Here is a 229,163-nt window from a genome sequence, read left to right on the forward strand (position 1 = left end):
TGAAAAAGCCCTGATTGATTTATACGATGGTCAGCAGTTAACGCACGAGCAAGCATTGCTTGCCCGTGAGTCTCTTGTCAGCAGGGATATTCAATCGTCACAATTAATGACCTGGATTGGTCAGTTTTTAAAGCAGTAGAGTGAAGACGACTCCCGTTTCAAGGAGTTTGTCCAGCGTCGAATAATACAGCATGCCAGCGACCAGTCCTGGCCAACGCAATAGAGTGCCGCCAGGAAATTTTTCATCGGCAGGCGCTCAAACGCGTCTATGCCTTCTAATGAACCCTGTACGGCTTTAGCAAACAGCGCGCCTGCATAGGTGGCAAGCGCCACTCCATGTCCAGAATAGCCTTGAGCGACAAACACATTGGCTTCTTGTCTAGCGATGTGTGGCATACGATTGAGTGTGATGGCTAAAGTGCCTCCCCAAGCATAATCAATAGTATGATTCACCAATTCAGGATACACATTAAGCATGTGCTTTTTGACGAAGCCAGCAATGTCGTTTGGAAAGCGTTGACGATAATTCTCACCGCCACCCCACAGTAAACGGTTGTCGGCTGATAGTCTAAAATAATCCACCACAAATTGAGAATTCGCGACAGCCAAACGTTCTGGATTGATGCGATTGGCAATGTCATCGCTCAACGGCTCGGTCGCTATGATGAAATTGTTAATCGGCATGATTTTTTTCGCGGCTGAGTGATTGAGTTTGCCTAAATAGCCGTTGCAGGCGAAGAGTAAGTAGCGGCAGCGTATTTTACCTTGTTCGGTCACCACTTCGGGTCTTTCTCCTGTTTGATAGGACAGGACTGCGGTGTTTTCATAAAGCGTGGCGCCATGTTGTGTGGCCGCCTTGGCCATCCCTAAGACAAAATTAAGTGGGTGGAGGTGCGCGCCGTCTCGATAGAGTTCACCGCCATAAAAGTGTTCAGTGCCAAGCAATGCCGATACTTCTGGCGCGTTGAGATAGTCCACGTCTTGGTAAGCTAATTGTGTATGTTTGTATTCAACTTCGCTTTTAAAGTCTTCAGCGTGGCGGCGTTTGCTGGCGACGTGTAAAACGCCATCGCTTAAATCACATTCTATGTTATGACGTTTGATCAGGTCTTTGACTAGGGCGACGGAATCGACAGAGCTTTGCCAAAGCTGATCGGCTATCTGTTTGCCAACGTGCTTGACCATGGTCTCGTGGCTCATGTTATGGCCTTGACACAGTTGCCCACCATTGCGACCTGACGCGCCCCAGCCGATTTTGTTGGCTTCGACTAGGCTGACATTAAAGCCAGCTTCGGCAAGGTGTAACGCCGCAGATACCCCCGTGAAACCACCACCGATAATGCAAATATCCGCCTCTTGCTCGCCGTGTAAAGTGGGGTAATCTGTCTGTTGATTGGCGCTCGCCGCGTAGTAGGTTGCTTCGTGTGTGTTCAAACGTTGAGACCCTATGAAAACAAACAGCAATAAAGGCTTGTTAAGTTAATGCGTTGTTTTGGTATGACTATTTTGTGTGAGTGTTTTAGTCTGTTAACAAAATAGTGCCAGTTTAGTGTGAATGATAGAGCAATAGAGTAAGATCGCAATACGTAATATTTTGGCTCCGTATCCTAAAAAGGCAGGTAGCATAAGGTGAGTTATGACAGAGTTTGAAGCTTTTTTGAAAGAACATTCTATTACTGAAATCGAATCGACGTTGGCGGACATGACCGGTAACGCCCGTGGTAAGTTTTATCCAACGTATAAGTTTTTAGCAGAATTATTTGGACGTATCCCAGAAACCATACTCGTGCAAAGTGTGACGGGGGATTGGGCGGATAACCATTATGAGCTGGTGGACGCCAGTGACCGAGATATGGAGCTACATCCGGACCCAAATACTTTCCGTTTAGTGCCTTGGGCAGATGAACCGACAGCGCAGATTATTAATGACTGTTATGATAAAAGCGGTCAGTTGCACCCTTTGTCGAGTCGTACCATTTTGCGCAACATTCTGGCTTTGTACGCAAAAGAGGGGATCACACCGGTTATTGCCCCTGAGGTGGAGTTTTATTTGATCGATCCCAATACCGATCCAGATTACGAATTAAAGCCTGCTGTAGGACGTTCAGGCAAACGAGAAACCTCACGTCGCTCTTATAGTATCGACGCCGTGAACGAGTTTAATCCTGTTATTGATACGCTTTACAGTTATTGTGAAGCTCAGGGTTTGGATGTGGATACGCTGATTCATGAGTCAGGTGCCGCGCAGATGGAGATCAACTTTATTCATGGTGACCCATTGGATTTGGCTGACCAGGTGTTTGTCTTTAAGCGTACGTTACGAGAAGCTGCGATGAAGCACGGCATGTACGCAACTTTTATGGCCAAACCTATGCAACACGAGCCGGGCAGTGCCATGCATATTCATCAAAGTCTGGTCGACAGCAAGACGGGCAAAAATTTGTTTGATAACAACGGCAGCCCAAGCGAATTGTTTTATAACTATTTAGGGGGGCTGCAAAAATACACCCCGAATGCGATTAGTTTTTTTGCTCCTAATGTGAATTCTTATCGTCGTTTTTCCCCTGAAATGGCGGCGCCGATTAACATGCAATGGGGGGTTGATAATCGTACTGCTGGGCTGCGAATTCCGTTTTCTGCACCGGAAGGTACGCGCATTGAAAACCGTTTTCCTGGCGCCGATTGCAATCCTTACTTGGCGATTGCGGCAACCTTGGCTTGTGGTTATCTTGGTATTAAACAGCAATTACAGCCAACTGAACCGGTAGAAGGTAAAACACCGCCTTCGGAAGAAGTTGAGATTGCACGAACATTGGAGGAAGGTTTGCGCTTACTTGAGGAATGCCAACCACTTTGTGACATTATGGGCGAGCATTTTGTCAAAGCCTTCATGGGAGTCAAACGCAGTGAGTTTGAAACCTTCAACCGAGTGATCAGCTCTTGGGAACGGGAACATCTTCTGCTGAACGTCTGATGATTTGAATGGTGATTGAAATAAAAAGGCCAGATGTTGAACATCTGGCCTTTTTATTTCGCGTGTTATTTGTATTCCATCAACAGCGAATCATTACGCTGCCACTTCTTCACGTCCAAAGTGTTTACCCAATAGAGCGTGGTAAAAATTATGGTCGTTGAGGATACCGATGCATTGGTCTTTGTCTTCCAATACCATGAACATGTTTGAGTGGTAACGCAGTTCTACCGCATCTCGCATGGCGATGTTGGCTGGTACGATGAAAACGGTGTTTTCAGGCACATTGGCGAGGATGGTTTCGGGTGTCCAGCGGGCGGTTGGTATATCGCCTTTTGGTCCTTGTACCGACGCTAATTTGCCATTTTCCAGAGTCAGCCAAATGTCGTCACTGACAGAAATACGATCCTCTTTGACGGCTAATTGAGCCAGTGGTGTCATTAAAGAATTGCCACACAGTACATTGAGCGGGTTGGTGTGGGCAACAAACCTTTCCACATAGTCAGTAGCTGGATTTAGTACGATCTGCTCTGGTGTGTCTTCCTGAATGATTTTAGCGGACTCCATGATGGCGATTTTACTGCCAATTTTGAGGGCTTCGTCTAAATCGTGGCTAACAAAGATGATGGTTTTATTGAGACATTTTTGTAGCTCAATCAACTCGTCTTGCAGCTGGGAGCGAATTAAGGGATCCAGCGCTGAAAACGGCTCGTCCATTAACAATACATCGGTATCCATGGCAAAGGCGCGTGCTAGGCCTACGCGCTGGCGCATACCACCTGATAATTCGTCTGGTTTTTTGTCCGCCCATTTGTCCAGGCTGACCATTTTCAGCTGTTCGCGAGCTTTTTTTAGCCGCTCTGCTTTAGGCATGCCTTGCATTTCTAAGCCGAAGGCCACGTTTTCTAACACGGTAAGCCATGGCATTAGGGCAAAGCTTTGAAATACCATGGACACTCGACGAGTACGCATGTGTCGTAGTGTGGCATCGTCGCATTTTGCCATATCGACCATGGTGTCGCCGTCTCTTACAAGGCAACGACCACGGGCAATTTTATTTAACCCGTTAACAGCACGTAACAGGGTGGATTTGCCCGATCCAGACAGACCCATCAGGACACAGATCTCTCCTTCATTGACTTCGATGTTAGCGTTTTGTACTCCAACAACGTCACCTGTCATGCCAAGAATTTGATCTCTGGTATGACCTTTATCCATAAGCGGAAGTGTTTTTGCTTTATTGTCACCAAAGACGATGTCGACGTTTTCAATTTTTACAACAGACATAAATTATCCCTCGTTTTTCGTTGCTGGTGATTTACAAATGCGGTCTAGCATGATGGCGACCAATACAATGGCAACACCCGCTTCGAAACCTTGGGAAATGTTCACCGTGTTTAATGCTCTAATGACGGGTTTTCCGAGGCCGTCTGCACCTACAAGAGCCGCTACTACCACCATTGAAAGTGACAGCATGATACATTGAGTGATACCGGCCATGATGTTGGGCATAGCAGCGGGTAGTTCGACTTTGTAAAGTAGCTTTGACTTTGTGCAACCAAACGCTAATCCCGCTTCAATTAATTCACTAGGGACTTTACTAACGCCTAAGTAGGTCAAACGGATCGGCGCAGCGATGGCGAAGATAATGGTGGAGATTAAGCCTGGTACGTAGCCTAGACCAAACAGAATCAGTGTCGGAATAAGGTAGACAAACGTAGGGATTGTCTGCATCAAGTCGAGAACCGGACGTAGCATGGTGTATAACCAAGGACGGTGCGCGGCAGCAATACCAATAGGTACACCAATTAAGACACTGATGGTGGTGGCCGTCACAACTAGAACAAGGGTTTGAATTGTTTCTACCCAGTAACCCATGTTAATGATCAATAAAAAAGAGGCGGCAATAAACACCAGCAAACCAATATTGCGATGTAGGAACCATACGCCGATAAGGATGACCGCGATCACCGCCAGTGGATGAGCCCATAGAATCGAGTCTACTAGCGTGTAGATGATGGTCTCAAGTGTAATAGAAATGAAGTCAAAGAATACGGAAGCTGCTGAAACTAGCCAATCGACAAAGCTTTCCATCCAAGCGCCAAGAGGGATTTTATTATCCGTCAGCCAATTCATATATGTGTTCTCCCGATAGTTCGATGAAGCACCCTACGCAGAGTGTGTGTTGCGTAGGGTGTGAGTAAGTGCTGGTACAAAAAAAGATTACAGACCTAGGTGTGATTTTACTGCGCTTAAGCCGTTATCACCGGAGGTTGTTGTGACGCCTTCAAGCCAGGTGTTAAGCACATCTGGGTTGGCTTTAAGCCATTCTTTGGCCGCGATATCAGGTTTCTTGCCATCGTCTAAAATGGCGCCCATGATTTCGTTTTCCATTGGCAAAGAAAAGGTTAGGTTAGTGAGAAGTTTACCGACATTTGGGCACTCTTGAAGGTAGCCCTTGCGAACGTTGGTGTGCACATTGGCACCGCCAAAATTAGGGCCAAAGAAATCGTCTCCACCTGATAAGTATTCCATTTCAAAGTTGGCGTTCATGGGGTGTGGTGCCCAACCTAAAAAGGCAATCCATTTATCGCGGCGTGCATTACGGCTGACCTGAGAAAGCATGCCGGCTTCACTGGATTCAACCAGTTGGAAATCGCCTAGGTTGAAAGCATTCGAATCAATCATGTCTTGGATAATACGGTTGCCGTCGTTGCCAGGTTCGATGCCGTAGATCCGGCCTGAAAATTCTTTGCGGTGTTTTGCAATATCAGAAAAGTCGGTAACACCAGCGTCGTAGGCAGATTTGCTGACGGCTAGGGTGTATTTTGCACCAACCAAATTTGGGCCTAAATCTTCCACCGTGCCTGCTTGTAGGTAGGGTTCGATGTCCGCTTGCATGGTTGGCATCCAGTTGCCTAGAAATATATCAATATCGCCATTGGCTAGTGATGTATAAGTAACTGGAACAGACAGTAATTGCGTTTTTGTCTCGTAGCCTAGGCCTTTGCTGATTTCACTAACAACGGCCGTTGTTGCCGTAATGTCTGTCCAGCCAACATCGGAAAAACGAACTGTGGAGCATTCCGCTGCCATGGTTAATCCAGAAAAACTGGCGATACTAATGGCAATTGTGGTCTTTTTTAGCTTATTCATACCCATACCCTCTTTCTATTGAACTCAAAATCAATGAGCAAATACAGTGCCTAGTGTTGGCACTGAGCGTGAACTCCTAAAAGCGTTTAGCAGCGTGTTGGTTTGTAGGCTGCCTAAAAATATGATGATAATGTTGTATACGCTGTGTTTTATTTGGCTTGAAGTGCCTAACAAAGCGATTTTTATCTGGTGTTGTCAGGCGTTATCTTGAAACACCAAATCTAAGTAATCTTGTATTTGTTCAGCCGATTCTTGTTTGTTGATACCACCGGCTAATGAACCTCGTAGCCACATGCCATCAATGAGTGCGGCGACGGTGAGAGCGATGCCACGGGCTTTTTTCACATCAAACTCTTCTCTTAACACGCACACGAGCGAAGACTGTAGTCGTCTAGAATAAACATTCTGCAATCGGTACAAAGACGGTGTGTGCATGGCTGATGCCCAAAACCCCATCCACGCTTTGACAACTTGAGGATGTGTTTGAGACTGACTAAAACTGGCTCTAACAATCGCCATTACTTTACTTTTAGCTGATTTGTTTTTCGTTTTTGTGACTTCTTTGGATAAAATTTCAAAAAACTCACGAATCAGACTTCGCATGGTTGCTTCATAGAGACCATCTTTACCACCAAAGTAGTGGTTGATGATGGCTGGAGAAACTCCCGCTTTTTTACCAATAACACTGACGGTTGCACCTGCAAAACCGTACTTGTCTATGGCTTTTATGGCTGCCTCGATGAGCTGAGGTTTACGTATTTCAGGCATTCCAACTTTTGGCATTATGGATCCTTTTTTATTAAACAGCCGTTTAATGAAAACTATACTAGGCTGATTGTGTAATTTAGGTCAACCCTTGACAAATCAAAAACTTAGTTCTCTAAGTAATTTAAAATATTGATTTATAAGGATATTAAGGCTTTTAAAAATTTTTTAGTCTTTTTTGTCTGGTATTATGTCGGTTTAAGATAAGAAATGAGGATTTTTTACCTTATTTCGTTTTTAAAGAGTCAGCTTGATTTTGTATTTTTTCATTTCCTTTGAGGTTATTTATGGCTGGAATTAACGGCTAAGATTGTGTTAATTATAAAGCTAAATGAATGATGGGAGTGTAATTTAATGGATGTCTCTTTGTCGGTATTTGATACCCTAATTGACCGATCAGATATGAGCAGTGATAAGTGGGCTAAATACCCTAAAAATGTGATTCCTATGTGGGTTGCAGACATGGATTTTGACGCTCCAGATTGTGTTAAAGAATCATTAAATCAAAGGGTTAACGAAGGTGTATATGGCTATACGCATACGCCAAAAGCGTTAGTCACTGCCATCCAGTCACATTTAAAATACCGCTATGATTGGTCCGTTTCTGGTGCGCATCTAGTGCATTTACCTGGCTTAGTTTGTGCATTGCATCTGAGTGTTCGTGTCTTCTCCGAAGAAGGTGATGGCATCGTTGTTCCAGGGCCTGTTTATTATCATTTAACTAAGGCACCATTGACGGCAAAACGTGAATTGCTCAGTGTCGACATGCAGGCTGAAAATGGTCGTTGGGTGCCGAACATGACGCAATTTGAGGATGCCTGCGCCCATCCCAAAAGTAAAATGATCCTTTTGTGTAACCCCCATAATCCAGGCGGAAGTGTCTATACCAAGGCTGAATTATTACGTATTCATGCTCTGGCAGAAAAATATGATCTTATCGTCGTAAGCGATGAAATTCATTGCGATTTGATTTTAGATGATGTCCCTCATGTACCTTTTGCTAGTTTGAATCAAGATGCCGCGAATCGAACCATAACCTTAATGGCGCCAAGCAAGACGTTTAATCTTGCTGGTTTAGGCTATGCTTTTGCGGTGATTGAAAACCCCTCGTTAAGACACGCTTTTAATCAGGAAAAGGCCGGTTTGATCCCATCGCCTAACATGTTGGGCTTGACCGCGGCTATTGCCGCTTATGAAGATGGGCGCGCTTGGCACCAGTCATTGTTGAAGTATTTGAAAACTAATCGTGACTTTTTGGCCAAAAGAATTGCCGCGACGCCTATGAAAATGCTGCATTTAGAGGCGACTTATCTTGCATGGATCGATGTTTCCGCTTTGTCATTGGATAACCCGCATCAGTTTTTTTGGACGCTGGAGTCGGGGTATCCGATGGTAAAGATTTTGGTAATCCTAATTATGTTCGCCTAAATTTTGGTTGTCCCCAATCTGTTCTTGATAAAGCCATGACTCGTATTGAAGAAGCATTAATCGCGCAAGGTTTTATGTGATCGATTTTAGTTTGCGTTTTGGTGTCTTTCTTGCGGTGTTTAGTGCCTTATTAATATGGCAATGGCGTTGCCCAAGAGGAATGTTGCTGCAATGGCGTCAACGCTGGCGCCATAATCTCTTTTTGTTAGGGATTGGTGCGTTGTGTGTCAGAGTGGTACAGCCTGTGCTGTTGTCAATCGTCGCAGTCATGAATCAATACGTTGGCGTATTGTCTGTCTTTGAGCTGCCGTTTTGGTTGATCGTTTTACTGAGTATTTTGGTACTGGATTGTCTGATTTATTGGCAGCATAGACTCTTTCATCAGGTGTCTTTTTTGTGGCGCATCCATAGGGTGCACCATTCTGACCCTGAATTAGACATTAGCTCTGCGGTGCGTTTTCATCCCATTGAGATTCTTTTGTCTTTGTGTATTAAAGCCGTCGCAATTTGGCTGTTTGGTATACCATTAGAAGCCGTATTGATATTCGATATTTTATTGAATGCATCGGCGATGTTTAACCATACGAATGCGAGGTTGCCAGTCAGTATTGAAAGCGCGGTGCAGCGATTATTCGTGACGCCAGACATGCATCGTATTCATCATTCAAGGGTAGATCTTGAAGCAAACAGTAATTTTGGTTTTTTCTTGAGCATTTGGGATGTGCTTTTTTTAAGCAAAAGAGCACAAGCGTTAGATGGAGACGAACACTTAAAAATAGGATTGCCTAGTACGAAAACATATCAACCTACATCGTTTAAAGAAGTATTGCTGATGCCTTTTAAGACGTTCAAAAGGCACCGTTAATGACCCGATAGAGTCAAGCTGAATAGACCAAAGCTGTTAGGGAGTCTTATGCGTTATCATGAAGTGAATTTTATCGAAATGCGTGTGATTGGTTGTCTTTTGGAAAAAGAGATTACCACGCCAGATCAATACCCTCTTAGTTTGAATGCCTTAGTCAATGCCTGTAATCAAAAGTCGAATCGTGAGCCGGTGACTCAATTATCCGAGTCCGTGGTGCAAGATGCCGTAAACGCCTTAGTGGATCGTGGTTTGGTAACGGAAATGACAGGTTCACACAGTCGTGTGAGCAAATATCAACACAGGTTTTGTAATACGGAATTTTCTGATTTGCAGTTATCGTCAGCCGAAACCGCTATTATTTGTTTGCTTTTTTTACGAGGAGCCCCAGACACCGGGTGAGTTACGCTCGCGAAGTGGACGTTTACATAGCTTTCAGTCTCTTGATGAAGTGACATCGGCATTGCAGTCTTTGCAAACCAAAACGGGCGGTCCTTATGTATGCCAGTTGCCGAGAGAGCCAGGCAAGCGTGAGCAACGTTATCAAGAGTGCTTTTGTAATGAATCTGAACGCCCTCAAGCTGATGTGTCGGTTTCTAATGAGGAATATACTCAGCAATTGAAAGAGCGGATACTTGAGTTAGAGGCGCAGGTAGAGAAATTAAACGAACGCATTCAAGAGCTTGAAAATGCCAGTGGACTCTAGTGCTTTTTGAGGTCAAACTTATAGGACTTTAGCACTATGGTTGTACTTGCCAATATTGTGTTCAAAATAAACGCGTTTTGGCGTCGTTCTTGACGTCAAGAGAATGTCTCTTAGTGAGAGTTGGAATGCTAATGCTGTTGATTATGGCGGTGGGGAGAATCCTATGAAGAAAGTACGCTGGGGTATTATTGGTACAGGTCAAATCGCGCATGTGTTTGCGGGTGATTTTTGTCATGTCAAAGCGGGCGAACTTCGTGCTGTGGCTTCTCGTGATAAGGCATCTGCTGACGCGTTTTCAGATGAATTTGATATTGAGTTGGCTTTTGTTGATTATTTTTCATTGATCAATAGCAATGAGGTGGATGTCATATACATAGCAACGCCTCATGTGTATCACTATGATTTGACAAAAGCCTGTATTCTAGCTGGTAAGGCTGTGTTGTGTGAAAAGCCTTTTACACTGAATGAGGCGCAGTCTAGAGAGCTTTATGATTTGGCTTTAGAGCATGATGTTTTTGTCATGGAAGCCATGTGGACACGCTTTAATCCCGTCATTGAACAGGTTGTAGAGTGGGTTGAAGAGGGGGAAATAGGTAATTTAAATAGCATCCAAGCCAGCTTTAATTTTATCGGTCCTACCGATCCAAATCATCGTTTGCTGAATTTAGAACTGGGCGGCGGTGCTCTACTGGACATTGGCATCTATCCTGTTTTCTTAGCACAGTTGTTTTTTGGTAAGCCCGATTTTGTGCAAAATCAGGCGGTGATTGGCGATACAAATGTCGACTTGTTTGAACAGATCTTACTGGGTTGGGAAGGGGGGCAGCTTGCCTCACTGGACGTCTCTCTGATCTCTCATAATCCAAACCGAGCCATCTTGTCAGGTTCAAAAGGGTACATTGAAATTGATTCTGAGTGGTTTAGAGCAAAGTCTTGCCGTATTGTGACTGCGGATAATAAAGAGCGTGCTGTGGAATTTGACTTCCCTGGTAATGGCTATCAGTTTGAGGTAGATGAGGTAAATCGTTGCCTAGCGGAAGGAGTAATTCAAAGCCCTAATCACAGTTGGCAGGACAGTTTAGAATTGATTGCGACGTTGGATGAGATTCGTCAGGACATTGGTTTGTATTATCCTGGAGAAACGAATCCATGTGACGATCATCATCATGATGATGAGGATTTGCATGACCATCATCACGAGCACTGTCATCACAAGCATTAAAAGTGTGTGTTAAATAAAAAGGGGCTCTTTCCTGCGTCAGAAAGAGCCCCTTTTAGTGTCTGTGTATTAGTATTAGTTAAGGTGTTTGTTTAATGTAGGCAACAAGACTTTAAACAAACGAGGCGCTGCACATAGTACATCACCTTTGTCGATACTGGGTGAACCATCAAAACCGGCGAACAAACAACCCGCTTCTTTTGCAATGAATAGCGGTGCTTGCATTTCCCATTCTTGAAGTTTAATACCCCAAGCCGCATCCAGACGGCCAGCGGCAACGTTAGCAAGCATCAATGCTGGGCAATCTTGCATAACAGCACGAGCGCCTTGTTCTGCTATTTCAGTTAGTACCGCAAATTGACCAGACAGATAAGGCATAAGGCGATCTGTGGCAGGAAATTGAGCCGCTACCGTTACTTTTTCTAAAGTGCGTGCAGAGCTGCTACGAATGCGTGAATTGTTTAGGTAAGCACCACGACCTTTACTGGCGTAAAATTCGTCTTTGGTGTGAGGATTGAGCACGAGAGCGTGCTCCACTTTACCGGCAACTAAGTAGCTCATTGTAATCACGTTACCTGTTAGGCCGCGTGAGAATAAGTGCTGTCCTTGGATGGCATCAATGATCCATTCGCCTTCGTTACCATTTTGTACAGTGCCTTGCAGGCGAGTGGTAATGGTATCCGCTGGGTAAGCTTTTTCTAGGTGGTAAACAATGCTGCGTTCTGCGCCTGAGCAAACGGTTTGATAAACTTGTTCAGCGGATTGGCCTTGTTCTTTATCAAACAGTAGTTTCTCTTGCGAGTGAACTATGTATTCGGCAGCGGCACGAGCTGCTTTGAGTGCGACATTGATTCTAGGTTGCATAATTTACCGTCAGTTATTTCGTCATTAAAATGCACATACCGCCAATAAAGACGATAAGTTGCCAAATAAAGTGTTAAAGAGCGGGCGTCTAGGGGCTATCTGTTCACTTCAAGCCAATCAATGGCTTAAACGACGTGAGCGATATCATCGAGCGCCTGTAAATAAGAGCGCGAATTCTAGCGTAACAGTATGCTTTTTGCCAGTGATATTTTGGTTAAAAACTGAACGGTTTGCGGCTTTGTGACAAATATCTGTTAAGATACGCCGCATTGTTTGATGGCTATCACTGGTAACTTATAAAATGCAAAATACAGTAAGAATTGTCCTTGTTAATACTTCGCACCCTGGCAACATCGGTGCCGCTGCTCGTGCCATGAAAAATATGGGGTTAGCGGATCTTTATCTTGTTGCCCCAAAGGTGTATCCGAGTGAAGAGGCCATTAGCCGCGCAGCGGGTGCGACGGACATTTTAGACAATGCCGTTGTGGTGGAAACACTAGAAGAAGCTTTGGCCGACTGCCAATTGGTCATTGGCACCAGTGCTCGTGAACGAAATATTCCTTGGCCTTTGGTTGACCCAAGACAGGCGGCAGATTTGGTGTTTGATGAAGGTTTGCTCACCGCGTTTGTTTTTGGTCGTGAGGATCGTGGATTAACCAATGAAGAATTGCAGCGTTGCAATTATCACGTGCATATTCCTTCGGTTGAGACCTTTAGCTCATTAAATTTAGGTGCCGCGGTACAGGTCATTGCTTACGAGTTACGCATGAAGAGCTTATTGATGAAAGATGCGCCTGTGGTTGCGAGTAAATGGGATGTGCCAGCGGCCAATGTGGAGCAAATTGATTACTTGCTTGAGCATCTAGAAAAAGTATTGCTGCAGACCGAGTTTCTTGACCCAGAGATGCCGATGCAAGTCATGACGCGCTTTCGCCGTTTATTTCAGCGCTCGCGTTTGGACCAACAGGAACTGGGTATGCTTAGAGGGATGTTGACGTCAATGGAAAAGAAAATGAAGTAATGGCTACTGTGCTGACAAGACGTTGTTGAGAGCTGGTGCCAACTTTTTAAGTTACATAAAAAAAACGCTGACTTATTGCTAAGTCAGCGTTTTTTAATCGGAAAATAGCCTTACGCTTTGCGTTCCGGACGACCTTTTTCTTGCCAGTACGTGTGGAATTTTTGACCTGGTTCTGCGTCTACTCGCTCATAAGTATGGGCGCCAAAGTAATCGCGCTGTGCTTGCAATAAATTAGCCGGTAGCACCTCTGAGCGGTAGCCATCAAAATAAGCCAATGCCGAGAAGAAAGAGGGGGTTGGAACACCAGATTGCGCCGCAAGGACAACCGCTTTACGCAGACCAGACTGTTTCTTAGCCATAGCGTCGGCGAAGTAATCGCTTAGTAGCAGGTTTTCAAGCTCATGATTGTGATCAAATGCGTCGGCAATTTTCTGTAGGAAAGAGGCTCGAATAATGCAGCCACCGCGCCAGATTTTGGCGATATCACTGAAATTGAGCGTCCAGTCGTATTCTTTTTGAGCCGCGCGCATGATTTGGAAACCTTGTGCGTAAGCGCAAATTTTTGCGCAATATAGGGCTTCTTCAATCGCTTTTTCCACCTCTTCCGCGACAATGTCGCCGCTTTCTACATCGGCGGTTAATATGCCGGCTGCATGTTCGCGTTCACTGGTTAAGGTACTCAGTGCTCGGGCATAAACGGATTCACTGATAATGCCAGCTGGAACGCCCATTTGAGTTGCGCTGATCGATGTCCAACGGCCAGTGCCTTTTTGCCCAGCACTGTCGAGAATCATGTCAACAAGGGGGGCGCCTGTTTTATGGTCATATTGCTGTAGAATATCGGCGCTTATTTCAACAAGGTAGCTGTTCAATACACCCTTATTCCATTTTTCAAATAACTTGCCAATTTCTTCTGGCTCGTAACCAAGTAAAGAACGTAGCAAGTGATAAGCTTCACAAATAAGCTGCATGTCAGCATATTCAATGCCATTGTGAACCATTTTAACGTAGTGGCCAGCGCCATTTGGTCCTAAGTAAGCGGTACATGGTTCGCCTTCGGTCACAGGCTTGCCTGGTGTGTTGCTTTCAATTGGCTTGCCATTTTCATCGACTTTGGCTGCAACGGCTTCCCACATAGGTTGTAGGTATTTCCAAGAGTCAGCGTCACCGCCTGGCATTAATGATGGGCCAAAGCGAGCACCCACTTCACCGCCTGATACGGCCGTGCCAAAGAATTTAAATTTTTCTTTGTACTCTGATTCACGACGAATGGTGTCTGTCCATTGACTGTTTCCGCAGTCTACAACGATATCATCCGCTTCTAGTCCTGCATCAATTAGGCTTTGGCAAACAATATCAACTGGTTTTCCTGCCGGAACTAAAACCACAATCACACGAGGTTTGACTAGGTTTGACAGCATGTCTTCCATGCTGGTACAGCCAATGATTCGGGCTTCTTTGGAAGATTCAGGGCGTTCAGCCGCTTCGGTGTCTAAAACGTCTTGTATTTTATGCGTGTCAAGATCAAAGCCTGCAACTCGGTAGCCATGGTCAGCTAAATTTAAGGCCAAGTTTTTACCCATGACACCCAGGCCGACAAACCCAATATTGCAGTTCTGATTTGTTTTTAACATAAATATTGATCAACCTTTTGGACAATTGGAGGGGAATTGAAGAAATAATCTTACCACGAAGCAGTCGTATTCAGGACATATTAGAGGTAAGAAAAATTCAAATAATTGTGTTTTTTTGATGTTTTTTAATAGAAACCTTACATTTTGGGTGGCCTTTTATTCCTAATCCGCTTCTTATTTAAGGACTTTTTTACAACGTTGATGATTGGTAAGAACTTTCCTGTTAAGTAGGAAGGCAACAAAAAAGAAAGAAAACTACAAAAATATTAGGCTGTATGAGGGGCTTAAGGATAGGTTGATGCTATTTTAATACGAAATTTTTATAAAAATCCTTATTTATCATTTGGTTATGAGTTTTTTGAAAATTTCAAAATGGTAATAAAATAACATATTGTTATAACAATATTTTTTTAGATTGTTTTGTTACTATCCTTATCACAGTAAAAAACTTTCGCATAATAATAAATATGACCAGACAATCTTTATAGTTCAGAGGATCTAGCAACATGAACTCCGCATCAGACGTAATAACTATTCACACAAATCTAACGACGCCGCAGTTGGTTGAAAAAGCCTTGCAGAATGGCGAAGGTGTGCTTGCCGATAATGGCGCGCTTGTTGTTGAAACAGGCGCTCGTACTGGTCGTTCTCCTATGGATCGTTTTATCGTAGAAGAGGCGTCCAGCAAAGATAGTATTCATTGGGGGCCTGTTAACCGACCCTTCCCAGAGGTGAAGTTCGCTCCTTTGTGGGACAGGGTGGCTGCTTACTTGGATGGAAAAGAGTCATTTGTGTCGAATATTCATGTCGGTGCGGGGGATGAATATTATCTACCAGTTATTATGCGTACTGAGACCGCTTGGCATCAGCTGTTTGGGCGTAATCTATTTATTCGCCCCGATATTTATAACCCATCAGGCAAGGGTGAATGGCAAATTTTGAATGCGCCAAACTTTGTTTGTGAGCCGGAACGTGATGGCACGAATTCTGATGGTTGTGTGATTTTGAACTTTGCTGAGCGCAAAGTGCTGATTGCCGGTATGCGTTATGCTGGTGAAATGAAAAAAGCCATGTTCTCTGTGCAAAACTACCTGTTGCCAGCTTATGATGTATTGCCAATGCATTGTGCGGCTAACGTCGGTACTGAAGATGATGTTACTTTGTTCTTTGGTTTATCTGGAACGGGGAAAACGACCTTGTCTGCTGATCCAGAGCGCTTTCTAATCGGCGATGATGAACACGGTTGGGGCAAAGATACGGTGTTCAATATTGAAGGCGGTTGCTACGCCAAAACCATCGATCTTTCACAAAAAAATGAGCCAATTATTTGGGATGCGATTAAATTTGGTACTATCGTTGAAAACGTGGTGCTAGATCCTAAAACTCGTGTGGCGGATTATGCAGATACTTCTTTGACTCAAAATGGTCGTGCTGGCTACCCACGTGAGCACATTGAGAAACGTGCTGCCGACAATCGTGCTGGTGAACCTAATGCCATTATCTTTTTAACGTGTGACTTAACTGGTGTTTTACCTCCTGTTTCTATTTTGACGAAAGAGGCGGCTGCCTACCACTTTTTGAGTGGTTACACCGCACTGGTTGGTTCCACTGAAATGGGGGCTGGTACAGGCATTAAGTCAACTTTCTCCACTTGTTTTGGAGCGCCTTTCTTCCCACGTTCTGCCGACGTATATGCGGATCTTTTGATTAAGCGTATTGAGGAGTTTGGTAGTAAGGTTTACCTAGTCAATACTGGTTGGACCGGTGGCGCACATGGTAAAGGTGGCAAACGCTTTAGCATTCCAACGACCCGTGCAGTGATTGCTGCGATTCAGTCCGGTGTTTTGGTTGATGCAGAAACAGAGCATCTGGCGGATGTCAATCTTGATGTGCCAACTCAAGTGCCAGGTGTGGATAGTATTTTGTTAAATCCACGTAAAACATGGTCGGATCAGGCGGCTTATGAGGCGCAAGCTAAGCATCTAATTTCTCAATTTGTTGAAAACTTCAAAAAGTTTGATTCAGTCTCTGAGTCTATTGTGAAGGCGGGTCCCTCTCTTTAAAGTGCTTTCCCGTTATATTTTAAAAAGCCGCGCTAAATGCGCGGCTTTTTTATGTCTGATTGCTTTATAATTTAGCACTTGCCTTCTGAATTCATGTAATCTTTTGTGTATGTTGATTGATAGCCATTGTCACTTTGATTTTGATGTATTTGATGCGTCTCGCGATGTATTAATGTTGCGCTGTCTTGAACAAGGCGTGGCGGGTTTTTTGGTTCCAGCAACAACCTATGCAAGCTGGTCAAAATTAGAGTCTCTGATTGAGTCTTATCCATCATGGCGTGCAGCTTACGGGTTGCACCCTTATTTTTTGAAAGAGGCTTTGTTAAGTCAGATAGATTTACTTGGTGAGCAGTGTGAAAAAAGTAAGGTGGTAGCTGTGGGTGAGATAGGCTTAGATTGTTGGCCTAATGCGGTTGATATGAGCACTCAGATGGATTTTTTCTCTCGCCAGTTACATGTTGCTAAATTATTGAAATTACCAGTTATTTTGCACGCTAGGAAAAGTTATGATCTAGTGTTTAAATGCTTGCGTGATGCTGAATTTAAAGAAGGCGGAGTAGTTCACGCTTTTAATGGTAGCCTTGAACAGGCTAAGCGTTTTTTAGGATTGGGTTTTGTGTTGGGAATTGGCGGTACTATTACCTATCCAAGAGCTAAAAAGGCGCATAGGGTATTGGCCTCATTGGATGGTCGAGATTTTATTCTTGAAACTGATTCGCCTGATATGCCGATTCAGGGGTTTCAGGGACAAGCAAATACACCTCTTTCGATTCCTTTGATTGCACAGAGTGCTGCAATAATAAGAGATGAGAGCATCGAACAGATTACAGCTCAGACATATGATAATCTACTTAGGGTTTTTCCTAAGTGGCGTGAGGACTTACTTTGAATAACATACAAGATATTAATGCCCCTATTCGTATTCTACTATTAGGCAGTAATACTGAGGTGGGATTATCTTTATTATCGCTTTCTGCAGGCAAAAATGAGTTTGAATGGTTATGTCCAGAAGAGTCATTGTTGCTGGATGTAACAAGGAGGGCGGAATTAGATGCTATGACGTTTGATGTTGTCATCGATGCGTTAAGTCTTCGTCATGCGCTGCAAAGTGATTATACAAAATTTCAATCTACATTACGCTATTTAAGTGAGCAGGGTAGAGCGTCATTGATAATGATTAGTAGCGCGCGAGTGTTTTCGGGCAACAAGGATGTTCCTTACTCTGAAGTCGATGTGCCAGACAGCTCAGACCCTTACGCCTTAGCGCTAATTGAAGCCGAGAAAATTGTTTTGAGTCATCCTGAGAACATTGTACTACGCACTGGGTGGTTGTTTAGCGGAAAAGGGGATGACTTCGTTTGCAGAACCCTTGGACTTATTCAAGATGGCGTTAATCTTGCTTATAAAGATGATTTGATCGGCAGTCCAACGCCCGTGTCCGACTTGGTTCGAGTCATTTTATCTGTGGTGAAGCAAGGTCACTATGGTGCGAAAAATAAAGGTGTATACCACTATTGCTGTGCTGAGGAGATCAGTTGGGTGGGCTTAGTCGAGGCTATTGTTGCGACATCGAGCCAGTTTGATCCAAAAGCGCAAGTGGAAGTGGAAGCGATCAGTGATGCATTCCCAGAAGTACAGGACATGGTGGTGATGAAACGACAATCATTGTCTTGTCGAAAAATATTTAATCATTTTGGTATAAAGCAGCGCCCATGGCGATCAAAGTTACGCAATTTAGTCAAAGAATTATACCAGGCTGGCAGTCAAAGTTAGTTGTTTATCCATTTAAGCAAACGGAATCATAGGGGATGACGTGTACAAAATAAATTATAAAGCAGTTGTGTTGGCTTTTATTCTGCAAGTGCTTGCCGGCGTGGTTTGGTATGCTTCAACGCCTGTTAAATTCTTAGGTCGACCTGTATGGGAGGATGTATCCACACAGCCTTCTATTGGGATGATCTTGCTGTTTGTGTCTTCATGTTTTACTTGCCTATTTTTTACCGCTTGGGTACTTGCAAGGGTCAAGGGGGTTTCAGGGAGTGGTCGGTTTTTTTTAGTAATAGGTATGTGGTTATTTATCGTGCTGCCGAATCATTTTTTTATAAGTATGCAGCTTCACTTAGATGAATCTGAGGTGTTGTATTTATTGTCTTATGGTGCTGTTAATAGCGTCATAGCGGCAATCATATTGCCACTATGGCGCTCTTCTCGATCAATATTTAAAAACTAGAGATCGATAAACTAATATAGACTGCTTTCCGGCCAAATCAGCCATAAGCTAAATGCGCTGATTATGCCGCTAATGACAACTTGACTGGCCATAATGTGACTGATTTTGTTTGTAAATAACAGAACCAGTGGTGTGACGAATAGGCTGGCACTTAGCATTAGCATAACCTCTAAAGGAATATCGGCAAGGACATGACTTTGCGTAATCAACCCGCCTAATATTAAAAGCGCTGGAACAAAGGCGTTGTTTTGAGCGTGTTTTGTTAAATAACCGACAATAACATAAGCCAACATTGCTGCAGCGAACGCTCCTAGTAATTGCCCAATCAGCAAACTACCTCCAATGGACACCACTGGAGCAGCACATCCAGCCACAATCATTAAGCCGATAGGTAGAAGATGGTTATGTAAACTGCGTGTTTCATTTTGATATGGTTTTTGTGTTTTGTGGGAAATAAGGTAATAACACATGACGATCAGCGAGGAGATTACTGCCCAACTTAAGCTCATCATAAAGCCTGTATGCTTTAGCACAGGATTTAGTAAAAAGAAAAACGATAGTCCAGACAGAAGAAAAAGAGCGCTGTTCGTAATGGCTGGGGTTTTTATTAGACTGAGGCAAAGTAATAATATTATGCCAATGAGTATGGTTACTGCGTAATAATCAAGCGCTTGATTCGGAGGAAAACTCAGGCCTGAATGAATCAGGCTGAGTCCTACTACGAATCCACCGAGATAACCAAGGTAAGATGATGCACGTAACAATTTACCAGCGACAAGACTGATTATGAGTGCGGCGATAAAAGGGTAAACCGCCGTATGTAATAACATCAGGAGGTTTGTATTGCTGGCTTCTTGGTACATGTTTGTCTGCTTCCTTAGCTAATTACTGGCGGATGCCTTCTACATAAACATCGATTTCTGTTTTATCAGAAACACCAGGAATAAAGTAAGTGATGCCAAAATCGCTGCGGTTGATTTCAGCACTCGCTTCAAAACCTGCACGATAACCACCCCATGGATCGCTGCCTTCACCAATCTTATCTACATCAAAGCTAACGGTTTTGGTTACGCCATGAAGGGTTAGTTCGCCAGTTAACGTTTCGCCATCAAAGGATGTACTTTTGAATGTGAGTGTTGGGAATTGTTTGACGTTAAGGAAGTCTGGGCTGCGAAGATGTTTGTCGCGAGCTTCATGGTTGGTGTCAATGCTATCTGTGTTGATAGTAAAGTTAGCGCTGCCAGATTTACCATCGTCAGAATAAGAGAAATCGCCCTCAAAGCTGTTAAAGCGTCCTACAGTAGTGCTTACACCCAAGTGGCCAACTTCGAAAGTAACGGCAGAGTGAGCTGGGTCGATTTTATAATCGGCTGCCATCGTCATGCTTGATGCAAGAGCAAGTGCACTGATAGTGAGTAATTTCATTCTGATTTTCCTTGTGTCTAGTTTGAAAGATGGTATTAGTCTAAAGTGTTTTTATTAATAAATAATCCAACCAAAAAACAATTCAATATTAACTAAAAAGAAATGATAATGATGGAACTTTCAGTTTAATTGGTGAATGAATGGATAAATTGCAAGCAATGAAGGTTTTTTGTCGAGTCTGTGAGGCAGAGAGCTTTAAGTTGGCCAGTGATTCGTTGGGTATTTCTCGCCCGATGGTGACACGTTATATTAATTTCATTGAGGAAGAGTTAGGCACTAAGCTGCTACAGCGAAATACACGCAATATAAGTATTACTCATGCTGGTCATAAGTACTATCAGCATTGCATCACCATACTAGATGCTATTGAAGAAGCGGAAAACGAAATAGGTGAGTTGACACAAAAGCCAAAAGGTCTATTAAAGCTAAGTGTGCCAATGGACTTTGGTTTATCTCATGTCGTGCCTTTATTGGATCGATTTAGCCGTTTGTATCCTCAAATTGAGTTGGATATTGACTTTACCGATAAGCGTGTCGATATGACGGAGTCTGGTGTCGATATCGCTATTCGAGGAGGGGATCTTGGTGGCGATCAATTTGTTGCCCGGCCGTTGTGTCTTTTAACGGGGTATGTTTGCGCCTCACCCAGTTACATCTTGGAAAAAGGCGAGCTGAAAGATTTAGAGGATTTAAAGCACCATTCATGCCTTCTTTATAATAATGCGCAGATGCCTGATCGTTGGTCGTTGACAGATGGTGAGGGTGTGTCTCGAACGGTAAGTGTTTCTGGTGCGTTAAGGGCAAATAATGGCAGTGCATTGACACGCTTTGCGTTGGCAGGATTAGGCGTTATTTATCAGCCCGATTTTTTAGTGGCAAAATATATTGAGTCAGGTGAGTTGGTTAATTTGTTGCCAGATTACAAAGGCTATGAGTTTAACTTTTACGCTATTTATCCGCAAAGAAAGTTAATGTCTAGAAAAACACGACTATTGTTGGCTTTTTTACAACAAGAGTTAACCAACACAAAATTCTAGTTGTGTTGGTTAACTCGACTGTTAATAAGCGCTTAGCTTAGATCACCAAATTCATTTTCTATGTTTAGATCGACCGGTATGTCGTATCCTGGTAAACGAATTTCTTTGTCTGTAATTTCTAACTCTTCACCGCCTAGTACGTTGAAGCCAAACTTATAGATAGGTAAGGTTTCCCCTCGAATTGTCGCTTGGTTGTACTCTTCTGCCGCATTAACAACATCTGCTTTTTTAGTTTGGTAAGCATCAAGTTGTTCTGCAGTGTAGCGTTTACTTAGCATCTTCATTGCTTGATTGGGTGATAACAAAACAGCTGTTGCGTTGTTACCTCCGAATCCTTTTGAGTTTAATAAAGCGGCATCAAAATAGTCTTTTCCGTAAGCTTCGTGTTTTAGCTGAAACTTTAAGCCATCCTGATATACATCATCAGCAATTTCATGTGACGTTGTAATACCTGGCAAAATGCCATCTTTCCATACACCTAATGAGAGGTGAAGTTGATCACCACCAGCTGTTCCTTGGGAGTGACCGAGAAAAGCTTTCATGGCAACAACGGGTATGCCTGTTGCGCCAAAGCTGGTTGCCGCTTTACTAAGTACATGAGATTCTGTGATGCGGTTTTGTGGTGTACTTGTGCCGTGCGCTTGAATAAAGGTGCGTTGCGTTAAACCATCATTACCAATGATATTTTGCAAGTATGCCATGGCTTTGCTCATGGTTAAATAATTGCCAATACCTAGAGTGCTGAGATGGACTTTTTATGTCCGTCAGCATAAGAAAAAACAGCTGGGATAGCGCCAAATATTTGTGCTCCAAGTTCAATGGCGAGTTCATCGTCCATTAACAGGGTCCATTGGCTGGATTCTCCGATCGTAAAACCACAGTTTTGAGCAAATGGTCGACAACTACGAGTGTGGTCCGGTTCTTCTTGGTTGGTAATTTGATCCAGAGCCAAGAGTGCGGTGTCTTCCGCCAGCGCTCCCATGGTTCTAAAGCCTTCGATAATCTCAGGGGTGATAGGTGCATCACTGCCACCAACCATAGCAACGCGGAACTTGCCCGATTTAATACCATCAATGGCTTTTTCTAAGTTGAAGAAATAGGTGGCACAAGCACCAATAGCTGTCCCTACATTACCTACACTACCTAGTATGTAGGCGTTAACAAAGTCAGCTGGCATTTGAGCGTAACCAAGAGGTAAATGTTTGGAAGTGGTACGTTTGCCCATTAAGGCTGATTTTAACATGCCGCCAAATCCAAGGTCGTCCATTTGACCAATGGAGTTCGCCGCATAGACGGCCATCTGATCGGGAGCCACTTTACTGCGGATGATTTCCCAGTCAATCCCACTGCTTTTGATGGCGTCAGAAGCGCCATATACCGTCATTTGTAAACCGCGTGGATGGTTTCGGCTTTGGTATAATCTGGATGGATCAAAGCCTGTTGGCAGCTGACCTGCTGCTTTTACGGACAATGGTCTGGTGTCCTTTATAAAGGTTTCCAAATTACCATCGACGACGACTTCACTCAAACTGTCAGATATTTCAGTCACCTGCCAATTGGTCGGTCGATCACTAGGAAGAGATCTTGTTTTAATGGTAAAACTTAGTTTCTCTTCTGATTGATTGGCTTGTAATACCGTCGATTTGTGTAACACCACATGATCTACGTCGAATAGGCTTGGGTGAATGCGACGAATCAGAGTACGTGCTAGTAGTGACTCACCAATACTATCAATCAGTGCAGCAGCGTCTAACGCTTCACCACTTTTTGTGTGCCAAAGTCCATTTTTATGCTCCGCCATCTCCGTGATGGTCGCAAGATCTAATAACACATCCTGCTGGATTGAATTTGGCAGAAGATCAAAGACAATTCGACGATATGCTTGATGAGATGAGGTACGACCAGCCGAATTGATTCCGCCAAAGCCAACAATAACAGGTAAACGGGCCAATTGAATTTCCTCGTTTGATGAGTGGGTGAAATATTACGATATTGTAATGAAGGGGGGATGCTTAGCCACCCCGCGTATGATAATTTCGTAACAATAAATTGCATTTTATTACATATAGGCCTGTTTAGGCTGAGAGCTTTGTAGGATTTATTGTGGCTCTGCTGTCTGTTGGGAGCGATTGAAACGCCACAACTTGTTATAATTAATTAAACCTTCTATTTCTTCAACATACGCTTGGCCACGTTCTGAATAACGTTGTAAACCATGCACTAGAGCTAAGCCTGTAATTTCTTCGTTGTTGTCACGCAATTCGGCGCGCGCTGCGCGCAACTCTTTATAGGCTGCGTTTGTATTTAGGTTGTCTATGTATGCAAAGACAGACTCACGGGCGTCGTTAAACTTGCGAACTTCATGATCCGCATCGCTGTCCCTTGATTCTGGCACTAGGCCACACCCCTTGCGAAAACACCATTGTCCAAAATAGTTATTTCCTTCTGTTGCAAAGCGGGAAGTACCCCAAGCGGATTCATTTGCGGCCTGGGCTAATACTAAGGAAACAGGAATAATATCGAGTCGATTCAGCAGAACTTTGAGATCTTCTTTTGAATAACTATCAAGCTTTTTGAGTTTAAGATCTTGTCGAAGAGAGGAGATCCACTTTCTGTTTTTATTTGACAACTTCTTGCTGCTGTTGAGCAAATCGGTTAAACGTTCACGGTCCTTTAAAATAAGGTTGTTTTTTTCATTTACAAACGGAGATAAGTAGTCAAAAAATGCGCTCTTACGTTCACTGATGTCTGTGATGGTTGCAAAGTCTGGGCGGCTGGTTTCTATGGGGTGTGATTTAAAGTAGCTTTTTTCGTTAGAGGTTGCTTCTTCCGCGTCTTGATGTGGCTCGCTTGATTCTGGTTTTTCTTCTTTATAGTAGCGTTCTGTATCACTTTTAAAAGGACCTGCTTTTATCCACAGAATAAATATCAGTGCAAAGGAGATAGTCCACAGTATTCTTTTTTCCATAAGCCACAACTCTCAAGTATTTATATTTTCTAGCAAGCGCTACTTATGTCTGTAATGGCTGGCTAAAGCGAATAAAAAGTGAGCGTATTATCCTTAAAAAGCACTCACTTTAATAGACTTTAACTTAGGCTTCTTGAATTTGCCTTAATTCCCTTTTTAGTCCTCTAACTCTCAATTAAAGAGTGTAGCAGGTCCGGCAGGAACAAGCTGGGTAGGATTGATGGTTGTATGGCTGAAGTAATAATGGCGTTTGATATGCTGTAAATTGACCGTGCTCGCAATATTGGGCACCTCGTAAAGACGTTTCAAATACGCATTAAGATGTGGGTAGTCTAAAATGCGCTTTATATTGCATTTAAAGTGGCCAAAATAGACCGCATCAAAACGAATGAGTGTGGTAAAGAGTCGCCAATCCGCTTCAGTTTGTTCATCCCCAAGCAAATAAAGGCGATCTGAAAGACGTATTTCCAAAAAGTCCAGCGTGTCAAACAGAGGTGTTAATGCCTCCTCGTAAGCGTCTTGAGTTGTAGCAAAGCCGCATTTATACACCCCATTGTTCACTGTGTTGTAAATACGTTCGTTGATCTCATCTATCTCTGCTGCTTTTTCAGTGGGATAAAAATCGAGAGTATTCCCAGTGATATCATTAAATGCATGGTTAAAGATACGGATAATGTCTGCCGATTCGTTAGACACTATGGTTTGGCGCTCTTTGTCCCATAAAATTGGAACAGTTACTCTACCGCTGTAATTAGGATCTGCTTTGGTATAGAGCTGATGAGCAAAATCAAAGTGATACAGTGGATCGCCCATTGTTACATTTGGGTCGTCAAAATGATGATCGTGCTTAAACTCCCAGCCATTTTCGAGCATGTCTGGGTGCACGCAGCTGATACTAATAATCTCTTCTAGTTGCTTAAGTTTGATGAATGCTAAAGTACGGTGCGCCCAAGGACAAGCGAGGGAAATGTACAGGTGGTAGCGTCCCTTTTGAACAGGAAAATGACAAGTATCATTTGAGTTGTACGCATTTTCTGGGTGAATCCAATTTCTGAAAGCCGATTCGCTGCGAACAAATTTACCTTGGTTTGCTTTTGTGTCGTACCACTGATCAACCCATTTTCCGTCGACAAGTAATCCCATTGTTTTTTCCTTTAATTTAGAATTCACATTATTATTGATGAAAACGAATCGTTTTCGGGGCAATATATTGGTCGTATTTAATCGAATGATTCGATGGGTTTGATTTCTCTATGTCCGAACGTTTAAGTTCATTGTTAGTGCCTTGCTTCATTCTTCTAGTAAGTATTTATGCTAGTTTGTATGTCGGGTTGCTGCCACCTTTGTGGTTTAGTTTGCTGCCTTTATTGCCGTTTATCTTATCCGGTGTTGCGATTCTTCTTGCTTGGCATTTTAACAAAGGCCGAGTGTTGATCCTTATCCTGTTACTGCTGATTCCTAAGTTATACGGGGATTTTGATCAACAGGCCTCATTGACAGCGTATTTGGTGGTGTCGTGTTTTTGCATTGCCTTGCTAAGTTTTGTGCCAGAAAGGGGCTTTTTTAATCGTTTTGCGATAAATCGCATTCTGTTTGTGTTTATGTTGGTTTGCTGGTGCTATGCGATAGAACGTAGTTGGGTATCTTTTGCTTTTTTAGATAGTTCTTTTTTTGGCACCAATGTGAGTTGGTCGACAATTTTGCTCTGGTGTGTATTGGTCGTTAGTTTGTCAGCGATAGGTCTGGCTTGGTGGTTGAGTGGTGAGGTATTTCGGGCCAGTGGGTTAGTAAGTATCGTCAGTCTGCTGATTATTAGCCACTTTGTTTCATCAAGTGTTCAGTTTGATGCTTTATTGTCTGCGCAGTTTCTGTTGTGGATTTGGTTTTTGCTGATGGAAAGCCACCGAATGGCGTATTTAGACGATATGACTAAGTTACCAGGTCGGCGTGCATTAAATGAGCAACTTGTTGGTTTGCCTAAGCAATACGCCATTGCGATGGTTGATGTGGATCATTTTAAGTCATTTAATGACACTTATGGCCATGATATGGGTGATAAAGTGCTGAAAAGTGTGGCGTCTGTATTAAAGCAACATGCTAGCCCTGGTCGCGCATTTCGTTATGGTGGGGAAGAGTTTACGATTGTATTCCGAGGTCGACATCTTGGGAATGTTGAACATGTTTTAGAATTGGTGCGTAAGAATATTGAATCTACTCTTGTTAAAGTGTTTGACCCTAAAAAGAAAAAAGATGTGGAGGTTAATGTAACCGCCAGTCTTGGAGTTGCTTTTGCGGGCCAAGGTGAGTCGCCGGATTCGGTGCTAAAACGAGCCGATGACGCCTTGTATCAATCAAAAAAGAAAGGAAGAAACCGTGTTTCCAAGTCCTCTTTGCCGAGGAAAATACCGTAACCTAAAATAATTGATCAATCGGTCAATTATTTTCATTCCACCTATTGCGCCCTAATGTCACTTGTTTAATAATGAATCTACTTATTCATAAGTGACTGTATGTGGCTTTAATCTTCATACTGTCACTTAAGGTTGCTTTCATGAGTAATCTTAAAGAACATTGAGATGCGCATTTTTATTGTGCCTCGATTACAGTGCCAACGTGGTGTAGCAGTTAGCCCAGTGACGAATGCCTATAGTCATGACGGTCTCTGCTACGAGGGGAAATGGGGAGCTTCGGCTCCCTTTTTTTATGCTGATTTTTCTTATCGCTTCGTGTCAATTCTAAAGGATGTTATTCTTTCGCTGGTATCGCTCAGGATGATAAGTCGATATCTATTACTTTTCCCCTTTAGTAAAAAATACATTGTGAGGCCACACGTTGAGTGAAGAAAAACGACCAAAAGATCAGTTAAAAGCGCATATTCGCGCTCAAAACCAAGCACTTATTTTGGAAACGTCTGAGCGTGTTTTTGCGCGACAGGGGCTTGCGAAAACAACGACGCAAATGATCGCTGATGAAGCGGGACTCCCTAAAGCTAATGTTCATTATTACTATCGTTCTAAAAAAGATTTATTAGAAGCTGTGTTGGAGCGCATTTTGCGCTTATGGTTGGATTCTGTCAGTGAATTTAATCTTGAAGAAGGTCCCAAACGCAATTTAACGCGTTATATTAGCGAAAAAATAGATCAATCTCGTATCAACAAAAACGCCTCGAAAATTTTTGCTATGGCGCTGATTGGTGAAGAGCATTTTGTTTTAGATTATTTACGAAATTTATTTGTTACTGAGTTGAAGCGAGAGAAAGCTACCATTCAAGCATGGGTGGATAAGGGGTTAATGGCGCCAGTATCGACGGAGCATCTTTTTATCAGTATTTGGGCGATGACGCAGACTTATGCCGATTTTGATGCGCAAGTGAAAATAATGCTGCAGAAAGACGAGCTAGAAGAAAGCGACTTTGATGAAGCGAAACAGTTTATTACTCGGATGGTATTGGCTGGTTGTGGTGTGGTTGAGCATTAATTGAGGGCAGGTTATGACATTAGAAAGTGGGATTACGTTCTTTTTGGCCATCTTTATTTTTAGCATTACCCCAGGCCCTGGTGTGTTTGCTATTTTGGCTAGAAGCATGTCTAAAGGGGCGCGTGCCAGTATTTCCTTGAGCGCTGGAATGGTGTTGAGTGATATTGTCTATTTGGTGATGGCTTGCTTTGGTTTGGCAGCCATAGCGTCTGCTTGGGAAGATCTTTTTTTAGTGATTCGTTATGCCGGTGCGGCGTACCTGATGTATTTAGGTTGGAAAATGTGGGTATCGCCAGTGGCAACAGCCTCTTCAGAAAATGATGTGCATGCAGAAACAAATCAAGTCGCAAGTTTTATTCAGGGCTTTATGATTTCGGCATCTAATCCCAAAGTGATTTTATTTTATGTGGCTTTTTTACCGACCTTTATGGACCTGACTGTATTGAGCGGCTTTGATATTGTATTGGCTTCGGTGCTGGCTTCGGCTGGACTTATGCTGGGGTTGACCATTATTTCTGTGAGCGCTTCACAGGCGCGGCGCTTTATGAAATCGGAGCGCTCAATGAAGGTATTAAACAGAACGGCGGGGGGGATCATGGCCAGTGCTGGTGCGTTTCTTGCGCTAAAAAACTAGCCCTTTTTCTATAGTCAAACAACGGCTGTTGTTCAAAGCAATAGCCGTCGTTTAAAACAGTATAGGCCGCCTATTTTAGGTCAATAAGGCGGCCTATTGTTTTATACGGGTTGCTAACGGTTAGCGAGTGCCGTAAATACGGTCGCCAGCATCGCCAACACCTGGACGAATATAAGCATGTTCGTCAAGGCCACGATCGATCGAGCCTATGTACATAGCAACATCAGGGTGTGCCGCTTTAAATGCTTGAATGCCTTCTGGTGCCGCAAACAAACAGATAAAACGAATGTCAGTGGCACCCATTTCCTTCATTTTTTCGATCGCCATGATTGCAGAGTTGCCGGTTGCGAGCATAGGGTCGACCACAATAATGGTACGTTCGTTAACGGAATGTGGCATTTTTAGATAGTATTCAACCGGTTGTTTTGTTTCTGGGTCACGATATAAGCCAACGTGCCCAACTCGAGCGGAAGGCGACAGTTTCAATACTCCCTCTGCTAATCCGTTTCCTGCTCTCATTATCGTCACGATACACAGCTTTTTGCCTTTTAAAACTGGGCACATGGCTTTTTCAAGAGGGGTTTCTATTTCGACATCAGTCGTTTCTAAATCGCGTGTTGCTTCGTAGCCTATGAGTGTGCCGAGTTCTTCTACCAGCATTCGGAATTCACGTGTGCTGGTGTTTTTGTCGCGAAGACTAGTGAGTTTGTGCTTCACAAAAGGATGTTTGATCACAAATATATCGTTGTAAGCCTTAAGGAGTTCATCGCGGGTCATTAGCCTTTCCTTTTTTGATCACTTTGGAAGTGTGAGATTGATCGAGTTGTGTATAAGTCATGGGGGCTATAATAACACTAAGTTGGTATTGACCAAATAACTAATCCTGTCTACACGGTTAGTTATTCATGAAGTAAGTAAGGATTGGGAAAAGTAAGGGATGGTGTTGTTTTCAGAAATATTGTCATTACATATGAGATAACCCAGTAAGAAGTAGCGAATGTCTATTTTTGAAGTTTGAACCTTTAGATTCATTGAGAAATATATTATGAACGATGACGAACAATATTCAGATGCGCAAGAAGGAAATGAGGTTATATCAGAAGAGGAGAGTGTGGTGATCAGTGATCCACGAGGTCTTGCACTTCCTGATGATGTGTTGCCTGAGACGCTTTTTATTTTACCTATTTCAAGTCGTCCTTTTTTTCCGGCGCAGGTTCAGCCTGTTATGGTTGACGCAGAGCAGTGGGAAAACACACTAGAGCGTATTGCGGAGCATCCTCAGGCTGCTGTGGGTTTGGTCTATGCGGACAAAAAAGCCAAAAAAGCGCCTTCTGTTGACGAGTTTCGTGCAATTGGTTGCGTCGCTAGAGTGCACCGAGCAGAAAAGCAAAATGATAAGTTAACGTTTTTGGCACAAGGCGTGAAGCGTTTTGAGGTGATTGAATGGCTGAGTGAAGAAGCGCCTTATCTTGCACGTGTGCGTTATATCAATGATGTGAAGTCAAACGATGACGAGTCGAAGGCTTATTCTATTGCCATACTGGATGCGATAAAGCAGCTGATTCGTTTGAATCCATTATTTAGTGAAGATCTACGACAATATTTGGGGCGATTCTCGTTTAATGAATCGGGATTGCTAGCGGATTTTGCCGCATCGATTACCTCTGCAGAAGCGGAAGATTTGTATGACGTATTAGCGACCATTTCCATTCCTGCTCGTATGCATTTGTCCCTTACATTGCTAAGGAAAGAGTTAGAAATTGCTCGCCTTCAGAACGAAATAAGCGCTGAAGTGAACGATAAGATTAGTAAACATCAGCGAGACTTTTTTCTAAAAGAGCAGCTGAAAGTCATTCAGAAAGAGTTAGGCATTTCGAAAGATGATCGCACCTCAGATGTGGAAACATTTCAGGCTCGGTTGGAAGGAAAAACCTTATCGAAAGCCGTGAATGATAAGATTCAAGAAGAACTACATAAGCTCAGCATTCTTGAGACCGGTTCGCCTGAATACGGTGTAACGCGCAATTATTTAGATTGGGCGACGTCATTACCTTGGGGAGTGCATTCAAAAGATAACCTAGATATTGCCTTAGCCCGTGATGTACTAGAGTCTCATCATGCGGGTCTGGGAGATATAAAGGATCGCATTGTAGAGTTCTTAGCTCTTGGTGCGCATCGCGGTGAAATGGGCGGCTCTATTTTGTTGTTAGTGGATCCTCCAGGGGTTGGTAAAACGTCAATTGGTAAATCGATCGCTGAGTCGTTGAATCGTAAGTTTTATCGTTTTAGTCTTGGTGGCATGAGAGACGAAGCGGAGATAAAAGGCCATCGACGCACCTATATTGGCGCATTGCCAGGCAAGTTTGTACAAGCCTTGAAGGATGTGGAGGTTGAAAACCCTGTCATCATGTTGGATGAGATCGACAAGATTGGCTCTTCTTTTCAAGGCGATCCGGCTTCATCTTTATTAGAAGCGTTGGACCCTGAGCAAAATAGTGAGTTCTTAGATCATTATTTAGATATGCGTATCGATTTGTCGAAAGCCTTGTTTATATGTACCGCTAACCAGCTTGACACCATTCCACCTCCTTTATTGGATCGAATGGATGTTATTCGCCTGTCTGGTTATATAGGCGATGAAAAACTGGCGATTGCCAAGCAGCATTTATGGCCAAAATTGCTAAAGAAAAACAAGCTGCTTAAAAAACAGTTAAACATTACCGATGCGGCCTTGCGTCATATTATCGAGCATTATGCCCGTGAAGCAGGGGTTCGAGGCTTAGATAAATTGCTGCAAAAGGTATTGCGTAAATGCGTGGTCGAGCTGATGACGGGCGAAAAAGAGCGCATTAATATCGGCGTGAAAGATGTCGAAACGCTGTTGGGAATGCCATATTTTAGACCTGAGAAAACCTTGCAAGGGGTAGGTGTGGTGACAGGTTTAGCCTGGACTTCCATGGGGGGAGCGACCTTACCGATTGAAGCCAACAAGGTACATGAATTAACGCGAGGCTTGAAACTCACAGGCAAGCTGGGTGATGTGATGAAGGAATCAGCCGAAATTGCTTATTCGTACGTATTTTCTCATACGAAGAGTTATCAAAAAGCCCCTGAGTTTTTTGATAAGAGCCTTGTGCATTTGCATGTGCCTGAAGGGGCAACGCCAAAAGACGGCCCAAGTGCGGGTATTTCGATGGCGACAGCTTTGCTATCTTTGGCCAAAGGCGAACCCGTGCGTCGAGGATTGGCGATGACGGGCGAGTTGACGTTAACAGGTCAAGTGCTCGCTGTTGGCGGTATCCGTGAAAAAATCATTGCCGCTAAGCGCAGCAAAATTAGTGAAGTGATTTTGCCTGAGCCTCAATCGTCGTGATTTTGAGGAGCTACCTGAATCCGTTAAAGATGGCATGACGGTGCATTTTGCTGAGCGTTTTGCTGATGTTGAAAAGATCGTTTTTAATCGCTCAAATAATCATCTTCATTAAGTTATTCACAAAGTAAGCATTTTCTCAAAACCTCATACATGAGAAAATATGGAACCGGACGAGCGGGTGCTTGTCCGGTTTTTTATTATTTGTCGTATCGTTTGGCGTTGCTTTGGTGATGCTGCATAGTAGATACGCCATTTTTAGGGGAAACGAATGCCTGGTTCGGCAAAGCTTACGCAAGGTTCAACATTTAAGCATGTAGTTAGCATGTCTGTTACTGGTGCGTTAGGCTTGATGTGTATGTTTTTGGTAGACCTTGTCGATATGCTGTTCCTTTCTATGTTGGGGGAGAAAGAAGCGGTAGCGGCGGTGGGTTTTGCCAGTACTATCATGTTTTTTACCATTTCCTTGAGTATTGCTGTGTCGATTTCGGCGACTGCATTAGTATCTAAAGCCATTGGTGAAGGAAATATCGAATTAGCTAAGCGTCGAGCCGTTAATGTATTGGCGTTTGGTATTCTATTTTCGTCAGGTGTTGTCTGGTTTTTATGGCCAAATATTCCTCATATTTTGTTGTACATTGGTGCAACGGGCCGAACTCTTGATTTAGCGACAGACTATTTGCAAATTCTAGTGATCGGTATGCCTGCTGTTATGATTGGCATGATAGGTTCTGGAATCATGCGTGCCTTAGGGGATGCACGTCGTGCGATGTACGCTACTCTTGTGGGTGGATTGGTTAATGCCGTGTTAGACCCTATCTTTATTTTTGCTTTTGGACTAGGGGTGCAAGGTGCCGCTATTGCCTCGTTGATTGCGCGCTTTTCTATGGTGGCGGTGTCTTATTATGGCGTGGTATATATCCATAAAATGTTGGGTGAGTTCGATCTAATAGATTTTTTCAAGGACGTTAAGTCCATTTCTGTGATTGCCGTTCCTGCGATGTTAACCAATATGTCGTCTCCGTTAGCAAACGCGATTGTCATGGAGCATACTTCGTCATTTGGCGATGATGCGGTAGCTGCTGTGGCAGTGATAGGGCGTATTATTCCCGTTGTTTTTGGTGGGGTGTTTGCTTTATCCGGGGCGGTAGGGCCGATATTAGGACAAAATTACGGTGCTGGCCGTTTTGATCGAATGCACAGTACGATTAGTAGCGCTGTTGTTTATGCTTTTGGTTATTGTTTGTTGCTGTGTGTTGTGTTGTATCAGATGCAGGATTGGCTGGTAGCTACTTTCAATGCCACACAAGGCAGTGCTGATATTATTCGTTTTTTTGCGACTTTTGTTTCTTTTAGTTTTTTCTTTCAAAGTTTGTTATTTATTGCGATTGCTGTTTTTAATAATCTGGGTAAGCCCTTAAATAGCACGTTGCTGAACTTCGGTCGCGCGACGCTTGGAACTTGGCCGCTCATTACGGTGTTTTCTCTTTTTATGGGAGCAGAAGGGATATTGTTTGGGCAAGCTATTGGTTCGGTGATTTTTGGCTGTTTGGGTTTCTATATGGCAAGAAATTACATCACTGAGCTGGAAGAGAAGGAAGCTAAAGAAATCCTACCAAGTAATCATCTTAGCTTCGATGAGATTATTTGACCCGTTATACTTTTATCGCCCAGAGTAAAAATTCTTGGTTGCCATCCCCGCCTTTTATTGGGCTTTCAATATAGCATTTTACTTCAAAACCGAGCGATTTAATAAAGGCTTTCATGTCGTGTTCAAGCTGATCGACACGGGGTTTGTTTTTGACGATTCCACCTTTGCCAATAAATTCTTTTCCTACCTCAAATTGTGGCTTTACTAGAGTAATAATATGGCCATTTTTAGTCAGTAAATCTGGCAGTCTAGGCAAAATCTTAGTTTGTGAGATAAAAGAGACGTCCATGACAACAAGATTAAAACCATGTTGAGGAAAGTGTCCCTGTAAATCTGCTACTGATAAGTCACGTGCGTTGATGCCTTCTAAGCAGACAATCTGTTGATGGTTGCGTAGTCTAGGGTCTAATTGGTCGTGACCCACTTCAACTCCGACCACTTTTGCCGCGCCGTGTTGAATAGCACAGTCACTAAAGCCTCCGGTAGATTGGCCGATATCTAGGACATGAAAGCCTTCGATGTTTAATTGAGTGTGCAGTAAAGCGCCTTCAAGCTTTAATGCCCCGCGAGAAACATACTTATCGGCTTCATCCTCAGTAAGGCTAAGTTCGATATCCGAGGAGAGTTTTAAGCTAGGTTTGGTGACTTTTATCCACTGTGTGTTTTGTTTGTATGATACTCGTCCTTCACTGATAAAGGTTTGTGCCTGTGAGCGCGATTTGGCTAGGCCTTGCTCCGTGAGAATTAGGTCGATACGTAACATAGAAACACTCAATAGTAAGATAACGGTCGTAAATATTAGCAAAAATTACAGAATCAAAGTAGATTTAAACCAATAGAAAAGGTCTGTTTTATGACCGTGGATGACTGTCTGAGGAAAAGCCTGTGTTATTAAAAACGTTAATAAATACAAATGAACTGGCCATACTGCTTGGGCTGCCGGATGTGGTTGTTTTAGATTGTCGGTTTTATTTGACCGATCACACGAAAGGTAGGTCTGAGTATAATAAAGGGCACATTCCTGGTGCTATTTTTGTGGATGTTCATCATGAATTGGCTTCGCCAGAAACCACGTTGACTGGCCGACACCCTTTGCCAGAGGAAATGGTTTTTTCTAAGCAGTTGCAAGATTGGGGCATTGATATGAACTCTCAAGTCATCGTTTATGATGATATGGGAGGCGCCATTGCCGCTCGTGCTTGGTGGATGCTCAGTCAGCAAAATGTGGATGTTAGAGTCTTGAATGGTGGCTTTCCTGCATGGTGTAAACAAGGTAAAGACGTCTCTGTGACACCCAGTATTGCTACACCAACATCCAATCAAATAAAGGTGTCATTTCCTTGGGCTATTAGTGAGCAAGCCATTGTGGAAAATTTTGAAACCAATCAATTTCAGTTAGTGGACGCGAGGGCAGCAGATCGTTTTAATGGCGAAAATGAAACGATAGACCCTGTTGCTGGCCATATCCCAGGTGCGATAAACCGTCCTTTCTCCGATAATTTAGACCCTGAGGGGTACTTTAAACCCGCTGAGCAGTTGCATGTCGAGTGGCAAGATTGGTTGTCTGATAATGGTGATGCTTATGTGTATTATTGTGGATCTGGGGTAACTGCCTGCCATAATGTTTTGGCTTTGAATCATGCAGGGATAGAAGCAAGACAAGTGTACGTGGGATCATGGAGTCAATGGTCTAAGAGAATGCTGAGAGCGTTAGCGACTTGATTGGAGTTAAACTTAGCCTCTGTTAAATAGAGGCTAAGCTGTTTGCAAGACTATTGCGCTTAGTTTGGTGTTGCGCCAGCCATAAAAATTTGCACTTGTTGGTGTGTTTCACCCCAGATGTGTGACTTAATGGCGTGCAAAAAACGTTCTGCTTCTTTTAATGTGACAATACCGTCCATTAATTTGATGCCAATGCCTTCTTGGGTAAAGAAAAAATACCAAGTGTGCTTGTCTACAATTGCTTCACCTTCTCCGTTATTGTAACAGACTTGCTCAAATGGATAATCGCTGGGAATAAAGCAGGAAAGCTCTTTTCCTGCCGCGCCATAGTTGAGATCCGGGATGTAGCCTTGACGATCGACCAGTTCAAATTTCATGTGGAACTCCTTGTTTTTTTATTGATATTAGCCTTGGTGTTCTCTATTCGCTGACTTTATTGATGTAATTCACAAAAAAAGCATGATTTGGCATTTTTAATTATGGTGCAAGCTGTAAAATAGCGTCTTTTGAATACAAATTCTATCTTTATAGTGAAGGGTAAACGCAATGAAAATAGCAGTGGCAGGAACAGGGTACGTTGGCATTTCTAATGCTCTGTTATTAGCGAAGCACAATCAGGTTGTTGCTTTAGACATTGTTGCCGCTAAAGTGGATATGCTCAACAATAAACAATCCCCGATTGAAGATCGTGATATTGAACGTTATTTAATTGAAGAGACGCTTGATTTTGCTGCGACCCTTGATAAGGAGGAAGCATATCTTGGTGCAGACTATGTGATCATCGCGACCCCCACTGATTATGACCCTGAGACCAATTATTTTAATACACGCCATGTTGAGTCTGTTATTCAAGACGTTATTCGCATTAACCCCAAAGCAATTATGGTGGTGAAATCAACCGTTCCGGTTGGCTTTACGAAATCTGCAAGCGAGCGTTTTGCAACGAGTAACCTGTTGTTTTCGCCTGAGTTTCTGCGAGAAGGTAAAGCCTTACACGATAACTTATACCCTTCTCGCATTATTGTCGGTGAAGTGTCTGATCGAGCCTCAGGTGTTTGCTAATCTTTTGGTTCAGGGCGCAGACAAAGAAAATATTGATGTGTTGCTAACGGGGTCGACAGAAGCGGAAGCGATTAAGCTATTTGCCAACACTTATCTAGCTATGAGAGTGGCATTTTTTAACGAGTTAGACAGTTATGCAGAATCTCACCATTTAGACAGTCGTCAAATAATCGAGGGCGTTGGGTTAGATCCCCGTATAGGAAGCCATTACAACAATCCCTCCTTTGGCTATGGCGGCTATTGTTTGCCAAAAGACACTAAGCAACTGCTTGCTAATTACGATAAAGTGCCTAATAACTTAGTGCGTGCCATTGTTGACGCGAATGCGACTCGAAAAGATTTTGTTGCTGAGTCCATTTTGAAAGGTAATCCTAAAGTGGTTGGTATTTACCGATTGGTCATGAAAGTTGGTTCAGATAATTTCAGAGCATCAGCGATTCAGGGCGTTATGAAGCGTATTAAAGCCAAGGGGGTTGAGGTCGTTGTGTATGAACCCGCCCTTGCCGAAGATCGATTTTTCAATTCAAAAGTGATAAAAAATCTAGAAGAGTTTAAAGCGCTCTCCGATATTATTGTTGCGAACAGAATGACTGATGATGTGCTTGATGTGAAAGAAAAAGTCTATACACGTGATTTATTTGGTGTGGATTCTTGATTAGATTTCTGATTTACATTATCAATTTTCATTTTTAGGTATGATCATGGCGACCAGTAGTAAGCGTTCTGTTTTTAGCTGTTTTATAATCATAAATATATTTTTTTCTGTTCTTATATCTATACGATATTTTTCATTTTTGCCTGAGTTTCCAACGGATGTATTAGGGGCTTCATTTATTTTTACTAGCTTAATAGGGCAGATGGCGCTATTAGGTGGTATATTAGGTTTTTTTCTTTCTTCTTCGTTTTTTTACCTAGAAAGATTTTTTATTTTATAGTGAGTCTTTTGGCTTCTGTTGCATTATTTGTATTGCTAATAGATACCTTTGTTTTTGCTCAATATCGTTTCCATATTAATGAGGTGGTTCTTAAACTCGTCTTTTCTGGCGATGTAGTCGATTTTTCTCTTCTTACTTGGTTCGTCGTTATAGTAAGTTTTCTTGTTATATTTCTTATCGAGTATTTTTTACTGCATTTCCTCACTAAAGATATAGGTAAAAGCGTTAAAAAAAGATATTTCGTTTCTGTATTTATTGTGTGTTTTTTAGCAAGTAACTTCATTCATATATGGGCAGCGGCAAATGCTTATCAGCCAGTCACTATAAGTAAAAGCTATCTGCCTTTATTTCAGCCAGCTACTGCAAATGGGTTTATGCGTAAGCATGGTTGGATTGATGAAGAAGCATTGGCTCAGCAAAAAGAGTTATCTTTAAAAGTCAGCAGTAATCTTAATTATCCAAGAGAAGTGCTCAGTACTATTTCTGTAGATAAGCCAGTGAATATTTTATTCTTGGTAGTCGATTCGTGGCGTTTTGATACCTTTAACGCAGATAATACGCCGAACTTATGGTCATATGCTCAAAATGGCGTTTCTTTTTCGAACCATATGTCTACAGGGAATGCCACTCGAACGGGGATTTTTGGTTTGTTTTATGGTTTGCCTGGTACATATTGGCAGGCAGTATTATCAAATCAAAAGTCGCCTGTTTTAATGGACAGGCTTCAAGAATTGGATTATCAAATGGGAATATTTGCTTCTGCGTCTCTTACAGACCCAGAGTTTAATAGGACTGTTTTTTCTAAAATAAATAATTTGCGGCTCAGATCTGAAGGTGAATCTCCAGCTGAAAGAGATCAGGGGTTGACCGAAGATTGGTTGCGCTGGTATCAAGCGAGAGATAAATCCAAACCGACTTTTTCGTTTCTTTTTTACGACGCTCCGCATGGCTACGATTTTCCGAATGATTATGATAAACAATACACGCCAATGCTAAATACGGTGAATTATCTGGCTCTTAATAACGATACAGATCCAACCCTTTTTATGAATCGTTATAAAACCAGTGTGCGTTATGTAGATGAGTTGGCTAAAAAAGTATTGGATGAGCTGAAAGAGAGTGGTGATGCAGAGAATACTCTTGTCGTTATTACTGGTGATCATGCTCAAGAACTCAATGATAATAAATTGAATTATTGGGGGCATAATAGCAATTTTACAGCGGCACAGATTCATGTTCCATTTATCATTGTTGGGCCTGATTTTTCCTCTGCCGACTCTAGTGATGTTCAGGTTTTAACTAGTCACGAAGATCTAGTGCCAACCTTAATGAAAAACTATCTTGGCGTGAATAGTCCTATAGATAGTTATTCAGAAGGATTAGACCTTTTGCATGATAAGACCAGAAGAGAGTGGGTGTTATCATCAAGCTATTCTGGCTATGCAATGATTACTAAAGACAGTATTTTAGAAGTTGGAGCAGGCGGTCAATATAAAGTTTATGATCTATCTAACCGCGTAAAAAAAGAGGCTGAACCAAACTATATTTATTTGAAAGATGCATTAGAAAGTATCAGCCGATTTAAGAAGTAATAGAGCGTTAATAACAGCTAAAGAGAATTCTCTTTAGCTGTTATTTTATGATAAAGAGATGAATAACTTTCTGCCATTCTTTGTGGTGTATAGTTTTCGAGTTGTTTTTTTGCGCCTTCAACTAATTTCGCTTGAAGAATCTTATCGCTAGAAAGTCTAATGATGGCCTCCTTTAATGCCAAACTATCATTTGGAGGAACTAGGATGCCTGTCTCATTATTAATAACAATATCTGGGATACCACCAACATTAGAGGCAATGATAGGCACATTGGCATCCATCACATCTAACAAAGTTGATCCTAGGCCTTCATTGCGAGAGGGGAAAGCGAAGAGGTCGAAGTAAGGTAAATAATCACCAATCTTGGCTTTAAATCCCATCCACGTAATGTTTGTCATTCCTTTGGACAAAGACTCAAGCTCTTCTTTGTCGGCACCATCACCAAAAAAACAATCTGCAGGTTAGGATGGCTTTTTTCTAATAAAGCTGCGGCTTCAATGAGTACCTTTTGTCCTTTGTGTTTATCAACTAAAGCACCTACATGACCCACAATGGTTTTTCCAGGAAAGGCGCTACGAAACAACTCGCCTTCTTTATGATTGGTTTCTAAGTGGGCAAGCGTGCTTGGAATCTGATAAACCTCTCCCCATTGTTTATCGCGAATGTGGTTGGCAATAAGTGTTGATATGCCAACTAGTGCAGATGCATTTTGGTAAGTCTTTTGGTTTAGCCATTTATCTTTTACAGCCGTATCTACTCGCCGAGTAATGATATAAGGCGTACTTTTTAATAGCTTATGCACATAAGCCCAATGAACCGCTTTCGCCTCATGAGCGTGAACAATGTCGACCTTAGGGGTAGTGTAGTGCCCTGAGAGCTGATGATTTGCGGTAACGAAAGATAAATTGTCTATATCAGCCAGTCTATCGCGCAGAGGGGAGTCTTTACGACAAGCCAGTAGTTGTTGGGTATTAAAGTGCTTAGATAACGCTCTAATAAGCAGTTCAGTTTGCCTTTCTCCACCGCGGAAACCCTTGGCGAGATTGACATGGAGTACAGTTAGCGTTTTGCTCAAGGTGTATCGCCTGTTTTATTACCAAATATTTTTGAAGTCGTCTTGTTGAGTGACGCTTGGATCGCGTTGATATTCCAGTAGTTTTGCGTATTTTAAATAGCTATTCACCGCTGCACTTAAGGCAACGGTCATTCCATCAACACCACCCATAAAGCCTCGTTGAAAAATATATTTACGAATAAAGGCATTTAAGCCATGAGTGAAAGGAGATAAAGCATTTGCTCTCTTACCCTTGGCGTACATTATTTTTGCTGCTCTACCGCTGAAATTACGGCCTGGCTTGGCAAATAATTCGCCGATGTTCTTAAAGGAGTAATGGACAATATCCGCATCAATATTTTTGACATTTTTTGTTTGCACACTGGCGTGCTGTTTTACATCTGCGAAGCGGGTTTTGCTTGTATTGTATAAACGTATGCAGCGGTCTGGATACCATCCACAATGTTTGATCCAGCGATCACCTATCATGTTTTGTCTACGAAACGAATACGCCTCAAAAGTGGCTGACTCTAAGTCGAGTTGTTGGATGGCTTCTGTCATCTCAGGGGTAAGGCGTTCATCAGCATCTAAGCTTAATACCCAAACATTTTTAGTATGATTTAGCGCAACATTTTTTTGGATGCCGTCGCCTAGGTAGGGTTGATGCACAATGGTCGCTCCTAACTCTTGAGCGATGGTAACGGTATTATCTGTGCTGCCAGAGTCAACCACGATAATCTCATCGCATACAGTTTGCATGGATTTGATGCACGCTGCGATATTTTTTTCTTCATTTAAGGTGATGATATTACCTGAAATTTTCATACTTAGCTCTTTAGCAGTGTCACCGCATGATCTATTACGGCTTGTGGTTGGATAGTTTTTATACCTTGCCCTTCTTGTGGAAGTATTTTTATCGATTTTGGATGATATAGAAACCACTCTGTATTTGGTTCTCTGAAGAGTCCAATATAGGGTTTTTGCATACATTGCGCTATATGAGAAGGGCCGCAATCATTTGCGATTGTCAAATCGCATTCATCCACTAATTTTGCGATGTCTTTGATGGGGATGTTTATATACAAAGAAAAGCGGTTATCAGAGCGTATGAGTTTTTCCACAAACACAATTTCATCTTTCTCGTCAGGCCCTAGTAATACATTGATATGGCAGCTTTTATTGACTGACTGTGCAATTGATTTGCTCGCTGATACGAAGTTTTCGATCCCCCACTTTTTTATTTCTCCGGCACCACCACCGGGCATAATAAGGATGTTTAGTTCTGCTTTTTTTGTCTCTAATTTGGAGTCCTTTATTAAAGAAAAAATGGTGCGGAAAGATGTTCTAATAGTGCTTGTTCATCTTTAATAAAGATCTTCAGATAGGCGCTTGCCCTGTATTCACTAGTACATAATACATTGTGAGTGTTTGATGTCAGACGTGCGAGAGAGTCATTTTTGACCAGATCAAATAGATTCCCTTTTCCCAGAATCTTATGCAGCATGACGGGGAGGCGATTGCTTGGTCTTAAATTAAGTAAATTATCACAGCTGCAAAGCTTTTTTATTTCTTCTATTTTGCTGTTTGAATGAATGCACTCTTCTATCCATGGTAGTTGTTGATAAACCCATGAAACATTGCTTTTTGATAAAAGCGTCAGAGGCACTTGTTTTCCATGATGAAGGAAAAAAAGTACAAAACAGGTAGGCTGGTTATTTGAGCGCCAAAGTGTGGTCTGTTTCTAAGTAGTACAAGATTCATGGGGAAATGACTGCCCTTATCACTCTATCTGGAGTGAGTTGAGTCTGACAGTTCGTGTGCCCTAATGGGCAAGTCCGTTTAAAACAAGGTGAGCATTCTAGGTGAAGGTTATGAATGGTCTTGTTTTCCGTCAGAGGTGGGGTGAACGCTTCGCTAGTCGAGCCATAGATGCCGTGAACTTCTGTTCCTACCGCAGCCGCGATGTGCATCAAACCAGAATCATTGCTCACCGCTTTTTCTGCGGCGGCAAGTAGGTCTATCGCATCGACTAATTGTGTTTTACCGCATAAATTATGGGCAAATTCGCCTAATCCTCTTGTTATAATTTCGCCATCCGAGGCGTCTTTCGGGCCACCTAAAACCCAAATTTGGTAACCCGAGTCAATGGCGCTTTTCGCTAATTCGTGAAAGTAGGCAATGGGCCATTGTTTTGAAGGGCCAAACTCCGCCCCAGCCATCAGCGCAATGGCTGGTCTATCTGATAAATGGTGCTGTTGATAAAGACTTTTCTGGTTTTCTGAATTAACACTTAAAGCAGGAGACGGAATATCCACAGGTGGATACGCCTGCTCTTTTGGTAGACCGAGAGAGGTAAAGCGCTTTACGGTTTGATTTAAAATATTTTTATCGAGCTTGCGACGCTCGTTGAGTAACACATAACGCTGTTCACCAGTAAAGCCAACACGATGTGGCACTTTGGCAAAAAAAGGCACTAAAGCTGACTTCCATGAACGAGGCATAATAATGGCATGGTCATAATGTTCTGCACGCAGGGTATAACCAAGGTTACGGCGTGTGCTGATGCCCCATTCACCATGACTTGTTGGCAGGGTGATGGCATGTCTTACTTCTGGCATACGCGCTAAGATAGGAGAAGACCAACTGGGGCCTATGACATCAATAATCGCTTCTTCATCACGTTGTTTTAGCGTGATGAAGAGACTTTGTGCCATCACCATGTCACCCACCCAAGATGGGCCAACTATTAAATATTTAGCCATGTGTATCGAGCCAACCCAAATAGTCTTGCACACCTTGTGCTAAGCCACGAAAATTACCTTTGTAGCCTGCGTCACGAAGTTTACTGATATCTGCTTGAGTAAAGCTTTGATAAGCGCCTTTCAAGTGTTCCGGGAAAGGGATGTATTCAATTTCGCCTTTTTTATAATGGGCGATAACCGTTTCCGCTATGGTGCGGAATGGTTCTGCTTTGCCTGTGCCTAGATTGAAAATTCCAGATTTTTCCGGATTTTCTAGAAACCAAAGTTTGGTATTTACGAGATCTTCAACATAAATAAAATCTCGGCTTTGACCGCCCGCCTCGTAGCCATCGTAGGCGCCAAATAATTTCGGATTTTCGCCTGCCAGTACCTGATTGCGAAGATGAAAAGCCACACTGGCCATACTGCCTTTGTGTTGTTCACGAGGACCATAGACATTGAAGTAACGGAAACCCACTATTTGGCTTTTCGCTTTCGGTAACACTGCGCGAATGTATTGGTCAAATTGAAATTTAGAGTAGGCGTACATATTAAGCGGTTTTTCGTTTTCGCGAGATTCTTGGAAAACGGGGCCAGAGCCGTAAACTGAAGCAGAGGATGCATAAGAGAATGCGGCTTCATGCTTTAGGCAAAAATCTAATACTGCTTTTGAATACTGGTAATTGACGTCCATCACATATTTGCCGTTCCATTCGGTGGTTGCTGAGCAAGCACCTTCATGAAAAACGGCAATCGGGTTAATGCCTAAGGTGTCATTTTTAATGGCATCTAAAAAATCGTACATATCCATGTAATCGGCAATATCAAGGTCAGATAGATTCAGACACTTTTTCCCATCTGTCAGGTCGTCGACGAGAAGGATGTTTTTGATGCCTTTGTTATTTAGGGCTTTAATGATATTACTGCCAATGAATCCAGCACCACCAGTGACTATATACATAACTTATGTCCTATTTTGTCTTTATTAAGTATGTCTTTAAAACCAGACTTTTACTTAAAAAGAATCTTCTAAATCATTATTTGCTTTTGCCCATGCTATCACTTCTGTAAGGCCTAGAAAAATATGATAGCTGCTCGTGCCTGGGAGTGGAAAGTCTTTTGGCGTATTATCGGCATTAAGGTATTCGTTCCAGCGCCCATTTGGCTGTAAATAGTGTTGTTGCATAAAGTCGAGCGCTTTTTCTAAACGATTTATTTTTTCTTCTTTTCCGATGGGCATAACCGTGACGGCTTTCAGGTATTCAGTGATCGGCCAAATACGTTTTTCTTTGTCGATAGGGTGGTAGTCGTTGCCGTCGATCTGGTTGTAAATCCCCCCATTGTTTGCAAGTCCATGGCGGCTAGCTGTTAGCCAGAGTTGCTGTGCAAGGTCTGTATAGTCTGAATTAGGTAAAATTTTATTGGCTTGATAAAGCAACCATACCCACTCAAAGTGATGGCCAGGTTCTACCAGATGTCCCGTCGTTGGGTGTAACTGCCAGTCTGTGTTGAAAAACTCACGCAGTGTTTTGGACTTTTTATCATAAAAATGCGCTAAGGCTAAGGCAAGAAGGGATTGTATTGTTGCCTTATAGTCAGCATCTTGAGTGACTTCAAAGGCAGCAATATAGCCTTCTAAAAGGTGCATGTGTGGGTTTTGGCGACGAGTCTGTTCAACATCGACAGGAAAAGATTCATAAAAGCCGCCGGATTCAGCCTGCATATTGTTTAAGAGAAACTGATGTGTTTCTTTCATGTAAGAAAGCGCTCTGTCATCGTTTGTCACTTTGTAGTAGTGGCTAAAGGACAGTAGAACAAAGGCGAGGGCATAGGCATCAGAGTGTTGATCTTTAATGGATAAATCGTCATTTAAAGCGAAAATCCAACGACCATCAATGAAGTATCGAGAAGTAATAAAATTAAACAGTGGCCCTAACAATGCTTGCCAATCTTTGGTGTGATGATTTTGGCAGGCATGGCTAAAAGTATAAAGTTGGCGGCATTGAGTGAGTAAGCGAATACGGTTAATGGAGTTTATTGTCCAGTCATGATTCATGCTTTCATAGCTAAAACCCTGTTCTTTATCGATGCCATGACGCGACCAATTCTTCAATAGCCCATCAAACAAAAAAGATTGGCTAGATAGTAGAGCGGAATTCAGCATTGTGTAAAAGCCTTATTTCGTGTGTTTTAGGTATGTCCAACTTATTGAGGGAGTATGATAAGATGAGTGTCTCTAAAAATCGATTATTATGTGGCTATGAACTCTTCGTATCTAAATTTTAAAGATAAACACATCCTAGTTGTTGGGGATGTCATGTTGGATCGTTATTGGCATGGTGGTACCTCACGTATATCGCCGGAAGCGCCGGTACAAGTCGTAAAGGTTTCCAACATTGAAGATCGTCCAGGTGGTGCGGCTAACGTTGCGCTGGGTCTGGCTAAGTTAGGGGTGTCAGTAACCTTGGTGGGGGTGGTCGGTAACGATGAAAATGCCGATGTTTTAACCCGATGCTTGGAAAAAGTGGGCGTGACATGTCGATTTATTCGCTCGGAAACCTTGCCTACCATTACGAAACTACGAGTAATGAGCCGCCATCAACAACTTATTCGTTTGGATTTCGAAGAGCGTGAGGACAATCTTTCGCAGAATGAGGCTTTGGCAAAAGTGGTTGAAGAATGTTTGCCAGAATCTGACGCTGTCATTTTTTCTGATTATGCAAAAGGCTGTTTAGCAGACGTTCAGAACCTGATAAAACTGTCCAATGCAGCAAAGGTCCCCAGTTTTGTGGATCCCAAAGGAGATGATTTTTCCATTTATCAAGGTGCTACTCTGGTTAAGCCAAACCTTCTTGAATTTGAAACCATCGTGGGTAAATGCCATTCAACAAAAGAGTTAGAAGAAAAAGCTAAGGCACTGCGTGAAAAATTTGGCTGGAAGGCGCTACTAGTTACTCGAGGTGAAGAAGGGCTAATCTTATTGAGCGAAGGTAAGCCGCCTTTTTCGTTGGCCACGGCCGCCAAAGAGGTGTTTGATGTTACCGGAGCGGGTGATACCGTGGTGGCGGTATTGACCGCCGTGTATGTGACCAGTAAGCGTTTTATTGACGCGGTTGAGTACGCTAATCAAGCCGCGGGTTATGTGGTTGGTAAGCTTGGTACGGCTTCGATTAGCGCAGACCAACTTGAAGCGATCATGTTTCAACGCTCACACAGCACAAACTTTGGTGTACTTTCGCCAGAAGAGCTACTTGAGCAAATCAAGTTGGCGCAAATGAATGGTGAGAAGATTGTTTTTACCAATGGCTGTTTTGATATTCTTCACCCAGGGCACATTGCCTATATGAAACAAGCTAAGGCGCTAGGCGACAGGTTGGTCGTCGCGGTCAACACGGATGCGTCTGTTAAACGACTAAAAGGTGAGAAACGCCCAATTAACCATTTAGAACATCGTATGGCGGTACTGGAAGGCGTCGGCGCGATTGATTGGGTTACTTGGTTTGATGAAGATACTCCAAAAGAAATTATTGAAAAACTGACTCCTGATGTATTGGTGAAGGGCGGCGATTATACCATCGAGACCATTGTTGGTGCAGACCACGTTCTTGCTAATGGGGGCGAAGTAAAAGTCTTGACCTTTGTCGACGGCTATTCAACCACTGCAATTATCAAAAAAGCGAACCTGTAAATGCAAGAAAAAGAAAATGTTGAAGCGGACATGTCTACGCAAAAGGCTCCTGTTTCAGGTGTGAAAATCTACTTTCGCTTGCTCGGTTACGTGCGTCCGTCTTGGATGTATTTACTGTTGAGTGTGATTGGTTATGTCATTTACGCCGCTATGGAGCCCGCGTTGGCGGCATTGTTAAAACATATTGTCGATATCGTCTCTGTGGGTAGTATTTCTGAAAGTCGTTTGTTAATTCCGCTGGCTATTTTAGGGGTTTTTATTGCGCGAGGAGTGGGGACTTTCTTAGGTAACTATTTTATGGCGAAGGTCGCTAATAATGTTGTTTTTGATTTGCGTACCGACATGTTTAACAAACTTGTGCTCTTGCCTTCGAGTTACTACCACTCTATTCCCACGGGACGTTTGTTAGCCAAGTTGACTTATGATACAGAGCAAGTCATCGGTTCTATCACGCAAGCCATACGGGTTTTATTGCGTGAAGGGTTAACGGTAGTTGGTTTGTTATGCTACATGATCTACATGAACTGGCGTTTGTCTTTGTTGTTTCTGTTGGTCGTGCCGTTAATTGGTTTAGTGGTTTCTTATGCATCAAAACGCTTTCGTAAGTTAAGTACCCGTATCCAAAATGCCATGGGTGGTGTGACAGATGTCGCCTCAGAGGCGATTAAAGGGCATGAAGTCGTCAAGATATTCGGTGGTAGTCAGTATGAAATTGAGCGTTTTCATAAAGCAGCCAATGAAAACCGTCGTTCTCAGCTAAAAATGGAAATGACCAAGTCTTTGAATATACCTATTGTGCAGTTTATTTTGGCTGTCATGATGGCAATTTTGATTTGGTTTGCATTGAGTCCCGTCTATCAGTTCGCACATGTCTCCTGGCGACTTTATTGCTTTTTTGACCGCCGCTGGGATGTTGGGAAAACCGATTCGTCAGCTGACGGACGTGAATAGCATTTTGCAAAAAGGCATTGCGGCCTCTTACAGTATTTTTGATTTTCTGGATTTGCAAGAAGAAGTTGATAAAGGCAAAACATCGGTGGAAAGTATCAAAGGGAATATTGAATGGCATTCAATGTCCTTTAAATATCCCAATGCCGAGAAGCAAACCTTGAATAAGATTACCTTGTCTTTGCCTGCAGGAAAAACGCTAGCGTTGGTGGGACGGTCTGGTAGTGGTAAGTCTACTATCGCAAATTTAATTCCACGTTTTTATGATATTGATGATGGGCTGTTAAGCATTGATGGCATCTCTATCAATGATTATAAGCTGACTGAGCTGCGATCAAATATTGCCTTGGTGAATCAGCAAGTGGTGCTTTTTAATGGCACGATTCGTGACAATATTGCTTATGGTTATTTGCAAAACACCAGTGATAAAGAAGTAATAGAAGCCGCTAAAGCTGCTAATGCTTGGGATTTTATTCAGGAGCTTGATCATGGTTTAGATACTATGGTCGGAGAAAATGGCGTTCTGTTATCTGGGGGGCAACGCCAGCGCATTGCCATCGCGCGGGCTATTTTGAAAAATGCGCCGATTCTTATTTTGGATGAAGCTACGTCGGCATTGGATACAGAGTCTGAGCGAGCGATTCAGACAGCGTTGGATGGCCTGATGGCGAACCGCACGACCATTGCCATTGCGCATCGCCTATCGACCATCGAGAATGCTGATATTATCGCGGTTGTGGATCATGGAGAAATTATTGAACAAGGTTCTCATAGTGAGTTATTGGCGATGAATGGCGCTTACGCTCAGCTTCATAACCAGCAATTTAGTGAGACGCCTGTTTAATTATGTGGTTTTATCGAATCGCTTTGCTGTTATTAACGCCGGTTGTATTGTTGAAAATTCGGCGTTTTAAAAAAAGCTATGCGGATTATCGGGCGAAAGAAGCATTTGGTATCTGGCCTTCTGTCGAGGCTGATTTATGGATCCATTGTGCGTCTGTGGGAGAAGTGCTGGCGGTTCGGCCACTGGTACTTCAATGGCGTGAAAAATTTCCCACTCATCGTCTTTTAATGACAACAATGACGCCAACAGGGGCGGAACAAGTGGCGAAGGCTTTTCCTTTCGCGGAGCATCGTTACTTGCCGATGGATTGGCGTTGCAGTGTTAAAAGTGCATTGAATAAAATTGCCTGCAAGCATTTATTGATTGTCGAAACCGAGCTTTGGCCAAATTTATTGCAGCTAGCCAAGCGGCAAGGTTTGCGAGTTGAGGTGGTCAATGCACGCTTGAGTGATCGCTCTTTTCAGCGTTATCAGAAGTTTCCTTTTGTTTCGCGTCCTTTGTTTGCGCTGCCTGATTGTTTCTTGGCTCACGCTCAAGCTGATGCTTTGCGTTTTGAAGCGTTAGGGGCAAAAAAAGTCTTGGTAACTGGCAGCATTAAATTTGATCTGGTTGTTCCTCCTGAAGTGATGCAGGCGAATTGGCGTCGTCGACTTGGTTCGCGGTTTGTTTGGGTAGGCGGGAGCACTCATCAAGGGGAAGATGAAGCGCTATTGCGTATCCATAAAACCCTTATGCAGAAATTTTCTAATGCGTTGTTGTTGCTCGTCCCTCGTCATCCTGAACGGTTTGAGGCGGTGTATGCCTTGGCCAAACAGTCTTTTGAGCGGGTCGCTCTTCGTAGTCAAATACCACCAGATCAATGGTCTGACTTCGATGTTGTGATTGGCGATTCGATGGGGGAGCTGATGTATTATTATCAGGCTGCCGACTTAGCCTTTGTTGGCGGAAGTCTGATTAAACGAGGAGGGCACAATCCGATTGAGCCTGCTCTGCTGGGTAAGGCTGTTTTGGTGGGGCCTTATACGTTTAATTTTTTGGACATCACAGAACAGCTTTTACAAGTGAATGGTGCTGTTCGTTGTCACGATGAAGCGCAATTAGAAAGTGTGGTGGTGGATCTTGCTGGGCAGTCGTCACAACGTTATCGACTTGGGCAGACTGCGTTGCGTTTTGCCGAAAAAAATCAAGGGGCTGTGACGCGAGTGCTTACGGAAATAGACTTCCGCTGAACGACTCTTTACAATAATGACTCTTTATCTCATGGGGTGCTTTGGTTGTTAAAGGCTAGAGCTGAGAAGCGGATTGACCGCTAACCCACTGAACCTGATCCAGATCATGCTGGCGTAGGAATTGAGGTAGCAAGCTAAGCAATCGTATCTTGCCGTTTCTCCTGTACGCCGCTCACTTATTTTTAGGAGCGACACCTTGAATACATTTTCATTTAAAACTCTTTTTTCGGCTGCCATCGTCAGTTGTGGCGTTATTTTCTCGCCCCTGATGTTGGCTAAAGATACCCTTAATGTATATACCTACGATTCGTTTGCTTCGGATTGGGGCCGGCACCAAAGATTAAAGCCAATTTTGAGAAGACATGTGATTGTGAGGTGAATTTTGTCGCCTTAGATTCTTCAGTTGGGATTTTGTCTCGAGTGCAGCTAGAAGGGCGGTCTTCGCAAGCAGATGTTCTGCTGGGGCTGGATTTGAATTTGATGGAAGCAGCCAAGAAAAGCGGATTATTACTAGAACATTCTGTCGATACGTCTAACGTTACTGTCCCAGGAGGCTGGTCAGATAAAATTTTTGTGCCCTTTGATCAAGGCCACTTTGCTTTTATCTATAACTCTGACACGCTACAGAACCCGCCGACTAGTCTGAAGGATGTGGTGGATAATAAGAATTTGCGAGTGATTTACCAGGATCCGAGAACCAGTACACCAGGTCTTGGATTATTGTTATGGATGAAGTCAGTTTACGGTGAAGACGCTGCTGATGCGTGGGCGCGTTTAGCGGGTCATACGGTAACGGTGACGAAAAGCTGGTCTGATGCCTATAGTTTGTTTTTAAAGGGCGAAGCCGATTTGGTACTGAGTTATACCACATCCCCTGCTTATCATATTGTTGCGGAAGGCGAAACTAAGTACCGGGCTGCAATGGCCAGTGAAGGGCTGTATCCTCAGATTGAAGTAGCCGCTATGATGAAAAATGCCCCTAATTCTGCTCTGGCGCAAGAGTTTATGCACTTTATCCTTCAGCCAGGTTTTCAATCTACGGTAGCGACTGGAAATTGGATGTTACCAGTGATTGAGTTGGATGAAACCTTGCCTGCTGCTTTTGACAGCGCGTTAAAGCCTAGTAAAAACTTAGTGTTGTCCGCAAAAGATGTGGCTGAACACCGTGGCGCTTGGGTGGATGAGTGGCTAAACGCCACGACGCGATAACAGGCGTTATATCGTTGTCTTTTCGATCTATGAAAGGATTATTACCGGCGCTATTAGGCGTCGGTTTTTTCCTATTGATGGGAGTTGTCTGCTTGGCGGCTCTTTTGCGTTATAGCGAATTACACTCTTGGTTTGGCTATTTGCAGCAGCCTTATCTTTGGCGAGTTGTGCGTTTTTCTTTATGGCAAGCCCTGCTAAGCAGTGGTATTAGTTTGCTCATTGCCATTCCTGTTGCTTCTTGTCTTATGCACCGACGATTTTATGGGCGAGCTGCACTCTTGCAGTTGTTTTCTGTGTCGATGGTGGTGCCAACCATAGTGGCCATCTTGGGATTGGTCGTAGTGTATGGCCGTTCAGGTTGGTTAAGTCAGTTTTTGGGTATTCAAGTTTCCTTGTATGGTTTAACTGGTATTTTATTGGCGCATGTGTTTTTCAATATTCCTTTGGCTGTGCGTCTTTTGTTGCAAGGGTATGATTTGATTCCTGCAGGTCAGTGGCGTCAGGCTACGCAGTTGGGCTTTTCTCGTTGGACAGCCTTTCGTTGGATTGAATGGCATTACATGAAAAAAGTCTTACCAGGAGCGTTTGTGCTTATTTTTATGTTGTGCTTTTCAAGCTTTGCTGTGGTGTTGAGCCTAGGCGGTGGGCCTAAGTTTAGCACCTTGGAGGTGGCTATTTATCAAGCTCTCAGGTTTGATTTTGACCTCAATAAAGCCAGTTTTTTAGCTTTGCTGCAGGTGATGATATGTTCGCTCTTCGCGTTGTTTGTATACCGTATAGCACCTGTTAATCGCCAAGATGTGAGCTTATTGGCGCTGACTCGTTATCCACTCAAAGATTCTTATTGGGCAAGGTTTGCCGATAGTATGGCCTTGCTGTGTGTGTTTGTGCTGGTAATTCCACCTTTTTTGGCTATTTTGGGTCCTATTTTTTCGCCTTTATTTTTTGAAACTTTGCAGTCTCCTGCGCTTTGGCGGGCGGTGTTGGTGTCATTACAGATTGCGCTTCCTGCCGCCTTGGTGAGTTTAGTGCTCGGTCTCTGCTTTGCTGTGCTTGCGCGGTTTTGCATGGGGCGTCCATATTTGGCTTTTTTACCAAATAAAATTGAACACTTGGGTAATATGATCTTAATGGTACCAGGGCTGGTAATAGCCACAGGCCTGTTTCTGGCGTTACGAGATATTGGTTGGGGGCTGCAGTCGAGCTACTGGATTGTCGTGTGGGTGAATGCGGTAATGGCGTTGCCATTTGTGCTGCGCGCTTTAATGCCAGTGATGTATCAACAAGAGCGGCGCTTTAGGAATGTCTATCTGAGCTTAGGTATTCAGTCTTGGTCGCGGTGGCGACTTGAGTGGCCCTTAGTTCGCGTGAATGTGGCTCAAGCTTTAGGTTATGCGCTGTTACTGTCTTTGGGAGACATGGGAGTGATTGCTTTGTTCGGCAGTCAGGGATTGGTGTCTTTGCCCTTGTATCTTTTTCAACTCATTGGTTCCTATCGTTTGGAAGAAGGTTCCTGTGTGGCGGTGGTGTTGATTTTACTTTGCTTGATGCTGTTTTATTGCTCATCTCGCTTTGTAGGCGGAAAAATGGGTGGTGTACATGTTAAAAATTAACCTTCAATATGATTGGGAGCGTTTTCATGCAAATTATTGTGTGAATATTGAGCTGGGTATGACCACCTTACTAGGAGGCAGTGGTGAAGGGAAAAGTACGCTTTTGCATCTGCTGGGAGGGTATTTAGAGGGACGTGGTGAGCTGTATTTTCATGAGGAGTCTCTATTGTCTTTACCGGCTTATGAACGTCCTATTTCTACTTTGTTTCAGAGTGATAATCTCTTTCCGCAGTTGACCGTTTGGCAGAATGTCGCCATTGGTGTGTCGCCTTCGCTGAATTTAACGCCAGAGCAAAAGGAAAAAGTGAGTTGGGCGTTGGAAAAAACACAGCTTGTTGATAAGATGAAACGTTTTCCTCAGGCATTGTCAGGTGGCCAAGCCCAGCGAGTCGCGATTGCTCGGGCCTCTCGTTAGAAAGAAACCTATTTTATTGTTGGATGAGCCTTTTAGTGCCTTGGACTCCCGCTTTGCGGGAAGAAATGCTTTATTTGGTTAATGAGGTTACTGAGGAGTTAGGGTTAACGACCTTGCTGATTTCCCATTTGCCTCAAGAGGCTTGCTTGGTGGGAGGGCGTGTTATTTTGATCGAGCAGGGTGAAGTGATTGCTCATGAACCTGTGTCCGTATTGTCTCAAATTGAACCTCATGTGCTTTTTTCTAATTATCTTGGTGTCGGCGTATCTAGTCGCTCGACAATCTAGTTTGGTTCAGTTAAATAGTCATCCCGCTTCACGTTTATAGAAAGAGCGATTTAGTGTTAGATGATAATGAGTTGTTGAAGAAAGGTATCATAATGACAATCGCTTATGCGTTTGTTATGTCGCTTACCGCATTGGCTGCCAAGCAGGCTCAAACCATGATTCCGGTATCAACTTTAGTATTTTGGCAAAGTCTCTTTTGCGCCCTCATATTATTACCGCAGATGCACGGACGTTGGCAAAAGCGTTCTTTTGTGGTGTGGAAAATTCATTTTCTACGTAGTTTTGGTGGCTTTGTGGGCTTTCTTTTTTACTACTGGGCATTGAATCACATCCCCCTTGTTGAAGCGTCTTTATTACGTACATGCGCGCCTTTGTGTGTGCCGTTTGTGGTATGGATGCTGCATCGGATTCGCATTCCGAAGGCGCGCTGGTTGCCCTTGATTATTGGGTTTATTGGGGTGGCTTTTGTTATTCAGCCAACACCGGATCATTTGAACCCGTGGCATCTTGTCGGTTTTATATCGGCTCTTGGGTTGGCGCTGTCCATGGTGACGACGCGTATGTTGTCTCAGCAGGTTTCTGGACAAGAAACGTTATTTGTGTATTTTTTTGTGTCGACGGTGTTGTCACTGCCTTTGGTATGGTTACAAGGTGAGTCATTGGTTTTGCCTTTAGAGGTTTGGCCTTTAGTGGCAGCTGTTACTGTCACCTTGTATGTTGGCATGTATCTTTATAATTTGGCTTACACCTATGCGCCAGCCAGTATCGTCTCACCAGTAAGTTATGTTGGTGTGGTATTCAGCGGCTTTTGGGGCTGGGTTATTTGGGACCATGTGCCTGATATTTACGCCATTTTGGGGATGCTGTTCATTTTTTCGAGCATCATGATTAGCACCCGAATGGCGAAGAATAGAGGTTAAGATATTTTTGTCTTATTGGGGTGTTTGTGATTTGGTTATTTTTTTATTTAGCATGGTTGCGACAAAAATCCCTGAAAAAATGAGTAGAATGCCGACATAGTGGAAGCTTAGTAGGTTTTCACCCAAAAAGATAACGGATAGAACAATACTAAAAACAGGCAGTAAATGAATGAAGTGCCCTGCTGTGGCAGCGCCCAGTTTTTGTACGCCAGTATTCCAGCATAGAAATGCGCCGATAGAGGCAAACAGTCCCATGTAAAAAATGGCTCCCCAGTTACTTACACTAAGATCAGTAAGTGAGCCGTGACCGAAGAGAAAAAATAGCGGCGCTTGAATAAACGTGCCAATTAGTGCGGTGCACGCGAAAAAGCCAATCAGAGACATGTCTTTTGGTCGCTTTACAATCAGTACGGAATAAATTGCCCAGCTGATGGCGGCTGTGATAATCCACAGGTCGCCTGGTGAAAAACTGAGATGTAAAAAGGTCTCCAAACTGCCACGACTGACGATGGTGATGGCGCCTAGTGTAGAGATTAAAATGCCAGTGTTTTGGCGCCAAGAGGTTTTGCTGCCCAATAGTATGCGCGCGGTGATTAAAATCATCACTGGCATAATGGAGTTGAGTAGTACAGCATTGGTTACTGTGGTTGAGGTGAGTCCGATATACAAAAATAAATTGTAATTGCAGATACCAAGCCAACCAAATAGTGCCAGTAATTGCCAGTTATTCATGATGATGTGACGTTCTAACCGGAGTTTTTTGTAAGCAAAAGGCAAAATGATTAAGCAAGCGAGGGACCAGCGTAAAAATGAAATGGAAAAGGGATCTATGCCGCTTGAGACAGTAATACGCCCTAAAATGTAATTGCCTGACCAGAAAAAAATGGGCAAAAGTAAATAAGCAAACGCTGGCATGGAGAGTCCTATGTAGATTGTTTGGTTTTTTTCGCTACGTTTTGTACAAACAGCCCAACAAGAATGCACGCTAGACCAATGATAGTGGAATTTAGGATGGGTTCTCCTGCAAATTGTGACAACCAAATAATGGACAGCAAAGGGGATAAAAAGATGAGGTTAGCGACTTGGCTGGCGTTTGTTGTTAATTTCATTGCTTTGTTCCATAAAACAAAACTTAATCCCATTTCAAACAAACCAATATAAATGGCGCCCCACAAGCCATTGTTATCCCACTGCGTTAGCTCTCCAGTGATACCCGCAAAAATAAGTATTAATGGCAATGCAAAGGCGAAGTTTAGCGTAATACCTATTAGGCTAGGACGGTTATCTTTTGTGTTTAGTAGCCAATAAAGTGCCCAAATAATAGTGCTAAATAGAGCGAATGCGACACCAGAAGCATTGGAAAATTCTAATGAGCCAATCTGCCCACGGGTTGAAATATATAAGACACCAAAATAGCAGGCTCCAGCGGCGAGATAGTCTGCAGGTTTAAGTCGCTGCTTGAGAATGGGCACGGCCATAAAGCTTAACATGATTGCCCAAGTATAGTTGATGGCCTGTGCCTCCTGAGCGGGAAGGGTGTTGTAGGCTTGCAGTAATATTAAGTAATAAAGAAATGGGTTAATAGCACCAAAAAACAAAGATGACTTCCACGTTTGTTTTGCTATGGTCATTAACGACTTTATTTCGCCTTTATACATAATTAGGCTAACTAAAAAGAGCAGCGATATTAGATTGGCGACGAGCAGAAGCTGTGTTGGGGAAAAATGTCTAAGAGACAGTGAAAAGGCTGTTGCAACCGTTGACCAGAGTAAAACAGCGCCAAGCCCAAAGAGCATGGCTTGGCTATTGTTGGAAAGTTTGCTCATCAGGTTTATTCCGAAGCCTTTGTTTGTGGTAAAGCGTTTTAGTTCGCGGTTTCAAGTTGCGGCTGTTTTAGAAGGACAGGCTAACACCCGCTAACACAGAAGTAATGGTGTTATCTTCTACGATAGGACTTTTTAGAATGTCTTTATCGAATCGTGTATGACTGATACCAAGCATGAGGTTAAGGCTTTTAAACACGGGGTAGATCCCTCTTACTCCATAGCGAATGGAAGAAATAGCATCTGTATCATAGGCATCAATTGCACCGCCTGTTCTCGCTGATTCTGCTTGAGATACACCAAATAGGTGGTTGCTCATTTTACTGTCCATATACCGATAAGCGATGGATGGGATCACTGTCCAAGCGCCAGCAGCAATAGGGTATCCCGCCGATATTTGTGCGTAGTAGCCATCATGTTCGCCGCTTATATCCTGCGCTATCTTTGTGGTAACTGGACCTAGCTGATAGGATGCAAATGCCATAATACTGGCGTCCCTATCATCGAGCTGCCTAATATTGGCATTATTTGAGTCATCGGGATCGAATCCTGTGCTTTCGTAAGATAAGCCCACTGACATGTTTTGGGCCGACTGTTTGGGTAGAAAACGATAGCCGATTTCAGGTAGGCGAAGGAAGAAGTGTTCGCCTTCATAACTAAAGTTAGGTAAAAAAGTAGACTCAGAATCCGTGTCTTTATAGAGGGAATCTGACTTGACTGCAATGATGCCCAAATTGGTGTCGGCCTGAGCAAAGACTGGAATAGCCAATAGCAGTGTTAAGCATACTTTTTTCATGAAAACTATGTCCGTCAAAAAGAGTTAAGTAAAAGGGCGCAAACAAAAATCCATTTGATTTTATGGTCTTTGATTAGAGCTGTAAAACATTTTCGTAGAGTGCGTATTTATTGCTTTTTTGGGTTTACATGGCGCCACCGAAAGCGACTTTTTTATGGTTTTCAGAGTTGGTGTGTTGATTTCGTTTACTTATTGTCCACTCGTGCTATATAATGCGCGTCCCTGTAAATCAATACTCCTTGTCTCACAGCTTTATCACAGGGGAAGCAAGCGTGGAGACTAAGAACCCATAAGGAGCTTAAATGCGTCATTATGAAATCGTCTTTCTGGTTCACCCAGATCAAAGCGAGCAAGTACCAGCAATGGTAGAGCGTTACACTAACCTAATCACTGAAGATGGTGGTCAAGTTCACCGTTTTGAAGATTGGGGCCGTCGTCAACTTGCTTACCCAATTAACAAAATTCACAAAGCACACTATGTTCTAATGAACATTGAGTGTTCTGACAGTGTTTTGTCTGAACTAAACGACACTTTCCGCTACAACGATGCCATCATCCGTAACTTGGTGATTCGTCGTAAAGATGCGGTAACTGACGTATCTCCTATTAAAGCTTCTGAAGGTCGTGAAGATCGTCGTTCTGCTCCTCAACGTGAAGAGCGTCACCACGACAATTCTGACGAAGTATCTGAAGAATCTGAAGATTAATCTATTTTTATTAGGAGACACTCATGGCTCGTTTTTTCCGTCGTCGTAAGTTCTGCCGTTTTACAGCAGAAGGCGTTAAAGAGATCGATTACAAAGATCTAGACACACTGAAAGGTTACATCACTGAAACTGGTAAAATCGTTCCTAGCCGTATTACTGGCACTAAGGCTCGTTACCAGCGTCAGCTAGCGACTGCAATTAAACGCGCTCGCTACATTGCTTTGCTTCCTTACACTGATAGCCATTTTAATTAATAGGCTAAAGAAGCGCTTTATATGAGTGGTTTAGCAAATTGGGTAATGAAAAAACGTCTTAATGCCATAATAGGTGTTATGGTGTTTGGTCTAATTCCTATGATGTTTTGGCTGGCCGCTGCAATCCTTGGATTGGTGGTGCTTCGCAAAGGTGTAAAAGAAGGAATACCTGTATTAGCTTGGGGATGTTTACCAGCGTTTGTGCTGTGGATATACCAAGGCGATGCAACGGCACTTATGGTATTAGTCGATGTGATGTTGTTGGCCTATTTGCTTAGATCAACCATGTCATGGAGTTGGGTGTTATTAGCTGGCAGCTTTTTAGCGGTCGTTAGCACTCTGCTTCAGCCTCTTTTGATGGCTGATGTTTTGAATTTGGCTGTTGCCTTGGTTCAAAAAGTATTGGTTTCGGAAGGTGTTGAAGTTCCCGATAAAGATATGATCTTTAACCAAGCGGTGATGGCTGTGTCCATCTTCCAAGTGGTGATTGCCGTGATTTCGCTGTTTTTGGCGAGAAAGTGGCAAGCAGGATCTATAATCCTGGCGGTTTACGCGCAGAATTTCATCAATTGAGGCTGCCGATCGCGTTTAGTTTGGTGTTGGGTGGAATGATTCTTGTAGGGGAATCCTTAGGTGGGTCCTTTGCTATTCTGTCTCAAGCTGCTATTCCTGCATTAGTGTTGCTTGGGCTTGCTTTAGTACATGGTGTTTTAGCAAAAAAAGAAATTGGGGTTGTTGGACTGATCGCATTTTACCTTGTGGGATTTTTTGTTTTGAATGTGTATTTCGCGAACGTGTTAGTCGCACTTTGTGTGATTGATAGTTTTGTGAATATTCGTTCTAGAATCCAAGGTAAGGCGTCCAACTCAAGTGATAGCTAATGATTAATTAGAGGTGATCGAGATGGAAGTTATTCTACTCGACAAAGTAAACAAGCTAGGCGGTATTGGTGACGTTGCAGTTGTTAAACCAGGCTATGCTCGTAACTTTTTGATTCCAAACAAAAAAGCTGTAATGGCTACTAAAGCTAACTTGGCTAGCTTTGAAGAGCGCCGTGTTGAACTTGAAGCTCAAGCAGCAGAGCGTAAAGCGGCTGCTGAAGCTCGTGCTCAATTGCTAGAAGGTAAAACTTTCACTATCGCTGCGAATGCTGGTGACGAAGGTAAGCTTTTTGGTTCTATCGGTACTCGTGACATCGCTGATGCTATTTCTGCGCAAGTAGCAGTAGAGAAAGCGGAAATCCGTCTGCCAGAAGGCGCGATTCGTCACACAGGTTCTTTCGAAGTAGACGTTCAACTTCACGCTGAAGTGATTGTAACGGTTACTTTGTCTGTAATCGCTGAGTAATTTGTTTCGATAAATTACTTAAGAGAGATGCGAATCTTTCTTGAATAAGAGAAGGGTGTCTTGCTATTGCAAGATGCCCTTTTTTTATTAGCGTGATAAGCTAATCTTCCTGTTTTTTCTGTCTCTGTATGGGTGTTTTGCGTGCAACTAAATGATTCTGAAGTCGCTTCTATTAAATTACCGCCATATTCCATTGAAGCTGAGCGTTCTGTTGTTGGTGGCTTGATGCTTGATCCCCAAGCTTGGGAAAGAGTCTCTGAGTTGGTTATTGCGGATGATTTTTATCGTCCAGAGCATAAGTTAATTTTTACTGTTATTGCACGCTTAGCCGATGAATCTGAACCGATTGATGTGGTGACCATTGGTGAGCGCCTTGATAAGCGCGGTGACTTAGAGTCTATTGGTGGCATGGCTTATCTTATCGAGGTGGCTGAAGCGACTCCTAGTGCTTCGAATATAGCAGCCTATGCCGATATTGTGCGAGAACGCTCCATCTTACGTCGCCTTATCTCTACGACCAATGATATTTCAGCGCGTGCGTTTCATCCAGAAGGTATGACGGCAGCTGAGGTATTGGATGAGGCTGAGCGGAAGATATTTCAGATCGCGGAAGGCGGTGAGAAAAAAGGTGGGCCACGAATTGCCGCGGATATCTTGAGTGCTACGGTGGATAAAATTGATGAGCTTTATCATCAAGATGGCGCAATTACAGGCTTGAGCACAGGTTTTACGGATTTAGATGCGATGACAGCGGGTTTGCAGCCCGCAGATTTGATTATCGTTGCAGGTCGCCCATCCATGGGTAAGACGACTTTTGCTATGAATTTGGTGGAAAATGCTGCCATGATCAGTGATAAGCCTGTTATCGTGTTCAGTTTGGAGATGCCTGCGGAATCATTGATGATGCGTATGCTTTCTTCTCTTGGGCGAATTGATCAGACACGTATGCGTTCTGGTCAGTTGGTTCAAGAGGACTGGGATAAGTTGATGTCAGCGGTAAAAATGCTCAAAGACCGCAAGCTATTTATCGATGATACGGGTGGTATCAGTCCAACGGAAATGCGTTCTCGTGTGCGCCGTATTGCTCGAGAGCATGGTGGCGTCGCCATGATCATGGTCGATTATCTTCAGTTGATGCAAATTCCAGGTTTTACTGAAGGTCGTACGAATGAGATCTCAGAGATTTCTCGATCTCTTAAAGCTATAGCCAAGGAAATGGATTGTCCAATGGTTGCGCTTTCTCAACTTAACCGTAGCTTGGAGAACCGTCCTAATAAACGCCCAGTAAACTCAGATTTGCGTGAATCTGGGGCGATCGAGCAGGATGCGGATGTGATTTCTTTTGTTTATCGTGATGAGGTATATCACGAAGACACGCCTCATAAAGGTATTGCGGAAATTATTATAGGTAAGCAGCGTAATGGTCCAATAGGTACTTGTCGATTGGCGTTTGTGGGTAAATATACTCGATTTGAGGATTTAGCACCGGATGCGTATCGAGATTTTGATGACGAGTAAGTCATTATTGGTGTACTTTTAAGCTATCTACAAAGAATCATAAATCACACAATATGTGATAAAAATAATTACTATAAAATCGAGAGTTGTTTATGCGAAAAATGCCAGTAACAAATAAAGAAAATGATTTTCCTGAAAGCTATGTTCTAGTTTCCAGCACCGATGTGAAAGGACGTATTACCTTTGTTAATGATGTTTTCTGCGAGGTGGCTGGTTATGAGCGCGAAGCGCTGATTGGTAAGGCTCATAATATCATTCGTCACCCTGATGTTCCTGCGGCTGTTTTTGCTGATATGTGGTCAAACTTGAAGCAAGGCAAAAGCTGGATGGGGTTGGTGAAAAATCGTTGCGAGAACGGTGATCACTATTGGGTGAGTGCGCATGTGAGTCCGCTGTTGGATGGCAGTAAGGTAGTGGGTTATGAGTCCGTGCGTCGCAAGGCGACTCGGGATGAGATTCGGCATGCTCAATCAGTTTACGATCGTCTTAATGTCGGTAAGGGCTTGGTGCCAATGTCGACTAAGATGATGGCATATCTCGCCAATTCTGCTTGGCCTCTAATGTCTTGTTTTGTGCTGTTGGCTTTACTTGGATGGTTGTCAAATGGTCTTGAACTAAAATTAGCCGGATCCGTTTTGGCTATATTGGGCATTTGGCTGATTTATCATCAAAGCCAATCGTTGAATGCGGTGGTGTCAGGGCTATCTTCTGAGGCGCACAACCCGATAGGGCAATATCTGTACTGCAAAACGGTTGGCGCAAAAGCGGCCATCAAGTTTGCTAAAATTCACCAAGAGGCTGCCGGAAATACCTTCCGATACCGTCTTAAAGAAGGTGCTCAGCAGCTTCGTAAGCGAGCGTCTGAAGCGAAAGCCAGTGTGACAGCGAATTTAGGTAATTTTAATAAGCAACGTAATACTTTCCAAGATGTAGTCGCGGCAAGTTCTCAATTGTTGTCTAGTGTGACACATGTTGCAGAGCATGTTCATGTGGCGGTTGAGGCAACGGAGTCTGTTGGTGAGTTGTCCCGAGGTAGCCGCTTGCTTGCCCAGCAAACTGGCGCAACCATGCGTCAGGTTTACCAAGACATATCTGATGCGAAAAAAGTGGTGGCGGTGCTGGCAGAGCGCAGTGATAGCATTAATGAAGTGGTGAATTCTATTAGTGGTATTGCGGAACAAACCAACTTGTTGGCTCTTAATGCGGCCATTGAGTCAGCTCGTGCTGGTGAGGCTGGGCGTGGTTTCGCCGTCGTAGCGGATGAAGTTCGTGCTTTGGCGATAAGAACTCAGAATGCAACACAAAGTATCCATAGCATGACAGAAGAGCTGAAGAAAAATACTGCGGACGTGACCAGTACCATTGATAAAGGGACGACGGTTGCCCAGCAAGGGGTTGATAGTGTTAACGATGTTGCGCAAAAAATGAGTGATATCGAAGCGGCTATTAAGCGTGTTGTTGAAATGACAGCACAAATTAATGTTTCTTCAGAAGAGCAGGCAAGTGTAGCACGTGACCTTAACGATAAAATGCAAGAAGTAGATGCGCTGAGTATTAACAGTATTGAAAGGGCAGAAAATATCGTGATCAACATTAGCCATATTGAAGAAGAGGCGTATGAGCAGGGAAATCTTGCAGAACGCATGAAGCAGTAAGTCGCAAAAAAGAATATTTTGTAGATCGTGCCTTTAGGCCGGCAATGCTTGATTCCTTGAATTAGCTTTTGTCGGCATAAATGCCGACCTACAACTCATTATTTAACCTTCTGGTCCGGTGGTTTAGCAAGGTTCTTCATTTACTACTTGGTAGATGGCTTTAGCCAATGTTTGCACTTGTTGCTGGCTAATAACATAAGGCGGCATTAGGTAGATGAGTTTGCCAAAAGGCCGTATCCATACACCAAGTTCGACGAATTTTGGTTGTATTTTGTGTAAGTTAACTGAGTTTTTCAATTCAACAACGCCAATGCCGCCAAAGCACCGCACCTCTTCAACTTGTTCAAGCTTTGCGCAAGGGGCAAGAGCGGTCTTCATCCAGTTTTCGAGTTGAGTGATCTTTTCTGGAATATTGTATCTCATCAGCAGGGAGAGGCTGGCATTCGCAGCGGAGCAGGCGAGAGGATTACCCATGAAGGTCGGGCCGTGCATAAAGACGCCGTCATTTTCGCTGATACCCAGGGCAACTTTGTCGTTTGTTAGGGTGGCTGCTAACGTCATATACCCCCCGTTAGCGCTTTACCGACGCACATGATATCTGGGCAAATGCTGGTGTGATTTGTGGCGAAAAGTTTTCCTGTTCTGCCAAATCCTGTTGCGATTTCATCAAATATTAGAAGGATGTCGAATTCGTCACACAGAGCGCGTATGTGGTTTAGATATTCTGGATTATAGAAGCGCATTCCCCGGCATTTTGCACGACGGAGCTCGATGATGAAGCCTGCTAGCTGATTGTGGTTTGCTTCAAACATGGCTCTTATTTCGTGTAAATATTCTGGTTTGACAGGGGTTTCTAGTCCGGTGGGGGGCAGAGATAAAGAACTGTTGTGTCAGTGCACCACTGAATAAATGGTGCATACCATTATCAGGGTCGCAGACGGACATGGCGGCAAACGTGTCTCCATGGTAGCCACTTTTTGGCGTGACAAAAAATTGTTTGCTTGGTTTTCCTTGAGCATTCCAGTATTGGATGGCCATTTTTAGTGCCACTTCAACGGAAACTGAACCTGAATCAGAGAAGAAAACCCGTTGTAGATCGCTAGGACTGATGGCAATGAGTGTTTCGGCAAGGTCAATAGCGGGCTTGTGAGTGAGTCCACCGAACATGACGTGGGAGAGTTGTGTCAGTTGTTGCTGAATAGCTGTGTTGATTCTAGGATGATTGTAGCCGTGAATAACACTCCACCAAGATGACATGCCATCAATTAATGTACGTCCATCACTCAGTGTAATTTCACAGCCGACCGCCTTTTTGACCAAAAAGTGTGGGCTGGGGTTGCTCATGGATGTGTACGGATGCCAGAGAAGTTGTTTGTCTAAATCCAAGTATTCTTGATCTGTTTTCATAAGGTCCACCTTGCTTTGTTCTGCGCATACTAAAGCAAAGCTAGGTCGGATGGCTAGATTGTCATAGTGGTGGCGGCTTAATGTGTTTTGTCGGGTGTTCGAGCGATAACCCAGACATCAACGCGCTCTGCCCCTGCTTTTAATAATAATGTGGTGCAGTTTTCTATTGTACTTCCCGTCGTCATGACATCATCGAATAGTGCGACATGCCCACTGATAGGGGCGTCAATCTCATAGCTGCTTTGAGGGCTTGTTAAGCGCTCTTTGCGACTAAGCGAATGTTGAGCTTGGGTGTTTTTTACTTTTTTTAGTGGATTGTTTTTTGGGATGATGGGGCATTTTTTTCCTAGGTGCTGTTTGAGATTTTTTGCTAACTGGTTGGCCATCGTGTTTGTTTGGCAAAATCCACGCTCTTTAATTCGACTTGGATGGCTGGGTACATAGAGGATTTGATCTGGCCAGCTTTCGGCTGCATATGACTTAATAAGATGCTTACTTAGCAAATAGGTGAGAGGTCGAACGTAGTGGGTTCCTTGATGAAACTTAATGCTATGAATCAATGCTTTTATAATCCCCTCGAAGCGATAAGGTGCGATGCACTGTTGGTATGTTGGAGAAGCAGTTTGGCAGCTTCCACATAGAATGTTGGTGTGGTGAGTGGGTCGTTTGCAGCGGTGGCAGTGAATTGCGTTGAGTGGGAAGCCTTCTTGGCAGGCTTGGCATACGGTATTTTTACATTTTGTGTTACAAAGATAGCACTGATTTAAAAATATACTGCAGTAAACCTCTGTTATTTTTTCGGTTGACAGTTTTTTCCAGTCCATTAGTATTGCTCCATTACTTTTTATGGATCGAGGATACTATGTCTTTAAGTACGTCTACAAATGTGTCTGTAGCGAATATGTCTGCCAGTAATATCAGTGCACTGCGTTTTGACTGGACTCATGCTGAAATAAAAGCCTTATTTGATTTGCCTTTTATGGATTTGATGTTTCGTGCTCAGACGATCCATAGAGAAAACTTTGCGCCTAACGAAGTGCAAGTCAGTACGCTGTTGTCTATTAAAACTGGCGCTTGTCCGGAAGATTGTAAATATTGCCCACAAAGCGGTCATTACAATACAGAGCTTGAAAAAGAAAAGTTAATGGAAGTGCAAAAGGTGCTTGAAGAAGCCGCGTTGGCAAAAGAAAAAGGCGCAAGCCGTTTTTGCATGGGAGCGGCGTGGAAGCATCCATCAGAAAAAGACTTTCCATATGTGCTTGAAATGATCAAAGGTGTTAAATCGTTAGGGTTAGAGTCCTGCGTTACTTTAGGGTCGTTAAACGATGATCAGGCCAAGCGTTTGTCGGAAGTAGGGCTTGACTACTACAACCACAACTTAGACACGTCGGCTGAGTTTTACGATAGCATAATCACCACACGAACTTATCAAGACCGTCTTGATACTTTATCTCGTGTCCGTGACTCCGGCATTAAGCTTTGCTGTGGTGGTATTATGGGCATGGGGGAAGAGCAAAAAGATCGTGTCGGTTTGTTGCGTCAACTTTCTCAAATGTCTCCGCATCCTGAAAGTGTGCCAATTAATATGCTGGTCAAGGTAGAGGGAACACCGTTAGAAAACGTTGAGGATTTGGACACTTTCGAGTTTATTCGCACCATCGCGGTGGCGCGTATTTTGATGCCAAAGTCCCATGTGCGCTTGTCAGCAGGCCGTCAAGGAATGAATGAACAGACCCAAGCCTTGTGCTTCATGGCAGGGGCAAATTCCATTTTTTATGGCGAGAAATTGCTAACGACAGGTAACCCAGAAGCCGATAAAGATATGGCTTTGTTTGCCACTTTAGGGATCAACCCTGAGAAACGTGAGGCTCATTCTGATGAGGCGGTTGTAGAAGCCATTGCAGCACAAGTTGTGAAGCAAGAAGAGTCCAAGCTGTTTTATGAAGCCAGTGTTTAATACACCGGATTGGGTGTTGGCAGCGCTTGCGGAGCGTCGCCAACACAATCTGATGCGTCGTACTATGACGCTGGACAGTGCACAAACGCCCCATACTTGTATTAATAACCAAGCTTATACTGCTTTTTGTTCTAACGACTATCTTGGATTGGCAGATCATCCTGATGTTATTCAGGCTTTGCATCTTGGTGCGCTAAAGTATGGTGTTGGTGGTGGGTCATCGCATTTGGTGTGTGGGCATTTAGCGCCTCATCAAGCGCTTGAAGACGCCTTAGCGGATTGGCTGGGTTACGATCGAGTGATGCTGTTTAGTACGGGGTATATGGCGAACCTAGGCGTGATATCGGCGCTGGCGGATAAAAACCGTCCAGTATTACAAGATAAGCTCAATCATGCTTCTTTGATTGACGGTGCGATGTTGGCGCAGGCCTCGCTGCGTCGTTATTTGCATGGCGATGTGGTGAGCGCGGAAAGGCTATTGGCAAAATCTGCCATGCCAGGTCTATTGGTCACAGACGGTGTATTTAGTATGGATGGCGATATAGCGCCGTTGCTTGAACTGTCTAGATTAGCGCGTAAGCATGAATGGATGTTTATGGTGGATGATGCTCATGGCTTGGGCTGCCTGGGGGAACAGGGTAAAGGTTGTTTATCTCTGTCGGGTTTGAATGCCAATAGTCTACCTATCTTGGTGGGTACCTTTGGTAAAGCGTTTGGCACCGCTGGCGCGTTCGTGGCGACGTCTCATGATTATGCGGAGTATTTGACGCAGTTTGCTCGGCCTTATGTGTATACCACATCGATGTCGCCAGCCATTGCGAGTGCGACGTTGGCGTCGTTGCAGATTATTCAGTCAGCAGAAGGTCAGGATAGGCGCGAGAGGTTAGCTCGACATATTGAGTATTTTCATCAAAGGATTCAGTCGCTTCCAGTTGAATTAATGCCTTCCAATACGGCCATTCAGCCAATTATTGTGGGCGACAGTAAAACCGCGCTTGATATTAGCGAGCAGTTAAAAGCACTTGGGGTTTGGTGTACGGCGATTCGCCCGCCGACTGTGCCAGCTGGTCGTGCGCGTTTACGAATTACCTTAAGCGCCGCCCACTCTGATAGTGATTTAGTGTTATTATGTGACTCACTCGAAAAAGTGTTAACCGCGACACTTTGAAATGCAAGACGTTTAAATCCAAAGTAACAGAGGGGCAGCATGCGAGCACGTATTGAAACAGAGGCGTTTGGAGACGCGTCTAATCAAGCTATTTTTATGGTATCTGGTTGGGCTATGCCGAAAGAAGTAATGCGTTCGTTTGCTTTACGTCTAAGTCAGCGTTTTTATGTTGTTGTTGCTAATTTACCTGGTATTTCGCTGGACGAGCAGTGGATTTCTCGCTCCCGCATTGGCCCTAATTACGATATTGATGCGTTATCTGAGCAATTAATTGATGTCGCACCAAAAGAGTCGTGGTGGATTGGTTGGTCTTTAGGTGGCATGGTATCTGCCTATGTCGCTGCTCGTCGCTCTAGTTGTGTGGTGGGTTTGATTACCTTGTCGTCTTCGCCGAGTTTTATTAAGCGAGAGGGCTGGGAAAATGCGATGTCTGTCGAGGACTTCGATACCTTTGCAAGCTTGGTTGAACAATCACCGGAAGAGGGTCTAAAGCGTTTTGTGATGTTGCAAGCCAAGGGCGCCGATAATGAACGGGCTTTGGTGAAACAACTACAGGCATTTTTACCCGTGAAAACCTTGAGCCGACCGGCTTTAATTGGTGGTCTTCGGTTGCTAAAAGGGCTTGATGTGCGCCGTGAGTGGTCGCTTTTAGATCGTCCTAATTTACACATACTTGGTGGTAAGGATGTGTTGGTTTCGAGCAAGTCATTTGAACAACAAGCTGATGTAAACCCTTTGCAGCACTGTGTTGTACTGTCCAATTGTGCGCATCAGTCTTTTCTTGAAGATGAAGAGGCGTGTGTACGTCATATAGAAAACTTTATCGATGCTAATAACCCCTGATATATCGACGCTTAGCTATAAGCGGCAATTGGCTAAGCGTTTTGATCGTGCTTCGCAATCTTATGATTCTTATGCGGATTTTCAAAAAATTGTTCTCAATCGACTTTTGGCCATGTTGCCTCTCAGTCAGGCGGATGTCGTATTGGATCTTGGTACGGGAACCGGTCAGGCGTTGGCGGCTTTATCAGAGCAATTAACGCCTAAATGCACGATAGCGCTTGATCTGGCACCACAGATGTTGGCTGTTGCGAGAGAGGGCGCGACCTCTTTGTCAAATATCCATTACGTTTGTGCGGACGCTGAGCGATTGCCACTTCAGGATCAGTCTTGTGACTTGGTTTTTTCGAGTCTGGCTATTCAGTGGTGCCTTAGCCCCGTGGATCTGTTTGCAGAGCTTTATCGTGTCGTAAAGCCTGGTGGCTATGTGGTTTTCTCAACACTTTCGCAAGGTTCTATGCCAGAGATTACTAAAGCTTGGTGTGGCCTAGATGATAAAAAGCATATTCATGACTATATGTCATCAGATGCGCTTGTAGCGTGTGTTAAAGCGTCAGGGTTGAACCTTTTGTCTTCTCCGTTATCTGATATTTTAATGTGGTTTGATTCACCAGAGGCGGCGGTTTATTCGTTAAAAAAAGTGGGGGCAAGTCTGATTGCAGAGGCTGCTAATGCCTCTGTCTCACCCAGTAAGTGGAAAGCATTTTTGCGCGAATATGAAAAGCAGCGTCGTGAGTTTGGTATCCCACTGAGTTATCAAGTCTCGTTTGTTGTGGCGCATCGGCCTATTAGAATTCAGGAGTAGTGAGTGAAAAAGCGTTTTTTTGTAACGGGTATTGATACCGATGCAGGTAAGACTTATGTCACGGTGGGGTTGCTGGAGGCGGCAAAACGGGCTGGCCTTAAGTCAATAGGATTAAAGCCGATTGCAGCCGGGGCTGAGTTTGTCGAAGATCGCTTGCGAAATAGTGATGCATTGCTGATGCAGCAGGCGAGTAGTGTTAATTTGTCTTATGAGCAAATAAATCCTGTGGTGTTAGAGGCTGCGATTGCACCTCATATTGCAGCGATGAAAGAGGGGCGGCTGGTAACGGCTTCTCGATTAGAGGGGTTTATAAAAGGTACATTGCTGACTCCCCATGATTTTGCTTTGATTGAGGGAGCGGGTGGTTGGAGAGTGCCTTTAAATGATAGGGAGTTTTTGTCCGATCTGGCTAAGTCGTTGCGTTTTCCTGTCATTCTGGTTGTTAATATGAAGCTTGGTTGTTTGAATCATGCTATTTTGACTGCGGAAGCAATTGTCCGTGATGGGTTGTCTTTGGCTGGTTGGGTTGCAAACTCTGGTAAAGAAAAAATGCCTGGTTTTGAAGAGAATCTTGCTAGCCTTACCAGTATGTTATCGGCGCCTTTATTAGGGGTGTTATCTTGGTACGAGAATCCACTTGATTCGCAGCAAGCGTTTGATGAAATGCTGTCAAAATTATAAAATTTTCATGGTAAGAATTTGCGATGCAACTTGTAAATGGGTGATGAAAACACATTATCATAAGTGCATTCTTTGGGGTTGAGGTGATGGTGTGAAGGCTTGGTTATGTGGTTTAGATGACGAAGAAATTTCGAGTGTTTCCAGTATCTTAACCTTTATTGGTATTGAACACAGTACGTCGTTGACAGCGTTTCACTTACCTGATTTTGTCGTATTAGGAAAGGCAATATCGTCTTTTGAATTGGATGAAATGGTACCCGTGATTTCTTTGAATGAATCTATGGAGGTTGAGGGGGATTATAATGTCTGGTTTTGCCCTTTACCTTGGCGGTCAAAAACGTTGTCGTCTGTTTTAAAAGAAATTAAACAGTTGCATACGTTTCCTCAGGCCTCAGGGGTGAATTTGAATTTACATGTTCGTCATCTAGAGGCATTGCTGATTCGTCAAGCTTTGGTGTCCACTCAAGGAGTGGTGTCTAAAGCGGCTCAAAATCTTCAAATACAACGCACCACTCTTATTGAAAAAATGCGTCGCTATAATATTGATAAATCGGAGTTTTAGTGACAAAGGATGAAGAAATTGCGGAATTAAAAGCCGCGTTTAAAGCGTTTTCCGAGTCTTCAGATGTGTTGGCTAAGTCTTATCTAGATCTTCAACAGGAAGTGGTCCGGTTGTACGAACAACTGGAAAGGTCAGAGCAGGATAAGCGCCAAGAGCAGGATAAGAACCGTATTCTTGTATTGCAGTTTCAGCAGCTGTTTGAATCGATGCCGGTTGGCGTTTTATTACTAAACGAAGATGGCATGGTGGTCATGGCGAACCCTGTCGCAGACCGATTGTTCAATCTCCCTTTGGTTGGTAAAGCTTGGGGAACCATTGTTCCAATGAGCTTTCGTCCGCAAAAAGACGATGGTCATGATGTGAGTATGGTGACAGGGCGTCGTGTTCGTGTGGAGACCGCTTCATTGGGGAATGTACCAGGGCAGTTGGTGATTCTGGTTGATTTGACGGAAGCGTATTTGTTGCAGAAGAAGCTGAGCCACCATGAAAGATTGTCTAATATGGGCAAAATGGTTGCTGCGTTAGCTCATCAAATTAGAACACCACTCTCTTCAGCAACCTTGTACGCTGGCCATTTACAAAAGCCGGATCTTCCTCCTGTTATGCGCCAAACTTTTGCGAATAAACTGGCGGATAGATTGGCGAATATTGAAAAACAAATTCGGGACATGTTGATCTTTTCACGCAGTGAAATAAAGTTAGATGAAACGGTAGCTGTTGATGACTTTATTAAGGAGCTGATCCAGCATTGCGAAGAAATTTGTGATCTCAAAAACATGCGTCTCGAAGCGGAAGGTTGTGACTTTTTGGTGACAGATTGTATTCAATGCAATAAAGAAACATTATTAGGGGCGCTGCTTAATTTATTGAACAATGCGATTGATGCTCAGTCAGAAGGGGATTTGGTGCGATTGCATTGGCATCATCATGAAGGCTATGTGACACTGACCTTTAAAGATCGTGGTATCGGTATGTCAAAAGCGCATTTAGAGCATGTGCAAGAAGGCTTTGTCACCACGAAACAGCATGGGACAGGGTTGGGGTTGATGGTTGTGAAAGCCATCGCAAGAAGCCTCATCATGGGAAATTTGAAATAGACAGTATAGAGGGTGCTGGCACGACAGCCAGTTTGACGCTTCCTCTTGTAAGGGTATGAAATGTCTGATGTTAAGTTATTGATAGTAGAAGATGACAAAGGGCTTGCTGAGGCGCTGGAAGACACGCTCATGCTGGCAAGCTATCAGTGTAAAATGGTGTACAGTGCGGAAGAGGCGATTATAGCCCTCAAGCATAATACATTTGATATGGTCGTCTCAGATATTAATTTACCTGGAATGGATGGTTACGGATTATTACGCCACGTTATTGACGCTTACCCAGAATTGCCCATTATGTTGATGACGGCATATGGTGATATTGCTCATGCCGTGGAGGCGATGCGCGATGGTGCAGTAGACTATCTGTTAAAGCCATTTCAAGAGGAAGAGCTACTTAATGCTATTGCGAAGTACACAGTAAAAGTGGCGACATCATCAACGCCTAGGCCCATTGCGAAAGATCCGGCAAGTATTGCCTTGTTAGAATTGGCTAAACGTGTCGCTGTTACCGATTCAACTGTTTTAATTTGCGGTGAAAGTGGGACAGGTAAAGAAGTGCTCGCGCATTATATTCATCAGCATTCTAACCGTCCTAATGCACCTTTCGTTGCTATTAACTGCGCTGCTATCCCCGAGAATATGCTGGAGGCGATTCTTTTTGGTTACGAAAAAGGGGCTTATACGGGGGCGGTTTCCTCTCAGGCGGGTAAGTTCGAACAAGCCAATGGCGGTACTTTATTGCTAGATGAAATCACTGAAATGGATGTGGGATTACAAGCGAAACTGTTGCGGGTTTTACAAGAGCAGGAGGTTGAGCGTCTTGGTGGGAAAAAATCGATTCCTTTAGATGTAAGAATCATTGCCACGACAAACCGTGATTTGGCGGAGTATGTTCGCGAAGGGGGATTTAGGGAAGATTTGTACTATCGTTTGAATGTGTTTCCACTGCGTTGGTTACCGATTCGCGAGCGTAAAGGTGATATTTTACCGATAGCACAGCATTTGCTGGCCAAGCATGCGGCTAAAATGCGAATTAACGGTGCGATCTTAAAGCCGTCAGCCCAAAGTAAATTAGAAGCGCATCCTTGGCCTGGTAATGTTCGAGAATTGGATAATGTTATTCAACGAGCCTTGATCTTAAGCCCAAATGCACAAATTAATGAAGATCACATTGCTTTTGATATGATGAGTTTGGCACCAGCGATGAGTGTGTCGGAGGTAGAAGAAGACAGTGCGGCCTCTATTCTTGGAAAAGGTGTGCAACAACATGAGTTTCGTATCATTGCCCAAGCCTTGCTTGATGCGCATGGAAAACGTAAAGTTGTGGCAGATAAATTAGGAATCAGCCCTAGAACTTTACGCTATAAAATCGCCAAAATGCGTGAAAGCGGTATAGATGTCGATTGATTTTTGTGTCTTGTTTTCATTCGCTTTATGCTAAGCTGTGTATTAGCGTTATGTTAAGTTATATAAATGTGATTTTTTAGGTGAATAACATGATTTCTGGTCGACCAGACATTAATCAGGTGTTGTCCCAAATGAGGGATATGCGGTCGCAGGTTCAGGCGCCTAGTTCTCCTGTGTCTAACATTGCCAAGGTGGGCGGTGAAGAGGGAAGCGGACAAACAGTTGAGCGAGCCGATTTCGCAGAAATGCTGAAAAATGCCGTTAACAATGTAAACGCTTTGCAAAAAGAATCTACACAATTAGCCCAATCTTATGAGCGCGGTGACGAAGGGGTTGATTTACCTCAAGTTATGATTGGTCTACAAAAATCGAGTGTGTCATTTGAAGCAATGACTCAGGTGCGTAATAAACTTGTAGACGCGTATGAAAAAATCATGAATATGCCTATTTAGGCGTAATAAACCGCTTGGCGCTTTTTAATGGATAATGTCCCTGCAGAACAATCGGAGCAAAAGCTCTACTTAGAGTTAGTTACCGGCTTTAACAAGCTGACCGTTATACGTCAGCTGGCATTAATGGTCGGTTTAGCTGCATCTATCGCAATTGGCTTGGCGGCGGTTTTATGGAGTAACGGACCAGACTATAAGCCTGTTTTAAGCAGCATTACTGATTATAATGCCGATCAGATCGTCGAAATTCTCAGTGTTAACAACATTCCTTTCAAACTAGATCAGAATACAGGTGCTTTGCTTGTTGAGGCCGATTACTACCATCAGGCGCGACTAAAACTCGCCGGTTCAGGTATTGTTTCCGATAACATTGTCGGTATGGAAATAATGGATCAAGAGCAAGGACTTGGTACCTCACAATTTGTCGAAACGACCCGTTACAGACGAGGTTTAGAAGGTGAATTGAGTCGTACTATCTCTAGCCTGCAGAGTATCAAAAGTGCTCGTGTACATTTGGCGATTCCAAAAGAGTCGGTATTTGTGCGCGATACGCGTAAGCCTTCCGCATCGGTTTTTCTAGAGCTTTACCCTGGACGACGTTTAGATCGCAGCCAAGTGGAAGCGATAGTGAATTTGGTGGCGTCGAGTATTTCCCAGTTAAGCGATAAGGATGTCACCGTTGTTGATCAACGTGGCACGTTATTGACGGAAAAAGATACGGATTCTGAGTTGTCTGTGGCGGGTAAGCAGTTTGATTACGCTCGAAAAGTAGAAGATGTCCTATTGCAACGGGTGAACAACATTCTTGGTCCAGTGATTGGTCAAGGACGTTTTAAAGCAGAAGTGTCGGCTGATGTTGATTTTACGGCAGTAGAAAAGACAGATGAGCAGTACAACCCAGACCTTTTGGCCCTGCGTAGTGAACAAACATTAAGAGAAAATCGCGGTGCAGGTGCAAATACGGGAGGTATTCCAGGCGCATTGACTAATCAGCCTCCTGGTGCTGTCTCTGTTCCTGAAGCCGTTGATGAAAACGGCGCACCGATAGGTGGAAATTCCACTGGGACAAACAGGCAATCTCGCGAAGAAACCACACGTAATTTTGAGCTTGATAGAAGTATTAGTTATACAAAACGTCAGCAAGGTATGGTGAGACGGCTGTCAGTGGCGGTTGTCGTGGATGATTTGGTCAGCCTGAACCCTGATACGTCTGCGGTTGTGAGAACGCCGTGGAGCGATGATGAACTTGGGCGTTTAACGTTATTAGTGCGTGATGCCGTTGGTTACGATCCCTCTCGGGGCGACAGTGTGAGTGTTATTAATTCTCCCTTTGCTCTGCCTGACCCAGAGGAACCAGAGATTGAGTTGCCGTTTTATCAGCAGGCGTGGTTCTTGAGTTTAATTCAGCCTACTTTGGTTGGTATATTTGTGCTTGTATTGCTGTTGGTCGTGGTTCGTCCAATCTTGAAAGCCCTTAGCGACCAAAATAAGATTGCGGTTACCGAAGACACTGAAGCGGCTATTTTTTCTGATGAGACGGATGAGATTTCAGATGATCAAGTCTCTCTTGTTAGTGCAGAAGATATATTGGTGCCCGGCTCTCCTGAGAAAATTGATCGCCAGTTAAATGCGATTCGTGGTTTGATAGCAGAAGAGCCAGAGCGTGTGGCTCAAGTGGTTAAACAATGGGTAATGGAAAGTAAATGAGTGAAAACCAAGGCGCAGAGTTAAGTTCCGTTCAAAAGGCAGCCGTACTTCTGATGTCGCTGGGGGAGTCGGACGCTGCGCAAATTTTGAAGCATATGGGGCCAAAAGAAGTCCAGAAGATTGGTCAAACGATGGCGCAGCTCTCCAATATCCAGCGCCATCAGGTTGAAAAAGTCTTGGATGATTTTCTGGTGTTAGTGGGAGACCAAACGGGGTTAGGTTTGGGAGCGGATGGGTACATTCGAAATATGCTTCGCGAGGCGTTGGGTGAAGAGAAAGCGGGCAGTTTGATTGATCGAATTTTGCTTGGTGGTAATACGACGGGTTTGGATACCCTCAAATGGATGGAATCGCGAGCTGTTGCGGATGTTATTCGTTATGAGCATCCGCAAATTCAGGCAATTGTTATTTCTTATTTAGACCCTGATCAAGCGGCTGATATCCTTGCCAATTTTGATGAGCGAGTTCGTTTAGACATAGTGTTACGTGTGGCGGCTTTGGAAACAGTGCAGCCCGCTGCTTTGCAAGAGTTAAACAATATACTGGAACGCCAGTTCTCCGGAAATAATTCTACACAGTCAACCACTATTGGTGGTGTCCGCACCGCTGCCAATATTATGAACTTTATCGATAGCTCGGTAGAATCTGAACTCATGGAGTCTATTCGTGATGTGGATGAAGATTTGGCGAATACTATTCAGGATTTGATGTTCGTCTTTGATAACTTATTAGACGTGGATGACCGCGGTATTCAAGTAATTCTGCGAGAGGTAGAGTCTGAAACCCTGATTTTAGCGCTTAAAGGGGCTGATCCAGACATGCAAGATAAAATCTTTAAGAACATGTCATCTCGTGCGGCCGATATGTTGAGGGATGATTTAGAAGCAAAAGGTCCTGTACGGGTCAGTGAAGTGGAAGTGGCTCAAAAAGAAATATTGGCCGTGGCCAGACGCCTTGCTGAGAACGGGGAGATAGTCCTCGGTGGCGGCGGTGAGCAGATGGTTTAGTTAGGTTATGTCTGATAAACAGGAAAAAAGTGAGCGTAAGCTGACAGCTTATGAGCGCTGGGAGCTTCCCCATTTAGAGAATAACGCGCCGCGTGAGCATTCTGGTCCTGCTATTCTTATTCAAAAAGACACCATGGTGACCACGGAGGAAGTGGATCAGGATTCTTTGGTGTATGAGCCTCTTACGGCTTCGCAGTTAGAAGAAATTCGCAGTGCGGCTTATGATGAAGGTTTTATCCAAGGGGAAGAAGAAGGTCATAAAAAAGGCCATTCTGATGGATTTGCGAAAGGGGAAGTCGATGGCTTTGAAAAAGGTCATGAGGAAGGCCGGCTTTTAGGTATTGAAGAGGGAAAGGCTCAGGCTCGAGAAGTAGCCGAAGCGCAATTAGAGTCTATTGAAGCGTTATTAGCGAATATTGTAAAAGAAATTACATCGCCTTTAGAGGAAAGTCGTACCGCTGTTGAAGATGTCTTATATCATTCTATGGCGAGAATAGTTGAAAACGTTTGCCTTGCAAAAATGCAGCAAGAAGGGCATAAGGTTTTAAAAGAGCAGTTGACCCGAGTGTTTGATGAAATTGGTGAATATGAAGGCCGTGTACGGCTGAGATTGCACTCAAATGATATTGTGGTTCTAGAAGAACTAGGCGTGAAAAGTAGACTCACCTTGCAAGTCGAAGCCGATGACTCTCTTGTTAGTGGCAGCTTTGTCATTGACTCTAAATCTTTTCATATTGATGGACGGCTTGAACAAAGGCTAGAAGCCGTTTGGGAAGAACTTCGTCACCTTTCATTACTTGATAGCTAGTTGTCATGCCAACCCTTACCGAACGTCTTAGTAAACTCAGTAGTGTGTCTGTGTCCGCGTTACCTCCGCAGCTTGAAGGGAAGGTTACCCGTATGGTTGGCTTGACCATGGAGGCGGTAGGCTGTGTGGTTGCTTTAGGCGATCGTTGTTCTGTTCAAGTTCGAAAAGATCGCTGGGTCGAATCAGAAGTGGTTGGCTTTACCGGTGACCTGACTTACCTAATGCCGACAGAAGCCATTGAAGGGATATCGCCCGGGGCACGAGTTCGTCCTTTGCTTGGGGACAGTAGAATGCCAGTGGGGGATGAGTTATTAGGTCGCGTTGTGAATGGATTAGGCAAGCCACTAGATGGTAAAGGGCCTATTAAAACCAAAGATTCTGTGACACTGCATGGCACTGTTATTAATCCATTGCAACGTAAGCCAATCAGTGAACCTTTAGATGTTGGTATTAAAGCTATTAATAGCTTGCTCACTGTAGGTAAAGGACAAAGGTTAGGTCTGTTTGCAGGCAGTGGCGTCGGTAAGAGTATGTTGCTTGGTATGATGACAAAATTTACCGAAGCAGACATTACCGTTGTTGGTCTCATAGGGGAGCGGGGACGAGAAGTTAAAGAGTTTATTGATCAGATTCTTGGTGAAGAGGGGTTGGCTCGTTCTGTAGTCGTGGCTTCTCCAGCGGATGATTCAGCTCTTATGCGATTGCGTGCTGCTATGTTAGCTACCCGTATTGCGGAATATTATCGAGATCAAGGTAAGAATGTGTTGTTATTGATGGATTCTTTGACGCGATATGCCCAAGCGCAGCGAGAAATAGCCTTATCCGTTGGGGAGCCACCTGCGACAAAAGGTTATCCACCTTCCGTATTTTCTAAATTGCCTCAGCTGGTAGAACGTGCTGGTAATGGCTGCGAAGGTGGTGGTTCAGTGACGGCATTTTATACCGTTCTAACGGAGGGAGATGATCAACAAGACCCTATTGCAGATGCTTCTAGGGCTATTTTGGATGGTCACATAGTGTTGTCTAGGCGTCTGGCAGAAGAAGGTCATTATCCTGCTATCGATATTGAGGCGTCGATCTCTCGAGCCATGCCTCATATCGTTAGCCAAGATCATTTGTACGGTGCTATGAGGGTGAAGCAGCTTTATTCTAAGTTCCAGCAAAATCAGGATCTTATTTCCGTAGGAGCGTATGCCAGAGGCAGTGATCCAGACTTGGATCAAGCGATTATACAAATGCCTGAAATTCGTCTTTTTTTACAGCAGTCTCTAACAGAAAGTTTTACCATTGATCAGAGTCTGGGTGCGTTAGTCGCTGCGATGACAAAAGGGCAGTAGACGAACACTTATAAAAACGTCTACCATTCTTTTTATTAACAAGTATTCTTTTGTAATCACTGAAATCATCCTTGTCTACTTGCTTTGGTTACGTTTATCACTTGCTCAACGATCTCTATACAGGGGGAGGGAATGAAGAAATCCCGTAGGATGCAAATTTTGGTTGATCTTGCTAAACGCAAAGAGGATGTCGCTGCCCAGCAGCTTGCTCGTGATAAAGCAAAAGTGCAGCATGATCTTAAAAAATTGAATGAGTTAAAAGATTACGCTGGGCAATATGAGTCAGAACGTAACCTCCTTGGGTTGAGTCCATACCTGACGACAAATTATCAGCATTTCGTTGACCGTGTTCAGCAGGCCATAGTTCAACAAGAAGCTGCCGTAGGTCGAGCGGAGCAGCAAGCGGATATGAGTATGCGTCGTTGGTTGCAAACTCGTACTAAAACAAAAAGTATGGATTGGTTAAAAGAAAAAAGCCACAAAGTAGAGTTGGCTGTTGAGGCAAAACAAGAACAACGTCAAAGTGACGAATTTGCCATGCGGCGTTTTTTGGACTCTATGTAACGAATGTTCAAACCTTATTTACATAACCGCTTAGTCTATTGCTAGAGTAAAATATGGCGCGACAGGATAATGGAATCATCGATTTGTCTTTGCCGATTTCGGAAATAGAAAAGGCGTTGTACAACTATGCCCATTCTCCTGAGCAAGGTTTAGAAGCGCTTCATTTAGCGCTTTTGTCTTTTCAAAAAAATACTCAGGTTAGTATTTCTTATGCAGACTATCACCACCGACTTTCTTCTTTTATTTCTGCAATTGAGCATCTTTTAGTTTCAGGTTCGCCGTATGTATCGCGTTACCATAAGGCTTTCTTCTCTTCGGCTGACGCGCTTGTTCAGGTGGCGATTGCATGTCAGTTAGGTGGGGGGCGTTCAGAGCAACTGTATTATTTATTGTCCATTGAGCGTTCCTGCTGGCAGGAAGTCGTGTCCGTTCTCAATAAAGAAACAGTTTTGCCTAGTTACGTGAATTATCTGGCTCGACTAGGTGCTAGTCAATCTGAATCTATTAGCGTGGATGCCTATTTAATGGATCTTGCTCGTGTAGGGCAGGTTTCTTTTGATTTGGATACGGTCAACGATGGAAACGTAAATGGCCTATTTAGGTTAGTCAGTGCGCAGTCGCTGGAATGGCTTCAGATGAAATACCCTCAATTACAATGGCAAGTAGCGTCAGTTAATGAGGATATGTCTTTAAGAACTTTATGCGAATTAAGTTTTTTGCCGATTTTTCAACATTCATCAATGCGGCGGGATGCCCGTTATCGGTTATTGGGTGAGTATGAAAAGACATTTGAGCGTCTATTTTATCAGCCTTTTAACAGACTATTCGCATCTGACGATTGTATTTTTGAGTCACCGGATCGTTTGGTGCCTATTCCGCATGACTGCTCCCAGTTTAAACTTGATGATAATGCCAAATACTTTCCGTTACGCCATGGTGGAATCTTTTATATCGGGTCCTGTTTACCAGAGCAGAGGTATTCAGAAATGGCCTATCTAAGTCGATTAGGGCGTGATTTTTTATCATGTTTTTTGTACGAACTCGATACCAGCTTCGGGTGTTTTGTATTTGATCGTGAAGAATGCCTTGGCACTTATGCGGTTACTGAGCACCAGTTACGTCGTCATGAGGCATTGTTATTGTTTCGTGTGACCGCTGGTATTGAGGCTGAGGTGGTGTTGACGGCATGTTTATTGACTTCTGTTGATGTCGCATTTTGTTTATTGCCTCAGTGCATTGATCAAGTCTTGGTGGTTAGGCAAGGAGGACAATACTTTGCCGTACCTTATACTGCGATACGTGATGTAGAAGGTGTGTGTTCTATTATGTCAACACCACGAGCTTGGGTAAAAAATGTTTGGCTTAGTCGAGTGAATCGTCCGCTGATAGAGCCTTGGTTGTTCCGTTCGGATCGTCTGCCTACCACATCGATTGGGTCTGGAAAAGATAAATCACTGGGCTTTTCTAAGAATGGTTATTATTTTGGTAAGGTCTGTGGCAGGATGTTTTGGGTAGACGCGGAGTTGGTATTGGCGATATTGCCGTATCAGCCGCCTTTTTCTGCTGTTTATATTGATAATGATAAATTCAGTTGGAAATCTTTTATTATTCATGAAGGTCATTGTTTTGATAAAGTGCTCTCGAGAGATTTTGTAAGTGATGGGGGCGGGTCGGCAGGTGGGAAAGGAGGTTTCTCCATGATCCTTGGCGGTATGGGGGAGTCCATTGTGTTGCCTTTTGAGTTTTGTGACTGGGGGGCTTCATTGCCCAATGCTCATTATGTTCGAGAGTTTGCTTCGTTTTTGGAACTGTTTTGTTGTAGCGATGAGAAACGTCATTTGATGTCCTTACAAGAGGATGCGGTGATGATTGATAAAAAGAATTTTTTGTCTTTTGTTGCTGGCTTATCAGCTTCTTTATCATTAGTTTAAAAGTGATTATAGATTATGAATACACGACATTTACCGTTTGGTGCGCCACGAAAAGAACTGATTAGTGGTTTGCAGAAAGGCGTTGTTATTGTGTTGTTTGTGTTGCTATCGACTTTTGCTGGCATGTATTTTCTGGTGAATGGCAATGTAGAACGACAGAATGTCCAGCAAGGAAGGCTAGGTGAATTATTAGGGTTGGTGCATAGCGCAGAGGAGCATTGGCTGCAATGGCTATTAGTTGAAGACCGCCAAACTCATGACTCTAATAATGATTCTTTGTACTCTCCTAGCTATTTGCATCAGATGTTGGTCAGCGAATATAAGTTGATTGAGCTTAATCTTAAGCGTTTTGAGTCTACGCTTGGAGCGGATATTGCGTCATCTCTTGCGTTATTAGATACGTTATCGCAAAGAGAGTTAAACACGTCTTCTTTGACGAATGAAGAGCGGAGTGAGATTTATCGTGCTTTTGAAACCTTAGAGGAAATCAGTGATGGCTTGCTACAAGTTCGTGTTGATGTTGAGTATGAGCGTCGGGTGTTTGCTGATCAGTTAATTTGGATGCATGTTGTGCTCTTCTCTGTGCTTGCCATGTCTATTTTAGCATTGTCTATTCGATTTGGCCGTCAGTTGCGTTCTGGTTTTTCTGCTTTGCATTACGTGGTTGATCATCGAAAGCGCGGGCATGCTTCCGTGTTTCCTTCCCGTAATGTGGTTGATGAATTTACCGATTTAAGCCATTTGGTGGATAACGAATTGGCATCACGAGATTTCGATATCAAGCAAAAAAGTGACAATCTCAACTTAATCGAAAAAGCATTGGCCGAAGTTGATGAACCGTTTTTGGTCACCAACCAACAGGGAGATATTGCTTGGTTAAGCGCAGGAGCTGAGCGACTGTGGTTCCGCAATACAGCGGTGTTTGAGTCTTTGTTTGGTATCGATGCTGGTTTAGATGATCCGACAGGAGAACGTATTACGGATTCGATTTTATTGTCTGATGTGGCATTAAAGTTAAACTTACAAGGTGGCGTGTACTGGTTAAGCGTTGTTTCTTTTGTATCTGATAGCGCGGTTGAGGTGGAAGACTTGCAACGTTTTATTGCTATTCGCTCAAAATCAGACACCGCAGAACTGGATATCTTGCACCACAGTTTGAAATTACTTGAGCAAGATGTATGGGATGCGCCTATTCGCGTATTGCGCCAAGAGTCTCCTTATGCAGGTTTTGCGATCTCTTTGGAGACGATGCGTCAAAAAGTGACGTCACTGTTCGATCTCCTTAATGCCGCCACAGTGCGAACACATTCCGTTGAAAAAATTACTAAATTACAACAAATAGCATCCCTAATTGACGAAGAAACAGATCACAATGAAGTATCAGTGAAAGAGCTAGTTTCGGTGGATTCCTCCTCTCTTGAAGGTGTGAAGGTTGAGCTGAATACTATTGCTTGGCTTTCGGGGCAAGTTAGAGACTCTTTTATATTGGGTTATGAATTGGTCTTGCAGCGTCTAGCGTTAGTTGAGAAAGACCTATCATCCGATGTGTTTCTGTTAGGCGAGGTTGATCGTTATCTAAATGAAGTGCGTGCAGGAGTATTAAATAGTCTTGCTGCAACGGAAGGTGAAAGCGAAGCAGTTCGTCGTCGCTTTGCTGTAGATATAGAGCACGATATTAGTCAGGTTCAAGAGCAAATTGAAGGTATGAAGTCTATGGCTGCCTCAACTTTGTCTCTGCTGGAGTCAGATCGAAGCGTAGGCATAGCTCGTTTAGAGAGAGCCAGAGAATCTGTTTCTGAGATGATTGAGCGCATTCATGTTGTAATGGCGAAAATGCCGCCTGATGTATCCATTGATGATGAAGATACATCAACAAAAAAATCTAATGATGAGTGGAATGGCTTGTAATATCTTCCACTCTTACTTAAGGAGTAGGCTGTGGTTGAAAGTTTTTTTGATAAAAAAACAGGGTGCTTGACCATTAAGATTGATGGTCGATTTGATTACAGCTGCCATAAAATGTTCAAGGAAGCCTTTGCGAGCGTCACTACAGCCACATCTTATGATGTAAATTTAGCAGATGTGGTCTACTTAGACAGTTCTGCCCTTGGTATGTTGTTGTTACTAAGAGATCATGCTGGTGGGGATAAGGCTCAAGTTCGTTTGCTTTATGCCAATGGCGCGGTGATTGATATTCTTAAAATTGCAAACTTTCATCGCCTTTTTAATATTACCGAGTAGTGTTGTATGGAGCAAATTTTAACCATATTGATTGCTGATGATAATCCGTCTGATCGTATTCTGTTAAAAGCGATTTTGAGTCAATTTGGGCATAAAGTAGTGTCTGCTGTCGATGGGCAAGATGCAATTGATAAATTTGATCCTCATACTATTCAGTTAGTATGTTTAGACATTAAGATGCCTCATAAAGATGGTTGGGAAGCTGCCTTTGAGATTCAGCGTATTGCTGGTGATGTTTTTGTTCCTATTATTTTTCTTTCTGGTGTGTCTGATCCTATTGCCTTGTCTAATTGTTTGAGAATTGGGGGAACAGACTTTATTTCCAAACCTTATAGTCCTGCTCTTATAACCGCAAAGTTAAATGCCATTGTGCGTTTATTGGTTATGCAAAAAAAGCTTGAAGAACAACGCGATGCGATGCGTACATACAATGAACAATTGCTTAATGACCAAGACATCGCAAAGGTCGTTTATGAAAATATAACGCATTCGAATTGTTTGAAAGACCCTGCTTTATCTACTTTCCATTATGGAACTCATACTTTTAATGGCGATGTTATTTTAGCGGCTTATAAACCTAATGGTGGAATGCACCTATTACTGGGGGATTTTACCGGTCACGGACTGTCTGCCGCCATTGGTGCATTACCCCTCGCTGATATTTTCTTTGATTGGACAAAGAAAGGGTTTCTGATGCGTCAGATTATTCCGGAAATAAATGCGCGTCTTAAACGTATTTTGCCTGCTAATATGTTCTGCAGTGCTGTATTTATTGATATCAAGGTCAACGATAAAAGTATTGAAATTTGGAATGGTGGTTTGCCTGACGTGTTGTTTTTTTCTGAAAAAGCGAGTCAGCCAATCCGTTTTCCCTCAAAAAATTTGCCTCTGGGGGTATTGTCTCCAGATGCCTTTGAATGCCAAATCGATCCCATCTCTTTTCGCCCAGGAGATAGATTGATGGCATTTTCTGATGGTGTTTATGAAGCCCAAGATGCATCTGGACAGATGTTTTGTCATTCTATTCTCAATCCACTTTATCAAGGACATATTGACGCTGATCATTCAGTAAATTGGCTGATTGAGCAGTTAGAGCAAGAAGGGGTATTGAAAAACCCTCATGATGATATGTCCTGTCTTAGTGTCCGTCTTGATGCCAATATTGGGATTGACTCTTCAGAACGAGAGTATTCATTAGCGCATCATGAAGCGCCCGCAGATTTTTCCTTTGAGTATGTTTTAAACGCCCATTCTCTGAGGAACACAGACCCGTTGCCTTATGTGTTGCAAATACTGACAACAGTGCCAGGATTAAGCAGCTTTTCAAGTCAGATATTTATGATTTTATCTGAATTATACTCAAATGCACTTGAGCATGGTGTTTTGCAGCTTAACTCGGAAAAGAAGAGTTCAAGCGATGGTTTTTCAGAATATTATGAGGAACGTGAAAGTCGTTTGGCTAAATTGACTAATGGCTACGTTAAGATTTCAGTGAAAGTAACGTCGGATAATCATCGCCGAGCACTTGTTTTGTATGTAGAAGACAGTGGCTCAGGGTTTGATTTTAAGCGCGTGAATTTCGATATATCCAATACGGAGTTATTGTATAATCGTGGCTTGGCCTTATTGGATCAGCTTTGTTCTAAGTTGGAGTTTTCCAAGGGAGGGCGAGCTGTGACCGCTTATTATGATTGGCAAGTGGGTTTGGATAGTTAAACAAGATTGGTCATTAAATTGGCCTTGCAATTGCATACCATTCTCCATTGTCGGAGAAAAATATGCGCACAGATTCAAATACAGTATTATCTTTATCGTCAAGTATACCACCTAAAAAAGCAGCCTTAGCTAAAGCTTCCTCAGAAAGCGGTGTGGCTTTTTCGAAGGATTTGCATAATGCCAAAGAAGCTCATAATGCAAAAAAAGAGGTGGTAGCGAATGGTTCGTCTGTATCCAATGGGGGCACCAGCGGCACCCGCTACTGAATCTTCTTCAGTTAAGACTTCTGCTGTTGCTGCTGAGGCGTCTCCTACCGAGGCCTCTTCCTCAGTTGCTGCTGAGGCGTCTGCTGCTGAGGCTTCTTCCCCAATTGCTGCAGAGGCTTCTTCTACTGAAGTTTCCTTAGTTAAGCCCACTTCAAGTTCTAGCATCGAAACTTCACCAGTCGTGAATGGTGAAAGCAAAGTGGCGAACTCAGCTCTCACATCTTCTTCAGATGAAACTGTTGTAGTGACAAACTCATCGATCAAAGGTGGCAAAGATTTGCAGCTCGATGGTGAGAATTTACCGACTAAAAGTTCCATGGTATCTGCGCAAAGTCAAGTTGAGCCTCCAGTTGAATTAAAAACGAACCTAAAAGAAGGTGCCAACGTAACAGCCTCATTGCAACTTGGTGATGGCTCCACAGAAGCTGTTGGTTCTATGGCAAAGGAAAATAAAGTTGCTGATCAGGCGGGGGTATTGAGTACACTGGGTGGCACGGCTGGAATGTTAATGAATAGTACAAATAAACAAGTAGCGTCGGTTCCATTAGATAAAGCGAACATGCCACTTGTTGATGCTGATAATAGTGTTCCTGATACGTCTTTAGAGCAGGATAATGGTGAGTTATCTTGGGTGCTGTCTCAAATGGATGCGTCGGCTCTTAAGGCTGTACCAAAAGAGGCAGCCGAGAGTGCGGTATTAGATGTGGGGAAAACAGCCTCAGCGGCCCTAGCGGCAGGCGTGTTGGTCAATGCGGCTAATAAAGAAAGTCGAGTTGACGTCGTTCCATCTGCTTTATTAGGCTCTGCTACTGATGCCCCTTTATCTTCCGAGGTCGTGACAGATTCAGCAGAGACTTTGCTTGGAGAGGATGGTGTGTTAATCAATGAGCCAATTGAATTGCGTAAGAAAGAACAGGAAGCGATGATAGGTCGCATGTCTGCGCAGCTAGATGGTAAGGCTATAGATGATGCTACAGGTGGTCTAAATAGTTCTTTGCAAAATAATGTTAATCGAGCTGCTGTGGGAGTAGCCGCTGCCACGGTTGTCGCACAAAATCCGCAGCAAAATTTAGCTATGAGTGTGCCGCCAGGACATCCTGGATGGGCTGGGGAAATGACGCAAAAAGTGGCTTGGATTGCCCGTGATGGTGGTCATACTGCACACATTCGATTGGATCCTCCTGAGCTTGGTAGTCTTACCGTTAAGATATCAGTAGACAGTGATTCTAATACTCAAGTGAGTTTCATTGCTGCGACGCCACAGGCTAGGGATCTACTGGAGGGGCAAATGGCGCGTCTCCGTGAAATGCTAGCACAACAGGGCATGGATTTAAGCAGGGCGGATGTTGATGTATCACAGCAAGATACGTCGGGTGCGCAAGAGCGTGGAGGCTACCGAAATAGTGGCGTGAATCAGGGGGGGCTGGTTGCCAATGAGGACCTTGATAACGAATTAGTGGCGAATCATGTTTCTTATGTCTCAGCATCGGGTATTGACTACTATGCATAAACTTACGAGAAATTGATGGTGCTGCGTATGATTCTTTGTAGAATAGAGTGCTGTTCGAGAATAAGGATGCTATAAGCGTTCGTTTTATAGAAAGAATTTGATATAGCTAAGGTTTGTTGATATGGCTGAAGATGGTTTAGATATTGGTGCAGAAGAAGGGAAGTCGGGCGGTAAGAAAAAACTGATTATTATTGTTGCTCTTCTTCTCGTCTTAATTGGTGGTGGCGCTGCGGCTTACTTTTTTATTGAGTGGGCCTAGCGCTAGTGGTGACTCCGCTGAGTCAGAAACCGCCGCCCTAGCGAATGAGCCATCCATTTATTTGGATTTGGCACCTGCTTTTACCATAGATTTCATGGTTGAAGGTCGTCAGCGATATGTTCAACTCAACATGAGTGTTAAGTCAAAAAATGCGGCCCAAATCGACGCGGTAACCTTACATATGCCGCTGATCCGCAACAGTCTTGTTTTGCTGTTTTCCAGTCAGTCATTTGACGAATTGCAAACCGCTGAGGGTAAGGTTGCTCTAAAAGCGGCGGCTCTTGATGCCATCAACGGTATTCTAGAGCAAGAAACAGGACAGGGTGGTATTGATGCCGTATTATTTACTAACTTTGTGATGCAATAAGATTATGTCAGCTCAAGACTTATTATCCCAAGATGAAATCGATGCGCTTTTACATGGTGCCGATGAAAAGCCTGCGGAAGAGGATAATCGAGATGCCAATGGTGTGGCATCTTACGATATTACCAGTCAAGAGCGCATTGTGCGTGGGCGCATGCCCACCCTGGAGATGATCAACGAACGCTTTGCACGTTATACTCGTATTAGTTTGTTTAATATGTTGCGACGTACGGCGGATGTATCCTCTGGCGGTCTTCAGGTTATGAAGTTTGGTGAATATGTTCATACGCTCTATGTACCAACCAGTTTGAATTTGGTGAAATTTCGTCCTTTAAGAAGTACGGCACTTTTTATACTGGATGCTAAGCTAGTGTTTAAATTGGTTGATAATTTTTTTGGCGGTGATGGTCGACACGCTAAAATCGAAGGACGAGAATTCACACCCACTGAAATTCGCATTGTACAGTTGATGCTTGAGCAGGTTTTTAAGGATCTAACCGAGGCTTGGGCGCCTGTGCTAAAGTTAGAGCTGGAATACATTAGTTCAGAAGTGAATCCGGCGATGGCAAATATCGTAAGCCCAAGTGAAGTCGTCGTGGTATCTACTTTTCACATAGAATTAGATGGCGGTGGTGGTGAGTTACACATTACGTTACCTTATTCGATGATTGAACCGGTGCGAGAGTTACTTGATGCGGGGGTGCAGAGTGATGTCGATGAAAAAGATGATCGGTGGGGGAAATCGCTCGAGCAAGATGTAAAAGAGATTGATGTTAATTTATCGGTCAATGTCGCCAATCGGAAAATTTCACTTGGTGAGGTACTAAAATTTAAAGCAGGTGATATCATTCCGATAGAAATGCCAGAGTTTGTCACCGTTAGGGCCAATGGTGTGCCAACGTTCAAAGGCAAATTGGGCATAAGCAATGAGCGTTATTCAGTGCAAATGATAGAAAGTTTTAAAACGAAGGTAGCGAAATAACATGGCAGAAGAACAGAACCCAGATGCAGCAGGGATGGATGACGATTTAGCGGATGAATGGGCGGCAGCTATGTCGGAGTCTGGTGACGCTAATGGTGGTGAAGAACTTGAGGATGAATGGGCCGCTGCTATGTCTGAGCAAAAAGTTGAGCCAGTTAAGTTAGAAACATTATCAAATCCTTCCGTACCAACTGGTGGTGTTGGCTCAGACCTTGATTTGATTATGGATATTCCTGTTGTTCTCTCTATGGAGTTGGGGAATACAGAAATTGCTATTCGTAACTTAATGCAATTGACGCAGGGTTCTGTTGTTGAGCTGGATCGATTTGCTGGTGAACCGTTGGATGTGCTGGTGAACGGTACTTTGATTGCGCACGGAGAGGTAGTGGTGGTGAATGATAAGTATGGCATTCGTTTGACGGATGTTGTGGTACCTAGTGAGCGAATTCGACGACTTAAGTAGTAGCAATTGATTTTTCTTTTCTTATTCGATGTGTTTTTGTTGCCATGTTTTCTATGGCTTTCTCCCTCTTTATGCAGCAGGCATGCAAGAAGTGTCTGTTGCCTCCTCTATCTGGAAAGTGGTTATATCTTTGATCTTTGTGATCGCCTTTATCCCAGCATGTCTTTGGTTGATGAAGCGTTTTCAGTTTGCCCAGATGAAGTTGGGACAATCTGAAATAAAGATCATTAATGTACAATCGCTGGGTACAAAAGAAAAATTGATGCTGGTCGAGGTTGAAGGTGAGCGTTTATTGATTGGTGTGACGTCTCAATCAATAACACACTTGAAAAGCTTTGCGCCTAAAGCAAAATCCTTTGCCTCTGTGATGGACGAAGTCGATAAAGAAAACACAGCTGACAATAAAAGTACTGGAGACAGTCAATGATTCGTTATGTACTACTCTTATTGTTAACGTTTCCGGTATTGTCTTGGGCGGAAGTGGGATTGCCTGCGGTAAAAGTGGTGACCAATCCAGACGGTAGTCAAGATTACACTGTGTCATTGCAAATTCTATTTATCATGACGGCATTAACGCTTTTGCCTGCCGCCTTGATGATGATGACTTCTTTTACCCGTATCGTGGTTGTGTTGGCTATTTTGCGTCAAGCGATTGGTTTACAGCAGACACCGTCTAACCAAATTATGATAGGTATGGCGCTGTTTTTAACGCTTTTCATCATGACGCCGACATTAGATAAAGTGAATGAAGTTGCTTTACAGCCTTATTTAAAAGAAGAAATGACTTCTATTCAAGCTGTCGAGGCCGCATCCATTCCTGTCCGTGATTTTATGCTTGCACAAACAAGAGAGGATGATATTTCACTTTTTGTGAAGCTGGCTGGCCGAGAAGGCACAATTCAATCCATGGAGGAGCTTCCTTTCACTATATTGATGCCTGCTTTTGTGACCAGTGAGTTGAAAACGGCCTTTCAGATTGGTTTTATGATTTTTATTCCTTTTTTAATTGTCGATATGGTCGTAGCAAGTGTGTTGATGGCAATGGGTATGATGATGTTATCGCCGATTATTATTTCTTTGCCTTTTAAAATCATGCTCTTTGTGATGGTTGACGGTTGGTCTATGATTATGGGGACTTTAGCGGCGAGTTTTGGGATTTAATTATGGATCCTCAAGTAGTACTAGATTTATATGGGCAAGGTTTTTATTTAATTGTTCTTATTGTCGGTGTGGTGATGATGCCAAGCTTACTTGTGGGCTTAATTGTCAGTGTGTTTCAGGCCGCAACACAGATTAACGAGCAAACTTTGTCTTTTTTACCCCGATTAATTGTGACCATTTTGGTTATTATGCAATTAGGTCCATGGATCTTAATGAAGCTGATGGACTTCACGACCAGTTTATTCATTAATATTCCTATGATAATAGGCTGATGTTAGAGATTTATCCTGATCAGCTGCTCAATTTAACGATTAGTTTTCTTTTGCCATTTTTTCGTATTGGCGCCTTTTTTATGGCACTTCCTTTGTTTGGCAGTCGCCTAGTCAGTCCTAGAGTGCGTATTGCGTTTTCATTCGTTGTTGCCATCATTATTACTCCTGTCATCGAAGTACCTAACTACGATCCTATTTCGCCTGCTTATATTGTTTTGATTGCTGAGCAGTTGGTGATTGGTTTTGTACTGGGTTTTGTTGTGACTATCTTGTTTCAATTGTTTTCCCTTGCGGGTCAGTTGGCAGCAATGAAGGCGGGATTAGGCTTTGCTATGTCTAATGATCCTGCGAACGGTATTTCTGTTGCCACACTTGGACAGTATTATTTGTCGATGGTTGCGCTGGCCTTTTTGGGTACGAACGGGCATTTAGTGATGATAGAGTATCTAGCAGAGAGTTTTACTTACTGGCCGATTGGTGGTGGCTTTGATAGCCAGCGCTATTGGCAGCTGGTGTTGTTAGGTGGGTGGATGTTTGAAAAAGCCTTGCTTATTGTGATGCCTTTGGCTATTGCTGTATTGGTGATTAACTTGTCGTTTGGGGTCGTGGCTAAGGCTTCTCCTCAATTGAATATTTTTGCACTGGGTTTTCCTATTATCATGTTATTTTCGTTGTTCTTTTTCTGGATTATGTTGGATGATTTTTTGAATATCTATTTGTTGTTTTTTGCAGAGATGATTGACTGGATGAAAACGACATGGGGGATCCAGATAAATGGCTGAGAACGAAGATGGCAGCGAAAAACCGAAGGTGCCAGTAGTAAGAAGCTTCAGGATGCACGTGATAAGGGGAACATTGCTCGGTCGAAAGATTTAAGTTCGGCTCTGCTATTAATTGTCGCAGCAGTAACCTTATATGGAACTGGCACTTTACTGGTTCGGGATTTGGCGGTTATTTTTGACTTTAATTTTTTGGTTGAGCGAGATGATGTATTCGATCTGAGTCGGATGATTTTTCATCTCTATGAGTCTGTTGTGGCTATGATGGACTCAATGATTCTGCTTATGTCTGTTTTAGCGGTTGCTGGTATTATAGGGAGTATTGCCTTGGGTGGGTCTCAATTTTTCTTGGGAGCCTTTATTGCCCAAACTCAGTAAGATGAGTTCTCAATAGCTGGCTTAAAAAGAATGTTTTCTGTGCAATCATTGGTGGAGCTTTTAAAGGCGATTGCTAAGGTGACGTTAGTCGGTATTGTGTCTTATTTAGTGCTTGTCTATTTTTTACCAGAGACACTAGGGCTTACTTTTCAGTCAGTTGAATTATCGATTGCTCACGGCATTGATATCGTTATTTGGTCTTTTATTTTCGTGAGTCTCGCCTTGGCATTAATTGCGGCGATTGATGTGCCTTTTCAAGTTTGGTCTCATAAAGAAAAGCTTAAAATGACCAAGCAGGAAGTGAAGGACGAGTTTAAGCAACAGGAAGGTGACCCTTTGGTCAGAGGGCGTATCCGTCAGATGCAGCGGCAAGCCGCCATGAACCGGATGATGTCGGATGTGCCAAATGCGGATGTTATTATCACCAACCCGACACACTTTTCGGTGGCGTTAAAATACGATCAGGCGGGGGGCGTGCGCCGATACTATTGGCCAAAGGTGGTGATTTTATTGCGTTGAAAATTCGTGAAGTGGGCAATCACTATGATATCCCTGTGATACAATCTCCAGCATTGACGCGGGCAATTTATCATCACACCGAAATCGGGGATGAAATACCGCAAGGTTTGTTTAAAGTGGTGGCTCAGTTATTGGCGTATGTATATCAATTGCGTAATGCTCGCACTGGTGCTCCAAGGCCTGAATCAATGCCAAATTTAGATGTGCCTGATGAGTTTCAGTGGGATGGTCGTTAATTATGTTTTGTTGTTTTTTTGTAGGGATGTTGTGTGAACTTTGATCGTGGTCGGCTTACAGGCCAAGTTCAAGGGATTTTTAGTGGGAATCTAGGGATTCCTATATTGTTGTTATCGCTTTTGGCGATGATGATTTTACCCATCCCCGCTTTTCTGCTAGATGTGCTGTTTACCTTCAATATTGCCTTGGCCATCGTCGTGTTGTTGGTGGCTGTGTATTCCCTTCGTCCTTTGGATTTTGCTGTTTTTCCAACAGTTTTGCTGGTTTCAACGCTTATGCGGTTGGCATTAAACGTAGCCTCTACGCGTGTGGTGCTGCTGGATGGTCATGAAGGTGGTGATGCGGCTGGTAAGGTTATTCAGGCATTTGGTGAAGTGGTAATTGGCGGTAATTACGTCGTTGGTTTTGTGGTCTTTGCTATTTTGATGATCATCAACTTCGCTGTAGTAACAAAAGGTGCGGGTCGTATCTCTGAGGTGAGTGCGCGTTTCACTTTGGACGCCATGCCTGGTAAGCAAATGGCCATTGACGCGGATTTGAACGCAGGCATGATTGATGCTGAGCAGGCAAAACAGCGACGGATGGAGATCGCTTCTGAGGCTGAGTTCTATGGCTCTATGGACGGTGCCTCAAAATTCGTAAAAGGGGATGCCGTTGCCGGTTTGTTGATACTAGGGATTAATATTGTCGGCGGTTTGTCTATCGGTATGGCGCAGCATGGCCTTTCGTTCAGAGAAGCTGTTGAGCTGTATTCACTGTTGACCATTGGTGATGGTTTGGTTGCGCAACTGCCTTCATTGATGCTATCTACTGCTGCCGCTATTATGGTGACTCGTGTTAATGAGTCTGGTGATATGGACTCGCAAGTTGTCCGTCAGATGTTTGGTTCATCCAAAGCTTTGTATGTCGCGGCAGGTGTTATGACGATTATGGGGGTTGTGCCGGGTATGCCGCACTTTTCCTTCTTATCTTTAGCGGCATGTTTAGGGGGCTTGGCTTACTTTCTTGAATACAATAAGAAGAAAAAGTCCAAGCAAGGACCAAAAAACTCTGGTAAGACATCGGCAGATAATCCTATGCCTGCTGAAGCGAAAGATTTGAGTTGGGATGATGTTGCACCAGTGGATATGTTGGGGCTGGAGGTTGGTTATCGACTGATTCCTTTGGTTGATAAAACCCAGGGTGGTGAGTTGTTGGCGCGTATTAAAGGTGTGCGCAGAAAGCTTTCTCAGGATTTAGGTTTTTTAGTACCAAGCGTACACATTCGTGATAATTTGGATTTAATGCCAAATGCGTATCGAGTGACACTCATGGGGGTGAGTTTGGCTGAAGCGGAGGTGCATCCTGATAAAGATTTGGCTATTGATCCTGGTCAGGTGTTTGGCAAGATTGATGGGATTGCTGGCAAAGATCCATCGTTTGGACTGGATGCTGTCTGGATTGATCCCAAGAAGAGAGATCAAGCTCAAACATACGGTTATACGGTTGTAGATGTGAGTACGGTTGTGGCGACGCATATTAACCAAATTATGCATAAACATGCCTACGAATTGATTGGTCATGATGAAGTCCAGCAGTTGCTTAGCTTGCTAAAACAATATAATCCTAAGTTAGCAGAAGAGCTTGTGCCTAATACAGTGCCCTTGAGTGTGCTGTTAAAAGTCTTGCAGAATTTGTTGATTGAAGGGGTGCCGCTAAGGGATATGCGTACCATTGCAGAAGCTATTATGGGGGTTCAGCCTAAAACACAAGATCCGATGATTTTGACGGCTGCTGTACGAGTATCCCTATCGCGTTTGATTATCCAGACATTGGCTGATGGGGTTGAGGAAATCCCTGTTCTAACCTTAGAGCCGCAATTGGAAAAAATGCTGATGCAGACGGTTCAACAAAGCCAGCAGTCTGGTATAAAAAACGAAGAAGCGCTTATTTTAGAACCCAAAATGGCTGAGCAGTTACAAGCGTCGTTGCGACAATCTGCTGAGCAGCAGGAGGCGATGGGGAATACGCCTATTTTGATCGTATCTGCGCCCATACGACCAATGTTGGCGCGTTTTATGCGTTATGGTATGGTCAATATGTCTGTTCTTTCCTATCAAGAAGTGCCTGACCATAAACGTATAACCGTGGTAGGGGTCATTGGTCAATAAAAACTAGCTATTGACGTGATGTATTGTGTCTATATTTATTTGGATCTTTCGGGTAAGCTATGGATTTGTAAGAAAAATACACTGTAAGGATTAAGTTATTCATGCAAATTAGGCGGTTTCGAGCACCTGACATGCGGCAAGCGATACGGAAGGTTCGCGATGCTGTTGGCCCTGATGCGGTCATTTTGTCAAATCAGCGTCTGCCTACTGGCGAGATAGAAATTGTCGCCGCTTTGGATTATGACGGCTCTTTGCCTTCGAGTATGACCTCGAAGCGCTCAACATCGCCTCGCCCTAATAAATATGTTGATCCTAGTGCGGATTATTTAGAGCGTATAGAAAAAGCCAAGCTGCAGACTCCGCCTGCAGAGAATACTCCTCCTCAAGAGATAAAACGTCCAGTAACACAGTTTGAAATGCCACCTTTATCGAGTGATAAAGAAGACCCAGTGTTAGAAGAGACCTTGTCCATACACAATAACGATAGCGCGAAACAATTGCGTGATATGGAATTGGAGTTAAAAAATGTACGAGCTATGCTGGAACAACGTCAGCAAAGTGAAGCCCGAGCTGAATCAAAAGAAAACGCCATAGAGTCACGAGCGCGAGAAAAGCTAAAAGGTTTAGGCTTGTCAGAGTTTGTTGTGTCTAGATTAATTGACGATATTGATTTAAAGGGGCGAGAAGACGATTGGAATCGTTTGCTTGCGCATTTAGCTGATTATATTCCTGTTCGTTCAAGTTCTTCAGAGCTTAAAGGGTGTATTGCCTTTATGGGGCCGACTGGGGTTGGTAAAACAACGTCCATAGGTAAAATTGCTGCTCAACATGTTTTGAAGTATGGAACAGAGGGGGTGGTTTTGATTACCACCGATTCCTACAGGATTGCTGCCCATGAGCAGCTAAGAACTTTTGGTCGTATTTTAAATGTCCCCGTAGAAGTGGTTAATGAATATTCAGATTTAAATGAAGTGTTAGCGAAGTACGCTCATTACTCTTTGGTGCTTGTTGATACGGCAGGTATGAATCCAAGAGACTCCAATCTAGAGCGACAGCTACTGATGATGAAGCGTGCTAGAGCAAGTCTAAAAAAATTGTTGGTATTGCCTTGTACAAGTCAGAGACAAGTCTTGAAGACAGTGGTTGATGTTTATTCACAAATTCAGTTAGATGGCTGTGTTTTGAGTAAGTTAGACGAATCTGCTTCACTTGGTGAAGCAATTAGTGTAGTTATTGAGGAAGGTCTGCCTGTTGTCTATATAGCGGATGGTCAAAGAATTCCGGATGATATTGAGCCTGCTAGGGCGCATAATTTGATTAGTAGAGCGGTTTATACTGCAGAACATTACAATCAGCTTTATGGGTCACTAAAGTATGGTAGTTAGTAAAATTTTGTTATTACTGAAAGCGTTGCGCCAAACTATGTAGTACAGTTAGTTAGCGCAACTAACTTAAATGGTAAAGGTTGCTTAGACTATTTTATGCAGACCAAAAATGGATATGACACATACTCTAAAAAAGCGACGCTTTCGATTGATGCGATTGTTGAGCAGTATGGGTATTTGGTAAAAAAATTGCTTACCACTTATTGGCGCGTCTACCTGATAGTGTAGATATTGACGATTTAATTCAAGCTGGCATGATGGGGCTAATTGAAGCATATAAGCGTTTTGAGTCAACCAAGGGTGCAAGCTTTGAAACCTATGCTGGTATCCGAATTCGTGGTTCTATAATGGACGAAGTGCGAAAAAGCGATTGGAGCTCCTCGTTCAGTTCGACGAAATGGTAGGGCAGTGGCTCATGCGATTAAAGAGTTAGAAGCCAAACTCGGTCGTGAAGTGTCTGATATGGAAGTGTCAGCTCACATGGATATAAGCATTGAGGAATATCATGAAATGATTCAATCCTCTATGTCGACGCAGTTGTTTAGCTATGAAGAAATGCTAGACTCTGATACAAATAATTTGGAAAGTGTAGAGCCGGAAGTTGAAAATGCGCCTTATTCGTTAGTTGAAGAGGGTGGTTTTCAAAATCAATTAGCGCAAGAAATTGATAATCTACCGGAGAGAGAAAAGTTGGTTTTGTCTCTTTATTATAATGAAGAACTTAACTTGAAAGAAATTGGTGCTGTGTTAGGTGTCAGTGAATCAAGAGTGAGTCAAATTCATAGTCAAGCGGCTATGAGGTTGAGAGACTCGGTTAAGTGATTGGCGAGATTAATTATGAGTTGTGAAATATTACCTTTGGGGTGTGGAGGTTGCATTGGATAAAAACATGAAGATCCTGATTGTTGATGACTTCTCGACAATGAGACGAATCATTAAAAACTTACTGCGGGATTTAGGGTTTACCAATACAGTCGAAGCAGATGATGGAACGACAGCCTTGCCTATACTTCAAGGTGGGACAATTGACTTTCTTGTGACTGATTGGAATATGCCAGGCATGACAGGAATTGAATTGCTTCGTGCGGTTCGGGCTGATGAAAAACTGAAAAGCATTCCTGTTCTTATGGTAACGGCAGAAGCGAAGCGTGATCAGATTATTGCTGCGGCTCAGGCTGGAGTGAATGGTTACGTGGTTAAACCGTTTACCGCAGTGGCTCTCAAAGAAAAAATTGAGAAGATATTCGAACGCATAGACGCTGCTAAATAGGGAATTTAGATGTCAAATGTATTGGGATCTGGGCTAGTGGAATTTGAAAACCTAGTAAAAGACGGTGCGGTAGAGCTCTTGAACCACATTGAAGTCGGTGACTTTAGTGGGGCGATTAAAATAATTCAAGAGTTGAGCGAGGCTCGTCATAATAGCTTTTATAACGAAGTGGGTTGTTTAACTCGAAGTCTGCATGATGCTATTCGTGATTTTCAAATTGATTCAATGGATCTGGTCGTTGGTGAAGGTGGGCACGATGCAGCCACTAAAATTACTGATGCATCAGATCGATTAAATTATGTTATTGAAACGACTAGTGCAGCTGCTAATAAAACCATGGATATGGTTGACAGTAGTGTTCCTGTGGCCAGTGAGCTACAAAATCAGGCTAGAGAGCTGAGAAAAGACTGGAGTCGGTTGATTCAACGCGATTTAACGCCACAAGAGTTTAGAGACTTATACAAGCGTATTGATGTGTTTTTATCGTATGCTGATGAAAGTGCCACCACCTTGCATTCAAACCTCAACACAATTCTTCTAGAGCAAGGTTATCAAGACCTAACTGGTCAAGTTATCGCTAGAGTGAATGATTTAATTCGCGATGTAGAAGACAAACTTGTGCATCTCGTTGCTGTTGCTGGACGCGTTGATAGTATCTCCGGAATTGAACACAAAGAGAAAAAGTCTGAACACGATGACACTCGTGGACATGGCCCAGCTATTAATAAACAAAACAACCCTGAAGTACTGAATAGTCAAGACGAAGTAGACGACTTGCTATCAAGTCTTGGTTTCTAGAAGGAGCTGAGGATGAGTTTCGAGGTCGATGAAGAGATTCTACAAGATTTTTTGGTAGAAGCTGGTGAAATTCTAGAACAGCTTTCCGAACAGTTAGTAGATTTAGAGCAAAACCCTAATGATAAACAGCTACTAAATGCGATTTTTCGTGGCTTTCATACCGTTAAAGGCGGTGCTGGGTTTTTACAATTAACGGCATTGGTTGATTGTTGTCATTATGCTGAAAACGTTTTTGATATTTTAAGAAACGGTCAGCGTAAAATTGACTCAGATTTAATGGATATTGTTCTACAAGCACTTGATGCTGTGAACGAAATGTTTGACGCGGTACGTGCTGGCGCGGAGCCAGAGCGTGCGTCTCCAGAACTTATTGCTGCGTTGAGCGTATATGCAAAACCTCCAACAGCGGAAGAGCTTGCCGGGAAAGAAGAGACGGATGAGCTTGATGAAGTTGAAGATATTGCTGAAGAGCAAGATGAAATAGAAGAAGAGGACGACGAAAACACGTCGTCAAGTTCTGATGAATCTGTGGATATTTCTGATGATGAGTTTGAGTCATTGTTAGATGCGCTTGGTGACACTTCTGCAGATGAGGCTACTGATAAAGGTCAGTCTGACTCAAAAACTGACGATGAAATTACAGAAGACGAATTTGATGCTTTGTTAAATCAGCTTCATGGAAGTGGTGCGCCTGGAATAAACGACAGTCAAGATAAAACAGAGCAATCAAATGCACCTTCAGACGAAATCACAGAGGATGAGTTTGAAGAATTGCTTGATAAACTTCATGGTGAAAGTGGTTCTCCAAGCAAAAAATCTGAAAGTGCTGATAAAACAAAAGCAGGGGCGGATAAGTCTGCTAAAGACGAGTCAGCTGGTGCTGAATCAGACTTGATTACTGAAGACGAGTTCGAATCACTTTTGGATAGTCTTCAAGGTAAAGATAAAGCAACGAAACCTAGTTCATCTGCGCCTAAAGCTGAGCCGAAAGAGGTTCCAGCCGCTAAGCCTAAAGCGAAAGCTGCGCCAAAATCTATACCTAAACCAGAACCCAAAGTGTCTGATCCACATGATTCAGAAATGGATGGTGTGAAAGAGAAAACAGCGAACTCGCCTGTTACTCAAGAAGCCACTGTTCGTGTTGATACTAAGCGTTTAGACGATATCATGAACATGGTGGGTGAGCTGGTATTGGTTCGTAACCGACTTGTCAGATTGGGTCTTCAAAGTGAAGACGAGTCGATGGGTAAAGCCGTTGCCAATTTAGATGTGGTGACGGGCGACTTGCAAAATGCAGTAATGAAAACGCGCATGCAACCGATCAAAAAGGTGTTTGGTCGATTCCCTCGAGTGGTTCGAGACCTTGCTCGTAATATGAAGAAAGAAGTTAACCTTGTTCTTCGTGGTGAGGAAACTGATTTAGACAAAAATTTGGTTGAAGCGTTAGCGGATCCTTTGGTTCACTTGGTGCGAAACTCAGTGGATCATGGGGTTGAGGCACCAGATGTCCGAGAGGCAAGTGGCAAACCTCGAATGGGGACAGTTATTCTATCTGCTGAGCAAGAAGGTGATCACATTCTGTTGTCTATCGAAGATGATGGCGCAGGTATGGATCCGAGTTTATTGCGTAGAAAAGCGGTTGAAAAAGGATTAATGGAAGCCGACGCAGCAGAAAGATTGTCTGATGAAGAAGCTTTTAATTTGATCTTTGCGCCAGGTTTCTCTACAAAAGTAGAAATAACCGATGTGTCCGGACGTGGTGTTGGGATGGATGTGGTGAAAACCAAAATATCTCAGCTTAATGGTACCTTAGACATTAAGTCGGTACTTGGTCAAGGCTCTCGTTTTATCATCAAAGTACCTTTAACCTTGGCAATTATGCCTACCTTAATGGTGACCTTGTCTGATCAGGCCTTTGCGTTCCCGTTGGTAAGTGTGAATGAAATATTCCACCTTAATTTGAAAAAAACTAACGTCGTAGATGGTCAGCAAGTTGTTGTTATTAGAGGTAAAACTCTTCCTATATTCCATCTGAAGAGCTGGTTGATTAAGGGGAGTAGTAAGGATAATTTACCCTCTGAAGCTCATGTTGTTGTTGTACAAGTGGGTATGAGTGAGGTTGGGTTTGTTGTTGATCAATTAGTTGGCCAAGAAGAAGTTGTTATAAAGCCATTAGGAAAAATGTTGCAAGGTACTGCTGGTATGGCAGGCGCAACAATTACTGGTGATGGTCGTATTGCATTGATTCTGGATGTGCCTAGTATGCTCAAGTGTTACGCATCTAGGTAGTAGGTTTTTCATTTAGGGGATGTGATATGCCTGTTAAGGTGCTGGTTGTTGATGATTCTGGTTTCTTTCGACGTCGTTTAGTAGAGATATTTGAAGCTGATCCCAGATTAACTGTTGTCGGTACTGCAAATAATGGAAGAGAGGCGATAGACAAAGTTCAATCCTTATCGCCTGATGTAGTTACGATGGATTACGAGATGCCTGTCTTAGACGGTATCGCAGCAGTCGCCAATATAATGAAACTCAAACCGACGCCGGTGCTGATGTTTTCCTCTTTAACCCATGAGGGTGCCAAAGTCACTTTGGATGCTCTAGAGGCTGGCGCTGTTGATTTTATGCCAAAGAATTTCGAGGATATTTCTCGTGATTCTGCCGTGGTTAAACGTGCTCTGGTTGAGCGAGTGTTATTGGTAGCTAGAACCCGTTTTTCTGGCAACAGAGAGCCGGTTGCTGCTTTAGCGCCTAGGGAGGCACCTAAGCCAATCGTTACTGATCGTGGGGTTATTATACCTCGTGTCAGGAAACGGGTGAGTTTAGTGGCCATCGGTACGTCTACCGGAGGTCCGATGGCGCTTCAGGCCGTATTGACAAAATTGCCTAAAGATTTTGCTGCTCCTTTGGTTTTGGTTCAGCATATGCCTGCGGCTTTTACTGGCGCTTTTGCAGAGCGACTGAATAACATCTGCCAAATTACCGTGAAAGAAGCTCAGGATGGAGATCGTTTACAGGCTGGTGTTGCTTTGCTAGCGCCGGGTGGTAAACAAATGATGATCGACCCTCGTAATGGTGGTTGTGTTCGAATCTTAGATGGTGATGAGCGGCTTAATTATAAGCCTTCTGTTGATGTTACTTTCGGTTCAGCGTCCAAATGTTATCCAGGAAAAGTTCTATCTGTGGTGATGACAGGAATGGGGGTTGATGGTCGTGAAGGGGACTCGTATGCTAAAAAATTCGGGTTCAAGAGTTTGGATTCAAAGCGAAGAGTCTTGTGTCATTTACGGCATGCCAATGGCAGTAGAGAAGGCAAATTTAGCGGATGAAATCATAGATTTAAATCATATTGGTGAACGTATTGCACGTGAGGTCAGTTAGTGGATTTCGTCACCTTAGCTGGTCTTCTCATTGCGTTCAGTTCTGTATTTCTAGCTAACTGGTTAGGAGGAGGAGAGGTTATTCTCCTTCTCAATCTTCCCTCAGCAATTATAGTGATTGTTGGTAGTATTGGGGCATCATTAATTCAAAGCAGTATTCAAGAGGCTACTCGCGCGCTTGTTTTGCTTAAATGGAGTCTCTTCCCACCCGTTTACGATTTTAATTCCGCTAGAGCGACTTTAAACAATCTCGCCCATAAAGCCAGAAGGTTGTCATTATTGGCGTTAGAGTCTGATATTGATGCCATGGGAAATCGTTTCTCATCCCGCGCTTTGCAAATGGCAATCGATGGAACAGATCCTGAACTGCTAGCGGATCGGTTAAATGATGACGCCGTGCGTATTTACGATAAACGCATGAAAAGTGTTTCTTTCATAGAATCAATTGGAGGTTATGCTCCTACATTAGGGATCATGGGGTCTGTGTTAGGTTTGATCCAAGCTATGGCAAACTTAGACAGTCCTGAAGCTCTAGGGCACGGTATTGCAGTGGCTTTTGTGTCGACACTTTACGGACAAGGGTTTGCAAACTTGGTTATTTTTCCTATTGCCAAAAAGCTGACCGGCTATATTGAAAAAGAGTTGTTATATCATCAGTTACTGATCGATGGTATCTGTGGCATTGCGATAGGCAAACACCCCTATCGACTAGAGCTTGAGCTGAATACGTATGAGTGACACTCCTGTTCGACCATCAAGGCGTCGTCGAATGGCGGTTAAATCGTCAAGCTCTGGTGCGCAAGGTCGAGATCGTTGGATACTGTCGTATGCCGATTTTATTACTTTGTTGTTTGCCTTTTTTGTTGCCTTGTATTCTATTTCATTGAAAAACTCAGGGGATGAACAGCGCCTAAAAGAGACACTTCAGGGTGTGTTTGATGCTGTACAAAAGTCAGTAAAGCCCATCAATATTGGCGAGCCTATTGTTGGCGAGCCTAAAGATATTGAAGTGATAGAGGCCAAACCGATTCCAGCTGCGCCACCCACGATTGAAGAAAATACGTCCTCAGCGGTTTATGCGCTTCTGAGTCAAGTGGTGGAAAACCAGTTTTCGGGATTGCATGCTTCCGGTCAAATTTCTGTTAGCGAATCTGCCGATTGGGTAAGCTTAGAGCTAAAATCTGGTTTGCTGTTTGGACAAGGAGAATACGATTTAACGAATGAAGCGGTTGCTTTGCTGATCTTAGTGGCGAATGTTCTAAAAGCTTACCCATCAGTAATACTAGTAGAGGGTAACACTGATGACTTGCCGGTTAATTCAAGGCGTTTAGTTTCGAATTGGCATTTGTCGAGTTTACGCTCTTCCTCCGTTGTGGATGAATTAGTTTACAGGGGCGTGGATCCAAAAATGATCGCGCCAATTGGTTTTTCAAGTGAACATCCTAAGGTAAGAAATACTAATGATTTTGCTCGTCAACAAAATCGTCGAGTCATTTTACGAATTAGTAAACGTGGGGCGGATAATCTACATGATTACTTGTTTCAATAGCGTATTACTGTATATGATTGCAAGGAATTCGTAAGCAAAATAATCGCATAGGGTAGCAGGGGAGTCAGAGTGCACATTTGGGCAGTGGCGAATCAAAAAGGTGGCGTTGGAAAAACGACCACAGTAGTGTCTTTGGCTGGATTGTTAGCAGACGCAGGCCATCGAGTGTTAATGATTGATCTAGATCCTCATGGATCCTTGACCAGTTATTTTCGCTTTGATCCAGACTCTATAGAAAAGAGTGCCTATAATCTCTTTCAAACACCTAACAAGATTCCAGCAGATCTGCCCGCTTCCTTGATTCTAGAAACTGGCCATCCAAATTTATCTTTATTACCAGCGTCTACGGCTTTAGCCACGCTAGAACGTCACGCACAAGCGCAGGGTGGGATGGGGCTGGTTGTCTCGAAAACTCTCGCGATTTTATGGGACCATTATGATTATGTGCTAATTGATAGCCCTCCAGTCCTTGGTGTGTTAATGATTAATGCGTTAGCGGCCTGTCAACAACTAGTAATACCCGTACAAACTGAGTTTTTGGCGATTAAAGGGTTAGAGAGAATGGTTAGAACTCTGACGATGATAAACCGTGCACGAAAAAGGCCGGTGCCATTTTTGATTGTTCCCACTTTATTTGACCGACGCACTCAGGCATCTAACAAAAGCCTGCGTAGCCTAAAAGACACTTATGAAGAGCTAGTGTGGCACTCTGTTATTCCTGTAGATACCAAATTAAGGGATGCGAGTACTGCTGGTATAGCGCCTTCTGCATTGGATCCTAATGCACGAGGAATAAAGGCTTACGCTAGCCTAATGGATTCTTTGCTGACCCCAGCGAGATAGTAATCGTTATGAAAGAAACAAAAAGTAAAGAACAAGCTCTTATTGGGCCGCAATTAGCAGTACAGCGTTATCTTGACGATTTGCTGCAGGAGGCGACGACTGAGCAAGCGGATGATCAAGAGGTTATTGAAGATCAATATACTGCTGAAGAGTTGGATGGATCTGAAGAGACAAAAGAAGATTTTGAAGAGCCAGAAGAACTAGAAGCTTTTGATGAGTCAGAAGAGGCACAAGGGGCAAAAGCTTCGGATTATGGATTAAGTGAAGGTGAGCTTTCGTCTTTAGATGCTTCATTCAAAGATTTTGAAGAAGCTATATCATCGCAAGTGAGTGGGTTGTCAGGCGCTGCTGAAGAAGCACATCTGCCTCAGTCAGAGCCAGAATTAGAACTAGAGACAGAATTAGAGCCAGAGCCAGAACCTGTTAAGAAGGTTTCTAGGACAGATCCTTTACCTTGGGCAACAGGTCGGTTTGAATGCCTACTTTTTTATGTTGGTGGATTAAAAATGGCGGTGCCCTTGGTTGAATTAGGTGGCATTTTCCAAAGTAGTAAGGATAAATTAACTTCTATATTTGGGCAGCCCAACTGGTTTATGGGAGTGGCAAATGTGGGGGAGTTTAATCTTAGAACCGTAGACACCGCGCTTTGGGTCATGCCTAATCATTATCAGGGTGAGATGAAAGAGAATTTTAAGTTTGTAATACAGCTTGATCGTTCTAATTGGGGTGTGGCGTGTGAACGTGTTGCTGAGGCGATCACGTTAGAGCCATCACAAGTTAAGTGGCGAAGTGATAGAAGTAAACGACCTTGGTTGGCAGGTACCGTGATTGACCATATGTGTGCCATACTTGATGTACAAGGTTTTATAGAATTGTTAGATGACCCAAATAATGGGTTTAGAAGAGCAGTAAAATAATTTTATTGATCATTTTTTGATCTTTGGAGACAGATAATGGCGACTAGCATAGCGTTAAAAAGCGGAAATCACACAGACGACCCTATGTTGCAATGGGTAACATTTCGCCTAGAGCATGAAATTTATGGTGTAAATGTCATGCAGGTGAAAGAGGTATTGCGCTATTCTGAGATTGCGCCTGTGCCTGGTGCGCCAAGTTTTGTCTTGGGTATTATTCACCTACGTGGCACCGTAGTGACGGTGATAGATACATGCCAGCGATTTGGTTTACCTTCTGGTGAGATTACAGATGCAACACGCATTATGATCCTTGAGGTAGAGGGTCATGTGATTGGTATTTTGGTGGATGCGGTGTCAGAAGTGGTGTATCTACGTCAGTCTGAAATTGAGCCTTCTCCTAGTGTTGGTAATGATGAATCCTCTAAGTTTATTCAAGGGGTTTGTCATAAGAACAATATCTTATTAATTCTAGTAGATCTTGATAAGCTTCTATCGGAAGATGAATGGTCTGAAGTTGGCACAATGTGAGTATTAAGGTAGTTGTACTAGATGGAATCTCAGTGGTTATTTAACCTTCTCCTGACGCTTCAGTTTGTGATCTTAATTGCTGTTGTCGTGTGGGCTTTTCGGTTGTCAAAGCAAGTAAAGCGAATGAAGCAGCAGCATACTGAAGCGGAGCTGAATCAAAAAAAACAGGTTCAGGTGCTCGCATCGGGATCGATTGGTATGGGACGGCGCTTGGTAGCTATTGAGAAAAAACTAAATCTAGCGGTGGAAAAGCAGTCTGAAATTTTGTCAAAAGAAGGCGGTGTTTCTTACAATCGCGCCATGGAACTTTTGGAAATGGGGGCAACGATTGATGACTTGGTGTCTAAGTGTGGTCTGATTCGAGCAGAGGCTGAGTTGATTAGCCTTTTGAAGCAAGAGTCACGAAGAAATTCAGATTACCACTGATGATCTCTGATTTTGTGCGCAAAGGCGATGACTTCTGCCACGGCTAAATATAACGACTCTGGTATTTCTTCGCCTAATTCCAAAGTGCTGAGCAATTCAACAAGCTCAGGACTTTGGTGCAGCAGAACGTTGTTTTCTTTGGCGACGGCCATTATTTTCTCTGCAAGCAAACCATTCCCTTTTGCCACCACGGTTGGTGCTGTGCTGAAGTCATATTTTAGAGCGACGGCTTTTTGCATTATGTCCTCACATCGATTAATGATTGAGTGTTGTTAATATGACTCTTTTCTTTTTCAAGTTTTGCTTGGAACGCTTCCAGTCTTTCGACTTCAATATCTTTGTCTTTTAATTGCTGTTTCAAACTAGGGATGTTCTGGCGTAATTTTTGTACGGTATCTGATTCTTCTGCCGCAAACAGTATTCCAACCTTGTTTGCTTGAACACTGGCTCTTGCATCAAAACGTCCTGTTTCTTCAAAATCAAATTTCAGTTTCACGAGCCAGCGTCTATCTTGTTTTGCTTGTTCTTCTGTTGCGGCGTCTTTGTCTATTTCCATTTGCACAAAGCTGGGTGTTTGACCGTTTTTGATCGGCAACTCTATGTGCAATGGATAGCTTGGACCATTAATCTGATTTTGATCTGAAACGTGCCGTAATTGATTGGTGGTTATTCGCTCAATGGCACTGGCAATGTGTTCGGTTGGAACGCCAGTAAGACGCAATGCTGCTGAGTTTTCTTGGGCGTCTTTTAGCTGCATTAGATTGAGTTTTAAATCGGCAGGTATTTGTGTCTTGCTATCATTCGCTAGCAAGGACTCTGAAAAAAGGCCGCTGGTCTGAATGGCCTGTTTCATGGCTTCTGGTGACGTGGTTAACGTTCCTAACGTGGGCATATTTTGCATCAATTGCTTGAGTGCTTGTTGTGTCTGTGGCGGTAAGTTAGCAGAGGATGTTTCGTTTAGCGCATGTAATTGTCTGACAAGTTGTGACATATCCCCAAAAGATAACTGCTTCGGTAGGCTGTGTTTAAGTGCTTCAACTTGAATGGAGTTAGGAGCCGGATGATTTTTTGCTGGCAGCACTTGCATATTGTTATTGGCATCGACCATGACGCGAACGACATCGCCTTTTTTAACGGTGTTTGGCTCACAATGGGAAACTCGGTGTTACCATCTGAGACAGTGGCTAATATAGGTGAGGTGTGACTGGTAATCGTCGTGTTTGATGGCGACGTTACACTCGCCTGAATGTGTGGTGTAGCATTAGCCTGATAGGGAGTTGCTTGTAAGGGTGGTATTGGACCTTGGGCTTGAGTAGTCGTTGCACTGGGTGCCACGGCTGTCACGGTTAAGTTGACAACGCGTGAGGCCAGCATAAGGTTATCAGCTTGTCGGATTTGTGGAATGTTTGGGTTATTGGTGGCTATCTTACTTGTTTGAGTATCGAGGGGCATCGTTAGCGAGGCTTGCAGACCGTTGCTTTTATGTAATTTGGCATTCTGAATGTTGTTAACATCAATGGGAGTGCCTGTATTTACCAGGGTGAAGGGGTGTTGTGCGCTGGTTGCATGTAATAATTGTGCGGGTTTTCCTTGAAAATTAAGCGACTCACTGCCTTGAAACTTGATCAAACTGAGATTTTCTATGAGTTTGATTTCACTGCTTAATTTCGCAATGGTCCCCGTACTGCCTAATACATTGTTACCGCTGCTCGCCCCGTTGCTCTGCTTGCCTGAAGATGCATTAAGCATAGATTGGATGTCAGAGATCATGTAGCCTGCCTGTTGATTTACATAGCTGATTGATTTGTGCTTTTAGAAACGATTCTCATATAATGTTTAAACACTTTAGTATAGCTAAGCTGTATAGTAAAAACCGTGTCACACAAATAATGTTAACCTTTACCTACATATCGGCCGAATTGGAAATATCTTTTGCAATCTTTTGCTTCATTAACCATATCAGACCTTTGGATTGAACGTGCTGAAAGGGACTTGTGTAAAGGGCTTTCTTTTAGTGTCCAGTCTGGTGACGTCGTACGAATCCTAGGGGAAAATGGGGCGGGTAAGAGTTCTTTGTTAAAAGTCATCGTTGGCGCTCTTTCTCCTGAAGAAGGGCGGATAGCGTATTCGGGCGAAGATGTCACCTTAGACAGAAGTACATTGCAGCAAGATGCCCTCTATATTGGTCATTCGGTTGGTGTTAAACAACGGCTCAGTGTGGCTGAAAATATTCGTTGGTATTGCCCTGACGTTTGCACAAATGTTTTACACGAGGCATTAAAATCGCTGGAGCTTATCGATTACATGGATACACCGGTTAAAAAGCTGTCTGCCGGACAAACTCGTCGTGTTGCATTGGCGCGTTTATGGTTGAGCCAAAAAACACTTTGGCTGCTAGACGAACCCTTTGCTTCTTTGGACGTGAGAGGGGCTGAGCTGTTAGAAGAGCGTATTCGACAGCATGCTTTGGCAGGTGGGATGGTGCTATTAACAAGCCATCAGAATTTGCTGTCCCTCGCTTCCCGTGACGTGATGTTGTTGCCATGACGTATTCTTCTTTCTTAAAAGCTGAGTTTTTGGTGTTGTGGCGTCGCAAACAAGATGTCTTCAATGCTCTGTTGTTTTTTATTATTGTGGTTGTTCTATTTCCGATCGGTGTTAATTCGTCACCTGAATTTTTAGCCCCAGCAGCGGCTGGTATTATCTGGTGTGCCACGGTATTGGCTGTCTTAATGGCGTTAGAAAGCACATTCAAAGAAGATCATCGAGATGGCTCTTTGGAGCAGCTAGTCGTTAGCGGACTTTCTTTACCGTTATTGATCGTATTAAAAATCATCGCACAATGGTTGGTGGTTATGCTGCCCTTGCTTATCACGATGCCTTTGTTAGCGGAAATGCTGTACTTGCCAAGCTCCGGTTTTTGGGCGTTGATCGTCACCTTGTTGGTTGGCTCGCCGAGCTTATTTTTCATTGGCGTGATTGGTGGAGCATTAACGGTGTCGATAAAACAAGGTGCTATGTTGGTGATGTTGCTAATATTGCCGTTTTATTTGCCAGTGATTATTTTCTCGACGTTAGCGGTCAAAGCGGCGCAGGCAGGTTTGCCGTACTCTGGTTTCTTGGCGATGTTGTTGGCGATGTCTTTGTTGTCTTTAGTTATATCGCCTTTTATGACGGCGATTGCCGTCAAAGCGAGTGTGAACGCATGAACTGGGCATGGTTTCACAAATTGGGTTCGCCAAAGTGGTTTTATTCTTGGTCTAAAGCGTGGGCTTTACCTGTTTTCTGTTTTGGCTGTTTGTGTCTTGTAATTGGCTTAGTGTGGGGGCTGGCTTTTGCGCCCGCCGATTATCAGCAAGGCAACAGTTTTCGCATTATTTACATTCATGTGCCAGTGGCGATGTTGGCGCAATCTTGTTACTTGGCGATGGGGATTGCAGGTGTTGTTTTTCTTGTCTGGCAGATGAAAATGTCGCCCATTTTTATCAAGGCAATGGCGCCAGTTGGTGCCATTATGGCATTGATTGCTTTGGTGTCTGGGGCCATTTGGGGTAAGCCTACTTGGGGTACTTGGTGGGTTTGGGATGCTAGACTGACTTCTGTGTTGGTGCTGTTTTTGCTTTATATGGGCATTATTGCTTTGCAAAATACCATAGATGATGTGCTATTAGCCAACAAAGCCGCAGCGGTTATTAGTGTTGTTGGGCTAATTAACTTACCCATTATTAAATATTCCGTGGTGTTGTTAGAGACCTTACATCAAGGGCCGACGTTTACCTTGACGAAAAAGCCTGAAATGCCTGCAGAAATGTGGTTGCCGTTACTCTTTTCTGTCATTGGGTTGTACTGTTTTGTAGCTGAACTCGTTCTGTGGCGAATGCAGTCAGAAATATTGCTACGTGAACATAGGTCCAGTTGGGTCAAGCAAGAGGTAACAGAGAATGACCTTTGATAGTCTGTCAGCGTTTTTGATGATGGGAACCCACGGCGTGTATGTTTGGTCGGCTTATGGCTTCAGTACGTTGGCGTTAGCATGGTTGGTTTGGAGCACGTTGTCGACACGTCGAAAAACACACGACACCTTACGCAAACGTTTTAAAAGGAGCGTGTCTCGCTAATGCATCCGATCAGAAAAAAACGCTTACTCGTCATAACCATTCTTGTCTTGATACTGAGCGCTGTGGTGGGTTTGGTGATGTACGCCTTGCAACAAAATATCAATTTATTCTTCTCTCCGTCCCAGATCGTGATGGGAGAAGCCCCGCGAAATACCAATATTCGCGCAGGTGGCATGGTGGTAAAAGGCAGTGTAAAACGCCATTCTGATACCTTGGCGGTTGCGTTTGACGTGACCGATTTTCAGCACAAAGTGACCATTGAGTATCGTGGTATTCTGCCAGACTTATTTCGAGAGGGTCAGGGCATTGTGGCTTTGGGGAGATTGAACGAAGAGGGAGTATTTGAAGCAATCGAAGTGTTGGCAAAGCATGATGAGAAATACATGCCTCCTGAAGTATCAGAGGCATTGAAAAATGCCCAAAGTTCGATGGATGAGAATCATGCGCCCACGCAATCTACTTATTAATTTAGGCTGAATATGTTTCCTGAGATTGGTCAGTTTTCACTGATATTGTCGTTGTTTTTTGCCCTGTCGCTGGCTTTTTTGCCCTTAATTGGCTATCGGAAAGGCAATCGTTTCTTATTGCAAAGTGCGCAACCGCTTACTTTTATTATGTCGGCTTTGGTGTTGGTAAGCTTTGTTATCTTGAGCGCGTCTTTTTTGATGGACGATTTTTCGGTGCTGTATGTGAGTCAGAACTCGAATAGCCAGTTACCCGTTTGGTATAAGTTCAGTGCTTTGTGGGGCGGCCATGAAGGGTCATTATTGCTTTGGGTGCTGGTTTTGTCTGGCTGGTGCTCCGCGGTAGCGATAAAGGTACGAACCTTACCGGAAGATGTCGGTCCGGTTGTTTTGTCTGTGTTAGGCATGATCTGTGTTGGCTTTTTATCCTTTTTACTCTTTACCTCTTCGCCTTTTGCGCGTTTATTGCCAGATGTGCCTGCCGATGGCGGGGATCTGAATCCACTGCTGCAAGATTTTGGTCTGATTGTGCATCCGCCTGTTTTGTATATGGGGTATGTCGGTTTCTCTGTGGCCTTTGCCTTTGCTGTCGCGGCTTTGATTACGGGGAATTTAAATGCATCTTGGGCGCGTTGGGCAAGACCTTGGACGGCCGCAGCGTGGGCGTTTCTGACACTGGGCATTACTTTAGGCAGCTGGTGGGCTTATTACGAATTAGGCTGGGGTGGTTGGTGGTTTTGGGATCCTGTGGAAAACGCCTCTTTTATGCCTTGGTTGGCGGGAACGGCTTTGTTGCATTCTCTTGCGGTGACGGAAAAACGTGGTGTGTTTAAAAGCTGGACTGTCTTGCTGGCGATTTTTACGTTTAGCCTCTCCTTGCTTGGGGCATTTTTGGTTCGCTCCGGCGTCCTCACCTCGGTGCATTCTTTTGCTGCAGATCCTACGCGCGGCATGTTTATTCTTGCTTTGCTTGTGGTGTTTGTTGGCGGTAGTTTGTTGTTGTATGCCATCCGAGCGGCAGAGGTGCGTTCCAGTGTGTCTTTTGGTGCGACAGGACGAGAAGCCTGGTTGCTGCTCAATAACATCCTATTAACCGTTTTAACCTTAACGGTTTTATTGGGGACTTTATATCCCTTGATCTTTGATGCGTTAGGCTTGGGAAAAATTTCTGTTGGCGCGCCGTACTTCAACAGTGTCTTCACGCCGATTGCGTTGTTGCTGATAGTGTTTATGGCGGTTGGACCTCTTTCTAAATGGCATCATACGCCGTTTAATGTGTTTTTTAAGGTGTGTTCTGTTGCTGCCGTTGTCGCTGTTTTGTCGGCTAGTTTGGTGGTTTATTGTTATGAGTTTGGTTTTACCGTTTGGCTCAGTTTGGCGGTGGCATTTTGGGTGGTATGTTTATCCTTCTCTGATTGGTTTGGTAAGGTCTCTGCCGGAACGAAAGGCATTATTCCCCGTGCTCGACAATTGCCAAGAAATTACTACGGTATGTTATTGGCGCATCTTGGTATGGTCGTGACCTTGGTGGGCATTGTTTTGGTCAGTGTTAACAGTCAGGAATCTATGTTGCGATTATCCCCTGGGGACCGAGCAAGGGTAGCAGGTTATGAATTTCACTTTGACCAAATGGAGCAAGTAAAAGGGCCAAATTATGTGGCAAGCAAAGGGCAATTTACCGCTTATTATGCGAATAAAGTGGTTGCCGTGCTGCACCCGGAAAAGCGCTTTTTTACCACCCGCAAGCAGGTCATGACGGAAGCGGCTCTGGACGCGGGTTTTACGCGTGACTTATATGTTTCTTTAGGGGAAAGGTTGGATGACTCTGCCTGGGGCGTACGAATTTACGTGAAGTCTTTTGTACGCTGGATCTGGCTTGGTGGTTTGATGATGATGGCGGGTGGATTGTTGGCCGCATTGGATAAACGCTATCGAAAACGGACGCGAGGCTAACCATGCGTAAACTGTTATTTTTTATACCTCTGGCGGTTTTTTTGATACTTGGCGTGGTGCTTTATTTGCAGCTTGGTAAAGACACTCAATATATGCCTTCTGCTTTGGTTGGTAAAAAAGTGCCTGCCTTTACGTTGGTATCATTGCAAGACGATCAGGTGTATACCCATCAGGATTTGCCGACGGCGCCTTATTTGATTAATTTCTGGGGCACTTGGTGTCCTGCATGCCATGTTGAACACCCTTTTTTAATGGCATTGGCCGATTCTGGTGTGACAATTATTGGTATCGATTACAAAGATAAGAAAGACCTTGCGGAGCAATGGTTAGGACAAAAAGGGAACCCTTATCAAATCGTATTAATGGATGAAATGGGGCGCTTTGGTATGGATATGGGGGTGACAGGTGCGCCAGAGACTTTTGTGGTGGATGGCTCTGGGGTGGTGGTTTATCGACATCAAGGTGTGGTCAACGCCGAAAATTGGCCTGACATTAAAGGCTATATGAAATGAGGTGTATTAAGGGGATTTTTTTGCTCTGTGGAATGTGGCTGTCTTTGTCTGCGGTTGCTCAAGAAGAAATGACGTTTCGTACAGAGTTGAACAAAACACGTTATCAAAGTTTGGTCGAAGAGTTACGTTGTCCAAAATGTCAGAATCAAAATTTGGCTGATTCAGGCTCTGGCATTGCGGTGGATCTTCGTGAACAAGTCTACCAGATGATAGAGCAAGGCAAGACAGATCAAGAAATAGTGGATTACATGGTGGCCCGTTATGGTGAGTTTGTGTTGTATCGTCCGCAGCATTCAACGGCCACTTTTTGCTTTGGTATGGACTCTTTATTCTGCTAGGGATAGGGCTATTGGCTTTTATTTCTGTGGTGATGACGAATCGTAAACGACAAGGTCGAGCCTCTATGATAGCCGCGTATTTGGTGATGATCATACTGATTGTCTTAAGTCTGTTTTATCTGTTTAGTTCGATTGCGCATGGTTTGGCTAAGTACTCTGCAGAAGAAGATAAAAGCCGGCTGTCATTTTTTGAGGTGCGTCGAAAAGAAATCGCAGAAGAGGAAGAGGCTGGGCGATTGACCCCTGACGAGTCAGCGCAACTGTTAGTTGATGTTGATAGTGAAACAAACTCGATAGACAGTCAAAAAAACCTTTGCTTCAGGCCAATGTCACCTTTGCCCGTTGGGTCATGCTTGGCGCGACCGCAATGACGGTACTCGGTAGTGTGAGTCTCTATCAATGGATTGGTTATGCGAAAGAAGTGGCTTTTACACAAGATTTGCACATGCAGCGGCTGAGTCCTCAAAAATCACAGATTTCTTGCAATATCGCACTGAACGTTACGACAGAGCAGAAGATTGGTACTACTTAGCTACGGAGTATATGCGGGCTGAACAATATGCTATGGCGGTGGACGCGTTTGAAACAGCATTGGAAAAGTTGCCCAAAAATGCCGAAGGGCGTGTGGCTTTATTGGTGGAATACGCGCAGGCGATTTTTTATGCGAATGGGAATCAAAGTTCGCCTAAAATGCAGGCCGTGGTTAGTGCTATTTTGCAACAAGATCCAACCCAAGCTATTGCCCTGGATTTAAAGGGCGTGGCGGACTTTGCTCAACAAAACTATCTAGGTGCCATACTGTCATGGCAAGAAGCGATCCGCTACAGCGCCCATTCTAGAGAGCGTCTTGCCTTGTTGTCAGCCATTAACAAGGCAAGAGAATTGGGGCGTATTGACTATCAGCAAGTGGCGCCCATTATTACGGATCAGTTGGCCGTAAAAGTTGAATGGGATACCGCTCAGTACGAGTGGCACCAGGACGATGTATTATTAGTTTATGCGGTTTTAAATGGTCAGAAAATGCCGTTGGCGATCCAAAGAGTATTTCCTGAGGATTTGGAGCAACCAATTTTGTTAACGAACCTAGATGCAATGACGCCAACAGCCTCGTTGGCTCAAGTACAAACAGTGGATTTGGTGGTGAAATTATCAAATATTAATGACAATGATCTGACAAAAGGACGAATTATCGGTATAAAGCATAATCTACTGGTAAATAGTAGAGAGATTTTCGTAATCAAGGTGGCCTTGTAATTGAATCCTAAGGCGCTTCGTTTGATAATACAGTCAACTTTAATTGATGCTATTCGGAATGTGTAATGGAATTTAGCTTGCGTGAATGGCTAATCTTGATTGGGGTCGTCATCATTGTTGTGATCCTCATAGATGGATTTCGTCGATATAAAAAAGGTCAAGAGCATGCTCAAACAGGTGGTTATGCTGATGCCGATGAATCAAATGATGCATTGGTTAGACAACGAGCCACCATGGGATACGGGAAAATGTCGTCTAGAGTGAGTCGACCCGCCGCCGATCCTATTACCAATGCGTTTGAAAATGCTCGTAAAACGGCTAAGTCACCTTTAACCGAGGTTCCTCATAAGGTCGATTCGGGTCCAGAATTGGATAGGGGTGAGGACTTACATCTTGATGAGTTAGCGTCGTTAGTACCTGAACGAGATTTTGGGGACTCAGCTGTGTCTGAGCAAAATTACTCAGATGATGGCTTTTATGAGCACGATGATCTCAATCTTGATTACACGTCAGAGACACATCATCGCAGCGAATATGATAGCGATGAGGACTATGAGCGTAGTTATTCAGAAATAGATATTGATCAAATAACACCCAGTCATTTGGTGGATGACGTTGTCGATAAACAAGACAAAAGTATTGTTGAGATTGAAGAAGTCATCGTCATTAACGTGTTTGCTCCAGAAGGGCAAAGTTTTTCCGGAATAGAGCTGCTTCAACTTATTTTAAATTGCGGCATGCGCTATGGTGAAATGGATATCTTCCATCGTCATGAAGACGGATTTGATCGTGGTCGAATACAGTTTAGTATGGCGAATGCCATTGAGCCAGGCACCTTTAATTTAGAAACCATGGGGGAAAGTGATTGTCCTGGTGTGAGTTTCTTTATGGGTTTACCTGGGCCTAAAAATAGTATGAAGGCGTTCGATTTTATGCTGGAAACCGCTCAAGCCTTGGTGCGTAACCTAGGTGGTGAATTGCGCGATGAACGACGCTCACCAATGAGTGATCAAACCATCGCACATTGTCGACAACGAATACGTGATTTTGAGCGCCGTCGGTTAATGCGCAATAAGCAGTAAGACAAACCAAGGCCCCGAGGGGCCTTGTTTTTTTGCCGTTAATATTTAATACAAGTCAAAAGAAATCGAGTTAATTGATATATGAGCCAAGAGACAAACATGACGCATCAGCAGATGCTGGAGTTGATTCAGCAACTTAATGATTACAGCTATGCCTATCATGTAAAAGACGAACCCATCGTCCCTGATGCAGTATATGACCGTGATTATCGCCAGCTTCAGGATATAGAGGCCAAACACCCAGATTGGATTCAAGCAGATTCTCCCACTCAGCGTGTCGGTGAAAAGCCCGACAGTGGTTTTGCCAATGTCGCTCATACTGTGCCCATGTTGTCTTTGGACAATGCTTTCGACAATGAGTCCTTGTCAGATTTCGATCAGCGTATTCGTAAACTGCTCAAAGTGTCGTCTATTACCTATTGCTGTGAGCCTAAATTAGATGGCTTAGCGATTAGTTTGCGTTATGAAAACGGCCGTTTAGTAAGGGGGTGACCCGTGGTGATGGTTTGTCTGGTGAAGACATTACCTCAAATATTAAAACGATTTATTCCGTGCCACTGAAGTTACGCACGCAAACACCGCCTACTGTTCTAGAGGTGCGCGGTGAAATCTATATGCCGAAACAGGGCTTTGAAAAGCTCAATGCTTTAGCGATAGAGCAGGGGGAGAAAACCTTTGTTAACCCACGTAACGCGGCGGCAGGCAGTTTACGCCAACTTGATCCTAAGATTACTGCCACTCGTCCTTTAGTGATGTGTGCTTATTCGATTGGCTATGTGGAAGGTTGGGATCAGCCTAAAAGCCATTACGAGGGGTTGCTACAGTTGAACGAGTGGGGCTTTCGTACCAATGACCTGATGGCAAAAGCAGAAGGGGCACAAGGTTGTATTGATTATTACGAGATGCTGAATGAAAAGCGTGCTGATTTGTCATACGACATTGATGGTATTGTTTATAAAGTCGATCAAATCGCTCAGCAGAATCAATTGGGCTTTATTGCCCGTGCACCACGCTGGGCGATTGCTAGGAAGTTTCCTGCGCAAGAGGAAATGACCCGAGTACTCGGAGTGGACTTTCAAGTGGGTCGCACGGGAGCAATTACCCCGGTGGCACGATTAGAGCCAGTGTTTGTTGGCGGTGTAACGGTTTCTAATGCCACCTTGCACAATAAAGATGAGATAGCGCGATTGGGAGTCAAAGTGAACGATTATGTGATTGTTCATCGCGCTGGCGACGTGGGTGTCACCTTAAAAGCTAATGTTTCAAATAGGAAATCTGTCACTGATAGGTTGGTTGAACAACATTGCTCTAATTCCAAATATTTCGTAAATGCTTGTTCTGCTTTTGCTAGTTGAGGTGGTTTTAAATGGTAAATGTTTCTTTTACTAATGAGCAATTGTTAGTTCTCAATGATTGGAATGATAAAATTGATCCTCAGAAATTGGTTTGTTTATTTAATGAGCCAGAGTTAGAAGAGCAAGATTTAGTTTCAGTATTAGGTGCTGCCAATGCACTTTATAGGTCTGGTGCACCAGTTATCAGTGATAATCAATATGACCTTTACATTTCCATGTTAAGAAATATTAATCATCTTCATCCGTATTTAAATAAAGTAGAGCCAGAAGTACTAGCTGAAGCAAAGACTGTCGAATTACCGCAAAGGATGCTATCGACAGAAAAAGCTTATTCCATTAAAGATATTGAAAAGTGGCTCAAAAGAATTTCAAAAGCGGCTCAAGAAATTGAAGTGTCTGAACAAGATATACAAATACGTATTACGCCTAAGTTAGATGGGTACGCAGCATATGATGATGGAGAGACGCTTTACACCAGGGGGGATGGTTTTAGAGGGCAAGACATCACGAGAGCTTTTAAGCGCGGCTTAAAAGTCGCTGCATCTGGTGGCCGTGGTTTAGGCCCAGGTGAAATAGTCATTAAGAAGAGTTACTTTGACGACGTGCTTAGTGAAATATTTGAGAATTCAAGAAATCTGCAAGCTGCGATTATTGCAGAAAAAAAAGTAGATGAGGACGTACAGAAAGCGATCAATGAAGGTGCTTGTGTCTTTTATCCATTTGCATTACTCCCGAATAAAGTCATTGGTTTTTCAGAAGTTATTGAAAACTTTGAAGTCATAATTGAAGAAATTTGGAATGCCGTTGATTTTGATATTGATGGCGTTATTTTAGAAACCACTCATGACGCTATTAAACAACGCATGGGTGCAACAAGACGTAATCATAGATGGCAGATTGCATTTAAAGTAAATGAAGAGTCTGTGGACGTTGAAGTAATTAATGTCATTCCTCAAACCTCAAGAACAGGCCGAATTTCACCTGTGGCGGAGTTGGTGCCAACAAGAATAAGTGGCGCAACGATCAGTCGAGTGACTGTGCATCATTACAATATGGTGAAAACTAATGGCGTTGGTCCTGGGGCCATTGTGCAAATCGTTAGAAGTGGTTTGGTGATACCAAAAATTGAAAAAGTCTTAAAGCCAGTAGAGGTAACATTACCAGAAACGTGCCCGAGCTGTCAGACGCCGCTTTTATGGGAATCAGACCATTTAATCTGTCCAAATAAAACGGATTGCCCAGCACAAACTGAAAATACCTTAATTCATTTTTTTAAAACCTTAGGGAATAATGACGGGTTCGGTCCAAAGGTGATTGAAAAACTCAGTAACTGTGGTATAAAACGCATACATGAGATATATGGCATTAAAGTCCATCAGTTTGTTATTTATGGATTTGGCGACAAAACGGCTCAGAACTTATCTGACCAATTGCAGGCTAGTCGAGAGATTGAAGTGGAAGATTGGCGTTTTCTTTCCGCTTTTGGTGTTAGTAGATTAGGAGGCGGAAATTGTGAGAAATTACTTAAGCATCACTCCATTACTGAGCTGTTTGACCTATCTGCCGAAGAGATGATCAAGATTGATGGTTTTGCTCAGGTTAGTGCAGACGCCATCGTAGAAGGGTTAGCGAACATTAAAAAAGAGTTTTTTAAAGTGTATGAACTCGGTTTTAATTTGTCTATCACTCCAAAAGAATCAGAGAATGAAAATTTAGACTCGCCAATTGCAGGAACTGTGATTGTTTTTACTGGTTCTATGCAACAAGGTTCCCGAGGAGACATGGAGAAACAAGCTAAATCTTTAGGTGCGAAAGTTGCTAAATCTGTAACAGGAAAAACTACTTATTTAGTGACCGGTGAAAAGGTTGGAGAGACAAAAATCAATGCGGCTATAGATAAAGGTGTTAAAGTGCTTTCAGAACAAGAGTACTTAGATCTGATAGGTTAAATGTCGCTAATAAAGAAATTAATATATATTTACCATGTGAAAATTGGTGTTACATGCATAATAGAATAATTGATTCTGCAGATCTATTCTAATGTATGTAGATGAATTACGTTTGTTGATGAGCTTCCGAATTTCACTAGCACACAATAGTGTCTAAACCATTTATAAAGATAGGAGATCGAGATATGGTAAATCATTTTCATAGCCTGCTTGCAAGCAAAACTAAACCCTCTTTGTTAAGTAACTTGAATTTGACCAAAAACGAAGAGGATGTTTTGGTTCTTGCTGCGAAAGATATTAGAAAAGCGATCATTTCTGGATTTAAAGATATTCGCGAAAAGTTCAAAAGAGAAAAAATTGAGATAGAAGTTCCAAGACCAAAATTTGCTATTCAGGGTTCATTTGCATATGGAACTTTAAACGATCCAGCGAATCCACCGGAGCAACAAGTTGATATTGATCTAGGTATGTATTTGCCATTTTCAGCGCTAGGTAATGGGCAAGAACCAAAAACGGCAACTACATTTTACTTCAACTCTGTTACATCGATTCTCAATGCTTTTATACAATCTAATAATAATGGTTGGCAAATACTTTCAGGTGAGAAAGAAAAAGATACTTGTGTCAGGGTGATAGTGAATAACAAATCACATATTGATATTCCTTTGTTTGCAGTACCAGAGAGTGAATTTAACAATGTGATTGAAGATAGGCAATTGACGGAGGCAAAATTAGAAGTTGCATTACTTACTATTGATGAAGAACTTGATATGGAATCTTATCAAGTTAAAGCAGTTGACCCAAATGTAATCCATATGGCTCACAGAAAAGATGGATGGTTGCCATCAGATGCCTTAGTGGTAAGTAGGTGGATTACACATCAGTTCAATTTAAAAGGTCCAATGATCCGCCCAGTTAATAGGTTTCTTAAAGCGTGGCGTGATATCGAATGGCCTGATGGCGATGGTCCAAGTTCTATATTTTTGCTTCTACACAGTATAAAAAGCTATCCTGATAATTCCAACGGAATGAATCATTGTCAGGTATTCAAAGAGGTTGTCGATAGACTTCCGCAAGTCTTTGATAGTCCGTTGTTAATACCTTGTCCAACCTCTTCTGATAAAAATAATAAAAATGACCTGCGAACTTCTATATCTGATGAAAATAAGCACATTTACAAACAAAAGTTCGAAAGTTTTACTAGGCAATATAATCTAGCTAAAAATACAAATCCTCCTGAAGCCAACAATATACTTATAGATTTGTTTGGAGAGAGATTTCCTCGAGATCCATCTCGGATTGTTGTTAATGATGAGCCAGATAATAAGGTTCGAGAAATTACAGGCACTGAACCAGAAATTCATCCACTTCGTACAACAGAGAGAAGCACCTCAGGTTAAACATGGAAGGAATAGAGCGATATCTTAATTCTCAAAAATTTTATGCTTTTCAAGCTGTTGGAACACCTGAAAAGCCTTGTTTTGAGGGGTGTATCAATGTTGGGGGTTGGAGGCTTCAACTGGAACTTCGATTTCACGAAGGAAAATACGATTTCCCAAAAGCCTACTTAAGTGAATGGATGTTTAGCCCAGAGCTTCGCCAAGTATTCGGTTTTCGACATATAAATACAAATGGGCATGTTTGTTATGTTGATGAAAGTCGAGTTTGGTGGGATTCAAGTATGGCTGTTGAATTGGTAGCCGGTCTATTAGAAGACATTAAAACTCTGTTACATGAAAACCTGTTAGCCGCCTCTGAGGATGATGTAATTGCACGTGATTTTTTGGGCTATTGGGATGGGGAAGAGAGTCTATATGTCGGTACTAGCCCACAAAATTTTATGGAATTTAGGCTTTTTTCACAACGACATAGTAGAAATCAATGGCTTTTCGAAAAAGATCAAACGCCATGGATTGATTTCGAAGAAAATGACATCAATGTTAAATGGTTTGCTTTTCGTTTACCTTCACCACCCTCAAATCTAAGTGAAACTGATTGGCCTCCAACTACTATTGGTCAAGCATTAACCTGGATTGAGAATAATACAGCAGGAGCGGTTCATAATTTCCTAAATAAAATAGGTATGAAATTATTTTCCAAAGGAAAAAAAAGATGCTAAGTTTGGTACTGAAATTGGCATAATACTTACTTGGCCACGAGAGAATGGAGTCACTGAAATTGGTGCTGGCCTTAGTTTTAAGATTTCATCGACAATAACTAATGCGCTAATTCAACATCGATTTAATAACGCAACGTTCATGTTAAGAAACAGTAAGGCTGAGATTAAAAGGTTTTCTCTAAACCAAGCTGATCCAAAATATATTCAAGAAAGAAATATCATCAACTCTACGCCAACCCTTAAGGATAAAACGATTATACTGGTTGGGGCTGGAACAATAGGAGGATATCTATCGAAGCTTTTGTGTGCTCATGGAGCTGGTTGGGGGCGTTCAGGTAAGCTACTAGTAATCGATCCTGATATTTTAAGTATAGAGAATATAGGGCGACATTTGTTGGGAGCAGATAGCCTTGGTCTTTATAAAGCTGAAGCCTTAAGTTATCGGTTGAAAATGGATTTCCCTCATCTTCAAATAAATTCATATGCACAGTCAATTACTGAGTCTTGGAAGTTATTTTCAAATGATTGTATTGTTGTCGACGCCACTGGTTCACAAACAGTAAGTATTGCTATTCCCGATTACCTTAAACGACAAAATCTAACTCCGGTCTTACTACACAGTTGGGTGCATGGACACGGAGCAGCTACTGTAGCTTTTTTGAACAATCGAAAAGAGCGTTCTTCAGCTTGCTTTCGCTGTTTATGGCAGATAAAGCAAAACAAGTACTCCCCCCGATTTCCAATAAGCAAAGGGTTTATAGAGGACACTCCAAATTTTGTCGGCTGCCATCAAAGCTATCATGCATACGCCTCGACAGTGTCAATGATCGCAGCAACTCAGGCAATGGAGTTACTGCACGATTACCTTTCCAACACAGTTGATAATACTTTGCGATTTAATATTATTCGTCACGATCAATGTGAAAAACGCCCAAATACTACTCCAGATAAAAGTATAAGTTGCCCAATATGCAATCGTTAAATCGTTTTGTTCTTCATGGTGGCCGACTATGGAGTATGAATAATGGTGGATACGTATATATTGATCAAAAGGTGCTTGAAACAATCGATCAATATCGACAGATTGAAACCAAAGTGCCTGAATCTGGGGGATTTTTATGTGGTTATTATAAAGGGGTTAACTTGCATGTTATAGATTTAACTGTTCCGCAACCGAAAGATATTCAAAGACGCTGTGCTTTTCAACGGCTAGATCCAAAACATGTTGATCAAGCAAGAGACTTGTACATAAACTCAGGAGGGAAAATAAACTGTCTTGGTGAGTGGCACACACATCCAGAAAAAAATCCAACACCTTCTTATATTGATAGACAAGGCTGGAATATTTTTAATAGGAATCGACCCACTCAACCTGCAATCTTCCTTATTGCTGGCACGCAAGAAGTTTGGATTGGGGCAGTTAAATACTAATACTTATGTAAATGGTTAAATACTTCATAGCTTTATTCGATTGATTTCTTCATTTTTACATTTTGAGATAGTTTGATATTAAGAAAGAGATAGCTTATTTATTATGTTTTAAAAAGTGTTTTTCAATTTTTTTGGAGGTAGGTATGTGGAAGGTTTTTCCAAAATTTGGAATTGCAAAGGGCTTGATGTTTATTATCTGTAGTCTAGTCACTATAGGTGTAGTATGGATTACAAGAGGCTGGTCTGGCGTTGCTGATTTTTTCAACGGAGATGGTCTTGATATAGTTACACGCTTAACACTACCTATACTAATTGTATTTATAGCCTTTACCTGGTTTATGGGAACATATGTATGGAGAGCTATATGGAAAATACCGTATCTTGGCTCTACATTGCTTAATCAAAAGGTATGTCCAGATTTAAATGGCACTTGGGTTGGAGAAACAGTTTCAACTTTTAAAGATGATGAGGGCAACCCCTACAAAAAAATGGTTACATTAGTCGCTAAGGCGTCATTTTTTAACTTTGATATTAAGTTGGTTTCTCTTGATAAATATCAGCGCAGTACTGTTGTTCAGAGCGAGATTTATAAAGATCAAAGAAATGGTTCTTTTTATCTTAGCTATATCTTTGAATCAGTTGTAGATCAGCCAGTTGAAACTGATGACTCAAAGTTCGATGGTGCCGCAAAATTGCATGTGCGATTTGATGACAACCAAATTACTTTAGTTGGTGTCTACTGGACAAATAGGTGTTGGCAGAAAGGTATGCAGACAGCTGGTACGATAATTTTGGTTAAAAAATGATCTTTTTTTATGGCGTTTTAGCTTATAAATTGCTTCGTTTAGAAGCATGTTCCTAAAATTTTAAATTTGCAAACAGGGCTTTAAGCGCTCGCTTACCTATTAAGGATAACATATAACACAGCCTATTTTTTCGAAATTAATAATGTGAAATTTACCAAAAGCTATCGTTAACTGTGTGCCAGTATTTCTAATAATTCGTATGGAGACGTATCAATGTCAGAATCAAAAGTACCTAGAGGAATAAAGCTTCGATTTGTCGAGATTAGTAATTTCCGTAGACTTGGCAAAGTCCAGTTGAACATTGATCAAAAAACCACAATATTGGTCGGTGCGAATAATAGCGGAAAGACTTCAATTCTTGCGGCGCTTCGTCATTTTCTTGCAGGTGGGTCTCCCTTCAGTGCTTTTGACATAAGCATATCACAGTGGTCAAAGATACGGACTCTTGGCAAAATTTGGGAAGCGCTGTCAGAAGATCCTTCAACAGTTGCCGAGTCAGAAGAATGGAAAGAGCACCTCCGTATACTGCTTGATACAATGCCAGTGTTAGACCTTTGGTTCGATGCAGATGTTGGAATGTATCATTACGTAGCTCCATTTCTTTCTAAATTCAGCTGGAAAGGAGGCGCTGTAGGTGTTCGCCTGCGACTAGAGCCAGTAACAAGTATAGAAGAGCTACAGCAGTTGGCATGGGCTTACTGTAATGCACGTTCACCGATAAAGGATATGGGGGAAGACTCATTAGCATGGCCCATCGACCTTCTTGATTTCTGGCTGCGTGAGCCTTTAAAACTTGGTCAAGTACGCGCATACAAGCTAGACTCCGACAATAATCCTATTACTGAATTGCCTCTCTATGAGACACAGACATTAGATGCCGATACTATTCCAATTGAGCGTAAGCACTTATCAAGGTTGATCCGTGTTGATTTTATTGCTGCTCAGCGAGGACTTGGAAGTGAAGAAGCCGACTCACGGTCTGCCTCAGGGCCGCACCAAGTAGGTATGTTTTCAAACCAACTAATTAAGTTTGCCCGACAACACTTAAACGTTGCTAGCTCAGGACATGGTCAGCGTGTAGACCTTATCAAGGCTGTGGCATTGGCTCAGAAAGAATTAGATAATAAGATTCATGCAGCCATCGCTGACTCTGTTGAGGAAGTGAAAGATCTCGGCTATCCAGGTTTGCATGATCCCCAAGAGATTCGCTTCCGTACTCGTATACAGACAGCTGATTTGCTTGATCATGGGACAGCAGTCCAGTACAGCATGCTAAAAGAGTCAAGTGACGAGCTCTTACCTGAACATTCTATCGGGCTAGGTTACCAGAATCTTCAATCACTTAGCTATCAGCTAGTTTCTTTTAGAGCTGCTCGGCTCAATCCTGAAAAAGGGTCTCCTGTCGCTGTTCACATAGTTATGATTGAGGAGCCTGAGGCGCACCTCCATGTTCAGGTGCAGCGTATATTTCCGAGCAACGCGCATAAATTAATCAGCCCTACAGAAAAAGAAGCCTTGAGCCTAAAAAGTCAATTAATCATAAGTACTCATTCAAGCCATTTAGCTCATGCAGAAAATTTTGATAGGCTCCGATATATTCGCCGTACAGCCAAGAGCGCTGATATACCTATGCCGTCGACAGAGGTTATTAACCTCGCCGATGTGTTTGGTGATGACAAGAAGACACGCCAGTTTGCTGAACGCTATTTCCGTGTACAACACACGGACTTGTTGTTTGCCAACGCAGCTATTTTTGTTGAGGGTGTTGCAGAACGAATGCTGGTACCACTCTTCATTGAACGTGACTTCAAAGAGCTGAACGGTCGTTATGTGTCCTTTCTGGATATTGGCGGGAGCCATGCCCACCGACTCAAACCACTTATCGAAAAGCTTCGTATCCCTACAGTTATCATTACAGACATTGACCCGTCCAAAGAAAAAGAAGGCAAGCCCAAGAAAAATGATGAACCAACTATAAAACTCGTCGCAGTTGCAAACACTGGGCAAACTGGGCTTCAGTGCGGTAACCAAACCTTGCGTGGCTGGCACCCTAAACTAAAACAACTCGACGATTTCAAGTCTCCGACAAACGCTCAGTTGGTGTGGAGTGAAATTGAAGATTGCCCAGTGCGTTTCGCTTGGCAGTTACCTATCACAGAAGCTGATAACAGCTGGCCTAGCACATTTGAAGATTCGCTGATCCTGACGAATTTATCTTGGTTCAAAAGTCTAATGGATGAAAAGCTAGATGAGAATGGAATGGAGATTGATACGCCTAAAGGGGCTCTTGGCTCTGTTGCAAAAAGAGCTGCTAAAGCTGCAAGCTCTAAAGATCTTCTAATTGAGCTTCACAGCCTTATGCACAGCTCTTTTAACAAAGGTGACTTCTCTGCCAGCATCTTTGAGTTAGTGTCCTCAGGTGAGGATATCGAGTGTCCTAGGTACATTACTGATGCCTTAGCTTGGTTGCAAGCAGAACTTGAACCAAGAAAAGGAGCTATGTAATGAGCATACATACAACTGTTGATGACAATGATCGTGATGCTGGAGTTGTTGATGAAATTTGCGGCTATCTAACTGGGGAGCCTCCCCGAAGCTACTTTCTTTTTGCGGGGGCAGGTTCTGGGAAGACTCGAACTCTAATAGAGGTACTTCGTCGTGTGACAGGAGTTGTGAAACACGAAAAAGGGGAGCTGCTGGCTAGACGTTTGCGTATGTACTGGCGCTCAATACGAGTGATCACTTATACGAAAAACGCTGTAGCTGTTATTAATGGGCGACTAGGAGATAATGACTTAGTAAGAGTATCCACCATTCATGCATTTTGTTGGGAGCTTATCAGTGGGTTCAATGATGATATTCGAACCGCTCTAATTTCAATAAAAGAAGCTCAGCTTGAAAAGGAGACGACGGAAGCGCTTGCAAAGCCGCGTGGTATTACTCAAGCAAAACAGCGTGATCTGGATGAAATAAAAGAGGCAATACAGGCATTTAGAGAAACTGATGTATTTATTTATCATCCAGACCGCGAGACGTATGGTCATGGTGCACTTGCCCATAATCACGTTATTGACGTAGCTGCTTGGCTTTTAAAAAATAGACCTACCCTCTACATGATCCTCAAAGACCGATATCCTATCGTACTTATTGATGAGTCTCAGGATACAATGAAGGGCATATTGGATACCTTGATAGGTCTCTCAGAGTCTAGTGAAAGTAACTTAATTATTGGTCTACTCGGTGACCACAGACAGCGAATCTATTCAGGTGGGCATTCCGATCTTCCGAGCTTAGTTCCTGATAGCTGGGCGACGCCGGAGCTGCAAATGAATCATCGTAGCCAACGTCGAATTGTGGACTTAATCAATACAATATGGGGAGCAAAGCTCGAGGGTCGAACTCAACCTGCGAATGGTATAAAACAGCATTCAAGAACTGATAAGTCAGACGGTCTTGTTCGAATTTACGTAGGTGATACAAAACTCTCACCAGAAGATAAAGCTCTCGGTGAACTTTGGTGCGCAGATCAAATGTGGAAGGAAAGCCGATCTGAAGCCTGGTCTCTAAGAGAATTTCAGGTGCTCGCACTTGAACATAAGCTTCTCGCAATGCGTGGTTCTTTTCTTAATGTTTTTAGTGCCATGACTTTACTAGATTTCAACGCTGCTGCACCTAGTGGGAGCGGCGAGAATAAAGGGCCTGCTGTAATACAAATATTATTAAATGAGCTTGCTGATTTAGAAGCATGTTTTGATTCCAATGGCTTCCTTGATGAGTTTAAAGTCACCGAGGTCTTTAGGCGTTACGGTTGCCTTGATGATATGCCCGAAGACTCTTTAGCGCGATCAATCCGTGTCGAAGAAATGCTTCAAGCTATTGAAACTTTCGCGGCCATTTGTGCCAACCCCATTGCGACAGTTGGAGAGGTACTTGAACCGATTTTGAAGGCAAGGTTGTTTAGCATTGATAATCGCTTAATAGTGGGGCACGCGGATAAGTCACCCTCACCTCCTGTGCCCGGTAGAGGTGAAGAAGAGTCTAAGCAAAATAGGTTACGCCGTGGCTTATGTGTACTATTCTCCTCACCTTGGAATCAGTTACAAAAGTACCGCTCATATCTCGCTGGACGCTCAATGCTTGCAACTCATCAGGTAGTCAAGGGCTCTGAATTTTCCCATGTAATGGTTGTGATGGATGATAAGTTGGCGGGAAGTCACATGTTTTCGTATGACAAAATTTTTGGTGGCGTGGAACTCAGTAAGAGCGATACCAAAAACATAGAAGAAGGTAAAGAAACGACCATAGATCGAACTCTTCGCCTGCTTTACGTTACCTGTAGTAGAGCTGAGGAGTCACTTGCTCTTGTGCTTTGGTCCTCAAACCCAAAGACATCCATTGAACGAATCAAGAGCAGTGGTTGGTTCGAAGATAGAGAAATTGAGGCAATAAAGCTGCACGAGTCTTAGTTTAAACAAAGCTTTTCTTTAGAATTGTTTATTCAATATATTTCTTTTCTCTCAGCCAATACAAAGTTTCATCTTGTAGAGAATTACTATAATCTTCGAATGAGCAAATATGTGTAAGTGAGTTAATAAGGGTTTTATTCTTACTATCAAGTTTAATTGCGATGTCTAGCATGCTAACGCTATAAGAGCTGTTGCATGCAGATGCTAAAGCTTGAGCAATTAAACTACTTGAATCACTATGTGGCTGCTCAACTAAAACTAACTTAATTTTTTCAAAAAGTTCCTGCATTGTATTCATTAGTCTTCCTCTTAGAGAATTAATTTTGTTTATTAATTAAACAATAGTAAAAGAATTAAAAATCACAAGGAAATATTGAAATGGACTTCCATTTATTTATAAAGATAGAATTTTTGTCCTGTAAGAGTCTTTACAGAAAGCCATTTTAACAGAATATGAAGCTTCTGATGCTATGTCGTGAAGCCTATCAAACGAATGTGTATGGCTTGATGACGTTGTTTTCATCGTAATAAAGTTGTTTTTTTCTGAGCCTCGAGCGAGTGTATTTGCGTCCGCGTTCTTTACTAAAGCCTGCTCTTCGAGAACTTTTATTCTCATCGAATCTTCAGGTAGGTCCTGGTTAATTCGTTCTGAATATTCAATTAGCTTTGGTTCAGCAAACGCAATCATGGAGCAGGGTTCATCTATTTTTTTGTTTATTCGTAGAATCCGTCCAAGCACTTGGCGAAAGTAAAGCTCTGTTCTCACATTGCTCAGATAAGCGCAGACCTGTAAACGTGGGATGTCTGTGCCTTCACTTACCATGCCAATAGATACAATCCAGTCAATCTCTGAACTTTGAAAGTCTCTGATGTTTTCGTGAGCATCAATTTGATCATAACTAACTACGATAGAGCCTCTCGTTAAAGTTAGTGATAATAAACTGAGATATCCGCCGCGCTTGATCAATAGATGATGCAACAACTAAACCTGCGGCACGAGTGTGTTTTTCTCTAATTCTAATCAGTTCCTCATGGGCATAGGTCATTAGCTGAGTTAGTGAGTCTTGATGAGTCAGTAGTTCGCTATATTTTAGTTTTTCAGCCTCAATTGCCTGGCGAATACTACTAAATTTATGTGTTTTAGAATCCTCCTTAACATCAATCGAGCTATTATCGAGCAATATTAAATTAGGTCTCCTACAAACCTTATCTCTAACTGCATCGCCTAACCCATATACAAAGTCTGTATCAAGCTCTTGAGGCTCTCCAGAATAGCTCTGAAGCGCTATTTTTGTACTGTCTGACCGCCAAGGAGTACCACTCAAAGTTAGAGTCAGGGGATTGCCTTCTGATATTAAAGAAACTAACAGCTGTCCCCATTGATTAGACGTGCTACTTATACCAGAAGCACAGTGATGAATTTCATCAGAGATTATTAGAACACGGTAGTTCTTAATGACATGTGCAAGTTCTTGGTAGGCGTATTGGATTCCTTGATAGGTAATAACCAAGCCCTTTGCGCCTATTCGGCCGTCAAAGCGATCATTCAATATATTGCTGAAGGTTTCTTGAATGCTGTTTTGTATGCTTACAGAGGGGGCGAAGCAAAGAACGAAATCAATGTGGTCAGCATCTAATAAGCTTTTTGCTAACGATGCAGAAAATCTTGTTTTTCCGGCACCTGGTGCAGCAACACACATAAAGTTTTGCTGGCCTTTTAGATAGACTTCTAACGCTTTAGATAAACAGTTTTTTTGCCAAGTTCTTAGTGAGAGATCTTGCATTTTATTCATGAGAGCGCATGCAATATGTTTTGAGTGCTGGTTAGTAAGCCATTCAATGTTATTGCTCGCTTTTTTGCTTCATTTTTCTTAGATGTCAATAAATCAAGTTGAGTGGGCAATATAGATTTCATCTCTTCATAGCCTTGGGCTTCTGCAATGCATAGTTCAAGTTCATACTCAAGTTCAGCCTTCCGCTTAAAGAGCATTTCTTTCTCACTCGCTACAACGGTAATGGGTATAGTTTTTTGATTCTTGGTTTCCTGCAAAATTTTCGCTTTGGCATAATGAGTACTCTTAGCACTCTTTGAGGCAACGACTAATACACCTGATTTAACTAAACGATGAATTTTCAGATAAATAGCATGTCGTGCTTTTTTCATTTCAATAGGGTTGTTCTCGCCGTATTTTTCAACATAGTGTTTGAGTACGTCATTTATAGTGGCTTTTTTTTGTACAGTTGTCTGGAAGAACTCCTCGACAACGTGAGCGATGGGCTTAGATCTCAAAATAACTATCTCGATTTGTAAAAATACGGATTATAGTCCGTGGAGATATAGTCCGCAATTAGCGATTGTATTTCATTTTTGAGATATAAAAATGAGAAACATAGCAAAAGAGGTTGGAGAGCTAATTCGGAGTCAGCGCAAAGCGCGAGGTATCTCTCAAGAAGCTTTAGCGGCAAAATCTAAGATAGACCGCAGTTATATGGGACGAATAGAGCGAGGCGAAGTGAATGTTACGTTAAAAGCTCTGTGGGACATTGCTGCATCGATGGATATTTCGACGAAACTACTGATCCCCGATTGAGAATTCAGCTGTTGCCTTTGATGTTCTGTATTAGTCTCGACTTGATCTGATCTTTCAGTTTCGATGAATAGGTTTGGACTTCATCGGACAGACAGCTATGAGCGAAGAACTGACGGTTGGAATAACTCGTTTTTGGACATAAATGAGTTAAAGCTTTCGCTTAATTAATAGTTAACGAAATAGCAAAGGTATTATAAAACCTCAAATGGGGTGACTAAATTTACTATGCCACTCCACTTGGTGGGATCGCATACTCCTGAACACCAGCGGCCGTCAACAACTCATAAAAATCTGCGACTTTGGTTCGTTGCCCTCTTTGCTGACAATAGGAAAAAATAGCCCTTTGTTTAGCGCGAGACAGTGCTACAAAAAATGTCGATAGTCCTTCCGTATCACCTTGCTTATAGGACCACCAAGCGTTGTCGTCTATCCCCATGAAAATGGTTGTATCGAATTCAAGCCCCTTGCTTTTATGAATAGTCATAAGAGGAATATGGTTCGTGCCTTCAAACTCATCTAGCAAACCTGCCCAAGAGTTCTGAGTATCAACACAGTTTGTAAAAAATTCTTCGAGTGCTGCCAGGTTTATTTCAAGTAAATTTCCTGTAGCGTAACGAGAAAAGGAGCTGCGAAGATCGTCTGAGTTAATAAATTTTATGGTTCGCTCAAACACATCGCGACCATTTTCCCATGTCAGAGGCTGTTGTATTAACATCCGTAGTGTAGAAATGAACTTTGTTAGCTCGCGTTCAACCTGTCGTAGTGCTTTTTCATCTTCCTGGTTCGTATTACGAAGAATTCGAATATCTGATGATAGTTGATTCCACGCTTGTGCATTTCGACGGACAAGTCCCAGCCTTAGCAGAGTAGAGAACAAAATGGTCAGTTCTTCAGCAAGCAAATCTTGTAATGTAGTTTGACCTATTTTCACACTCTCATTTCGTAAGCTCAGTCCATGTTGAGCGAGATAATAAGATAGTTGTTGTTCATAATCTTCTGGTTTTTGACGTACCAGAATAGCGTAGTTTCTTGGATTCAGTGACCTACCTAGCAAGTCATTTGCTATCCACTCAGCCAAATGAGCAGCCTCCTGATTTATATTGTAACTACAACAAATCCAAGCGGCATCACCAGAAATTAAATTGATATTACTTGTCTGAACCTCTCTCACTTCATGGTCAATAGCTTGTGCAATAACATGTTGTATCCTTACCAATTCAGGTGAAGAGCGGTGATTAAGGAGCAAAGAATGTCGATGTGCCGAAAAGTCAGACTCAAATTGATGAAACACATTACCTTTAGCTCCGGCCCAACCCATTATTCTTTGTTTGTAATCTCCTACTGCTGTTACCTCAGCCTCACTTGATTTAAAAACAGAAGATAGAAAATCATATTGAGCAAACGTGGTATCTTGAAACTCATCCACAAACACAATAGGGTATGATGCTCTAATAGATCTTCGAACATGATCGTTAGTGCGAACGATATATTCAGCAAGTCTATTTAGCGCCGGAAATGACACTCTGGAAGCACCGTCGGGGTAGTTTATTTGCTGACTCAACCAAAAATTTAAAAATTCCTCCTCCAACCATGACAATTTGGGATTACCTATACGCACACTTCCGATAAACTGATTCATGTTTTGGAGTCTTTGCGTAAAGCTATAGATACCTACTACGTTCCAAAAATTATTTCTGAAACTACTAATAAGCTGCTTCTCTTGCTGAAAAGATGGAAAAGAGATTTCATATCGCTTTGATGGGCGATGATGTTCAGGCAAGGCCATGCGAAATCGATCTACTAAATTCTTAGTGAATGCGTCAAAAGTCATCGAAATAAAACGATTGCTGAGTTCTTCTGAACAACGCTCTTTCACTCTATCTGAGAGATTTTTTGCGGCATCAGTCTTGAATGAAATGGCCAGAATTTTTTTGTTTGATGGACATAGGCCAGTCTCAAGCAGATATGCAGCCTTTTGCGCTAAAAACTCTGTCTTTCCGGCTCCAGGGCCAGCGATAATGCTTGTGGACTCTCGTTGCCTTAGTGCTTGCCAAGCATTTGGCTCAAGATCGTCGATCCCCTTCGGCTGCCAGTGGTCAGGTCGAATAAACTTCACCTTGCCTCCTAGTTTTGAAGGGTTGTGTGAATAAATTGAACTAAAGCTCGTAGCTCTTCTGGCGCGTTTTGAGCCAACTGATCTGGCGGAATAGAGCCAAGCACTCGAATATGCGTACTTGGTTTTCCTCTTCCTAAGAACAGATATCTGTACCAGCGCAAGTTAAGTACATCATCCGAGTATAAGTCAGGGTGCCCTTCATCTCCCATAACAGCATTGCCTGGATCACCACGCATAGATGGTCCATTAGAACTTTCATCTGGGGCAACTCGATATTGGTCAGGAAAAGCCTTCAACATTGAATAGTCAATGTCTAACGGGCTTGAAAAATAAACTTTGTGCCACCTGAGCCATTGAACCCATTGATCAATGTTATTCCAATCTGAAACCGGATCATTATCAAATGCAGCAAGGTTATGTTGGTACCCTAACGGATTGAGGTTTTGCCCAAATATCTCACTTGGGTCGATTCCATACTCTATCAATTTGGCAACTGCATTCTTAATTCTTCCCCAGCCACCGCCGTGCCGGCCCCAATCCAGATCGAGTAATGTGATAAAAGGATCTGTAAGTCTGTTAGCAAACGCCACATGTGGTTTACATGGCGGCCCCCTAATGGAACCATGGCGACAAAAGATTTATCAATTGGTATGCCCATAGCTTCTGATATAGCAGGAAGAATTACCTCCTCGGAAGCCCCCTCCCCGAGAACCACGACCCTAGCGAAATACAACTCTGGATAGGCTCTCACCGCTTGCTGGATGTACTTTGCAGCTTCATTCTCTTCTTCGGGTAAAGTCAGTTGACGAACAACAGTGGTTTTTGATTCTGTTGCTAACCTGAAGTGCCTTACTTGCGTTGGTTGGATTCTGGCGAGAATGCTCGGCGAATGGCTAGATAGTACTGCTTGTGCTCTCAAGCCATGCACTAGGCTGCTGATCTGGCTTATGATTCGAGATAGATAGTATGGGGCTAGGTTATTCTCCGGCTCCTCAAGCGCCAAAATAGTCAACGAGGGCAAGTGCAAGTCTGCACCAAGAAAATCTTCACTCTCTGGTTGGGCTAAGATCTCGGTTTCAACATCGAGAGTGGCTGAAGTCATGGCGATGTGAAACAGCGAACTTTGGCCATCACTTAGCTCACCGATGCTCCGATCCCGACCACTTTCATCTGGGTGCAGCAGTACCTCTACCTTACGAATAAATTCTTCAAAGCGGAGGTCGACCGGACGAAATTTCGGTGTACTATCAGTTCCAGCAGAGTGCAGCTCCTGCCAACGCTCTGTGAGCTTTCCGGTAACTGTACTGATCGCATTTTCACCTTCAAAAGATTCGTTCAGCTCTGTGGCCTTTTGAGTAAAAGATGACCGAACTTGTTCCGACCAGTTAATAGCCTTCCAAAGTCGACTTTTCAGAAAGACCGATACCTGAGAAACTGCTGACCGTGTAGCAGGTACGTAAATCAACTGGATTCGAGAGCGATCCGCCGGACGTACATTATGAAAATCAGCGTTGCCTGGCTCACCCCATGTAGTAACCGCGCGGAACTGGGTAGTAATATAGCCATCTATTGAGCCATCATCTTCCCATTCTGCATCCAAGCGCAAACGGCATTTCAATTTGCCACCTTCATCTGTCACGCTCATATGGTGAAAGAAGTCTGGTATCACAGAGTGATCTTCGCCATCATCATCCAATTCAGGGAATGCGATGATGGCCTCCAGCGTGAGAGTTCGACGACGTGGAATTTCCTCTTCTGAAGATGGAATATGGAAGTCCTGACGACGAATTGCCCGCTGTTCGTTGGATATGCCGAACATTCGCTGCAAGGCCTGCATCAAGACCGTTTTCCCAGCACCATTTGCTCCGACCAAGGTGGTTAGATCGGGATCGACAGCTATGCTCTGACTCTCTGGTCCGAAGCTTCTAAAGTTATGTAGATTTATTCTCTCGATATGCACAGCAGGTCTCCTCTCCTAAATACCCTCAGATTAGATGGGGCTTCTATTGCAAACTTTCAACTGACAAAGCACGGCCATGTGATCGCGTCTCGGTTACTGGATCAAAAACGGCCACCTTGGGGGGGCCGTAATAAAAGCAACGTTGAAGTCGCTTCTAAGCAGTGTTATCAGGTGAGTTATGCCCCTGACAGCTGTTTCCAGACTTTACGATAGTCATCTCCAGACATCGAAGCACTGACGTCGTATGCCAAGGTGGGAGCAGGCAAAGTCATCACACTAGCTCTCCCTTAATGGCTTTATCTAGAATTGACGGCATCAACTCCTCTAGCTCAAATGAAGCGAACAGGGGCACCACTTTCTTCTCGCTAAATATTAGAAAAAGTAGGGCAAACTGCCTAACGTGGTTTGAGAGGTTATGCGTTGCTGGCACAGTTGCCAACTGTCAGATTAGATTGAGTATTGTTAATCGAACCTGACAGATAAAGTTAAGACTTATTCAGTTTATGGGAAGATGATTACGTAGCTAACATCAGTTTCACCTTTAGAAATGTAAGCTTTCTATCATCATTTTTACAGAACTTAAATTTGCCCTTAGTAACGGTATTGAATCTTTCAAAGTAGTAATCGAAAAGCGGATCATATCTACCCGAATGAATCCAAGTATAGAACTTTGGCAGTTCATAGCCTAATTCTCTACCAAAGTTTGAACTACTTTTCACATCAGAACCAGCTTCTAAATCAACGATGTTCATTGATTGTAGATTGGTCTTAATTTCTTCTATCGTAGGTAGGAGTGATTCTTTATACGAATCAGCCAGATGCAAAAGTTCAGCATCAGTCACTTTTGCTTCAAATATCATAATCAGGTCATCAATCTCACTATTATAATACTCATTATCCAACCGCATTTCTGATTCAGTTCTTAGAACATAGAGCTGTTCTAACGGATCGGATTTAGCCTCAATGATCTGTTTTGAAAGGGCTGTCTGATACTCTTCAAACAAGCTCTGAACCTTTTCAGCAATCACTTCAAGATAGTCATAGCGAGTTGTGAGAAATTTCAATAACTCACTTATGTAGATATTCAGAGTTAAATCTTCTTCACCAATTTCTCTACTGTATAAGTGAACTGTTAAATCAGCATTGTTTAAGTGGCTCTTGAACGGCCAACTAGCAAAGCGTCTCGAGTTAGATTGATTCAACGAGACGGGGTGAGCACCGAAGCTGGCTCTTAGCGTCTTAAAGTAGGTGTTGTCATCTTCATGTTCAAATAGACGCTTAACAAAACTCTTCTTCTCACCCTTGAAGGGTTCTGTTTGTTCATTCACAAAAACTCTATGAAGTTGGGTTACTGACGCTGAGACTAGGTCAATAGATGATATGAGGGAATAGACCTGCATACACTTTACGTCTATGTTGGAATCAAACTCCGGCGCATTCTCTAAGTGTCGCACTGAAACACTGATCCAATCCATACAAGAGCAAACGAGGTTAAAGAGGTTCTTGCCGCCTTTGTCTTTGTAAATCTGATAAACGAACTTTGAGTTAGAATTAACTAAATCTCTAAAATTTGAGATTTTGTCGTCGCTTACGATACCTTTCATTTTAACCACACATATTAATTCTAGAATTGATGTAAGTTACCATCAATAAAAGGACAATTCATTAGTTATGTCTGGACTTCCCAGGCTTTATTTACTAGACACCTCTTAATGTTAAACATCTAGGAACAACCAATGAAATTAGATTTTTTTATAAAATTGGTCTACATTATTGTAGGTTAAGACTATTTTTTAATAGTATTTGTAGTGTCCGCCGTATAGGAAACTGAGATAAGGACTGGAAGTAGGGTTCTACAAAAACTAACATAAACCTACCGAAACGGTAGATACCGCTTATGGATGGAAAATTGCCATTGTTTATAATTTATTCAAGGATTGAAAAGATGACTACTCATAATTACTTTTGTCTAAAGCTTCTTCTTGCTGTTAAATCAATCACTTTTGAGGATATTTCTAAAATTCCTTTAGAGAAGCAGCATCTGATGGCTGAAAGAATTGAAGAGCTGCAAGACTATTTGGAGTCTCAATTTTATTAAAGTCAGTGGTCTAGTGTGTTCAATATGATTAAAAGAATAGCTGATGGATGGCCCATGAAATCGCCTGTAATTATGAAAAATTTTTCACTTGATACTATCAACAATGTATTTCCCAATGTAGATATTATGTCGCCAATTGGGTATTTTTCGATTGTTCGATCGAGGGTTAGTGGTGATCAATTGAAGGCGATTACAGATTTTATAGGGGAAAAAGAGTTGATTGCTCGATCAATCGGTACCACTTCAAATTTAAGTAAGCGTTATCAAACCAAACGCTTATCTTCTGCTGCGACGGACAATCTGATTGACCTGCTACGAGTTTATATCCAAGCTGCAAAAATTTATGAATCAATAGATTTGGCAAAAGAATGGATGCGTTCGTCTATTCCTGCCCTTGGAGGGGAGATTCCAGTGAACATGATCGATTCTCACTCTGGTCGTGAAGTTGTGCGCCAAGTGCTTCGACGAATGGAATTTGGAGAGTATATGTGACGAAGAGGTTGACTCGTCAATAATGCTTACTTCTCCCACGTTAAATCTGCAATTGATAAGTTCCTTTGCCCAAGGTCCCCAAGAAACCTATCCAAGACGACGAAAAGCTCAAACTCATTAACGATGTCGCCAAATCCTTAGGCATAACCGAAAGCATCGCCGTCGTATCCGCCACCGACATCATGGCCATGATCCAAACCATCCGAAACTACCAACAACAACTCGCCAGAATCCAAACCAACCCCGCATGGGTCGACCAAACCATCGAACGCGTCAAAAACGCCACAGGCCGACACTTCGGAGAGGGTTAGAACAGGGAAGAAAAAGGGGCGAAAGCCCCTTGGTGGGTTATTATGTACGTGTTGTGAAGAGTTCTCTTAGAAACTCTTCCTCAATTTTAATAATTTCAAGCCTTTTTTCTATGACATCTTTGAATTCTAAGCGTTTTTTATCAAATAATGTCATGTCTTGCGCTAACTTTAGTGTTAGCAAGCCGTGTGTTTTTTGAGTTGTATAAAGGGTTGTTAGTTTTAAAAAATCATACTGGAAGCTATCAAAGCAATACTGTAGTTTTTGGTGGTTATCATCGAATTCGTTTGTATTCTGAATTTTGGTCGTATCGTTATTGAAAACAGCGATTTTTATTATGATTGACATCAGCTCACGATGCGTATTTCGATATTGCTTAATGCTATCGCTTTTATCTTGCGCTTTTATTTGATCCATCCACACAGTTCTTGCTCTGAAGGCAAGTGCTAATAAACCTATTGTCCCAGCACCTGCCAGCATTCCACCTATATCGGCAAAGGTCACTTTGCTTGTGTCCCAGTATTTGATGTATGCCAAGGTGAAAATCGACCCTACAAACACGCCTGTCAAAATGGCTCCAACAAACTCGACTTGGTCTTTAGCTGCTTTCTTTATTGTGTTCTTGGCTGTCTTGAACATGGCGTCTTCCGTGTGTAAATAGTTGATCTCGCTACTTTACCCTAACGTTCGTCATTCCTGAAATCCCACCTCATTTTTGGTCGCAAAACCGGAAATCCTACCTGTTACAAAAATTCACTTGGTCATTCCCGCTGTCTAAAACTATACTGTATATCTATACAGTATTTTGGTGTTAATCATGCGTGTGACTTATCTTGGTGTGTCTGAGTCGGCGGCGTTTATCGCGGCCAATAGTGTGCGAATCCCTTTGTATGTGGATTCGGTGTCGGCGGGGTTTCCTTCGCCTGCTCAGGACTTTGTTGAAAAATCTTTAGACTTAAATGAGTTTTGTGTGGCGCATCCGAACGCGACGTTTTATGTGCGTGCTCAGGGTGATTCGATGATTGAGGCGGGCATTCATTCGGGTGATGTGTTGGTGGTGGATCGTTCGTTAACCGCGCGTCATGGGGATATTGTAATTGCTTGTATTCATGGGGAAATGACGGTGAAGACGTTGGAGCTGAAGCCCAATGTGTTGCTTCGCCCGAAGAATAAAGCCTACAAAGCGATTCATATTACCGAAGAGTCCGAATTGGAAATCTTCGGTGTGGTGACGGGCGTGGTTCGTAAGTACGAGCGCGGTTGATGAAGACGGTTTTTGCCTTGGTTGATTGCAATAATTTCTACGCCAGTTGCGAGAAGTTGTTTCGTCCCGATTTAAAACACACGCCTGTCGTAGTTCTGTCAAATAACGATGGCTGTATTGTTGCGCGTTCCAAAGAGGTGAAGGCGCTGGGCATTAAGATGGGCGTGCCGATGTTTCAGGTTCAGGACGAGATAAGAAAGCACGGCATTGTGTGCTTTTCGTCGAATTATGCTTTGTATGCGGATATGTCGAATCGGGTAATGACCATCTTAGAAGAGGAAGCGCCACGGCTGGAAGTGTATTCCATCGATGAAGCTTTTATGGATTTAACCGGTGTGGATCATGTGACGGATTTGCTGGCATTCGGCCAACAAGTAAAGGCCAAGGTCGATCAGTGGACGGGCATTACTGTTGGTGTCGGCATTGCGCCAACCAAAACATTAGCGAAGTTGGCTAACCATGCGGCTAAGAAATATCCAGCCACGGGATCCGTGGTGGATTTGATGTACCCAGACAGGCAAAAGCGTTTATTAGCGTTGGTTGACGTGAGTGACGTTTGGGGTGTTGGCCGTCGCACCACGGCAAAGCTAAAGAAGAGAGGAATCAACACTGCATTGGATCTGGCGAATGCTGACCCTAAATCGATTCGAAGCGAGTTTTCTGTGGTATTGGAGCGAACCATTCGAGAGTTGAATGGGGTGTCGTGTTTGGATTTGGAATTGGTCAGGCCAACAAAGCAGCAAATCATTTGCAGTCGCTCATTTGGCCATAAAGTGACAGACAAGCGCGAACTACGGGAAGCAATTGCCAAGTACACAACCAGAGCCGCCGAGAAATTACGCGGTGAAAAACGCTTTTGTCGCGTGGTGAGTGTGTTTGTTCGTACCAGTCCATTCATTCCAAACGAACCGCAGTATTCGAAAACTCTGTCTGCAGAACTGCCTAACCCAACCGACGACACGCGAGACTTATTAGAAGTGGCCGACGTGCTGTTTCGTCGCATCTATCGCTCAGGTTATCGCTACGCCAAAGGCGGTGTAATGTTGGCGGATTTTTATGAACATGGCGCTTTTCAGCAAGATTTATTCCAAGCAGATAATACAAAAATCAACTCAAAAGCATTAATGAGTGTCGTGGACAAAATCAACCACAGCGGCCTCGGCAAGGTTTTTTTGCCTCTCAAGGCGTGTCACCACAATGGTCAATGAAAAGAGAACACTTATCACCAGCGTATACGACCAGGTGGGATGAGTTACCGAAAGTGTATTGACTCGAAATGTAGAAAATGGAAATCAGCGACGAATTAAAAATTTAAATGATAGTGATGGCGGGGTGTTCCATGAATGATGAAGGTACCAATAAAAATGCCAGTAAAGAGTCAGCAGGCAAGATAATAGCAACGGTTGTATTATGGCTAGAGGAACAATGTACACAAGAGCGTTGGGACTTATCAGATGAACAGATGTGTGTTCTTCTAGGTGGTATTACGGTTTCAACTTGGAATCAATGGAAAGAGACCGCACAGATTAATGACAGCCTTCAAGTAGACCAAGACACTATTGATATACTGGCGATGCTGGTAAGTATATACAAGATGATTCACCTAAGTTCACCACCTGGCTTTAAGTATGATTTTTTCAAAAGGCCAATACATCATCCGACATTTAATGGCAAATCAGCCAGGGAGTTTATGCTAGAGAACCCTTCACTTGACGATTTCCTCAAGGTAAGAAATTATTTTCAAAGCAGAGTGTTGTTATAAAAATCTTGATCTAGTCTTGAGTGAGTCTAAAGTTGCGCCTGTTGCTGAAGTGTCGTCTTACTTCTAGCGAAAAGTGCCCAATTATAAGAAAACATATAATTTATAAGAAAAAATATAATTGCATATAATTGGAATACTAGAACAATGATGAGTCATTTTTTGTGGTTTTTTTAGGTGTTCATACTTTGGAGGTCTAGTAAAGTATGGGAAGTTCAGACTGTACTTTTAATAGCACTATTCGTAAGAAAAAAGAGGTGAGCTTATGTGGGTTGTTACTGCTAGTGACTTAAAAGCTAAGGGTGTGGCTGCTGTTGAGGCCGGTTTGTTAGAAGATGAAGAAGTGATTATATCCGTCCGAGGTAGAAATACATATGTAGTGATGGATTTGCATAAATACGCTAAGTTCAGAGAGTATGAGCTTGAGATTGCCTTACTAGAAGCTAGGACTGATATTGAGGCTGGACACTATTTTGATAGCTCTGTGAATGACCATATGCAGCAGATAAGTGAAGAACTATAGGTTCATTTATCCTGATAGCTGGTATGGACCTAGTTTTCTAGACAGTTGATCATCATTGTACTTATCAGTCATGTTAGGGGAGATATATGAGCACTATACGAAAAAATTATGCCGAAAAATGCATTGAGATTCATGATGTTGAGAGCAGTCTTGATCTTGCTATGAATGATTCAAAAGGCAGCCCAGTTGCTGTAATGAAGGACGGTAACCCCGTATTTTACTGTGTTCCTGCTGACACTTATGCCGCTATTTTAGAAGCAGTTGAAGCATCTGAAATGAGAGCGCTGAATGAAAGGGTTCATCAATTGGGTCTAAAGCTGTTTGGTGACGAAGACAGATTGACATCATGGATGAAAAACCCTGCCTTAGCCTTAAATGGTCAGTCACCCGAATCAGTGATGGGGACTAAAGAAGGAATGCAGCGGGTAAGTGACCTTTTGGGAAAAATTGTCCACGGGGTTATAGTTTAAGTAAACAGTGTAGCTATTTGATATCAAAGGTTAAGATGATGGCAAATAGCACGTCATATTTCTTGCTCGTAACGGACTCAGACCTGATTGATACTAGCTGGGCCTTGATCTATCAATGCTTTTAGTTTTCAGCTGCTGAATTAAGAGCTATTTGTCGTTTATTGAAAGCATCAAAATCGGCTGACTCATCTTCATATCGAGCAATAACATTGCTCAAAGCTTCAATGATGATCAGGTTGTCATCATAGTGTTCTATCAAGTCTTCTAAAAGTATGAGGGCTTGTTGGTGCTCATCAGAGTTAGATATACCATTCAGAATAGGCAACTGGGATACTATGGCTTTGGCCATTTGTGTTATTTCATTTGTCACTGACATTTCATTTACCTATGGTTGCTAGGATTAATTGAGGCTTGGTTGATATTTGGTTTTAGCTATCGACTAGACAACCGCTCAATCAATCTGGATCAAATCGCCCAACATCTTCAACGATATCTTTTCGGTCTGTCATAAAGTCGGGGTCCGCTTTTGTCTGGAACGGTTTACTCCCCTTTCTGTGTGTCTCTTAAGCGTCTTTACGAGATCGAACAATAAAAGACAGCTCTAACTCATTGAGTTGATCTATTAGGGCTTCAGCGAGTTCGTGATCCACATTAAGAAACAGCTCATCTGCGTGAGCTGTATGGGAATCTAGCCCTTCAAGTAGTTCTGCTTCACTTATTCGATTTTCATTTACTTCGTTTTTCGCCCGCTTAATCATAATTCTGTCTCCCTCGGCACAGACCTCGATATGTGACCAGCCATTTTTAGCCGCCATATCACGGATTATACCAATTAATTCTGCTTGGGCCTTTAGACTCAGTGCTTCCTCCTCGCTTGCAGCCACCACATTAAATATGTTTAAAAACGATATTGAGGCCATTATTGCGAGGAGCTAAAGATCGAAATTTAAATCATACGATCTTGATTAACTTCTCTAGCACCTTATCTATTAAGCTAGCTACCTGTGACACTGTTTTTAGTGTTGATACATCTTTTTGAATATTCGACCTTGCAGCAGTTACTTCTACCAATAAAGTATCTAAATCAGCGATATTAGTTTGGTTAAGTATGGAATTATTACTGATCAGAGCTATACGAAAATCGATTAACTTTTCACCTAGTTGATCGCACCTTTGATAAAGGTGTTCTAGCTCAGGGCTTGCTATGGTTGAGTTGAGATATGCTTGAAGCTCATCATACAAGGATTGAATCTCTGCTTGGGTTTTTTCATGTGTTTCGTTCATGCATGTGACCTATAGTGTATTTTGGAATTCTTTTAGTTTTTTTAGTTGTGCTTTTGTTATTTCAAATGCACTCGTCAGAGATTCTTTTGAAAACTCGCCATCTTGACTTAGTGACTTAACAAGCACGGAATTGAGATTTTGAACAGCTTTTAAAGAGCTTCGTAAGTTTTCGAATTTAACACTCAGTGCACTGATTTTCGATTTTAAGGTGTAGGCTTTTCTATAGGCCTCAATACGCTCTTCCAATGAATGGGAGAGTGTAGCGCATCTTGCTATATTGTTTAATTCACAACGATCAGGGTTGTTCAGCAGGTACAGTCGAGTTCGAAGCTCTTTCTCCATTGACACTTTTGAGATCATTTCCCATGACTCGAGCCTCATTACTAAGAGATTGAAATGAACTTTGTATTAAGTCATGGGAACCTATCAGAATTTCCTTTAGATTTTGGTATCTAGCTCGTTCCGTACGAGGCTCGTGCTAAAGCATTTATAGCTGTTGAGACTAACTCAATCTTTGAGTTTTCGGACGCTTGATTAGAGGAAAGCTCTGAAATTGATGAAAGGGAGGAATTAAGTTGTTCAGAATATGAATTTAATTCATCATCGTAATTATCAGAAGAGAGAATATATACGCTTTGTGAAAAAGAAAGTAGGTTCTGAAGTAACGCAACTTGTCCTTGATTATTTATCCGTTGAACTACCAAGTTATTACTGGAAATACCTTCCCTAGATGCTTGTGCTAGCATAGCGTCTATACGTGCTTCTTGAGTTTTTTCGTACTCTTTTAGGAGTGCTTCTTCAACTTCTTGTGATTGTTGGGCGTAGTTTTTAACTAAAATCAGTGACTTGTTGGATGCACAGCCAGCTAGGACAACTGATGCCACTAGAACGAGCAGTACTCTTTGATATACAAACTTCATAGATTATGAGGCTCTTTTTATTTATTGTGTATTTCTCGGAGGCTAAGCAACACAAATGCCGTAGCTTGGGAGTACATCTCGAATAACCTCCAGCCGATAGGTTTTTAATGCATCATGAAAGTATTTCCAATCTGATGTTAGGAATGACTCGGAATATGGGTATTTGAGGTCGCCGTTGACTTTTCTACCTTCGCCTCTAGCTTTATGTTTCCAGCTCGCCTCACCATCGATTTCAAAATTTAAGTCAACAGATCCAAGATTGAACTTGTCCTCTTTAAGCCACTTCAACCATTCTTTATGACGAATCTCTCCGCTATCATCAGTAATTGTAATTAGAGCGTGTTCAATAAGAGATCTTTGCTTTTGTGTTAAACCTGGTTGATTATCAATATTCATTGTGGAATCTTTCTTCACCCAGCATTGCATTGCCTTGCACATTGCATCTGCTGCCTGTAAAAATATTTCTTTATTATTTCGTTTAATTACCTCTCCCAATCCATTTTTATATTTCCAAGAAGTATAAGGGCGATCGGGAAATGAAAGAGCTGCACCGTGTCCAAGTGGCGAAGATTCGGATACTCCATAACTTACTAACTTATCTGTGACTTTTTGCAAAAGACTAGAAGAGGTAGAGTCTAATTCATCGACCCGATTGACTTCATGAATAACCCCTGCAAACTCTTGATGCGCGAATGTGTCAGCATAGACATGCATAGCGATTCCCATCATTTGAGTCGCATATGGTCGTTGCCAATGTTGAGCCACCATTTTTAACATGTCTCGAGACACTTGACTGTCTGGCTTACATATTAATCTATTTATGAAGCTCCCTTTTGGATTGTCATTTGAGGGAAGCCCAGCATTACCTGGTAAAAAATGAAATGGTATCCAAACTAAGCTGTTATCTAGTTTTTGTGTATTCCGATAGTCGAGCATTTTATGTGCAGAAACAATTCGATCGTACATTGCACCATTATCAAAATGTACTTGTGAATCATTTGTTGCTTCATCTACATATTGTGCCGAATAGGCAACCTTCTCGGCCGTATCATGATCGACACCAGCGTAACGGGCTACGACATAAGTTAGGGTATGATGTCCGTCTATTTGCATTTGACTTTCCTTATAGAAATGAGCGATAGATAATCGCAGTAATATTTATATAGCATAATACTTAGTTGATTGGCTAAGCTTTACGTCGATAACTGTCGATTTTGCCTCGGTAACGTCTTCTTCACCTCGCAGGCGTATCACTACAATGGTCAATGAAACGAGAACACCTATGGTCAGGGTATACGACGAGGTGGGATGAGTTACCAAAGTTTTTTTAATTCAAAATACAGAAAATAGAAATAGGCGATTAGTTAAAAGAAATCAAACTATTATGATTGATTGAGAGGTGTTCCATGAATGAAAACGACACTAAGGCATCAGAAGACAAAATAATAGCAAGTGTTTTTTTGTGACTAGAGAGGCAATGTCTCCAAGAATATTGGGATTTATCTGATGAACAAATATGTACCCTTCTTGGTAGTATTACTGTTCCAACTTGGTATAAATGGAAAGAAACAGCACACATAAGTGGGAGTTTTCAATTAGACCTAGAAACTATTGATAAATTGGCGCTGCTAGCGAGTATTGATAAGATGATTCGTTTGAGTGAACCAAGTGGATATAGCTATGATTTTTTCGAAAAACCAATTAATCTCCCTACTTTTAATGGTAAATCAGCTAAGGAGTTCATGCTAGAGAACCATTCAGTTGACGACTTTATGAAGGTAAGAAATCATTTTCGAAGTAGAGTGCTGTTATAAAAACTTAGCTTTCTAGGATTTTCATGTTAGTCATAATTGTACCTAAAAGTTATATCGAGGGAGAGATATGGGCACTAAACGAAAAAATCATGCCGAAAAATGCATTGATATTCATGATGTTGAGGGCAGTCTTGATCTTGTTATGAATGATTCAAAAGACAGCCCAGTTGCTGTAATGAAGGATGGTAACCCCGTATTTTACTGTGTTCCTGCTGACACCTATGCCGCTATTTTAGAAGCAGTTGAAGCATCTGAAATGATAGCGCTGAATGAAAGGGTTCATCAATTGGGCCTAAAGCTGTTTGGGGACGAAGACAAATGGACATCATGGATTAAAGCACCTGCACTAGCGTTAGGTGGTAAGTCACCAGAGTCGATTATGGTTACTAAAGAAGGAATAAATAGAGTAAGAGATCTTTTAGGGCAGATTAGCCACGGGGTTGTTGTTTAAATCAGCTGTGTAGCGATCAGATAAACTGCAAATAATTACAAGTTGGATTTTTTGCTTGTAACGAACTCAGACGTGATTAGTATTGTTTAGGCTCTGATTTTAATTTTATATATAAAATTATCAAAAACATTTTACTATTATTAATGCTTTATAATCACTTGTATCAAGGCAAAATTAATTAATTTTGGGGTTAAGTGTAGATAGTTCAGATAAAGATTTTAGTAGTAAATCAAGTGCCTCATTTTTATCAATTTCTTTAGATTCTAAAGAGTTAGTAATCTTAATCATATTTTTTATTCTAACTTTTATATGAAATGAAACTTGGTTTTCTTTGATGCTTTGTTTTGAGGTAAAGTCATTAACTTCATTAGCGAGGTGGATATATCTTGATAAAGTATCATTGGATGCATGCATAGTAATTTTACGACATGCGTTTGCAGCAACAGTTAATATATTATGAAAACTGCCAGATTCAGATAGCTTCTTGATTGATTTTGCTATGTTGAGAGTAATGAATCTGTGTCGGAAAGAATGGTTAGAAACATGTCTGAGATCGTCACAGTATTTGCTTTCGTTAATAACTTTCTTGGCATAATTTTTTAAGTACGTTGCCTTAAGTGGCTGGCCATTTCTTGAGTCAACAAATATAGCATCGTGGCTAATATCAGGAAACATACTTTCTACCATTTCAATGTGCCAAAGAAGAATTTGGATATCTTCATTCGTTGTTTGCACCTCTCGCTTTTTACCTTTGTATTTACCTTTCACAATAGGTATATTTCTAATGATAGGTTGTTTATTGCTGCTAAGTAGGCTTGATGCTGTGAGCTTGATCATGGATCTCGTAATTTGATGCACCTCGGTGATTCTAGAGCCTGTTATATCAAGCAAAGTAGTGAGAGCTTGCCACCTACTTATAAGAAATTCATTGATTTCAGGGTGGAAAGAGGTGCAATTAATGGCATCAAGCCACATCTCTACCTCATGGTCGCGAATGAAATCTCCATCAGTACTAATATGAATTAAGCCTTCAAGGCAGTGATGTGTAAGGTATGGGATTTCAATATTGCCTTTTTTTACTCTTTTTCTCTGATAGTGTACTTGATATTTTCCTGTGTTTAATTTCCCATCTGAGGCTAGCATTGCTTCTGGTTTTATATTAGATAAATAGACTATGTACTCAAGAGCTAACCTAGTGTGCTTTATTATCGTATCGTCAAATATTCCCCTTCCTTTTAGATGATCAACATATTCGTATAAAGTAGTATCGTTTACATCATAAATACTAGTGTTTTCATGCTCTAGAAAAGAACAAAATAAATTCAAATTGTATGCTTTTTTAACGACCGTACCTGCAAGAGGTTTGATGTTATATAGACTTGCACCACCTCCAATATTAGTGAGAAATGAGTTTGCATTCCAATCAAAACTTCCACCGTTAGAAATTATCATTGGAAGCTTACATTTCGATTTTTCAGCCATTCTGCCACTATTTAAGATATCCCCAAGGTTTGGTTGGTCAGCTATAACGACAATAGACATTATATAATTTCCCAAATACGTTGTTTCCCAAGTATTTTCACTTGATCTAAGATCAATTTTCTAATCGCATCATCTATTATCTGGTCCTCACTAAAGTTTTCGACTAGATGCATGTAAGCACGATATACTTCTGCAAGTGCTTTTTTAAGCTCTTCGTTTTCTTGTCTGAGTTTTTTTGTTATTTTATCAGTCGATCTATTTGTTAATATTTTTTTCTTATTATTTTTATCATTAGAAAGCCTATTGTTTGTTTTTTTAATAGAGTTTAAAAGTAAATTAAGTTGTTTTTTGTTGTGTTCAGCATGTGCAGTATTCCATGAATACGAAATAACCCCTAGATCATTGTCACTCCATTTGTGCACCGATGATTCGGATATTAAGTCCCCCTTCATATCTAGTGTTTTAAAAATATCTGTATGTGAATTAATTAAATCTAAAAGTTCAGTTTTTTTTGCCATTGAAATCGTAATAGATTTCTTTTTATTTTTAACCGCTGATGATGTTTCACCAATTATGTATTTTGTCATTTTTTAAATCCTATTTTTTAGTGAAGTAAAAGAAAATTCCCTCACCATCAATTCTTAAAAATCTAACTTCTTTCTGATATTTTTCTTTGTGCTCAGAAATCAATCTCTTGACAAGGGGTTCTATGATAATTGATATTTTTGAGGTTTTTCTAGCTTCATAAATTATTTCTTTAATATCATCATCAGCATTTATTTCCTTATTTAAAGAAGCTCCAATTTTGGCAATAGTAACTTCTGCTTCCTCAATCCATTCATCAGTTGGAGCTACTTCAGCATAGTGGAATGTTTGATCTAAGTTAGCATGCCCCATAAACCATGACAGTTCATCAAGTCCTTCTCCATCTGTAAAATTGAAATATAAAACAGCAAAGAATCTTCTGAATTGATGTGTTCTGACATACCATCTTTTACCATTAATCAATGGAGATTCAATCCAATCAAAAAAAATATCTAAACAATTATTTACGAAATCATCACTTAATGACCAATTAAGATGGCTTACTTCCTGGTCATTGGTAAAAGCAGATATTGAACGTGTATTAAGAATACGACTAAAGAGAAATGCATCACCATCATCATTAACAAAATTTCGCCTATTTTCAATTTCACAAACAAATGCAGCAAACTCCAACCCGTAATCGTATATTATGTCTGGTATTGGCCTATTTACCTCTTCAAGTTCCCATCTTTCTGAGGTTTTAGGTATCCTTAAAACTAGATCAAATAGCCCATCTATTGGTGATTGTTTGAAACAGTCACGCTTAAGTGTAAGAAGTGATTTTGATCTGGCTGAAGATACACTGGCAATCAGTATCCAAATAGAAGCTATATATAGCTTCACTGCTAGTTGTATACTTATCCCATTATTAATAGTGTTTATATTAATGTTATTTCCATTACGCCAAGAACGAATTTTTAGATTCTTAAGTGATTTTGGAATGGGAGTTTTTTCATAAGCTATACTTTGATATTTATTTAAATAATGATGGTGTTTTTTTACACAATGAGAATTGATTAATGTATTTTCAGTTTCACTCAATGCGGATATGTATTCCCTAAGCGCTGTTCCATAAGAGCGAGCAAAGTGAAGTGCCGACGATATTGAATGTAGTGCGATATTAACCGGAATTAGGGCGGTCTTATTCGATTCAACCATTTCTTCGAAGAGGTTATTTCCGCTGGAAAAAAGATCTTGAGATGCATGCCTGAATTTATATTTTTGGCTAGGGCGCGCGAGGAATAGCGAATGAAGTTTAGATATTTCGTTAGATATGGTTTTAGCTTTTGGTTCTAAATTTTGATCTATGTCGAATTCTATTGTGCAAGCATTTGAGTATAGCTTTATATAACGATTTTCTAATTTTAAATCTCTTTTTTCCAAATCTAAGTGCTTTGTTAACTTATCTTTCAAACTATATAGCTGTCTAGTTGTTAGTTTTTGTGATTTTTTCAATGAGTTCCAGTCTATTTTGTTTTTATAATCATAGTTTTTTAATATAAAATCTAAAGAGTTTTCAAAAACATTTCGTTCTACCTTAAAAGATAGTAAGTAGCTTTTAAGGTGATTAAAGCTAATTTCAGCTAAACTTCTTATAGGTTTCTTTTTATTTAATTCTTGTAATTCATTTGCATGTTTTATTAGGTGGCATGCAGTTGATAGTATATCAGCGGCTCTTTCTGGTCTTGAAATTTTTCCTTTAGTATTTAAGTAAAGTAGGCTGTTTCTTAAATCATCAAGTAAAGGTTGATTTATTTTGTCCGTTAATAACTCATTTGAAGAGGTTTCTTTAGAAAATGATAGTTTTCTAGAGTTGTTTTTTTGAAATTCTCAATGTCATAACCAGTTCTCGAAAGCTCCCAAGTATTGTCGAATACACTTTCATTAATCATCCAAGTAGGCTTTGGATAGCAATCTACTTCATTTATATTTCCGGAATAATCTGGATCATATAGCTCTTTATACGGATTGAGTCCTGTATTTTCCATCTTAATTGTCCTCTTTAATATTAAGGTTTTTCTGTGCTTGCCTAAGGAGTTGTTTCATAATGATTGGTCCTTCTGAGATTTTAGATATTGCAGCTAGACAATCATCTTTAAGGTTTTGGTCATCACCTTCTTTTGCATATTTCAATGCCAGCATTATATTTTTAAGAGATACACAAAAATATTTAAGCTCAATGGTTTCACAGTCAGACTTTTGTGTTAATAGGCTGTTATATAGAACTCCTCCCATACCTGGTGTTTCAAAAGCTTTTTTTACATGGTTTGAAAAATTCTCGATAGATATTCCAAGTGAATCTGATGGTGATTCATCATGAGCTACAGCCATGAACAAGAGTATATGTTGGAAAGATCTGATTTTTACTCTATAAACTAGTTCGGTGATGTAGTCTGGGACATATCTTGCGAGAGTTGTTTTAACGGTGTTTCCAAAGTATTGAGCGGTCTTTAGAGAGTCTCCATTGGAGTTTAAATAGATGAGAACCCCTTTAGAAAAGCGAATTTTTTTTAGTGTAGCTGAATTCAATAGTTCACATTTTAGTGCTGCCTTTGTTCTTATTTTATTAAATTCATTCTGAAAAGTTTCAGGTACTGGATTTTGAACTCCTTCCTTTGATGAGCATAACCAAAGTTCTTGTTTTGAGGTAAACTTTCTTGCTCGATCAGTCATCTCAAGAGCCATTTTTAGGCAAGTTGCAGCATCTATATCGTCTTCTAAAATATCTATTGGATTTATCAAAGAGCCATGGGCACTTCTTGTTTTGGACTGTCTGGCTCTAGGCTTTAAAGCCCTTAGTCTTACAGAGCCTTCATCGGTTACTTGTACTAGCTCTTTCCCATTAACATCCGTATTTACTTTCACCTTGTAGAGCGAATATGGATTTATTCCTAGTTCTTCAACAATAATGATTTGCATAGCAGATGCTAACCTAGTTGTTAAGCCAAGAGATTGCTTAACTTCATTAGTGCACACAAGATCATTTATATTATGGTTCACTGTACCATTTATGAAACATTCATAAAAATGATCGAAGTAAGCAATAAGATTACTTATTCTTGTTTTTTTGATTTTGAGTCGCTATTTCTTAGGAAAGGATTTGTCTCAAATTTTATTTGTTTTTTACCTCTATAACTTCTGGTTTTCAAGACTTTAAGCTCAGGATGCTTAAGAAATTCTTTTTTTCACTAATTGATATTAAGCGTTTTTGATCTTTATAATTACGATAGCCTTCAAAGACTATTTTCCTTGCTTCTTTGAGTAATAATTTTAAGTTGTATTCAATTTCAGATGACAAATCTTTTATGAAAAAAGTTGTGCTCTTGAATAACTCTTTCTCTCTTTCATCGTAAATATTAGTTGCACATAAAATTGGGTTATCTAATCTTGCTTTCTCTGTTTTTGTACATCTTCTTAGGTTGTCAGGAAAGTCTGTTTCTTTTGGTATAAGGTCATGATCACGTAAGACAATGATAGAATTTTTTACGTGCTGGAATTGTCCATAAGCAGTTTGTCTAGAGAGATTTTTCAGAAGATTATTTCGGAACTTGCGTAATGATTCTTCTATTATTATTGGATTTTCGTACCATCTAGGATGCTCAGCTGAAATAAAATTTAAAAAAATATTTAATGGTCTTCTATGTAGTTTTACATATTTGAATTGATATACATGCTCTTTAAGTCTTTGTGCTATCTCTGTTGAGCAGGTTCTTGATAGCGTATCGTAGAAAATTTCATCAGAACTAAGTGTCTTTTTTTTAACCTTACTTAAGAATTCGATTGGTAATACCTGATTCTTATACGTTTCATATGTCGAAGTTGTATTGGGCTTGTCAGGGAGGGGGGATATGCTAGCAATGGCGCCTTTTTCTATTAATGCTTTGGTTACGTTATAGAGATGGTTTAATTTGTTTAAGACCGTTAATCTTACGAAATTCTGGCAAAGATGAGTTCGAATATGTTTGAAATCTCTCAGAAGTCCTGAACTGTCATTTTTTCTTATATTCTCGCTGAGAGCTTCAATGTATGAATCTAATAGATTTATGACTTCGCGCTTTCTTACTAGGTTTAAGCTATCAGTATAGTCCTCTATAATTCTGAATGATTCATGTGACAGATGAACTGATAGTTGCTCAAGTTTAAGTTTAGTAGACAATTTAGTTACCTTTTTGAAACTTTCAATAAGTTAATTGTAGGATATAAATTAAAAATAACTTAAAAAATTCAGATATTTATGTAAAATGAAAGATGATTCAAAAGTGACACTTTGACGTGATACCGAAAGTCGTTCAGGTCGTCTTAGACAAACGTTCCGCTGACGCGACAGAGGTGGTGTTTCCAGAAACATGTCCTGTGTGTGGTTCCGACTTAGAGCAAGTAGAAGGCGAAGCTGTTATTCGCTGTACTGGCGGTTTAGTGTGTGGGGCGCAGTTAAAAGAATCCCTAAAGCATTTTGTTTCTCGCAAAGCCATGGACATTGATGGTTTGGGCGATAAGTTGATTGAACAGCTGGTGGACCAAGAACTGGTTAAAACGCCGGTGGATATTTTTACTCTCAGTGAGAAAAAAGACACTCTGTTAGCGATGGAACGCATGGGGCAGAAATCGGTCGAGAAGCTGCTTGCCTCCATTGAGACGGCAAAGAATACACAGTTTAACCGCTTTATTTATGCGCTAGGCATTCGTGAGGTAGGCGAAGCGACGGCTCGCGCCTTAACGACTTACTTCACCGCGCTGGATGATTTGATGGCGGCCGATCAAGATGCTCTGGTTGAAGTGGAGGATGTGGGACCTATCGTTGCGCAACACGTTAGGCTGTTTTTTGATCAAGAATTAAATCGAGAGACCATTAAAGGTCTGCTAGCGGCTGGGGTGGTCTGGGAGAAAAAGCAGCCAGTATCAACGGATGAATTGCCACTTTCTGGCAAAACCTACGTGGTAACCGGTTCTTTAAGTCAATTTAGTCGTGATCAAGTAAAGGATAAATTGCAGGCATTAGGTGCTAAAGTCAGTGGTTCTGTATCGGCGAAAACAGACTGCTTAGTCGCCGGTGAAAAAGCGGGTTCGAAACTCACCAAAGCCCAATCCCTTAATGTACCAATCATTGACGAAGCGGGGGTTATTGCCCTGCTGAGTCAACATGGAGCAATATAATTGGATACTTTAATACCTTACGATTCGTTGGCCCCAGACACGTTAGAAACTATTTTGGATGATATTGTTTCCCGTGATGGCACCGATTATGGTGATTATGATTTATCTGTGGCTCAGAAGCGTGAACAGGCGTTAGGATCGTTGCGAAATGGGGACGCTGTATTGCTGTTTGATACAGAAAGCGAAACCATTAAGATGATTCCGAAAAGTGAGTTGAATAACTACGATCTCTTCTAAGATCGTAGTTATTCTTAATCTGATTATTCCACGCAATCTCGAACGCAATGATTGATGTTGTGATCCATGACTCTGGATGGCTCTTCACCGGTGTTGCGCCCTACAATTTTCGCAGGTACGCCAGCAACCGTCGTATGGTGTTCGACAGGTTCTAGTACGACGCTACCCGCCCCAATTTTCGCGCCTTCCCCGACTTCAATATTGCCAAGAATCTTCGCGCCTGCGCCAATAAGTACACCGGACCGTATTTTAGGGTGACGATCGCCGTGTTCTTTCCCTGTGCCGCCTAAAGTGACGGATTGCAAAATAGAGACGTTGTCCTCAATCACACAGGTTTCACCCACTACAAGACCGGTGGCGTGGTCTAGCATGACGCCACAGCCTATGGTTGCGGCTGGGTGAATGTCGACGCTAAACACCATGGACATTTGTCCTTGTAAATACAGGGCTAAGCTTTTGCGGTTGTTCTTCCAAAGCCAATTGGCAACACGATAGGTCTGTAAAGCATGGAAGCCTTTAAAAAACAGCAGTGGGGTGGTAAACGTATCACACGCCGCATCTCGTTCTTTTATGGCCAAAATATCTTGCTCGATGCACCGGACAATGCCAGAGTGGGGATCTGCCATGGCTTCTTCAAATACTTCTCGTAATACCATAGCGGGAATTGATATGCTATCCAGCTTGCTAGCCAGCAAAAAGCTTAAAGCGGAACACAACGAATCATGGCGTAAAATAGTTGTATTGAAATAACTGGCTAAAATAGGTTCGTCTAGTGCAAGTTTTTTGGCTTCTGCTTGCAAAGATTGCCATAAATTGTCAGAAGTCACGACATGATGGATTGTTGTACTCAAGGGGTATTCACCTATATCAATTCACGTTTAGAATGTAGGTTATAAGGTTAGGGTTAAACAATACAAGGGGCAATGTGAAGATTGCTCAAAAAGATGGAGATAATATGTCTAAAAAAAATGTTGCTGATGCATTGCATATCTTTTATGAATTAAATGCCGCGTTTTCTGATGCTTATTGGGAGACCAACGATATTAATCAAAAAGATCGCTTTTTTGCGATGAAAAGCATACTGCAAGACGAGCTTGATGAATTGCATAAGCTAAGCTTACAGGATCATGTTTATCCTTATGAGCCAATTAACCCAAGCTTACTGCAGTTGAGTGATAAGTTACGTATATTGCTGCCAGAGCTTAACAAGTATGTGTTTCGCCCACAAACCTCTAGCCGATTTGTGGAGCTTATTCCAAGCGCCTGCGAGCTCTTTGAGTCGTAACCGACGGGTCACATAAGAGACCACTGCATCCAATTCATTTTGCATAGAAATGGCGTGCAGTGGTAGCGCTATGTATTTTGACTACGTTTCAAGTCGCGAATGATAAAACGACTTGGGTGCAGCTTGTGGCTAATGTTTTGCTCTAAAGGTGAGGGGGTATCCGTGATTAAGCTGGCAATAAAGCAAGCGCTCAGCGGGGTCGAAATCAGTCCCCTTGAACCATGACCAATATTTACGTATAGCTGCTTATTTGGCTCAGCGACTTTGTTAGATTTCCATTTTGCATTTTTGCTCAATCTGGAATAGTGCTGATGATAAATCTCTGCCGATTGTATCGGGCCGACAATCGGAGTGTAATCAGGCACAGCGCAACGAAATGACACCCTACCTTCGCAATCTTTGCTTGCAAATGTATCGCTTTTTAATCCAAGTAGATTTTCGAGAATAGCAAGGTTCCTATTGTGTCCCTCTTCTCGCACAGCGGTATCTTTATCTTTCAAATCATAGGTTGAGCCAAAATGGATCAGGCCCTCGAGCGGTGGTGAAACATAGCCAAATTCACACAATACTTTGTCTATATTGATTTTTTCTGCGGGTTCGCCTTTTTGTCGGCACGCATTGACAGCGTCCTTGACGTTCATTTGTGACACTTGTCCTCGGATCGCATAAATAGGCAAATGGGAAAGGTCGTTGAAGGCTTTGCTATCATTTGCTGTGCATAACACAACATGAGAAAAAACATCGGAGTGGCTGGTTGAAGCGGCTTGCCAGCCCGTTGCCGTGCCATTTTCTTGTTGTTCACTGAGGTATTGCAATTGCTTCAGTTTGGTATTGAGCCGCAGCTGAATGTTTGGGTGAGATAACAGTGTCTCACAAAGTTTTTTCGGTGCTACCCAGCCTGATAGGGGTAATAATAAGCTGTCTTTTCTGTTTGTTGCGGCGTGTAAAATGCTTTGCGGATAGAGTTGCTGGTCTAGCAATTTTTGAAAACGCTCGGCTTCTTTGTCATTTTTGGGAATTTGAATAAGGCCGCATTGATCCCAAAAAGTGCCCACCGTATCCAGTTTGTTGTAGAGTCGGGCCGCATAGAGGTAAGCCGCGAGATAAAAGCGGTTCAGATAGGTGTCTTGTGTTGTTAGTTTGGGGTATAGCATGCCTTGTGGGTTGCCCGAGGCGCCGTCCGCAATGGCGTTATCTTGTTCCCATACTTCTACTTTGATGCCTTGTTTGGCCAGTGCATAAGCGGTATTAGCGCCAGCCAATCCACTGCCAACCACTAATACTTTAGTGACCTCTGACCGCTTATCACAGCGAAGATTGAACCATGATTTACCCTGTGCCATGCGTTCAGACAATGGCGCTGTGGCGGTATTGAGTTCACCGACAGACATTTCTCTTTTTTGTCCAAAGCCTTTTACTTTGCGGACATCAAAGCCAACATTTTTTAATCCTCTGCGCACAATGCCAGCGGCGGTGAAAGTTGAGAACGTGGTGCCTTGGTGGCTAAGACGATGGATATGTTTAAACAGGTTGTCAGACCACATTTCAGGATTTTTGCTGGGGGCGAAGCCATCTAGAAACCACGCATCGACATCGGCATTTAGCGCTGCAAAACCGTCTTCAGCTTCACCAAACCAAAGTGTTAATTGGACTCGACCTTGTTCAAGCTCAATGCGATGAAAACCATGACAAACGTCAGGATAGGCGTTAATTAATGGCTGACTGAAATGCGCTATGGAAGGCCACATTTTTAATGCATCGGCCAACATGGCCTTTGTCATTGGAAACTTTTCCACCGAAATAAAATGCAGCTGTTTATCGTCGGTTGCGCTGTTTAAAAATGCTTGCCAAGCACATAAAAAATTCAGCCCTGTGCCAAAGCCCGTCTCAGCAATGACAAAGGTGTTGTTTTGCATGGACGACCAGCGATCACTCAGGTGATTATTGTTTATAAATACATGGCGCGTTTCTTCGAGACCAGACTCTTTATCAAAGTACACATCATCGAACTGGCTTGAGTGAGGCGCGCCATCGTCTCCCCAACGGATGTCAGGAGGGGAGAGTTGGTAACTAGTTAACACGCGTCACGCTCTCGATAATCACTGGGGTGGTTGGGACATCTTGGTAAGGTCCGACGGTGGATGTTGGTACGGCTGAAATAGCGTCCACTATTTCCATGCCTGAGATCACTTTACCAAATACTGTGTAGCCTGCTGCGCCACGAGTACCATGGTTTAAAAAAGCATTATCAACTTGATTAATAAAAAACTGTGATGTGGCGCTATTTGGATCTTGGGTGCGCGCCATGGCTAATGTGCCTCGATTGTTGGCCAGTTGATTGTCGCCTTCATAAGCGACGGCCTTATGCGTTGTTTTGCGCTCTAAATCGCTGGTGAACCCACCGCCTTGAACCATAAAGCCACGAATCACGCGATGAAAAATGGTACCATTATAAAAGCCTTCATCAACGTAGCGTAAAAAATTGGCGACGGTTTTAGGAGCGGCGGCGTCTTCTAGGTCGACTCGAATGGTACCTTGATTAGTAATAATATCGACTTCAGTGGCGTTGACTTGTGAGCAAAGTGCAAGCAAGGCCAAACTGGTGATAAGAGATTTACGCATGGTGCTACTTCCTTATTAAATGAGTCAGCAATAGTATAAGTTGTGTTATGGCGTGTTAAGACGCCTTGTTAATTTACCGGAGAGAAAGCAAATGCGAACTGCAACCGTTGAGATTGAGTATTGTACATTATGTCGTTGGATGTTGCGCGCCGCTTGGTTGTCTCAAGAACTGCTAACGACATTTGATGATGATATTAAAAGTGTCACCTTGATACCAACCCAAGGCGGGATTTTTAAAGTCAGAGTGAACGGTGAAGAGATTTGGTGTCGAAAAAAGAAGACGGTTTTCCTGAGGCAAAAGTATTAAAACAAAGAATGCGAGATGTAATAGATCCAGAGCGAGATCTAGGTCATTCCGATGTTAAAAAATAACCCATTTTACACAGCCCTTAGCAGAAGCAAGGTCTAAGAACGATTATGTTCCCTCCCCTGGGTCTTTGAAGGGGAGGGTTAGGGTGAGGTTTTAGGCGTTTGGAAAAACTTGTTTAAAAGGCTTTACGGTTACCCTTTCATAAACGCCTGCTGCCACATAAGGGTCGGCGTCAGCCCACGCTTTTGCTTCTTCAAGGCTGGCGAATTCAGCAACAACAACGCTACCACTAAAGCCAGCATCGCCTGGGTTGTCTGAGTCAATGGCAGGATTGGGGCCAGCTAACACTAGGCGTCCTTCGTGTTGTAGCGTTTCTAAGCGAGCCAAATGCGCTGGGCGTGCTTGCTTGCGAGCGTTAAGGCTGTTGGCCACATCTTCACCGATAATAGAGTAAAGCATTGTTATTCCTTATTTTGTAAGTGTGATGATAAGTAAATACCTTGTAGTATGATAAATACAAGGGTCATTCCTAATAAACCGAAGAGTTTAAAGTCTACCCAAATTTCTTCGCTGTAAGAAAAGGCAACATATAAATTTGCGCCACCAGAAATCATAAAAAAACCGACCCAAGCAAGGTTTAGCGTACGCCATACTTTAAAGGGAAGTTTTAATGTATCACCCATCATGCGTTGGATAATGTTCTTCTCTCCGATAAATTGGCTACCCAAAAATGCAATAGCGAAAAGGCCGTTTACAATGGTCGGTTTCCACTTAATAAAATCACCATCTCCTAATAAAATGGTTGCTCCTCCTAGCAAAACCACCAATATCAAAGACACGAGGTGCATTTTTTCTATGGTACGGTTTTTGAACCATGTAAAAGCCACTTGAATTAGGGTGGCAGGAATTAAAACAGCGGTGGCAATAATAATATCGCCTGTCATTTTGTAGGTAATGAAAAAATAATAATAGGAAGAAAGTCAAATAGTATTTTCATATAAAAACTCGGTGAATGTATACTAAAATGTATGTATGCTGTTCTAATACTAAACACCATTCCTATTAAAGAACAGTCAATCTATGCCTGAAGCAGCAAGATATCGAAAAGTCGATTTACATACACATTCCACCTGTTCGGATGGACACTTTTCTCCTACCGAATTGGTGGATTTGGCTGTTGAACAGAGTGTGTCACTGTTCGCTTTAACTGATCATGACACACTCGATGGTCTTTCCGAGGCAAGACTTCGGGCCGCTGAGCATGGATTAAGTTTTATTAATGGTGTTGAGCTGTCTACCCAGTGGAATGGCATTCCTTTGCATATGGTGGCATTAAACTTTTCTGCTGATAATCCGACATTGTTGTCTATTGTCGAAGGCAACCAAGTAATACGTCTTGATCGTGCTCGGCGGATTGCGGATTTATTAGTGAAGCAAGGTTTGCCTGATTTATTTGACGAGGCGGTTGCGCTGGCAGGGAACAGCCAATTAGGTCGGCCGCATTTTGCCTCTTTACTGGTGGAAAAAGGTTTTGTAAAAGATGCTAACAAAGCATTTGATCGTTATTTGGGGAATAAGAAATTAGGGAAGTTGCGTGATGTTTGGCCAGAGACTCGAGCAGGTATTAACCGCATTGGCAGATCAAGATATGGCACTGGTACTTGCCCATCCCAAGCGTTATCCATTGACTGTGACGAAATTGAAACGCTTATTAAGTGACTTCAAAAAGTGGGGTGGAACAGGTGTCGAGATTGTCTCAGGTAATGAGCGTCCTGACAGTGTTCGTTTGCTTGAACGCTTGACGAGAGAGTTCGACTTAAAAGCCTCCGTCGGCAGTGATTACCATGGACCATTTGGTCCTTGGATGCAGGTGGGGAAATTCACTCAGATACATGAAAGTGAAGTGGATTTAGTTTGGCAAACTTGGTCATAGATATGGGGCAATGAGTCGTTTAATGTTGATATCGTTGCTTCTAGTGCTGTTGCATCATGATAACATTCGTCAGTGATCGTATTGGCCTTATGACGATTATGGTGAGTAGTTTGATAATTTTTTAGTGGAGAACAGGTTGAGTCAATTTTTTCAAATACATCCAGAGAACCCTCAAGCGCGCCTAATTAAACAAGCTGCAGAGGTTATTCGTAATGGCGGCGTTATTGCTTATCCAACCGATTGTGGTTACTCACTCGGCTGTCATCTAGGCGATAAGGCTGCGCAGGATCGGATTCGAGCCATTCGCCGCTTAGACGATAAGCACAACTTTACCTTGGTGTGTCGTGATCTCTCTGAAATTTCAACCTATGCTCGATTTGATAACCGTTTGTATCGGTTGTTAAAAAACAATACCCCAGGGCCTTACACTTTTATTTTCAATGCGACTTCGGAAGTGCCAAGACGACTTTTACACCCGAAAAGAAAAACCATTGGTATTCGAATTCCTAAAAATAATATTGTGGCGGCATTATTAGAAGAACTGGGTGAGCCAATTATGAGTGTGTCGCTTATTTTGCCAGGGGAGAGCGATACAATGACCGACCCTTACGATATTCGCGATACGCTCGAACATGCGCTAGATTTAGTGATTGACGGCGGTTTTTGTGGGCTAGAACCAACGACCGTGGTGAAGATGGACGCGGATAATATCGAAGTAATTCGTGTCGGTGCTGGTAATCCTGCGCCATTTCAATAAATTGTTGAATATTCAGCTGTCAAGGCTGACGGTGTGTGGATTATAATGCAAAAAATGGTTAATTAAATTATCAAAACTGGGTTGCTGAGAAGCATTCCCTCTAAGAGGTTCGTAATGGACGAAAAGTTACAAAAAGTATTAGCAAGAGCGGGTCAAGGTTCACGCCGTGAAATGGAAAATCGCATTCGTGAAGGACGTGTATTGGTAAATGGCGAGGTGGCGACATTAGGCGATCGCGTGAGTACCAAAGACACGATTACCATAGATGGTTATGCGATTGTACCAACAGAAGCGGGTGAAAATCGCCGAGTTATTATTTACAACAAACCCGAAGGTGAAGTGTGTACTCGTAAAGACCCTGAAGGTCGCCCAACGGTATTTGATAAATTGCCAAAACTGCGAGGCGAACGTTGGATTGCTGTAGGTCGTTTGGATATTAATACCTCCGGCTTGCTGCTGTTCACGACAGACGGTGAATTGGCAAACAGATTGATGCATCCTTCCACTGAGATTGACCGTGAATATTTGGTGCGTGTCATGGGGGAAGTGACAGAAGAAAATCTTGCCACACTCAAAAAAGGCGTGATTTTAGACGATGGTATTGCGAAATTTACCGATATTGTTGATGGTGGCGGTGAAGGTATTAACCGTTGGTTCTATGTCTGCCTGATGGAAGGTCGTAACCGTGAGGTGCGTCGTCTATGGGAATCTCAAGGTGTGAAAGTGAACCGTTTGAAACGTGTACGCTTTGGCCCTGTTTTCTTGCCATCAAAGGCAAAAGTAGGCCGTTGGGTAGAAATGGAAGCGCCTGATGTTAACTCATTGTGTGCCATGGTAGATCTGAAATTGTCTGAGTTAAAACCTAAAACTCAACAGCAGCAGCTTGAAGTAAAACGCCACAAGAATAAAGCAACGGCCGGCGGCGCTCGTCGTGCAGCGAAAGGGTTTGATTGGCAAAGTAGCGATAAACCTGAGTTTAAGCCGAAAAAACCAGGTAAGAGATCATTTCGTTAATATAAAAAGCAGTTAGGAGTGGTAGAGGCATGGTTCGCTGGTTATTTGCATTGATTGTCATTGTGATCGTTGGTTTCTTTATTTACGTTAAACTAGGAAATAAAATGCCAGAAGACCTTGGTGTAACAGATGGTCTTTTGAAACCTTGCCCTACTTCGCCTAATTGTGTGTCGACTCAAGCGTCACCAGACGATATGGTTCACTATGTAGAGCCAATTATTTATACAGGTGATCGTAAAGCGACTCAGTTAAAAATTGAGTCCTCTATGTTGAGCAAAGGAAGAGTTCGTATTGTCAGTAGTACTCTGGGGTATGTTCATTTTGAAGTGAAAAGCCCTTTTGTGGGGTATATTGATGATGTCGAACTGTATTTTCCTGAGGGCGACAGTGTTGTACATCTTCGCTCAGCTTCTCGGGTTGGTTATTCTGATTTCGGTGTCAACCGCGAGAGAGTTAGACAAATTACAGATCTTCTAGTAAATTGATTTTAAAGTCATTAACCCCAAAGTGATAATAACTGGACGAGGATTGCCCATGAGTGTAGACGACAACAAAAACATTTTGATTGTTGAAGATGATGAGCGTTTAGCGTTGCTGACTCAAGAGTATCTACAGAAAAATGGTTTTAAGGTTGATATTGAACCGGATGGACGTAAAGCTATTTCTCGTATTATTGCTGAGCAGCCTTCATTGGTTATTCTTGATTTGATGTTGCTCGGTGCAGACGGCTTTACTGTATGCAGAAGCGTGCGTAATGACTATAAAGGTCCTATTCTCATGCTGACGGCTCGCAGTGATGATGTTGATCAAATCTTAGGGCTAGAGATTGGTGCGGATGATTATGTCTCGAAACCTGCGAAACCTCGTGTTCTTTTGGCTCGGGTTCAATCTTTGTTGCGTCGTAGTACTCAAGATGTCGATCTATCACTTGATCTTACTAAAGCCGAGCAAAACCTGATATTTGGCCCCTTGACGATTGATAATTCGCGTCGTGAGGCATGGTTGCTTGAGGAAGAGGTTGAGTTGACCAGTGCTGAGTTTGATTTACTGTGGCTATTATCCAGCAACGCCGGTCGTATTTTGAGCCGGGAAGAAATTTTTGGTGAATTGCGTGGCATTGAGTACGATGGTCAAGATCGTTCTGTGGATGTAAGAATTTCCCGTATACGCTCAAAAATAGGGGATGATCCTATACATCCTCGTCGTATTAAAACCATTCGTAGTAAAGGTTATTTATTCGTAAAAGAAGTGTAAAGCGCCATGCAGGCTGAAATGTGGCGTTTGTACCGACATCTGGTTTTTGGTGGTGTCGTTATTGTTGTCTGCTGCTATGTGGTGATGGAGTTTACACAAATCCGCTTTGGTGCATCAAAGGCAGAACAGTTACTGTGTGTTGATGCCGAGTTTAGTTCGGCTTTACTGCTGTCAGGCGTGAGTCAAAAACTTCCAGATTCGCAATTCACTTGGACGCTAGCGTCCAAAGAATTGCCCTCAATTTCTAGCATTCCTTCCTTAATCGCTAATAAAACATGGCTTAAATTTCCAGATAGCAGTTATCAGCTCACCTTTGGTGAACCGGATTCTCCGATGTTGGTTGGGCGTGTGACGCAAGGTAACCAGTTGTTTAAACTGGAGTCTTTAGTTAAGTTTTTTTGCAGACAGATCAGATCAGCCATCAAGATAAAATAGACCTGATAGAGGGCATGACTTGTCTTTCTATGAAGAAAATATCCACTGGTGTATCGGACTCTGTGACTGGTGTGGCGTTAGTTCATGGTGCATACAGTGAATATGGTTTTGTGTGGCAAGATAAAACCGCTGACGAGTCTGTGTATTTGTCTGTTGCCTATAATGATAGCCTTTCACTAACATTGGTTGTGGTTCTTGTTGTTGGTATTGGTATCACCATTATGCTGTTGTTGATTTGGCGTGAACTGGTTTCGTTGGATTTTAAACGCAAAACCTTCGAAAGCATTACTCGTCAAATTGCTCGCGGTCGAAGCAGTTTGCCAAAAGGCATTCCTGACAGCAGCGGTACCTTGAAAGAGTTGGCCTATTCTTTTGACTCTATGTCTTCTCATATACAGCGCTTGTTGAAAGTTCAACGAGAAATGATCAACGCTATTTCTCACGAGTTAAGAACGCCAATTGCCCGATTGAGGTTTGGTCTAGAGGTCATGAAGGATGAAGTCAATGACGATGTGGCGAAAACCATTGAAGCATTGGAGGGGGATGTTGAAGAGCTTAATAAATTGGTTGATGAAGTACTCACCTACGGTAAATTAGAGGGTGGATCACTGGCTCTGAACTTTAAAGAACTTTGTATTGCTCAACTTGTTGATAATATTTTGCAGCATAATCATTTGTTACTTCAGCATTTAAATGTTGAAGTGCATATTGATGAAAATGATCTCGTTTTGGCCGATGAGCATCATTTAAGCCGGTTCCTGCAGAACCTCATTTTGAATGCTTCAAAGTACGCGAACAGTAAGATTGTGATCACCTTCTCACAGGATGAAGAGCGTTGGCAGTTAGACATTGAAGACGATGGCCCTGGTATTGCGTTTGAAGACAGAGATAAAGTCTTTATTCCTTTTCAGCGTTTAGATAACAGTCGCACACGAGCGTCGGGCGGGTATGGGTTAGGTCTGGCAATCGTTCAGCGTATCGCCTTCTGGCATGGCGGTGCGGTACTGATCGATGCGAGCGAGTCTGGTGGGGCTAAGTTTAGTTTGATTTGGTCGCGTAATCAGCATCAGAAGACATTATCCTAATGCTGGATCTGCAACGAATACTGCACTTTGCCAATATTTTGCCTTGTCTTGACTGCGCCCGTGACATCGTTTGAAAGTGAAACTGGGTTTTGAGTGATGTTGTTAAAGTTCGGGCGCTAGAATTCCTTTTAAGTTTTTAAAGCAAGTCTTTGATGCCGTGGAGATGAGATCTTCCATGTAAGCATTCTCGCGCTGATCTTTTCTTATTGCCAAGTAGAGCTTGCACCAAATCCCTTCTTCACCTAATGATTTGGTAATCACGTATTGTCGATTGGTGTACTCTGTTAAGGCCCAGTTTGGCAAACAACATACACCACGTCCACTGGCGACTAACTGCATCATCATTAAGGTGAGTTCACTGTGACGGATTTTGGCTGGTGATACGTCTGCTGGGTTTAAGAAGTGTTTGAAAATGTCCAATCGTTCGGTTTCTACCGGATAGGTAATCAGGGTTTCTTTTTCAAAGTCTTCTGGTTTTAAAAATTCTTTTTTTGCCAGTGGATGGTGTCGAGATAGGGCAACCTGAGATTCATATTGAAATAACGGAATGTATTCAATATTAGGAATATCTTGGGGGTCCGAGGTGACGACTAAATCTAAATCGCCGCGGGCAAGGGCTGGCAAGGGCATAAAACCAAAAGCAGTGGAAAGATCGAGTTCCACATCTGGCCAATGTTCACGGAAATGGTCAATAGTAGGCATTAACCATTCGTAACAGCTATGGCATTCGATAGCAATGTGTAGGCGGCCACTTTCGCCCTCTGCAAAACGCTGAATATCACGTTGTGCTGAGCGAAAAGAAAGCAACACATCGTCGGCCAATTGCAATAAACGTAGTCCCGCACTGGTAAAGCGAACGGGCTTGGTTTTGCGAATAAACAGCGGACAGCCTAATTTTTCTTCAAGATCTTTGAGTTGATGCGAAAGCGCTGACTGTGTTAAGTGAACGCGTTCAGCGGCTTCAACTAAGCTGCCTGTTTCTCTGAGTGCGGTCAGTGTTTTTAAATGCCTAACTTCAATAATGCTCATAGTGATTCGCTGTTGATGAGTTTTTTCAATCTTTGAGTTCAAAAAAAGCTCGCTAACGAGAGGGCGAGCGAGCCTATTTTGTTATTGGCACAACAAAAATTCAAGTAGTGCTTTTTGTGCATGGAGACGGTTTTCGGCTTCATCCCAGACCACACTGTCAGGGTGATCAATGACATCCGCTGATACTTCTTCGCCGCGGTGAGCAGGAAGGCAGTGCATAAAGAGTGCGCCCTTATTTGCCTTAGCCATTAGTGCAGAATTGACACTGGAAGCCTGCAAAATCTTTTAAACGCTGTTCTTGTTCATCTTCTTGCCCCATCGATGCGAAAACATCGGTGACAATTAAATCCGCACCTGTTGCTGCTTCGTGGGCATCATGCAGAACTTTTACCCGGTCGCTGTGTTGTGCCACCAAATCCGCATTCGGTTCATAACCTACAGGGCATGCTACAACTAATTGGAAATCCAGCAAAACCGCCGCATTAATGTAGGAGTTGCACATATTATTGCCATCACCGACCCAGACGACTTTTTTGCCTTCGATCGAACCTCGATGTTCTTGATAAGTCTGCATGTCAGCAAGCAGTTGGCAAGGATGATAGTCATCTGTTAGTGCATTGATAACTGGCACAGAGGAATATTTAGCAAAAGTTTCAACGGTTTTATGGTCAAAGGTGCGTATCATGACAGCGTCGACCATACTGGAAATGACGCGTGCGCTGTCTTCAACAGGCTCACCGCGACCAAGTTGGGTGTCACGGGAAGAAAGAAACAATGCGTGACCACCAAACTGGGCCATGCCTGCTTCAAAGGAAACTCGAGTTCGCGTCGAGGATTTTTCAAATATCATCGCTAAAACTCGGTTTTTTAGCGGTTGAAATAGAGTGCCTTCATGATGGATTTTCTTAAGCTCAGAAGCTCTCAATAGTAACTGTTTTAACTCGTCGGAAGTTAGATCCTTCAGAGTAAGAAAATGTCTGGGCGACACGCTAGGACTCCTTGATAGTCTTTTGAAAAAGGGAATCGACCAATTTAATACACTCAGGTAGGCGAGTAAAGGGTAATTATCAAGAGAAAGTGCAAAGGAAAGCTTCGTCTTGGGGTTGTAAATATACCACTAGACCCCATAAACTGAGCCAAGTTTAATGATTTTAATCGTCTTTGATTAAGTAAGGGAAGAAGCAGGGCCTTTTCCTGATCAATTGACCGCAGCGCAGTGAGGTTTTTAGCATGAGTAATACAATCGAAACAATTAAAGAGCAAATTAGCACGAACGATATTTTGCTATACATGAAAGGCAATCCTCGTGCCCCTCAATGTGGTTTTTCATCACAGGCGGTACAGGCATTAATGTCTTGTGGCGAGCGTTTTGCGTTTGTGAACATCTTGGAAAATCCAGACATTCGTGCAGAACTACCAAAGTTTGCAAATTGGCCGACATTCCCTCAGCTTTGGGTCAAAGGTGAGTTGATTGGTGGTTGTGATATCATCGTTGAGATGGCCGCTAATGGCGAACTGCAGGCTTTAATCAAAGAGGCTGTAGGGTCTTCCGAAGAATAAGTTTTTGGGTTGCTTAGGGATCTAAGTGACAGTATCGCGTTAAACACTAGCCTTATAAATTAAGCAATAAAAAGGAGACGTATAAAGATGTCTATTTTAGTTGGTAAAAAAGCCCCAGATTTTACTGTTCCAGCTGTATTGGCAGATGGTCAAATTGTTGATTCTTTCAACTTAGCTGAAACGATCAAGGGCAAATATGCGATTGTGTTTTTCTATCCGTTAGACTTCACATTCGTATGTCCTTCAGAAATCATTGCCATGTCTCACCGTATGGATAAATTCCGTGAAATGGGCGTAGAGGTTATTGGTGTGTCTATCGACTCTCACTTTACTCACAATGCTTGGCGTAATACGCCGGTTGAGCAAGGTGGTATCGGTGCTGTTGAATACACGCTAGCGGCTGATATGGATCATGCGATTGCCAAAGCTTACGGTATCGAGTCTGAAGGTGGTGATTCTTATTACCCAGCTGGTGTTGCGATGCGAGCTTCTTTCGTAATTGACCAGAAAGGTATCGTTCGTTCACAAGTTGTAAACGATGAGCCAATTGGCCGTAATATGGATGAATTGGTTCGTATCGTCGATGCGCTTCAGTTCTTCGAAGAGCACGGTCAAGTTTGTCCAGCTGGCTGGAATAAAGGCGACAAAGGTATGACGACTTCACCTGAAGGTGTTGCTGCTTACCTTGCAGAAAGTGCTAAGTCTTTGTAATTGACTCGTTTTGCATTTTAAAAAACGCACGCTACTTTTTGTAGCGTGCGTTTTTTTATGAGCGGATTTTATTCTTCATAAAGTTCGAGTGGTAAACCATCTGGATCGGCGAAAAAAGTAAAGCGCTTACCTGTTAGTTCATCCAAGCGAATATCCTCTGTGGGCACGTCTTGGCTGTTTAAGTGATGAATGCAGGCTTCCAAGTCTTTTACCGCAAAGGCAAGGTGTCTTAAGCCCTGTGCTTCTGGTCGAGAGGGGCGCGCTGGTGGTGAAGGAAAGGAAAAAAGCTCGATTTGTTGATTGTTACTAATGGCCAAATCTAATTTATAGGACCGGCGAGCGTCTCGGTAGGTTTCATTAATAATGGGAAAGCCAAGAATTTGCGTATAAAAATGCTTTGAAACCTCATAGTTAGAGCAAATGATGGCGATATGATGAATATGAGATATCTGAAGCATAATGCTAACCTTCTTTGATAAGTTATTGTTTACTTTGTTCTTTTAGCTCATTGGCGACATCAATGACTTGTCGTCTGAACCAAATATGGCTGGCATCGTGATGCAGCAATGGGCTCCAAATCATTTTTAATTCAATTTTAGGTATTTTGAAGGGTGGCTCTAATATTACTAGGTCTGGATTTTTTCTGTTTACCATGGCGACTTTTCTGGGCAGTGTGGCAATCAGATCTTGCTCCAGAGCCAAATGCATGGCGGTATGGTAGCTTCGGGTAAATACACGAATGCTGCGTTTATGATTCAGTGCTTGCAGCGCTTCATCAACCCACCCTAGCTTTTGGACATCGGTTGGATCCATGCCGACGCCTACGCCAAAGCCTGTTTTGCTCACCCAGATATGCTGTGCCTGTAGGTAAGCGTCAATGTCGAAATGATCTTTAACGGGATTTTTTGAACTCATCATGCAGACAAAGGTGTCGAACCAGACACTTTTTTGATGGAAAGATTGGGGCAGTTCCTCAAAACGGTTGATCGCCATATCAATTTTACCCGCTTCCACATCGTGAAAGGTCACATCGCTTGGGGTCATAATGTCTAGGGTAATGCCCGGCGCGTATTCTCGTAGGCGGTTTAACAGCCGTGGAATGACCGTTGAAGCTGCGTAGTCACTGGCCATGATTCTGAACACCCGTGTACTGGTGCTCTCGTTAAAATCAGCTTCAGGTTGCAAGGCCTCTTCTAGCTCAAGTAAGACTTTGCGTACAATCGGTTGTAAGCGTAATGCTTTTTCGGTGGGCTTCATGCCCTCACTGGTACGAACGAGTAACGGGTCATTTAATAAATCGCGTAAACGTTTTAATCCATTGCTCATCGCAGGTTGGGTAATGTTTAGCTTATTTGCTGAGCGTGTGACATTGCATTCTCTGAGCAAGACATCGAGATAAATAAGAAGATTAAGATCGATTTTATTAATGTTCATACTTGTTATGTCACTCGTGATGTTTGTTTATACAGATAAATAAAGAGAGAGATAAGCAAGCATCGTACAGATATAAAAACGGCCTGCTTATCATTCTCAGAGCGTCGACAAAATTGGAGCGGCACAGCATAGGTCAATAAAACGCTGCGCATTTTGTGTTAAGGCGGTATTTTTAGGAGTCACAATCAATAAGTTCCGGTTGAGTTCCAGTGGGGTTTGGTAAAGGCGAATGAGTCCAGCGTTGAGTTCCTGTGAAATCGCCATTCTTGACAAGCAACCTAAGCCCATTTGATGAATAACCGCTTGTTTTACGGCTTCCATGTGTGCCAAAGATAATACTACATTCAGTTGAGGAATTTCAGCGGCGGTGGCTTGCTCCAAAATATTACGCGTACCGGAACCTGACTCGCGCATTACCCAACTGGCTTGTTTTAGATCTTCCCAAGAAAGATGCTCTGGACGGTCTTCTTCTGTGGAGCCAAATACCACCAGTTCATCTTTAAGCCATACTTGTGTCATGAGACTCGGCATGTTGGCAGTAGCCTTCAATAAAACCTACTTCAGCTTTGCCCGTGAGCAATTGCTGAATCACACTTTGTGTATTGCCTATGTCCAGATTAAATCGAATATTAGGATGTTGTCGTTTGAAAAGGGACATTTGTTTGGGCAGTAAATAATTGCCAACACTGACGCTGGCGGCAAGATGCAGTGAGCCACTTAATTCATCTTCGTTGCCCATGCTTTCAATTTGTTCTATTTGGCTGAGCACAGCGCGTGCTTGCGGCAGTAAGTGTCTAGCTTGAGGGGTGATTTGTAAGCGTTTACCGTGGCGACGAAAAAGTGGCCGTCCTAACAAAGCTTCAAGTTCCCTGAGGGCTTGGCTTGCTGCAGGTTGGCTAATAGAAACCAATTCAGCCGCCGCCGTAACGGATCCCGTATGTACAACGGCTTCAAATATTTGTAATTGTCTAAGTGTTATTCTCATTAGGTAATTGTAGCTCTGTTTCTATTTTGATGAGTAGTGCTATTCGCTATGTACGTTGTAAATAGGAGAAGCGATGAAAAAATCCAGACAATTGGTTGTTTATTTTACTTTTATGGTATGAAATATGCTTCGATTTTGAGTGAAATACTCAGTCTGTATTTGGTCTGTGTTATTTGCTTCCACAAGGAGCAACTTTACAACCCTTTTTTATTAACCAAAAGTTAATATCGCTCTTGTTAAGGATTTTTTATGAAAACTACCCACCGTTGGCTTTCTATTTTAGAAGGCTGTCTTTTGGTTGCCTTAGGTTTGCATATACTCAACTCGTCTGGTTTGCTGATAAGTGGCACGGCTGGTGTCGGTATGATCTTGTTAAGATTAACGGATTTGTCTTTTGGTCAGTTGTTTTTCTTACTCAATTTACCTTTTTATATATTGGCTTGGTACACACTCGGTCGAGCTTTTACGATGCGAACGTTCGTGAGCGTTAGCCTGTTGTCAATATTGACTGAGCTGATGAAGGAACATGTGTATTTGTCTATTCATCCGGCGTTATCTGGTGCATTAGGCGGCCTGTTGGTTGGATTTGGATTGATTATTTTGTTTCGCCACAATGCGTCTTTAGGTGGGCTGAATATTTTATCCGTTTACTTGGAGCGACGCTTTTCGATTCACGCTAGTAGAACGACCCTCGTTGCCGACATCCTTGTTTTGGTTGCTGCTATTGCGTTTCTTGATATCGGTCATTTGGTTTATTCTCTGCTGGCGTTCTTATTATTAAGCTCTGTTGTGGGTCGTTATCATCGGCCACCTAAATGGGCGCAAATAGCGGTAGTAGAAAGTAAGCCTTAAAAAATCTACTTGGTCTTTGTATTTAAAAAAGGCTTTATTATGGTGCAAGCAGCTTTGCTATTGTGCCAAATGGGTCTTTTAAAGAGAAATATTTTGCCTAAAAATGCTGATGTAGCCTGTTGGATGTTTTTTTATATTGCTAACGAGATGGATATTTTGTAAGAAACAGGGTTAATATTTGGGGCGTGGTTTAATTGGTTAATTATGGCATTCTAATGACGTTAATTAAGAGGCTTTTGCTCTGGTTGACGATTGAGGTAGAGCGCTCATTAGGTAATTGTCAAATTAAAAAAAAGGCATGGATAGGTATGAAGCACCCCCCAACAGTGTTAATTGTCGATGATGTACCAGAAAATTTACGCGTTCTTAAGGATGTGATGGATGCATTGGATTGCCAGATTGTCGTCGCGAATTCGGGTGAGAGAGCATTAGAGCTGTTAGAAAGAACGCAACCATGCCTTATTTTATTGGATGTTATGATGGGGGGGATCGATGGGTTTGAAACTTGCCGTCGAATTCGAGTCCACCCTTTACATAAAGATGTGCCTGTTATTTTTGTAACAGCCTTAGCTGACGATATCAGCCGAGGTTTTGCGGCAGGTGGTAACGACTATATTGGTAAACCGATTCGTATTGAGGAAGTGCGCTCCAGAGTTCAGCATCAATTGGAAAAGTTTCAATTGGTCAATGAATTAAAAGAATTAACGTCCTCATTAGAAGAAAAGGTACGAGAACGTACGGCCGATTTAAACCTTGTCAATCGAAACTTGCGTAAAGAAGTCAACGAAAGACGGTACATGCAAGATCGACTAAAATACCTAGCACAACATGACTTTGTGACCCAGCTTTACAATCGTGATGCGTTAGATGAGCACATTTCTTATCTTATATCCGGCATTCAAGCCAAAACTTCTCAATTTACACCCTATTTTATTCTTATTGATATTAATGAGTTTCGCCTAATTAACGACTCTTGCGGTTGCATTGCTGGTGATGAGTTATTACATCAATTGGCTTCTTTGATAAGTGAACTTACCGATCCTCAGCGTGATTTTTGCGCACGCTTAAGTGGCGATAAGTTTGCGATAGTAATGAGCAAGGGGGGAGTCAAGGGGTGGAGTCTTTTTTTCGCTTATTGCAGCAAGGCATCAAAAGTTTTTCGTTTGTCTGGGATGAACGTCACTTCCGAATGAGCGTGACTCAGGTGGCTATCCCAGTCACGCTTGATATGGTGTCATTTGAGCAAGTGGTGATGTTGGCGGACGAAGTGTGTTATTCAAGCAAAAAATCTGGGGTGCATTCTCGGATCGTTAAAAACGCGAAAGACCTTGCCTATGAAGAGCATCGTGGCAATTTAAACTGGGGATTACGCATCATTGATGGTCTTGAAAAAGACCTATTTGAAGTGCATTTTCAACAGGTGTGTTCTTTAATACAAGACGGTTCTCAAAAAGAAAATTGAGATATTGGTTAGACTCAAAGATGAAGAAAACGGCGGGCTAATTTACCCCAATGACTTCATTCGAGCCGCTGAGCGTTTTGGCATAGTGTCAAAGATAGACCGTTGGGTGATTAGCCACACCATGCGCCAGTTATATGAACAACCTAGTTTGTGGGAGTCGATTGATCAGGTCGCTTTGAACGTCTCTGCTTTGTCGGTACGTCAAGTCGACTTTGCTGAATTCATCGTACAAGAATTAAAGCGTTATCAATTAGCCGGCCATAAGTTTTGTTTTGAAATTACCGAAACGGAGGCGCTTAATAACTTTGCTGATGCGAGGCGCTTTATGTCTGTATTGCATGAGCATGGCTGTAGTATTGCCTTAGACGACTTTGGTACAGGGTTTTCGTCGTTTGCTTACTTAATGGATTTGCCATTTGATTTGATCAAAATAGACGGCATGTTTATTAAAGATATGCACATTAATAAAATCCATCATGGGATGGTCGATTCGATTGTAAAATTAGCCAAAATGCTGAATAAGCCTGTGGTGGCCGAGTTTGTCGAAAACCAAAAAATAGTCGATGCATTACAATTGTTGGGTGTTGAATGGGGGCAAGGCTACTTTTTTCATAAACCGGAAAAGCTTTAGGGCAAAAAGTCAGCCTATAAATCATGATGAAAGGTTAGGGGATTCTTTACATGGATATCGAGTTGCCTATGATTTTCAAAGCTTTAGTTGTTTTGTTTTTCGCGACTGTGCTGGTGTTGGTGGCGTTACAGCTGGCTTTTCTACTGCGCTTTAAATTGCTGCAACGCCGATATTCTCGAGCTATTTTAGCCACTAATGCTGGTGTGTGGGAATGGTTTCCCGAAACTGGCCGCTTGTATGCTTCCTCCGAATTTTTTATGCAGTTGGGGTTTGAAGAAAGCCGAACCCCGAAACATCTTGACGACTGGTTGGCCTTTTTGACGCCAGAAAACCAAAGCACATTCCATTTATGGAAAGACGCACTATTAGAGCAAGAAGCTCATCTTGTCCCTAAATCCACGCGTTTACAAATTCGAAACCATCAAGATGAATGCTTTTGGATAAAAATGCGCGGCAGTGTAACGCGTAGAGACAGTCACAATAGAGCGCTAAGTGTGGCGGGGATTTTTGAGGAAATCGGTCATCTTGTTGAAACGGAAAATGCATTAATTCTGGCGCGGGAAGAAGCGAGACGTCGAGAATTAACATTATCGTCTTTACTCAATAATATTCCTGATATTGTTTGGTCCAAAGATGAGCATGGGCGTTATTTGGATTGCAACCAAGCTTTTCTAGATTTTAATCACCTGTCCGCGGATGACATTAAAGGCAAGACGGATTTGGATTTAAACCTTGACGGTAAAGGTCAGTATTATCAACGTCGGGACGATGAAGCGTTAAAAACTGGTTTAACTTTACACGAGCAAACATGGGGCGACTCTAATGATGGCAGCGCACCTCGTTTATTTGAAGTTTATCGAGTACCGGTTATCGAGCCGTCAATTCACTTCCGTGGGACTTTAGGTATTGCCACAGACATTACTGAACGTCATCTGCTTATCAATCAACTGAAATTATTCAAAAGCTTTGCCGACAATTCCGCACAAGGTTTTGCTATGGCGACGTTAGATGGAAAAATTTCCTATTTTAATGAAAAGATACGTACTCTTTTGGGGGTGAAAGAAGAAGCGAATGATGCGTTTCTACAATCTCTGAATTACCTAGAATTCTACCCGGAGGTGAGTCAAAAGTTTCTCAAAGAAACCGTGATTCCTTATGTAAAAGAGCATGGTGTCTGGCAAGGAGAGTTACAGGCCAAAAGCCTAGATGGTCACATTTTTTCGACTTACGAAACGTATTTCTTATTACGTGATGAAGACGGCAAGCCGATTTCGTTTGGTGACATCATGAGTGACATCACCGAGCAGAAACAAGTTTCTTTGCAATTGGAGCAAGCAAAAGAAGCTGCAGAGCAAGCTAACCAAGCCAAGAGCCATTTTTTGGCAAACATGAGTCACGAAATTCGCACGCCTTTAAACGCCATTATTGGTTATGCCCAGCTGATTAGCGAAGACAATCAATTAACCAGTCTTTCACGTACTCGATTTTTATCGATTGCTAGCGCAGGTGAGCGTTTACTAGCACTTATTAACGATATCCTAGACATTGCCCGTATTGAATCCGGTCGGCTTGTTTTGCATGAGCAGAAAATCAATCTATGTCGTGAAATTAGCCAAATTGGTAGATTATTTCAGGGACAGGCTCAGACGAAGGGACTGGATCTTATTGTGCAATGCGACGTTGATGATCAGCAGCTTGTGTGGATGGATCCGATCAAATTTCAGCAAATTATCACCAATTTATTGGGCAATGCCGTTAAATTTACTTCTCAAGGTTACGTTAAAGTCATCGCACGAATAGAAGATGAACGCATTCATATCATTATTGAAGACACCGGCCCTGGTATAGAAAATGAGTTAATGGAGCATTTGTTCACGCCTTTTGTTCAAGGAAAAGCGGGTGAGGCCTCCGGTGGAACGGGGCTTGGATTGGCGTTATCGACAACCTTGGTGAAACTGATGCAAGGCTCACTATCCGTAAAAAGCAGTGAAGGTATTGGAACTCAGATTATGGTGGATCTGCCTTTGGCAAAAGTCAGTAAAAATGACCTAGAGGATATCGATGAACAAAGCGCATTTTTAAACATGCGTTTGAATGAGCCGATTCGAGTTTTGGTGGCTGAGGATGATGATTGGTCGCGGGATATTTTGGTGTCTTTATTGGAGAAAGCAGGGTGCCAGATTGTTGAAGCGGCCGACGGCGAGCAGGCAATCAAAGCGTTCAGAGCGAATCCGCCAGATTTGGTCATGACAGACATACGGATGCCCAATAAGACCGGTATTGATCTATTAAAAGTGATTCAGCAAGAAGATCCGCAGCGAAAAATACCTGTTATAGCTATAACAGCATCGACATTGGTGCATGAACAGCAGGCGTTGCTCGATGAAGGCTTCTGGCAAGTGATTGCGAAACCGTATCAAATAGAATTGATTTTCAAGGCATTAGTGACGCACCTAGACGTTCGCTTTGTACCCTTTTTGGATTCTAAAGCGGTGTTTAATGGCAGAGGTTTAGACGAATCGAATCAAGAAAACGCAGGTGAGGTTGCTCCTTTGTCAGTGCAGTTATTAACGGTAGAGGATTGGCAACCATTATTGCTTGCGGCGCAAAGTGGGAATATGCAGGCAACGGAAGACGCTTTTGATACGTTATCGGCTTTACTACCAACGGCGTATCAAAAGAGGATTCGCTCGGCCATTGAACAATTTGATTTGGGGCGAGTGGAGACCTTGGTTGCGCAATACTCAGATCCATCAATAGTCCATTCAGACAAATAGTCCTCATTATATTGTTGTTACACTTATGCGTTTCGTTCAAGGCATGTTGAAACCTTTCGGTTTGACGCCAATCTAATACATGGATAAGGTCAGACAAGACAAATCATAGGGAAAACGCCTACAATAAAGGGTGATTTTTCTTTTTGACCTTAACGAACCACAACAGGTAGTTCCATGACCCGTTTAGCCTCCAGTGACTTTCCTTTTACCGCAGTAGCAGGGCAAGAGCCGCTTAAACTGGCATTGATTTTGTGTGCGATTAACCCACATATTGGTGGTGTTTTGATCAGCGGTCCACGAGGATCGGCCAAGTCTACCTTGGCTCGCGGTTTGTCTGGGGTCATGCCATCGCTAGACGGCGAACATTTAGCCCCTTTTGCGACTTTGCCACTGGGGACCAGTGAAGACCGTTTGCTTGGCGCGCTGGATTTAGAGCACGTTTTGCAAGACAAACAGGTCGCTTTTAAGCCCGGATTGTTGAGCAAAGCCCATGGCGGCGTGTTGTATGTGGACGAAGTGAATCTGCTGGCGGATCATTTGGTCGATCAACTTTTGGATGTGTCGGCCAGTGGTGTGAATCGTATTGAACGTGATGGTATCAGTCATGAACACGCAGCGCGTTTTTTATTAGTGGGTACCATGAACCCTGACGAAGGTGAATTGCGTCCACAGCTAAAAGACCGCTTTGGTTTAATGGTGGCCTTGAGCAATCAATATAGTCTTGAAGAGCGTGTACAGATCGTACGTTTGCGCGATGAGTATGACCAAGATCCCCAGGCATTTTGTGACGCTTTTAAGTATAAACAACGTAATTTAAAAAACAGTATTCGCTTAGCAAGACACGCCTTAGAACAGGTGCGTTGCTCTGACGAGTTGCGTTTGGAAGTAGCAAGGCGTTGTCATTTAGCCAATATTGATGGCGTGCGTGGCGATATTGTTTGGATTCGAGCGGCGATGACTCATGCCGCTTGGCGTGGTGCAAAAGCCGTCGTCTTGGACGATATTCAAGCTGTGGAAGAGTTGGTATTGAGACATAGACGCCAAGTTAAAACACATAATCAGTCATCGCCTCCAAGCCCACCGCCGTCTCGTCGTCCTGATAGTTCGCGTTCGTCTTCGCAAAACAAAGGTAATCAGCCACAAGGTCAAGAAAGTTCTCAAGATAATCAGACAAATGAGCACAATGGTTCCGGTGAATGGGGAAGTATGGAGCCGCACGCGCTTGCTAGTAGTGCACCGATTAACGTGGGGGTGCAAATCGAGTCAAACGGACAAAGCTCAACACTTGCTCGTGTTGATGGGGTGGCGCCGGGAAAGCGCAAAGGCAAGCAGCTGAGTGGTTATCGTCCTGATGTTGCGCACCCTGTAGAGAGTTCGTCAGCCGATGGCATTGATTGGTTTCGTAGTATTATCAGTCAGCCACAAGCTTGGCCGCCGAAAGAGCTGATTCATAAACCGGCTAAAACAGGGCAGGCCGTTTTGCACTTGGTGTTGTTAGATACCTCGGCGTCAACTTTGAGCCAAGGCGTGTTTGCTCAAGCCAAGGGGGTAATTTTAGACATTGCCAACCGTGCCTATTTGGCCCGAGAACAGATCGCTATTTTAGGTTTTGGGCAAGACGGTGTGGCGTCGATTTTGCCCAAAGTTCGTGCTCCCAAAGAAATTGCCGATTTATTGGAAGATTTGGGCGCGGGTGGTGGTACGCCGTTTCGTGTTGCCATAGAAAATGCCAGTCAGTATTTGGCCCAACAACACAAGGCAACGACGGGTTTAAACAGCCAAACTTACATATTGACCGATGGCCGCACCCAAGCGGATGTGTCAGATCTTGTTTTACAGGGCAATACGGTGTTGATCGATACTGAAAATGCGCCAGTTAAGCGTGGTCGAGGTCAAGATATTGCCCAGCATTTGGGTGCGCAATACGTATTATTGAGTTCTTTATTAGAGAACTATTAAAAAACTTTTAGAGAACTGTTAGACACTTTTAGAGACTGTTTTATGACCACTTCTGTCGTTCATTGTCCCGCGCTATTTTTGACGGCGCCCGCGTCGAATCAAGGGAAAACTACCATTACCGCGGCCTTAGCACGTTATTTTACCAATAAGGGCAAAGTGGTTCGCGTCTTCAAAACGAGTACAGATTACCTTGATCCACAAATTTTAGCGCAAGCTTCTAAGCAGCCAGTTGAACAGCTTGATATTTGGATGGCAGGGGAAGACTACTGCCAAGACAAACTGTACCAAGCGGCACAAATAGCGGATTTGATCTTGATAGAAGGCGCCATGGGCATGTTTGATGGCGAACCCTCTAGTGCCGATTTGGCGGCGCGTTTTGGTATTCCCATGGCGATTGTTATGGACGTTAAAGGCATGGCGCAAACCGCAGCAGCAGTAGCGACAGGCTTGGCAAATTTTCGTGATGACGTGCAAGTGGCCGGCTTGATTGCTAACCGATGTGGCAGCGAACGTCATGCTGAATTGATTCGCGATGCACTGCCTGCAAGCCTGCCTTTGCTTGCGACGTTAAAGCGTGATGACGAGATTACCTTGCCTGAACGCCATTTGGGTTTGGTGCAAGCGGACGAAGTGAAAGATGAACTAGAAATTCGCTTTGAAGCCGCTGTGGAATGGTTACAAAAAACGCAAGATACCGGTTTGTTAAGCTTGCCAAATGCGGTGCCTTTTTACTCTGCAAACCAAGTAGACGCTGAACAAACCATCGAGCAACACTTGTTAGGCAAAACCATCGCGGTGGCCAAAGACGCGGCCTTCAGCTTTATCTATGATGCTAACCTAATTGCGTTGAAAAGCTTAGGCGCGGAACTGGTGTTTTTCTCTCCCTTGCATGATCAAGCTTTGCCTAAGGCCGATGCCCTTTGGTTGCCGGGTGGTTATCCTGAGTTGCACAGCAAAACTCTGTCTGAGAACACCGCCATGCGTCAAGCCATTCAAGATTTTTATCAGGCAGGCAAAGGCATCTTGGCGGAATGTGGTGGCATGCTTTATAGCTTAGAGACGCTCACAGATTTAGAGGAAAACGAATACCCTATGTTGGGAATTTTAGCAGGCCAAGGCGCGATGCGGGGGAAACGTGGTTGCCAAGGTATGCAAACGGCCGTGACGCCGCAAGGGGACATTCGCGGGCACGCTCACCATAGATCTCGCAGCGCCAATACGCCTGTACCGGTCGGCTATGGTCGTCGACAAAGACACCCAGCCCCAGGGGAAGCGATTTATCAGCAGAAAGGTTTAACCGCCAGTTACTTGCATCTGTTTTTCCCGTCTAACCTTGATGCGACCGCTAAGCTCTTTTTAGCGAATTCGCAGGACTAGCGAGTTATGTGGCCAGAAAGTGCAGAATCCCCCGCGCCGCTGCGTACGGGTTTAACCACTGGAACGTGCGCGACAGCCTGTTGTGTTGCCGCCGCACAAGCACTTTTTGCGCAACAACAAGAGGCCAGCGTGAGTGTCACTTTACCCAAAGGCAAAGTGGTTGATTTGCCTATTATTGAATACCAAAAAATAGACGGTGGCATCAAAACCGCCACCATCAAAGACGCTGGAGACGACCCAGACGCGACTCATGGCGCGACCTTGTTTGTCGAACTGAGATTATCGTCAGAGCAAGGTGTGCGTTTTCATGCGGCGCAAGGCGTTGGCACAGTGACGCGAACCGGATTGCTGCTTGATGTGGGCGAAGCCGCGATCAATCCTGTGCCGCGTAAGATGATGACCGAACACTTAGAAGGCTTTGCGCAAACCTACCAATATGTTGGCGGTTTCGATGTGTCCGTTGGTGTGGTCAATGGGGAACAAATCGCGCAAAAAACCATGAATCCACGTTTAGGGATTGTAGGCGGCTTATCGATTTTAGGCACCACAGGCATAGTACGGCCTTTTTCCTGTGCGGCTTACATTGCTTCTATTCATCAAGGCATCGATGTAGCGCGAGCGAATCAATTGACACACATTGCGGCCACGACCGGTAACGCCAGTGAAGACGCGATAAAAAGCCATTATCAGCTGGATGACATGGCTTTGATTGAAATGGGTGACTTTGTCGGCGCTGTGTTAAAGCACATTAAAAAAGTCGAAGCCACCGCACCCGCTCAACTGACTAAGTTAAGTATTTGTGGGGGCTTTGGTAAAATCAGTAAGTTGGCTCAGCATCATATGGATTTAAACAGTCGAGTATCCAGCATCGACCTTGGTGCCTTGGCACAATTGGCCGCCAGTTTGGGCGCCGATGACACCTTACAAGAACGCATGGCAAACGCCAATACCAGTGTAGAGGCCTTGTCATTTGCCATGTCAGAAGGTTTGCCACTGGCTGATGCTATTTGTCAGCAAGCCTTAGACTTTGCCAGAAAATACATTCCTGTCCACATAGAACTGGAAGTCTGGGCGATTGACCGCAAAGGCCAATTTGTTGGCAAAGCGTTGGATTCCACTAGGAAAAAAAGGCACGAGCCATGAAGATTTTATTATTAGGCGGTACTGCCGATGCACGCCACTTGGCTGACGCATTACACAAAGAGGGTTTAAGCGTCATTTACAGCTTGGCGGGGTTGGTTCGCGTGCCCAAGGTGGACTGCCAATTGGTGGTCGGCGGATTTACCCAATTTGGTGGTTTGGCTCAGTATTTAACAGACCATAACATTGGCGCGATATTAGATGTGACCCATCCTTACGCGCAAACCATGAGCAGTAAAGCCGTAATAGCAGCCAAAGAAGTCGGCATTCCTTGCTGGCGTTTTCATCGTCCTGCTTGGCAACAAGAAGAGGGCGATCGTTGGCAAGATTATCAGGACGAAGCCGATTTATTGGCTCAGTTAGCGGGCTGTCGTCGGCCATTGTTAAGCGCTGGACAAATGAGCGAAGCCTTACTTGAGTGTATTTTGCAATTGCCCAGTGTCGAACGCATTGTTTGGCGAACAGCGGTTGAACCCAAGTTTTCTTTGCCAGACAACATCCATTGGATAAAAGCCATTGGGCCATTTGCCTTAGAAGACGAGCGTCAATTATTAGTGGATCATGGCATCGACGTCATCGTCAGTAAAAACAGCGGCGGTGCGGCGACCTATTCAAAGCTCGAAGCAGCGCGCGAATTATCCATTCCCGTTTTATTGCATGCTCGCCCCCTCTTGTCAGAAGCCGAGCGTGAATTTAATGACACAGAAGCATGCCTGCAAGCTTGTCTAGCTGCTTGGGGCAAGGCTTCTACCCATTTTAAGCATCAACAAAAAAGCAGCCAACAGTGACGCCTTCAGACGACTATCAATACAACTATCAATACGAAAATAACCCTCAAGCCATTGAGAGTGAGAGCTTTCGTCAGATCCGTGAGTTAACGGATTTGTCTGGCTTGAGCCAAGATCAGCAACAAGTGGTGATGCGCGTGGTGCACAGTTTGGGTTTGCCAGATGTGGCTGAGCAAGTACGCTTCAGTGCCAATGCCACTCAAGCCGGACGTGAAGCGTTAGCCAATCATTGTGCGATTTTGTGCGACGTGGAAATGGTCAAGCAAGGCGTGACCAAACGCATGATAACGCGAGAACCCTTGTGTTTTTTGAACGATGCACGTACAGCAGAATTGGCGAAAAGCAAAGGTGAAACCCGTTCTATGGCCGCGTTGAGTTTGTGGCAAAATGACCTTGCTGGCAGCGTGGTATTGATCGGTAACGCACCAACCGCCTTGTTTCGCTTGTTGGAAATGATCGAGCAAGGCGCGCCAAAACCGGCTTTGATTATTGGCATGCCGGTGGGGTTTGTCGGTGCGGCGGAATCGAAAGAGGCGCTTTGGCAGGCACACGAAAAGCTCGGTATTGAATGTATCACCTTGCTCGGGCGCATGGGCGGCAGTGCGGTCACCTCGGCCAGTTGCAATGCTTTGTTGCGTTGTAATATTGGCGAGTATTATTAATGCATTCCATGAGCCTTGGTATTCAATGCACTTGCGCCTGTTTCGCAAGCTCAACGCGTCAGCGTGAATCAAATACCAAGGTTCTTGTTATCCGTTTTTTACTCTCGTTAATCCACCTAGCTTAATTGAATGGCATTGAATGGAAGTAGGTTTATGAAACACACACAAATGCCAATCCATGTTATCGGTTTGGGCGTTAATCAAGTAGCGCATTTGGATGATGCGGCGCAAGCTGTCTTAGCGAGCTTGTCGGTGAATGATGTTGTTTTAGGTTCCCCACGTCAGCATGAAACCATTTCACACTATTCTCATCTGGCTCGTCGTGAAGATCTGCCCAAACTCAGCATGTTGAAAGACGCGTTTGCCGCTTGGCAATCTGAAGGCGTAGAACAAGTGGTCGTATTGGCCTCTGGCGATCCTTTGTATTACGGTATAGGCGCTTGGTTAATGCGCACTTTTTCTCTTGAGTCTTTGCGCTTTTACCCGAATGTTTCGAGCATTCAAATGGCGTGTCATCGTCTCGGTTTATCCTTGCAAGACGTGCAAGTGGTGAGCTTACACGGTCGTCCATTGGTGTCTTTGCGTCGTCATTTGCAGTCGAATAAAACCTTAGTATTGCTGACCGATCAATACAGCCAGCCGAAACATATCGCCGAAGAGTGCATAAAAGCAGGGCTGGATCAAAGCGAGATTACCGTGTGTGAAGCCTTGGGTTATGCGCAAGAACAAGTCCGTACTTTTGTTGCAGAATCTTTGATGGAAACCGCGTTAGAATGTGATCCGCTCAATGTGATTGTTTTAAAAACCAGCCAGCAAGCCTCACTTTATCCTAGCGCGGTTGGTATTCCCGATGCGTCTTTTGTGACAGATAAGGGCGATGGCAAAGGCATGATTACCAAGCGGGAAGTGCGCTTGGCGATTTTGTCTTACATGAATATCGAGCAAGGCGATACGGTGTGGGACATTGGCGCGGGTTGTGGTGGCGTGAGTGTGGAAATGGCCTATTGGCATCCGCGCAGTCAGATCATTGCCATTGAACATCACCCAGACCGTTTGGCCTGTTTAACGGCTAACCAAGCGCGTTTTGGTGTGGTGCAGAACTTGTCTATTATCGCAGGGAGAGCACCGGATGCGCTGGTGGATTTACTTGCTGGCAATTTGCTTGCTGGTAACAACGCACAACACGGCAAACCCAATAAAGTATTTATTGGCGGCAGCGATGGCGAGTTGAGAGCTCTGATGGCTCAAGTGTGGGAGTTGTTGCCTGTTGACGGCAGTTTAATGGTCAGCGCTGTCACCGAAGAAACTAAATACCAAGTTATGCAATTCGCCAAACAGCGTGACGACGCGCAAGATGCAGACGAACAAAGCTTGCAAGTGTCCGTTGCCAAAGGCGAACGATTGGCAGGACAGCGATTATTTCGTCCCAGTTTACCAGTCATGCTTTATCATTTTAGAAAAATGACGGCCACCACATCGGCCATCAATAGCAATCATAAGGAAAACGTACAATGAGTGCCTTGGAAGTATCGCAAAAAACAGGCCGATTCATTGGTGTGGGCGTCGGCCCCGGTGATCCAGAATTGATCACTTTAAAAGCCTTGCGCCTGATTCAGCGCGCTAGTGTGGTGAGTTATCTTGCTAACGACGAAGGCGGCTCTCAGGCGAAAACCATCGCCAGCGAAGCCTTTGCAGGCGTTACTCATGCGCAGAACGAAATTGCTATTGTGATGCCGATGTCGACGGATCGATCATTGGCAAACGAAGCGTACGATAATGGCGCAAAAGCCATTGCCAATGAATTATTACAAGGTAAAGACGTGGTTTTCTTGTGTGAAGGCGATCCGTTGTTTTTTGGCTCTTTTGCGTATTTACTAGAGCGTCTAGAAGGCGATTTCCAATGCCAAGTCGTGCCTGGTGTGTCATCTATCAACGCCGCATCGTCCGCCTTGAATCATCCGCTAACCGTGCTAAAAGAATCTTTTGCCGTCGTTAGTGGGCGCCATACTGCTGAGCAAATTGATATGGCCTTAGCACAGCACGACAGTGTGGTTATCATGAAAGCTGGGCGTGCGCGCCCGCGTATTCTCATGGCGCTGCGCAAAACCAACCGCATGCAAGATGCGAAATATCTGGAATACATTGGCCGTGAAAACGAACGTATTGTGCGCGATGTATCCACCTTAGAAGACAAGGCTGGGCCGTATTTTTCCTTGTTCGTGGTGACCAAAAGCGAGCGGGGCACAAGGTGATACGCTTTATTGCATTAACGCCCGCAGGCGAACGTCTAGCGAATGCGCTTTTGTCTAATCGTCAGCGCAATCATTGGCCCGATGCGGTCGTCAACTACAAGCCAAAACCCTTTGCTGAGTTTGTTCAAACAGCATTTAAAAACGGTGACTGGCTGGTATTTATTTGCGCCACAGGCATTGTTATGCGCACCCTCGCGCCCGTGCTGCAAGACAAGTATCAAGACCCGCCAGTGTTGGTATTGGACGAGGAAGGTAAGTTTGTCATTCCGTTGTTATCGGGTCATGAAGGTGGTGCGAACGAGTGGGGCGCGCAAGTGGCAAACTCCCTTGGCGCACAGCTGGTGATGACCACAGCGAAACCTTACTTGAATCCTATTTATACCTTGGGAATGGGCTGCGAACGCCATTGCCCTTTGGAATTTCTCGAAAGCCTCATGCTCGACTCTCTAGCGCAAAAAGGCTTAACGCCAAACCAAATCCACTCTTTAAACAGCATCGACATCAAAGCCGACGAGACCAACCTCATCGCCCTCGCAGCAAAATACCACTGGGACTTCAACACCTACAGCGCCCAACAACTCGCCCCCATGGAACCACTGCTCAGCACCAAATCTGACTATATTTTCAACACCGTCGGCGTCTATGGCGTCGCCGAATCCTCCGCGTTGTTAGCGGCTCAAATGGCAACGGGTACAGAGCCAGAGCTTATCTTAAATAAAATCAAAAACGCCAAAGCGACCTGCGCGGTGGCGAGAGGGTTTGATTCAAGGGGAGAAAATCAAAATAGTATAAAAAACAACCATTTTGATTCCTTGAATCCCCCTTGAACTCTTGACCCTTTTAATACTTACCAGCGATATTTTGTACTGAGTACGATGGATCTTGATTGACCGTAGTAACAGTAATAATCACAAGCAGAAATATATTCTTTATCTATTGCGTTGTTGATGTTGAGCTGTGCACTCCATTTATCATTAATAGTGTAGGAGGCCATTATATCCAGTAAGGTAACACTAGGGACAGTGAGGTTGCTGTTTTCTGGGTTATCTTTTGATTCGCCAACATAACGTATACCGCTACCAAAAGACCACGCTGGCATGTTAAATGCGGCGCCCTTTACACTCAACCAAGCGGATGCCATGTGTCTTGGAATCATCCCTGCTTGTTTTTTCTGATTATCTGCTGTTTTGTTCGTTTGGGCATCGGTGTAGGTGTAAGTAAGACTGAGTTTGGTATTGCTTGTAATAGCCGCCGTACCTTCTAACTCAATGCCTTGAGAGGTCACTTTACCTGCTTGTGTTGTCACATTGTTTTGAGTGACTAGTGCATTTTTTTGTGTCAAGTCGAACAATGCTAGGTTTATATAGCCATCAATGCTCTCTGGGGTATATTTTACACCAAGTTCAACTTGCTTACCTTCTAGGGGTTTATAAAGTTGGTTGGTGGTAGTGTCTATTGTTGTGAGTACGTCGAATGACTCTGCATAACTTAAATAGGGTGATAAACCATTGTCCGCTATGAACATCACGCCCGCATTGGTTGAAAATTCTTTGTCGCTACGAGATTCTTCCTTATTGCTCGTTTTGTTGTGGTTTGTGGTCTTTATGTCATCGTATCGTCCGCCAATCAGACCTATCCACTGTTGGTCGAGTTTGATTTGATATTGAGAATAGAGACTGGCTTGGGATTTTTCGATATTACGGTCAATGTTGTTCGCTGAGTTGAGCGGATTGTAATTTCCATATACAGGGTTGTAAGGGTTGATACTCCCAAAGCTATAGTTATCTTGCTCAATACCATCTGTCTCATGACGCTGAAGGTCTAAACCAATTAAGAGGGTGTTTTCAATTCGGTCTGAAGACCATTCGGCAACGGCTTGGTTGTCAAATGTTAAGCTTTCGTTGGTGCCATCGCGAAAAACAATCCCTCGACCAATAGAGGTAGTATTTACATCCGCGTTTGGAAAAGCGTAGGAGCTACGAAGGTACAAATCGTTGTAACCGTAATTGAGCTTTTGAGACAGTGTCCAAGTCTCGTTTACATCGTGTTCAAGGAGATACCCTAAAGAAGCTTGCTTGCGTTTGTATTTATCGTAATCAGGTTCACCTAAGTTGGTAGATGGCGAAATTGCGCCATTTGAAGAGCGTATAATGGTTCCCGCTGCGGGGAAGAAAGGGTTGGTTGGTGTGCCGTCATCTTCTAAAAACGTCGCTAGAATTGTAAGGCGCGTTTGCTCTGAAAGCGCTAACGTTACGCTAGGTGCTAAGTAATGGCGCGTATTTTCAGTCCCATTCAGTTGGCCGTCATTTTCCTTAAAAGCCCCTACTATTCTGTATTTCACCTTATTACCAGATTGTAATGAATCAGAAATATCAAAGGTAACAGCATGATAGTTGTTATTACCTACCTCGAGTTGGAGTTCTTTCTGAGTTACGTCTGTTGGTTTTTTCTGTACGGCATTCACAAGGCCACCTGGAGGTGCTTCGCCATATAGAATAGAGGATGGGCCTTTTAGTACTTCTATTTTTTCTAGTCCGTATGGCTCTAACAGCCAAGTGTAGTAACCATCTCGGAAGAGCCGGCTGCCGTCCAAATACGTTGCGGCATCAAACCCTCTGACTTTAAACCAATCTGTATCATTATCAGCCCCGTATGGTTGTGATAAAACGCCTGATGTATAGCGTAAAGCTTCGTCCAATTTTTGAGGCGCGTGCGTTACTAGGTCTTCTTGATTAACCACAGACAATGATTTGGGGGGTTCTTGTGCGGGGCTATCGACTTTTAATACAGAAGTGCTGACTTCTATTGTGTCAAAAGTATAACCGCTATCTGAATTTTCTTCTGCAGAAAATGCGCCACTGCTTGTGACGATTAGGATGGAGGGTAGAAATGTATTTCTAATTTGTCTATTCAGTGATGTTCTTGAGGTGTGTGACATGGTGATGGTATTCCCAGTGATTCTTTTATCGTGCTTTAGAATGTTATATAAGATTAATGCTAGTAATGCTAATGGTTTTCATTATCTCATTATTTTGATGTAGTAGTTTGTATTTTTATGCTGATATTAAATATCTTTATGCGCTTCAAAGAGGGTTTGTGCGTGGGGAGGTTTGAAAATAGAGTAGGTATTGCTGGCAAAACAGCGGAGAGGAACCGGAAATAAAAACAGATAAAAATCAATGAGTCTTACAGCTTGCTTCCCTTAAATGACATGCCTAACTTGATTATTGAAAGGGTGTGTACTTTCTTTAAAGTGTTGATTTCTTAGTGTCTGGTGCTTGTATAACATCTTGTTTTCGATGATGGTTTAATTTGATGGTTGTCCTACTGTTGGAAGAACTGTTTTCGTTTTTCGGTGTCGAATAATAATAACAATATGAGTCTGTTGATGAATCAGGACTCTGCAAAGAGAGGGCTTTCATGTCAAACGATCATATTTATGACAGCGCACCTTGGACTCCGTTTTATAGTATGGCGACCAGCGCTGACCATGTCACGGATCAACCCCAAGAAAAGCATTTTTCCAGTATCCCTGCGATGGTTGTGGCAGCGGCACAAAATTATAAAGAGCAGAAAGCGTTTACTACCTGTATGCCCAATGGCATGAATGGCCATCTTACTTACTCACAAGTCGATGAAATGTCAGATGCCTTTGCTGTTTACCTGCGTGAAACGCTGGGTCTAAAAGCGGGCGATCGGGTGGCGGTACAAATGCCAAACTGTTTGGCTTTGCCTGCTGCTGCCTTTGGTATTCTCAAGGCGGGTTGCGTGTTGGTCAATGTGAACCCTCTGTACACACGACGAGAAATGACACATCAGTTTAATGATTCTGGCGCAACCGCTCTGGTTATTATTGATATGTTTGCTGATAAGTTAGAAGATATCTTGGCGAACACCGGAGTTAAACATGTTGTCTTAACTTCTATCTCCCAATGGTTTTCGCCACTTATTCGTGGTGTTTTAAACCTGGTGCTGAAGTATTGGAATAAGGCCATTCCAAGGCATAATCTTAATGCGCAATGGTTGGACGCTGCCATTGAGGCAGGTCGCAAAACTCAGAAAGAACAAAACCTTGATGTTTCTGCTTATTGGCAAGGTCTGCAACGGGAAGAAACGGCCTTGTTGCAATACACTGGCGGCACGACAGGCGTGAGCAAAGGTGCTGTGTTAACGCACGGGAATTTACTGAGTAATCTTGAACAGGTTAACTCGGTGGCAGGCAGTCACATTGAGGCGGGTAAAGAGTGTATTTTAACCGCTTTGCCTATGTATCATATTTTCGCTTTTACGGTGAATTTATTGGCCTTTTATCACAAAGGCGCTCACAACATATTAGTTCCTAGTCCTCGTCCTATTCAAAACTGCCAACGAGCATTTGATAATTACCCCATTACTTGGATATCAGGTGTTAATACACTGTTTAACGCCTTGTTAAACGAAGAATGGTTCACGGTTTATCCTCCTAAAACGATGAAGGTCGCTTTGGCTGGTGGGGCGGCATTGCATAAATCTGTCGCAGCACGTTGGCGCTCTGTAGTGGGGACACCCATCGCAGAAGGGTATGGATTAACCGAAAGCTCTCCTGTTATTTGTTTTAATCCGATTGGTCATGAACGAGAGAACAGTATTGGTATTCCTGCGCCTTTAACTGAGGTGCGTATAGTCGATAACAACGGCGCCACGGTAGGTTTGGGAGACGCTGGGGAAATTATTGCCCGTGGTCCTCAGATCATGAAGGGCTATTGGAATCGTCCAGAGGAAACGGCACAGGTCTTAAAAGACGGTTGGTTATATACGGGGGATATCGGCACCATGTCCGAAGACGGTCATTTTCATATCGTGGATCGTAAAAAGGACATGATTTTAGTGAGCGGTTTTAATGTGTATCCCAATGAAGTCGAGGACGCGATAGCACGATTATCTCAGGTGCAAGAATCCGCCGTCATTGGTGTACCTGATGACCTAACGGGTGAAGCGGTTCATGCTTATGTGGTGTTGAGGGAATCGGGTCTGAGTGCTCAAGATATTATCAAGCACTGCAAAACAGAATTAGCGGCGTATAAAGTGCCCAAAAAAATTGTTTTCAGGGAGGATTTGCCAAAAACACCGGTTGGTAAAGTATTGCGTAAAGACGTTCGTGCCTTGGCTGTTAAAAGTGAAAAAGCAGCTTAACAATAATGATAAAAATCTGGTATCGGAGATAGGGCGATATGTTAAGTCCATTTGAAGAAAGTTTATTATCCATCATGATGGTGATCATTATGTTTGGTATGGGGGCGTCGCTAACGTTTAAAGACTTCAAGTTATCCATGCGTCATCCACAAGCGATTGGTATCGGTTTTTTATCGCAATATTTGCTTATGCCCTTTATCGCGTTTGCCCTTGCTTGGCTCCTCAATTTGTCGACGGAGCAGACGGTAGGATTGGTGCTGATGGGATGCATGCCAGGTGGCACTACATCGAATATTTTTGCGTACTTTTCCAAGAGTTTACTGAGTTTGAGTATCATGATGACGATTTGCTCAACACTGGCAGGATTCATTTTAGTGCCTATATGGATGGCGCTCTACACGCAGGGTATCGATGATGCCTTTAGGATTCCGCCGGATCAAATCGCGCGGCTGTTATTTTTACTACTTATTCCCACTTTATTAGGTATGTGGTTAAGGCGGAAAAATGCGAACGTTGGCGCGATTATTGAGCTTATGGGCGGCTTACTCGGGGCGGTAGTGATACTCTTTCTAGTGGTGACTTGGGCGCCACGTAATTGGCGATTACTGATGGAAACCAGTTGGCAAGTTTACGCCGCTGTGATTTTACTTGGCTTGGTTGGCTTTTTATTTGGTTATCTATTTTCGAGAGTGATGAAGTTGAGTACACAAAAAGCACGCACCGTTTCTTTGGAAACAGGCATTCAAAATGGACCTTTAGCCGCCCTTATTGTCATCATGACGTTTGCAGGTGAAACACAGCAGCTCATTTTGTTGATACCGGTAATGTATTCGCTTTTTATTGTATTGAATTCTACTTGGGTAACGGTTCTTTATCGCAAAATTACTTATCGTGAAGAGCAGGCAAGAGATCAAGCGAAAGTAGAACCTTCTTAATATTTTATAGATAAAGAGACAGTGTCAATCGACACTGTCTCTTTATCTTGATTGCTGCAATTTTTCCATTGTCTACCTATTCTTGTAGACAATTCACTGATCCGCAGGCTTGGTCACAGGCGGTGTGCACTTGTTCGAATCGTTGGTAGTCATTGCAAGAATATGCGGTGGCAAAGTCTATCATCGCGGTACGGCACTGTTGGGTTTTGTAGCGTAAGGGGATGTCGTTGCTTACGCCTGAGGGGCAGCTTACACGGTAACTTTCTGTTTGAAAACTGGCAGATGTGATGGAAGGTACTGTGTTATTTTGTGTGGCGGTATTTGCTTGAGCCTGTTGGCGTTGTTGCGCTTGTTGAATACCGCCAGCACGTCCATCCGTCATTATATCGGCAATGCCACTGCCGACAATGTCCACCACGGAACTTGAGTCAACGCCAGTATTGCTGGCGGCTGCCCCCACTGCGGTGAGTCCCGTTATGGCGATTACCTTACCAAAGACATTGCCTGAATCTGTTTGTTCTTGCTGTTTTGCTTGGGCGGTTTGTTGTTCTTGTTGACGGCGACGTTGATCGTCTAAAGCAACAATTTGCTGTTGGGTTCGTTCCATTAACCCCGTCACTTGTGCTGGAGTTTGCGCCGTGCTGGTTAGTGCTTGAGGGTTTGCGCCTTTAGTAATCAGAAAGTTGACCAGTTCTGGATTTCCGTATGTGTGATTTAAGTGCATGTGATAGGTATGTAAGGGCGTCCAGCCTGCGATGGGCTGATCATTCTGTATACTATAGCTGAAGGTGGCTGTGGTATTAACATTCGCACCAGCATCGATGAGTACCTTCGCCATTTCTATGGCACGTTGTCGGCTGCTGTCATCTGGTGTGTAGGTTGGCAAAAAGTAAAAGAGGCGTAGCGTCCAGTAAATAGCTGTAAAATGGTGGTCCTCCGGCTAGATTGTAATAGCGGCGATTCGCCGGTGTGCTAAAACGGCTGTTAGGATCGGTCCCTTGTGCCAATAGCCATTGCATCATTTGTGGCTTTCCTTGACTGGCAAGTGAAATGATGAGGGGAGGAATGTCTGTATTCAAGTCGGCCTGCAAATTTCCACCCATAGCCAATAAATGCTCTGCCAGTTGAGGGCTTTCACCGTAGATGGTGGCGATTTTTAAAGCGATGTTCAGTGTCGTTGGGTTGTAGTCTGCGCCAGCGCCAGCGCTTACCAAGCGTTCAAACGATGTCATGTTGCGTACCAACATGGCAGGGGTGATTTGGGCACGATTATCAATCGTCGATCCTATCGGTGGCAATGGCATTAAAGCGTAGGCGGCAGACAAGGGTGACGGTTTGGTGAAGTCGCTTTGTGGGTAGCTAATAAACAGACGATTAGGTATCGGTTGGTTGGGTTGAAACCCCTTTGCTAATGCGGCATTCAGTAACGCAGGACGTTGATCCCAGAGACCAATGATACCACCTAAAGTGATTTGCTCTGAGTTGCTTGTTGTATTAATGATCTTTACGGCTTGAGTGTCTGTGGCATCTTTTAAGCGGTCTCACCCAGTTGATAGATGGCGACGTATTGGCGAGTTTGGGCATCTAGCCCTGACATGGCACAGCCAGACAGGAATAGCATGACAAATAGCAGTATGGCCGAACTATTTATAAGACGATAGACCATATCGAGCCCCTCAGTTTTTGATATAAAAATCATAAACCAGAGGGGCTGAAAATACCACTTATCGGCTTGGCTTAATCGAAAGGGTGTTGGCTTCCAACAGGCCTTTTTGATTCGTAGTGTTATTTAGCTGCGTTGGCTTTACGAGCTTGGTGTAGTTTTTTATAGCTTTCGATTAGGCGTAGGTGCGGTTCAATACCTTCGAGTTGCATGCTGGTTTTGCTCAAACCGTAAAAACGTACCTCGCCTGTGACGGAACCCACGACGTTTTCCATTACTTCTTTGCCGAACATACGGGTAAAGTTATGCATAAAGTCGTCCAGTTCTAGGTCTTCATCTAGGGTGACTTCCAATACACAATTCATCGCTTGATAGAAGAGACCGCGTTTTGCAGTGTTGTCGTTAAACTGTAGAAATTCGCTAACCAACTCGAGAGCTTCTTCGTGTTCACCAAGCGCCAAATAGATGAGGATTTTCAGCTCCATGATGGTCAGCTGCCCCCAGACGGTATTGTCATCGAATACGATGCCAATCAGAGTGGCAATGTCTGTGTAGTTGTCCAGTTGGCTTTCTTCAAGACGATTTACTAATTTAGCGAGCTGTTTATCACTGAGTATATGCAGGTTTAAAATGTCTTCGCGATAATCCAGCGCTTTGTTGGTGTTGTCCCACACTAGGTCTTCTACTGGGTAGACTTCGGAATAATCGGGCACCAGAATCCGACACGCTGAGGCGCCTAAATCACTAAGTTCGGCCACATACACTTCTTTGCCTAGGTCCTCTAAGATGCCAAATAGGGCGTCAGCCTCTTCTTGGCTGGAGCCAGAAAAATCCCATTCACAGAAGTCGTAGTCGTGTTTGCTGCTAAAGAAGCGCCAAGAAATGACGCCTGTTGAGTCAATAAAGTGCTCGACAAAGTTTTCTGGCTCGGTCACGGCCAGACTGTTAAATGTCGGCTTGGGTATGTCGTTTAAGCCTTCAAAGCTGCGTCCTTGTAATAATTCCGTGAGGCAGCGTTCTAGGGCCACTTCCAAGCTTGGATGGGCACCAAATGAGGCAAACACGCCGCCCGTTTTTGGGTTCATCAGGGTGACATTCATCACAGGGAATTGGCCACCAAGCGAAGCGTCTTTTACCACAATAGGAAAGCCTTGTTCTTCCAATTCTTTGATGCCCGCAAGGATGCTCGGGTATTTTTCTAACACAGCCATGGGGACATCTGGCAAGACAATTTCGTCTTCAATTATTTGGCGTTTTACCGCACGCTCTAGAATTTCCGACAAGCATTGAACTTGCGCTTCTTGCTGGTTGTTGCCCGCGCTCATACCGTTACTGAGGAAGAGGTTTTCGATCAGGTTGGATGGGAAATAAACCGTTTCACCATCGGATTTACGTGTATATGGAATGGTGCAAATTCCGCGTTTTTTATTGCCAGAATTTGTGTCGATTAAGTGCGAGCCGCGAAGCTCATCGTCTGGGTTATAAATAGCCAAGCAGTAGTCATCTAAGATGCCTTCTGGTAAGGAGTCGTCTTTGGTGAGGGCAAACCATTTTTCATTTGGATAATGCACGAATTCGCTGTTAGCGACGTCGGTGCCAAAGAATTGATCATTATAGAAAAAATTGTTGTTCAAACGCTCAATGAACTCACCCAGAGCGGAACACAGCGCACTTTCTTTGGAGGCGCCTTTGCCATTGGTAAAGCACATAGGCGATGCGGCGTCACGAATATGCAAAGACCAAACATTCGGCACTATGTTGCGCCAAGAGGAAATTTCAATCTTCATGCCGAGGTCGGCGAGCATGGCGGTCATATTGGCAATGGTTTGTTCAAGCGGTAAGTCTTTACCAAGAATCACCGTGCTTGCCGTAGCGTCGAAGTTGCCCATCAACATAGCGTTAGCGTCTGCGTCTAGGTTGTCAACGGTTTCAATTTTAAACTCAGGCCCAGTCTGTACCACTTTTTTTACGGTACAACGATCAATAGAGCGCAAAATGCCTTCGCGATCTTTATCAGAAATGTCGTCTGGTAACTCGACTTGAATTTGGAAAATCTGGTTGTAGCGATCTTCTGGATCCACAATGTTATTTTGTGACAAACGGATATTATCCGTTGAGATGTCACGTGCTTTGCAGTAGACCTTGACAAAATACGCTGCACACAATGCGGAAGACGCTAAAAAATAATCAAATGGACTTGGCGCAGAGCCATCGCCTTTGTAGCGAATCGGCTGGTCGGTGATCACAGTAAAATCGTCAAACTTGGCTTCAAGTCGTAGATTGTCGAGAAAATTAACTTTGATTTCCATTGAATTGGGTGTCCGTTGAATAGGAGATGTGTGTGCAGCTGGCTGACCAGATGTTATTGAAGAATTATCGGTGATAAGTAAGGTAGAGTAAAATTAAATCGTGCAAAACTACATTGATTTAGCTTCTGACACCGGCAATTTGTTATGTCTTTAGAGTAGTGATTTCGTGATCTATCACTGGTTGAGCTAGAGCTTCTAATAGACTAAATGTGTTATATAAAAAAGCCTTATCGATGCGTGATCGATAAGGCTTTTTTACGGTAACCAATATGTAGGATACATTAACGACAGTGCTAGATGTCACATAGCAGCTTTAAAAATAGCCATCACGTCATCATGGCTTGGTTGGATTGGGTTAGTAAATCCACAAGCGTCTTTCATGGCGTTGCTGGCTAAGGTGGCGAAGTCTGCTTCTTTTGCCCCCAACTCTTGTAAGCCAGCTGGGATATTCACGCTTTGAGACAGCTTGACGATCGCCGCAATGGCTGCATCGGCACCGTCTTTATCACTCAATCCTTGCACATCGACGCCCAATGCTTTGCCGACATCTTTTAGGCGCGGCGCGGCCACTTGACTGTTATAGCGCTGCACATGAGGTAATAACACAGCATTACAAACGCCGTGTGGTAAGTCGTAGAAGCCACCCAATTGATGTGCCATAGCATGCACATAACCCAGTGATGCGTTATTAAATGCCATGCCAGCTAAAAATTGAGCATAAGCCATTTGTGTGCGAGCTTGCATATTACTGCCGTTATGAACGGCTTCGTGTAAGTTATCACGGATCAGTTCAATGGCTTTAATAGCACAAGCGTCGGTGATTGGATCGGCCGCTGTTGATACATAAGCTTCGATGGCGTGAGTAAGTGCGTCCATGCCCGTTGCGGCGGTGAGAGCGGCCGGCATACCGGCCATTAATCGTGGATCGTTTACCGACAAAATGGGCGTTACGTTGCGATCAACAATAGCCATTTTGATGTGACGCTCTTGGTCGGTAATAATACAGAAACGTGTCATTTCAGACGCTGTGCCTGCGGTAGTGTTAATGCTGATCAAGGGGAGTTGAGGTTTTTTAGAAACGTCCACTCCTTCATAGTCGCTAATGTGACCGCCGTTCGTGGCAACCAACGCAATACCTTTAGCGCAATCGTGAGCCGAACCACCTCCGAGAGAAATCACACAATCACATTGGTGAGTTTGCAGTGCCGCTAAACCAGCGTTAACGTTTTCTACCGTTGGGTTAGGTTGTACGCCATCGTACACTAAGCTTTCGATTCCATGGTCTTGTAGCAAGGCTTTGACTTCTGCGGTCACACCTAGCTGGGTCATACCCGGATCCGTCACGATCAGCGCCTGTTTAAAACCAAGACTTTCGATTTGTTCAACCGCGTCATTCAGCGCCTTTTCTCCCATGATGTTTACGGCAGGAATGTAAAATGTGCTGCTCATGGTGTTCCCCTTTTTTAAGTGTATCGGAAGTATGTTCAAACTGTCTACGACACTATTGTGGAGCTGAATGCTATGAATTGATTTGATCTAGAACACGTTATTGGCTAATTGAGCTAAATTTGTAGCCAGAGAGATTTTTTAGCTTATATTTTATGAGCACCAATGAGGTGCGATGTTATGCTAAAAAAAATCAATTTCCACTGGATTTTGGGTTAAACCCTTATGTCTTGAGCTTTTCGATATATTGCTATTTTGGTGCAATAAAATGTCTATTTATTCCATTTTTGTGCAATAAAATTTAATTTTAAACCGTATTTAAATTATATTGCGTCACCTTCAAAAGTCTGTAATATGCATATTTCTGACCAATTGGTCATAATATATTCACATTAATCACACAGTATTGAATGGGGCGAAACAAATGCGTAAAACACTTTTAGGCTTGTCTACCATGGTGCTCGCTAGTACCGGTTTTGCGGCAGATTATTCTGATGATATTCATAAGAACGATTATTCTTGGCGTCAATTTAACTTGATGTATGCCTTTGATGAGCTACCTGGTGAATCAAGTCATGACTATCTAGAAATAGAGTTTGGCGGCCGTTCTGGTATTGTTGATCTTTATGGTTATCTAGATATATTCAACGTGACGTCAAGCGACAGCAGTGATAAAGCAGATGACGATAAGATGTTTCTTAAGTTGGCGCCGCGCTTTTCTTTGGATGGTATGACAGGAAAGGATTTATCTTTCGGTGCCGTACAAGAACTTTATGTCTCAACGTTGTTTAGTTTAGACGGTGGACAAGATGGAACCAACAATTCTTTTATTGGTTTGGGGGCAGATGTGAACGTGCCTTGGTTAGGCAAAGTAGGCATGAACATTTACTCTTTGTATGATAAAAGTTTTGGTAACCGCAATGGTTGGAATGGCTATCAGTTTTCAGCAAATTGGTTTAAGCCTATTGTAAACTTTGATAATGGTTCATTTTTAGCTTACCAAGGTTATGTAGATTATCAGTTTGGTATGGACAGCGATTACGTAACAGCGACTGATGGTGGTGCAACTTTCCAAGGTTTGTACTGGCACTCTAAGCAATACGCATTGGGTTATGGCTTAAAAATTTACAAAGATGTTTACGGTATTGAAGACAGTTCTGGATTCAAATCTTCTGGTGTATCACATTACATCTCAGCGACGTATAAATTCTAATACCGCATTAGTGGTAATAAAGGGATAACGCATAAAAACCAATTATCGATTTTAAATATCGATGGTTGGTTTTTTTGTCTATTTTTTAATCTTTTTTATGTCGCGTTTTAGTGATGAAATGATTGTGTTTCATACGCTAAATTCCGTGAAATGGCAGATAAAAAGCGTTTAAAATCTTTTAATTTGCCGTCAAGTGTCTTTTTTTGTCACAAATTCGTCACTTATGATTTCTATACTTCGCTGCATCTAAGGTTGTCGCAGAAGGTGAGTTGTCATGAACATTAAAGATGTCGCTGCATTAGCAGGGGTTTCTCCCGCGACAGTCTCACGGTGCCTAAACAAGACCGCACCCTTAAGTGACGTCGTTCGGGCACGTATTGAAAAAGTGATCGAGTTGACTGGATACGATGCCAATCATTCTTCTAAGCAAGTGGATTGGAATCATAATCCAACCATAGGGGTGATGATTCCCAGTTTGCTGAATCCGGTCTTTTCGGAAATTGTGGCAGGTATTCAGCAACGAGCCTGGCATTTTGGCTACTCTGTCGTTGTGGTCGATACCCAATATGAGCGCAGCCGTGAAAAACAGGCCATTATTGATCTGATTCGCCAACGTGTTATAGGGGTGATTTTGACAACGACGTCAGTAGAAGACAACGAGGCCTTATCTTTACTGCGAGAGTTCCGCTTTCCTTTCTGCTTGGTTCATAACCAATCCTCAGATGAACCGTGTGTTTATGTTGACAACTATCAGGCTGGTTGCGATGTGGCAGAGCACCTGCTGTCTTTGGGGCATCGCAAGATTGGTATGGTCGCGGGGCGTTTTCAATCGTCCGATAGAGCAAAACAGCGCTATTTAGGATTCACTGAGCGGCTCAACAAAGAAGCCGCACTATCCTCAGCACTGTTGATGGAAGTCGATCAATATGCGTTAACCCCTTTCAATCAAACCCAATGGTCATTTTTTGATTCGCCTAGTGCTCCTACTGCGTGGTTTTGCAGTAACGATTTGTTGGCATTGAAGCTAGTAAACCATCTCAAATCCAAAGGTGTCTCTGTACCAGAGTCTGTTTCTGTGATCGGTTTTGATGGCATGGCGTTGGGGCAAATTTTGTATCCACCATTAGCCACGATCCAGGTACCGCATCATGACATGGGACTGTGTGCGGTGGACCTGTTGTTTAACGCTAAGCATAACGCGGCGTTGTCTTTAGCAAGAAAGTTAGATTACCAAACCCACTTTGTGGGGACTGTGGCTGAATGTCAGCCATCCATAATGTGAAGCGTTCTTTAAATAGAGGAGAAAGTTGGATGAGTATCTTTAAAAAAGTGTCGACATTAGCGGTTCTATCGTTGGGACTGACAACAGGAGCGTCCTACGCAGCGGATGCGATTTGTTACAACTGTCCACCGGAATGGGCGAATTGGGGTGGACAGCTTGAATTGATCAAAAAAGAGCTAGGTATTTCTATCCCAATGGATAATAAAAACTCGGGCCAGTCTTTGTCGCAATTAGTCGCAGAGGAAAACAGTCCGGTAGCGGATGTTGTTTATTATGGTGTGTCTTTTGGGATCAAAGCGGCAGAAAAGGGTGTTGTTGCATCCTATAAACCGAAAAACTGGGACAAAATTCCTCAAGGCTTGAAGGACCCTCAAGGTCGCTGGTTTGCGATCCATTCTGGCACCATTGGTTTTTTTGTTAATAAAGACGCGCTTGATGGTAGACCCGTTCCACAATCATGGAACGATCTTTTAAAGCCAGAATATAAGGGAATGGTCGCTTATCTTGATCCGACTAGTGCCTTCGTTGGTTATGCTGGTGCGGTGGCGATTAACCAGTCGTTCGGTGGCGACATGAGTAACTTTACCCCTGCGATTGATTATTTCAAAAAACTGGCTAAGAACCACCCCATCGTGCCAAAACAAACCGCCTATGCGCGTGTTATTTCGGGAGAGATTCCTATTTTGCTTGATTACGACTTCAACGCATACCGTGCCAAATACAAGGATGGCGCAAATATTCAGTTTGTCATTCCTCAAGAAGGTTCTGTTGTTGTGCCTTATGTGATGAGTGCGGTGAAGAACTCACCGCAGCCAGACAATGGCCACAAAGTATTGGATTTTGTTTTATCCGATAAAGGTCAGCAAGTCTGGGCTGAAGCTTATCTTCGCCCCGTTATCGCTTCTGCGATGACGCCTGATATTGAAGCGAAGTTCCTTCCGGCATCAGACTATGAGCGCGCGAAAACCGTCGATTTTGCCCAAATGGCAGAGGCTCAAGGTGATTTTTCTCAGCGCTATTTAAACGAAGTTCGTTAATTCCATGATGGAAAGAGCGGTACGTAGACCGCTCTTTTTTGCACTGGATCCTGTTTAAGTCACCTGGTAATGACATGTTTTTATGAAGCAAAATAAGCAATATCTTCTACTCATTATTCCCGCGCTGATTGTCAGTCTGGCATTTTTTCTATTGCCAATGGCGAAGCTGGTATGGCTTTCATTGGCTGAGCAGCATGGCATTAGCTATTGGTACATCTTGACCAAGCCGATGTATTTAAAAAGCCTTTGGTCGACCTTTCTGCTGTCTGCTGTGGTGACCATTGCTAGTTTGGTGATTGCTACTATTGTGGGGTTGTTTTTGACTCGCTATGAGTTCAAAGGCAAATCGATATTGGTCGCCATGTTGAGTTTTCCGTTGGTGTTTCCTGGTGTGGTGATTGGTTTTTTTGTCATTATGTTGGCGGGGCGACAAGGTTTATTTGCTGAACTTGGCCTTGCTTTGACGGGCGAACGCTGGACGCTTGCCTATTCTATTTCAGGTCTTTTTATTGGCTATTTGTACTTCTCCATTCCTCGTGTCGTGCTTACCGTAATGGGTGCGGCGGAGAAACTGGATCATAACTTGATTGAAGCGGGTCGCTCGTTAGGTGCCAATCGCTGGCAGTTATTGCGAGATGTGACTTTGCCTGCATTAACGCCGGGGTTGATTTCCTCTGGCTCAATTTGTTTTGCCACTTCTATGGGTGCGTTTGGTACAGCGTTTACTTTGGCGACCAACTTAAATGTATTGCCGATGACGATTTATACCGAGTTTACATTGAATGCGAACTTTGCCATGGCGGCGGCGCTGAGCTTGATCCTAGGTTTTATCACGTGGCTGTGTTTGACCATCGCGCGTCGCCAAGGTGGTTCGTCATTAGGAATGGGAGGCTGATATGAAAAAGGGTGTGTATTTTTATCTGCAGCTTACTTTCACCTTGCTTGTTTGTGCTTTCTTGATTGTGCCGATTTTTATGTCGATTACGGCAGGCCTGACCAATAACTATTTTGTTGGAATCAAGAGCGGTTTGACCTTTCGTTGGGTTGAGCAGGTGTGGGCACTGTATTCCGATACCATTTGGTTAACCATGGGAATTGCCTTGGTGACTACTTTGGTGAATCTCTGCGTAGGCGTGCCTTGTGCCTATTATTTAGCCCGAACACGCAGCAAATTATCAGCGTTTTTGGATGAATGTTTGACGCTACCCATCGCCATTCCCGGTATGGCTATTGCGCTTGGTTTGATTTCTGTTTATGGCGGTATCAGTGAGTTTCGTATGAGCTGGCTCTTTATCTTAGTTGGGCATGTGATTTTTACGTTGCCGTTCATGGTGAAGTCGGTATTGGCGGTTTTACAAAGTATCAATTTTCGCGTTTTGGAAGAAGGTGCTGCTAGTTTGGGAGCAAGCTTCTGGCAGCGTTTTTTTCATGTCATCGTGCCCAATTGCAAAACAGGTATTGTCAGTGGCGTCTTAATGACACTGACCTTGTCCGCTGGGGAATTTAACCTGACGTGGATGTTGCATACACCACTGACTAAGACCTTGCCAGTTGGTTTGGCGGATTCATATGCCTCCATGCGGTTGGAAGTCAGTTCAGCCTATACGTTGATTTTTCTAGGAATGATTTTGCCTTTATTGATCGCGGCGCAATGGCTGAATCGCAAACCTAAACGCACGGCTTAATACGAATTTAGCCGCATCTACGAATAAACAAGATGAGTAACATAATGAAAAATGTATCAACAAGTGTGGCGATCACCTTAAAGCAGGTTCAGAAAACTTTTCCAGATGGCACGCTGGCCCTGCAACCCTTGGATCTACACATTGAAAAGGGTGAAATTTTAGTTTTACTTGGGCCTTCTGGTTGTGGCAAAACCACGACGTTGCGCCTTATCGCTGGCTTAGAGTTTTGTGATCAAGGCGGCCAAATTTTGTTTGGTGAAAGAGATGTGACCAATATTGCCATCGAACAACGTCGAGTCGGCATGGTGTTTCAATCCTATGCCTTGTTTCCCAATATGAATGTGAGCGAGAACATCGCTTATGGTTTACGAGTACGCGGTGAAAGCAAAGTGTTAAAAGAGAGAAAAGTCCAAGAAATGCTGACTCTCTTTGATTTGGAGCCTTATGCCGAGCGTGGTATTGATCAACTGTCTGGGGGCAGCGTCAGCGAGTCGCTTTGGCGCGAGCCATTATTACCGAACCTGAAGTGCTCTTGCTCGATGAGCCTTTGTCTGCCTTGGATGCCTTACTGAAAAAACGCTTAAGAACGGACATTAATGCCTTGTTGAAACGTTTAGGCATCACGGCCGTCTATGTAACTCATGATCAAGAAGAAGCCATGGCGATGGGAGATCGTATTGCTATTTTGGATCACGGTGACATTGCGCAAATTGGCACAGCTGAGGAAATTTATTTGTCGCCTAAAAGCGAATTTGTCGCCAACTTTATTGGTCAGATGAATCATTTCGATGGTCTGTTGCATGGCCAAGCTCTGTCGTTTAAATCAAATTTCATTGCGTTACCTGAAGCCTTGTATTCCCCCCATAAAGAGGGCGAACGGCTGCGTTGTATGACTCGTCCTGAAGACATGCGTTTAATAGCATTTGAAGACGCTACCCTAAAAGGTGCGGTCTTTCATAGTGTGTTTTTAGGAGACAGAACACGTGTATTGGTAAGTGTTGAAGGTGTGACCGAATTGCTGCATGTAGATTGTTTTGAACGAAAACGTTACAGCAGAGGAGATCGAGTCGGTTTATTGGTTCCGCCTTTGCGCGTGGTTCTGTTGCCAACAAAGGAAACGGAGGATATGTCATGTTGATCGCACAATTGACAGATTTACATATCAAAAAAAATGGCAAAATAGCCTATCAAAAAGTGGATACCTTACAGTGCTTAAAAAATGCCGTGAGCCATATCAATGCTTTAATACCTCAACCTGATTGGGTGGTAGTAACCGGTGACTTAGGCGATTTTGGTACCCCTGAAGAATACGATGTCTTAGTGCCTGAGCTGAAAAAGCTCAAGGCGCCTGTCAAAGTGATTCCAGGGAACCATGACCACAGAGATCACCTTCGTGCTGCCTTTGAAGGATTTGCAAGTTTTGATCACCCTGAATACTGCCATTTTTCCCAATTAGTCGATGGCTACCATTTAATTGGTCTAGATTCCTCTGTTTTGGGTAAACCTTATGGGAAACTGGCGCCAGAATCGTTAGCTTGGTTGGATGCCAAGCTTTGTGAACAAAACGCATTGCCGACAATGATTTTTCTTCATCATCCGCCGATGAAGGTAGGCATTGATCATATGGATGTGCAAAAACTTCTCAATGACGATGATCTATGGCAGGTGCTTCAACATCATGAGCAAGTCAAAGGCTTGGTAGCTGGGCATTTACACCGTGCTATATACGCCACATGGAATGGCTTGCCGGTTTGGGTTGGACCATCTCATAGTCATGCCGTGACCTTGGACTTAAACCCCAATGCGCCATCGAGGTTTTCCCTTGAACCGCCTGCTATTCAGTTGTTCAAGCTTGAACTAGACAGCGTGGTTAGTCATATCAGTTACATTGAATCAGCAGAAAAGTCAGCAGGACCGTTTCCTTTTTTCGACGAGAACAACAAGCTGATTGATTGAGATCGTATCAGCTTTATTAGTTTGAGAGCTTGTCATATTGAATGACAGGCTCTCGCTTTATGACAGGTGAGTTTTTGGATTAGATATTATCTTCTCCCCACGCTGGGTAATCACTGTATCCTATTTCAGAACCGCTAAACAGCGTCGATCCGTCAAAGGAGGCAAGTGGTAGGTTTTGCTCTAAACGTCTGGGTAAATCTGGATTCGCTATAAAGTCTCTCCCAAAAGCAACTAGGTCAGCATAGCCATTTGAGATGACCCATTCCGCGCTAGGAAGGTCGTATTTACCAGCAACTATTATTAGACCACTGAAATTTTGGCGTATTGTTTGTCTAAACGATTCAGTGAACGTTGGTGCATCGTCCCAATCAGCCTCGACAAGGTGTAGATAGGCAATGCCTAGACAATTTAAGAACTCAGTGGCGTCGCTAATTGTTGGTAAAATATCTGGGCAATTCATACCTCGTGCGGTTAAAAACGGCGCTAAGCGGATGGCTGTGCGCTGTGGACCTATTTGGTCGGCCACTGCAATAACTACTTCTTTTAGGAGACGCAGACGGTTTTCTCGTGAGCCGCCATATTCGTCGTGTCGAATGTTGGAGGTGGTGCGAAGAAATTGATCGATCAAATAACCGTTTGCTCCGTGAATTTCAACACCGTCGAAACCTGCATCCATGGCATTTTGTGCCGCATGTCGAAAATCCTTGATGATGGCTGCAATTTCTTTTTTGCTTAATGCTCTAGGAGTTGGGCAATCGACCATGATTCCTCTATTGGTGGTAGGGTCTACTTTCCATATTTGTCCTTCGAATGGCACTGCGGATGGCGCCACAGGCAAATCTCCTTGGTGAAAATCTGGGTGAGACATACGGCCAACGTGCCAAAGTTGTAGAAATATTTTACCGCCTTTGGCATGAACCGCTTTCGTCACTAAGCGCCATCCTTCCACTTGTTCTGCACTGTGAATTCCAGGGTAAAAGAGTAGCCTTTTCCTTGCGGTGATATTTGTGTTGCTTCGCTAATAATAAGCGCTGCTGATGCGCGTTGTGCGTAATAGATCGCATTCATTTGATTCGGTACATCTCCAGGTTGAGTGCTTCTAGCGCGAGTCATTGGCGCCATAACAACACGATGTGGTCGTTCTTGTCCTAAAAATGTTAGCGGTGAAAAAAGTGTTGTCTGAGTGGTATTGTTCGTTGGCATTTTGGTTATCTCCTAATGAATAAATGACTATCTAAGGGAATATTATTCATCTGTTTTATATTTTTGATAATTGGTCTATTGTTTGAGCTATTATCAAATTATTTGGAATAATGATGCAGAATATTGGTGATATTAGACTGTTTGTCGAAGCGGCAAACTTAGGAGTTATCTCGGCGGCGGGTCGCAAGTTGGGATTGTCGCCAGCCGCTGCGAGTGCGCGGCTTAATAATCTTGAAACGCAATTAAAGTCTCGATTGTTTGAGCGGACAACGCGCAGCCTTCGTCTTACTGATGAAGGCAAAGCTTTTCTGTTGTATTGCCAACAAGGCTTGCAGGCGCTTGATGATGGTTTTGCTTTTCTAGAAAATCGCACTCAGGCTGTTAGTGGTCGAATTCGTATATCAGCCACATCAGACTTTGGCCGACATATGCTTACTGGCTGGCTGGATGAATTTAATGCGATTTATCCTGATGTGCAGTTCACTTTGTTACTGTCTGATTCTTTATCCAGCTTGCATCGAGAGGATATTGATTTAGCCATTCGTTTTGGCGAGCCTCAGGATAGTTTGTTTATTACCCGTAAATTAGCGAAAAATAGACGTGTATTGTGTGCCTCTCCTGATTACCTTAAAAGATTTGGCTATCCCCAATCCCCTGAGGACCTTGTTCGGTTCCCTTGTATTGTCTTAAGTTCGAATAATGGCCCGATCATTGATTGGCGCTTCACTAGCTCAGAGGAAGTAGAAAGTGTCCGGGTTTCGATGGACAATGCACGAGAAACGAATGATGGCGCGGTAGCTCGTCAGTGGGCGATGGATGGTCATGGAATTGTCCTAAAATCTATTTGGGATGTGGCGAAGGATATTCATGAAAAGCGTTTGGAAATAGTATTACCAGAATGGACCTCTGCTGAGGTTCCTGCTCATGCTTTGTATCATCGTAATCGCTATATGCCAGCGAGAGTCCGAGCGTTTCTTGATTTTCTACTTAAGCGTTTTGATGAAGAATCACAGCGTTTATTGCCTATTTAATCGTGGTGGTGTTCATGGCGAACATCTTCTGTATTGGATTCTAGCGCTTCGAGTATGGTGCAATGTTCGGCGCTTTCTGTGCCGCCACAGCACGCATCGGACAGGCGTTGTAACGATGTTTGGAAACGTATCAGTTCAGCGAGTTTTTTTCTACTTCTGAGAGTTTTGTATCCACCAGCACTTTTACATCGGCGCAGGCATTGTTGGCTTTGTCGATTTCAATCGATAACAACTCTCGGATTTCGGCAAGAGTAAAGCCAACCGATTTTGCTCGTAAGATAAACTGCAGAATCTCTTTGTCTTTTTCTGTGTAAAGACGATAGCCAGATTCAGAACGATGGGAAGGCGTCAGTAAGGCGTTTTTTTCATAGAATCGTAATGTGTCATGGTTGATTCCACAGGCTTTAGCCAGTTCACCAATTTGGTACATTTTCGTTTCTCCTGTCATTTTTCTCCTTGAGTATAACGCCTTGTCGCGCTAAAGCACGACATCACAAAAAGAGGTCGCGCCTTTAGGCTTGCTTGATGCTTATTGTCTTAGGCTGATTATGGGCCAGTTTTTGGCTTGTGCGGTGGCTGCCAAAATAGGATCAGGGTCTACTGCTACGGGGTAAAGGGCTTTTTCCAGCAGTGGGATATCATTATGGGAGTCGCTGTAGAAGTAGGTGTCTGTCATCTCGTAGCCCTGTTCTTGAATCCCATTGTAGCGCACGGGTGACTTTGCCTTCTCGAAAGGTGGGAACGCCCGTTAATTCACCAGTAATGTGACCATTTTTGATTTCAATATCAACGCCTAACGCATGTTTTACGCCTAGGTAGCGGGCAATAGGTGCCACGAGGTGAATGCCTGTGGCAGAAATAATGACCACCTCGTCGCCAGCGTCTTGGTGTTGTTGAATTAACGCTTGGGCTTTGGGCAGCGTCATAGACACCACAACATCCTGAATGAAGCGCTCAATAAAAGCCGCTATTGTTTCTGCGTTTAAGCCAAATAAAGGCGACAAGGTATAACGCATGTAATCTGCAAGGTTTAAATTGCCTGCATCATAGTCTGCCATGTAAGCATGATTGACAGCCAAAAAGTCGCTCGGAGTGGGCAGTTCATTCGCGGCCATGTATTCCGCAAACGCTTGGGCGGTATCGCCTGCGACCAGTGTGTTATCAAGGTCAAAAAATGCCAGTGCCATTGTGCTTCCTTATTGATGTGTTAAGTAAATAGGTCAGTGTGAAACGAAATTTGCTAGCCCAGTGCTACGGCGATTAGACCAATAAACGTAATGGCAACGCCGATTATTTTGGGGCCTTTTAGTGACTCTCCAAAGCCAATCACCGCGAAGAGTACACCTAGTGGAATGCTTAATTGCCGAAACGCCACCACGTAGCTGACGTTATCCACAAAGGCCATGCTTAAAATCACCAGAGAGTAGGTTCCTAACATGAGCGCCCCAGTAAACAGCGCTGCGCGCCATTGGGTTCGACTCAGAAAGGACAATTCCGTACGCTGTTTTTGCGTGCTTAATACAATGGTTATCATCCAAATAACGGAAAACGCACTTTGCAAGGCGACATAGACCAAAGCCACTTCACTGGCGCTGGCGATCGTATCGCCTGCGTCGTTGGTTAAGCCTCGCATTAGTTGTGTCGCACGATTGTCTACTAAAGAGTACCCAGCGGTCGCAAATGCCGCGACCAGGGCAAAAGCCGTCGTGCGGTTTTGATAGTTGGAGAGTTTTAAGGCTCGAAAGCTTGGTAAGGGGATAAACAAACAGCCAATTACGATGAATACGATTCCAGCTACCGCTTGCGCGGAAACGTTTTGCTGTTGACCAAGAAAAAGCTGGAAATGCACACGACGATTAAGGGTGAGGAACGAGCGATAGGGTAAGCAATCGACATATCGCCAGCTTTATACGCTTCAGCCAATCCCCATAAATAGAAAGACTGAAATAACCCTGTTAACAGCAGCAAGATCAAAATGTCGTTATTGAGGGCCAGTATCAGTGACCAGTGGTAAAACACCACTGGGGAAAAAACCACGGTGCCCGCCACCATAGTGAGAAAAAAGAATCCCAAGGTGGGGCTGGTTTTTTTCCGAAGAAATTCCAGCCCGCGTGCATAAAGGTGGAAATAAGCACCAAGATAATGGCGGTTATCGTCATGTAAAGCGACTCCTAGCGTCGGCGCCAATGCTGCGTATGTTTGAGCAATACGCTGCCTAATAGCCAATGAATCAAGCGGGCGACCATACAGGTCAGCATAATCATGACCGCCATGGCCGCCGCCGGAGCGATATCACCCGCTTCGTCCATGTTTAACACGGCCACAGAGGCCAAATTGGTATTGTATGAGTATAAAAACACCAAGGCTGATACCGTCGTCATGGCATTCACAAAAAGGTAACTGGCTATGTCGAGTACTGCGGGCATACACACCGGCAAGGAGACGCGCCAAAAAGTGAGGATTTGCGGCACTTTAAGGGATGCGGACACGGCTTCAAATTCTGTGTCGATCTGTTTGAGCGCGGTGGTCGCGGTTAAATGACAGACGGTGTAAAAGTGGCTGATAGTGCATACCACTAGAATGGTCATAGTGCCATAAATACCATTGAGCGGGTTGTCTGGTGCGTTGAAAAAGAAGATATAGGCTAGGCCTAAAACCAAACCAGGTACTGCCAACGGCAGAATGGCGAACAGATGGAAAAGCCATTTAAGCACAGCAAAACCGGCCAGTTTTGCGACTAGGTAAGATTGGAAAAAGATAAAAATGGTACCAATAATCGCCGTATAGGATGCCATTTGGATGGAGTTCCAATAGGCTGCCCAACCGCCACCGTCCATAAGGTCAAAGTTATAATTTTTCAGTGATAAGCTTAAATTATAAGGCCAAAAAGTCACCAAAGAGGCGTAAACGGCCATAGCGATAATGCTCACTATAAAGGCCGATATGAAGCACATAAGCCCGAGAAACACCTTATCAACCAAGGGACGAGCGGGTGGTGTCCACGGCACGGCTTTGGAGGTAAGCAGTGCAGACTGACGGCGTTGTAGCCAACGGTCCGTTGCAAAAGTGAGTATCGCAGGTAACAAGAGTATGACACTGACAGCGGCACCCATTTCAAAATTTTGTTGGCCAATGACTTGTTTATATATGTCGGTGGCGAGCACGTTGAATTGACCGCCAATGACTTTGGGCACACCAAAATCGGTAATCACCAGAGTAAAAATAACAAAAGCCACACTGATGATGCCGTATTTAGCAGCGGGCAGGGTGACAGTGAAAAAGTGCGCATGGGCGATGCGCCCAGTGCTTCTGCGGATTCGTATAACCTCGCGTCGGTGTTAGCGAGGGCGGTTAACATGATCATCAAGGCGTGAGGAAAGGTCCAAAAACAGGAGCCGATAATGATACCGATGGGGCCGTAAATGCTTTCTCCCATCAGTAATTCTTTGAGAATCCCTTGGTTACCAAATAAATACACCAAGCTAATCGCAGGCAGCAAAGACGGCGCTAAGATTGGCAAAACCAACAGGGTGCGAAAGGTGTTTTTTAGCGGAATGCGGGTACGACTAATGGCGTACGCAGCTAAAAAAGACAGACTGGTTACAATGATGGTCGATATTAAAGCAATCGATAACGAGTTACTGACGGAATTAAATAAGCTAGGAGTGGACACAAATTGGGCAAAGTTGGCTAAGCCGACAAATTGTCCGTCGCTGTTTTGCACACTTTTAGACAGCAGAGTATAAAGCGGCAAGACCACACAAATAAATAACCCAAGTACGCCAATGATCAATACACCGCCAAGCGACCATTCATCTAGGCTACGACGTCCAAGCCAAGGTCGTTTGGTTGTCGTGAAGGTGGCTTTATTGGTCATGGTTTGACTCATGCCGCACCCCCAAACACATGCAGACGATCCTGTGGTAACTGACACTGAACGGTTTGGCCTTGTTTTAACTGTAAGTTAGCCATTTCATTCATAGAAATATCGGCCAATATTGGGCGCTTGTGGTTGTCCAGTTTTAATAATGAACGGACCCGTGAAGCCCAAGAATTCTAGATGAATGACCTGAGCGCTGAGCGTATTGTTGTCATGTTGATTGGTTGAGAAACGCACGTCTTCTGGGCGAATTGCTAACTGCGCTTTGTCTCCTAGCATAAGGTGAGTGGATTGATCGCAATGCAGTGTTAATTGACCGGATTGCATCTGTCCCGCGCCTGTGACTTCGGCACTGAGAAAATTCATTTCACCAACAAACTCGGCGACAAAAGGGGAGTGTGGGTGGGCATAAACATTTTGTGGCGAGCCAATTTGTTCGATCACGCCTTGGTTCATCACGACGATTTGATCGGCCATGGTTAGGGCTTCTTCTTGGTCATGAGTCACCATGATGGTTGTGACGCCCAATTTTTCTTGCAGTTGTTTGATTTCTTGACGCAGATGCGCACGTACTCTGGCGTCTAAAGCAGAAAGTGGTTCGTCGAGGAGCAATAATCCGGGGGACGTGGCGAGCGCTCGGGCAAGCGCCACGCGTTGTTGTTGACCACCTGATAGTTGCGCTGGGTATTTGCTTTCGCTTCCTGACAGGCCGACGGTAGCCAATAACTCTTTGACACGAGTCTCGGCGGTCATTAACGGACACCTTTTGGGATACAAGGCCATAGGCGATGTTGTCAGCGACGGTTAAGTTGGGAAAAAGCGCATAGGACTGAAAGACAATACCGAAGTCTCGGTGTTTGATTGGGGCGTGGGTTATGTCCTTACCCGCTTGTAAGAGAACACCTGAGGTTGGCGTGTCTAAGCCAGCAATGATACGCAATAAGCTGGTTTTGCCACACCCTGAAGGACCTAAGAAACAGACAAATTCCCCTTCGGCAATATGTAATGAAACATCTTTCAATGCTTGATGAGAGCCAAAGGATTGATGAATGTTATGAAGTTCCAAATAGGCGTTACTGGATACTTTGCTAGACATAGGTCGCCCTCTATTATAATCCTTGTAAAATACGGTTGATCAAAAAAACGTCAGACCCACATGGTACCGTGCGTCTGACGGGGCTTTCTTGATCCCACTTGTTTCACTCTGTGATTGGCGTGTGGGAATTATTTTGGCTCACTTTTACTGTCATAACGCTGTTGCCATTTTGTTAAAATCGCATCGCGGTTGGCCGCTGACCAGGCAAAGTCGTTTTCAATCATTAGTGCTTCGGCATTGGCTGGGAAGTATTCGACAGGTTGTGCAATGCCTGGCATGGCCACCACAGCATAGCCTTCGTTGTACATTTCATTGGCTTTTTGAGAGGCGGCCCAATCCGCTAGAATTTTGGCTGCTTCAAGCTTGTCAGTACCTTTGATGATGGCCGTAGCTTCCATGTCCCAGCCTAGACCTTCGGTTGGAAAAACGATGTCCAGTGGTGCGCCTTCTTTTTTGGATTTGGCTGCACGAAAAGCAAACGAAATACCAATCGCGGTTTCTCCTGATGCCGCTAACTTACAAGGTTTAGATCCTGAATGCGTATAGGTGCCAATGTTGTTGTGAAGCGCATCCATGTATTCCCAGCCTTTGTCTTCACCAAACAGTTGTAACCAGCTGCTGACGTCTAGATAGCCTGTGCCCGATGAACTAGGGTTTGGCATAACGATGTGACCTTTATAGACAGGGTTTGTGAGATCTTGCCATGAAGTCGGTTTAGGTAAGCCAAGCTTTTCTGCTTCGATTGTGTTGTAGCAGATGGCGGCCATCCATGCGTCCATGCCCGTCCACATAGGATTGTCTGATGTGTCTTTAAATTTAGGGGACAGTTGATCGTAGTTTTTTGGCTTGTAACTTTCGAGCATATTTTCGTTTTTGAGCAGCATTAAGCTAGTCGCCGCTAAGCCCCAAACGACATCGGCTTGAGGGTTGGCTTTTTCTGCTAGTAGTTTAGCCGTAACTATGCCTGTTGAGTCACGTACCCAATTGATTTTGATGTCTGGATAGTCTTGATTGAAGCGAGCCGCATATTTTTTCAAATCTTCCGCTTCTACGGCAGAGTAGACAGTGAGTTCTGTTGTTGCTGCGTGAGCGGCTATGGAAACCATACCGATACCGGCGATAGCACTAAGACTTTTAATTAAGGGCTTAATAGTCATCTTCACTTCTCCATCTTTCATCATTTGACATTGACTTAAACTGGTATATACCAGATTGAGTAAGCAAAATATCAGCCAAATATGTCAAATCGATGACATAAGGGTGAATTTATTTGGCTGTGGCAAGAGAAGAAAGGCCCTTTCCATGGAAAAGGCGCTGGAAGTAGGGTGCTACAAGGTCATTCAGTCTCGGATGGCGATGTTGATCGTAACGGCATCATGCCGCCAAAACTCGTAATCCACCTCGAGTACTTGTTTGTCTGCTGTGTAGTTAATACGTTCGATATGTAGTCCTGGCTGCCCCGCTGAAATGCCCAAATCATTGGCGGCGCTGCTTGGTAACGATGTGGATTTAAAGACCAAATCCATGTCTCGATATTCCCGCTGATAGTTGTTTTTCAATAGCTGACTTAAAGACTGAGTAAGGTCTTCTTTTTCGATGTCGGGTAATAATCTTGTGTTGATGTACATTTTTTCAATCAATACGGGGCGTTGATTGATATAGCGACGGCGATGAAGATATAGAACAGGTGCGTTCTCAGGAATGTTCATTAATTGGGCAATATAGCCGTTGGCGGGTTCAATTTGTTGCATTAATTTTTCTGTATGCGGCACGAACCCTTGTTCAGTGACGTACAAATTAAAACTAAGATGACTGGATGGGTTGTATACCACAGCAGGTGGCGTTACAAACCAGCCTTTACGATTCTGTCGATAAATAAGACCTTCTGCTTCCAGATTTTGTAGCGCTTGTCGAACAGTGATGCGGGTAAGTTTGAATTGTTCCCCTATCTCTCTCTCCGATGGTAACTTGCTGCCTGATTTTAGGGTTTTTAGCTCAATCAGTTCGCGAAAGTAGCTTTGCAGTTGATAGTAGTGATGGGTGGACATGGGGCGTTCCTATGAGAAAACAGCTTTGTACGGCAGGGGTGGAAAAAGCACCGTACAAAATAGCGTTTTGATGATCATAGGTCAAAACAAAGATAATGTTTTCGGGTGAAGCCATGTTGCTCGACTTTTTACTTTTCTTTCACATTTCTTTGTCTATAGTGTTGCCCTTTCAATCTGGCCCATTTCAAAAAAAGCCAAGCATTTTTTACACTTGTTCGAGGAATAACGTAGGTCAACAACGATGGATATATTACAGAGTGGTATTTTAGGTTTGGTGGAAGGGGTAACGGAGTTTTTGCCTATCTCTTCAACGGGTCATTTGATTGTGGTCAGTCAGTGGCTGGGTATGGAGCAAACAGAGGGCAATAAAGCATTTGAGGTGATTATTCAATTGGCGGCGATTTTGGCTGTTATTGCCAATTATAAAGCGCGTTTTACACCTCGGCATTTTCGTTTGTGGTGTCAAGTTTTTGTGGCATTTTTACCGGTTGCTATGGTGGGTTTTTTGTTTCGTCACCAAATAAAAGCCCTGTTTTCCGTGTCGGTTGTGGCCACCATGTTTATTGTGGGTGGTATTGTTTTTTTAATGGTGGAAAGATGGCTTAAGCATCAATCTCCCAGTGTTGAAAACTTAGATAACTTGAGCTTTAAACAAGCTTTGTGGGTTGGTTTTGCGCAACTATTAGCGCTTATTCCTGGTACTAGTCGTGCCGGTTCTACCATAGTGGGGGCTTTATTGGTGGGTTTAAGTCGTAAAGCCAGTGCTGAGTTTTCTTTTTTACTAGCCTTACCGGTGATGATGGCGGCCTCAGGTTATGATTTACTGTCAAACTATCAGGAGTTTGCCGGCGAGCAATGGCAACCTTTGGTTTTTGGTTTTGTAGTTGCCTTTTTTAGTGCGTTTGTGGTGATGAAGTTACTTATGGCATTTTTAGAAAAGTTCACCTTTGTCGCATTTGGTTGGTATCGAATTTTGTTTGGCGTGCTGCTCTTGTTTCTTGCCCAGTGATTATATCACTCCTTACTTTGAATCAATTGGATGTGGTTTAAGATAAACATCGAACAGTGGTTTACACAGAGGCAGAGATGTTTTGTAATGCTTTAAAGTGTTTACCTTATTGAGCCTGTAAGCTGTTGGGAATGTGTGTTATGCATCGTTGTTTACCATGTGGTCTGTTGGTTTCTTTGTTGCTGAGTGGATGTGCGTCTTCCGATAACACGCCAGTTTTGCGTTCATTGGATTCGTTCAAAGGAGAATCCGCTTGTTATGACAGACAAACTGAACCCTACACCGCTGTGGTGGATACGCACTTGCATTATCGTCCGTTTGATGGCCGGGCGATTCCGTTTAATGAGGTGAATGACTACTTATCGCAGACCAGTGTTCGATTTGCTAACGTGTATGGCATCGGGCAAATGTTGCCGTCAGATTCTCTTTGTTCTAATTATTTAAAATGCCCTGGCACGCCCGTGTCGCCTACCACGCGCAATGATTTTGTCAATGCCGCCAATATGCTGGAATACAAACCAGATGATCTTCATCTGACGTTGTCTATGACCTTTACCGATTTGTCAGACCCCGAAGCTCCACCGTTGCCCTGATGACGCTTTATGAAAAGGAGTACCCAGGGTTATTTCATTGGATGGGGGAGGTGAATTTGGTGAAGCAAGCGCAATTCAATAATCGTCATAAACCCGCTACTGCACAAAATATCACCCAATGGGCCGGTTTTATGGCGGAGTTAAGAGCGAGAGATTATCCAATCACCATTCATTCAGACATTGGTAATGATGCCTCACCTACCTTATATTTGCCTTTAATGGAGCGGGCGTTAGCCTTGTACCCACATAACAAAATAGTTTGGGCGCATATGGGCTTGTCTTATGAGCAGACAGACATGAAGGCTTCTGAACACATTGCTATTTTATCGCGTTTATTGGACCAATATCCGAATTTGATGATCGACATATCATGGCGAATTTTAGAGGATTATTATTTTAGTAAGGCGGCCAATCAGCCTTTGTATGTGGCTTTTCTTAATCGTTATGCAGAGCGTATTTTGCCAGGCTCAGATTTTGTTGCCTTCCGAGGCAATAATTTTAAGGTTTACCAACAAGAATTAGAGGTCACGAGTCGCATACTTCAATATTTGGATGATAATGCATTTCGCAATATTGCGCTGGGAGAGAATTATTTCAAATTATTGAATCTTGATTATCAGGCTCCTATGGTGTGTAAACGCTAAAAAGTATTGCCGATGGTTTCTTCTGATTTGCTTTATTTATTCAATGTCTTTCGTTGTTAAATACGCTTATTTGTTTCATGCTTTTATTTCTTCACTTAGGAGGCGTTGAGTATGAAAAAGTTTTTTCTGCGGTCCCCAATCGAGGGCAGTCATTAGGCGAAGAAGTTGCTAATAGTATCAGTCATGGACTGGGGCTAGTAGCGGCGATTGTAGGTACGCCGTTTCTTATTTTAAGTGCTATTGATTACGCTGATCTGAGTTTTCTAGTTGGCGTCAGTATTTTTTCTGGCACGATGATTTTGCTCTATTTGGCATCAACACTTTATCATGCAATGCCAAAAGGTAAGGCGAAATATGTGTTTCGTGTGATAGATCATTCTGCGGTGTATTTACTGATTGCAGGCACTTATACACCGTTTACCTTGGGGGTGTTACAAGGCGTATGGGGATGGTCGCTGCTGGCAGCGGTTTGGACCTTGGCACTGGTTGGTGTGGCTCTAAAAGCCTTTGGAAAGGCATCCCATCCTGCCATTTCTACAACCTTATACGTTATTTTAGGTTGGCTTATCCTTATCGCAATTAAGCCTCTCGTTTTACTAATGGAGCCAAATGGCTTGATTTTGTTGGTACTGGGCGGTGTTCTTTATACTTTGGGTGTGGTGTTTTTTGTGATCGATTCAAAATTACATTACGGTCATTTAGTGTGGCATTTGTTTGTGGTCGCTGGAACGGTTTGTCATTATTTTGCGATTTTTTATTATGGTGCCTAGGCGCATGTTTGGCAAAGACAGGATAGCGTCTTGTTATTGATCCATTTTCGTTTGCCATCTGTGCAATGTTTTCAGTTGTTCGAGCAACAAGGATTTGTTGTTTGGTGTCAGTTCATTAAATAAGCTCAACATCATTCTTGCTTCATAAGTGAAATGAAGGTCGATTGGGTTCCCCGCATGTTTTTCCTTATCATCTTCTTGCTGTAAAAAATTGACTATGTCTTCGGGAGAATGCTCGCTGGCAGCGTATAAAATCGATGGTTTAGTATCTAACGCTATGGCCAGCTTTTGTAAGACTTTTTGTGAGGGCTGCCTTTGACCTTTTTCAATGCGTGAGACATTGCTGGTGGCCATGTCAGCCTCCAGTGCGACTTGTTCTTGAGTCATTTTACGATGGATACGCAAAATTTTAATAACGTGGCCAATATTCATGGCAAGATTATCCGTTTAATTTTGCCTATATGGCAAAACCTGACAGGCAATTTGCTTGACACTTTTTGCCATATAGGCAATATTGGTGACAATTTGTGTCTTAAAGACAAATAAAAGACGGTATTTTGTGTTAATCGAAGCATGCAGTAGAAGGATTGACTTGTGAAAACAGAGAGGATGAATACTGGGCATGATTGGCAGGAGTTACAAGAAACGAATCATGGCTTTATTGTGTTAGACAGTAATGATTTGATTGTTTCTTGTAACGATAAAGCGCAAAAAATGCTGTCTTCTTCCCGTTTTTTTCAAAAAATGATTCTCTATTGCCTCAGGGGTGCTTTTGGTCTGAAGCCGAACTGCGCACTTATTCTGCTGCTGAATTTAAAAGTATGGCAGGAAAAAGCATCACGCTTTTGTTTACGCCTGCTCACAGCGAAACTTATGAAATAAAGGTTCAAGTGGAAGCTTTTCAATTGCTTGGTCAGCATTTTTGTAGCTTGCTTATTCAGGACGCTTGTCTTACTTCCGATGACTACGCAGGCTCCTACTTAAGTGATGGCCGTCAGCCCTTAAGTATGGCTCAGATGTTAAAAACAGATTTGCAACTGAACAAATTAGTCTTGCATTATCAGCCTCAAATTAATGTGTCGAATAATTGGCTTTATGGTGTTGAGGTGTTGGCTAGATGGCATCATGAAGAGCTTGGTCATGTTTCCCCTGACGATTTTATTGCTTTAGCAGAAAATTTTGGGTTAATTGCTGAGCTGGATTTATGGGTACTTCGTGAAGCATGCCGGCAACTGGCGTCATGGCGTAAAAACAATATACAAGTTCCTCTCATTGCAGTTAACTTTTCCCCTTATAGTTTTAACTCTCCAAATCTTGTCGATACTATTCAAAGTATTTTACAAAAAAATGGTCTTTTTTCTTCTGACCTTGTTTTAGAAATCACCGAAAGTAGAAAAATAACATTGTCTGACTCCTTTATTAATGTGATCGATGACCTTCATTCAATGGGAATTGCAATATCGTTAGATGATTTTGGTACGGGTTATTCCAACCTAAAACGATTACTGAAGTTTCCCGTATCACAGCTTAAGTTAGATAGAGCATTTGTTAGTAAGCTTCCTAGTAAATTATCTAAAGAGTTAAGTGACGTTGTCTTTTCCATTGGTCAAAAAATTGGAGCCGTATCCATTGCTGAGGGTGTTGAAACCTTACAACAATTATCTTATTTAAAAGCAATAGGATACGAAGTCATTCAGGGGTATTTATTCTCTCCGCCGTTATCTGTGTTTAATTTTGAAGAGTGGTATTTAAAAACATACTAGTTTTCAAGACTTCATAAAAAAATACAGTTTTTGTTGTTTTTTTATGTTTTTTTGGTTGTATTTAAACTTGATGAAAAAATTATAGAGGGTGAAAATGTTAAGGAATACAAATATTCGATCGCGGTTGCTGGTGAGCTTTTCATCGGCAATCATTCTGATGATTATTCTAGGTGGCGTCGGCATCTCTACGATGAATAAGATTCGATCGAATTCAGAATTGATTGAAACAAATATTCTTCCGGCCATTACAAGCTTGGGGGATATGAGTACGGATCTGATGCGAGTAAGGATCTTTACACTAAGACTGTTAACTGCAACAAGCGGAGAAAGTAAAAATGAAATATTGGCAACTATAGAAGCTATAAAAAATAATGTCGCTAAGTCTCGTACTGAATATGAGTCAACGATATTTTTAGATAGTGAAAGACGTTTGTTTGATCGATTTAAAGTCGTAGAGTCTAATTACTATAAACTTCAGTCTGAAGTTGCGAGCTTGTCTGTACAAAATAATAAAGAGGCATATATGGCTCTTGTGCCGGATATGAATCATGCTGCAGATGATATGGTGAAATTGTTACGAGAGATTGTGTCCGCTAATCAGAAAGGGGCTGATGAAGCAAGTATAGACTCGTTAAAAGCATACAATGAAGGGTTTGTTTTAATAAATATCGTTATCGTTATTTCTGTGGCTTTGGGGGTTGCGATTGCTATGGTGTTATCAAGAAGTATTAATAAACCACTTCTAGAAGCGGTAAATTCTGCCGAGATCATTGCTAAAGGGGATTTGACTCAGGCCATTGTACCAGAAGGTAAGGATGAATTGACTCGTTTAACCAATGCACTTAAAGCAATGCAGGGCAATCTACGAGAAGCCATTGTTCACATTGGTGATTCTTCTAGTCAGTTGGCTTCGGCGGCTGAAGAATTAAGCTCTGTTACGGAAAGTTCGTCGAATAGCCTGATGTTGCAAAATAACGAGATTCAATCCGCAGCGTCTGCTATAGCGCAAATGAGCCTCAGCGGTGGATGAAGTGGCTCGAACAGCACAGCAAACCTCAGAAGCTTCTGCTGATTCAGCCACATTAGCGGCAGAAGGTAAAGCACGAGTTGGTGAGACAACGGCTGTAATTCTTGATATGAATAAAGAGATGACAAACAGCACTCGAGTGATTAATCAATTGGCTGAGCAAGTGGCGTCAATTGGTCAGATTTTGGATGTGATTCGAGCTGTGGCAGAGCAGACCAACTTATTGGCCTTAAACGCGGCAATAGAAGCGGCTCGTGCGGGGGAAACGGGCCGAGGTTTCGCGGTTGTCGCCGATGAAGTCAGAAATCTTGCCCATCGTACCCAAGAGTCTACAGGTGAAATAGAGACCATGGTACGTCAGGTTCAGCTTTCGGCCAATGAGGCGGTTACGTCTATGGAAAGCACAAGCCAAAAAACTAATCAAGCACAAACCGTTGCCGCTGAAGCGTCTAAGGCATTAGAGCAAATTACCGCACGCATTATTGCTATCAGTGACAGTAACCACGTGATTGCCAGTGCGGCAGAAGAGCAGTCTAACGTGGCAAAAGAAATAGACGGTAATATCACAACCATTAGTGACTTAGCCGCTCAAACGGTTGTCGGAGCGAATCAGACCAGCGCCAGTACGGCAGAACTGACTCGACTAGCGATAGAGCTTAATGAGCTGGTGGTGAAGTTTAAAGTATAGGTTTTGTTTGTTAAGTAAGGAGCCTCTCGTTGACGAGAGCTTTTTGTTGCCTATACAGATCGACTGTTTGGTTTTTCTTGATATTGGCTGGGTTAATATCTTCTCATTGAAATCCGGTGTATATTGGTTTTTCTTACCAATTTGCAGCCACTTATGACCATTGCTCTTAAAAATATAACCGACTCCGATGTGACATGTTCGCAGTGTCAAGCATGCTGTTGTCGCATGGAGGTGATGATCATCAGTGACACTGGCGTACCTGATAGGCACATATCGGTCGATGAGTGGGGTGGTGAGACCATGCTGAAGTTGGAAGATGGTTGGTGCTCAGCGGTCGACAGAAACACGTTTCTTTGTACGATTTATGAGAATCGTCCATGGATTTGCCGCGAGTTTGAAATGGACTTCTGATGAATGTCGAGAAGAGTTTAATATCATCAAGCAATGACAGACGGTCACTGCTTGATGATAAGTTGCGACCTTAAAGTCTATACATGGCGCAAAGTTTATTACCTGATGGGTCTCTTAAATACGCCAAATACAATTTCATGGTTCCTAATGAGCGAATCCCTGGCGCGTCTTCACAGCTTACTCCGCCATTTGCTATCCCTGCCGCATGCCAAGCATTTACCGTTTCTTCAGATGTGGCTGAAAAACCAATCGTACTACCATTGCCGTGACTGGCCGCTTCGCCATTTATTGGTTTCGTAATCGCAAAGGTACCAGTATCTGTGCGATAAAAGCATCGGCCTTTGGGATCAACAAAGCCTTCGCCATAGCCAAGTGCTTTAAACGTAGCATCATAAAATGCTTTTGACGCTTGTACATCATTGGCGCCTAACATAATGTGGCTGAACATGGTGTTTTATCCTTATTTTATGACTGTTGTTCGATGATGCTTTATCTCACAGCAGTGCGTCTTATTCAAATGCTGAAAAGAGGATTTTTGATGCAGGCAATGACCATAGGTTTTAATTCAGAGTATGCAGAAGAGGCCCCCAGTCTTGAAGAAATTAATGCTTTAAGGGGATATGTTCTGTTGGAGTTTGGTGCGCCTTGGTGCGGACACTGTCAAGCGGCTCGTGACGCCATAGAAGACACAATGAAGTCAAATGCCGAGATGGCTCATATCAAGGTGTTTGATGGTAAAGGGAAACGACTTGGACGGCAATTTGGTGTTAAGCTTTGGCCCACTTTAATCCTGTTGCAGGATGGGCAAGAAGTGAAGCGCATTGTACGTTTTACGTCAAAAGATGAGGTGCGCGAGTTAATGGCGTCTTGCTTCGTTTTGTCTAAACCTTAATGTCAATGAGTCGGCCGATGGTTTTATCGGAGGCGTCGATGACTCTAGCATTGGCTTTTGCTTCTAGCTCACTGCTTTTGGCTTCCAGTAAGCCATCTTGAATGGCGGAGCCATATCTAGAGTTAGCTTGGGTGTTATTTTGACCAAGTGTTTGAGTTGATGCGTTGGCTACTTTTTGGCTGGCGAGGTCTAATCTCTCTTGGCTGCGTTGTAAGCCTTGTTGACCATAGGGGAATGAGGTGTTGTTGATTTGCATAAATAGCCTTTTTATACCTGCAGCATCATTTTTTAACTTGCACTAAATACTAGCATATAAAGAGAGTGTTTTTTAACCAGTGATTGTTTTTTTATGTGTGTGATGGATATCAGTTGTAATGGGGAGGTGTATATGGGTCATAGTATGAAAAGAGCGTTGATGGTTGGCTCATTGGTTTTAGGTATTTTATCTCCGGAAGTGGTATCAGCAAGAGCAACGGATTCTGTGTCGGTTAATGTGATTGATGCGGCCAATAAAGCACTTTTTTTTCAGGCTCTAGACAATTATCAAGTTAAACCACATTCCCTGTCTTATGCCGATAAAATGGACGTCTTGAGTCAGGTGTTACTAGGGGCTGTATACGTCGGCGGCAGTGTTGGTGAAGGGAAGCAAGGGAAATATGACCAAGATCCTTTGGTTCGTTTTGATGTATTTGATTGTACTACTTATGTTGAAACTTTGTTGGCAGGCGTTATGTCGACGTCTTCGGCTGAGTTTGATGCTAATCTCATGGCACTGCGCTACAAGGATGGCGAGGTTTCTTTTGTGTCACGTAACCATTTTCCTAGTTTGGATTGGTTTCACAACAATCAAGACAAATTACTGGATATCACGCCAGAAGTGGCAGGAGGCACCGCCCGAGTGGCGCAAACTGTTATTGATAAAGCCACTTGGTATCAGCATCTTACTGGTGAGACTTTAGGCTGTGATGCCACATCTTCTAATAAGTGCGCAACGCTGTTGGGTCAGCTAAAAGCTGAGGGCAGCGCTTTTTCACCAGAACCTGCTTACCTACCTTATGTGCCTTTGACCGCCTTGTTTGTTGGTGCTGAGAGGAGAGTAGACCAAGCTTTACTAGATCGTATTCCTTCAGGCAGTGTGATTAGTATGGTGCGTCCTGATTGGTCATTAAAACAATGGATTGGTACTAATATGAATGTATCCCATCAGGGAATTGCTATTCGTAAGCAGGGTGAGCTTTTCCTTCGACATGCCAGTTTGACACACAAAAAAGTCATGGATGAAAATTTCGCGGAGTATTTTTCTCATTACACAAGTGGGGCCTCTTCACTAAAAGGCTTTAATGTTCACGTATTACGTTATTAACATTATTTTTTGCGATTTTGCTGTTTAAAGTTGGTACTAAAGTATTTCAAATGCAGCTCTAAAGCGTCACATGAGATGGTGATCTCTCTAACCGATAAATACAGAGAGTACATGAGACAAACCAAGCTGGCACCAAAAATATAGCTCCCAGCTTGTTGGTATTCCAAATAGATCGCCATCATCGACAATACGCAAAGAAAGAAACTGATTACCCCTGCTTCCTGCATGCGACGTATCAAATAAATACGTTTACGTAGGTTAGCAATTTGCTCTTTGATATTTTCATCTTCCAGTTTGGGATCAAAGTTACGAATAATGGAGGCCAAGGTGACAAAGCGATTGGTGTAAGCCAGTAGTAATAATGAAACTGCAGGGAATAGCATGGCGGGAGTGGTTAGTGTGATAATCATGATCTACCTTCATGGGAGAGTTAAAAATATCTTATTGCATTATTTTACGGTGTCATCCGTATGTTTAGTATCGTCCATAACCCTTCTGAAAGTATAGAAAATAAGCATTGTATCGATTTAACTACCTTCTATAATGCTGCATTAATAATGTCGGAATGGCTATTTGATAGTTGGTTCCGTCTTTCTAGCAACAAGAGAGATCAAAATGAGTGATATGCTAAGTATTGGCTTGCTGATTATAGCCAGTGCCCTGTTTGCTATGTCTGAAATAGGCATGGCCGCCGCGAGGAAAATCAAACTGCGAGTGCTCGCAGATGAAGGCAACATAAAAGCCCAGGCGGTGATAAAATTACAGCAAAAGCCTGGTGCGTTTTTCGCGATGATTCAGATAGCCTTGAATGCTATTGCTATTTTAGGCGGTATTATTGGTGAGCAAACGTTAACGCCTTATATCAGGCAAGTCGTGAACTTGATTTATTCTGGGCCATTATTAGATCAAATCAGCTTTGTCTTTTCGTTTCTTTGTCTTACATCCTTGTTCATCTTATTCGCTGATTTATTGCCAAAACGTTTGGCGATTATCATGCCAGAAGCAGTGGCTATCCGCATGGTAACGCCCATGCTGTGGGTGACGTTTATACTAACGCCAGTTGTTTTTCTGTTTAACGGCTTAACCAATACCATTTTGCGTATCTTAAATGTACCGATTGAGCGCGAAGAAATCGTTACCACGGAAGACATTGTTGCCATGATGGACGCTGGGGCGGAAGATGGCAGTCTACAGCGACAAGAATATCAGTTAATCGGTAATGTGTTTGAATTAGAAACACGAAGCATTTCCAGTACCATGACGCCAAGAGATCAGATTATTTATTTTGATATTGATGACAGCAGTGAAGAGATTAGTCAGAAAATCATTGATCATCCCCATAATGATTTTTTAGTGTGTGATGGCAGTTTGGATAAAATCCAAGGCATTATAGAATCAAAAGAAATTTTACGTTTGGTATTAAAGGGTGAACCTGCGCATATTAAACCAGAAAAAATTGACAAAGATGTGTTCTATTTGCCTGAAACACTGACTCTTTCAGAGGCTCTAAATGCCTTTAAAGTCGCGCCACAAGCGTTTGCCGTTATTGTTAACGAGTACGCCACAATCGTTGGCATTGTGACAGTAAAAGATTTGCTAGGCGGCTTTATGGGTGGCTTATTAACACCTCATGACGAAGAGCAAATCGTGCAGCGTGACGCGAACTCTTGGTTAATAGAAGGGCTTACACCGATCAATGATGTGATGCGCAGTTTGGGCATTGAAGAGTTTCCAGATCGCACCCAATATGAAACCTTGGGAGGGTTCATTACTTATAGCTTGAAGCGTTTGCCTAAGCGTACTGATTTTTTTGTTCATGAAGGCTATAAGTTTGAAGTATTGGATTTGGAAGGCGTTAGGGTTGAGCAACTTTTAGTCACCAAGCTGAAATAGATCGGATTATTTTTTTGAAATATAACAAGGAAATGTCGTATGCAGTTAGTTGTGGGAACCTTATCTACTTGGTCACTTCGTGCTTTTATATGTGCTCGATTGGCCAACATTCAACCAGATCTTATATTGATAGATTTAGATAAACCTGGTTATAAAGCTGAAGTACTTAAATATTCACCAACAGGCTTGGTGCCTGCGTTGCTGGTTGATGATTTTGTTGTGTGCGATTCTTTGGCGATTGTGGAGTATTTTAATGAATGCTCAGATGGGGCATTGTATCCAAGGGAGCAATCAGAAAGAGCGCAAGCTAGAAGTCTTTGCCTGGAAATGCACTCTGGTTTTGTTAGTTTACGTTCTCACTGCCCGTTTACGCTCGAAGAAATCGAACCTTTGGCTGATTTTAATGGGGTAATACGAGAAGATATTGAGCGCATAAAGGTTATTTTTACGCAGGCTAAGGGTCCCTTTATGTTTGATAAAGCTGGAGCCGTTGATGCTTTTTTTGCGATTTTAGCTTTTCGATTAGATATTTATGGTATTTGTCTTGATGGTAAAGCTGGTGATTATCAACGTAGCTTATTGGATTGGCCTTTATTAAAAAATACAGTGGCTTCAGCTCGTCACTGGTCTAGTTGATCTCATATTAAAGCGTCTGTTTTATGCCTTTTATTGGTTAAAAAAGCCACTTTTCCTCGCTATAAGCATTCTATGTCAAGAACGTGGATCCTTATTCATCGAATGGGGAAAGAGACTTTCTTTAGCTGTTTCTGACGTATCTTTGAATTTTTCAATGCTAGCCTAATGCTTCCCAAATCATCTAAGGATAAGGAGAAGCATTATGTCTCGTTTAATTAAAAAGTTCATCAATGTGCAGGTGTTTAAACGTCATCCCACTAGACATGAGAGCGTGGAAGTAAACAGTGATTTTGATCTGGATGAATGGAAAGGCTGGGATGCTTGGGTCGATGTGAACAAATAGTGTTTCTTACAGGATATACTGATGGGCGGTCAATCTGTAGCAAACAAATAAGTATCTTTATGAGTTCATCCTAAAAAGGCAAACTGTGTAGATGGCACGAGTTTGCCTTTTTTTATTTAAAGGTCTTATCTTGAACATTAATACACTTATTTTAAAGATTGATTATAAAAAAAGGAAAGAAGAGGTGTTTTAGTGAGTGCATTTGACCATGGCTAATTAACCACGTAGTGTAAATAAGGAAAGGTAAGTGAATGTTTTTTTGTCGAGTTTCTTAACTAGAGGCAAAACAAAGAACCTCCCTTTGATCTTTTTAGACTGTTTATTCAGTCAGAAAGAGCGGTCCGTTTTTCGTCGCTATATTGGCGTTGGAAAGAAAATTTTAATTCTAAAGGAGAATGAAAAATGGCTACAACTACCAAAAGCACGACCCAAGCAAAAGCTCATGAAAAAGTAGATAACGCGGCCGAAGCAGCCCATAAAGGGGTTGATAGTGCGGCTGAGATGAAAGCGCAAAGCCAAGAGCGCATTGAAGAAGTGGCTCATCAAATCAGTGAACAAGCTCACAAAATTGCAGATACAGCTAAAAATCAATCGGAAAAAATTTCTTCTGCCGTGGGGAGTATGCCAAAGAGCATCCTGTTAAGACCATAGGTATTGCCTTTTTAGCGGGTGCTCTAGCCGCTAGTTTGTTATGCAAACGTAAATAAGTATTAGGAAAGCACACATGGAAGCACCTCACTCTGAACCACAGCAAGCTTCATCGGATCTTGATGCGGTGGCTGAAGCCCATACAAGCTGGCTAAAGAGTGTGTTAGGGCTAGGAGCGTTAGAAGCGAAATTATGGGTGGCGTCGAGCGCCCAGCTCCTTGCCTTAATGTGTGGTGTGATTTTTTTGTTGTTAACGACTTGGCTGCTCATTATTGCAAGCAGTGCCGCATTGGCTTGGAGCTATGGTTTTTCTCTTGTCGGTATTTTGTTAACGGCTACCTTGGTGACGTTTTTAAGCTCCCTAGTATTGTTATATTTGGTAAAACGCACACTCAAAAATATGGATTTTACTCGTACTTTGGATGCTATTATCCCGACGGATGAGGACTGATTATGTTTGGTATTAACCGTATGTATAAACAGCGAGATCGGCTGTATTTGCGTACTCAGATCTTGGAAAAACGCGCTAAAGTATCCCGTGATAAGGCCATCGATAATTTGCTTGGCAAAGCCACCAGCCCGGCTGGATTGTTGGCTAGTTTTGTTTTGGGGGCTACAACTCAATTGGACATTACTCGAAACGCCAGAAAAAATCTGCTTAACGGTGCCAGTAAAGAAGTATTAAGCTTTGTGATCGCGCAGCTCACAGCCTATTTAACGCTTGATACCAATAAAGCCGCCACGGAACCGCATAAGTCTGAAGCATCATCAACGACTGTTGAGGATTTTCGAACCATGTCAGAGACAGGAACAGCGTCTTCTTCTGATCAAGGTAAATAAGAAACAGTGGTGTCAAACGTTCAAAAAAACATCACTTAATCCTCGACTTTAGCTGACGAAATCTCTATATTCGCCCATCTTTGTGTTTGTCTTTTGACCCTAATTTAGTGGTCTATATAAACGTTTTTCTTTTCTCTTTGTTTAGGGCTTTTTCCTTTGATCTCCACGGCTAATATCACCATGCAATTTGGCGCAACGCCATTGTTTGAAAACATCTCGGCAAAATTCGGTAACGGTAATCGTTATGGCCTAATTGGCGCGAACGGCTGCGGTAAGTCTACATTTATGAAAATCCTCAGCGGAGCGCTAATACCGACTTCTGGTAACGTCTCTATTACCCCTGGTGAAAAAGTGGGTACCTTAAGTCAGGATCAGTTCGCTTTTGAAGAATACACGGTTGTTGACGCCGTTATTATGGGCGATGTTGCACTTTGGAAAGTCAAACAAGAGCGTGACGCGATTTATGCCAAGCCGGAAATGAGTGAAGAAGACGGCATGCGTGCGGGGGAGTTGGAAGCTGAATTTGCTGAAATGGATGGTTACAGTGCGGAAAGTCGTGCAGGTGATATTCTGTTGGAAGCAGGCATTGCGGAAGAGTTTCATTTTGGTTTAATGAGCCAAGTAGCACCAGGTTGGAAATTACGTGTCTTATTAGCGCAGGCTTTGTTCGCCAACCCCGATATTTTGCTCTTGGACGAACCAACCAACAACTTGGACATTCATACTATTAACTGGTTGGCAGGTGTATTGAATCAACGTAAATGCACCATGATTATTATTTCCCACGATCGTCACTTTTTGAACTCTGTGTGTACGCACATGGCAGACATCGATTTTGGTGAGTTGCGCATTTATCCGGGTAACTACGAATATTTCATGGAAGCGTCGTCTTTGATTCGCGAACAGTTACTAACCGAAAACGCGAAGAAAAGTGCTGAAATGGATGATTTGCAGGCTTTCGTAAACCGTTTTTCTGCGAACGCCTCGAAAGCTAAACAGGCCAGCTCTCGTGCCAAAAAGTTGGAAAAAATTGAATTAGCGGAAGTCAAACAATCCAGTCGTATGACGCCTTCTTTGAGCTTCAAACAAGACAAGAAACTCCACCGTCATGCATTGATTTTAGAAAACCTTGGTCATGGTTATGATGAGTTGCTGTTTACCGGCGGCAATATGATTTTAGAAGCTGGCTCAAGACTGGCAATTATTGGTGAAAACGGCGCGGGTAAAACCACTTTTTTACGTTGTTTGATGAATGAATTACAAGCCAAGCAAGGTGAAATTAAATGGGCCGAAAACGCGGTGATTGGGTATTGTCCACAAGACAGTACTGAGGATTTTGACTGTGACTTAACCTTGTTTGATTGGATGTCAAAATGGCGTACCGCCAAGCATGATGATCTAAAAGTGCGTGCTATGTTGGGACGTTTGTTGTTTACCGCTGATGACTTCAATAAAAAAGTCCGTGTCTGCTCTGGTGGCGAAAAAAACCGTCTGTTGTTTGGTAAGTTGATGATGATGGACTTAAATGTCTTGGTCATGGACGAACCTACGAACCACATGGATATGGAAGCTATCGAAGCGTTAAATAACGCTTTGTTAGAGTTTGATGGTACTTTGATTTTTGTTAGCCATGACAGGGCTTTTGTGTCCTCCTTGGCAAACAGAGTGATCGAAATCAAAGGGAAAAAAGTGATTGATTTCCAAGGCACCTATGATGAGTATCTTGCTCACCAAGAGTAAATGTCTTCACTGTTATTTTTAATAGAAGCCGCTTATCGAGTCATCAGTAAGCGGCTTTTTATTTATACTGCTTGAAAGTTTGTTGAGCGAAGTTTATTTATTCATTAAGAATGTTTTGTAACATGTTAGATAGGATGCTGTCGGTGAATAGTTTAGCGATAAAAAAGTACCTGTTATCAAAACCTGAATCGATTGAAGATTATCCCTTTGATGATCATACCCCTGTATTTAAAGTTCAAGGCAAAATGTTTGCTTTATTAAGTAAGTATCAGGGACGGCTATTGCTCAATCTAAAATGTGATCCTGATCATGCCATTGAGTTGCGCGATGTCTTCAGTGATGTTATTCCCGCTTATCATATGAATAAACGCCATTGGAATTCGCTTATCTTAAATGGCGATTTACCAATAGGGGAAGTTCAACGCCAGATTGATCATTCCTATGCTTTGGTGGTGAAAGGCTTGAAAAAATCAATTCGAGAAGGCTTGGAAGTGCGCCATGGTACATTGGCTTTATACCGCTGCTCTCAGCATTAAAATGGCATGGCTAACATGTTTAAGCGAGCTTTATCATTATAATGTCGTTTAATTGTCATCGTAATGTCATGTTTTGTTTATAGATTTAAGACAACTTCTCTTGCAGGGGAGAAGGCTTTTTTGTGTCAATCTACTAGACAGTATAGGGCAGTATTATGATTATTGAGCAGAAACAGAACTTAAGCTTTGATGAATTAGATGAGCTAGTGCGTCCAGCGCCAGAAGTGGTTGAGTTTGAAGAAGTGGCACATAGAATGGTGTCTCGTCGCGGCTTTTTGAGTGGTGGCGCAGCGGTTGGAGCGAGTGCATTTGTGATGGGACTCAACAACATTGGCTGCAGGTAAAGCGTTTGCTGCAGCAGAAGCCTCTGAATCTCGCTTAGCGTTCAGTATGGTCAAAGCCAATACGCTTGATACTATTACTGTGCCAGAAGGTTATAAATGGGAGGTTGTAGCATCTTGGGGAGATCCGCTGTTCAGCAATGCGCCCGCCTTTGATCCAATGACTGGTGGCACTGGTGCGTCTCAAGAATTGGCTTTTGGCGACCACAATGATGGCATGGCTTTCTTTGCAAAAGATGGCAAACAAATTATGGCCATCAACAATGAATATACCAATGAAAAAACACTTCATGCGAACCGCGCAGATGGTATGCCAATCAATGCCGATGACGTGCGTAAAAATAAAGCCGCGCATGGTGTATCAATCGTTGAAGTTGATCAACGTGGTGGAAAATGGGGCATTGTTCAAGATTCTCCTTATAACCGCCGTATCACCGCTGACACTGAAATGGATATTACGGGTCCAGCCCGCGGCCATAAGTGGCTGCAAACTTCTGAAGATCCAAAAGGTGTGGTAGCAAAAGGTACTTGGAACAACTGTGGTAATGGACAAACGCCATGGGGTACATACCTTACTTGTGAGGAAAACTTTAACGGTTACTTCTCTGCCAGCAAAGATTTCAACATGCCAGAAGCTTTTAAACGCTACGGTGTGAGTACAGAAGGCCGTTATAACTGGGCTTTGTCAGATGATCGTTTTAACTTAGACAAAGAGCCAAACGAGCCAAACCGCTTTGGTTATATTGTTGAGATTGATCCTTTAGATCCGACTTCTCGTCCTAAAAAACGTACCGCACTAGGCCGTTTCAAGCATGAGAATGCTGAGTTAACCATTGCGGCAAATGGTCACGTAGTCGTCTACCTTGGTGATGATGAGCGTGGTGAGTTCTTGTATCGTTTCGTTTCTAAACACAAATATTTAGCTGGCGGTAATAACCGTGATCTATTGGAAGAAGGTACACTGTATGTTGCCAAATTCCATGACAATAATCGCGGTGAGTGGTTGGCTCTTACGCCAAAAACAACGGGCATGACCGACGCTGAAATTGCTATTCATACGCGTATGGCGGCCTCTAAAGTCGGTGCAACGACGATGGATCGTCCTGAGTGGGTTGCCGCTCATCCGCATAAGGCAGAAGTGTACTGTTCTTTAACGAACAATAAAAACCGCGGCGTGAAACCCAATGCGGGTGGCGATGAGACGCCTGCTACTGGACCTAACCCACGCGTTAAAAATGATTTTGGTCAAATCGTGCGTTGGATGCCTATGAATGAAGACCACACCAGTGTGGAATTTAAGTGGGACTTGTTTGTCTTAGCGGGTAACCCAGCGGTATATACTGACGCGAATGCGGGTTCTAAAAACATTAATCAAGACAACATGTTTAACTCGCCAGATGGCTTGAAATTTGACTCGAAAGGTTTGTTGTGGATTCAAACAGACGGTAATTACTCAAATGAGAAAGGCTTTCAAGGTCAAGGCAATAATCAAATGTTAGTTGGTGATCCTGAGACGGGCGAGATTCGCCGTTTCCTAGTAGGGCCAAAAGAGTGTGAAATCACTGGTATTGCCTGGAATGCGAGTAAAACCACCATGTTTATTAGTGTTCAGCATCCTGGTGAAGATGGTAATTCGAATTGGCCAAATGGCGGGCAATCGGTTCCTCGTTCAAGTGTGGTTGCTATCTCCCGTGAAGATGGCGCTGTCATCGGCTAACCTTTTTTAGTGGCCTACTTGGCCACATTATCCTAGGTTTATAAACCAGCATGTGAACGCATGCTGGTTTTTTATTTGCTCGAAAGAAATCATGATATATATCAGAAAGTGCATAAATTTTTCTTATACTTTGCTTTTTCGTTAGGAATAATCTAGCAATCTTGGTAATGTGCATACTAAGTGCAAGTGTCTTTGTGTGAATATTGTTATGCGATGGTCGTGACGCATAGAAAGCTAAGTGAGTGATAATGGGTGTTGTTCTTTCTAGATCATTATTTATAAAACAAGCAATTTTAACGTTAGCCTTAGCCATCGTTCTGAGCTTGCTAAGCAGCGGTATTCAGTTTCTTGAGGGAATTCGACACCAGAAGACGCAGATTGATCAGAATTTTGATGAGCTGCTTGCTGTGGTTGAAAAGCCATTAGCAGAAGCTGTGTTTCGATTGGATGTTGATTTTGCTCAGCAGCAAATAAATAGCTTGCTGTTGACCCCTTCTATTGCCCATGTAGAAGTCAGAGACGAGCTTGGAGAATTATTTGTAGGCGCGACAGCAGCAGAGCGTCATTTTTCAATATCTCACAGCATAGCGGATTATTTTTTATCTGATTTACAGGCGTACTCGCGAAAGTTACGTCTAGAAAAACCGATTTTTCAAGCTGGACATTTAGTAGTATTGCCTGAAAAACGCTACTTGCTTGCTAAAATATTTCAAGAACACCTGTCGACACTTATTTACAATTTGTTTAAAGACGTACTATTAGCTTCTTTCATTTCATTGTTTTTCTATTTTTTGGTGACACATCCTTTAATGCGCTTAACTGAGTCATTAACGGCGCTTGAACATAACCAGAAGTTACCTTTGTCTAAGGCATTTTATCGTCATCATAGATCCGATGAGCTGGGCCATCTGCATGCCACCTTTGCGCGTTTGTGGAGCAAATTAAGTATGGCTCTGAGTGATTTAGAACGCAGCAATAGTCATACCAAGGCTATGATTGAACACGCTGCGGATGGTATTTTGCTGTTGGATGAGAACAATAACATTACCCTAGTGAACACTGCTGCAGAGTATATGCTCAAACGTAAAAGTGCGGATTTACATTCTCAGTCGCTAGAGTCATTGCATACGTCTGCTTCTTGGGCACCATTTGTTGAGATTTTGATGTCCTTGAAAGTGAACACGCCTATTACAATTGAAACGTTTTACCAGATACAACATGTTGAACTGCCTGTCGAAATACGTCTGGCAAAGTATAAGATACAAAATCAGGTCGAAACTTTACTGCTTATTCGTGATGTTTCCGAACGCAAAGAAACTGAAGCACATATTCACCATCTCGCTTATTATGATCCGATTACGAATTTGCCCAACCGTCAATATTTAGCCGATAAACTTCATGAAGTGCTACAACGTCAACAATCGAGTGTGAACTATTCGGCTGTGGTGTTCATGGATTTAGATCGTTTCAAAACGATTAATGACTCTTTGGGGCATAATGTTGGTGATCAATTGCTGTGTTGTGTTGCTGCTCAACTTTCATTCTTGAAAGAAGACAATATTGTTTTTGCTCGGATGGGGGGAGATGAGTTTGCTTTTTTACTGAATAAGATTGGCGATGATAAAGAGCAAGTAGAAAAAGCCATAAATGGCTTTGCTGATAGTGTGATGTACGCGTGTCAGCAGGTTAAAAAAGCGGGTCATCATGAGGTGCATATTACGGC

At 43.0% G+C, this 229,163-nt stretch carries 241 protein-coding genes, 14 pseudogenes and 1 riboswitch (2 of these 256 only partly in view); of the genes and pseudogenes, 171 read left to right on the forward strand and 84 right to left on the reverse strand.

Going from position 1 to position 229,163, the window contains the following annotated elements; translation table 11 throughout:
- Positions 1-139 carry the 3' end of a glutamine amidotransferase-related protein gene (locus tag ONZ52_RS10120; protein ID WP_265218481.1) on the forward strand. It extends 566 nt beyond the left edge of the window, so the window shows 139 of its 705 coding nt (coding positions 567-705); the start codon falls outside the window, past its left edge; its stop codon occupies positions 137-139.
- Here ONZ52_RS10120 and ONZ52_RS10125 read toward each other — a convergent pair.
- The gene (locus ONZ52_RS10125) at positions 121-1,434 is read right to left on the reverse strand and encodes an NAD(P)/FAD-dependent oxidoreductase (protein WP_265218482.1); all 1,314 of its coding nucleotides are present in this window, start codon (positions 1,432-1,434) and stop codon (positions 121-123) included. The two genes, ONZ52_RS10120 and ONZ52_RS10125, sit on opposite strands and share 19 nt — an antisense overlap.
- A 202-nt stretch (positions 1,435-1,636) precedes the next feature.
- On the opposite strand from ONZ52_RS10125, the gene ONZ52_RS10130 reads away from it, so the two are divergent.
- On the forward strand, positions 1,637-2,974 hold the full coding sequence (locus ONZ52_RS10130) for a glutamine synthetase family protein (RefSeq protein WP_265218483.1): 1,338 nt from the start codon (positions 1,637-1,639) through the stop codon (positions 2,972-2,974).
- A gap of 93 nt (positions 2,975-3,067) precedes the next feature.
- On the opposite strand, the gene choV is transcribed toward ONZ52_RS10130, so the two are convergent.
- The 4 genes from choV to betI form a co-directional block, all read right to left on the reverse strand.
- On the reverse strand, positions 3,068-4,258 hold the full coding sequence (gene choV, locus ONZ52_RS10135) for a choline ABC transporter ATP-binding protein (protein WP_265218484.1): 1,191 nt from the start codon (positions 4,256-4,258) through the stop codon (positions 3,068-3,070).
- Between the two features lie 3 nt (positions 4,259-4,261).
- Positions 4,262-5,107 carry a choline ABC transporter permease subunit gene (choW, locus tag ONZ52_RS10140; protein WP_265218485.1) on the reverse strand — a complete coding sequence of 282 codons (846 nt, stop codon included), beginning with the start codon at positions 5,105-5,107 and terminating at the stop codon, positions 4,262-4,264.
- A gap of 87 nt (positions 5,108-5,194) precedes the next feature.
- Positions 5,195-6,127 (reverse strand): choline ABC transporter substrate-binding protein, encoded by a 933-nt coding sequence (locus ONZ52_RS10145; RefSeq protein ID WP_265218486.1) that lies wholly within the window; start codon positions 6,125-6,127, stop codon positions 5,195-5,197.
- 195 nt (positions 6,128-6,322) lie between these two features.
- Positions 6,323-6,910, reverse strand: a complete 588-nt coding sequence (gene betI / locus ONZ52_RS10150) for a transcriptional regulator BetI (protein ID WP_265218487.1) — start codon at positions 6,908-6,910, stop codon at positions 6,323-6,325.
- A 336-nt stretch (positions 6,911-7,246) separates the two neighbouring features.
- On the opposite strand from betI, the gene ONZ52_RS10155 reads away from it, so the two are divergent.
- The 5 genes from ONZ52_RS10155 to ONZ52_RS10170 all read left to right on the forward strand — a co-directional run bounded on the left by ONZ52_RS10155 (position 7,247) and on the right by ONZ52_RS10170 (position 11,110).
- Complete coding sequence (locus tag ONZ52_RS10155) at positions 7,247-8,320, forward strand: MalY/PatB family protein (RefSeq protein ID WP_265218488.1); 1,074 nt, start codon at positions 7,247-7,249, stop codon at positions 8,318-8,320.
- 76 nt (positions 8,321-8,396) lie between these two features.
- Positions 8,397-9,185, forward strand: a complete 789-nt coding sequence (locus ONZ52_RS10160; RefSeq protein WP_265218489.1) for a sterol desaturase family protein — start codon at positions 8,397-8,399, stop codon at positions 9,183-9,185.
- A gap of 48 nt (positions 9,186-9,233) precedes the next feature.
- Entirely contained in the window at positions 9,234-9,584 is a 351-nt protein-coding gene (locus tag ONZ52_RS24695; protein ID WP_321160299.1) for a DUF480 domain-containing protein, read from the forward strand.
- On the forward strand, positions 9,511-9,888 hold the full coding sequence (locus ONZ52_RS24700) for a DUF480 domain-containing protein (protein ID WP_321160332.1): 378 nt from the start codon (positions 9,511-9,513) through the stop codon (positions 9,886-9,888). Before ONZ52_RS24695 ends, ONZ52_RS24700 begins: the two co-directional genes overlap by 74 nt.
- A gap of 163 nt (positions 9,889-10,051) precedes the next feature.
- Positions 10,052-11,110, forward strand: coding sequence for a Gfo/Idh/MocA family protein (locus tag ONZ52_RS10170; protein ID WP_265218490.1), 1,059 nt, complete (start codon positions 10,052-10,054; stop codon positions 11,108-11,110).
- 72 nt (positions 11,111-11,182) lie between these two features.
- On the opposite strand, the gene ONZ52_RS10175 is transcribed toward ONZ52_RS10170, so the two are convergent.
- The gene (locus tag ONZ52_RS10175) at positions 11,183-11,971 is read right to left on the reverse strand and encodes an inositol monophosphatase family protein (RefSeq protein ID WP_265218491.1); all 789 of its coding nucleotides are present in this window, start codon (positions 11,969-11,971) and stop codon (positions 11,183-11,185) included.
- Positions 11,972-12,272: 301 nt separating this feature from the next.
- Here ONZ52_RS10175 and ONZ52_RS10180 point away from each other — a divergent pair, with 301 nt between their 5' ends.
- Entirely contained in the window at positions 12,273-12,992 is a 720-nt protein-coding gene (locus tag ONZ52_RS10180) for an RNA methyltransferase (RefSeq protein ID WP_111605450.1), read from the forward strand.
- 110 nt (positions 12,993-13,102) lie between these two features.
- Here ONZ52_RS10180 and gndA read toward each other — a convergent pair whose 3' ends face one another.
- On the reverse strand, positions 13,103-14,626 hold the full coding sequence (gene gndA / locus ONZ52_RS10185) for an NADP-dependent phosphogluconate dehydrogenase (RefSeq protein WP_265218492.1): 1,524 nt from the start codon (positions 14,624-14,626) through the stop codon (positions 13,103-13,105).
- A 506-nt stretch (positions 14,627-15,132) separates the two neighbouring features.
- On the opposite strand from gndA, the gene ONZ52_RS10190 reads away from it, so the two are divergent.
- The 4 genes from ONZ52_RS10190 to ONZ52_RS10205 all read left to right on the forward strand — a co-directional run bounded on the left by ONZ52_RS10190 (position 15,133) and on the right by ONZ52_RS10205 (position 18,919).
- Complete coding sequence (locus ONZ52_RS10190; protein ID WP_265218493.1) at positions 15,133-16,689, forward strand: phosphoenolpyruvate carboxykinase; 1,557 nt, start codon at positions 15,133-15,135, stop codon at positions 16,687-16,689.
- A gap of 109 nt (positions 16,690-16,798) precedes the next feature.
- Positions 16,799-17,578, forward strand: a complete 780-nt coding sequence (locus ONZ52_RS10195; RefSeq protein ID WP_265218494.1) for a TatD family hydrolase — start codon at positions 16,799-16,801, stop codon at positions 17,576-17,578.
- Complete coding sequence (locus tag ONZ52_RS10200; RefSeq protein WP_265218495.1) at positions 17,575-18,462, forward strand: SDR family oxidoreductase; 888 nt, start codon at positions 17,575-17,577, stop codon at positions 18,460-18,462. Before ONZ52_RS10195 ends, ONZ52_RS10200 begins: the two co-directional genes overlap by 4 nt.
- 40 nt (positions 18,463-18,502) lie before the next feature.
- Entirely contained in the window at positions 18,503-18,919 is a 417-nt protein-coding gene (locus ONZ52_RS10205; protein ID WP_265218496.1) for a hypothetical protein, read from the forward strand.
- 11 nt (positions 18,920-18,930) lie between these two features.
- On the opposite strand, the gene ONZ52_RS10210 is transcribed toward ONZ52_RS10205, so the two are convergent.
- Positions 18,931-19,782 (reverse strand): hypothetical protein, encoded by an 852-nt coding sequence (locus ONZ52_RS10210; protein ID WP_265218497.1) that lies wholly within the window; start codon positions 19,780-19,782, stop codon positions 18,931-18,933.
- Positions 19,783-19,804: 22 nt separating this feature from the next.
- The gene (locus ONZ52_RS10215) at positions 19,805-20,344 is read right to left on the reverse strand and encodes a YceI family protein (RefSeq protein WP_265218498.1); all 540 of its coding nucleotides are present in this window, start codon (positions 20,342-20,344) and stop codon (positions 19,805-19,807) included.
- A 140-nt stretch (positions 20,345-20,484) separates the two neighbouring features.
- Between ONZ52_RS10215 and ONZ52_RS10220 the strand changes: the two genes are divergently transcribed.
- Positions 20,485-21,381, forward strand: coding sequence for a LysR family transcriptional regulator (locus ONZ52_RS10220; RefSeq protein WP_265218499.1), 897 nt, complete (start codon positions 20,485-20,487; stop codon positions 21,379-21,381).
- Between the two features lie 32 nt (positions 21,382-21,413).
- Here the strand turns inward: ONZ52_RS10220 and ONZ52_RS10225 are convergent.
- From ONZ52_RS10225 to ONZ52_RS10235, 3 genes and pseudogenes are all read right to left on the reverse strand, one after another.
- Positions 21,414-23,332 (reverse strand): annotated as a pseudogene (locus ONZ52_RS10225) (beta-ketoacyl synthase).
- A 147-nt stretch (positions 23,333-23,479) separates the two neighbouring features.
- Positions 23,480-24,349: a glucosaminidase domain-containing protein gene (locus ONZ52_RS10230; protein WP_265218500.1), complete on the reverse strand. Its 870-nt coding sequence runs from the start codon at positions 24,347-24,349 to the stop codon at positions 23,480-23,482.
- A gap of 171 nt (positions 24,350-24,520) precedes the next feature.
- The gene (locus ONZ52_RS10235) at positions 24,521-25,492 is read right to left on the reverse strand and encodes a glutathione S-transferase family protein (protein ID WP_265218501.1); all 972 of its coding nucleotides are present in this window, start codon (positions 25,490-25,492) and stop codon (positions 24,521-24,523) included.
- Positions 25,493-25,602: 110 nt separating this feature from the next.
- On the opposite strand from ONZ52_RS10235, the gene ONZ52_RS10240 reads away from it, so the two are divergent.
- The 3 genes from ONZ52_RS10240 (at position 25,603) to ONZ52_RS10250 (ending at position 28,460) form a co-directional block, all read left to right on the forward strand.
- Positions 25,603-26,760, forward strand: coding sequence for a GGDEF domain-containing protein (locus tag ONZ52_RS10240; RefSeq protein WP_265218502.1), 1,158 nt, complete (start codon positions 25,603-25,605; stop codon positions 26,758-26,760).
- A 421-nt stretch (positions 26,761-27,181) separates the two neighbouring features.
- On the forward strand, positions 27,182-27,826 hold the full coding sequence (locus ONZ52_RS10245; protein WP_265218503.1) for a TetR/AcrR family transcriptional regulator: 645 nt from the start codon (positions 27,182-27,184) through the stop codon (positions 27,824-27,826).
- A 13-nt stretch (positions 27,827-27,839) separates the two neighbouring features.
- A complete protein-coding gene (locus ONZ52_RS10250; RefSeq protein WP_265218504.1) occupies positions 27,840-28,460 on the forward strand; it encodes a LysE family translocator in 621 nt (206 codons plus the stop codon).
- A gap of 120 nt (positions 28,461-28,580) precedes the next feature.
- Here ONZ52_RS10250 and upp read toward each other — a convergent pair whose 3' ends face one another.
- A complete protein-coding gene (gene upp / locus ONZ52_RS10255; RefSeq protein WP_265218505.1) occupies positions 28,581-29,237 on the reverse strand; it encodes a uracil phosphoribosyltransferase in 657 nt (218 codons plus the stop codon).
- Positions 29,238-29,505: 268 nt separating this feature from the next.
- On the opposite strand from upp, the pseudogene lon reads away from it, so the two are divergent.
- Both lon and ONZ52_RS10265 read left to right on the forward strand, forming a co-directional pair.
- A pseudogene (lon, locus tag ONZ52_RS10260) lies at positions 29,506-31,945 on the forward strand (endopeptidase La).
- Between the two features lie 156 nt (positions 31,946-32,101).
- Complete coding sequence (locus tag ONZ52_RS10265; protein ID WP_265218506.1) at positions 32,102-33,481, forward strand: MATE family efflux transporter; 1,380 nt, start codon at positions 32,102-32,104, stop codon at positions 33,479-33,481.
- Between the two features lie 4 nt (positions 33,482-33,485).
- Here ONZ52_RS10265 and ONZ52_RS10270 read toward each other — a convergent pair whose 3' ends face one another.
- Positions 33,486-34,244 (reverse strand): TlyA family RNA methyltransferase, encoded by a 759-nt coding sequence (locus tag ONZ52_RS10270; protein WP_265218507.1) that lies wholly within the window; start codon positions 34,242-34,244, stop codon positions 33,486-33,488.
- Between the two features lie 122 nt (positions 34,245-34,366).
- Here ONZ52_RS10270 and ONZ52_RS10275 point away from each other — a divergent pair, with 122 nt between their 5' ends.
- The gene (locus tag ONZ52_RS10275) at positions 34,367-35,203 is read left to right on the forward strand and encodes a sulfurtransferase (protein ID WP_265218508.1); all 837 of its coding nucleotides are present in this window, start codon (positions 34,367-34,369) and stop codon (positions 35,201-35,203) included.
- Positions 35,204-35,262: 59 nt separating this feature from the next.
- Here ONZ52_RS10275 and ONZ52_RS10280 read toward each other — a convergent pair whose 3' ends face one another.
- Positions 35,263-35,580, reverse strand: coding sequence for a hypothetical protein (locus ONZ52_RS10280; RefSeq protein ID WP_265218509.1), 318 nt, complete (start codon positions 35,578-35,580; stop codon positions 35,263-35,265).
- Positions 35,581-35,749: 169 nt separating this feature from the next.
- On the opposite strand from ONZ52_RS10280, the pseudogene ONZ52_RS10285 reads away from it, so the two are divergent.
- From ONZ52_RS10285 to ONZ52_RS10295, 3 genes and pseudogenes are all read left to right on the forward strand, one after another.
- Positions 35,750-36,920 (forward strand): annotated as a pseudogene (locus tag ONZ52_RS10285) (nucleotide sugar dehydrogenase).
- A 46-nt stretch (positions 36,921-36,966) separates the two neighbouring features.
- Entirely contained in the window at positions 36,967-37,200 is a 234-nt protein-coding gene (locus tag ONZ52_RS10290; RefSeq protein ID WP_265218510.1) for a DUF3413 domain-containing protein, read from the forward strand.
- 8 nt (positions 37,201-37,208) lie between these two features.
- Positions 37,209-38,792 carry a DUF3413 domain-containing protein gene (locus tag ONZ52_RS10295; protein WP_265218511.1) on the forward strand — a complete coding sequence of 528 codons (1,584 nt, stop codon included), beginning with the start codon at positions 37,209-37,211 and terminating at the stop codon, positions 38,790-38,792.
- Positions 38,793-38,809: 17 nt separating this feature from the next.
- Here ONZ52_RS10295 and ONZ52_RS24705 read toward each other — a convergent pair whose 3' ends face one another.
- The 8 genes from ONZ52_RS24705 to ONZ52_RS10330 form a co-directional block, all read right to left on the reverse strand.
- On the reverse strand, positions 38,810-39,202 hold the full coding sequence (locus ONZ52_RS24705; protein ID WP_321160300.1) for a glycosyltransferase: 393 nt from the start codon (positions 39,200-39,202) through the stop codon (positions 38,810-38,812).
- Positions 39,187-39,867 (reverse strand): glycosyltransferase family protein, encoded by a 681-nt coding sequence (locus ONZ52_RS24710; RefSeq protein ID WP_321160301.1) that lies wholly within the window; start codon positions 39,865-39,867, stop codon positions 39,187-39,189. The genes ONZ52_RS24705 and ONZ52_RS24710 overlap by 16 nt, the downstream gene beginning before the upstream one ends.
- 18 nt (positions 39,868-39,885) lie before the next feature.
- A complete protein-coding gene (locus ONZ52_RS10305; protein WP_265218513.1) occupies positions 39,886-40,671 on the reverse strand; it encodes a glycosyltransferase family 2 protein in 786 nt (261 codons plus the stop codon).
- A 2-nt stretch (positions 40,672-40,673) separates the two neighbouring features.
- Positions 40,674-41,195, reverse strand: coding sequence for a glycosyltransferase family 9 protein (locus ONZ52_RS10310; protein ID WP_321160333.1), 522 nt, complete (start codon positions 41,193-41,195; stop codon positions 40,674-40,676).
- Positions 41,162-41,512 (reverse strand): hypothetical protein, encoded by a 351-nt coding sequence (locus tag ONZ52_RS10315; RefSeq protein ID WP_265218514.1) that lies wholly within the window; start codon positions 41,510-41,512, stop codon positions 41,162-41,164. Before ONZ52_RS10315 ends, ONZ52_RS10310 begins: the two co-directional genes overlap by 34 nt.
- Before the next feature lie 91 nt (positions 41,513-41,603).
- Positions 41,604-42,608, reverse strand: coding sequence for a lipopolysaccharide heptosyltransferase II (gene waaF, locus ONZ52_RS10320; RefSeq protein ID WP_265218515.1), 1,005 nt, complete (start codon positions 42,606-42,608; stop codon positions 41,604-41,606).
- Positions 42,601-43,548, reverse strand: coding sequence for an ADP-glyceromanno-heptose 6-epimerase (rfaD, locus tag ONZ52_RS10325; RefSeq protein ID WP_265218516.1), 948 nt, complete (start codon positions 43,546-43,548; stop codon positions 42,601-42,603). Before rfaD ends, waaF begins: the two co-directional genes overlap by 8 nt.
- 54 nt (positions 43,549-43,602) lie before the next feature.
- A complete protein-coding gene (locus ONZ52_RS10330; protein WP_265218517.1) occupies positions 43,603-44,751 on the reverse strand; it encodes an AGE family epimerase/isomerase in 1,149 nt (382 codons plus the stop codon).
- A gap of 96 nt (positions 44,752-44,847) precedes the next feature.
- On the opposite strand from ONZ52_RS10330, the gene hldE reads away from it, so the two are divergent.
- The 8 genes and pseudogenes from hldE to ONZ52_RS10370 all read left to right on the forward strand — a co-directional run bounded on the left by hldE (position 44,848) and on the right by ONZ52_RS10370 (position 53,740).
- The gene (gene hldE, locus ONZ52_RS10335; RefSeq protein WP_265219389.1) at positions 44,848-46,275 is read left to right on the forward strand and encodes a bifunctional D-glycero-beta-D-manno-heptose-7-phosphate kinase/D-glycero-beta-D-manno-heptose 1-phosphate adenylyltransferase HldE; all 1,428 of its coding nucleotides are present in this window, start codon (positions 44,848-44,850) and stop codon (positions 46,273-46,275) included.
- Positions 46,276-46,305: 30 nt separating this feature from the next.
- Positions 46,306-48,067 (forward strand): annotated as a pseudogene (gene msbA, locus ONZ52_RS10340) (lipid A export permease/ATP-binding protein MsbA).
- 2 nt (positions 48,068-48,069) lie between these two features.
- The gene (locus ONZ52_RS10345) at positions 48,070-49,296 is read left to right on the forward strand and encodes a 3-deoxy-D-manno-octulosonic acid transferase (RefSeq protein ID WP_265218518.1); all 1,227 of its coding nucleotides are present in this window, start codon (positions 48,070-48,072) and stop codon (positions 49,294-49,296) included.
- 22 nt (positions 49,297-49,318) lie between these two features.
- Positions 49,319-49,435, forward strand: a riboswitch (TPP riboswitch).
- A 236-nt stretch (positions 49,436-49,671) separates the two neighbouring features.
- Positions 49,672-50,505, forward strand: a complete 834-nt coding sequence (gene thiB / locus ONZ52_RS10350) for a thiamine ABC transporter substrate binding subunit (protein WP_265218519.1) — start codon at positions 49,672-49,674, stop codon at positions 50,503-50,505.
- A complete protein-coding gene (thiP, locus tag ONZ52_RS10355; RefSeq protein ID WP_265218520.1) occupies positions 50,481-52,118 on the forward strand; it encodes a thiamine/thiamine pyrophosphate ABC transporter permease in 1,638 nt (545 codons plus the stop codon). The genes thiB and thiP overlap by 25 nt, the downstream gene beginning before the upstream one ends.
- Positions 52,105-52,533: an ATP-binding cassette domain-containing protein gene (locus ONZ52_RS10360; RefSeq protein ID WP_265218521.1), complete on the forward strand. Its 429-nt coding sequence runs from the start codon at positions 52,105-52,107 to the stop codon at positions 52,531-52,533. Before thiP ends, ONZ52_RS10360 begins: the two co-directional genes overlap by 14 nt.
- A gap of 35 nt (positions 52,534-52,568) precedes the next feature.
- Positions 52,569-52,820 (forward strand): hypothetical protein, encoded by a 252-nt coding sequence (locus ONZ52_RS10365; protein WP_265218522.1) that lies wholly within the window; start codon positions 52,569-52,571, stop codon positions 52,818-52,820.
- Positions 52,821-52,873: 53 nt separating this feature from the next.
- On the forward strand, positions 52,874-53,740 hold the full coding sequence (locus ONZ52_RS10370) for a DMT family transporter (protein WP_265218523.1): 867 nt from the start codon (positions 52,874-52,876) through the stop codon (positions 53,738-53,740).
- A 12-nt stretch (positions 53,741-53,752) separates the two neighbouring features.
- Here the strand turns inward: ONZ52_RS10370 and ONZ52_RS10375 are convergent, their stop codons facing one another.
- From ONZ52_RS10375 to ONZ52_RS10385, 3 genes are all read right to left on the reverse strand, one after another.
- A complete protein-coding gene (locus ONZ52_RS10375) occupies positions 53,753-54,655 on the reverse strand; it encodes a DMT family transporter (protein WP_265218524.1) in 903 nt (300 codons plus the stop codon).
- Between the two features lie 8 nt (positions 54,656-54,663).
- Positions 54,664-55,566: a DMT family transporter gene (locus ONZ52_RS10380; protein WP_265218525.1), complete on the reverse strand. Its 903-nt coding sequence runs from the start codon at positions 55,564-55,566 to the stop codon at positions 54,664-54,666.
- A gap of 67 nt (positions 55,567-55,633) precedes the next feature.
- Positions 55,634-56,359: a MipA/OmpV family protein gene (locus ONZ52_RS10385; RefSeq protein ID WP_265218526.1), complete on the reverse strand. Its 726-nt coding sequence runs from the start codon at positions 56,357-56,359 to the stop codon at positions 55,634-55,636.
- Between the two features lie 302 nt (positions 56,360-56,661).
- Here ONZ52_RS10385 and rpsF point away from each other — a divergent pair, with 302 nt between their 5' ends.
- The 7 genes from rpsF (at position 56,662) to ONZ52_RS10420 (ending at position 61,840) form a co-directional block, all read left to right on the forward strand.
- Positions 56,662-57,066: a 30S ribosomal protein S6 gene (gene rpsF / locus ONZ52_RS10390; RefSeq protein ID WP_111605418.1), complete on the forward strand. Its 405-nt coding sequence runs from the start codon at positions 56,662-56,664 to the stop codon at positions 57,064-57,066.
- A gap of 23 nt (positions 57,067-57,089) precedes the next feature.
- On the forward strand, positions 57,090-57,320 hold the full coding sequence (rpsR, locus tag ONZ52_RS10395) for a 30S ribosomal protein S18 (RefSeq protein ID WP_013662377.1): 231 nt from the start codon (positions 57,090-57,092) through the stop codon (positions 57,318-57,320).
- Between the two features lie 21 nt (positions 57,321-57,341).
- Positions 57,342-57,893, forward strand: a complete 552-nt coding sequence (locus tag ONZ52_RS10400) for a hypothetical protein (RefSeq protein ID WP_265218530.1) — start codon at positions 57,342-57,344, stop codon at positions 57,891-57,893.
- A gap of 35 nt (positions 57,894-57,928) precedes the next feature.
- The gene (locus ONZ52_RS10405) at positions 57,929-58,201 is read left to right on the forward strand and encodes a hypothetical protein (protein WP_265218531.1); all 273 of its coding nucleotides are present in this window, start codon (positions 57,929-57,931) and stop codon (positions 58,199-58,201) included.
- Between the two features lie 22 nt (positions 58,202-58,223).
- Positions 58,224-58,667 (forward strand): 50S ribosomal protein L9, encoded by a 444-nt coding sequence (gene rplI / locus ONZ52_RS10410; RefSeq protein ID WP_265218532.1) that lies wholly within the window; start codon positions 58,224-58,226, stop codon positions 58,665-58,667.
- Positions 58,668-58,808: 141 nt separating this feature from the next.
- Positions 58,809-60,185: a replicative DNA helicase gene (dnaB, locus tag ONZ52_RS10415; protein WP_265218534.1), complete on the forward strand. Its 1,377-nt coding sequence runs from the start codon at positions 58,809-58,811 to the stop codon at positions 60,183-60,185.
- Positions 60,186-60,277: 92 nt separating this feature from the next.
- On the forward strand, positions 60,278-61,840 hold the full coding sequence (locus ONZ52_RS10420) for a methyl-accepting chemotaxis protein (RefSeq protein ID WP_265218536.1): 1,563 nt from the start codon (positions 60,278-60,280) through the stop codon (positions 61,838-61,840).
- Positions 61,841-61,963: 123 nt separating this feature from the next.
- On the opposite strand, the pseudogene bioA reads toward ONZ52_RS10420, so the two are convergent.
- Together bioA and ONZ52_RS10430 are read right to left on the reverse strand one after the other, a co-directional pair.
- A pseudogene (bioA, locus tag ONZ52_RS10425) lies at positions 61,964-63,247 on the reverse strand (adenosylmethionine--8-amino-7-oxononanoate transaminase).
- A gap of 77 nt (positions 63,248-63,324) precedes the next feature.
- Positions 63,325-63,807 (reverse strand): ComF family protein, encoded by a 483-nt coding sequence (locus ONZ52_RS10430; protein ID WP_265218537.1) that lies wholly within the window; start codon positions 63,805-63,807, stop codon positions 63,325-63,327.
- A 341-nt stretch (positions 63,808-64,148) separates the two neighbouring features.
- Between ONZ52_RS10430 and bioB the strand changes: the two genes are divergently transcribed.
- From bioB to ONZ52_RS10640, 42 genes and pseudogenes are all read left to right on the forward strand, one after another.
- Positions 64,149-65,204 carry a biotin synthase BioB gene (bioB, locus tag ONZ52_RS10435; RefSeq protein WP_265219390.1) on the forward strand — a complete coding sequence of 352 codons (1,056 nt, stop codon included), beginning with the start codon at positions 64,149-64,151 and terminating at the stop codon, positions 65,202-65,204.
- Positions 65,188-66,372, forward strand: coding sequence for an 8-amino-7-oxononanoate synthase (bioF, locus tag ONZ52_RS10440; protein ID WP_265218538.1), 1,185 nt, complete (start codon positions 65,188-65,190; stop codon positions 66,370-66,372). Before bioB ends, bioF begins: the two co-directional genes overlap by 17 nt.
- Before the next feature lie 39 nt (positions 66,373-66,411).
- Positions 66,412-67,215: an alpha/beta fold hydrolase gene (locus ONZ52_RS10445; RefSeq protein WP_265218539.1), complete on the forward strand. Its 804-nt coding sequence runs from the start codon at positions 66,412-66,414 to the stop codon at positions 67,213-67,215.
- Positions 67,199-68,017: a malonyl-ACP O-methyltransferase BioC gene (gene bioC / locus ONZ52_RS10450; RefSeq protein ID WP_111605409.1), complete on the forward strand. Its 819-nt coding sequence runs from the start codon at positions 67,199-67,201 to the stop codon at positions 68,015-68,017. The genes ONZ52_RS10445 and bioC overlap by 17 nt, the downstream gene beginning before the upstream one ends.
- Positions 68,018-68,020: 3 nt before the next feature.
- Complete coding sequence (gene bioD, locus ONZ52_RS10455) at positions 68,021-68,698, forward strand: dethiobiotin synthase (RefSeq protein ID WP_265218541.1); 678 nt, start codon at positions 68,021-68,023, stop codon at positions 68,696-68,698.
- Positions 68,699-68,789: 91 nt separating this feature from the next.
- Positions 68,790-69,260, forward strand: coding sequence for a helix-turn-helix domain-containing protein (locus ONZ52_RS10460; protein ID WP_265218543.1), 471 nt, complete (start codon positions 68,790-68,792; stop codon positions 69,258-69,260).
- Positions 69,260-70,357, forward strand: a complete 1,098-nt coding sequence (locus ONZ52_RS10465) for a sensor histidine kinase (RefSeq protein WP_265218544.1) — start codon at positions 69,260-69,262, stop codon at positions 70,355-70,357. Before ONZ52_RS10460 ends, ONZ52_RS10465 begins: the two co-directional genes overlap by 1 nt.
- Positions 70,358-70,417: 60 nt before the next feature.
- Positions 70,418-71,764 carry a sigma-54-dependent transcriptional regulator gene (locus tag ONZ52_RS10470; protein ID WP_265218546.1) on the forward strand — a complete coding sequence of 449 codons (1,347 nt, stop codon included), beginning with the start codon at positions 70,418-70,420 and terminating at the stop codon, positions 71,762-71,764.
- Positions 71,765-71,853: 89 nt separating this feature from the next.
- Complete coding sequence (gene fliE / locus ONZ52_RS10475) at positions 71,854-72,216, forward strand: flagellar hook-basal body complex protein FliE (RefSeq protein ID WP_111639189.1); 363 nt, start codon at positions 71,854-71,856, stop codon at positions 72,214-72,216.
- A gap of 27 nt (positions 72,217-72,243) precedes the next feature.
- Positions 72,244-73,920, forward strand: coding sequence for a flagellar basal-body MS-ring/collar protein FliF (fliF, locus tag ONZ52_RS10480; protein WP_265218547.1), 1,677 nt, complete (start codon positions 72,244-72,246; stop codon positions 73,918-73,920).
- Positions 73,917-74,927, forward strand: a complete 1,011-nt coding sequence (gene fliG / locus ONZ52_RS10485) for a flagellar motor switch protein FliG (protein ID WP_265218548.1) — start codon at positions 73,917-73,919, stop codon at positions 74,925-74,927. Before fliF ends, fliG begins: the two co-directional genes overlap by 4 nt.
- A gap of 7 nt (positions 74,928-74,934) precedes the next feature.
- Positions 74,935-75,735 carry a FliH/SctL family protein gene (locus ONZ52_RS10490; protein WP_265218549.1) on the forward strand — a complete coding sequence of 267 codons (801 nt, stop codon included), beginning with the start codon at positions 74,935-74,937 and terminating at the stop codon, positions 75,733-75,735.
- 5 nt (positions 75,736-75,740) lie between these two features.
- Positions 75,741-77,072: a flagellar protein export ATPase FliI gene (fliI, locus tag ONZ52_RS10495; RefSeq protein WP_265218550.1), complete on the forward strand. Its 1,332-nt coding sequence runs from the start codon at positions 75,741-75,743 to the stop codon at positions 77,070-77,072.
- 132 nt (positions 77,073-77,204) lie between these two features.
- Positions 77,205-77,636: a flagellar export protein FliJ gene (fliJ, locus tag ONZ52_RS10500; protein WP_265218551.1), complete on the forward strand. Its 432-nt coding sequence runs from the start codon at positions 77,205-77,207 to the stop codon at positions 77,634-77,636.
- A gap of 53 nt (positions 77,637-77,689) precedes the next feature.
- Positions 77,690-79,567 (forward strand): hypothetical protein, encoded by a 1,878-nt coding sequence (locus tag ONZ52_RS10505; protein WP_265218552.1) that lies wholly within the window; start codon positions 77,690-77,692, stop codon positions 79,565-79,567.
- Between the two features lie 15 nt (positions 79,568-79,582).
- A complete protein-coding gene (locus ONZ52_RS10510) occupies positions 79,583-81,475 on the forward strand; it encodes a hypothetical protein (protein ID WP_265218553.1) in 1,893 nt (630 codons plus the stop codon).
- Between the two features lie 30 nt (positions 81,476-81,505).
- Positions 81,506-81,808, forward strand: a complete 303-nt coding sequence (locus tag ONZ52_RS10515) for an STAS domain-containing protein (RefSeq protein WP_265218554.1) — start codon at positions 81,506-81,508, stop codon at positions 81,806-81,808.
- A gap of 6 nt (positions 81,809-81,814) precedes the next feature.
- On the forward strand, positions 81,815-83,524 hold the full coding sequence (locus ONZ52_RS10520; RefSeq protein WP_265218555.1) for a fused response regulator/phosphatase: 1,710 nt from the start codon (positions 81,815-81,817) through the stop codon (positions 83,522-83,524).
- Between the two features lie 62 nt (positions 83,525-83,586).
- Positions 83,587-83,790 carry a hypothetical protein gene (locus tag ONZ52_RS10525; RefSeq protein ID WP_265218556.1) on the forward strand — a complete coding sequence of 68 codons (204 nt, stop codon included), beginning with the start codon at positions 83,587-83,589 and terminating at the stop codon, positions 83,788-83,790.
- Positions 83,744-85,300 carry a flagellar hook-length control protein FliK gene (locus ONZ52_RS10530; protein ID WP_265218558.1) on the forward strand — a complete coding sequence of 519 codons (1,557 nt, stop codon included), beginning with the start codon at positions 83,744-83,746 and terminating at the stop codon, positions 85,298-85,300. The genes ONZ52_RS10525 and ONZ52_RS10530 overlap by 47 nt, the downstream gene beginning before the upstream one ends.
- Positions 85,301-85,421: 121 nt before the next feature.
- Positions 85,422-85,559, forward strand: a complete 138-nt coding sequence (locus ONZ52_RS10535) for a flagellar basal body-associated FliL family protein (RefSeq protein ID WP_265218559.1) — start codon at positions 85,422-85,424, stop codon at positions 85,557-85,559.
- The gene (locus tag ONZ52_RS10540) at positions 85,546-85,926 is read left to right on the forward strand and encodes a flagellar basal body-associated FliL family protein (protein ID WP_265218561.1); all 381 of its coding nucleotides are present in this window, start codon (positions 85,546-85,548) and stop codon (positions 85,924-85,926) included. Before ONZ52_RS10535 ends, ONZ52_RS10540 begins: the two co-directional genes overlap by 14 nt.
- 4 nt (positions 85,927-85,930) lie before the next feature.
- The gene (gene fliM / locus ONZ52_RS10545; RefSeq protein WP_265218562.1) at positions 85,931-86,905 is read left to right on the forward strand and encodes a flagellar motor switch protein FliM; all 975 of its coding nucleotides are present in this window, start codon (positions 85,931-85,933) and stop codon (positions 86,903-86,905) included.
- A gap of 1 nt (position 86,906) precedes the next feature.
- Positions 86,907-87,368 carry a flagellar motor switch protein FliN gene (fliN, locus tag ONZ52_RS10550; protein ID WP_265218563.1) on the forward strand — a complete coding sequence of 154 codons (462 nt, stop codon included), beginning with the start codon at positions 86,907-86,909 and terminating at the stop codon, positions 87,366-87,368.
- A gap of 82 nt (positions 87,369-87,450) precedes the next feature.
- A complete protein-coding gene (gene fliO / locus ONZ52_RS10555; protein ID WP_265218565.1) occupies positions 87,451-87,795 on the forward strand; it encodes a flagellar biosynthetic protein FliO in 345 nt (114 codons plus the stop codon).
- A complete protein-coding gene (gene fliP, locus ONZ52_RS10560) occupies positions 87,792-88,529 on the forward strand; it encodes a flagellar type III secretion system pore protein FliP (RefSeq protein WP_265218566.1) in 738 nt (245 codons plus the stop codon). The genes fliO and fliP overlap by 4 nt, the downstream gene beginning before the upstream one ends.
- Before the next feature lie 2 nt (positions 88,530-88,531).
- On the forward strand, positions 88,532-88,801 hold the full coding sequence (fliQ, locus tag ONZ52_RS10565) for a flagellar biosynthesis protein FliQ (RefSeq protein WP_111639204.1): 270 nt from the start codon (positions 88,532-88,534) through the stop codon (positions 88,799-88,801).
- Positions 88,801-89,583 (forward strand): flagellar biosynthetic protein FliR, encoded by a 783-nt coding sequence (gene fliR / locus ONZ52_RS10570; RefSeq protein ID WP_265218567.1) that lies wholly within the window; start codon positions 88,801-88,803, stop codon positions 89,581-89,583. Before fliQ ends, fliR begins: the two co-directional genes overlap by 1 nt.
- 72 nt (positions 89,584-89,655) lie before the next feature.
- Positions 89,656-90,713 (forward strand): annotated as a pseudogene (gene flhB, locus ONZ52_RS10575) (flagellar type III secretion system protein FlhB).
- Positions 90,714-90,746: 33 nt separating this feature from the next.
- On the forward strand, positions 90,747-92,864 hold the full coding sequence (gene flhA / locus ONZ52_RS10580) for a flagellar biosynthesis protein FlhA (protein WP_321160302.1): 2,118 nt from the start codon (positions 90,747-90,749) through the stop codon (positions 92,862-92,864).
- A gap of 131 nt (positions 92,865-92,995) precedes the next feature.
- Positions 92,996-94,249, forward strand: coding sequence for a flagellar biosynthesis GTPase FlhF (flhF, locus tag ONZ52_RS10585; RefSeq protein ID WP_487349002.1), 1,254 nt, complete (start codon positions 92,996-92,998; stop codon positions 94,247-94,249).
- A gap of 96 nt (positions 94,250-94,345) precedes the next feature.
- Positions 94,346-95,084 (forward strand): annotated as a pseudogene (locus ONZ52_RS10590) (RNA polymerase sigma factor FliA).
- Positions 95,085-95,138: 54 nt separating this feature from the next.
- The gene (locus ONZ52_RS10595) at positions 95,139-95,519 is read left to right on the forward strand and encodes a chemotaxis response regulator CheY (RefSeq protein ID WP_204355562.1); all 381 of its coding nucleotides are present in this window, start codon (positions 95,139-95,141) and stop codon (positions 95,517-95,519) included.
- 9 nt (positions 95,520-95,528) lie between these two features.
- Entirely contained in the window at positions 95,529-96,317 is a 789-nt protein-coding gene (locus ONZ52_RS10600; protein WP_265218570.1) for a protein phosphatase CheZ, read from the forward strand.
- A 12-nt stretch (positions 96,318-96,329) separates the two neighbouring features.
- Positions 96,330-98,606 carry a chemotaxis protein CheA gene (locus tag ONZ52_RS10605; protein WP_265218572.1) on the forward strand — a complete coding sequence of 759 codons (2,277 nt, stop codon included), beginning with the start codon at positions 96,330-96,332 and terminating at the stop codon, positions 98,604-98,606.
- 26 nt (positions 98,607-98,632) lie between these two features.
- Positions 98,633-99,698 (forward strand): annotated as a pseudogene (locus ONZ52_RS10610) (protein-glutamate methylesterase/protein-glutamine glutaminase).
- Positions 99,698-100,435 carry a flagellar motor protein gene (locus tag ONZ52_RS10615; RefSeq protein WP_265218573.1) on the forward strand — a complete coding sequence of 246 codons (738 nt, stop codon included), beginning with the start codon at positions 99,698-99,700 and terminating at the stop codon, positions 100,433-100,435. The pseudogene ONZ52_RS10610 and the gene ONZ52_RS10615 overlap by 1 nt, the downstream one beginning before the upstream one ends.
- A complete protein-coding gene (locus ONZ52_RS10620; RefSeq protein WP_265218574.1) occupies positions 100,428-101,246 on the forward strand; it encodes a flagellar motor protein MotB in 819 nt (272 codons plus the stop codon). Before ONZ52_RS10615 ends, ONZ52_RS10620 begins: the two co-directional genes overlap by 8 nt.
- Positions 101,247-101,315: 69 nt before the next feature.
- Positions 101,316-102,089, forward strand: a complete 774-nt coding sequence (locus ONZ52_RS10625; protein WP_265218575.1) for a ParA family protein — start codon at positions 101,316-101,318, stop codon at positions 102,087-102,089.
- Between the two features lie 8 nt (positions 102,090-102,097).
- Complete coding sequence (locus tag ONZ52_RS10630; RefSeq protein ID WP_265218576.1) at positions 102,098-103,006, forward strand: chemotaxis protein CheW; 909 nt, start codon at positions 102,098-102,100, stop codon at positions 103,004-103,006.
- A 36-nt stretch (positions 103,007-103,042) separates the two neighbouring features.
- Positions 103,043-103,534, forward strand: coding sequence for a chemotaxis protein CheW (locus ONZ52_RS10635; protein ID WP_265218578.1), 492 nt, complete (start codon positions 103,043-103,045; stop codon positions 103,532-103,534).
- A gap of 21 nt (positions 103,535-103,555) precedes the next feature.
- A complete protein-coding gene (locus ONZ52_RS10640) occupies positions 103,556-103,960 on the forward strand; it encodes a DUF2802 domain-containing protein (RefSeq protein WP_111605375.1) in 405 nt (134 codons plus the stop codon).
- Here ONZ52_RS10640 and ONZ52_RS10645 read toward each other — a convergent pair.
- From ONZ52_RS10645 to ONZ52_RS10655, 3 genes are read right to left on the reverse strand one after another with little or no spacing between them, the layout of a single operon-like run.
- Positions 103,951-104,199, reverse strand: coding sequence for an EscU/YscU/HrcU family type III secretion system export apparatus switch protein (locus ONZ52_RS10645; protein ID WP_265218580.1), 249 nt, complete (start codon positions 104,197-104,199; stop codon positions 103,951-103,953). The two genes, ONZ52_RS10640 and ONZ52_RS10645, sit on opposite strands and share 10 nt — an antisense overlap.
- The gene (gene fliK / locus ONZ52_RS10650; RefSeq protein ID WP_265218581.1) at positions 104,199-104,951 is read right to left on the reverse strand and encodes a flagellar hook-length control protein FliK; all 753 of its coding nucleotides are present in this window, start codon (positions 104,949-104,951) and stop codon (positions 104,199-104,201) included. The genes ONZ52_RS10645 and fliK overlap by 1 nt, the downstream gene beginning before the upstream one ends.
- Positions 104,918-105,730: a hypothetical protein gene (locus ONZ52_RS10655; protein WP_265218582.1), complete on the reverse strand. Its 813-nt coding sequence runs from the start codon at positions 105,728-105,730 to the stop codon at positions 104,918-104,920. Before ONZ52_RS10655 ends, fliK begins: the two co-directional genes overlap by 34 nt.
- A 162-nt stretch (positions 105,731-105,892) precedes the next feature.
- On the opposite strand from ONZ52_RS10655, the gene ccmA reads away from it, so the two are divergent.
- From ccmA to ONZ52_RS10755, 20 genes and pseudogenes are all read left to right on the forward strand, one after another.
- Positions 105,893-106,507 carry a cytochrome c biogenesis heme-transporting ATPase CcmA gene (gene ccmA, locus ONZ52_RS10660; RefSeq protein WP_265218583.1) on the forward strand — a complete coding sequence of 205 codons (615 nt, stop codon included), beginning with the start codon at positions 105,893-105,895 and terminating at the stop codon, positions 106,505-106,507.
- Positions 106,504-107,169 (forward strand): heme exporter protein CcmB, encoded by a 666-nt coding sequence (gene ccmB / locus ONZ52_RS10665; RefSeq protein ID WP_265218584.1) that lies wholly within the window; start codon positions 106,504-106,506, stop codon positions 107,167-107,169. Before ccmA ends, ccmB begins: the two co-directional genes overlap by 4 nt.
- The gene (locus ONZ52_RS10670; RefSeq protein ID WP_265218585.1) at positions 107,166-107,912 is read left to right on the forward strand and encodes a heme ABC transporter permease; all 747 of its coding nucleotides are present in this window, start codon (positions 107,166-107,168) and stop codon (positions 107,910-107,912) included. The genes ccmB and ONZ52_RS10670 overlap by 4 nt, the downstream gene beginning before the upstream one ends.
- Positions 107,902-108,078, forward strand: a complete 177-nt coding sequence (ccmD, locus tag ONZ52_RS10675; protein WP_265218586.1) for a heme exporter protein CcmD — start codon at positions 107,902-107,904, stop codon at positions 108,076-108,078. The genes ONZ52_RS10670 and ccmD overlap by 11 nt, the downstream gene beginning before the upstream one ends.
- Entirely contained in the window at positions 108,078-108,545 is a 468-nt protein-coding gene (gene ccmE / locus ONZ52_RS10680; protein WP_265218588.1) for a cytochrome c maturation protein CcmE, read from the forward strand. Before ccmD ends, ccmE begins: the two co-directional genes overlap by 1 nt.
- 12 nt (positions 108,546-108,557) lie before the next feature.
- Complete coding sequence (locus ONZ52_RS10685; RefSeq protein ID WP_265218590.1) at positions 108,558-110,495, forward strand: heme lyase CcmF/NrfE family subunit; 1,938 nt, start codon at positions 108,558-108,560, stop codon at positions 110,493-110,495.
- 2 nt (positions 110,496-110,497) lie between these two features.
- Positions 110,498-111,007 carry a DsbE family thiol:disulfide interchange protein gene (locus tag ONZ52_RS10690; RefSeq protein ID WP_265218591.1) on the forward strand — a complete coding sequence of 170 codons (510 nt, stop codon included), beginning with the start codon at positions 110,498-110,500 and terminating at the stop codon, positions 111,005-111,007.
- A 20-nt stretch (positions 111,008-111,027) separates the two neighbouring features.
- Positions 111,028-111,345, forward strand: a complete 318-nt coding sequence (locus tag ONZ52_RS10695; protein ID WP_265218593.1) for a cytochrome c-type biogenesis protein — start codon at positions 111,028-111,030, stop codon at positions 111,343-111,345.
- 11 nt (positions 111,346-111,356) lie between these two features.
- A complete protein-coding gene (locus ONZ52_RS10700) occupies positions 111,357-111,716 on the forward strand; it encodes a hypothetical protein (protein ID WP_265218595.1) in 360 nt (119 codons plus the stop codon).
- Positions 111,717-111,744: 28 nt separating this feature from the next.
- Complete coding sequence (locus ONZ52_RS10705; protein ID WP_265218596.1) at positions 111,745-112,599, forward strand: tetratricopeptide repeat protein; 855 nt, start codon at positions 111,745-111,747, stop codon at positions 112,597-112,599.
- Positions 112,600-112,664: 65 nt separating this feature from the next.
- Positions 112,665-113,681, forward strand: coding sequence for a cell division protein ZipA (gene zipA, locus ONZ52_RS10710; protein WP_265218597.1), 1,017 nt, complete (start codon positions 112,665-112,667; stop codon positions 113,679-113,681).
- Between the two features lie 99 nt (positions 113,682-113,780).
- Positions 113,781-114,919 (forward strand): annotated as a pseudogene (ligA, locus tag ONZ52_RS10715) (NAD-dependent DNA ligase LigA); the annotation flags it as partial.
- Positions 114,920-115,047: 128 nt separating this feature from the next.
- Positions 115,048-116,985 carry a BRCT domain-containing protein gene (locus ONZ52_RS10720; RefSeq protein ID WP_265218598.1) on the forward strand — a complete coding sequence of 646 codons (1,938 nt, stop codon included), beginning with the start codon at positions 115,048-115,050 and terminating at the stop codon, positions 116,983-116,985.
- A gap of 185 nt (positions 116,986-117,170) precedes the next feature.
- Positions 117,171-118,385 carry a CBASS cGAMP synthase gene (locus ONZ52_RS10725; RefSeq protein ID WP_265218600.1) on the forward strand — a complete coding sequence of 405 codons (1,215 nt, stop codon included), beginning with the start codon at positions 117,171-117,173 and terminating at the stop codon, positions 118,383-118,385.
- 2 nt (positions 118,386-118,387) lie between these two features.
- On the forward strand, positions 118,388-119,104 hold the full coding sequence (locus tag ONZ52_RS10730) for an E2/UBC family protein (RefSeq protein WP_265218602.1): 717 nt from the start codon (positions 118,388-118,390) through the stop codon (positions 119,102-119,104).
- A 139-nt stretch (positions 119,105-119,243) separates the two neighbouring features.
- Positions 119,244-120,086, forward strand: a complete 843-nt coding sequence (locus ONZ52_RS10735) for a ThiF family adenylyltransferase (RefSeq protein WP_265218603.1) — start codon at positions 119,244-119,246, stop codon at positions 120,084-120,086.
- Positions 120,074-120,535, forward strand: a complete 462-nt coding sequence (locus tag ONZ52_RS10740; protein WP_265218605.1) for a Mov34/MPN/PAD-1 family protein — start codon at positions 120,074-120,076, stop codon at positions 120,533-120,535. Before ONZ52_RS10735 ends, ONZ52_RS10740 begins: the two co-directional genes overlap by 13 nt.
- 143 nt (positions 120,536-120,678) lie before the next feature.
- Positions 120,679-121,341: a hypothetical protein gene (locus ONZ52_RS10745; protein ID WP_265218606.1), complete on the forward strand. Its 663-nt coding sequence runs from the start codon at positions 120,679-120,681 to the stop codon at positions 121,339-121,341.
- Between the two features lie 213 nt (positions 121,342-121,554).
- Positions 121,555-123,846: an AAA family ATPase gene (locus tag ONZ52_RS10750; protein WP_265218607.1), complete on the forward strand. Its 2,292-nt coding sequence runs from the start codon at positions 121,555-121,557 to the stop codon at positions 123,844-123,846.
- Complete coding sequence (locus tag ONZ52_RS10755) at positions 123,846-125,807, forward strand: UvrD-helicase domain-containing protein (protein WP_265218609.1); 1,962 nt, start codon at positions 123,846-123,848, stop codon at positions 125,805-125,807. The genes ONZ52_RS10750 and ONZ52_RS10755 overlap by 1 nt, the downstream gene beginning before the upstream one ends.
- A gap of 28 nt (positions 125,808-125,835) precedes the next feature.
- Here ONZ52_RS10755 and ONZ52_RS10760 read toward each other — a convergent pair whose 3' ends face one another.
- The 4 genes from ONZ52_RS10760 to ONZ52_RS10775 all read right to left on the reverse strand — a co-directional run bounded on the left by ONZ52_RS10760 (position 125,836) and on the right by ONZ52_RS10775 (position 128,097).
- Positions 125,836-126,105 (reverse strand): hypothetical protein, encoded by a 270-nt coding sequence (locus ONZ52_RS10760; RefSeq protein ID WP_265218610.1) that lies wholly within the window; start codon positions 126,103-126,105, stop codon positions 125,836-125,838.
- Positions 126,106-126,201: 96 nt separating this feature from the next.
- Positions 126,202-126,774, reverse strand: coding sequence for a hypothetical protein (locus ONZ52_RS10765; protein ID WP_265219430.1), 573 nt, complete (start codon positions 126,772-126,774; stop codon positions 126,202-126,204).
- Positions 126,707-127,600: a DEAD/DEAH box helicase gene (locus tag ONZ52_RS10770; RefSeq protein WP_265218611.1), complete on the reverse strand. Its 894-nt coding sequence runs from the start codon at positions 127,598-127,600 to the stop codon at positions 126,707-126,709. The genes ONZ52_RS10765 and ONZ52_RS10770 overlap by 68 nt, the downstream gene beginning before the upstream one ends.
- On the reverse strand, positions 127,597-128,097 hold the full coding sequence (locus ONZ52_RS10775; RefSeq protein WP_265218612.1) for a hypothetical protein: 501 nt from the start codon (positions 128,095-128,097) through the stop codon (positions 127,597-127,599). Before ONZ52_RS10775 ends, ONZ52_RS10770 begins: the two co-directional genes overlap by 4 nt.
- 91 nt (positions 128,098-128,188) lie before the next feature.
- Here ONZ52_RS10775 and ONZ52_RS10780 point away from each other — a divergent pair, with 91 nt between their 5' ends.
- The gene (locus ONZ52_RS10780) at positions 128,189-128,398 is read left to right on the forward strand and encodes a helix-turn-helix domain-containing protein (RefSeq protein ID WP_265218613.1); all 210 of its coding nucleotides are present in this window, start codon (positions 128,189-128,191) and stop codon (positions 128,396-128,398) included.
- Positions 128,399-128,621: 223 nt separating this feature from the next.
- Here the strand turns inward: ONZ52_RS10780 and ONZ52_RS10785 are convergent, their stop codons facing one another.
- From ONZ52_RS10785 to ONZ52_RS10800, 4 genes are all read right to left on the reverse strand, one after another.
- Positions 128,622-130,514 carry a UvrD-helicase domain-containing protein gene (locus ONZ52_RS10785; RefSeq protein WP_265218615.1) on the reverse strand — a complete coding sequence of 631 codons (1,893 nt, stop codon included), beginning with the start codon at positions 130,512-130,514 and terminating at the stop codon, positions 128,622-128,624.
- 8 nt (positions 130,515-130,522) lie between these two features.
- Positions 130,523-130,999: a hypothetical protein gene (locus ONZ52_RS10790; RefSeq protein ID WP_265218617.1), complete on the reverse strand. Its 477-nt coding sequence runs from the start codon at positions 130,997-130,999 to the stop codon at positions 130,523-130,525.
- Positions 130,996-132,474 carry an ATP-dependent nuclease gene (locus ONZ52_RS10795; protein WP_265218618.1) on the reverse strand — a complete coding sequence of 493 codons (1,479 nt, stop codon included), beginning with the start codon at positions 132,472-132,474 and terminating at the stop codon, positions 130,996-130,998. The genes ONZ52_RS10790 and ONZ52_RS10795 overlap by 4 nt, the downstream gene beginning before the upstream one ends.
- A 515-nt stretch (positions 132,475-132,989) precedes the next feature.
- Complete coding sequence (locus tag ONZ52_RS10800) at positions 132,990-133,802, reverse strand: hypothetical protein (protein ID WP_265218619.1); 813 nt, start codon at positions 133,800-133,802, stop codon at positions 132,990-132,992.
- A 617-nt stretch (positions 133,803-134,419) separates the two neighbouring features.
- Here ONZ52_RS10800 and ONZ52_RS10805 point away from each other — a divergent pair.
- The 3 genes from ONZ52_RS10805 (at position 134,420) to ONZ52_RS10815 (ending at position 135,375) form a co-directional block, all read left to right on the forward strand.
- Complete coding sequence (locus tag ONZ52_RS10805) at positions 134,420-134,572, forward strand: hypothetical protein (protein WP_265218620.1); 153 nt, start codon at positions 134,420-134,422, stop codon at positions 134,570-134,572.
- A 54-nt stretch (positions 134,573-134,626) separates the two neighbouring features.
- Positions 134,627-135,064, forward strand: coding sequence for an MbcA/ParS/Xre antitoxin family protein (locus ONZ52_RS10810; RefSeq protein ID WP_265218622.1), 438 nt, complete (start codon positions 134,627-134,629; stop codon positions 135,062-135,064).
- Between the two features lie 65 nt (positions 135,065-135,129).
- A complete protein-coding gene (locus ONZ52_RS10815) occupies positions 135,130-135,375 on the forward strand; it encodes a hypothetical protein (protein WP_265218623.1) in 246 nt (81 codons plus the stop codon).
- Between the two features lie 40 nt (positions 135,376-135,415).
- Here ONZ52_RS10815 and ONZ52_RS10820 read toward each other — a convergent pair whose 3' ends face one another.
- The gene (locus tag ONZ52_RS10820) at positions 135,416-136,012 is read right to left on the reverse strand and encodes a hypothetical protein (RefSeq protein WP_265218624.1); all 597 of its coding nucleotides are present in this window, start codon (positions 136,010-136,012) and stop codon (positions 135,416-135,418) included.
- 178 nt (positions 136,013-136,190) lie between these two features.
- On the opposite strand from ONZ52_RS10820, the gene umuD reads away from it, so the two are divergent.
- From umuD to ONZ52_RS10845, 6 genes are all read left to right on the forward strand, one after another.
- On the forward strand, positions 136,191-136,637 hold the full coding sequence (gene umuD / locus ONZ52_RS10825) for a translesion error-prone DNA polymerase V autoproteolytic subunit (protein ID WP_100637257.1): 447 nt from the start codon (positions 136,191-136,193) through the stop codon (positions 136,635-136,637).
- Complete coding sequence (umuC, locus tag ONZ52_RS10830) at positions 136,637-137,845, forward strand: translesion error-prone DNA polymerase V subunit UmuC (protein ID WP_428981168.1); 1,209 nt, start codon at positions 136,637-136,639, stop codon at positions 137,843-137,845. The genes umuD and umuC overlap by 1 nt, the downstream gene beginning before the upstream one ends.
- On the forward strand, positions 137,842-137,907 hold the full coding sequence (locus tag ONZ52_RS25370; protein WP_428981177.1) for a DUF4113 domain-containing protein: 66 nt from the start codon (positions 137,842-137,844) through the stop codon (positions 137,905-137,907). The genes umuC and ONZ52_RS25370 overlap by 4 nt, the downstream gene beginning before the upstream one ends.
- 69 nt (positions 137,908-137,976) lie before the next feature.
- Positions 137,977-138,399 (forward strand): hypothetical protein, encoded by a 423-nt coding sequence (locus ONZ52_RS10835; RefSeq protein WP_265218625.1) that lies wholly within the window; start codon positions 137,977-137,979, stop codon positions 138,397-138,399.
- A 262-nt stretch (positions 138,400-138,661) separates the two neighbouring features.
- Positions 138,662-138,919, forward strand: coding sequence for a type II toxin-antitoxin system prevent-host-death family antitoxin (locus ONZ52_RS10840; protein ID WP_265218626.1), 258 nt, complete (start codon positions 138,662-138,664; stop codon positions 138,917-138,919).
- 86 nt (positions 138,920-139,005) lie between these two features.
- Positions 139,006-139,389: an MbcA/ParS/Xre antitoxin family protein gene (locus tag ONZ52_RS10845; RefSeq protein WP_265218628.1), complete on the forward strand. Its 384-nt coding sequence runs from the start codon at positions 139,006-139,008 to the stop codon at positions 139,387-139,389.
- Between the two features lie 121 nt (positions 139,390-139,510).
- Here ONZ52_RS10845 and ONZ52_RS10850 read toward each other — a convergent pair whose 3' ends face one another.
- The 6 genes from ONZ52_RS10850 to ONZ52_RS10875 all read right to left on the reverse strand — a co-directional run bounded on the left by ONZ52_RS10850 (position 139,511) and on the right by ONZ52_RS10875 (position 142,706).
- Positions 139,511-139,765, reverse strand: a complete 255-nt coding sequence (locus tag ONZ52_RS10850; protein WP_265218629.1) for a hypothetical protein — start codon at positions 139,763-139,765, stop codon at positions 139,511-139,513.
- A 187-nt stretch (positions 139,766-139,952) separates the two neighbouring features.
- Entirely contained in the window at positions 139,953-140,276 is a 324-nt protein-coding gene (locus tag ONZ52_RS10855; RefSeq protein ID WP_265218630.1) for a hypothetical protein, read from the reverse strand.
- A 64-nt stretch (positions 140,277-140,340) separates the two neighbouring features.
- Entirely contained in the window at positions 140,341-140,673 is a 333-nt protein-coding gene (locus tag ONZ52_RS10860; RefSeq protein ID WP_265218631.1) for a hypothetical protein, read from the reverse strand.
- A 9-nt stretch (positions 140,674-140,682) separates the two neighbouring features.
- On the reverse strand, positions 140,683-141,015 hold the full coding sequence (locus tag ONZ52_RS10865) for a hypothetical protein (RefSeq protein WP_265218632.1): 333 nt from the start codon (positions 141,013-141,015) through the stop codon (positions 140,683-140,685).
- A gap of 110 nt (positions 141,016-141,125) precedes the next feature.
- The gene (locus ONZ52_RS10870; protein ID WP_265218633.1) at positions 141,126-141,593 is read right to left on the reverse strand and encodes a hypothetical protein; all 468 of its coding nucleotides are present in this window, start codon (positions 141,591-141,593) and stop codon (positions 141,126-141,128) included.
- A gap of 42 nt (positions 141,594-141,635) precedes the next feature.
- Complete coding sequence (locus ONZ52_RS10875) at positions 141,636-142,706, reverse strand: DUF6765 family protein (protein WP_265218634.1); 1,071 nt, start codon at positions 142,704-142,706, stop codon at positions 141,636-141,638.
- A 152-nt stretch (positions 142,707-142,858) separates the two neighbouring features.
- Here ONZ52_RS10875 and ONZ52_RS25375 point away from each other — a divergent pair, with 152 nt between their 5' ends.
- On the forward strand, positions 142,859-142,924 hold the full coding sequence (locus ONZ52_RS25375; RefSeq protein WP_409419861.1) for a DUF4113 domain-containing protein: 66 nt from the start codon (positions 142,859-142,861) through the stop codon (positions 142,922-142,924).
- Between the two features lie 550 nt (positions 142,925-143,474).
- The gene (locus ONZ52_RS10880; protein ID WP_265218635.1) at positions 143,475-143,858 is read left to right on the forward strand and encodes an MbcA/ParS/Xre antitoxin family protein; all 384 of its coding nucleotides are present in this window, start codon (positions 143,475-143,477) and stop codon (positions 143,856-143,858) included.
- Positions 143,859-144,032: 174 nt separating this feature from the next.
- Here the strand turns inward: ONZ52_RS10880 and ONZ52_RS10885 are convergent, their stop codons facing one another.
- The 6 genes from ONZ52_RS10885 to ONZ52_RS10910 form a co-directional block, all read right to left on the reverse strand.
- Positions 144,033-145,400 (reverse strand): site-specific integrase, encoded by a 1,368-nt coding sequence (locus ONZ52_RS10885; protein WP_265218636.1) that lies wholly within the window; start codon positions 145,398-145,400, stop codon positions 144,033-144,035.
- Positions 145,400-145,927 (reverse strand): hypothetical protein, encoded by a 528-nt coding sequence (locus ONZ52_RS10890; RefSeq protein ID WP_265218638.1) that lies wholly within the window; start codon positions 145,925-145,927, stop codon positions 145,400-145,402. The genes ONZ52_RS10885 and ONZ52_RS10890 overlap by 1 nt, the downstream gene beginning before the upstream one ends.
- Positions 145,928-145,937: 10 nt before the next feature.
- Positions 145,938-147,380: a site-specific integrase gene (locus ONZ52_RS10895; RefSeq protein WP_265218639.1), complete on the reverse strand. Its 1,443-nt coding sequence runs from the start codon at positions 147,378-147,380 to the stop codon at positions 145,938-145,940.
- Between the two features lie 308 nt (positions 147,381-147,688).
- On the reverse strand, positions 147,689-147,913 hold the full coding sequence (locus ONZ52_RS10900; RefSeq protein WP_265218640.1) for a hypothetical protein: 225 nt from the start codon (positions 147,911-147,913) through the stop codon (positions 147,689-147,691).
- A gap of 1 nt (position 147,914) precedes the next feature.
- Positions 147,915-148,844: a hypothetical protein gene (locus ONZ52_RS10905; protein WP_265218641.1), complete on the reverse strand. Its 930-nt coding sequence runs from the start codon at positions 148,842-148,844 to the stop codon at positions 147,915-147,917.
- Positions 148,845-149,070: 226 nt separating this feature from the next.
- The gene (locus tag ONZ52_RS10910) at positions 149,071-150,081 is read right to left on the reverse strand and encodes a hypothetical protein (protein ID WP_265218643.1); all 1,011 of its coding nucleotides are present in this window, start codon (positions 150,079-150,081) and stop codon (positions 149,071-149,073) included.
- Positions 150,082-150,197: 116 nt separating this feature from the next.
- Between ONZ52_RS10910 and ONZ52_RS10915 the strand changes: the two genes are divergently transcribed.
- Complete coding sequence (locus ONZ52_RS10915; protein ID WP_265218644.1) at positions 150,198-151,079, forward strand: helix-hairpin-helix domain-containing protein; 882 nt, start codon at positions 150,198-150,200, stop codon at positions 151,077-151,079.
- Positions 151,080-151,316 carry a YheU family protein gene (locus ONZ52_RS10920; protein ID WP_265218645.1) on the forward strand — a complete coding sequence of 79 codons (237 nt, stop codon included), beginning with the start codon at positions 151,080-151,082 and terminating at the stop codon, positions 151,314-151,316.
- Between the two features lie 23 nt (positions 151,317-151,339).
- Here ONZ52_RS10920 and cysE read toward each other — a convergent pair whose 3' ends face one another.
- The gene (gene cysE / locus ONZ52_RS10925; protein ID WP_265219394.1) at positions 151,340-152,155 is read right to left on the reverse strand and encodes a serine O-acetyltransferase; all 816 of its coding nucleotides are present in this window, start codon (positions 152,153-152,155) and stop codon (positions 151,340-151,342) included.
- 116 nt (positions 152,156-152,271) lie between these two features.
- Between cysE and ONZ52_RS10930 the strand changes: the two genes are divergently transcribed.
- Positions 152,272-152,601: a hypothetical protein gene (locus ONZ52_RS10930; protein WP_265218646.1), complete on the forward strand. Its 330-nt coding sequence runs from the start codon at positions 152,272-152,274 to the stop codon at positions 152,599-152,601.
- A gap of 68 nt (positions 152,602-152,669) precedes the next feature.
- Here ONZ52_RS10930 and mnmC read toward each other — a convergent pair whose 3' ends face one another.
- Complete coding sequence (mnmC, locus tag ONZ52_RS10935; protein WP_265218647.1) at positions 152,670-154,682, reverse strand: bifunctional tRNA (5-methylaminomethyl-2-thiouridine)(34)-methyltransferase MnmC2/FAD-dependent 5-carboxymethylaminomethyl-2-thiouridine(34) oxidoreductase MnmC1; 2,013 nt, start codon at positions 154,680-154,682, stop codon at positions 152,670-152,672.
- The gene (locus ONZ52_RS10940; RefSeq protein ID WP_265218648.1) at positions 154,672-155,223 is read right to left on the reverse strand and encodes a peptidylprolyl isomerase; all 552 of its coding nucleotides are present in this window, start codon (positions 155,221-155,223) and stop codon (positions 154,672-154,674) included. Before ONZ52_RS10940 ends, mnmC begins: the two co-directional genes overlap by 11 nt.
- Before the next feature lie 91 nt (positions 155,224-155,314).
- Between ONZ52_RS10940 and ONZ52_RS10945 the strand changes: the two genes are divergently transcribed.
- Positions 155,315-155,530, forward strand: a complete 216-nt coding sequence (locus tag ONZ52_RS10945) for an Rdx family protein (RefSeq protein WP_428981169.1) — start codon at positions 155,315-155,317, stop codon at positions 155,528-155,530.
- Between the two features lie 156 nt (positions 155,531-155,686).
- On the opposite strand, the gene ONZ52_RS10950 is transcribed toward ONZ52_RS10945, so the two are convergent.
- Together ONZ52_RS10950 and ONZ52_RS10955 are read right to left on the reverse strand one after the other, a co-directional pair.
- On the reverse strand, positions 155,687-155,992 hold the full coding sequence (locus ONZ52_RS10950; protein WP_265218649.1) for a YciI family protein: 306 nt from the start codon (positions 155,990-155,992) through the stop codon (positions 155,687-155,689).
- A gap of 2 nt (positions 155,993-155,994) precedes the next feature.
- Positions 155,995-156,530: pseudogene (locus ONZ52_RS10955) on the reverse strand (septation protein A).
- 83 nt (positions 156,531-156,613) lie between these two features.
- Here ONZ52_RS10955 and ONZ52_RS10960 point away from each other — a divergent pair.
- The 8 genes from ONZ52_RS10960 (at position 156,614) to ONZ52_RS10995 (ending at position 162,011) form a co-directional block, all read left to right on the forward strand.
- On the forward strand, positions 156,614-157,252 hold the full coding sequence (locus ONZ52_RS10960) for a PHP domain-containing protein (RefSeq protein ID WP_265218651.1): 639 nt from the start codon (positions 156,614-156,616) through the stop codon (positions 157,250-157,252).
- Positions 157,233-157,466, forward strand: a complete 234-nt coding sequence (locus ONZ52_RS10965; protein WP_265218652.1) for a PHP domain-containing protein — start codon at positions 157,233-157,235, stop codon at positions 157,464-157,466. Before ONZ52_RS10960 ends, ONZ52_RS10965 begins: the two co-directional genes overlap by 20 nt.
- Positions 157,467-157,602: 136 nt before the next feature.
- Positions 157,603-158,223 (forward strand): L-threonylcarbamoyladenylate synthase, encoded by a 621-nt coding sequence (locus ONZ52_RS10970; protein ID WP_111605355.1) that lies wholly within the window; start codon positions 157,603-157,605, stop codon positions 158,221-158,223.
- 114 nt (positions 158,224-158,337) lie between these two features.
- Positions 158,338-159,237, forward strand: a complete 900-nt coding sequence (rluB, locus tag ONZ52_RS10975) for a 23S rRNA pseudouridine(2605) synthase RluB (protein WP_111605354.1) — start codon at positions 158,338-158,340, stop codon at positions 159,235-159,237.
- Between the two features lie 29 nt (positions 159,238-159,266).
- Positions 159,267-159,722, forward strand: coding sequence for a DUF1499 domain-containing protein (locus tag ONZ52_RS10980; RefSeq protein ID WP_265218654.1), 456 nt, complete (start codon positions 159,267-159,269; stop codon positions 159,720-159,722).
- Positions 159,723-159,771: 49 nt separating this feature from the next.
- Positions 159,772-160,491 (forward strand): winged helix-turn-helix domain-containing protein, encoded by a 720-nt coding sequence (locus ONZ52_RS10985; RefSeq protein ID WP_265218655.1) that lies wholly within the window; start codon positions 159,772-159,774, stop codon positions 160,489-160,491.
- A gap of 6 nt (positions 160,492-160,497) precedes the next feature.
- On the forward strand, positions 160,498-160,926 hold the full coding sequence (locus ONZ52_RS10990; protein WP_265218656.1) for a hypothetical protein: 429 nt from the start codon (positions 160,498-160,500) through the stop codon (positions 160,924-160,926).
- Positions 160,927-160,955: 29 nt separating this feature from the next.
- The gene (locus tag ONZ52_RS10995) at positions 160,956-162,011 is read left to right on the forward strand and encodes an ATP-binding protein (RefSeq protein WP_265218657.1); all 1,056 of its coding nucleotides are present in this window, start codon (positions 160,956-160,958) and stop codon (positions 162,009-162,011) included.
- Positions 162,012-162,113: 102 nt separating this feature from the next.
- Here the strand turns inward: ONZ52_RS10995 and ONZ52_RS11000 are convergent, their stop codons facing one another.
- Together ONZ52_RS11000 and argF are read right to left on the reverse strand one after the other, a co-directional pair.
- The gene (locus ONZ52_RS11000) at positions 162,114-163,040 is read right to left on the reverse strand and encodes a LysR family transcriptional regulator (RefSeq protein ID WP_321160334.1); all 927 of its coding nucleotides are present in this window, start codon (positions 163,038-163,040) and stop codon (positions 162,114-162,116) included.
- A gap of 81 nt (positions 163,041-163,121) precedes the next feature.
- A pseudogene (gene argF, locus ONZ52_RS11005) lies at positions 163,122-164,028 on the reverse strand (ornithine carbamoyltransferase).
- Positions 164,029-164,270: 242 nt separating this feature from the next.
- On the opposite strand from argF, the gene grxD reads away from it, so the two are divergent.
- Complete coding sequence (gene grxD, locus ONZ52_RS11010; protein WP_111605349.1) at positions 164,271-164,600, forward strand: Grx4 family monothiol glutaredoxin; 330 nt, start codon at positions 164,271-164,273, stop codon at positions 164,598-164,600.
- An 87-nt stretch (positions 164,601-164,687) separates the two neighbouring features.
- Positions 164,688-165,311, forward strand: coding sequence for a peroxiredoxin (locus ONZ52_RS11015; protein ID WP_265218658.1), 624 nt, complete (start codon positions 164,688-164,690; stop codon positions 165,309-165,311).
- A gap of 68 nt (positions 165,312-165,379) precedes the next feature.
- On the opposite strand, the gene gloA2 is transcribed toward ONZ52_RS11015, so the two are convergent.
- The 4 genes from gloA2 to ONZ52_RS11035 all read right to left on the reverse strand — a co-directional run bounded on the left by gloA2 (position 165,380) and on the right by ONZ52_RS11035 (position 167,730).
- A complete protein-coding gene (gloA2, locus tag ONZ52_RS11020) occupies positions 165,380-165,769 on the reverse strand; it encodes an SMU1112c/YaeR family gloxylase I-like metalloprotein (RefSeq protein WP_265218659.1) in 390 nt (129 codons plus the stop codon).
- 22 nt (positions 165,770-165,791) lie between these two features.
- Positions 165,792-166,745 carry a LysR family transcriptional regulator gene (locus ONZ52_RS11025; RefSeq protein WP_111605346.1) on the reverse strand — a complete coding sequence of 318 codons (954 nt, stop codon included), beginning with the start codon at positions 166,743-166,745 and terminating at the stop codon, positions 165,792-165,794.
- Between the two features lie 96 nt (positions 166,746-166,841).
- Positions 166,842-167,264 (reverse strand): LysR substrate-binding domain-containing protein, encoded by a 423-nt coding sequence (locus ONZ52_RS11030; RefSeq protein WP_265218661.1) that lies wholly within the window; start codon positions 167,262-167,264, stop codon positions 166,842-166,844.
- On the reverse strand, positions 167,245-167,730 hold the full coding sequence (locus tag ONZ52_RS11035) for a LysR family transcriptional regulator (RefSeq protein WP_265218662.1): 486 nt from the start codon (positions 167,728-167,730) through the stop codon (positions 167,245-167,247). The genes ONZ52_RS11030 and ONZ52_RS11035 overlap by 20 nt, the downstream gene beginning before the upstream one ends.
- A gap of 249 nt (positions 167,731-167,979) precedes the next feature.
- On the opposite strand from ONZ52_RS11035, the gene ONZ52_RS11040 reads away from it, so the two are divergent.
- The 13 genes from ONZ52_RS11040 to ONZ52_RS11100 all read left to right on the forward strand — a co-directional run bounded on the left by ONZ52_RS11040 (position 167,980) and on the right by ONZ52_RS11100 (position 182,457).
- On the forward strand, positions 167,980-168,582 hold the full coding sequence (locus ONZ52_RS11040) for a DUF6198 family protein (RefSeq protein WP_265218663.1): 603 nt from the start codon (positions 167,980-167,982) through the stop codon (positions 168,580-168,582).
- A 308-nt stretch (positions 168,583-168,890) separates the two neighbouring features.
- Positions 168,891-169,775: a GGDEF domain-containing response regulator gene (locus tag ONZ52_RS11045; protein ID WP_265218664.1), complete on the forward strand. Its 885-nt coding sequence runs from the start codon at positions 168,891-168,893 to the stop codon at positions 169,773-169,775.
- The gene (locus ONZ52_RS11050; protein ID WP_265218665.1) at positions 169,772-170,044 is read left to right on the forward strand and encodes a hypothetical protein; all 273 of its coding nucleotides are present in this window, start codon (positions 169,772-169,774) and stop codon (positions 170,042-170,044) included. The genes ONZ52_RS11045 and ONZ52_RS11050 overlap by 4 nt, the downstream gene beginning before the upstream one ends.
- A 4-nt stretch (positions 170,045-170,048) precedes the next feature.
- Entirely contained in the window at positions 170,049-170,675 is a 627-nt protein-coding gene (locus ONZ52_RS11055; protein WP_265218666.1) for an EAL domain-containing protein, read from the forward strand.
- Positions 170,676-170,725: 50 nt separating this feature from the next.
- Entirely contained in the window at positions 170,726-173,452 is a 2,727-nt protein-coding gene (locus ONZ52_RS11060) for a hybrid sensor histidine kinase/response regulator (protein WP_265218667.1), read from the forward strand.
- Positions 173,453-173,626: 174 nt separating this feature from the next.
- Positions 173,627-175,411 carry an ATP-binding protein gene (locus ONZ52_RS11065; RefSeq protein ID WP_265218668.1) on the forward strand — a complete coding sequence of 595 codons (1,785 nt, stop codon included), beginning with the start codon at positions 173,627-173,629 and terminating at the stop codon, positions 175,409-175,411.
- Between the two features lie 42 nt (positions 175,412-175,453).
- The gene (locus tag ONZ52_RS11070) at positions 175,454-176,788 is read left to right on the forward strand and encodes a cobyrinic acid a,c-diamide synthase CobB (RefSeq protein ID WP_265218669.1); all 1,335 of its coding nucleotides are present in this window, start codon (positions 175,454-175,456) and stop codon (positions 176,786-176,788) included.
- A 6-nt stretch (positions 176,789-176,794) separates the two neighbouring features.
- On the forward strand, positions 176,795-177,931 hold the full coding sequence (locus ONZ52_RS11075) for a cobalt-precorrin-5B (C(1))-methyltransferase (protein WP_265218670.1): 1,137 nt from the start codon (positions 176,795-176,797) through the stop codon (positions 177,929-177,931).
- Positions 177,928-178,716: a precorrin-6A/cobalt-precorrin-6A reductase gene (locus ONZ52_RS11080; protein WP_265218671.1), complete on the forward strand. Its 789-nt coding sequence runs from the start codon at positions 177,928-177,930 to the stop codon at positions 178,714-178,716. Before ONZ52_RS11075 ends, ONZ52_RS11080 begins: the two co-directional genes overlap by 4 nt.
- On the forward strand, positions 178,713-179,378 hold the full coding sequence (locus ONZ52_RS11085) for a precorrin-8X methylmutase (RefSeq protein ID WP_265218672.1): 666 nt from the start codon (positions 178,713-178,715) through the stop codon (positions 179,376-179,378). Before ONZ52_RS11080 ends, ONZ52_RS11085 begins: the two co-directional genes overlap by 4 nt.
- Before the next feature lie 153 nt (positions 179,379-179,531).
- Positions 179,532-180,893 (forward strand): precorrin-6y C5,15-methyltransferase (decarboxylating) subunit CbiE, encoded by a 1,362-nt coding sequence (gene cbiE / locus ONZ52_RS11090; RefSeq protein ID WP_265218673.1) that lies wholly within the window; start codon positions 179,532-179,534, stop codon positions 180,891-180,893.
- On the forward strand, positions 180,890-181,630 hold the full coding sequence (gene cobI, locus ONZ52_RS11095) for a precorrin-2 C(20)-methyltransferase (RefSeq protein WP_265218674.1): 741 nt from the start codon (positions 180,890-180,892) through the stop codon (positions 181,628-181,630). Before cbiE ends, cobI begins: the two co-directional genes overlap by 4 nt.
- Complete coding sequence (locus ONZ52_RS11100; RefSeq protein WP_265218675.1) at positions 181,627-182,457, forward strand: cobalt-precorrin 5A hydrolase; 831 nt, start codon at positions 181,627-181,629, stop codon at positions 182,455-182,457. The genes cobI and ONZ52_RS11100 overlap by 4 nt, the downstream gene beginning before the upstream one ends.
- A gap of 20 nt (positions 182,458-182,477) precedes the next feature.
- Here the strand turns inward: ONZ52_RS11100 and ONZ52_RS11105 are convergent, their stop codons facing one another.
- On the reverse strand, positions 182,478-184,568 hold the full coding sequence (locus ONZ52_RS11105; protein WP_321160303.1) for a TonB-dependent siderophore receptor: 2,091 nt from the start codon (positions 184,566-184,568) through the stop codon (positions 182,478-182,480).
- Positions 184,569-185,050: 482 nt separating this feature from the next.
- On the opposite strand from ONZ52_RS11105, the gene ONZ52_RS11110 reads away from it, so the two are divergent.
- Positions 185,051-186,802 (forward strand): AMP-binding protein, encoded by a 1,752-nt coding sequence (locus tag ONZ52_RS11110; RefSeq protein ID WP_265218676.1) that lies wholly within the window; start codon positions 185,051-185,053, stop codon positions 186,800-186,802.
- Between the two features lie 38 nt (positions 186,803-186,840).
- The gene (locus tag ONZ52_RS11115) at positions 186,841-187,737 is read left to right on the forward strand and encodes a bile acid:sodium symporter family protein (RefSeq protein ID WP_265218677.1); all 897 of its coding nucleotides are present in this window, start codon (positions 186,841-186,843) and stop codon (positions 187,735-187,737) included.
- A gap of 76 nt (positions 187,738-187,813) precedes the next feature.
- Here the strand turns inward: ONZ52_RS11115 and ONZ52_RS11120 are convergent, their stop codons facing one another.
- From ONZ52_RS11120 to yiaY, 5 genes are all read right to left on the reverse strand, one after another.
- Positions 187,814-188,575 (reverse strand): hypothetical protein, encoded by a 762-nt coding sequence (locus ONZ52_RS11120; protein WP_265218678.1) that lies wholly within the window; start codon positions 188,573-188,575, stop codon positions 187,814-187,816.
- A 25-nt stretch (positions 188,576-188,600) separates the two neighbouring features.
- Positions 188,601-189,062 (reverse strand): ankyrin repeat domain-containing protein, encoded by a 462-nt coding sequence (locus ONZ52_RS11125; protein WP_265218679.1) that lies wholly within the window; start codon positions 189,060-189,062, stop codon positions 188,601-188,603.
- A gap of 206 nt (positions 189,063-189,268) precedes the next feature.
- A complete protein-coding gene (locus ONZ52_RS11130; protein WP_265218680.1) occupies positions 189,269-189,403 on the reverse strand; it encodes a hypothetical protein in 135 nt (44 codons plus the stop codon).
- Positions 189,404-189,522: 119 nt separating this feature from the next.
- Complete coding sequence (locus ONZ52_RS11135; protein WP_265218681.1) at positions 189,523-191,709, reverse strand: OsmC domain/YcaO domain-containing protein; 2,187 nt, start codon at positions 191,707-191,709, stop codon at positions 189,523-189,525.
- Between the two features lie 300 nt (positions 191,710-192,009).
- A complete protein-coding gene (gene yiaY, locus ONZ52_RS11140) occupies positions 192,010-193,158 on the reverse strand; it encodes an L-threonine dehydrogenase (protein ID WP_265218683.1) in 1,149 nt (382 codons plus the stop codon).
- A 421-nt stretch (positions 193,159-193,579) separates the two neighbouring features.
- Here yiaY and ONZ52_RS11145 point away from each other — a divergent pair, with 421 nt between their 5' ends.
- The 8 genes and pseudogenes from ONZ52_RS11145 to ONZ52_RS11180 all read left to right on the forward strand — a co-directional run bounded on the left by ONZ52_RS11145 (position 193,580) and on the right by ONZ52_RS11180 (position 200,328).
- The gene (locus ONZ52_RS11145; RefSeq protein WP_265218684.1) at positions 193,580-194,368 is read left to right on the forward strand and encodes a nucleoside-specific channel-forming Tsx family protein; all 789 of its coding nucleotides are present in this window, start codon (positions 193,580-193,582) and stop codon (positions 194,366-194,368) included.
- 274 nt (positions 194,369-194,642) lie between these two features.
- A complete protein-coding gene (locus ONZ52_RS11150) occupies positions 194,643-195,650 on the forward strand; it encodes a substrate-binding domain-containing protein (RefSeq protein WP_265218685.1) in 1,008 nt (335 codons plus the stop codon).
- 29 nt (positions 195,651-195,679) lie between these two features.
- Entirely contained in the window at positions 195,680-196,687 is a 1,008-nt protein-coding gene (locus ONZ52_RS11155; protein WP_265218686.1) for an ABC transporter substrate-binding protein, read from the forward strand.
- Positions 196,688-196,769: 82 nt separating this feature from the next.
- A complete protein-coding gene (locus ONZ52_RS11160) occupies positions 196,770-197,582 on the forward strand; it encodes an ABC transporter permease (protein WP_265218687.1) in 813 nt (270 codons plus the stop codon).
- 1 nt (position 197,583) lies between these two features.
- The gene (locus tag ONZ52_RS11165) at positions 197,584-198,372 is read left to right on the forward strand and encodes an ABC transporter permease (RefSeq protein ID WP_265218688.1); all 789 of its coding nucleotides are present in this window, start codon (positions 197,584-197,586) and stop codon (positions 198,370-198,372) included.
- 44 nt (positions 198,373-198,416) lie between these two features.
- Positions 198,417-198,862: pseudogene (locus ONZ52_RS11170) on the forward strand (ABC transporter ATP-binding protein); the annotation flags it as partial.
- A gap of 6 nt (positions 198,863-198,868) precedes the next feature.
- A complete protein-coding gene (locus tag ONZ52_RS11175) occupies positions 198,869-199,510 on the forward strand; it encodes an ABC transporter ATP-binding protein (RefSeq protein ID WP_265219397.1) in 642 nt (213 codons plus the stop codon).
- Complete coding sequence (locus ONZ52_RS11180) at positions 199,504-200,328, forward strand: phosphodiesterase (RefSeq protein ID WP_265218689.1); 825 nt, start codon at positions 199,504-199,506, stop codon at positions 200,326-200,328. The genes ONZ52_RS11175 and ONZ52_RS11180 overlap by 7 nt, the downstream gene beginning before the upstream one ends.
- A gap of 79 nt (positions 200,329-200,407) precedes the next feature.
- On the opposite strand, the gene ONZ52_RS11185 is transcribed toward ONZ52_RS11180, so the two are convergent.
- Both ONZ52_RS11185 and ONZ52_RS11190 read right to left on the reverse strand, forming a co-directional pair.
- On the reverse strand, positions 200,408-201,259 hold the full coding sequence (locus tag ONZ52_RS11185; RefSeq protein ID WP_265218690.1) for an alkene reductase: 852 nt from the start codon (positions 201,257-201,259) through the stop codon (positions 200,408-200,410).
- On the reverse strand, positions 201,259-201,531 hold the full coding sequence (locus ONZ52_RS11190) for an oxidoreductase (protein WP_265218691.1): 273 nt from the start codon (positions 201,529-201,531) through the stop codon (positions 201,259-201,261). Before ONZ52_RS11190 ends, ONZ52_RS11185 begins: the two co-directional genes overlap by 1 nt.
- 110 nt (positions 201,532-201,641) lie before the next feature.
- Between ONZ52_RS11190 and ONZ52_RS11195 the strand changes: the two genes are divergently transcribed.
- Positions 201,642-202,562: a LysR family transcriptional regulator gene (locus ONZ52_RS11195; protein WP_265218693.1), complete on the forward strand. Its 921-nt coding sequence runs from the start codon at positions 201,642-201,644 to the stop codon at positions 202,560-202,562.
- Between the two features lie 130 nt (positions 202,563-202,692).
- Here the strand turns inward: ONZ52_RS11195 and zntR are convergent, their stop codons facing one another.
- The 9 genes and pseudogenes from zntR to ONZ52_RS11240 all read right to left on the reverse strand — a co-directional run bounded on the left by zntR (position 202,693) and on the right by ONZ52_RS11240 (position 209,586).
- On the reverse strand, positions 202,693-203,010 hold the full coding sequence (gene zntR / locus ONZ52_RS11200; protein WP_265218694.1) for a Zn(2+)-responsive transcriptional regulator: 318 nt from the start codon (positions 203,008-203,010) through the stop codon (positions 202,693-202,695).
- Positions 203,011-203,203: 193 nt separating this feature from the next.
- A complete protein-coding gene (locus tag ONZ52_RS11205; protein WP_265218696.1) occupies positions 203,204-203,749 on the reverse strand; it encodes an HAD family hydrolase in 546 nt (181 codons plus the stop codon).
- Between the two features lie 53 nt (positions 203,750-203,802).
- Positions 203,803-204,327, reverse strand: a complete 525-nt coding sequence (locus ONZ52_RS11210; protein ID WP_265218697.1) for a hypothetical protein — start codon at positions 204,325-204,327, stop codon at positions 203,803-203,805.
- Between the two features lie 29 nt (positions 204,328-204,356).
- Positions 204,357-204,599, reverse strand: a complete 243-nt coding sequence (locus tag ONZ52_RS11215; RefSeq protein WP_265218698.1) for a hypothetical protein — start codon at positions 204,597-204,599, stop codon at positions 204,357-204,359.
- Between the two features lie 134 nt (positions 204,600-204,733).
- Positions 204,734-206,439: pseudogene (locus ONZ52_RS11220) on the reverse strand (putative 2-aminoethylphosphonate ABC transporter permease subunit).
- A gap of 96 nt (positions 206,440-206,535) precedes the next feature.
- Entirely contained in the window at positions 206,536-207,195 is a 660-nt protein-coding gene (locus tag ONZ52_RS25035; protein ID WP_346433235.1) for an ATP-binding cassette domain-containing protein, read from the reverse strand.
- A 55-nt stretch (positions 207,196-207,250) separates the two neighbouring features.
- Positions 207,251-207,538: pseudogene (locus ONZ52_RS25040) on the reverse strand (ATP-binding cassette domain-containing protein); the annotation flags it as partial.
- Between the two features lie 128 nt (positions 207,539-207,666).
- Positions 207,667-208,695: a putative 2-aminoethylphosphonate ABC transporter substrate-binding protein gene (locus tag ONZ52_RS11235; RefSeq protein ID WP_265218699.1), complete on the reverse strand. Its 1,029-nt coding sequence runs from the start codon at positions 208,693-208,695 to the stop codon at positions 207,667-207,669.
- A gap of 183 nt (positions 208,696-208,878) precedes the next feature.
- Positions 208,879-209,586, reverse strand: a complete 708-nt coding sequence (locus tag ONZ52_RS11240; RefSeq protein WP_265218700.1) for a UTRA domain-containing protein — start codon at positions 209,584-209,586, stop codon at positions 208,879-208,881.
- Positions 209,587-209,827: 241 nt separating this feature from the next.
- On the opposite strand from ONZ52_RS11240, the gene ONZ52_RS11245 reads away from it, so the two are divergent.
- From ONZ52_RS11245 to trhA, 4 genes are all read left to right on the forward strand, one after another.
- On the forward strand, positions 209,828-210,595 hold the full coding sequence (locus tag ONZ52_RS11245; RefSeq protein ID WP_265218701.1) for an undecaprenyl-diphosphate phosphatase: 768 nt from the start codon (positions 209,828-209,830) through the stop codon (positions 210,593-210,595).
- A 140-nt stretch (positions 210,596-210,735) separates the two neighbouring features.
- Positions 210,736-211,188, forward strand: a complete 453-nt coding sequence (locus tag ONZ52_RS11250) for a hypothetical protein (RefSeq protein ID WP_265218702.1) — start codon at positions 210,736-210,738, stop codon at positions 211,186-211,188.
- Positions 211,188-211,832, forward strand: coding sequence for an amidohydrolase family protein (locus ONZ52_RS11255; protein ID WP_265218703.1), 645 nt, complete (start codon positions 211,188-211,190; stop codon positions 211,830-211,832). Before ONZ52_RS11250 ends, ONZ52_RS11255 begins: the two co-directional genes overlap by 1 nt.
- A 77-nt stretch (positions 211,833-211,909) precedes the next feature.
- A complete protein-coding gene (gene trhA, locus ONZ52_RS11260) occupies positions 211,910-212,602 on the forward strand; it encodes a PAQR family membrane homeostasis protein TrhA (protein WP_265218704.1) in 693 nt (230 codons plus the stop codon).
- A gap of 33 nt (positions 212,603-212,635) precedes the next feature.
- On the opposite strand, the gene ONZ52_RS11265 is transcribed toward trhA, so the two are convergent.
- Entirely contained in the window at positions 212,636-213,034 is a 399-nt protein-coding gene (locus ONZ52_RS11265; protein ID WP_265218705.1) for a helix-turn-helix domain-containing protein, read from the reverse strand.
- 323 nt (positions 213,035-213,357) lie between these two features.
- Here ONZ52_RS11265 and ONZ52_RS11270 point away from each other — a divergent pair, with 323 nt between their 5' ends.
- The 4 genes from ONZ52_RS11270 (at position 213,358) to ONZ52_RS11285 (ending at position 216,491) form a co-directional block, all read left to right on the forward strand.
- Complete coding sequence (locus ONZ52_RS11270; RefSeq protein WP_265218706.1) at positions 213,358-214,365, forward strand: EAL domain-containing protein; 1,008 nt, start codon at positions 213,358-213,360, stop codon at positions 214,363-214,365.
- A 94-nt stretch (positions 214,366-214,459) separates the two neighbouring features.
- Complete coding sequence (locus ONZ52_RS11275) at positions 214,460-215,395, forward strand: HAMP domain-containing methyl-accepting chemotaxis protein (RefSeq protein ID WP_265218708.1); 936 nt, start codon at positions 214,460-214,462, stop codon at positions 215,393-215,395.
- Between the two features lies 1 nt (position 215,396).
- Positions 215,397-216,080, forward strand: a complete 684-nt coding sequence (locus ONZ52_RS11280; protein WP_265218710.1) for a methyl-accepting chemotaxis protein — start codon at positions 215,397-215,399, stop codon at positions 216,078-216,080.
- Between the two features lie 234 nt (positions 216,081-216,314).
- Complete coding sequence (locus tag ONZ52_RS11285; protein ID WP_265218711.1) at positions 216,315-216,491, forward strand: YkgJ family cysteine cluster protein; 177 nt, start codon at positions 216,315-216,317, stop codon at positions 216,489-216,491.
- A gap of 70 nt (positions 216,492-216,561) precedes the next feature.
- Here the strand turns inward: ONZ52_RS11285 and ONZ52_RS11290 are convergent, their stop codons facing one another.
- Positions 216,562-216,939, reverse strand: coding sequence for a VOC family protein (locus ONZ52_RS11290; protein WP_265218712.1), 378 nt, complete (start codon positions 216,937-216,939; stop codon positions 216,562-216,564).
- A 90-nt stretch (positions 216,940-217,029) separates the two neighbouring features.
- On the opposite strand from ONZ52_RS11290, the gene ONZ52_RS11295 reads away from it, so the two are divergent.
- Positions 217,030-217,383, forward strand: a complete 354-nt coding sequence (locus ONZ52_RS11295) for a thioredoxin family protein (protein WP_265218713.1) — start codon at positions 217,030-217,032, stop codon at positions 217,381-217,383.
- Here the strand turns inward: ONZ52_RS11295 and ONZ52_RS11300 are convergent.
- Positions 217,373-217,639, reverse strand: coding sequence for a hypothetical protein (locus tag ONZ52_RS11300; protein ID WP_265218714.1), 267 nt, complete (start codon positions 217,637-217,639; stop codon positions 217,373-217,375). The two genes, ONZ52_RS11295 and ONZ52_RS11300, sit on opposite strands and share 11 nt — an antisense overlap.
- A gap of 132 nt (positions 217,640-217,771) precedes the next feature.
- Here ONZ52_RS11300 and ONZ52_RS11305 point away from each other — a divergent pair, with 132 nt between their 5' ends.
- Positions 217,772-218,746 carry an N-acetylmuramoyl-L-alanine amidase-like domain-containing protein gene (locus ONZ52_RS11305; RefSeq protein ID WP_265218716.1) on the forward strand — a complete coding sequence of 325 codons (975 nt, stop codon included), beginning with the start codon at positions 217,772-217,774 and terminating at the stop codon, positions 218,744-218,746.
- A gap of 2 nt (positions 218,747-218,748) precedes the next feature.
- On the opposite strand, the gene ONZ52_RS11310 is transcribed toward ONZ52_RS11305, so the two are convergent.
- Positions 218,749-219,156, reverse strand: a complete 408-nt coding sequence (locus tag ONZ52_RS11310) for a DUF2721 domain-containing protein (RefSeq protein WP_265218717.1) — start codon at positions 219,154-219,156, stop codon at positions 218,749-218,751.
- 205 nt (positions 219,157-219,361) lie between these two features.
- On the opposite strand from ONZ52_RS11310, the gene paeA reads away from it, so the two are divergent.
- The 12 genes from paeA to ONZ52_RS11365 all read left to right on the forward strand — a co-directional run.
- Complete coding sequence (gene paeA, locus ONZ52_RS11315; RefSeq protein ID WP_265218719.1) at positions 219,362-220,639, forward strand: polyamine export protein PaeA; 1,278 nt, start codon at positions 219,362-219,364, stop codon at positions 220,637-220,639.
- 39 nt (positions 220,640-220,678) lie between these two features.
- On the forward strand, positions 220,679-221,275 hold the full coding sequence (locus tag ONZ52_RS11320) for a glutathione S-transferase N-terminal domain-containing protein (RefSeq protein WP_265218720.1): 597 nt from the start codon (positions 220,679-220,681) through the stop codon (positions 221,273-221,275).
- A gap of 202 nt (positions 221,276-221,477) precedes the next feature.
- Positions 221,478-221,618: a hypothetical protein gene (locus ONZ52_RS11325; protein WP_265218721.1), complete on the forward strand. Its 141-nt coding sequence runs from the start codon at positions 221,478-221,480 to the stop codon at positions 221,616-221,618.
- 402 nt (positions 221,619-222,020) lie between these two features.
- A complete protein-coding gene (locus ONZ52_RS11330; RefSeq protein ID WP_265218722.1) occupies positions 222,021-222,269 on the forward strand; it encodes a hypothetical protein in 249 nt (82 codons plus the stop codon).
- 2 nt (positions 222,270-222,271) lie between these two features.
- Entirely contained in the window at positions 222,272-222,325 is a 54-nt protein-coding gene (locus ONZ52_RS25380) for a hypothetical protein (protein ID WP_428981178.1), read from the forward strand.
- A gap of 17 nt (positions 222,326-222,342) precedes the next feature.
- Complete coding sequence (locus ONZ52_RS11335) at positions 222,343-222,717, forward strand: hypothetical protein (RefSeq protein ID WP_265218723.1); 375 nt, start codon at positions 222,343-222,345, stop codon at positions 222,715-222,717.
- A 2-nt stretch (positions 222,718-222,719) separates the two neighbouring features.
- Positions 222,720-223,106, forward strand: a complete 387-nt coding sequence (locus tag ONZ52_RS11340; RefSeq protein ID WP_265218725.1) for a hypothetical protein — start codon at positions 222,720-222,722, stop codon at positions 223,104-223,106.
- A gap of 156 nt (positions 223,107-223,262) precedes the next feature.
- On the forward strand, positions 223,263-224,846 hold the full coding sequence (locus ONZ52_RS11345; protein WP_265218726.1) for an ABC-F family ATPase: 1,584 nt from the start codon (positions 223,263-223,265) through the stop codon (positions 224,844-224,846).
- A 134-nt stretch (positions 224,847-224,980) separates the two neighbouring features.
- Complete coding sequence (locus ONZ52_RS11350) at positions 224,981-225,382, forward strand: MmcQ/YjbR family DNA-binding protein (RefSeq protein WP_265219400.1); 402 nt, start codon at positions 224,981-224,983, stop codon at positions 225,380-225,382.
- Positions 225,383-225,537: 155 nt separating this feature from the next.
- The gene (locus tag ONZ52_RS11355; RefSeq protein ID WP_265218727.1) at positions 225,538-225,726 is read left to right on the forward strand and encodes a twin-arginine translocation signal domain-containing protein; all 189 of its coding nucleotides are present in this window, start codon (positions 225,538-225,540) and stop codon (positions 225,724-225,726) included.
- Positions 225,713-227,440: a PhoX family protein gene (locus ONZ52_RS11360; protein WP_265218728.1), complete on the forward strand. Its 1,728-nt coding sequence runs from the start codon at positions 225,713-225,715 to the stop codon at positions 227,438-227,440. Before ONZ52_RS11355 ends, ONZ52_RS11360 begins: the two co-directional genes overlap by 14 nt.
- Positions 227,441-227,688: 248 nt before the next feature.
- Positions 227,689-229,163 carry the 5' portion of a diguanylate cyclase domain-containing protein gene (locus ONZ52_RS11365; RefSeq protein WP_265218729.1) on the forward strand. It continues 364 nt past the right edge of the window, so only the first 1,475 of its 1,839 coding nucleotides appear in the window; its start codon is at positions 227,689-227,691; its stop codon lies off the right edge, out of view.

This window comes from Marinomonas rhodophyticola (genome assembly GCF_026113935.1).
Taxonomy (GTDB): Bacteria; Pseudomonadota; Gammaproteobacteria; order Pseudomonadales; family Marinomonadaceae; genus Marinomonas; species Marinomonas rhodophyticola.

Bases quoted from the DNA above. Each gene is read 5' to 3' on its own strand.
- fliP (WP_265218566.1), top strand. From the start codon at position 87,792: ATGATTCGTTATGTACTACTCTTATTGTTAACGTTTCCGGTATTGTCT.
- ONZ52_RS24695 (WP_321160299.1), top strand. From the start codon at position 9,234: ATGCGTTATCATGAAGTGAATTTTATCGAAATGCGTGTGATTGGTTGT.
- ONZ52_RS11240 (WP_265218700.1), bottom strand. From the start codon at position 209,586: ATGTCCACCCATCACTACTATCAACTGCAAAGCTACTTTCGCGAACTG.
- ONZ52_RS11015 (WP_265218658.1), top strand. From the start codon at position 164,688: ATGTCTATTTTAGTTGGTAAAAAAGCCCCAGATTTTACTGTTCCAGCT.
- ONZ52_RS11300 (WP_265218714.1), bottom strand. From the start codon at position 217,639: ATGCAAATCAACAACACCTCATTCCCCTATGGTCAACAAGGCTTACAA.
- ONZ52_RS10360 (WP_265218521.1), top strand. From the start codon at position 52,105: ATGTTAAAAATTAACCTTCAATATGATTGGGAGCGTTTTCATGCAAAT.
- ONZ52_RS10755 (WP_265218609.1), top strand. From the start codon at position 123,846: ATGAGCATACATACAACTGTTGATGACAATGATCGTGATGCTGGAGTT.
- ONZ52_RS10385 (WP_265218526.1), bottom strand. From the start codon at position 56,359: ATGAAAAAAGTATGCTTAACACTGCTATTGGCTATTCCAGTCTTTGCT.
- ONZ52_RS10265 (WP_265218506.1), top strand. From the start codon at position 32,102: ATGCCTGGTTCGGCAAAGCTTACGCAAGGTTCAACATTTAAGCATGTA.
- ONZ52_RS11265 (WP_265218705.1), bottom strand. From the start codon at position 213,034: ATGAATATTGGCCACGTTATTAAAATTTTGCGTATCCATCGTAAAATG.
- ONZ52_RS11255 (WP_265218703.1), top strand. From the start codon at position 211,188: ATGACGCTTTATGAAAAGGAGTACCCAGGGTTATTTCATTGGATGGGG.
- ONZ52_RS10725 (WP_265218600.1), top strand. From the start codon at position 117,171: ATGGTAAATCATTTTCATAGCCTGCTTGCAAGCAAAACTAAACCCTCT.
- ONZ52_RS11155 (WP_265218686.1), top strand. From the start codon at position 195,680: ATGAGTATCTTTAAAAAAGTGTCGACATTAGCGGTTCTATCGTTGGGA.
- rluB (WP_111605354.1), top strand. From the start codon at position 158,338: ATGGACGAAAAGTTACAAAAAGTATTAGCAAGAGCGGGTCAAGGTTCA.
- ONZ52_RS10990 (WP_265218656.1), top strand. From the start codon at position 160,498: ATGCAGGCTGAAATGTGGCGTTTGTACCGACATCTGGTTTTTGGTGGT.
- ONZ52_RS10170 (WP_265218490.1), top strand. From the start codon at position 10,052: ATGAAGAAAGTACGCTGGGGTATTATTGGTACAGGTCAAATCGCGCAT.
- ONZ52_RS11245 (WP_265218701.1), top strand. From the start codon at position 209,828: ATGGATATATTACAGAGTGGTATTTTAGGTTTGGTGGAAGGGGTAACG.
- ONZ52_RS11275 (WP_265218708.1), top strand. From the start codon at position 214,460: ATGTTAAGGAATACAAATATTCGATCGCGGTTGCTGGTGAGCTTTTCA.
- ONZ52_RS11030 (WP_265218661.1), bottom strand. From the start codon at position 167,264: ATGACACAAGTATGGCTTAAAGATGAACTGGTGGTATTTGGCTCCACA.
- ONZ52_RS10880 (WP_265218635.1), top strand. From the start codon at position 143,475: ATGGGCACTAAACGAAAAAATCATGCCGAAAAATGCATTGATATTCAT.
- ONZ52_RS10240 (WP_265218502.1), top strand. From the start codon at position 25,603: ATGTCCGAACGTTTAAGTTCATTGTTAGTGCCTTGCTTCATTCTTCTA.
- ONZ52_RS11075 (WP_265218670.1), top strand. From the start codon at position 176,795: ATGTGGCCAGAAAGTGCAGAATCCCCCGCGCCGCTGCGTACGGGTTTA.
- ONZ52_RS10195 (WP_265218494.1), top strand. From the start codon at position 16,799: ATGTTGATTGATAGCCATTGTCACTTTGATTTTGATGTATTTGATGCG.
- ONZ52_RS10155 (WP_265218488.1), top strand. From the start codon at position 7,247: ATGGATGTCTCTTTGTCGGTATTTGATACCCTAATTGACCGATCAGAT.
- ONZ52_RS10720 (WP_265218598.1), top strand. From the start codon at position 115,048: ATGGTAAATGTTTCTTTTACTAATGAGCAATTGTTAGTTCTCAATGAT.
- hldE (WP_265219389.1), top strand. From the start codon at position 44,848: ATGAACTCTTCGTATCTAAATTTTAAAGATAAACACATCCTAGTTGTT.
- fliK (WP_265218581.1), bottom strand. From the start codon at position 104,951: ATGTCACAACTTGTCAGACAATTACATGCGCTAAACGAAACATCCTCT.
- ONZ52_RS11335 (WP_265218723.1), top strand. From the start codon at position 222,343: ATGGAAGCACCTCACTCTGAACCACAGCAAGCTTCATCGGATCTTGAT.
- ONZ52_RS11150 (WP_265218685.1), top strand. From the start codon at position 194,643: ATGAACATTAAAGATGTCGCTGCATTAGCAGGGGTTTCTCCCGCGACA.
- ONZ52_RS10470 (WP_265218546.1), top strand. From the start codon at position 70,418: ATGTCTGATGTTAAGTTATTGATAGTAGAAGATGACAAAGGGCTTGCT.
- ONZ52_RS11295 (WP_265218713.1), top strand. From the start codon at position 217,030: ATGCAGGCAATGACCATAGGTTTTAATTCAGAGTATGCAGAAGAGGCC.
- ONZ52_RS10270 (WP_265218507.1), bottom strand. From the start codon at position 34,244: ATGTTACGTATCGACCTAATTCTCACGGAGCAAGGCCTAGCCAAATCG.
- ONZ52_RS10510 (WP_265218553.1), top strand. From the start codon at position 79,583: ATGAATACACGACATTTACCGTTTGGTGCGCCACGAAAAGAACTGATT.
- rpsF (WP_111605418.1), top strand. From the start codon at position 56,662: ATGCGTCATTATGAAATCGTCTTTCTGGTTCACCCAGATCAAAGCGAG.
- ONZ52_RS10760 (WP_265218610.1), bottom strand. From the start codon at position 126,105: ATGAATACAATGCAGGAACTTTTTGAAAAAATTAAGTTAGTTTTAGTT.
- ONZ52_RS10175 (WP_265218491.1), bottom strand. From the start codon at position 11,971: ATGCAACCTAGAATCAATGTCGCACTCAAAGCAGCTCGTGCCGCTGCC.
- ONZ52_RS11120 (WP_265218678.1), bottom strand. From the start codon at position 188,575: ATGGCGAAGGTACTCATCGATGCTGGTGCGAATGTTAATACCACAGCC.
- ONZ52_RS10940 (WP_265218648.1), bottom strand. From the start codon at position 155,223: ATGCGTAAATCTCTTATCACCAGTTTGGCCTTGCTTGCACTTTGCTCA.
- ONZ52_RS11110 (WP_265218676.1), top strand. From the start codon at position 185,051: ATGTCAAACGATCATATTTATGACAGCGCACCTTGGACTCCGTTTTAT.
- ONZ52_RS10405 (WP_265218531.1), top strand. From the start codon at position 57,929: ATGATTCTTGTAGGGGAATCCTTAGGTGGGTCCTTTGCTATTCTGTCT.
- ONZ52_RS11195 (WP_265218693.1), top strand. From the start codon at position 201,642: ATGATGCAGAATATTGGTGATATTAGACTGTTTGTCGAAGCGGCAAAC.
- ONZ52_RS11105 (WP_321160303.1), bottom strand. From the start codon at position 184,568: ATGTCACACACCTCAAGAACATCACTGAATAGACAAATTAGAAATACA.
- umuC (WP_428981168.1), top strand. From the start codon at position 136,637: ATGAAGACGGTTTTTGCCTTGGTTGATTGCAATAATTTCTACGCCAGT.
- ONZ52_RS10190 (WP_265218493.1), top strand. From the start codon at position 15,133: ATGAACTCCGCATCAGACGTAATAACTATTCACACAAATCTAACGACG.
- ONZ52_RS11310 (WP_265218717.1), bottom strand. From the start codon at position 219,156: ATGATTATCACACTAACCACTCCCGCCATGCTATTCCCTGCAGTTTCA.
- ONZ52_RS10770 (WP_265218611.1), bottom strand. From the start codon at position 127,600: ATGAATAAAATGCAAGATCTCTCACTAAGAACTTGGCAAAAAAACTGT.
- ONZ52_RS11165 (WP_265218688.1), top strand. From the start codon at position 197,584: ATGAAAAAGGGTGTGTATTTTTATCTGCAGCTTACTTTCACCTTGCTT.
- ONZ52_RS10655 (WP_265218582.1), bottom strand. From the start codon at position 105,730: ATGATCTCTGACATCCAATCTATGCTTAATGCATCTTCAGGCAAGCAG.
- ONZ52_RS10860 (WP_265218631.1), bottom strand. From the start codon at position 140,673: ATGAACGAAACACATGAAAAAACCCAAGCAGAGATTCAATCCTTGTAT.
- ONZ52_RS11060 (WP_265218667.1), top strand. From the start codon at position 170,726: ATGGATATCGAGTTGCCTATGATTTTCAAAGCTTTAGTTGTTTTGTTT.
- ONZ52_RS10890 (WP_265218638.1), bottom strand. From the start codon at position 145,927: ATGACAAAATACATAATTGGTGAAACATCATCAGCGGTTAAAAATAAA.
- ONZ52_RS10985 (WP_265218655.1), top strand. From the start codon at position 159,772: ATGAGTGTAGACGACAACAAAAACATTTTGATTGTTGAAGATGATGAG.
- ONZ52_RS10605 (WP_265218572.1), top strand. From the start codon at position 96,330: ATGAGTTTCGAGGTCGATGAAGAGATTCTACAAGATTTTTTGGTAGAA.
- cobI (WP_265218674.1), top strand. From the start codon at position 180,890: ATGAGTGCCTTGGAAGTATCGCAAAAAACAGGCCGATTCATTGGTGTG.
- ONZ52_RS10445 (WP_265218539.1), top strand. From the start codon at position 66,412: ATGCGAGCACGTATTGAAACAGAGGCGTTTGGAGACGCGTCTAATCAA.
- paeA (WP_265218719.1), top strand. From the start codon at position 219,362: ATGAGTGATATGCTAAGTATTGGCTTGCTGATTATAGCCAGTGCCCTG.
- ONZ52_RS10380 (WP_265218525.1), bottom strand. From the start codon at position 55,566: ATGAGCAAACTTTCCAACAATAGCCAAGCCATGCTCTTTGGGCTTGGC.
- rpsR (WP_013662377.1), top strand. From the start codon at position 57,090: ATGGCTCGTTTTTTCCGTCGTCGTAAGTTCTGCCGTTTTACAGCAGAA.
- upp (WP_265218505.1), bottom strand. From the start codon at position 29,237: ATGACCCGCGATGAACTCCTTAAGGCTTACAACGATATATTTGTGATC.
- ONZ52_RS10640 (WP_111605375.1), top strand. From the start codon at position 103,556: ATGGAATCTCAGTGGTTATTTAACCTTCTCCTGACGCTTCAGTTTGTG.
- ONZ52_RS10420 (WP_265218536.1), top strand. From the start codon at position 60,278: ATGCGAAAAATGCCAGTAACAAATAAAGAAAATGATTTTCCTGAAAGC.
- ONZ52_RS10535 (WP_265218559.1), top strand. From the start codon at position 85,422: ATGGCTGAAGATGGTTTAGATATTGGTGCAGAAGAAGGGAAGTCGGGC.
- ONZ52_RS10810 (WP_265218622.1), top strand. From the start codon at position 134,627: ATGAAATCGCCTGTAATTATGAAAAATTTTTCACTTGATACTATCAAC.
- ONZ52_RS11190 (WP_265218691.1), bottom strand. From the start codon at position 201,531: ATGCCAACGAACAATACCACTCAGACAACACTTTTTTCACCGCTAACA.
- trhA (WP_265218704.1), top strand. From the start codon at position 211,910: ATGCTTTTATTTCTTCACTTAGGAGGCGTTGAGTATGAAAAAGTTTTT.
- ONZ52_RS25035 (WP_346433235.1), bottom strand. From the start codon at position 207,195: ATGACCGCCGAGACTCGTGTCAAAGAGTTATTGGCTACCGTCGGCCTG.
- ONZ52_RS10595 (WP_204355562.1), top strand. From the start codon at position 95,139: ATGAAGATCCTGATTGTTGATGACTTCTCGACAATGAGACGAATCATT.
- fliR (WP_265218567.1), top strand. From the start codon at position 88,801: ATGTTAGAGATTTATCCTGATCAGCTGCTCAATTTAACGATTAGTTTT.
- ONZ52_RS10980 (WP_265218654.1), top strand. From the start codon at position 159,267: ATGGTTCGCTGGTTATTTGCATTGATTGTCATTGTGATCGTTGGTTTC.
- bioC (WP_111605409.1), top strand. From the start codon at position 67,199: ATGCTAATAACCCCTGATATATCGACGCTTAGCTATAAGCGGCAATTG.
- fliJ (WP_265218551.1), top strand. From the start codon at position 77,205: ATGAAGAAATCCCGTAGGATGCAAATTTTGGTTGATCTTGCTAAACGC.
- ONZ52_RS10875 (WP_265218634.1), bottom strand. From the start codon at position 142,706: ATGCAAATAGACGGACATCATACCCTAACTTATGTCGTAGCCCGTTAC.
- ccmB (WP_265218584.1), top strand. From the start codon at position 106,504: ATGACGTATTCTTCTTTCTTAAAAGCTGAGTTTTTGGTGTTGTGGCGT.
- ONZ52_RS11325 (WP_265218721.1), top strand. From the start codon at position 221,478: ATGTCTCGTTTAATTAAAAAGTTCATCAATGTGCAGGTGTTTAAACGT.
- fliE (WP_111639189.1), top strand. From the start codon at position 71,854: ATGATTTCTGGTCGACCAGACATTAATCAGGTGTTGTCCCAAATGAGG.
- ONZ52_RS10995 (WP_265218657.1), top strand. From the start codon at position 160,956: ATGAAGAAAATATCCACTGGTGTATCGGACTCTGTGACTGGTGTGGCG.
- cbiE (WP_265218673.1), top strand. From the start codon at position 179,532: ATGAAACACACACAAATGCCAATCCATGTTATCGGTTTGGGCGTTAAT.
- ONZ52_RS10620 (WP_265218574.1), top strand. From the start codon at position 100,428: ATGAGTGACACTCCTGTTCGACCATCAAGGCGTCGTCGAATGGCGGTT.
- ONZ52_RS10645 (WP_265218580.1), bottom strand. From the start codon at position 104,199: ATGCAAAAAGCCGTCGCTCTAAAATATGACTTCAGCACAGCACCAACC.
- ONZ52_RS10740 (WP_265218605.1), top strand. From the start codon at position 120,074: ATGCAATCGTTAAATCGTTTTGTTCTTCATGGTGGCCGACTATGGAGT.
- fliQ (WP_111639204.1), top strand. From the start codon at position 88,532: ATGGATCCTCAAGTAGTACTAGATTTATATGGGCAAGGTTTTTATTTA.
- ONZ52_RS11285 (WP_265218711.1), top strand. From the start codon at position 216,315: ATGATCATCAGTGACACTGGCGTACCTGATAGGCACATATCGGTCGAT.
- ONZ52_RS10870 (WP_265218633.1), bottom strand. From the start codon at position 141,593: ATGAAGTTTGTATATCAAAGAGTACTGCTCGTTCTAGTGGCATCAGTT.
- ONZ52_RS10835 (WP_265218625.1), top strand. From the start codon at position 137,977: ATGAATGATGAAGGTACCAATAAAAATGCCAGTAAAGAGTCAGCAGGC.
- ONZ52_RS10730 (WP_265218602.1), top strand. From the start codon at position 118,388: ATGGAAGGAATAGAGCGATATCTTAATTCTCAAAAATTTTATGCTTTT.
- grxD (WP_111605349.1), top strand. From the start codon at position 164,271: ATGAGTAATACAATCGAAACAATTAAAGAGCAAATTAGCACGAACGAT.
- umuD (WP_100637257.1), top strand. From the start codon at position 136,191: ATGCGTGTGACTTATCTTGGTGTGTCTGAGTCGGCGGCGTTTATCGCG.
- gloA2 (WP_265218659.1), bottom strand. From the start codon at position 165,769: ATGCTTCAGATATCTCATATTCATCATATCGCCATCATTTGCTCTAAC.
- waaF (WP_265218515.1), bottom strand. From the start codon at position 42,608: ATGGCTAAATATTTAATAGTTGGCCCATCTTGGGTGGGTGACATGGTG.
- ONZ52_RS10630 (WP_265218576.1), top strand. From the start codon at position 102,098: ATGAAAGAAACAAAAAGTAAAGAACAAGCTCTTATTGGGCCGCAATTA.
- choW (WP_265218485.1), bottom strand. From the start codon at position 5,107: ATGAATTGGCTGACGGATAATAAAATCCCTCTTGGCGCTTGGATGGAA.
- ONZ52_RS11025 (WP_111605346.1), bottom strand. From the start codon at position 166,745: ATGAACATTAATAAAATCGATCTTAATCTTCTTATTTATCTCGATGTC.
- ONZ52_RS10305 (WP_265218513.1), bottom strand. From the start codon at position 40,671: ATGAAAATTTCAGGTAATATCATCACCTTAAATGAAGAAAAAAATATC.
- ONZ52_RS10130 (WP_265218483.1), top strand. From the start codon at position 1,637: ATGACAGAGTTTGAAGCTTTTTTGAAAGAACATTCTATTACTGAAATC.
- ONZ52_RS10735 (WP_265218603.1), top strand. From the start codon at position 119,244: ATGTTAAGAAACAGTAAGGCTGAGATTAAAAGGTTTTCTCTAAACCAA.
- ONZ52_RS10905 (WP_265218641.1), bottom strand. From the start codon at position 148,844: ATGCAAATCATTATTGTTGAAGAACTAGGAATAAATCCATATTCGCTC.
- ONZ52_RS10840 (WP_265218626.1), top strand. From the start codon at position 138,662: ATGTGGGTTGTTACTGCTAGTGACTTAAAAGCTAAGGGTGTGGCTGCT.
- ONZ52_RS10865 (WP_265218632.1), bottom strand. From the start codon at position 141,015: ATGGAGAAAGAGCTTCGAACTCGACTGTACCTGCTGAACAACCCTGAT.
- ONZ52_RS10345 (WP_265218518.1), top strand. From the start codon at position 48,070: ATGTGGTTTTATCGAATCGCTTTGCTGTTATTAACGCCGGTTGTATTG.
- ONZ52_RS10330 (WP_265218517.1), bottom strand. From the start codon at position 44,751: ATGCTGAATTCCGCTCTACTATCTAGCCAATCTTTTTTGTTTGATGGG.
- ONZ52_RS11350 (WP_265219400.1), top strand. From the start codon at position 224,981: ATGCTGTCGGTGAATAGTTTAGCGATAAAAAAGTACCTGTTATCAAAA.
- ONZ52_RS10210 (WP_265218497.1), bottom strand. From the start codon at position 19,782: ATGTACCAAGAAGCCAGCAATACAAACCTCCTGATGTTATTACATACG.
- ONZ52_RS11320 (WP_265218720.1), top strand. From the start codon at position 220,679: ATGCAGTTAGTTGTGGGAACCTTATCTACTTGGTCACTTCGTGCTTTT.
- ONZ52_RS11130 (WP_265218680.1), bottom strand. From the start codon at position 189,403: ATGGTCTATCGTCTTATAAATAGTTCGGCCATACTGCTATTTGTCATG.
- ONZ52_RS11160 (WP_265218687.1), top strand. From the start codon at position 196,770: ATGAAGCAAAATAAGCAATATCTTCTACTCATTATTCCCGCGCTGATT.
- ONZ52_RS10950 (WP_265218649.1), bottom strand. From the start codon at position 155,992: ATGCTTTACTCTATTATCGGTGAAGATGTGGCCAACAGCCTTAACGCT.
- ONZ52_RS10600 (WP_265218570.1), top strand. From the start codon at position 95,529: ATGTCAAATGTATTGGGATCTGGGCTAGTGGAATTTGAAAACCTAGTA.
- ONZ52_RS11040 (WP_265218663.1), top strand. From the start codon at position 167,980: ATGAAAACTACCCACCGTTGGCTTTCTATTTTAGAAGGCTGTCTTTTG.
- ONZ52_RS11080 (WP_265218671.1), top strand. From the start codon at position 177,928: ATGAAGATTTTATTATTAGGCGGTACTGCCGATGCACGCCACTTGGCT.
- ONZ52_RS10900 (WP_265218640.1), bottom strand. From the start codon at position 147,913: ATGGAAAATACAGGACTCAATCCGTATAAAGAGCTATATGATCCAGAT.
- ONZ52_RS10845 (WP_265218628.1), top strand. From the start codon at position 139,006: ATGAGCACTATACGAAAAAATTATGCCGAAAAATGCATTGAGATTCAT.
- ccmE (WP_265218588.1), top strand. From the start codon at position 108,078: ATGCATCCGATCAGAAAAAAACGCTTACTCGTCATAACCATTCTTGTC.
- ONZ52_RS10685 (WP_265218590.1), top strand. From the start codon at position 108,558: ATGTTTCCTGAGATTGGTCAGTTTTCACTGATATTGTCGTTGTTTTTT.
- ONZ52_RS11145 (WP_265218684.1), top strand. From the start codon at position 193,580: ATGCGTAAAACACTTTTAGGCTTGTCTACCATGGTGCTCGCTAGTACC.
- ccmD (WP_265218586.1), top strand. From the start codon at position 107,902: ATGACCTTTGATAGTCTGTCAGCGTTTTTGATGATGGGAACCCACGGC.
- ONZ52_RS10960 (WP_265218651.1), top strand. From the start codon at position 156,614: ATGCCTGAAGCAGCAAGATATCGAAAAGTCGATTTACATACACATTCC.
- ONZ52_RS11135 (WP_265218681.1), bottom strand. From the start codon at position 191,709: ATGGAAATCAAAGTTAATTTTCTCGACAATCTACGACTTGAAGCCAAG.
- ONZ52_RS10220 (WP_265218499.1), top strand. From the start codon at position 20,485: ATGGATAAATTGCAAGCAATGAAGGTTTTTTGTCGAGTCTGTGAGGCA.
- ONZ52_RS10805 (WP_265218620.1), top strand. From the start codon at position 134,420: ATGACTACTCATAATTACTTTTGTCTAAAGCTTCTTCTTGCTGTTAAA.
- ONZ52_RS10520 (WP_265218555.1), top strand. From the start codon at position 81,815: ATGGAGCAAATTTTAACCATATTGATTGCTGATGATAATCCGTCTGAT.
- yiaY (WP_265218683.1), bottom strand. From the start codon at position 193,158: ATGAGCAGCACATTTTACATTCCTGCCGTAAACATCATGGGAGAAAAG.
- ONZ52_RS11050 (WP_265218665.1), top strand. From the start codon at position 169,772: ATGAGCGTGACTCAGGTGGCTATCCCAGTCACGCTTGATATGGTGTCA.
- ONZ52_RS10525 (WP_265218556.1), top strand. From the start codon at position 83,587: ATGCGCACAGATTCAAATACAGTATTATCTTTATCGTCAAGTATACCA.
- ONZ52_RS10885 (WP_265218636.1), bottom strand. From the start codon at position 145,400: ATGTCTATTGTCGTTATAGCTGACCAACCAAACCTTGGGGATATCTTA.
- ONZ52_RS11205 (WP_265218696.1), bottom strand. From the start codon at position 203,749: ATGGCACTGGCATTTTTTGACCTTGATAACACACTGGTCGCAGGCGAT.
- ONZ52_RS11305 (WP_265218716.1), top strand. From the start codon at position 217,772: ATGGGTCATAGTATGAAAAGAGCGTTGATGGTTGGCTCATTGGTTTTA.
- bioF (WP_265218538.1), top strand. From the start codon at position 65,188: ATGAAGCCAGTGTTTAATACACCGGATTGGGTGTTGGCAGCGCTTGCG.
- fliM (WP_265218562.1), top strand. From the start codon at position 85,931: ATGTCAGCTCAAGACTTATTATCCCAAGATGAAATCGATGCGCTTTTA.
- ONZ52_RS10280 (WP_265218509.1), bottom strand. From the start codon at position 35,580: ATGAAATTTGAACTGGTCGATCGTCAAGGCTACATCCCGGATCTCAAC.
- rplI (WP_265218532.1), top strand. From the start codon at position 58,224: ATGGAAGTTATTCTACTCGACAAAGTAAACAAGCTAGGCGGTATTGGT.
- ONZ52_RS11035 (WP_265218662.1), bottom strand. From the start codon at position 167,730: ATGAGAATAACACTTAGACAATTACAAATATTTGAAGCCGTTGTACAT.
- ONZ52_RS10930 (WP_265218646.1), top strand. From the start codon at position 152,272: ATGTCTAAAAAAAATGTTGCTGATGCATTGCATATCTTTTATGAATTA.
- choV (WP_265218484.1), bottom strand. From the start codon at position 4,258: ATGTCTGTTGTAAAAATTGAAAACGTCGACATCGTCTTTGGTGACAAT.
- ONZ52_RS10215 (WP_265218498.1), bottom strand. From the start codon at position 20,344: ATGAAATTACTCACTATCAGTGCACTTGCTCTTGCATCAAGCATGACG.
- fliG (WP_265218548.1), top strand. From the start codon at position 73,917: ATGAGTGAAAACCAAGGCGCAGAGTTAAGTTCCGTTCAAAAGGCAGCC.
- ONZ52_RS10490 (WP_265218549.1), top strand. From the start codon at position 74,935: ATGTCTGATAAACAGGAAAAAAGTGAGCGTAAGCTGACAGCTTATGAG.
- ONZ52_RS11290 (WP_265218712.1), bottom strand. From the start codon at position 216,939: ATGTTCAGCCACATTATGTTAGGCGCCAATGATGTACAAGCGTCAAAA.
- ONZ52_RS10400 (WP_265218530.1), top strand. From the start codon at position 57,342: ATGAGTGGTTTAGCAAATTGGGTAATGAAAAAACGTCTTAATGCCATA.
- ONZ52_RS10180 (WP_111605450.1), top strand. From the start codon at position 12,273: ATGCAAAATACAGTAAGAATTGTCCTTGTTAATACTTCGCACCCTGGC.
- fliF (WP_265218547.1), top strand. From the start codon at position 72,244: ATGGATAATGTCCCTGCAGAACAATCGGAGCAAAAGCTCTACTTAGAG.
- fliN (WP_265218563.1), top strand. From the start codon at position 86,907: ATGGCAGAAGAACAGAACCCAGATGCAGCAGGGATGGATGACGATTTA.
- ONZ52_RS10745 (WP_265218606.1), top strand. From the start codon at position 120,679: ATGTGGAAGGTTTTTCCAAAATTTGGAATTGCAAAGGGCTTGATGTTT.
- ONZ52_RS10230 (WP_265218500.1), bottom strand. From the start codon at position 24,349: ATGGAAAAAAGAATACTGTGGACTATCTCCTTTGCACTGATATTTATT.
- ONZ52_RS10505 (WP_265218552.1), top strand. From the start codon at position 77,690: ATGGCGCGACAGGATAATGGAATCATCGATTTGTCTTTGCCGATTTCG.
- rfaD (WP_265218516.1), bottom strand. From the start codon at position 43,548: ATGTATATAGTCACTGGTGGTGCTGGATTCATTGGCAGTAATATCATT.
- ONZ52_RS11355 (WP_265218727.1), top strand. From the start codon at position 225,538: ATGATTATTGAGCAGAAACAGAACTTAAGCTTTGATGAATTAGATGAG.
- ONZ52_RS10670 (WP_265218585.1), top strand. From the start codon at position 107,166: ATGAACTGGGCATGGTTTCACAAATTGGGTTCGCCAAAGTGGTTTTAT.
- ONZ52_RS11000 (WP_321160334.1), bottom strand. From the start codon at position 163,040: ATGAGCATTATTGAAGTTAGGCATTTAAAAACACTGACCGCACTCAGA.
- flhF (WP_487349002.1), top strand. From the start codon at position 92,996: ATGCGGCAAGCGATACGGAAGGTTCGCGATGCTGTTGGCCCTGATGCG.
- betI (WP_265218487.1), bottom strand. From the start codon at position 6,910: ATGCCAAAAGTTGGAATGCCTGAAATACGTAAACCTCAGCTCATCGAG.
- ONZ52_RS10780 (WP_265218613.1), top strand. From the start codon at position 128,189: ATGAGAAACATAGCAAAAGAGGTTGGAGAGCTAATTCGGAGTCAGCGC.
- ONZ52_RS10750 (WP_265218607.1), top strand. From the start codon at position 121,555: ATGTCAGAATCAAAAGTACCTAGAGGAATAAAGCTTCGATTTGTCGAG.
- ONZ52_RS10850 (WP_265218629.1), bottom strand. From the start codon at position 139,765: ATGTCAGTGACAAATGAAATAACACAAATGGCCAAAGCCATAGTATCC.
- fliO (WP_265218565.1), top strand. From the start codon at position 87,451: ATGCAAGAAGTGTCTGTTGCCTCCTCTATCTGGAAAGTGGTTATATCT.
- bioB (WP_265219390.1), top strand. From the start codon at position 64,149: ATGTCTGCCAGTAATATCAGTGCACTGCGTTTTGACTGGACTCATGCT.
- ONZ52_RS10375 (WP_265218524.1), bottom strand. From the start codon at position 54,655: ATGCCAGCGTTTGCTTATTTACTTTTGCCCATTTTTTTCTGGTCAGGC.
- gndA (WP_265218492.1), bottom strand. From the start codon at position 14,626: ATGTTAAAAACAAATCAGAACTGCAATATTGGGTTTGTCGGCCTGGGT.
- ONZ52_RS11070 (WP_265218669.1), top strand. From the start codon at position 175,454: ATGACCACTTCTGTCGTTCATTGTCCCGCGCTATTTTTGACGGCGCCC.
- ONZ52_RS10250 (WP_265218504.1), top strand. From the start codon at position 27,840: ATGACATTAGAAAGTGGGATTACGTTCTTTTTGGCCATCTTTATTTTT.
- ONZ52_RS10945 (WP_428981169.1), top strand. From the start codon at position 155,315: ATGCGAACTGCAACCGTTGAGATTGAGTATTGTACATTATGTCGTTGG.
- ONZ52_RS11235 (WP_265218699.1), bottom strand. From the start codon at position 208,695: ATGACTATTAAGCCCTTAATTAAAAGTCTTAGTGCTATCGCCGGTATC.
- fliI (WP_265218550.1), top strand. From the start codon at position 75,741: ATGCCAACCCTTACCGAACGTCTTAGTAAACTCAGTAGTGTGTCTGTG.
- ONZ52_RS11330 (WP_265218722.1), top strand. From the start codon at position 222,021: ATGGCTACAACTACCAAAAGCACGACCCAAGCAAAAGCTCATGAAAAA.
- zipA (WP_265218597.1), top strand. From the start codon at position 112,665: ATGGAATTTAGCTTGCGTGAATGGCTAATCTTGATTGGGGTCGTCATC.
- ONZ52_RS10235 (WP_265218501.1), bottom strand. From the start codon at position 25,492: ATGGGATTACTTGTCGACGGAAAATGGGTTGATCAGTGGTACGACACA.
- ONZ52_RS10145 (WP_265218486.1), bottom strand. From the start codon at position 6,127: ATGAATAAGCTAAAAAAGACCACAATTGCCATTAGTATCGCCAGTTTT.
- zntR (WP_265218694.1), bottom strand. From the start codon at position 203,010: ATGACAGGAGAAACGAAAATGTACCAAATTGGTGAACTGGCTAAAGCC.
- ONZ52_RS10690 (WP_265218591.1), top strand. From the start codon at position 110,498: ATGCGTAAACTGTTATTTTTTATACCTCTGGCGGTTTTTTTGATACTT.
- ONZ52_RS10635 (WP_265218578.1), top strand. From the start codon at position 103,043: ATGGCGACTAGCATAGCGTTAAAAAGCGGAAATCACACAGACGACCCT.
- ONZ52_RS10530 (WP_265218558.1), top strand. From the start codon at position 83,744: ATGGTTCGTCTGTATCCAATGGGGGCACCAGCGGCACCCGCTACTGAA.
- ONZ52_RS11250 (WP_265218702.1), top strand. From the start codon at position 210,736: ATGCATCGTTGTTTACCATGTGGTCTGTTGGTTTCTTTGTTGCTGAGT.
- ONZ52_RS10820 (WP_265218624.1), bottom strand. From the start codon at position 136,012: ATGTTCAAGACAGCCAAGAACACAATAAAGAAAGCAGCTAAAGACCAA.
- ONZ52_RS11340 (WP_265218725.1), top strand. From the start codon at position 222,720: ATGTTTGGTATTAACCGTATGTATAAACAGCGAGATCGGCTGTATTTG.
- ONZ52_RS11180 (WP_265218689.1), top strand. From the start codon at position 199,504: ATGTTGATCGCACAATTGACAGATTTACATATCAAAAAAAATGGCAAA.
- ONZ52_RS10290 (WP_265218510.1), top strand. From the start codon at position 36,967: ATGGCGACCAGTAGTAAGCGTTCTGTTTTTAGCTGTTTTATAATCATA.
- ONZ52_RS10705 (WP_265218596.1), top strand. From the start codon at position 111,745: ATGGATTGGTTATGCGAAAGAAGTGGCTTTTACACAAGATTTGCACAT.
- ONZ52_RS11115 (WP_265218677.1), top strand. From the start codon at position 186,841: ATGTTAAGTCCATTTGAAGAAAGTTTATTATCCATCATGATGGTGATC.
- ONZ52_RS11065 (WP_265218668.1), top strand. From the start codon at position 173,627: ATGACCCGTTTAGCCTCCAGTGACTTTCCTTTTACCGCAGTAGCAGGG.
- ONZ52_RS11045 (WP_265218664.1), top strand. From the start codon at position 168,891: ATGAAGCACCCCCCAACAGTGTTAATTGTCGATGATGTACCAGAAAAT.